151 protein-coding genes and 4 tRNA genes (1 of these 155 running past the window's edge) are annotated in these 174,926 nt (G+C 68.4%); 64 read left to right on the top strand and 91 right to left on the bottom strand.

Annotated features, from left to right (window positions below; all coding sequences use genetic code 11):
* Nucleotides 1–953 (bottom strand): ESPR domain-containing protein (locus tag IB278_RS13765; RefSeq protein ID WP_225612878.1); only part of this gene is annotated, 953 nt, incomplete at its 3' end.
* Nucleotides 954–1,207: 254 nt separating this feature from the next.
* Here IB278_RS13765 and IB278_RS13760 point away from each other — a divergent pair.
* Entirely contained in the window at nucleotides 1,208–1,555 is a 348-nt protein-coding gene (locus tag IB278_RS13760) for a hypothetical protein (RefSeq protein ID WP_145747528.1), read from the top strand.
* A gap of 17 nt (nucleotides 1,556–1,572) precedes the next feature.
* On the opposite strand, the gene IB278_RS13755 is transcribed toward IB278_RS13760, so the two are convergent.
* From IB278_RS13755 to IB278_RS13710, 10 genes are all read right to left on the bottom strand, one after another.
* The gene (locus IB278_RS13755) at nucleotides 1,573–2,034 is read right to left on the bottom strand and encodes a GNAT family N-acetyltransferase (RefSeq protein ID WP_370878887.1); all 462 of its coding nucleotides are present in this window, start codon (nucleotides 2,032–2,034) and stop codon (nucleotides 1,573–1,575) included.
* 52 nt (nucleotides 2,035–2,086) lie between these two features.
* Nucleotides 2,087–3,031 carry a CobW family GTP-binding protein gene (locus IB278_RS13750; protein ID WP_225612877.1) on the bottom strand — a complete coding sequence of 315 codons (945 nt, stop codon included), beginning with the start codon at nucleotides 3,029–3,031 and terminating at the stop codon, nucleotides 2,087–2,089.
* Between the two features lie 28 nt (nucleotides 3,032–3,059).
* Nucleotides 3,060–4,736 carry an amidohydrolase gene (locus tag IB278_RS13745; protein WP_192323670.1) on the bottom strand — a complete coding sequence of 559 codons (1,677 nt, stop codon included), beginning with the start codon at nucleotides 4,734–4,736 and terminating at the stop codon, nucleotides 3,060–3,062.
* Nucleotides 4,733–5,770 carry an ABC transporter ATP-binding protein gene (locus IB278_RS13740; RefSeq protein ID WP_192323669.1) on the bottom strand — a complete coding sequence of 346 codons (1,038 nt, stop codon included), beginning with the start codon at nucleotides 5,768–5,770 and terminating at the stop codon, nucleotides 4,733–4,735. The genes IB278_RS13745 and IB278_RS13740 overlap by 4 nt, the downstream gene beginning before the upstream one ends.
* The gene (locus IB278_RS13735) at nucleotides 5,767–6,816 is read right to left on the bottom strand and encodes an ABC transporter ATP-binding protein (protein WP_145747523.1); all 1,050 of its coding nucleotides are present in this window, start codon (nucleotides 6,814–6,816) and stop codon (nucleotides 5,767–5,769) included. Before IB278_RS13735 ends, IB278_RS13740 begins: the two co-directional genes overlap by 4 nt.
* Nucleotides 6,816–7,727, bottom strand: a complete 912-nt coding sequence (locus IB278_RS13730) for an ABC transporter permease (RefSeq protein ID WP_145747522.1) — start codon at nucleotides 7,725–7,727, stop codon at nucleotides 6,816–6,818. Before IB278_RS13730 ends, IB278_RS13735 begins: the two co-directional genes overlap by 1 nt.
* A complete protein-coding gene (locus IB278_RS13725) occupies nucleotides 7,724–8,698 on the bottom strand; it encodes an ABC transporter permease (protein ID WP_192323668.1) in 975 nt (324 codons plus the stop codon). Before IB278_RS13725 ends, IB278_RS13730 begins: the two co-directional genes overlap by 4 nt.
* Before the next feature lie 11 nt (nucleotides 8,699–8,709).
* A complete protein-coding gene (locus IB278_RS13720) occupies nucleotides 8,710–10,311 on the bottom strand; it encodes an ABC transporter substrate-binding protein (protein WP_192323667.1) in 1,602 nt (533 codons plus the stop codon).
* 194 nt (nucleotides 10,312–10,505) lie between these two features.
* A complete protein-coding gene (locus IB278_RS13715) occupies nucleotides 10,506–11,951 on the bottom strand; it encodes an NAD(P)/FAD-dependent oxidoreductase (RefSeq protein WP_192323666.1) in 1,446 nt (481 codons plus the stop codon).
* A 27-nt stretch (nucleotides 11,952–11,978) separates the two neighbouring features.
* Nucleotides 11,979–12,392 (bottom strand): nuclear transport factor 2 family protein, encoded by a 414-nt coding sequence (locus tag IB278_RS13710; protein ID WP_192323665.1) that lies wholly within the window; start codon nucleotides 12,390–12,392, stop codon nucleotides 11,979–11,981.
* Nucleotides 12,393–12,509: 117 nt separating this feature from the next.
* Between IB278_RS13710 and IB278_RS13705 the strand changes: the two genes are divergently transcribed.
* The 4 genes from IB278_RS13705 (at nucleotide 12,510) to IB278_RS13690 (ending at nucleotide 16,910) form a co-directional block, all read left to right on the top strand.
* A complete protein-coding gene (locus IB278_RS13705; RefSeq protein WP_192323664.1) occupies nucleotides 12,510–14,030 on the top strand; it encodes a PLP-dependent aminotransferase family protein in 1,521 nt (506 codons plus the stop codon).
* A gap of 192 nt (nucleotides 14,031–14,222) precedes the next feature.
* A complete protein-coding gene (tauA, locus tag IB278_RS13700) occupies nucleotides 14,223–15,242 on the top strand; it encodes a taurine ABC transporter substrate-binding protein (RefSeq protein ID WP_192323663.1) in 1,020 nt (339 codons plus the stop codon).
* 5 nt (nucleotides 15,243–15,247) lie between these two features.
* Nucleotides 15,248–16,036, top strand: coding sequence for a taurine ABC transporter ATP-binding protein (locus tag IB278_RS13695; protein ID WP_145747515.1), 789 nt, complete (start codon nucleotides 15,248–15,250; stop codon nucleotides 16,034–16,036).
* Nucleotides 16,029–16,910, top strand: coding sequence for an ABC transporter permease subunit (locus IB278_RS13690; RefSeq protein WP_145747514.1), 882 nt, complete (start codon nucleotides 16,029–16,031; stop codon nucleotides 16,908–16,910). The genes IB278_RS13695 and IB278_RS13690 overlap by 8 nt, the downstream gene beginning before the upstream one ends.
* Here IB278_RS13690 and IB278_RS13685 read toward each other — a convergent pair.
* From IB278_RS13685 to IB278_RS13665, 5 genes are all read right to left on the bottom strand, one after another.
* On the bottom strand, nucleotides 16,828–17,844 hold the full coding sequence (locus tag IB278_RS13685; protein WP_145747513.1) for a LysR family transcriptional regulator: 1,017 nt from the start codon (nucleotides 17,842–17,844) through the stop codon (nucleotides 16,828–16,830). The two genes, IB278_RS13690 and IB278_RS13685, sit on opposite strands and share 83 nt — an antisense overlap.
* 69 nt (nucleotides 17,845–17,913) lie before the next feature.
* On the bottom strand, nucleotides 17,914–19,218 hold the full coding sequence (locus IB278_RS13680; RefSeq protein ID WP_145747512.1) for a c-type cytochrome: 1,305 nt from the start codon (nucleotides 19,216–19,218) through the stop codon (nucleotides 17,914–17,916).
* Nucleotides 19,215–21,464 (bottom strand): xanthine dehydrogenase family protein molybdopterin-binding subunit, encoded by a 2,250-nt coding sequence (locus tag IB278_RS13675; protein ID WP_192323662.1) that lies wholly within the window; start codon nucleotides 21,462–21,464, stop codon nucleotides 19,215–19,217. The genes IB278_RS13680 and IB278_RS13675 overlap by 4 nt, the downstream gene beginning before the upstream one ends.
* Nucleotides 21,461–21,964: a (2Fe-2S)-binding protein gene (locus IB278_RS13670; RefSeq protein ID WP_145747510.1), complete on the bottom strand. Its 504-nt coding sequence runs from the start codon at nucleotides 21,962–21,964 to the stop codon at nucleotides 21,461–21,463. The genes IB278_RS13675 and IB278_RS13670 overlap by 4 nt, the downstream gene beginning before the upstream one ends.
* Before the next feature lie 185 nt (nucleotides 21,965–22,149).
* On the bottom strand, nucleotides 22,150–22,374 hold the full coding sequence (locus tag IB278_RS13665) for a DUF1059 domain-containing protein (protein ID WP_145747509.1): 225 nt from the start codon (nucleotides 22,372–22,374) through the stop codon (nucleotides 22,150–22,152).
* Nucleotides 22,375–22,627: 253 nt separating this feature from the next.
* On the opposite strand from IB278_RS13665, the gene IB278_RS34215 reads away from it, so the two are divergent.
* The gene (locus IB278_RS34215; protein ID WP_145747508.1) at nucleotides 22,628–23,098 is read left to right on the top strand and encodes a helix-turn-helix transcriptional regulator; all 471 of its coding nucleotides are present in this window, start codon (nucleotides 22,628–22,630) and stop codon (nucleotides 23,096–23,098) included.
* 15 nt (nucleotides 23,099–23,113) lie between these two features.
* Here IB278_RS34215 and IB278_RS13655 read toward each other — a convergent pair whose 3' ends face one another.
* Nucleotides 23,114–24,430, bottom strand: a complete 1,317-nt coding sequence (locus tag IB278_RS13655) for an MFS transporter (protein WP_145747507.1) — start codon at nucleotides 24,428–24,430, stop codon at nucleotides 23,114–23,116.
* Complete coding sequence (locus IB278_RS13650) at nucleotides 24,427–26,085, bottom strand: GMC family oxidoreductase (RefSeq protein WP_145747506.1); 1,659 nt, start codon at nucleotides 26,083–26,085, stop codon at nucleotides 24,427–24,429. The genes IB278_RS13655 and IB278_RS13650 overlap by 4 nt, the downstream gene beginning before the upstream one ends.
* Nucleotides 26,086–26,181: 96 nt before the next feature.
* Between IB278_RS13650 and IB278_RS13645 the strand changes: the two genes are divergently transcribed.
* The gene (locus IB278_RS13645; protein ID WP_145747505.1) at nucleotides 26,182–26,997 is read left to right on the top strand and encodes an IclR family transcriptional regulator; all 816 of its coding nucleotides are present in this window, start codon (nucleotides 26,182–26,184) and stop codon (nucleotides 26,995–26,997) included.
* A gap of 124 nt (nucleotides 26,998–27,121) precedes the next feature.
* On the opposite strand, the gene IB278_RS13640 is transcribed toward IB278_RS13645, so the two are convergent.
* The 8 genes from IB278_RS13640 to IB278_RS13605 all read right to left on the bottom strand — a co-directional run bounded on the left by IB278_RS13640 (nucleotide 27,122) and on the right by IB278_RS13605 (nucleotide 36,832).
* Nucleotides 27,122–27,922, bottom strand: a complete 801-nt coding sequence (locus IB278_RS13640; protein ID WP_145747504.1) for a sulfite exporter TauE/SafE family protein — start codon at nucleotides 27,920–27,922, stop codon at nucleotides 27,122–27,124.
* 61 nt (nucleotides 27,923–27,983) lie between these two features.
* Nucleotides 27,984–29,507, bottom strand: coding sequence for an AMP-binding protein (locus IB278_RS13635; RefSeq protein ID WP_192323661.1), 1,524 nt, complete (start codon nucleotides 29,505–29,507; stop codon nucleotides 27,984–27,986).
* Nucleotides 29,508–29,562: 55 nt separating this feature from the next.
* Nucleotides 29,563–31,002: an acylating sulfoacetaldehyde dehydrogenase gene (gene sauS, locus IB278_RS13630; protein WP_192323660.1), complete on the bottom strand. Its 1,440-nt coding sequence runs from the start codon at nucleotides 31,000–31,002 to the stop codon at nucleotides 29,563–29,565.
* Nucleotides 31,003–31,020: 18 nt separating this feature from the next.
* The gene (locus IB278_RS13625) at nucleotides 31,021–32,013 is read right to left on the bottom strand and encodes a tripartite tricarboxylate transporter substrate binding protein (protein WP_145747502.1); all 993 of its coding nucleotides are present in this window, start codon (nucleotides 32,011–32,013) and stop codon (nucleotides 31,021–31,023) included.
* Complete coding sequence (locus IB278_RS13620) at nucleotides 32,010–32,822, bottom strand: IclR family transcriptional regulator (RefSeq protein WP_145747501.1); 813 nt, start codon at nucleotides 32,820–32,822, stop codon at nucleotides 32,010–32,012. Before IB278_RS13620 ends, IB278_RS13625 begins: the two co-directional genes overlap by 4 nt.
* 414 nt (nucleotides 32,823–33,236) lie before the next feature.
* Complete coding sequence (locus IB278_RS13615) at nucleotides 33,237–34,988, bottom strand: cobaltochelatase CobT-related protein (protein ID WP_192323659.1); 1,752 nt, start codon at nucleotides 34,986–34,988, stop codon at nucleotides 33,237–33,239.
* Complete coding sequence (locus IB278_RS13610) at nucleotides 34,985–35,968, bottom strand: AAA family ATPase (RefSeq protein WP_145747499.1); 984 nt, start codon at nucleotides 35,966–35,968, stop codon at nucleotides 34,985–34,987. Before IB278_RS13610 ends, IB278_RS13615 begins: the two co-directional genes overlap by 4 nt.
* A 27-nt stretch (nucleotides 35,969–35,995) precedes the next feature.
* Entirely contained in the window at nucleotides 35,996–36,832 is an 837-nt protein-coding gene (locus IB278_RS13605) for an IclR family transcriptional regulator (RefSeq protein WP_145747498.1), read from the bottom strand.
* Between the two features lie 159 nt (nucleotides 36,833–36,991).
* Here IB278_RS13605 and xsc point away from each other — a divergent pair, with 159 nt between their 5' ends.
* Together xsc and IB278_RS13595 are read left to right on the top strand one after the other, a co-directional pair.
* Nucleotides 36,992–38,815 carry a sulfoacetaldehyde acetyltransferase gene (gene xsc / locus IB278_RS13600; protein ID WP_145747497.1) on the top strand — a complete coding sequence of 608 codons (1,824 nt, stop codon included), beginning with the start codon at nucleotides 36,992–36,994 and terminating at the stop codon, nucleotides 38,813–38,815.
* Complete coding sequence (locus IB278_RS13595; RefSeq protein WP_186454311.1) at nucleotides 38,812–40,017, top strand: acetate/propionate family kinase; 1,206 nt, start codon at nucleotides 38,812–38,814, stop codon at nucleotides 40,015–40,017. Before xsc ends, IB278_RS13595 begins: the two co-directional genes overlap by 4 nt.
* On the opposite strand, the gene IB278_RS13590 is transcribed toward IB278_RS13595, so the two are convergent.
* From IB278_RS13590 to IB278_RS13570, 5 genes are read right to left on the bottom strand one after another with little or no spacing between them, the layout of a single operon-like run.
* Entirely contained in the window at nucleotides 40,001–40,993 is a 993-nt protein-coding gene (locus IB278_RS13590; protein WP_145747496.1) for a Bug family tripartite tricarboxylate transporter substrate binding protein, read from the bottom strand. The genes IB278_RS13595 and IB278_RS13590 overlap by 17 nt on opposite strands.
* A gap of 46 nt (nucleotides 40,994–41,039) precedes the next feature.
* On the bottom strand, nucleotides 41,040–42,041 hold the full coding sequence (locus tag IB278_RS13585; RefSeq protein WP_192323658.1) for an Ldh family oxidoreductase: 1,002 nt from the start codon (nucleotides 42,039–42,041) through the stop codon (nucleotides 41,040–41,042).
* Nucleotides 42,038–42,967, bottom strand: a complete 930-nt coding sequence (locus IB278_RS13580; protein ID WP_145747494.1) for a hydroxyacid dehydrogenase — start codon at nucleotides 42,965–42,967, stop codon at nucleotides 42,038–42,040. The genes IB278_RS13585 and IB278_RS13580 overlap by 4 nt, the downstream gene beginning before the upstream one ends.
* 25 nt (nucleotides 42,968–42,992) lie before the next feature.
* Complete coding sequence (locus tag IB278_RS13575) at nucleotides 42,993–44,168, bottom strand: UxaA family hydrolase (RefSeq protein WP_145747493.1); 1,176 nt, start codon at nucleotides 44,166–44,168, stop codon at nucleotides 42,993–42,995.
* A gap of 53 nt (nucleotides 44,169–44,221) precedes the next feature.
* A complete protein-coding gene (locus IB278_RS13570; RefSeq protein ID WP_015866594.1) occupies nucleotides 44,222–44,503 on the bottom strand; it encodes a UxaA family hydrolase in 282 nt (93 codons plus the stop codon).
* A 125-nt stretch (nucleotides 44,504–44,628) separates the two neighbouring features.
* Between IB278_RS13570 and IB278_RS13565 the strand changes: the two genes are divergently transcribed.
* Nucleotides 44,629–45,399 (top strand): GntR family transcriptional regulator, encoded by a 771-nt coding sequence (locus tag IB278_RS13565; protein ID WP_145747492.1) that lies wholly within the window; start codon nucleotides 44,629–44,631, stop codon nucleotides 45,397–45,399.
* A 15-nt stretch (nucleotides 45,400–45,414) separates the two neighbouring features.
* Here IB278_RS13565 and IB278_RS13560 read toward each other — a convergent pair whose 3' ends face one another.
* A complete protein-coding gene (locus IB278_RS13560) occupies nucleotides 45,415–46,350 on the bottom strand; it encodes a LysR family transcriptional regulator (protein WP_145747491.1) in 936 nt (311 codons plus the stop codon).
* Nucleotides 46,351–46,432: 82 nt separating this feature from the next.
* Here IB278_RS13560 and IB278_RS13555 point away from each other — a divergent pair, with 82 nt between their 5' ends.
* The 3 genes from IB278_RS13555 to IB278_RS13545 are packed head-to-tail and all read left to right on the top strand — an operon-like array spanning nucleotide 46,433 to nucleotide 51,154.
* Nucleotides 46,433–49,378, top strand: a complete 2,946-nt coding sequence (locus IB278_RS13555) for a molybdopterin oxidoreductase family protein (RefSeq protein WP_145747490.1) — start codon at nucleotides 46,433–46,435, stop codon at nucleotides 49,376–49,378.
* Nucleotides 49,375–50,217, top strand: a complete 843-nt coding sequence (locus IB278_RS13550; protein WP_412556326.1) for a 4Fe-4S dicluster domain-containing protein — start codon at nucleotides 49,375–49,377, stop codon at nucleotides 50,215–50,217. Before IB278_RS13555 ends, IB278_RS13550 begins: the two co-directional genes overlap by 4 nt.
* Before the next feature lie 4 nt (nucleotides 50,218–50,221).
* Complete coding sequence (locus IB278_RS13545; RefSeq protein ID WP_145747489.1) at nucleotides 50,222–51,154, top strand: dimethyl sulfoxide reductase anchor subunit family protein; 933 nt, start codon at nucleotides 50,222–50,224, stop codon at nucleotides 51,152–51,154.
* A gap of 21 nt (nucleotides 51,155–51,175) precedes the next feature.
* Here IB278_RS13545 and IB278_RS13540 read toward each other — a convergent pair whose 3' ends face one another.
* The 5 genes from IB278_RS13540 to IB278_RS13520 form a co-directional block, all read right to left on the bottom strand.
* On the bottom strand, nucleotides 51,176–52,105 hold the full coding sequence (locus IB278_RS13540; protein WP_192323657.1) for an SMP-30/gluconolactonase/LRE family protein: 930 nt from the start codon (nucleotides 52,103–52,105) through the stop codon (nucleotides 51,176–51,178).
* Nucleotides 52,106–52,163: 58 nt separating this feature from the next.
* Entirely contained in the window at nucleotides 52,164–54,341 is a 2,178-nt protein-coding gene (locus IB278_RS13535; RefSeq protein WP_192323656.1) for a xanthine dehydrogenase family protein molybdopterin-binding subunit, read from the bottom strand.
* Nucleotides 54,338–55,330 (bottom strand): FAD binding domain-containing protein, encoded by a 993-nt coding sequence (locus IB278_RS13530; protein WP_145747486.1) that lies wholly within the window; start codon nucleotides 55,328–55,330, stop codon nucleotides 54,338–54,340. Before IB278_RS13530 ends, IB278_RS13535 begins: the two co-directional genes overlap by 4 nt.
* Nucleotides 55,327–56,091: a 2Fe-2S iron-sulfur cluster-binding protein gene (locus tag IB278_RS13525; RefSeq protein WP_145747485.1), complete on the bottom strand. Its 765-nt coding sequence runs from the start codon at nucleotides 56,089–56,091 to the stop codon at nucleotides 55,327–55,329. The genes IB278_RS13530 and IB278_RS13525 overlap by 4 nt, the downstream gene beginning before the upstream one ends.
* Nucleotides 56,092–56,234: 143 nt before the next feature.
* On the bottom strand, nucleotides 56,235–56,798 hold the full coding sequence (locus tag IB278_RS13520) for an HD domain-containing protein (RefSeq protein WP_145747484.1): 564 nt from the start codon (nucleotides 56,796–56,798) through the stop codon (nucleotides 56,235–56,237).
* A gap of 229 nt (nucleotides 56,799–57,027) precedes the next feature.
* Between IB278_RS13520 and IB278_RS13515 the strand changes: the two genes are divergently transcribed.
* Nucleotides 57,028–57,333 (top strand): hypothetical protein, encoded by a 306-nt coding sequence (locus tag IB278_RS13515; RefSeq protein ID WP_145747483.1) that lies wholly within the window; start codon nucleotides 57,028–57,030, stop codon nucleotides 57,331–57,333.
* Nucleotides 57,334–57,339: 6 nt separating this feature from the next.
* On the opposite strand, the gene IB278_RS13510 is transcribed toward IB278_RS13515, so the two are convergent.
* From IB278_RS13510 to IB278_RS13475, 8 genes are all read right to left on the bottom strand, one after another.
* On the bottom strand, nucleotides 57,340–60,345 hold the full coding sequence (locus IB278_RS13510; RefSeq protein WP_192323655.1) for a transglycosylase domain-containing protein: 3,006 nt from the start codon (nucleotides 60,343–60,345) through the stop codon (nucleotides 57,340–57,342).
* Between the two features lie 180 nt (nucleotides 60,346–60,525).
* Nucleotides 60,526–61,479, bottom strand: a complete 954-nt coding sequence (locus IB278_RS13505; RefSeq protein ID WP_192323654.1) for a bifunctional enoyl-CoA hydratase/phosphate acetyltransferase — start codon at nucleotides 61,477–61,479, stop codon at nucleotides 60,526–60,528.
* 342 nt (nucleotides 61,480–61,821) lie between these two features.
* Nucleotides 61,822–61,897: transfer RNA gene (locus IB278_RS13500), tRNA-Thr, on the bottom strand.
* Nucleotides 61,898–61,922: 25 nt separating this feature from the next.
* Nucleotides 61,923–62,936 carry a class 1 fructose-bisphosphatase gene (locus IB278_RS13495; RefSeq protein ID WP_145746023.1) on the bottom strand — a complete coding sequence of 338 codons (1,014 nt, stop codon included), beginning with the start codon at nucleotides 62,934–62,936 and terminating at the stop codon, nucleotides 61,923–61,925.
* A 131-nt stretch (nucleotides 62,937–63,067) separates the two neighbouring features.
* On the bottom strand, nucleotides 63,068–65,764 hold the full coding sequence (pepN, locus tag IB278_RS13490) for an aminopeptidase N (RefSeq protein WP_192323653.1): 2,697 nt from the start codon (nucleotides 65,762–65,764) through the stop codon (nucleotides 63,068–63,070).
* On the bottom strand, nucleotides 65,748–66,437 hold the full coding sequence (locus IB278_RS13485; protein ID WP_192323652.1) for an HAD family hydrolase: 690 nt from the start codon (nucleotides 66,435–66,437) through the stop codon (nucleotides 65,748–65,750). The genes pepN and IB278_RS13485 overlap by 17 nt, the downstream gene beginning before the upstream one ends.
* Before the next feature lie 3 nt (nucleotides 66,438–66,440).
* A protein-coding gene (gene prfB, locus IB278_RS13480) for a peptide chain release factor 2 (RefSeq protein ID WP_145746026.1) occupies nucleotides 66,441–67,545 on the bottom strand; the annotation gives its coding sequence in 2 pieces (ribosomal slippage) (nucleotides 66,441–67,463 and nucleotides 67,465–67,545; 1,104 coding nt in all).
* 192 nt (nucleotides 67,546–67,737) lie between these two features.
* A complete protein-coding gene (locus tag IB278_RS13475; RefSeq protein WP_192323651.1) occupies nucleotides 67,738–68,550 on the bottom strand; it encodes a MetQ/NlpA family ABC transporter substrate-binding protein in 813 nt (270 codons plus the stop codon).
* A 235-nt stretch (nucleotides 68,551–68,785) separates the two neighbouring features.
* On the opposite strand from IB278_RS13475, the gene IB278_RS13470 reads away from it, so the two are divergent.
* The 4 genes from IB278_RS13470 (at nucleotide 68,786) to IB278_RS13455 (ending at nucleotide 71,978) form a co-directional block, all read left to right on the top strand.
* Nucleotides 68,786–69,658 (top strand): methionine ABC transporter ATP-binding protein, encoded by an 873-nt coding sequence (locus IB278_RS13470; protein WP_145746028.1) that lies wholly within the window; start codon nucleotides 68,786–68,788, stop codon nucleotides 69,656–69,658.
* Nucleotides 69,651–70,313, top strand: coding sequence for a methionine ABC transporter permease (locus tag IB278_RS13465; RefSeq protein ID WP_055803217.1), 663 nt, complete (start codon nucleotides 69,651–69,653; stop codon nucleotides 70,311–70,313). The genes IB278_RS13470 and IB278_RS13465 overlap by 8 nt, the downstream gene beginning before the upstream one ends.
* Nucleotides 70,314–70,348: 35 nt before the next feature.
* Nucleotides 70,349–71,170, top strand: coding sequence for a MetQ/NlpA family ABC transporter substrate-binding protein (locus IB278_RS13460; protein ID WP_145746029.1), 822 nt, complete (start codon nucleotides 70,349–70,351; stop codon nucleotides 71,168–71,170).
* 115 nt (nucleotides 71,171–71,285) lie between these two features.
* Nucleotides 71,286–71,978, top strand: a complete 693-nt coding sequence (locus tag IB278_RS13455; protein WP_145746030.1) for an aspartate/glutamate racemase family protein — start codon at nucleotides 71,286–71,288, stop codon at nucleotides 71,976–71,978.
* Nucleotides 71,979–71,991: 13 nt separating this feature from the next.
* Here IB278_RS13455 and IB278_RS13450 read toward each other — a convergent pair whose 3' ends face one another.
* Nucleotides 71,992–72,921 carry an alpha/beta fold hydrolase gene (locus IB278_RS13450; RefSeq protein WP_192323650.1) on the bottom strand — a complete coding sequence of 310 codons (930 nt, stop codon included), beginning with the start codon at nucleotides 72,919–72,921 and terminating at the stop codon, nucleotides 71,992–71,994.
* 115 nt (nucleotides 72,922–73,036) lie between these two features.
* Here IB278_RS13450 and IB278_RS13445 point away from each other — a divergent pair, with 115 nt between their 5' ends.
* The 4 genes from IB278_RS13445 to IB278_RS13430 all read left to right on the top strand — a co-directional run bounded on the left by IB278_RS13445 (nucleotide 73,037) and on the right by IB278_RS13430 (nucleotide 75,815).
* Entirely contained in the window at nucleotides 73,037–74,098 is a 1,062-nt protein-coding gene (locus IB278_RS13445) for an aldo/keto reductase (RefSeq protein ID WP_192323649.1), read from the top strand.
* A gap of 153 nt (nucleotides 74,099–74,251) precedes the next feature.
* On the top strand, nucleotides 74,252–74,749 hold the full coding sequence (locus IB278_RS13440) for an aminoacyl-tRNA deacylase (RefSeq protein WP_192323648.1): 498 nt from the start codon (nucleotides 74,252–74,254) through the stop codon (nucleotides 74,747–74,749).
* A gap of 71 nt (nucleotides 74,750–74,820) precedes the next feature.
* On the top strand, nucleotides 74,821–75,456 hold the full coding sequence (plsY, locus tag IB278_RS13435) for a glycerol-3-phosphate 1-O-acyltransferase PlsY (protein ID WP_145746034.1): 636 nt from the start codon (nucleotides 74,821–74,823) through the stop codon (nucleotides 75,454–75,456).
* Nucleotides 75,457–75,461: 5 nt separating this feature from the next.
* Nucleotides 75,462–75,815 carry a RidA family protein gene (locus IB278_RS13430; RefSeq protein WP_145746035.1) on the top strand — a complete coding sequence of 118 codons (354 nt, stop codon included), beginning with the start codon at nucleotides 75,462–75,464 and terminating at the stop codon, nucleotides 75,813–75,815.
* Nucleotides 75,816–75,824: 9 nt separating this feature from the next.
* Here the strand turns inward: IB278_RS13430 and IB278_RS13425 are convergent, their stop codons facing one another.
* Together IB278_RS13425 and IB278_RS13420 are read right to left on the bottom strand one after the other, a co-directional pair.
* On the bottom strand, nucleotides 75,825–76,469 hold the full coding sequence (locus IB278_RS13425) for a TIGR02281 family clan AA aspartic protease (protein ID WP_145746036.1): 645 nt from the start codon (nucleotides 76,467–76,469) through the stop codon (nucleotides 75,825–75,827).
* 7 nt (nucleotides 76,470–76,476) lie between these two features.
* Nucleotides 76,477–76,962, bottom strand: coding sequence for a YajQ family cyclic di-GMP-binding protein (locus IB278_RS13420; RefSeq protein ID WP_015866547.1), 486 nt, complete (start codon nucleotides 76,960–76,962; stop codon nucleotides 76,477–76,479).
* A 43-nt stretch (nucleotides 76,963–77,005) separates the two neighbouring features.
* Here IB278_RS13420 and murB point away from each other — a divergent pair, with 43 nt between their 5' ends.
* Both murB and IB278_RS13410 read left to right on the top strand, forming a co-directional pair.
* Nucleotides 77,006–78,058, top strand: coding sequence for a UDP-N-acetylmuramate dehydrogenase (murB, locus tag IB278_RS13415; RefSeq protein WP_145746037.1), 1,053 nt, complete (start codon nucleotides 77,006–77,008; stop codon nucleotides 78,056–78,058).
* The gene (locus tag IB278_RS13410) at nucleotides 78,058–78,897 is read left to right on the top strand and encodes a glycine-rich domain-containing protein (RefSeq protein WP_186454234.1); all 840 of its coding nucleotides are present in this window, start codon (nucleotides 78,058–78,060) and stop codon (nucleotides 78,895–78,897) included. Before murB ends, IB278_RS13410 begins: the two co-directional genes overlap by 1 nt.
* 84 nt (nucleotides 78,898–78,981) lie before the next feature.
* On the opposite strand, the gene argG is transcribed toward IB278_RS13410, so the two are convergent.
* The 4 genes from argG to IB278_RS13390 form a co-directional block, all read right to left on the bottom strand.
* Nucleotides 78,982–80,322, bottom strand: coding sequence for an argininosuccinate synthase (gene argG, locus IB278_RS13405; protein ID WP_192323647.1), 1,341 nt, complete (start codon nucleotides 80,320–80,322; stop codon nucleotides 78,982–78,984).
* Between the two features lie 20 nt (nucleotides 80,323–80,342).
* A complete protein-coding gene (locus tag IB278_RS13400; protein WP_015866543.1) occupies nucleotides 80,343–80,669 on the bottom strand; it encodes a pyrimidine/purine nucleoside phosphorylase in 327 nt (108 codons plus the stop codon).
* 135 nt (nucleotides 80,670–80,804) lie between these two features.
* Nucleotides 80,805–81,395, bottom strand: a complete 591-nt coding sequence (locus tag IB278_RS13395) for a hypothetical protein (protein ID WP_192323646.1) — start codon at nucleotides 81,393–81,395, stop codon at nucleotides 80,805–80,807.
* A gap of 58 nt (nucleotides 81,396–81,453) precedes the next feature.
* The gene (locus IB278_RS13390) at nucleotides 81,454–81,810 is read right to left on the bottom strand and encodes an ArsC family reductase (RefSeq protein WP_145746040.1); all 357 of its coding nucleotides are present in this window, start codon (nucleotides 81,808–81,810) and stop codon (nucleotides 81,454–81,456) included.
* Nucleotides 81,811–81,867: 57 nt separating this feature from the next.
* Here IB278_RS13390 and folC point away from each other — a divergent pair, with 57 nt between their 5' ends.
* The 9 genes from folC (at nucleotide 81,868) to IB278_RS13345 (ending at nucleotide 89,182) form a co-directional block, all read left to right on the top strand.
* Complete coding sequence (gene folC / locus IB278_RS13385; protein WP_192323645.1) at nucleotides 81,868–83,175, top strand: bifunctional tetrahydrofolate synthase/dihydrofolate synthase; 1,308 nt, start codon at nucleotides 81,868–81,870, stop codon at nucleotides 83,173–83,175.
* 62 nt (nucleotides 83,176–83,237) lie between these two features.
* Nucleotides 83,238–84,110, top strand: a complete 873-nt coding sequence (locus IB278_RS13380) for an SPOR domain-containing protein (protein WP_192323644.1) — start codon at nucleotides 83,238–83,240, stop codon at nucleotides 84,108–84,110.
* 18 nt (nucleotides 84,111–84,128) lie between these two features.
* Nucleotides 84,129–84,614, top strand: a complete 486-nt coding sequence (locus IB278_RS13375; RefSeq protein WP_145746043.1) for a CvpA family protein — start codon at nucleotides 84,129–84,131, stop codon at nucleotides 84,612–84,614.
* 12 nt (nucleotides 84,615–84,626) lie between these two features.
* Entirely contained in the window at nucleotides 84,627–86,129 is a 1,503-nt protein-coding gene (gene purF / locus IB278_RS13370) for an amidophosphoribosyltransferase (protein WP_145746044.1), read from the top strand.
* A gap of 11 nt (nucleotides 86,130–86,140) precedes the next feature.
* Nucleotides 86,141–87,367, top strand: a complete 1,227-nt coding sequence (locus IB278_RS13365) for an O-succinylhomoserine sulfhydrylase (RefSeq protein WP_192323643.1) — start codon at nucleotides 86,141–86,143, stop codon at nucleotides 87,365–87,367.
* Nucleotides 87,368–87,371: 4 nt separating this feature from the next.
* Nucleotides 87,372–88,760 (top strand): glutamate--tRNA ligase, encoded by a 1,389-nt coding sequence (gltX, locus tag IB278_RS13360; protein ID WP_192323642.1) that lies wholly within the window; start codon nucleotides 87,372–87,374, stop codon nucleotides 88,758–88,760.
* 72 nt (nucleotides 88,761–88,832) lie between these two features.
* Nucleotides 88,833–88,908, top strand: a tRNA-Ala gene (locus IB278_RS13355).
* 52 nt (nucleotides 88,909–88,960) lie between these two features.
* Nucleotides 88,961–89,036, top strand: a tRNA-Glu gene (locus IB278_RS13350).
* Nucleotides 89,037–89,105: 69 nt separating this feature from the next.
* Nucleotides 89,106–89,182: transfer RNA gene (locus IB278_RS13345), tRNA-Asp, on the top strand.
* 59 nt (nucleotides 89,183–89,241) lie between these two features.
* Here IB278_RS13345 and IB278_RS13340 read toward each other — a convergent pair.
* Nucleotides 89,242–90,312 carry a phosphatase PAP2 family protein gene (locus IB278_RS13340; protein ID WP_318646682.1) on the bottom strand — a complete coding sequence of 357 codons (1,071 nt, stop codon included), beginning with the start codon at nucleotides 90,310–90,312 and terminating at the stop codon, nucleotides 89,242–89,244.
* Between the two features lie 273 nt (nucleotides 90,313–90,585).
* Nucleotides 90,586–91,962 (bottom strand): ArgE/DapE family deacylase, encoded by a 1,377-nt coding sequence (locus IB278_RS13335; protein ID WP_225612874.1) that lies wholly within the window; start codon nucleotides 91,960–91,962, stop codon nucleotides 90,586–90,588.
* 253 nt (nucleotides 91,963–92,215) lie between these two features.
* Between IB278_RS13335 and IB278_RS13330 the strand changes: the two genes are divergently transcribed.
* Complete coding sequence (locus tag IB278_RS13330) at nucleotides 92,216–92,800, top strand: YSC84-related protein (protein WP_192323640.1); 585 nt, start codon at nucleotides 92,216–92,218, stop codon at nucleotides 92,798–92,800.
* Here IB278_RS13330 and IB278_RS13325 read toward each other — a convergent pair.
* Complete coding sequence (locus tag IB278_RS13325; RefSeq protein ID WP_145746048.1) at nucleotides 92,781–93,635, bottom strand: plasmid replication/partition related protein; 855 nt, start codon at nucleotides 93,633–93,635, stop codon at nucleotides 92,781–92,783. The genes IB278_RS13330 and IB278_RS13325 overlap by 20 nt on opposite strands.
* 304 nt (nucleotides 93,636–93,939) lie before the next feature.
* Between IB278_RS13325 and IB278_RS13320 the strand changes: the two genes are divergently transcribed.
* The 11 genes from IB278_RS13320 (at nucleotide 93,940) to IB278_RS13270 (ending at nucleotide 122,723) form a co-directional block, all read left to right on the top strand.
* Nucleotides 93,940–94,485 (top strand): sigma-70 family RNA polymerase sigma factor, encoded by a 546-nt coding sequence (locus IB278_RS13320; protein WP_145746049.1) that lies wholly within the window; start codon nucleotides 93,940–93,942, stop codon nucleotides 94,483–94,485.
* A gap of 96 nt (nucleotides 94,486–94,581) precedes the next feature.
* Nucleotides 94,582–94,785, top strand: coding sequence for a DUF4880 domain-containing protein (locus IB278_RS13315; protein ID WP_145746050.1), 204 nt, complete (start codon nucleotides 94,582–94,584; stop codon nucleotides 94,783–94,785).
* 101 nt (nucleotides 94,786–94,886) lie between these two features.
* Entirely contained in the window at nucleotides 94,887–95,147 is a 261-nt protein-coding gene (locus tag IB278_RS13310) for an MbtH family protein (protein ID WP_145746051.1), read from the top strand.
* A 5-nt stretch (nucleotides 95,148–95,152) separates the two neighbouring features.
* Entirely contained in the window at nucleotides 95,153–95,890 is a 738-nt protein-coding gene (locus tag IB278_RS13305) for a thioesterase II family protein (protein WP_192323672.1), read from the top strand.
* Entirely contained in the window at nucleotides 95,868–96,557 is a 690-nt protein-coding gene (locus IB278_RS13300) for a 4'-phosphopantetheinyl transferase family protein (protein ID WP_145746053.1), read from the top strand. The genes IB278_RS13305 and IB278_RS13300 overlap by 23 nt, the downstream gene beginning before the upstream one ends.
* Nucleotides 96,554–97,546: a TauD/TfdA family dioxygenase gene (locus IB278_RS13295; RefSeq protein WP_192323639.1), complete on the top strand. Its 993-nt coding sequence runs from the start codon at nucleotides 96,554–96,556 to the stop codon at nucleotides 97,544–97,546. The genes IB278_RS13300 and IB278_RS13295 overlap by 4 nt, the downstream gene beginning before the upstream one ends.
* A gap of 20 nt (nucleotides 97,547–97,566) precedes the next feature.
* A complete protein-coding gene (locus tag IB278_RS13290; RefSeq protein ID WP_192323638.1) occupies nucleotides 97,567–102,882 on the top strand; it encodes a non-ribosomal peptide synthetase in 5,316 nt (1,771 codons plus the stop codon).
* Nucleotides 102,882–107,444, top strand: a complete 4,563-nt coding sequence (locus IB278_RS13285; protein WP_192323637.1) for a beta-ketoacyl synthase N-terminal-like domain-containing protein — start codon at nucleotides 102,882–102,884, stop codon at nucleotides 107,442–107,444. Before IB278_RS13290 ends, IB278_RS13285 begins: the two co-directional genes overlap by 1 nt.
* Nucleotides 107,441–110,782: a non-ribosomal peptide synthetase gene (locus IB278_RS13280; protein WP_192323636.1), complete on the top strand. Its 3,342-nt coding sequence runs from the start codon at nucleotides 107,441–107,443 to the stop codon at nucleotides 110,780–110,782. Before IB278_RS13285 ends, IB278_RS13280 begins: the two co-directional genes overlap by 4 nt.
* Nucleotides 110,782–118,653, top strand: a complete 7,872-nt coding sequence (locus IB278_RS13275) for a non-ribosomal peptide synthetase (protein WP_192323635.1) — start codon at nucleotides 110,782–110,784, stop codon at nucleotides 118,651–118,653. Before IB278_RS13280 ends, IB278_RS13275 begins: the two co-directional genes overlap by 1 nt.
* Nucleotides 118,650–122,723 (top strand): non-ribosomal peptide synthetase, encoded by a 4,074-nt coding sequence (locus IB278_RS13270; RefSeq protein ID WP_192323634.1) that lies wholly within the window; start codon nucleotides 118,650–118,652, stop codon nucleotides 122,721–122,723. The genes IB278_RS13275 and IB278_RS13270 overlap by 4 nt, the downstream gene beginning before the upstream one ends.
* Nucleotides 122,724–122,801: 78 nt before the next feature.
* Here IB278_RS13270 and IB278_RS13265 read toward each other — a convergent pair whose 3' ends face one another.
* From IB278_RS13265 to fhuF, 5 genes are all read right to left on the bottom strand, one after another.
* Nucleotides 122,802–124,970 carry a TonB-dependent siderophore receptor gene (locus IB278_RS13265; protein ID WP_192323633.1) on the bottom strand — a complete coding sequence of 723 codons (2,169 nt, stop codon included), beginning with the start codon at nucleotides 124,968–124,970 and terminating at the stop codon, nucleotides 122,802–122,804.
* Nucleotides 124,971–125,152: 182 nt separating this feature from the next.
* Nucleotides 125,153–126,484 carry a lysine N(6)-hydroxylase/L-ornithine N(5)-oxygenase family protein gene (locus IB278_RS13260; RefSeq protein ID WP_192323632.1) on the bottom strand — a complete coding sequence of 444 codons (1,332 nt, stop codon included), beginning with the start codon at nucleotides 126,482–126,484 and terminating at the stop codon, nucleotides 125,153–125,155.
* Nucleotides 126,485–126,520: 36 nt separating this feature from the next.
* Nucleotides 126,521–127,561, bottom strand: a complete 1,041-nt coding sequence (locus IB278_RS13255) for a GNAT family N-acetyltransferase (protein WP_145746062.1) — start codon at nucleotides 127,559–127,561, stop codon at nucleotides 126,521–126,523.
* Complete coding sequence (locus IB278_RS13250) at nucleotides 127,558–128,403, bottom strand: formyltransferase family protein (RefSeq protein WP_145746063.1); 846 nt, start codon at nucleotides 128,401–128,403, stop codon at nucleotides 127,558–127,560. The genes IB278_RS13255 and IB278_RS13250 overlap by 4 nt, the downstream gene beginning before the upstream one ends.
* A gap of 93 nt (nucleotides 128,404–128,496) precedes the next feature.
* Nucleotides 128,497–129,276: a siderophore-iron reductase FhuF gene (gene fhuF / locus IB278_RS13245; protein WP_307697625.1), complete on the bottom strand. Its 780-nt coding sequence runs from the start codon at nucleotides 129,274–129,276 to the stop codon at nucleotides 128,497–128,499.
* A gap of 199 nt (nucleotides 129,277–129,475) precedes the next feature.
* On the opposite strand from fhuF, the gene IB278_RS13240 reads away from it, so the two are divergent.
* Nucleotides 129,476–131,167: a cyclic peptide export ABC transporter gene (locus IB278_RS13240; protein ID WP_192323631.1), complete on the top strand. Its 1,692-nt coding sequence runs from the start codon at nucleotides 129,476–129,478 to the stop codon at nucleotides 131,165–131,167.
* Nucleotides 131,164–131,400 carry a hypothetical protein gene (locus tag IB278_RS13235; RefSeq protein WP_145746066.1) on the top strand — a complete coding sequence of 79 codons (237 nt, stop codon included), beginning with the start codon at nucleotides 131,164–131,166 and terminating at the stop codon, nucleotides 131,398–131,400. Before IB278_RS13240 ends, IB278_RS13235 begins: the two co-directional genes overlap by 4 nt.
* 17 nt (nucleotides 131,401–131,417) lie before the next feature.
* On the opposite strand, the gene IB278_RS13230 is transcribed toward IB278_RS13235, so the two are convergent.
* The 5 genes from IB278_RS13230 to IB278_RS13210 all read right to left on the bottom strand — a co-directional run bounded on the left by IB278_RS13230 (nucleotide 131,418) and on the right by IB278_RS13210 (nucleotide 135,083).
* A complete protein-coding gene (locus IB278_RS13230) occupies nucleotides 131,418–131,633 on the bottom strand; it encodes an iron dicitrate transport regulator FecR (RefSeq protein ID WP_145746067.1) in 216 nt (71 codons plus the stop codon).
* Between the two features lie 15 nt (nucleotides 131,634–131,648).
* Nucleotides 131,649–132,266 carry an RNA polymerase sigma factor gene (locus IB278_RS13225; RefSeq protein WP_145746068.1) on the bottom strand — a complete coding sequence of 206 codons (618 nt, stop codon included), beginning with the start codon at nucleotides 132,264–132,266 and terminating at the stop codon, nucleotides 131,649–131,651.
* A gap of 238 nt (nucleotides 132,267–132,504) precedes the next feature.
* Nucleotides 132,505–133,209: a glutathione S-transferase N-terminal domain-containing protein gene (locus tag IB278_RS13220; RefSeq protein ID WP_192323630.1), complete on the bottom strand. Its 705-nt coding sequence runs from the start codon at nucleotides 133,207–133,209 to the stop codon at nucleotides 132,505–132,507.
* 46 nt (nucleotides 133,210–133,255) lie between these two features.
* Nucleotides 133,256–134,146: a phosphate/phosphite/phosphonate ABC transporter substrate-binding protein gene (locus tag IB278_RS13215; protein WP_192323629.1), complete on the bottom strand. Its 891-nt coding sequence runs from the start codon at nucleotides 134,144–134,146 to the stop codon at nucleotides 133,256–133,258.
* Nucleotides 134,147–134,243: 97 nt separating this feature from the next.
* Complete coding sequence (locus IB278_RS13210; RefSeq protein ID WP_145746071.1) at nucleotides 134,244–135,083, bottom strand: hypothetical protein; 840 nt, start codon at nucleotides 135,081–135,083, stop codon at nucleotides 134,244–134,246.
* A 228-nt stretch (nucleotides 135,084–135,311) separates the two neighbouring features.
* On the opposite strand from IB278_RS13210, the gene IB278_RS13205 reads away from it, so the two are divergent.
* Nucleotides 135,312–135,965: a DUF1345 domain-containing protein gene (locus IB278_RS13205; RefSeq protein WP_145746072.1), complete on the top strand. Its 654-nt coding sequence runs from the start codon at nucleotides 135,312–135,314 to the stop codon at nucleotides 135,963–135,965.
* Here the strand turns inward: IB278_RS13205 and IB278_RS13200 are convergent.
* The 3 genes from IB278_RS13200 to IB278_RS13190 are packed head-to-tail and all read right to left on the bottom strand — an operon-like array spanning nucleotide 135,940 to nucleotide 139,029.
* Complete coding sequence (locus tag IB278_RS13200; RefSeq protein ID WP_192323628.1) at nucleotides 135,940–136,908, bottom strand: DMT family transporter; 969 nt, start codon at nucleotides 136,906–136,908, stop codon at nucleotides 135,940–135,942. The two genes, IB278_RS13205 and IB278_RS13200, sit on opposite strands and share 26 nt — an antisense overlap.
* Before the next feature lie 27 nt (nucleotides 136,909–136,935).
* Nucleotides 136,936–137,430, bottom strand: coding sequence for a methylated-DNA--[protein]-cysteine S-methyltransferase (locus IB278_RS13195; RefSeq protein ID WP_145746074.1), 495 nt, complete (start codon nucleotides 137,428–137,430; stop codon nucleotides 136,936–136,938).
* Between the two features lie 6 nt (nucleotides 137,431–137,436).
* Nucleotides 137,437–139,029 (bottom strand): DNA-3-methyladenine glycosylase 2 family protein, encoded by a 1,593-nt coding sequence (locus IB278_RS13190; RefSeq protein WP_145746075.1) that lies wholly within the window; start codon nucleotides 139,027–139,029, stop codon nucleotides 137,437–137,439.
* A 112-nt stretch (nucleotides 139,030–139,141) separates the two neighbouring features.
* Here IB278_RS13190 and IB278_RS13185 point away from each other — a divergent pair, with 112 nt between their 5' ends.
* Complete coding sequence (locus tag IB278_RS13185) at nucleotides 139,142–140,524, top strand: phosphomannomutase/phosphoglucomutase (protein ID WP_145746076.1); 1,383 nt, start codon at nucleotides 139,142–139,144, stop codon at nucleotides 140,522–140,524.
* 5 nt (nucleotides 140,525–140,529) lie between these two features.
* Nucleotides 140,530–141,912 carry a 3-deoxy-D-manno-octulosonic acid transferase gene (locus tag IB278_RS13180; RefSeq protein WP_145746077.1) on the top strand — a complete coding sequence of 461 codons (1,383 nt, stop codon included), beginning with the start codon at nucleotides 140,530–140,532 and terminating at the stop codon, nucleotides 141,910–141,912.
* A 31-nt stretch (nucleotides 141,913–141,943) separates the two neighbouring features.
* Here IB278_RS13180 and IB278_RS13175 read toward each other — a convergent pair whose 3' ends face one another.
* The 4 genes from IB278_RS13175 to IB278_RS13160 form a co-directional block, all read right to left on the bottom strand.
* Nucleotides 141,944–143,479, bottom strand: a complete 1,536-nt coding sequence (locus IB278_RS13175) for a TolC family outer membrane protein (RefSeq protein WP_192323627.1) — start codon at nucleotides 143,477–143,479, stop codon at nucleotides 141,944–141,946.
* A gap of 21 nt (nucleotides 143,480–143,500) precedes the next feature.
* Nucleotides 143,501–143,839, bottom strand: coding sequence for a rhodanese-like domain-containing protein (locus tag IB278_RS13170; RefSeq protein ID WP_145746079.1), 339 nt, complete (start codon nucleotides 143,837–143,839; stop codon nucleotides 143,501–143,503).
* A 14-nt stretch (nucleotides 143,840–143,853) separates the two neighbouring features.
* Nucleotides 143,854–144,531, bottom strand: a complete 678-nt coding sequence (locus tag IB278_RS13165; protein WP_192323626.1) for a protein-L-isoaspartate O-methyltransferase family protein — start codon at nucleotides 144,529–144,531, stop codon at nucleotides 143,854–143,856.
* Nucleotides 144,532–144,621: 90 nt separating this feature from the next.
* Nucleotides 144,622–145,299 carry a TetR/AcrR family transcriptional regulator gene (locus IB278_RS13160; RefSeq protein ID WP_145746081.1) on the bottom strand — a complete coding sequence of 226 codons (678 nt, stop codon included), beginning with the start codon at nucleotides 145,297–145,299 and terminating at the stop codon, nucleotides 144,622–144,624.
* Nucleotides 145,300–145,398: 99 nt separating this feature from the next.
* On the opposite strand from IB278_RS13160, the gene msrA reads away from it, so the two are divergent.
* From msrA to IB278_RS13140, 4 genes are all read left to right on the top strand, one after another.
* Nucleotides 145,399–145,950: a peptide-methionine (S)-S-oxide reductase MsrA gene (gene msrA, locus IB278_RS13155; RefSeq protein ID WP_192323625.1), complete on the top strand. Its 552-nt coding sequence runs from the start codon at nucleotides 145,399–145,401 to the stop codon at nucleotides 145,948–145,950.
* Between the two features lie 24 nt (nucleotides 145,951–145,974).
* Nucleotides 145,975–146,373, top strand: coding sequence for a hypothetical protein (locus IB278_RS13150; protein WP_145746083.1), 399 nt, complete (start codon nucleotides 145,975–145,977; stop codon nucleotides 146,371–146,373).
* A 78-nt stretch (nucleotides 146,374–146,451) separates the two neighbouring features.
* Nucleotides 146,452–148,560: a TonB-dependent receptor gene (locus IB278_RS13145; protein ID WP_192323624.1), complete on the top strand. Its 2,109-nt coding sequence runs from the start codon at nucleotides 146,452–146,454 to the stop codon at nucleotides 148,558–148,560.
* 46 nt (nucleotides 148,561–148,606) lie between these two features.
* Nucleotides 148,607–149,557 carry an AEC family transporter gene (locus IB278_RS13140; protein ID WP_192323623.1) on the top strand — a complete coding sequence of 317 codons (951 nt, stop codon included), beginning with the start codon at nucleotides 148,607–148,609 and terminating at the stop codon, nucleotides 149,555–149,557.
* A gap of 68 nt (nucleotides 149,558–149,625) precedes the next feature.
* Here IB278_RS13140 and IB278_RS13135 read toward each other — a convergent pair whose 3' ends face one another.
* Entirely contained in the window at nucleotides 149,626–150,009 is a 384-nt protein-coding gene (locus IB278_RS13135; RefSeq protein WP_192323622.1) for a hypothetical protein, read from the bottom strand.
* Between the two features lie 18 nt (nucleotides 150,010–150,027).
* Here IB278_RS13135 and IB278_RS13130 point away from each other — a divergent pair, with 18 nt between their 5' ends.
* Nucleotides 150,028–151,239 (top strand): OmpA family protein, encoded by a 1,212-nt coding sequence (locus IB278_RS13130; protein WP_145746087.1) that lies wholly within the window; start codon nucleotides 150,028–150,030, stop codon nucleotides 151,237–151,239.
* Between the two features lie 115 nt (nucleotides 151,240–151,354).
* Here the strand turns inward: IB278_RS13130 and pdxH are convergent, their stop codons facing one another.
* Entirely contained in the window at nucleotides 151,355–152,035 is a 681-nt protein-coding gene (pdxH, locus tag IB278_RS13125; RefSeq protein WP_145746088.1) for a pyridoxamine 5'-phosphate oxidase, read from the bottom strand.
* Between the two features lie 50 nt (nucleotides 152,036–152,085).
* On the opposite strand from pdxH, the gene IB278_RS13120 reads away from it, so the two are divergent.
* Nucleotides 152,086–152,658, top strand: a complete 573-nt coding sequence (locus tag IB278_RS13120; protein ID WP_145746089.1) for an NTP transferase domain-containing protein — start codon at nucleotides 152,086–152,088, stop codon at nucleotides 152,656–152,658.
* A 4-nt stretch (nucleotides 152,659–152,662) separates the two neighbouring features.
* On the opposite strand, the gene IB278_RS13115 is transcribed toward IB278_RS13120, so the two are convergent.
* Nucleotides 152,663–153,205: a superoxide dismutase family protein gene (locus IB278_RS13115; protein ID WP_145746090.1), complete on the bottom strand. Its 543-nt coding sequence runs from the start codon at nucleotides 153,203–153,205 to the stop codon at nucleotides 152,663–152,665.
* On the bottom strand, nucleotides 153,202–154,008 hold the full coding sequence (locus IB278_RS13110; RefSeq protein ID WP_307697629.1) for a gamma-glutamylcyclotransferase: 807 nt from the start codon (nucleotides 154,006–154,008) through the stop codon (nucleotides 153,202–153,204). The genes IB278_RS13115 and IB278_RS13110 overlap by 4 nt, the downstream gene beginning before the upstream one ends.
* A 48-nt stretch (nucleotides 154,009–154,056) precedes the next feature.
* Here IB278_RS13110 and IB278_RS13105 point away from each other — a divergent pair, with 48 nt between their 5' ends.
* From IB278_RS13105 to IB278_RS13090, 4 genes are all read left to right on the top strand, one after another.
* Entirely contained in the window at nucleotides 154,057–154,608 is a 552-nt protein-coding gene (locus IB278_RS13105; RefSeq protein WP_145746092.1) for an OmpA family protein, read from the top strand.
* Nucleotides 154,609–154,778: 170 nt separating this feature from the next.
* Nucleotides 154,779–156,605 carry a phosphogluconate dehydratase gene (edd, locus tag IB278_RS13100; RefSeq protein WP_192323621.1) on the top strand — a complete coding sequence of 609 codons (1,827 nt, stop codon included), beginning with the start codon at nucleotides 154,779–154,781 and terminating at the stop codon, nucleotides 156,603–156,605.
* Nucleotides 156,606–156,621: 16 nt separating this feature from the next.
* Nucleotides 156,622–157,257: a bifunctional 4-hydroxy-2-oxoglutarate aldolase/2-dehydro-3-deoxy-phosphogluconate aldolase gene (eda, locus tag IB278_RS13095; protein ID WP_145746094.1), complete on the top strand. Its 636-nt coding sequence runs from the start codon at nucleotides 156,622–156,624 to the stop codon at nucleotides 157,255–157,257.
* 7 nt (nucleotides 157,258–157,264) lie between these two features.
* Nucleotides 157,265–157,993, top strand: coding sequence for a haloacid dehalogenase type II (locus tag IB278_RS13090; protein WP_192323620.1), 729 nt, complete (start codon nucleotides 157,265–157,267; stop codon nucleotides 157,991–157,993).
* 28 nt (nucleotides 157,994–158,021) lie between these two features.
* On the opposite strand, the gene IB278_RS13085 is transcribed toward IB278_RS13090, so the two are convergent.
* From IB278_RS13085 to IB278_RS13055, 7 genes are all read right to left on the bottom strand, one after another.
* A complete protein-coding gene (locus IB278_RS13085; protein WP_145746096.1) occupies nucleotides 158,022–159,083 on the bottom strand; it encodes an acyltransferase family protein in 1,062 nt (353 codons plus the stop codon).
* A complete protein-coding gene (locus tag IB278_RS13080) occupies nucleotides 159,080–160,237 on the bottom strand; it encodes a hypothetical protein (RefSeq protein WP_145746097.1) in 1,158 nt (385 codons plus the stop codon). Before IB278_RS13080 ends, IB278_RS13085 begins: the two co-directional genes overlap by 4 nt.
* A gap of 279 nt (nucleotides 160,238–160,516) precedes the next feature.
* On the bottom strand, nucleotides 160,517–160,957 hold the full coding sequence (gene gloA / locus IB278_RS13075; RefSeq protein ID WP_145746098.1) for a lactoylglutathione lyase: 441 nt from the start codon (nucleotides 160,955–160,957) through the stop codon (nucleotides 160,517–160,519).
* Between the two features lie 315 nt (nucleotides 160,958–161,272).
* On the bottom strand, nucleotides 161,273–161,953 hold the full coding sequence (locus IB278_RS13070) for a glutathione S-transferase family protein (RefSeq protein WP_192323619.1): 681 nt from the start codon (nucleotides 161,951–161,953) through the stop codon (nucleotides 161,273–161,275).
* A gap of 103 nt (nucleotides 161,954–162,056) precedes the next feature.
* Nucleotides 162,057–162,740, bottom strand: coding sequence for an ABC transporter ATP-binding protein (locus IB278_RS13065; RefSeq protein ID WP_192323618.1), 684 nt, complete (start codon nucleotides 162,738–162,740; stop codon nucleotides 162,057–162,059).
* Complete coding sequence (locus IB278_RS13060; protein WP_192323617.1) at nucleotides 162,737–164,404, bottom strand: ABC transporter permease; 1,668 nt, start codon at nucleotides 164,402–164,404, stop codon at nucleotides 162,737–162,739. The genes IB278_RS13065 and IB278_RS13060 overlap by 4 nt, the downstream gene beginning before the upstream one ends.
* A 34-nt stretch (nucleotides 164,405–164,438) precedes the next feature.
* Nucleotides 164,439–165,500 carry a Fe(3+) ABC transporter substrate-binding protein gene (locus tag IB278_RS13055; protein ID WP_145746102.1) on the bottom strand — a complete coding sequence of 354 codons (1,062 nt, stop codon included), beginning with the start codon at nucleotides 165,498–165,500 and terminating at the stop codon, nucleotides 164,439–164,441.
* A gap of 315 nt (nucleotides 165,501–165,815) precedes the next feature.
* On the opposite strand from IB278_RS13055, the gene IB278_RS13050 reads away from it, so the two are divergent.
* Complete coding sequence (locus tag IB278_RS13050; RefSeq protein WP_145746103.1) at nucleotides 165,816–166,202, top strand: hypothetical protein; 387 nt, start codon at nucleotides 165,816–165,818, stop codon at nucleotides 166,200–166,202.
* Here IB278_RS13050 and IB278_RS13045 read toward each other — a convergent pair whose 3' ends face one another.
* Genes IB278_RS13045 through IB278_RS13035 form a run of 3 tightly spaced genes read right to left on the bottom strand, consistent with a single transcriptional unit; the run spans nucleotide 166,203 to nucleotide 168,073 of the window.
* Entirely contained in the window at nucleotides 166,203–166,772 is a 570-nt protein-coding gene (locus IB278_RS13045) for a hypothetical protein (protein WP_192323616.1), read from the bottom strand.
* Nucleotides 166,773–166,811: 39 nt separating this feature from the next.
* Complete coding sequence (locus IB278_RS13040; RefSeq protein WP_192323615.1) at nucleotides 166,812–167,507, bottom strand: nitroreductase; 696 nt, start codon at nucleotides 167,505–167,507, stop codon at nucleotides 166,812–166,814.
* Nucleotides 167,508–167,524: 17 nt separating this feature from the next.
* Entirely contained in the window at nucleotides 167,525–168,073 is a 549-nt protein-coding gene (locus IB278_RS13035) for a PaaI family thioesterase (protein ID WP_145746106.1), read from the bottom strand.
* A gap of 53 nt (nucleotides 168,074–168,126) precedes the next feature.
* Between IB278_RS13035 and IB278_RS13030 the strand changes: the two genes are divergently transcribed.
* From IB278_RS13030 to IB278_RS13020, 3 genes are read left to right on the top strand one after another with little or no spacing between them, the layout of a single operon-like run.
* Entirely contained in the window at nucleotides 168,127–168,624 is a 498-nt protein-coding gene (locus IB278_RS13030) for a MarR family winged helix-turn-helix transcriptional regulator (RefSeq protein ID WP_145746107.1), read from the top strand.
* On the top strand, nucleotides 168,617–169,852 hold the full coding sequence (locus IB278_RS13025; protein ID WP_145746108.1) for an MFS transporter: 1,236 nt from the start codon (nucleotides 168,617–168,619) through the stop codon (nucleotides 169,850–169,852). Before IB278_RS13030 ends, IB278_RS13025 begins: the two co-directional genes overlap by 8 nt.
* Nucleotides 169,849–171,255, top strand: coding sequence for an MATE family efflux transporter (locus IB278_RS13020; protein WP_145746109.1), 1,407 nt, complete (start codon nucleotides 169,849–169,851; stop codon nucleotides 171,253–171,255). Before IB278_RS13025 ends, IB278_RS13020 begins: the two co-directional genes overlap by 4 nt.
* A gap of 25 nt (nucleotides 171,256–171,280) precedes the next feature.
* Here IB278_RS13020 and IB278_RS13015 read toward each other — a convergent pair whose 3' ends face one another.
* The 5 genes from IB278_RS13015 to IB278_RS12995 all read right to left on the bottom strand — a co-directional run.
* Nucleotides 171,281–171,607 (bottom strand): hypothetical protein, encoded by a 327-nt coding sequence (locus IB278_RS13015; protein ID WP_145746110.1) that lies wholly within the window; start codon nucleotides 171,605–171,607, stop codon nucleotides 171,281–171,283.
* Nucleotides 171,608–171,765: 158 nt separating this feature from the next.
* Nucleotides 171,766–172,503 carry an aldolase gene (locus tag IB278_RS13010; RefSeq protein WP_145746111.1) on the bottom strand — a complete coding sequence of 246 codons (738 nt, stop codon included), beginning with the start codon at nucleotides 172,501–172,503 and terminating at the stop codon, nucleotides 171,766–171,768.
* Nucleotides 172,504–172,537: 34 nt separating this feature from the next.
* Entirely contained in the window at nucleotides 172,538–173,179 is a 642-nt protein-coding gene (locus IB278_RS13005) for a 2-dehydro-3-deoxy-6-phosphogalactonate aldolase (RefSeq protein ID WP_145746112.1), read from the bottom strand.
* Nucleotides 173,176–174,084 carry a 2-dehydro-3-deoxygalactonokinase gene (locus IB278_RS13000; RefSeq protein ID WP_192323614.1) on the bottom strand — a complete coding sequence of 303 codons (909 nt, stop codon included), beginning with the start codon at nucleotides 174,082–174,084 and terminating at the stop codon, nucleotides 173,176–173,178. The genes IB278_RS13005 and IB278_RS13000 overlap by 4 nt, the downstream gene beginning before the upstream one ends.
* 1 nt (nucleotide 174,085) lies before the next feature.
* Nucleotides 174,086–174,926: the 3' end of an IlvD/Edd family dehydratase gene (locus IB278_RS12995; protein WP_192323613.1), read on the bottom strand. It continues 896 nt past the right edge of the window; only the last 841 of its 1,737 coding nucleotides appear in the window; the start codon falls outside the window, past its right edge; its stop codon occupies nucleotides 174,086–174,088.

The following is a 174,926-nucleotide window of genomic DNA, read 5'->3' as shown; positions in this document are numbered from 1 at the left end:
CCACCACCCGCACCGCCAGCGCCCCCGGCGCCGCCGGTGATCTGGCCGGCGTTGGTCACGGCGAGGGTGCTGCCGGCCAGCGTGGCACCGGCGCCGCCCGCGCCGCCGCCGCCGCCCGCGGCATTGCTTCGGGCCGGCAGCAGTTCGGATCCGCCCGCGCCGCCGGCACCGCCTGCGAGCGTGCCGCTGTTGCCGAAGCCGAGCCCCGGCGTTGCCGCGCTGATGAAGAATCCGCCGCCGCCACTGCCGCCGCCGCCGCCCTGCGAATAGGCGTCGCCGCCCTTGCCGCCGGCGCCGCCGGTGGAAGTGCCGGCCGCATCGTAGTTGTTGACCAGGCCGATCAGCGTGGATCCATAGCCGCCGGCGCCGCCGCCGCCGGCGGCCCAATAGCCGTTGCCGCCCGCGCCTCCGCTGCCACCGGTGTAGCTGCCCCAGGACGCGATGGTGGTGGAGCCCATCAAAAAGCCGTGGTATCCGCCGCCGCCGCCGCCCCCGTATCCATTGCCGTTGCTGAAATCGCCGGTCTGCGATTCGCCCGCGCCGCCATCGGCCCCCTGCAGCACGCCGGGGGAGACGATGGTGCTGGAGCTGCCCGCCGCACCGCCCGCGCCCGCGGTGGCGCCGCCGAAACTTCCGACGTCGGCGGCGGACCCCGCCGTGACCGCGGCATCGGTCGACGACCCGCCGTCCCCGCCGTGCGCGTTCACGGAGCTGTCGTTGAATCCGCCCGCGCCGCCGCTGCCGTTGCTGCCGCCGGTACCCGCATGCAGCGTGCTGTCCACGGGCTGGCCGCCCGCGCCGCCCCCGGCCAGGGTCGAGCCGGCACTCAGGCACAGCACCGCCATGGCAACGGCATGCAGGCCGGTCGTGCGCACATGGCCGCGTGCGATTTCTGGCGCGGCCACCCATGCGCGGAGCGCCGGATTCCAGAGGGTTCGGAAGGTCTTGTTCATGGATTTACCTTTTTCACGGCTTGTTTCCCTAAGTGATCTGCCAACTGGCGACGTCTGCTGTCCATGGCGGACCCAGGCGTTTTCCCGTGAAATCACTGTAGGAATTGCGGCGCCTGCGCACATGAGCGGTGCGTCCCTTCTGCGGGGAGACAAGCGTCCCGCCCGTGCGCGCCGCAGCCATGACAAAGCGCCTGCCGGCCGGGCTGCCTCTTGTCCTACAGGAAAGGCGCGGCCCAGCCGCGAGGATCGAGGGCATGAGCAATTCGATCTTTGCGTGGGTAAGTGCGGCCGCGTGCTGCGCAGCCGCCACCGCCGCGATGGCGGAGCCGGTGAAAGTGCCCCTGGACAGCGACGACAAGGGCACCATCTACGTGGCGCCCAACGTCAATTCCACTGAAACCTCGGCCTACACCAAGGGCGCGACCGTCGGCGTGCAGCGGCCCGACGGCAGCGGCAGCTACATCGGCACCGACACCTCCACGCCGCGGCCCACCTATTCGCTGGGCGCAAGCACGGGCGGCAATGTGTCGCTCACGGGCGGCGTGCTGACGGATGGCAAGAGCAACAACGGCGTGAAGGCCGGTGTGACGATCAAGTACTGAGATTCCTCAGGCGAGGTTCAGACGAAGGTGCCGTACACGATGAACCCGTCGTGCGTGGCGACCTTGTCGTAGAGCGCGCGTCCGGCAAGGTTGGTCACCTGCGTCTGCCAGTAAACGCGGTGCGCACCCACGCGCTTCACGTGCGCATACACGCCTTCGATCAACTGCCGCCCCACGCCCCGGCCGCGCTCCGACGGCAGCGTGAACAGGTCCTGCAGGTAGCAGTTCGGCTCGATGCGCGTGGTGCTGCGGTGAAAGAGATAGTGAGTGAGGCCCACCAGCCGGCCGTCGCGTTCGGCCACCAGCGCGTGCACCGGCTCGTAGGCGTCGAAGAAGCGCTGCCAGGTGACGCGCGTGATCTCCTCGGGCAGGGCCGTGGGGCCCTCGCGCTGGTAGAAGGCGTTGTAGCCGTCCCACAGCGGCTTCCATGCGGCGTAGTCGTCGGGCGTCGGAGGGCGGATCAGGAGCGAAGAAGTCATCATGCGTCGGTGGCCTGCACGTTGAAAACATGCGATTGCAACACGGCCCGGCTCAACGCGCGAAGAAATGCTCCAGTGCCTGCGTGGGCAATCGATGCCGCAGGCCGATGGCGACCACGCCGGCGCGCGCGTCACGTGGCGGTCTGGCCTTGCGCAGCGAGCCATGGCGGCCGGCGAACTGGACCTCGGACCATTCGTCGCCGTCCGCGCCCTGGCCGGTGCGCAGCAGGCCCTTGAGCCGCAGCACGCCCGGCGGCACGTCGCGCAGCCATGCGCGCAGCAGCTCGGCAGGGATGGCGGCCGCGGGCTGCGCGCTCCAGGTCTGGAACGTCGCGCCGTGGTCGGGGGCGTGGTGGTGGCCGTGGTCGTGGTCGTGTTCGCATTCGCCCGCGCAGGGCCCGCGACCCGCGGCCGGCAGCGCCAGGCCCGAGAGCAGCGCGAGCGGCACCGCGGACCGGGTGGCTTCGATGCGCGGCGTGCCGGGCGCGGTGGCCTCGGCCCAGGCGTTCGCCTGCGCGAGCGTGGCGGCATCCGCGAGGTCGGCCTTGTTGAGCACCACGAGGTCGGCGGATCTCACTTGCCGCGCCAGCGTGTCCGCCAGCAGCACGTCGCGCGATTGCTGCGCTACCGCGGCCGCATCGACCAGCACGATCACGCCCTCCAGGCTCAGCTCGGGCGCGGCCATGCCGATCTGCGCAATGCGCCATGGATCGGAAACGCCGCTGGCCTCGATCACCACCGCATCGAAGGGCGTGGCCGACTCGATGACCTGCACCAGCGCGCGGCCCAGGTCGTCGCCGATCTGGCAGCACACGCAGCCGTTGGTCAGGGCCAGCGTTTCGCCGTGGGTGGCGGCGACCAGCTCGGCATCGATGTTGAGCGCGCCGAAGTCGTTCACCAGCGCCGCGATGCGCAGGCCCTGCGCCTCGCGCAGCCAGCGGTTGAGCAGCGTGGTCTTGCCCGCGCCCAGGAAGCCGCCGATGACGGTGAGCGGCAAGCGCCTGTTCCCTTGCGTCACGCGATGCTCAATTTCTTTGTGCTTCGAACACGCGGCCCGACAGTACCGTGCCCCACACGCGCGCATCCTTCAGCGCCATCGGGTCCATCTCAAGCGGATCGTCTTCCAGCACGCAGAAGTCGGCGCGCTTGCCGCATTCGATGCTGCCGATCTCGCCGTCGAGCTTCAGCGTCCAGGCCGCGCCGAGCGTGATCGCATGCAGCGCCTGCGGCACCGAGATGCGCTCCGATTCGCCGAGCAGCCGGCCCTTGGGCGTGATGCGGTTCACGGCGCACCACGCGGTGAACAGCGGCCCGAGCGGCGTGACCGGCGCATCGGAATGGATGGCCAGCGGCACGCCGGCCGCCAGCGCGCTGCCGCAGGCATCGAGCCGGTTCGCGCGGTCGGGGCCCATGGTCATTTCGTAGTGCTGGTCGCCCCAGTACCAGAGGTGGTTGGCGAACAGGTTCGCGCCGAGGCCGAGCGACGCCATGCGCCGGAACAGCGGCGCATCGATCATCTGCCCGTGCTGCAGCGTGTGGCGGTGGTCGGGGCGCGGCGCGCGCGCGAGCACGCGCTCGATGGCGTCGATGGCCACCTCGCTGGCCTCGTCGCCATTGGTATGCGTGTGGATGGTGAGCCCTGCGCGATGGTAGGTCTCGAAGTCGGCCTCGTACTGCGCGGGCGCCGTCACCCAGATGCCGTTGGGCGCGCCGTTGAAATGCCCCGGCCAGCGCAGCCGCGCCGAGAAGCCCTGGATCGAACCGTCGAGCATCATCTTCACGAGGCCATAGCGCAGCCGGTCGGTGCTGCGCGGCACCAGCGCCCTGACATGTTCGGCGCCCTGGGCCGCGCCGTGCGTGCCGTGGAAAGCCTGGAACGCCGGCAGGATGCGCACCCCGAAGCCCTCGTCGCGCGTCGCGTTCTCGAGCACGCCGCAGTCTTCGTCGGTGAGCTTGTTGACGAGGTCGGTCGCGGTCGTCACGCCCTGCATGCAGGCCAGGCGCGCGAAGGAGCGCACGCCGGCCTCGGTCATCGGCGCGAGCAGGCCGGCATTGCCGATCCTGCGCAGCACCAGGAACATCGCGGCCGGCTCCTGCAGCTCGCCGGTGGGCTCGCCCGCCATCTCGCCGGCCGCGAACTTGACCACGCCCTCCACCTCGTTGTCGCGCGTGATGCCGGCGATGCGCAGCATGGCGCTGTTGACGTTCATCAGGTGGCCGTTGGCATGGCCGATGACGACCGGCCGCGTGGCGCTGGCGCGGTCGACGTGCGCGACCGTCATGCGCTCGCCGCCGAAGTAGATGGGATCGAAGCCCCAGGCGATCAGCGGCTCGGTGTCGGGAATGCCGTCGGCCGCCATCTGCGCGGTCACTTCGCGAAGGCGCGCCACCACCTCTTCCATCGAGCGCAGGCCGCTCCACACCTTGCCCTGGGGGTCGCGCCGGTCGAACCAGCCGAGGTACGTCCAGTCCCACATGCTGCCTTCCTTGAGGTGGCAGTGGCCCTCGACCAGGCCCGGCATCAGCACCTTGGCGGCAAAGCGCTCGTCGAGCGTGAAGGCGCCCCAGGCCTGCATGTCCGCGAGGGTGCCCACGGCCAGCACGCGGCCGCTGCGCACCGCCACGTGCGTGGCATGCGGCTGCATCGGGTTCATGGTGATGATCCTGCGCGCGGGGTAGACGGTGGTGATGGGGGTGCTCATGGCAGTTCAGGCATCGAAAGAGGAGGAAGGGCCGTGCCGTCGACGATATCGACTCGCCTGCAGCGTACCCAATGGTCGGGCGCCACTTCGCGCAGCGGCGGCAGCTCGGCCGCGCAGGCCGGCTCGGCCACGGGACAGCGGCCGGCAAAGCGGCAGCCGGGCGGCGGATTGATCGGACTCGGCGGATCGCCCTGGAGCCTGATGCGGCTGGCCGCGCGGCGGCGCCCGCCGCCCACGGTCGGCACGGCCGACATCAGCGCCACGCTGTAGGGGTGCAGCGGCCGCGCGAAGAAGCTGCGCCGTGGCGCGCGCTCCACGATCTGGCCGAGGTACATCACGGCGATGTCGTCGCAGATGTGCTCCACCACCGCCATGTCGTGCGAAATGAAGAGGTAGGTCAGCCCCAGTTCGCGCTGCAGCCGCACCAGCAGGTTCAGTATCTGCGCCCGTATCGCGATGTCCAGCGCCGACACCGGCTCGTCGCACACCACCAGCTCCGGGTTGGTGGCCAGCGCGCGCGCAATGTTGATGCGCTGGCGCTGCCCGCCCGAGAACTGGTGCGGGAACAGGTGCTGCTGCTCAGGCCGCAGGCCCACGGCCTCGAAGAGTTCGGCCACGCGGCGCGTGCGCTCTTCGGGCGTGCCCACCTGCATCAGCTCGAGCGGGGCGCGCACCGTGGCACCGGCGCGCTCGCGCGGATTCAGCGAGGAGAACGGGTCCTGGAAGATGATCTGCATGCGCGTGCGCGCCCGGCGCAGCGCCTCGCCCTGCAGCGCGCCCAGGTCGGTGTCGCCCAGCCGCATGCGGCCCGAGGTGACGGGCGAGAGCCGCATCACCGCGAGCGCGGTCGTGGTCTTGCCCGAGCCCGATTCGCCCACCACCGCCAGCGTGGTGCCCCGCCGGATCTCGAACGAGACACCGTCCACCGCCTTCACCACTTCCGCGGGCTTGCCCCAGCCTGCCTTGCCGCGCGCGAAGTGCACCTTGAGTTCGTCGACCGAGAGCAGCGTGTCGGCCTTGCCGATGAATGTCATGCGGCCTCCTTCATGCGCGCCTGCGGCGCCTCGGCATGCAGCCAGCAGGCGGCACCGTGCGGTGCGCCCGCGCCTCCTGCGGGGCCTTCGAGTGCGAACATCGGCGGCACCTCTGCGGCGCAGCGCGCCATCGCATGCGGGCAGCGCTCGCGGAATGCGCAGCCCCGGCCCAGCTCCCAGATCGACGGCACCACGCCCGCGATCTCGGCGAGTTCCGGCCGCGCGCCGTCGCCGAAGGCCGCGCTGCTGCCGAGTTCGGGCAGGCAATCGATCAGGCCGCGCGTGTAGGGATGGCCCGGCTGCGAAAGCACCTGTTCGGTGCTGCCCTGTTCGATCACGCGGCCCGCATACATCACCATCACGCGGTCGGCCATCTCGGCGACCGCGCCCATGTCGTGCGTGATGAGCATGATGGCCGTACCCTTCTCGCGCTGCAGCTCGCGCAGCAGGTCGAAGATCTGGGCCTGCACCGTCACGTCGAGCGCGGTGGTGGGCTCGTCGGCAATCAGGATGTCGGGCCGGCAGGCCAGCGCCATGGCGATCATCACGCGCTGGCGCATGCCGCCCGAGAGCTGGTGCGGGTACTCGTCGACGCGCCGCCCGGGCGCCGGAATGCCCACCTGCCGCAGCATCTCGATGGCGCGCTCGCGGGCCGCCTGGGCATTCATGCCCGCATGCAGCCGCAGCGATTCGCCGATCTGGTCGCCCACGGTGAACACCGGATTCAGCGAGGTCATCGGCTCCTGGAAGATCATCGAGATGCGGTTGCCGCGCACCTCGCGCATGCGGGCATCGTTGGCCTGCACCAGGTCTTCGCCCTGGAACATCACGCGCCCGCCGCTGATGCGGCCCGGCGGCGAGGGAACGAGCCGCAGCAGCGCGAGCGCGGTCATGCTCTTGCCGCAGCCCGATTCGCCGACCACGCACAGCGTCTCGCCGCTGCGGATCTCGAAGTCGACGCCGTTGAGCACCAGCGCCTGGCCGCGGCGGGTCTTGAACTCGACGTGCAGGTCCTGCACACGCAGCAGTGCGTCGTCGCTTGCCATCAGCGTTCCCTCAGCTTGGGGTTGAGGGCATCGTTGAGCCCGTCGCCGATCAGGCTCACGGCCAGCACGGTGATGAAGATGGCCGCCCCCGGAAAGGCCACCGCCCACCAGCACGACAGCACGTACTGCCGGCTCGAGCCGATCATCAGCCCCCAGCTCATCTGGTTGGGGTCGCCCAGGCCGAGGAACGACAGCCCGGCTTCGAACAAGACCGCCGCGCCGATGGCCAGCGTGGCCGAGACCACCAGCGGCGGCAGCGCGTTGGGAAGGATCACCTTCCAGATGATGCGGGTGTCGCGCGCGCCGATGGCGCGCTCGGCGCGAACGAATTCCAGGCCGCGGTACTTCATGAACTCGGCGCGCGTGAGCCGCGCGGTGCCGGTCCAGCTCATGATGCCGATGGCCAGCGTGACCGTCACCAGCGTGGGCGAGAACAGCGTGACCACCACCATCGCGAACAGCAGCGCGGGCAGCACCTGGAAGAACTCGGTCAGCTTCATCAGCGCCGCATCGACCTTGCCGCCGTAGTAGCCCGCGAAGGCGCCCAGCGTGATGCCGATCAGCACCGAAAGCAGCGCGGCCACCGCGCCCACCAGCAGCGTGGCGCGCCCGCCGTAGATCAATGTCGTGAGCACGTCGCGGCCGAGGTAGTCGGTGCCGAGCCAGGCTTCCTCGCTGAAAGGCGGCGTGAGCGGCGCAGCCTTGATCTCGAAGGGATCGGCCGGGTGGAACCAGGGTCCGGCAATGGCCACCGCCAGCATGGCGAGCAGCATCGCCATGCCCGCAATGGCCGCCGGATTGCGCAGGAACATGCGCATCGCCTCCATGCCGGGGTGCTCGACGCGCAGGGCCGGCTTCGCGGGCGCATCAGGTGCGGCGGAAACGGAGGGCATCGTTGCAAGCTTGTTCATGAGGCCTTGATCCGCGGATCGATGAAGCGATAGCACAGGTCGGTGAGCTGGTTCATCACCACCACCACGATGGAAGAGAAGAGCAGCACGCCGAGGATGGTCGGGTAGTCGCGCCGCAGCACCGACTCGAAGGCCAGCCGGCCGAGGCCCGGCCAGTTGAACACCGTCTCCACCAGGATCGCGCCGGCCAGCACATTGCCGAACTGCAGGCCCAGCACCGTGACCACCGGCAGCAGCGCATTGCGCAGCGCGTGCTTGTAGAGCACGACGCGGTCGGCCAGGCCCTTGGCGCGTGCGGTGCGGATGAAGTCGGAGCCCAGCACGTCGAGCATCGAGGAGCGCGCGAGCCGGCTGTATTGCGCGAGGTACACCAGGCTCAGCGTGAGCGTGGGCAGCACCAGGTGGTGTGCCACGTCGAGCACGTCCTTGAGCCCGCCGCCGGCCGAGTCGATGGAGCGCATGCCCGCCACCGGAAGAATGGGGAACACCGAGGCCAGCAGGATCACCAGCATGATGCCGAGCCAGAACACCGGCGCCGCGAAGCCCACCAGCGACAGCACCGTGATGAACTGCGAGAGCCAGCCATTGGGCCTGCGCGACGACAGCACGCCCAGCGCGGTGCCGGCGAAGAAGGCCAGCAGCACCGAACTGAGCACCAGCAGCAGCGTGGCCGGCACGCGCTCGGCAATCATGCGCGTCACGGGCAGGTTGAAGAAGTACGAGTAGCCCAGGTCGCCCCGCGCCACCTTGCCCAGGTACACGCCCAGCTGCACCGGCAGCGGCTCGTCGAGCCCGTACTGCTTGCGCAGCTGCGCCATCAGCTCGGGCGACATGCCGCCGCTGGCGCCGGCAATGGTCTCCACCGGGTCGCCCGGCGCCGCGTGCACCAGCACGAAGTTCAGCACCACCACCGCAAGCACCAGGCCCAGGGCCTGGAGCAGTCGCGAGGCGGCATAGCGCAATGTGCCCATGTCGTGCCGCCTTACTTGAGGTAGACCTCGTCCAGTGGCGACAGCGGCCCCCAGATGGTGGCGGGCACGTTGCCCACCTTCTTGCTCGCGATGGTGTGGTAGGGCACCTGGTTGATGAACTCGATCGGCAGCTCGTCGGTCACGATCTTCTGGAAGGTGGCGTAGTAGGCCTTGCGCTGCGTCGGGTCGATCAGCCCGCCCGCGGTGTTGAGCAACTCGTCGACCTTCGGGTTGGCATACGACTGGGTGTTGGTCCAGACGATGGGCTTGATGTTGGTCGACAGGTAGGTGCGATGCACGCCGATGATCGGGTCGCCCCAGTTGAACACCAGGTCCATCGACAGGTCGAAGTCGTGGGAGGCCAGCCGCTTGGCCCAGGCCGGGAAGTCGGCCGAGGCGCGCACCTCCACCGCGATGCCCACCTTCTTGAGCTGGCCGCGGATGTATTCGGCCACGTTCTTCTGCTGGTCGTCGGCGCCCGGCAGGTAGTCGATGGTGAGCTTGAAGCGCTCGCCGCCGGCGCCGGCCTTGTAGCCCGCGGCGTCGAGCATCTCGGCGGCCTTCTTGAGGTCCAGCGGATAGCGCACCAGGTCAGGCACCGCGAAGGGGCTGCTCGCCACCAGCGGACCGTCGGACACCGTGGCAAAGCCGCCCATCAGCGCCTTGGCGATGAAGTTCTTGTCGATGGCCGTGGCAATGGCCTTGCGCACCTGCACGTCCGAGAGAGGCTTCTTCGCCGTGTTGAAGGCCAGCCAGTTGAGCGCGCCGATGCCGTCGTAGCCCTTGGACGTGAGCGACACCTTGGGGTCGCTCGCGAAGCGCTTGAGGTCGGTGGGCAGCGTGGCGAAGGGCAGCATCTGCACGTCGCCGCGTTCCAGCCCGAGCACCAGGCTGGCCATGTCGGGCGTGACGTTGACGATCACCTTGTCGAGGTACGGCTTGCCGGGCAGGAAGAAGCGGTCGTTGCGCTCCAGCACGATGCGCTGCGCCGGCTTGAACTCGGTCAGCCGGAACGGGCCCGAGCCGACCACGTCGGTGGTGTTGCGCGGATGGTTCTTCAGCTCCTGGCCGTCGCCGTAGATGTGCTTGGGAAGAATGGGGCACAGCGCGGGCGACATCGCGAGCACGATGGCCGGGTGCGGCACGCTCATGCGGATGACGGCGGTGTAGGGGTCGGGTGTCTCCACCTTCTCGACCGGGCCGAGCATGGTGGTGAACGGATGGTTGGCCTTGATGGCCATGATCGAGAAGGCCACGTCGGCCGAGGTGACCGGCTTGCCGTCATGGAATACCGCGTCCTTGCGCAGCTTGAGCGTGAGCGACTTGCCGTCCTCCGACAGCTTCCATGTTTCGGCAAGGTAGGGCTGCGGGTTCCACTTGTCGTCGAAGCGCAGCGGGCTCGCGAAGATCTGCGTGGAAGGCAGCGCGGTGGCAATGCCCGACTGCACCGCGCCGTTCAGGTGCCGTGGCGTCTGCGTGCTGCCGATCACCAGCGTGCCGCCGCGCCTGGGCTGCTCCTCGGCGGCGGAGGCGGGCAGCGGCAGCAGGCTGCTCGCGGTCATCAGCGCGGCCGAGAGCAGGGTGGCGCGGCGCGCAAGGCGGAGAAGGGGCATGGCGGGACCTCTGGAAGTTCGACACAAGTCGGGCGGACGGATTCGGCCCGTGGGCCTTGTGCTCGAAGATAGGCGCTTGCCCCGTGCACGCGAAGAGCCAGCCGTGCGCGACCTGCAGGGCCAGAAGCCGCGGGTTTGCCCCGTTGTGCAGCGTTGCGATGCGCCACTTCGGTGAATGCGCACCGGACGCGCCGCTACTTCTCGTCGCGCAGCCAATACCACTTGTAGAGCATGCGCTGGCCGATGCGCCGGAACGGCGCGAAGGCGGGCGATTCCACCAGCCCCAGCACATTGGGAAAGGGCAGCGCAGACTTGTAGATGGGAAGCTCGAACACGTCCTTGCCCATGTCCTTGCCGGCCACGCGCTCGGCCAGCCGCTTGCCGGCCCAGGTCGAGAAGGACACGCCGTTGCCGCCATAGCCCACGGCATACCAGATCTTCCTGTCCGCTTCGGGCTGCGTGATGCGCGGCATCATGTCGTGGCTCATGTCGACCCAGCCCCACCACGAGTAGTCGATGCGGATGCCCGCGAGCGGCGGGAACTTGCGCGCGATGGCATCGGTGAGCAGCTTCAGGTGCACCGGGTGCTCGGCGTCGGCGCCGCTCACCGAGCTGCGGCTGCCGATCTGCAGCCGGTTGCCCTTGAGCAGCCGGTAGTAGAAGCGCAGCGTGCGCGTGTCGGTCAGGAAGGTCAGCGACCTGAAGTTGGTGGCCTGCAGCTCGGCCTCGGTGAGCGGGCGCGTGACCACCGAGTTGGAGAGGATCGGCATGATGCGGTTCTTCAGCAGCGGGCTCAGCGCCTGCCCGGTGTAGCCGCCGGTGCACACGGCCACGCGGCGCGCGCGCACCACGCCGCCGGGCGTCTGAAGGTGGTGCACGCCGTCGATGGTCTGCCAGCCCTGCACGGGGCTCGAGGTGTGCACCTTCACGCCCAGCGCACGGGCCCGGCGCATCAGGCCGAAGGTGAACTTCAACGGATGGATACCCACGCCTTCGGGCTCGAACATGGCGCCGGCCGCCTCGCGTTCGTCGCAGTAGTCGCGCCGCACTTCCTCGGCCGTCAGCATGCGGGTGGCGTAGCCGAACTGTTCGCGCATCACGCGCGCCTCGGCGTCGAGCACCGCGAGCTTTTCGGGGCGGTGCGCAAGATAGAGATGGCCGCCGTCGAAGGCGTCGCAGTCGATCTGGGTGGTGAGCTGCCTGAAGTTCTCGAAGCCGCCGCGGATCTCGGCGTCGAGCCGCCTGGCGGTGTCGAGGCCCCAGCGCTGGATCCACTGCGAGCGCTTGAGCCGGCCGCTGGCGTTCTGCCCCTGGCCGCCGCTGCGGCTGGAGCAGCCCCACGACGCCTGGTTGGCCTCGAGCACCGTGGCCTGGATGCCATGCTCCTGTGCGAGGTAGAGCGCGGTCGACATGCCGGTGGCGCCCGAGCCGATGATGGCCACGTCGACATCGACGTCGCGCAGCAGCGGGCCGTCGTCCTCGGGCGGCGTGCCGGCGCTGGCCACCCACCAGGTGGGTGCGTAGGCGCGGCCGGCACCGGGATCGGGTGCGACCAGCGGGTCGTAGCGCGGGTCGTAGGGCCGGCTCGCGGGCTGCTGCGGTTGCGAGGCCGGGAAGGGGGCGGTGCCGGACAGGGTCATGATGTGAAGGCTCCCGGAACGGCTGGCCTACCGGGTCGCCGGCAGGTTGGGGCGGGCCTTGCGGAACACGTTCTTCAGGTGGATCTTTCCGCCCCTGAAGGTGAAGACGTCGATGCCGTCGGTCTCGATGCGGCTGCCGTCGGCCGCGGTGCCCGTGAAGGTCCATTGCGAGGTGCCGAAATCGCCGTGCACGAAATGCCGGCCATTGATCCACTGCGCATCGGGCACGGCCTGCCATGCCGCCGCGAAGGCCTTGCGCACCGCCTCGGTGCCCACGTGGCGGGTGCCGCAGGCGTCGGGGCCGGCGGCAGTCTGGAAGATGCAGTCCTCGGTCATGAAGCCCATCAGCGCGTCGATGTCGTGGCGGTTCCAGGCATCGCTGAACGCGGCCAGGGTGTCGGTGGTGACGGAAGAAGAAGAGGAAGAAGGCTGTGCGGTCACGCGGAGCTCCGGGATTGAATGCCGCAAGCGTAGGCAGCCGGCCGTCCGCGCGATAGGGCCAGATGCGGGAATTCGACCGAGCCAGAACGCCGTGCTTGCCCTAAACTGCGGCGCACCATGGCCAACCCCAGAGCCACTCAATGGGCGCAGCTCTTCGCGCTGCCCGACCAGCCCGCCCTGCCGCTGCAGGCCCGCCTGCGCGCCGCCGTGGTGCAGGCCATCCTCGAAGACCACCTGAGCGCCGGCGCCTCGATGCCCTCGTCGCGCGAGCTTGCGGCGCTGCTGGGGCTGAGCCGCAACACGGTGACTTCGGCTTATCTGCAATTGATCGACGAGGGCTTTCTGGAGGCGCGCCCGCGCAGCGGCGTGTTCGTGGCGCGCAACGCGCGGCCACTGTCCGCTGCGCTTGCCGAGCCGCTGGTGGGCCGCAGCGGCCAGGCCAGCCAGCCTCCCGACTGGTCGGGGCGCGTGCTGCGTTCGCTGGAGGGCAAGCCCACGCTGTCGAAGCCCGACCGCTGGCGCGACTATCCGTTCCCGTTCGTCTACGGCAACTACGACCCGCAGCTTTTTCCGACCGAGGATTTTCGCGAGTGCTGCGCGCGCAGCCTGGCGCGCTCGCAGCTGCCGCACTGGACACCCGACTTCGAGACCGACGACGTGCCCGACCTGATCGAGCAGATCCGCACCCGCCTGCTGCCCAAGCGCGGCGTGTTCGCGCTGAAGGAAGAGATCCTGGTGACGCTCGGCGCGCAGCATGCCTACTACCTGCTGGCCGATGCGCTGTTCGACAAGCGCACCCGCGTCGGCCTGGAAGAGCCCGGCCATCCGCATGCGCGCAACAGCTTCTCGATGCGCAACCCCAAGTGGGTCGAGGTGGCCGTGGACGAGGAGGGCCTGGTGGTCGATGCGCTGCCCGCGGCCGACTACCTCTTCGTGACCCCTTCGCACCAGAGCCCGACCACCGCCACGCTGAGCCTGGAGCGCAGGCAGTGGCTGCTGCGCAAGGCCGAGCTCCAGGACTTCGTGATCATCGAGGACGACTACGAGGCCGAGAACCTGTACGAAGGCACGCCGATGCCGGCGCTCAAGAGCCTGGACAAGACCGGGCGCGTGATCTACGTGGGCTCGGTGTCGAAGAGCCTGTCGCCCGCGCTGCGGCTGGGCTTCATCGTGGCGCCGCGCGCGCTGATCAGGGAGCTGCGCGGCATACGGCATGCGATGGTCCGGCATCCGAGCGCCTTCCTGCAGCATGCGTATGCGCTGTTCCTTTCGCTCGGGCACCACGAGTCGCATGCGCGGCGCGTGAACCATGCGATGCAGGAGCGGCTGGCGCTGGCGGCCCAGGCGCTGCGCGAGCATCTTCCCGAGTTCGAGTTCACGCTGCCGCAGGGCGGGGCTTCGATCTGGGTGCGGGCGCCGGCGTGGGTCGACGCGGGCGAGCTGTCGCTGATGGCGCGCAGCCATGGGGTGCTGATCGAAGCGGGGGATGTGTTCTTTGCGAAACCGCCCTATCCGTGTCCGTTCTTTCGGCTGAGGTTGTCGTCCATTGCGGCTTCGCAGATTCCTTTGGGGATTCAGGCTTTGGGGATGGCTGTTGGGGAGTTGGCGTTGGCTCGGGGGGAGGTGAGGGCGCATTGAGTTTTTTTGTGTTCCGGGGGCCGGGTCTCGCCCCCCAAAAAACGCACCGCCCTCGTGCACACCCAACAGGCATCGCACCAGAACAAGGGTATTCACCGACAAGCTGGCTCCATACCCCCCACAGCGCTGGTACTTTCTGCAAAGACCCAACAGGTGCAAAGTCCGCCCAGACTCACCACCAGGAGAAAACAGATGACCATGCCCCAACGTCTTTCCCTGAAACGCGCAGCGCTCGCCGCCGCCGCGATGCTGATGATGAGCAGCGGCGCCGCGCTCGCACAGCAAGCCAAGGAACTCACCTTCGCCCACCAGGACATGCTGGTCCCCCTGCGCCTCGTCATGGAATCCGGCGAGGTCGAAAAAGCCACGGGCTACAAGATCAACTGGCGCATGTTCTCCGGCGGCGGCGACGTGATCCGGGCCATGGCGTCGGGCGACGTGCAGATGGGCGAAACCGGGTCCAGCCCGCTCACGGCCGCGGCCAGCCAGGGGCAGGACATCAAGCTGTTCTGGATCTCGGCCGACATCGCCAACGCCGAGGCGCTGGTTGCGCGCAACGCGTCGGGCATCAACAGCATGAAGGACCTGGCCGGCAAGAAGGTGGCCACGCCCTTCGTCTCGACCGCGCACTACCAGCTCATGGCCGGCATGAAGATGGACGGCGTCGACCCCAGGAGCGTCAACGTGATGAACATGCGCCCGCCCGAGATCGCGGCGGCCTGGGAGCGCGGCGACATCGACGCCACCTTCATCTGGGACCCGGTGCTTTCCAGGATCAAGGGCACGGGCAAGACCATCGCCACCTCGGGCAGTATCGGCAAGCGGGGTGCGCCCACGTTCGAGGGCATCGTGGTCAATGCCAAGTGGGCCGCGGCCAACGAGCCGTTCATGATCGCTTTCGTGAAGGCGCTCAACCGCGCGAACGAGGAATACAAGGCCACCGGCAAGAGCTGGACGCCCGATTCGCCGCAGACCAAGGCCATGGCCAAGTGGACCAAGGCCGATCCGAAGGACGTGTCGGCCGCAATGGCGCTCTACACCTTTCCGACCATGGCCGAGCAGGTCTCGCCCACCTGGCTGGGCGGCGGCGCAGCCAAGGCGATGGCGGGCACGGCGGCGTTCCTGAAGGAGCAGGGCCGGGTGCAGGAGGTCAAGCCCGACTACAGCGCCTTCGTGACCACGGCCTATGTCGAGAAAGCCATGGGGAAGTAAGCCGCATGCCCACGCTCGACATCCGCGACCTCACGGTCAACTACGCCGTCAAGGGCGGCACGCTGCAGGCGCTGGCCCCGGTGAACCTCACGATGCGCGACGGCGACTTCGTGGTGGCGCTTGGCGCCTCGGGCTGCGGCAAGACCACGCTGCTCAACAGCATTGCCGGCTTCCTGCCGCCTTCCACCGGCGACATCCTGCTCGACGGCAAGCCCGTGGTCGGCCCCGGCGCCGACCGCGGCGTGGTGTTCCAGAAGCATGCGCTGATGCCCTGGCTCAACGTGCGCGACAACGTGGCGCTGGGCCTGCGCCTGGCCGGCACAGGCAAGGCCGAGCGCGACCGCATCGCGGAAGAGAAGCTTGGGCTCGTCGGCCTGCAGCAGTACGCGGACCGCGCGGTGTACGAACTCTCGGGCGGCATGCAGCAGCGCGTGGGCATTGCACGCGCGCTGGCCAGCGACCCGGCCGTGCTGCTCATGGACGAGCCCATGGGCGCGCTCGACGCGTTCACGCGCGAGCAGGTGCAGGAGATCCTGCTCAAGGCCTGGTCCAAGTCGAACAAGATGGTGTTCTTCATCACCCACTCGGTCGAGGAGGCACTGTTCCTGGCCACGCGGCTGATCGTGATGAGCCCGAGCCCGGGGCGCATTTCGCACGTGTACGACGAGGTTCCGTTCTCGCGCCAGTTCCTGTCGCATGGCGACTCGCGCAAGGTGAAGTCGGAACCCGAATTCATCCGCATGCGCGAAGAGGTTCTTTCGATCATCCATCATCGCGAGGCTGCCCATGCCTGAGGCCACCATTGCAACGCCTGTCGCCATGACACCTCCTTCCAAGCCCGCCGCGCCGCCGCCGGTGGCGGCCGGCGCCAAGCTCAAGACCAGCGCCTTCAAGGTGCCGGGCGAGGGCTCGAGCCTGACCATCAGCGTGGTCACGGTGGTGGCGCTGGTCGCGCTGTGGTTCCTCGTGACCAACATGGGCTGGGTCAAGCCGCTGTTCCTGCCGACGCCGCAGGCGGTGTTCCAGCAGTTCTACGAATACCTCACGGGCCAGGCCAACGATAAGCCGCTATGGCAGCACTTCCTCGCGAGCATGTTCCGGGTCTTCTCGGCCTTCCTGCTGGCCTGCATCACGGCCATTCCGGTGGGCATTGCGATGGGCATGAGCCGCTTCTGGCGCGGCATCTTCGATCCGCCGCTGGAGTTCTACCGGCCGCTGCCGCCGCTGGCCTACCTGCCGCTGATCATCATCTGGTTCGGCATCGACGAGCTGCCGAAGGTGCTGCTGATCTTCCTGAGCTGCTTCGCGCCGCTGGCGCTGGCCGCGCGCTCGGGCATGCGCAGCGCGTCGCAGGAGCAGATCAATGCCGCGTATTCGATGGGCGCGAGCTATATGCAGGTGATCCGGCACGTCATATTGCCCTCGGCCCTGCCCGACATTCTGGTGGGCATGCGCATCGCCATCGGCTTCGGCTGGACCACGCTGGTGGCGGCCGAGATGGTGGCGGCCAACATGGGCCTGGGCCAGATGGTGCTGAACGCGTCGAACTTCCTGCGCACCGACATCGTCATCATGGGCATCATCGTCATCGGGGTGGTGGCCTATCTGTTCGACCTGCTGATGCGGTGGCTCGAGCGGCGTCTTGTTCCCTGGAAAGGGCGAATGTAGGCGGCACCACGCGCGGCAGCGGCGGCATCGCCGGCATGACGGGCAGCTCGCCCGCGGCGCCCATCGACTGCTCCAGGAAGTCCAGCATCGCGCGCATTGCGGCGCTGTTGTGGCGGCGCTGCGAATATGCCGCGTACAGCCAGTGCTCGCGCGGCATGTGCTCGCGCAGCACCGGCACCAGCGCGCCGCGCTCCAGGTGCGACTGCGCCAGCGGCTCGGGCACGTAGGCCACGCCCACGCCGCGCAGCGCCAGCTCGATCAGGGCCACGGCGTCGTTGGCTTCCATGCGGCTGTGCACGGGCACGTCGTACGGCTTGCCGTCGGTCTCGAAGGGCAGGTGGGTGGTCGGCTTCGCCGAGTAGCTCAGCACATCGTGCCGGCCCAGCTCCTCGGGCGTCTGCGGCATGCCGCGCTGGGCCCAGTAGGCCGGCGTGGCGCAGACCACCATGTCGAACTGCACCAGCCGGCGCACGATCAGGTTCATGTCGTCGATGCGCCCGCCGGTCAGGTGGATGTCGATGCCTTCCTCGATCAGGTCAAGGTCGTCGTTGGTGAACACCAGGCTCACGTACACGTCCGGGTAGCGCTTGATGAAATCGGCGATCACGTCCGAGAGCCAGCCGCAGATCAGCCCGTGCGGTGCGCTCATGCGCAGCCGCCCCTGCGGGTGCGAGCCATGGGCCTGCAGGTCGTTCAGCGTGTTCTCGGCCATGGCCACCAGCTCGGTGCTGCGGTCGAGCAGCACCTGCCCGGCATCCGTCAGGCTCAGCGAACGCGTGGAGCGGTTCAGCAGGCGCACGCCGCTGCGGGTTTCGAGCTCCGCCACGTAACGGCTGACCGTGGCTTTCGACATGCCCAGCGAAATCGCCGCGCGGGAGAAGCTGCGCCGGAACGCGACTTCACGGAATGTTTTGATGAGATCGAGGCCGTCCATGGTGGACGCATTGTTCCAGCATCGGGGGAGGGGCCGCAGGCCGTAGGGGCATCCCCCCGTTTCGCCTCTTCAGCGTGCGCGCTGTTTCGCCACGAACTCCGGGGTCACCGTGCCCTGCTTGTTCCCGAACTGCGCAATGACGTAGTTGGCGAGCGCCGCGACCTCGGTGTCCGTGTAGGCCTTGCCGAACGCCGGCATGTAGACCTCGTCGCCGCGCACGCGCATCTTCACGCCCTGCAGGATCATCTGCGTGACGTTGGAGCCGTCCGGGTCGTTCACGCCGCGCGCCCCCAGCAGCGACGCGTTGGCGCTCTGCTGGCCTTGTCCGTTCCACTGGTGGCAGCTCGCGCACGCCGCCGCGAAGAGCCTGAGCCCCTGCTCGTGGCCTTCGGCCGTGTTGGCGGCGGGCGCTGCCGCGCTCGCGGCCAGGGCCCACGGCGCCTTCGCATCGACTTCGATCGGATTCTTTCCGGCCTTCGCGGGCACCGTGCGCAGATAGCTCACGAGCGCCGAGGCGTCTTCCGGCTTCAGGTACTGCAGGCTGTGCTCCACCGCCTCGCCCATCGGCCCCGAGGCCGAGCCGCGGCCCTCCGCGTGGCCGGTCGTCAGGTACGAGGCAATCTCGGCATCGCTCCAGGCGCCGATGCCGTGCTTCGCATCCGAGGTGATGTTGTAGGCGCGCCAGCCCTGGATCGATTCGCCCGCAAGGTTGTTGCCCGCATCCATCGCGAAGGCGAAGTTGCGCGGCGTATGGCATTCCGCGCAGTGGCCGAGCGCCGTGGCGAGGTACTTGCCCTGGTTCCACGCGGGCGGCTTCGACGCATCGGCCTCGAAGCGGCTGCTCTTGAAGAAGGCCGCGTTCCAGAAGCCCATCGCCCAGCGCTGGTTGAACGGGAAGCCCAGGTCGGCCTCCCGGTTCGGCTGGCTCACCTTGGGCAGGCTGAACAGGTAGGCCTTGATCGCGAGCACGTCATTGCGGCTCAGCGCGGTGTACGAGGTGTACGGGAACGCCGGGTACAGGCGCTTTCCGTCCGCGCGCACGCCGTCGTGCAGCGCGCGCACGAAGTCGTCGTCGCTCCATTTGCCGATGCCCGTTTCGGGGTCCGCGGTGATGTTCGACGAGTAGATCGTGCCGAAAGGCAGCACGAAGGGCAGGCCGCCGGCGAAGGGCTGTCCCTTGCCGGGCACCGTGTGGCACGCGACGCAGTCGGCCGCCTTGGTGAGGTATTCGCCGCGCACGAGCAGCGCCGCATTGCCGGGCGCACCGGCCAGCACCGGCGCTTCGCCTTCGGACTTGTCGGTGCGGTTCAGGAAGAAATACAGCGCCACGCCCACGACGAACACCGCCACCAGCACGTTGAGTAGCCGCTTCATGCTGCGCTCCTTGCGCCGGGCCCGGCGGGCTTGGCACCGGCAATTTTCTTCTTCAGCGCCTCCTTGTCCTGCGCCAGCAGTGCGCGGTTCACCGGCAGCGCGCGCAGTCGCACGCCCGTCGCCGCGAAGATCGCGTTGGCCAGCGCCGGCGCGGCGATGGCGGTGCCGACTTCGCCGATCCCGCCGGGCGCTTCGCCGCTCTTGACGGTGTGGACCTCGACCGGCGGCGCTTCGTTGATGCGCAGCATCCGGTAGTCGTGGAAGTTGCTCTGCTCGATGGCCCCCTCGCGCAGCGTGATCTCGCTGAAGAGCGCCGCGCTCAGCCCGAACAGCAGCCCGCCCTGGATCTGCGCCTCGATGGAACCCGCGTTCACGGCAATGCCGCAATCGACCGCGACCTCCGCACGCCGCATGCGAACCTCGCCCTGCGGCGTGACCTCGGCCTCGACAATCGCGCACACGCGGCTGCCGAAGGCATCGCCCACGGCCACCCCACGCCCGACGCGCGCCGGCAGCGTACCCGCCCCCCAGCCGATCTTGCTGGCTGCCAGGTCGAGCACCGCGAGCGTGCGCGGGTTCTTCTTCAGCATGGCGCGCCGGTAGGCCACGGGGTCCTTCTTCGCGCGTTGCGCCAGCTCGTCGATGAAGCTCTCCATCACGAAGAGGTTGTGCGTCGGACCCACGCCGCGCCACCAGCCGACGTTGAGTCCGGCCGGCATGTCGTGCCGCACCCACTCCACCTTGAGGTTCGGCAGGTCGTAGCAGGGTTCGGCGACGCATTCGATCAAATCGCTGTCCATGCCGTCCTTGCCCATGAAGGCGGGGGCCCAGCGGCCCAGCACCGTGCCGCCCGCGATGCGGTCGCCGAACCAGAGAATCTGGCCGTCGCCATCGACCACGGCCGAGATGTCGTCGTGGTACATCGGGCGCACGATGTCGTGGCGGATGTCTTCCTCGCGCGTCCACACCACCTTGAGCGGGTAGGGCACCTGTTTCGCGAAGGCCACGGCCTGCTCGACCGAATCGGTCTCGAGCCGGCGGCCGAAGCCGCCGCCCAGGTACTGGTTGTGCAGCACGACCTTGTCTTCGGCAATGCCGGCGATCTTGGCCGCGGCGCTCACGCAGCGCGTCGGCACCTGCGTGCCGACCCAGATCTCGCACTGGTCGGGCCGCACGTGCACCGTGGTGTTGAGCGGCTCCATGGTCGCGTGGGCCAGCATCGGCAGGTCGTAGGTGGCCTGCACCAGCGTGCCCTCGGGCCGCTTGCCGGTTTCCTTGCCGACGATGGCCTTGTCCTTCGCCAGCGCGTTGGCCAGCGCCGCGCGCAGCTGCTGCGTGGTGAGTGCGGCGTTCTGGCCTGGCGTCCACTGGATGTTCAATGCATCGAGGCCGCGCTTCGCGGCCCAGAAATGCTCGCCCACCACGGCCACCGCGTCCTTGATGCGCAGCACGTCGATCACGCCGGGAATCGCCCGCGCTGCCTTGTCGTCCACCGAGGCCAGCACGCCTCCGAGCGTGGGGCAGGCCCTGACCGTCGCCACCTTCATGCCCGGCAGGCGCACGTCGATGCCGAACTGCGTCGTGCCGTCGACCTTGCCGGCCGAATCGACCCGCCGCAGCGGCTGGCCGATCAGCTTGAAATCCTTCGGCTCCTTCAGCGTCACCTTCGCCGGCATCGGCAATTTGGCGGCGGCGCCGGCCAGCGCGCCGAAGCCGAGCTGCCGGTTGGATGCCGCATGGCTCACCACGCCGCGCGCGACCGTGCAGCTCGCAGGGTCGACCTTCCACTGCTCTGCAGCGGCGCTCACCAGCAGCGTGCGCGCCACGGCGCCCGCCTCGCGCAGCACGCCGTAGGTGCCGCGCGTGCTGGTCGAGCCGCCGGTGATCTGGCCGCCGAGCAGCGGCATGCCGTAGAGCGCCTCGTTCGGCGGCGAATGCTCCACGCGCACCTGGTCGAGCTCGACGCCGAGTTCCTCGGCCAGCAGCATCGCCGAGCCGGTGTAGATCGCCTGGCCCATCTCGGCCATCGGCATCACGAGGCGCACGCCGCCATCGGCATCGATGCGGATGAAGGCATTCGGCGCGAACGCGGGGTTGCCGTCCGCGAGCGCGGCGGCCGCATCGGCAGCTTGCTGCCGGGGGCTGATCGCCGCGAAGGCCTTGCTGCCGCCGACCCAGGTGAAGGCCAGCGCCAGGCCACCGGCCTGCAGGGCGCTGCGCCGGCTGATGCCTGCGGCGGGCTTCACGATGCGCTCCTTGCCGGCATCGCGACTACCGACTGCAGCACTTCGGCCTTGCCGGTGGCGGCCTGCTTGATGGCCGCGCGGATCCGCGAGTAGGTACAGCACCGGCAGACGTTGCCCGCCATGGCCAGGTCGATGTCGGCGTCGCTCGGGTGGGGCGTGCGCTGGATCAGCGCGGCCGCCGACATGATCTGTCCCGATTGGCAGTAGCCGCATTGCACGACATCGACGTCGAGCCAGGCCTTCTGGATGCTCTTGCCCGCGGGGGTCTGCGAGACGGCCTCGATGGTGGTGACGGCCTTCTTGCCGATCGAGCCGACCGGCAGCACGCATGAACGCACGGGCTGGCCGTCGAGGTGCACGGTGCAGGCGCCGCACTGCGCAATGCCGCAACCGAACTTGGTGCCGGTGAGGCCGACGATGTCGCGCAATGCCCAGAGCAGGGGCATGTCTTCCGGCGCGTCGAGGGCAACGGACTGGCCGTTGATGTTGAGATCGATCATGGGCCCCGCCTTTCTTCTGGTTCGCCGTGGGTGGCAGCGAACCATAGCGCGACTTCGGAAAGCGCGCTTGGCAGGCAGCGCAACGCTCGACCGGGTGGCCCGGACTTCATCGACGGGTGCTCATCGAAAGCACCCGAAGGTATTCATCGCCGCGCGGAAACGGCGGCCGAGACCCCGCAGGGGCGTCAGGCAGGCACCTTCTGCGCGGCCGGAGCTTCCAGCGGCGGCGTGCCGGTCTTGAACATGCCCGCCAGTTGCTTGCGAAACTCCGGCGTGTCGGTATGGCCGTGGACGGCCACGGCATGCTGGACGGCGGCTTCGAGCAGCTCGCCCTCGGTGTCGGCAGAGAGCGCGACACTGCAGTTCATCGTGCTTGGAAACTCGCGGCAGTCGATGTATTGGCGTGACATGGTGGCTCCTGGAATGTCCTTACGGACGTGTTTCGAAGACCGGGCCGGTGGAAGGGGGCTGGCTCGAGGCTACCCCTGGACGCGTCAGGGGGTGTTTCATCGATGGCCATGTGTATCCCCTTCGCCGGCAGGCGATCTGCGCGCCCTTGCGTGCCTATACTGGGTCGCGGCCAAGGGCCTGCAAGCATCCTGCGTCTCGATGCGTGCGGGCGCCATACGCAGCAATGCGTATGCACCGTGAAAGGGGCATGCCATGGCGTATCTGACACACAGCGACCGTGCAGGCGCGCTTCGCCTGCTGGAGCAATTGGAGTCCGGGTGCTCGCCCATGCGTTACCACGGCGCCGGCAGCCATGGCCCGCGCGCAACCCGCCGCATCGCAACGAAAGCGCCGGGCCGGCGCGAGCTCCGCCGCGCCGCGCTGCAGGCCGACTACTACCGGCGCATGGGGCTGGAGCATGCGGTGGCGGTGGCCTTCCTGTACCGGCTGGCCTGCGGCGCCGCGCCGCCGCTGCCCGAGCCGCCGCTGGCCGGCCTCACGCCCCGCGAGGGCGATGTCATGCACTGGCTCTCGCGCGGCAAGACCGACGCCGAGATCGCCGCCCTGCTGGAGATCAGCCCGCGCACCGTCCACAAGCACCTGGAGCATGTCTACGTGAAGCTGGGCGTCGAGACGCGCACCGCGGCCGTGGTGCGCGCGCTCGCCATGGGCAGAAGCTCCTGAGGAATCAAGACAAGCTCAGCGCGAGGCCACCGCCACCGGTGCATCGGCCGGCGACGCGGACCGCCCGATCATCCAGGCGCACGCGGCGGACACCACACCCGCGAACAGCACATACATGCAGATCTGCCACGGCTGGCCGCCGCCCGACTTGAGCAGCGCGGTCGCGATGATCGGCGTGATGCCCGAGGCGAAGATGCCCGAGAACTGGTAGACGAAGGAGATACCGGTGTAGCGCACCTTGGCGTCGAACAGGTCGCAGAAGAGCGCCGCCTCCGGCCCGTACACCGAGGCATACAGGATGCCGAACGGGATGATGATCGCGAGCCACACCAGCAGCACGCTGCCGCCGCTGTGCGTCATGAGCCAGAAGCCCGGGAACGCCGACACCGCGGTGATCAGCGAACCCCACATGTAGACCTTGCCGCGCCCCATCCGGTCGGACAGGCGGCCGAAGAAGGGAATGAAGAAGATCATCACCACGGCCGCGGCCATCACGCCCAGCAGCGCATCGGTGCGGCTGATCTTGAGGGTGCCGGTCAGGTAGTTGATGGAGAACACGCCGAAGATGTTGAAGAACACCCCGTCGATGTAGCGCGCGCCCATGCCCTTGAGCACGTTGCCGGGGTAGCGCCGCAGCATGTCCATGAACGGAATGCGCAGCTCGGCGTTGCGCGCCTTCACGGCCGCGAACTCCGGCGTTTCCTGCACGTGGAGCCGGATGTACATGCCCACGCCCACCATCACGCCGGAAATCAGGAATGCGATGCGCCAGCCCCAGGAGAGAAACTGCTCGTCGGTCAGCAGCCACGACAGGAGCGCCACCACGCCCGAGGCCATGCACAGGCCGATCGCCAGCCCGATCTGCGGCAGCGATGCATAGAAGCCGCGCTTGCCCTTCGGCGCGTATTCGTAGGCCATCAGCACCGCGCCGCCCCATTCGCCACCCAGGCCAATGCCCTGCGCCACGCGAAGCAGAAGCAGCAGCAAGGGCGCCGCGATGCCGATCTGCGCATAGGTGGGCACCAGGCCGATCAGGAAGGTGGCCACGCCCATGATCATCAGCGTGATGATCAGCATGCTCTTGCGGCCGATCTTGTCGCCGAAGTGGCCGAAGATCACGCCGCCCAGCGGCCGCGTGACAAAGCCCACCGCGAAGGTGGTGTAGGCCAGCAAGGTCGACACCACCGGGTCGCTGCCCGGGAAGTAGAGCTTGTTGAACACGATGCCGGCCACCACGCCGTACAGGAAGAAGTCGTACCACTCGATGGTGGCGCCCACCAGGGCCGAAGCCACCACCCTGCGAATCGCTTTCTCGTCGCTTGTGCTGCTCATGTCGTTGTCTCCGATGTGGTTGTCGCGGCGGCTGCCGCCCTCACGTCCTCCCTGATCATGTCGACGGCCTTCTCGGCCATCATCACGGCCGGTGCGTTGGTGTTGCCCGACACCAGCGTGGGCATGGCCGAGCAGTCGATCACGCGCAGCCCGGCCACGCCGTGCACGCGCAGGCGCGCATCGACCACCGCGAGCGGGTCGCTGCCCATGCGGCAGGTGCCCGTGGGGTGGAAGATGGTGGCGCCGTTGTTGCGGCAGAACTCCAGCAGGTCGGCGTCGCTCGCGGCCTCGGGGCCGGGCTTGACCTCGCGCTTCACATAGGGCCGCATCGCGGGCGCCTCGGCAATGGCGCGCGCCGCCTTCACGCCGGCCACGGTGGTGGCGCGGTCGAGCTCGGTGGCCAGGTAGTTGGGCTGCATCTCGGGCGGCTCGGCCGCGTCGAGCGAACGGATGCGCACATGTCCGCGCGACTCGGGCCGCAGCTGGCACACCGACATCGTGAAGCCCGAATACGGATGCACCTTGCCGCCCGCCATGTCGGCCGAGAGCGTGGCCACGTGGAACTGGATGTCGGGCGTGGCGGCCACCGGCCGGCCGCTGTCGTCCTTCAGCGCGCGCATGAAGCAGCCGCCCTGGTTGATGCCCACCGCGAGCGGGCCGGTGCGGCGCATCAGCCATTCCAGGCCCATGCTCGCCTGGCCGAACCAGGAGTTGAGCTGGTCGTTGGTGGTGATGGGCTTGCTGCACTCGTAGCCGAGCCGGATCTGCAGGTGGTCCTGCAGGTTCTCGCCCACGCCGGGCAGTTCGTGAACCGCCGGGATGCCCATGCGTTCGAGCAGCGCGCGCGGGCCGATGCCCGAGAGCTGCAGCAGCTGCGGCGACTGGATCGAGCCGGCCGAAAGCAGCACCTCGGCGCGGCAGCGCGCGGTCTTCATCTCGCCGCCCTGGCGGTAGCTCACGCCCACGGCGCGCCGGCCGTCGAACACCAGCCGACTGGCCAGCGCGTCCGTCTCGATGCGCAGGTTGGGTCGGTGGCGCGCCGGCACCAGGTAGGCCTTGGCCGTGCTGCAGCGCCAGCCCTTGTGCGTGGTGAGCTGGTAGTAGCCCGCGCCTTCCTGCGCGGCGCCATTGAAGTCGTCGGTGCGCGGCACGCCGATCTGCTGCGCGCCGTCGATGAAGGCCTCGATGAGTTCGTGCTTCGCCGCGATGTCCGACACCTTCAGCGGCCCGTTGCCGCCATGGAAGGCGTTCGCACCGCGCTGGTTGCCCTCGGAGCGGATGAAGTAGGGCAGCACCTCGTCGTAGCTCCAGCCCGCATTGCCGAGCGCGGCCCAGTGGTCGTAGTCCTCGCGCTGGCCGCGGATGTAGATCAGCCCGTTGATCGAGCTCGAGCCGCCCAGCGTCTTGCCCCGGGGCCAGTAGATGCGCCGGCCGTTCATGTTCGGGTCGGGGTCGGTCTCGAAGCGCCAGTTGTAGGTGGAGCTCCACATCGTCTTGCCGTAGCCGATGGGCAGGTGGATCCAGAGCGACCTGTCCACCGGCCCCGCCTCGAGCAGCAGCACGCGCGTGGCCGGGTCTTCGCTCAGCCGGCCGGCCAGCACGCAGCCGGCCGAACCGGCGCCGACGACGATGTAGTCGAACTCTTCATCACGCATGCATGGCACCCGGGGAGTGGAACAATCGCTTCGCTTGCTTGCATCCTAGGTCATTGATTTTCGGAACGCAATGTTCCATTTTTAAGGTTTACCCGCATGCCACGTCCCGCGCGCCCCGCAGCCGCCGTGTCTTCGCCCTCGCTTTCCGTGCCCGCCGCGGAGGAGTCCGCCTCCGGCTCGTCGGCCGAGCGCAGCCTTCGCCTGCTGGCCTTGCTGGCCAGCGAAGGCCGCGCGCTCACGCTGGCCGAGCTGGCCGCGCAGCTGGGGCTGCCCAAGGGCACGGCGCACCGCATCTGTACCCAGCTGCTGGCCACCGGCTTCCTGGCGCGCGACGTGGACGAGCGTTCGTTCAGCGTCGGCCCCGCGCTGCGCAAGCTGGCCTTCGACACCCTGAACCACGGCACGGTGCGTGGCCTGCGTCATGAGGTGCTGTCCGAACTCGTGCGGCAGGTCGGCGAGACCTGCAACCTCACCACGCTCGACGGCGCCCAGGTGCTGTACCTCGACCGCGTGGAGGCGCAGTGGCCGCTGCGGCTCACGCTCGACGTGGGCTCGCACGTGCCGCTGCACTGCACCGCGAGCGGCAAGCTGTTCCTGGCGCAGATGCCGAAGAAGGAGCGCGATGCGCTCATCGACCGGCTGCCGCTCGCGCGCATGACGGCCAACACGCTCGTCAAGGCCGATGCGCTGCGCGCCGAGTGCGATGCGATCGCCAGGCGCGGCTATTCGCGCGACTGCGAGGAATTCATCGCGGGGTTGGTGGCCGTGGCGGTGCCGGTGCGCGACGCGGCCGGGCAGGTGCGCGCGGCGCTCGCGGTGCATGCGCCGACGGCGCGCATGTCGATGGAAGAGGCGGTGAAGCGCATCGATGCGCTCAAGGCCGCCGCGCAGCGCATGGGCACGCTGCTCTGAGCCCGGGCCGTTGGCCGCCAGCGCGCCGCGTCAGCGCCACTGCAGCAGCGGCGGCCACGGCTGCCCGCGAAGAAGAAGTGGGCATGTCGCGCGCAGCATAGCCAGGGCGGGGCGCCCTTGCCGGTCAGGCCATTGCCAGCGAGACCACCGAGCGCGCCACGCTCACCGCCGCCAGTGCCACCAGCAGGTTCAGCACATGCCGGCGGAACTGCGCGGGCGACACGCCCTTGAACGAGCGCTGGCCCCACCAGATGCCGGCCAGCATCGCGGGCGCGAGCCACAGCGCCCACTTCAGCGTGCCGGCCCCGAGCAGATGGCCCGAGGCCTGCGCGGCCGCGGGCATGAGCGCGGCGCTGGCGAGCGACACCACGTCGCTGAAGAGCAGCAGCGCAATCATGGTCGCGCGCAGGGCGGCCGGCGCCATGGCGGTGGTGCTCAGCAGCACCGCAATGGCAATGCCGCCGATGGCCGCCACGCCGTTGATGAAGCCCGAGACCAGCCCGGCCGCGAAGCGCACCGCGCGCGTGGGCACGAGCGTGGCCCGCGTGCCCGCACGCAGCAGCAGCGCGGCGGCCATCAGCAGCGCGCCGATCAGCAGGCGCAGCGGCGTTTCGGGCAGCCAGGCCAGCAACGCGACGCCGAGCGGAATGAACAGCAGGTTGCCCAGCATCAGCCAGCCCAGCCAGGGCAGGTCGACGTCGCGCGCAATGCCGCGCAGCTGGCTCAGGCTTGCAAGGATCTCGAGCATGAAGATGGCCGGCACCACGAGCGCGGGCGACACCACCAGCGAGAGCCCCGCCACCGTGACAGCCGAGAAGCCGAAGCCCGCGAAGCCGCGCACCACACCGGCCGCGAACACCACGCACAGGCTGTAGGCGAGCAGCGCCGGCGCCAGCGGCGGCACCAGCAGTTCCGCCGGCGTCACCGAATGACCTCCGCGCTGCGCGCTGCGGTGCGAGCCGTCTTCGGAACGGCCGGGCGGCGGCTCATGCTTCGAACAGCGGCAGCAGCTTCAGGCGCTGCACCTTTCCGGAAGGCCCGCGCGGCAGGTCCGCCACGAAGCGGTAGTGGCCCGGCGCCTTGTAGCGGCCGAGCACCTCGGCGCAGAAGGCGCGCAGCTCGTCTTCGGTGCAGGCGCAGCCGTCGCGCAGCACGATGCACACGCCGATCTCCTGGCCGTAGTGGCGGTCGGGCACGCCCACCGCCGCGGCCTCGAGCACCGCGGGATGCCGCAGCAGCGCCTCGTCGATCTCGCGCGGCGCGATGTTCTCGCCGCCCTTGATGATCAGCTCCTTGATGCGGCCGGTCACGAAGAAGAAGCCGTCGACATCGCGGTGGCCGAGGTCGCCGGTGCGCAGCCAGCCGTCGGGCGTGAAGGCCGCGCGCGTGGCTTCCTCGTTCTTGTAGTAGCCGCGCATCACGTTGGGGCCGCGGATGGCCAACTCGCCGGTGCTGCCGTCGGGCACCTCGGCCAGCGCGGCATCGATGACGCGCGCCTCGCAGCCCGAGGCGCGGCCCACCGAGCCCAGCTTGCGCAGCGCGGGGTCGAGCGGGTTGGAAAAAGCGGGCGCCGCGGTCTCGGTGAGCCCCATGGTCTCGATGATGCCGATCCCGAACTTCTGTTCGAAGGCACGGTGGTGCTCCGGCGGCAGCGCGGCCGACGCCGAGCGGCAGAAGCGGATCGATGTCGTCTGCGCGCGCGGCGGCTCATCGCCTTCGAGCAGGTACGAGATCATGGTGGGCACCACGTTGATCCAGCTGCACCCCGTGCCCGAGGCCTGCGCCCAGAAGCGCCCGGCCGAGAACTTCGGCGGCATCGCGAGGCTGCCGCCATGGGCGAGCGGCGCGAGCATGGTCACGGCGAAGGCGTTGATGTGATAGAGCGGCAGCACGGCCAGCACGCGGTCGGTGGGCTGCAGCGCGTGCTCGGCGCTGATCGCATGCGCGTTGGCCGCGAGGTTGGCTTGCGTGAGCATCACGCCCTTGGGCATGCCGGTGGTACCGGAGGTGTACATCAGGAGGGCCACGTCGCCGGCGGCGGGGGGCGCAACCTCATGCAAGGGCGCCGCCTGCGCCTCGCCCGGCAGGGCATCGGCATCGGGGCCGGCCACCAGCACCTCGACCGGCCGGCCGATGCCTTCGAGCATCGCGCGCACGGGTGCTTCCCATTCGGGCGCGACGCACACCACGCGGCAATCCGAATGCGCGAGCACGTAGCGCATCTGCTCGGGCTGCGACAGCAGGTTGACCGGATTCACGCACAGGCCGCCGTGCATCGCGCCGAGCAGCACGCGCAGCGTCTGCAGCCCATTGGGCATGACCACCGACACCGTGTCGCCCGGCCGCGCGCCATGCGCGTGCAGCACCGCCGCCACCGTGCGGCAGCCGCGCGCGAGCTCGCCGAAGCCGATGCTGCACGCACCCTCGGTGGCAAGCGCATACACCGCCTGCGGCTGCGCCGCCGCCTGCAGCTCGATCAGCTCATGAACGGTGGAGGCTGTCACGGTCATAAGGCAACCTCCGTGCTACGCACTGCGGTATTCGCCTTGGGAGCGGCCCAGCGGCTCATGCCGCACCGTATTCGGCGAAGAACGCGCCGAAGATCTCGTCCTCGCTGGGCACCCGCTCCGGAATCGGCCGCGAAACGCGCGTGATGTTCAGGTAGTGCCGGTAATTCATGTTGTCCGAGAAGTTGTTCTTGCCCCAGGTGCCGCAGCCCATCGACAGCGAGAACGGCAGGCCGTTGTCGAAGCTGCCGCCGGTGGCGATGCAGTGCGCCTGGTCCACGATCACGCGCGACACCGGCAGCGTGAGGCCCAGCGTCAACGCGCGCTCGGGCACCGTGCTGTGCAGGCCGACCGAATGGCCCGCGCCCTCGTAGGCGTAGATGCGTGCGACCGTGGCGGCAGCTTCGTCGAAATCGCGCGCGGAATAGATCGCCAGCACCGGGCTCAGCTTCTCGCCCGAGAACGGATGCGCGTGGCCCACGCCGTCCTCGGCCACCATGAGGATGCGCGGGTCTCTTTCCGCAATGGCCAGCCAGCCTTCGCGGTTGGCGCCGTCGAGGGCGGCCGCGCGCTCGGCGATCACGCGCGCCGACTGGCCGATGACCGCGGGCGAGAGCTTGCCTTCGGGCCACATCAGCGCCTGCAGCGTGGCCTTCTGCGCGGCCGCGAGCATGAACGCGCCGCGGTCCTTCAGCGCCGAGAGCATCTGCGCGCGCACCGCGTCCACGATCACCAGACTGTTCTCAGACGAGCAGCTGGTCGCGTTGTCGAAGGTCTTGGAAAGCAGGATGCGATCGGCTGCCGCGTTCACGTCGGCCGTTTCGTCGACGATGCCCGCCACGTTGCCCGCGCCCACGCCGAAGGCCGGCGTGCCGCTGGCGTAGGCCGCACGCACGTTGGCCTGCGAGCCGGTGGCCACCACCAGGTCGCACAGGCGCATCAGCTCGGCGGTCGACTGCTTGTTGACCGGCGAGGGCAGCAGCTGCACCAGGTCGCGCGGCGCGCCGATGCGGTCGAACTGCGCATGGATGAACTCGATCAGCCGCGCCGCCGTCGACCAGCCCTTGGGCGATGGCGCGACGATCACCGCGTTGCGCCCCTTGAGCGCATTGATGATCTTGTTGGCCGGCGTTGCCCCGGGATTGGTGGACGGTGTGACCGCGCACACCACGCCCACGGGCCGCGCGATCTCGACGATGCCGCGCGCCGGATCTTCGGAGATCACGCCCACCGAGCGCGCGCCGCGCAGGTCGCGCAGCAGGCCGAAGGTCTTGCGGTGGTTCTTGCGCACCTTGTCCTCGACATTGCCCACGCCGGTATCGGCCACGGCCAGCTCGGCCAGCTCGCGGTTGCGCGCGGGCTCGATGATGGCCCAGCCCGCGGCCACCACCGCGGTGTCGACCTGTTCTTGCGACCAGGTTTCGTAGATGCGTTGCGCAGCGCGGGCGCGCGCCACGAGCTCGGCGATGGGGGAAGAGGGTGCGGATGAGTTTTCCATGGGTCTGCCTGTTGCGGGTCAATCCACCTTGATGCTGGCTTCCTTGGCGAGCTTCTGCCAGCGCACGAGCTCCGTCGCCACCACCTTGCCCAATTGCTCCGGCGTGCCGCCGACGCCTTCGCTGCCTTGCGCCAGCAGCTTGTCGCGGATCTCCGGTTCCTTGACCACCGTGTTGATGACGCGGTTGAGCTTGTCGATGGTGGGCTGCGGCGTCTTCGCAGGCACGAACACCGCGTACCAGGAATCGACGTCGAAATCGGCAATGCCCGCTTCCTGCATCGTGGGCACGTCGGGAAAGGCCGCGCTGCGCCTGGTGGTCGACACCGCCAGCGCCTTGAGCTTGCCGGCCTTCACGAACTGCGCGGCCGCGGGAATCGACACCCACAGCAGCGGCACCTGCCCGCCCATCACGTCGGTCACGGCCGGGCCGCCGCCGCGGTAGGGGATGTGCGTCATCTGGGTGCCGGTGCGCAGCTTCAGCAGCTCGCCCGCCAGGTGTCCGGGCGAGCCGTTGCCCACCGAGGCGAAGGACAGCGATCCCGGCTTGGCCTTGGCGAGCGCCACCAGTTCGGCCACCGTGTTGGGTGCGAACTGCGTGTTGGCCACCAGGATCTGCGGCAGCGAGGCGACCAGGCCCACGGGCGCGAAGTCTTTCGCGGTGTCGAACGAGAGCTTGGTGTAGATCGCCGGGTTGATGGTGTGCGAAGACAGCGTGAACAGCACCGTGTAGCCGTCGGGCGCGGCCTTGGCCACGATCTCGGTGCCGATGGAGCCGGCCGCGCCGCCGCGGTTGTCGATCAGCACCTGCTGGCCGAGCAGCGACGAGAAGCGCTCCTGCACGATGCGCGCGATCACGTCGGTGCCGCCGCCGGGCGGGTAGGGCACGACGAGCCGGATCGGCTTGTTCGGATAGTCGGTGCCGTTTTGCGCCTGCGCGGCAAAAGGCACAGCCAGCGTGGCGGCCGCCAGCAGCGCGGCGCGCAGCCAGGGGGCGGGGAACAACAGCTTCATTCGAGTCTCCTTCTCCTTGTGGTGGATGCCGGCAGCGGCGCCGAGGCCGGCACCGGGCTTGCCCGGTAGCCGAGCGTGACGCTCGCGTCGCGCGCGCAGGCCATGAGGCGGTCGGCCAGTCCGCGCGCCTGCGTCCGCGCGAAGCGGATCGAGGGCACGCTCATGCCGACGGCCGCGACCGCCTCGCCGCGCGCGTTGAACACCGGCACGCCGAGACCGCAGACGCCCAGGCGCCATTCCTCGCGGTTTTCCGCATAGCCGCGAACGCGCGTGCGTTCGAGTTCCGAAAGAAGTGCATCGAAGCTGGTGATGCTGTGCTTCGTGTGCGCCGCGAGCGTGCCGAGGCGCTCGTGCAGCGCGGAAAGGTCCGGCGCGGCCGCGGCAAGCAGGGCCTTGCCCGAGGCCACGCAATACGCCGCCGCCCGGCCGCCGATGCGCGAGTAGGCGGCCACGGGCAGGGGGCTGTCGAACTTGTCGAGGTAGACGATCTCGGCGCCGTCGAGCACTGCAAGGTGGATGGTCTCGCCGGTCTGCTGTGCCAGCGCCGCGAGGTGCGGCCGCAGCAGCGAACCCATGTCGGTGGCCTCGGACACCAGCGCGCCCAGCTCGAACAGGCGCAGGCTCGGGCGGTAGGCGCTGGTGCCCGGGTCCTGCACGGCCCAGCCGCAATCGACGAGCGTTTGCAGCGTGCGGTGCGCATTGCTGCGCGCCATGCCGAAGGCCTGGGCCAGGTCGGTGACGCGGCAGTCGCGCTGTTGCCGCGTCATCCATTCGATGGCGGCAAGGCCTTTGGCGAGGGTGGAATCCATGGGGCTCCGGATGTTCCAAATATTGGAACGTTGTTCCTGGATATGAGACGCAATGTTTGAACTGATCGTCCGCTTTGTCAATCGGGGACTTGGATGTAGTTCAAAACGTTTCAGGTTTTGCTTCTTTCAGGGCGCGTGCACAGGCCACCGGGTACTCCCCTCCGCGAATGTCCCCCGGCCTTCGGCCTCCTCCTTGATTTCGCTGCGGGGAGCACCCGATGTCCTGTGCACGGGGCACGCTGCTGGTGAACCGCTGATCAACGACCGCTGCGCATAACGCTCACGTCGATGGGGTGCCTTGCGCAGCGAAATAAAGGAGGAGCCCGAAGGGCGGTGGACATTCGCTTCGCCGTGTACCCCGTCGGCGGGGGCGCGCCCTGAACAGCAGCGCCCCCGATAGACCCCAGGCAGGCTTCAGCGCCGATACCGCCCCGCCATGAGACCGGTCACCTCGCGAAAGATCGTGTTGCCGGTAGACGTCGCAAGGTCGAGCACATGGCTGTGGCTGTAGTACGGGCTCAAGTCGAGCCCGACACCGATCCCCGCGATCTCGACGTCGCCGCGCTGTTCCTGCCGCGCCACCACGTCGCGCAGGTGGTGGTCGAGGTAGTGCGCGTCGTTGGCCAGGTGCGTGGCGCTGTCCATCGGCGAGCCGTCGGAAATCACCAGCAGCAGCTTGCGCGCCTCGGGTCGCTGGCGCAGGCGCGCGCAGCCCCAGTCGACCGCCTCGCCGTCGATGCCTTCGCGGAACAGGTCGGCCTTCAGCAGTGCGGCCATCGCGGGGCGCGCGCGGCGCCAGGGCGTGGCGGCCGCCTTGAAGACGATGTGGCAGCGCTCGTTGAGGCGGCCGGGGTGAGGCGGCCTGCCGGCGCGCACCCACTCGCGCTGCGCACGGCCGCCGTTCCAGGCGCCGGTGGTAAAGCCCAGCACCTCGCTGGCCGCGCCGGCCTGCTCGAGCGCGCGCGCGAACACGTCGACCATCATCGCGACCGATTCGGCATGCTCCTTCATCGAACCCGAGCAGTCGATCAAAAAGGTCACGATGCAGTCGGCGACCGGCTCCATGCGCTCGGTGCGGAACAGGCGGCGCTCGGTCGGCGAAGCGACCAGCTGCGCGAGCCGGCGGCCGTCGACCAGGCCTTCCTCCTGGCCGCCGTCCCAGCCGTCGCGTGTCGGGTCGGCCAGCAGCGCGCGCAGCTCGCGCGCAAGGCGGGCGATGTTCACGCCCTGCGCGGCGATCCGGCGGTCGAGCTTCTCGCGGTGGCCGGCGAGCACTTCCTTGCGCGCGAGCGCGGCGGCGTCGTGCTCGCGGTCGTAGGCGGCGGTGAAGACCCGGTAGGCGCCGCCCGCGTTGTCGAGTACCGCGCTGCGGCCCGATTCGGCGGTGGTGAAGCGCTCGATGATCTCGCGGTCCATGTCGGCGACGAGCATGAACACGCTGCGCTTGTCGTCCACATGCGGGTCGCGTGCGTCGCTGCTGTCCTCGCCGGCTTCGTGCAGCATCGCGGCGACGGTGCGCGCGATGGCGAGTGCGTGCACGGCATAGGCAGCCTGGTCGGCACGGTCGCGGCGCAAACCTGCCAGCTGGTGGCCGATCAGCGGCGCGAGCGCGAAGCGCGTGGCCTCGAGCATGTCCTCGGTTTCTTCCACCACCTGCTGGCCGCTCACGCGGGCGCGGCAGATCTGCGCCACGGCATAGAGCAGCAGGCCGCGCGCGGTGTCGGTCAGCCCCGAATGGTGGAAGGCCAGCGACCACTGTTCATGGCGGTGCCGCAGGTTGCGCCGCATGCCCGCCATGATCTCGGGCGCCATGGCCTCGGCGCGGAACTGCTCGAGCATCTCGAACAGCATGCGCTCGACCGGCTCTTCGGGCCGCAGGCTTTCGTGCAGCGCGGCATCGGACAGCGTGAGCCGCAGCGCCAATCCGTCGGCCACGCCGCGGAAGGAGGCGAAGTCGTCGGTCTCGGGCGAGGGATGCAGGTGCGGCGCGAACCACGGCAGCGCCACGCGGCCGCGATGCAGTCGCCGTCCGCGAAAGTGCAGCTCGCGCTCGCCGCTGAAGGCGCGCACCACGCCCGCGCAGAGTTCGGCGACCTGCTCCTCCTGCCGCACGCGGCGCTGCATGGCGCTGGCCGATGCGGTGGCGGGGGCAGGCGCCTCGGTCATTCGCGCGGTCCCGGCGACAGCTGGTGCGACTCCTCCAGCTCCTGGTCGAAGCAGCGCTGAAAATACTCGGCCACGAGCGGCCGCTCGGCGTCGTCGCATTTGTTGACGAAGGACAGGCGGAACGCGAGCGCCGGGTCCCTGAAGATCTCGACGTTCTCGGCCCAGGTGATCACGGTGCGCGGCGACATCAGCGTCGAGAGGTCGCCGGCCGCGAAGCCCTTGCGCGTGAGATCGGCCACGGCCACCATCGATGCGACCAGCGTGAGGCCCGCATCGCCCGCCAGCGACGGCACGCGCGCCTGCACGATCGCGATCTCTTCATCGGCCGGCAGGTAGTTGAGCGAGGCGACGATGTTCCAGCGGTCGATCTGCGCATGGTTGAGCCGCTGCGCGCCGTGGTACAGGCCGTTGAGGTTGCCCAGGCCCACCGTGTTGGCGGTGGCGAAGAGGCGAAAGAAGGGGTGCGGGCGCAGCACCTTGTTCTGGTCCATCAGCGTGAACTTGCCGTCGCGCTCCAGGATGCGCTGGATGACGAACATCACGTCGGGCCGGCCTGCGTCGTACTCGTCGAACACCAGCGCCACCGGCCGCTGCAGCGACCACGGCACGATGCCTTCCTGGAACTCGGTGACCTGTTTTCCTTCGCGCAGCACCACCGCGTCCTTGCCGACAAGGTCGAGCCGGCTGATGTGGCCGTCGAGGTTCAGGCGCACGCAGGGCCAGTTCAGCCGCGCCGCCACCTGCTCGATGTGGCTCGACTTGCCGGTGCCGTGCAGCCCCTGCACCATCACACGCCGGTCGCGCATGAAGCCCGCGAGGATGGCGAGCGTCACGTCGGGGTTGAAGCGGTAGACCGCATCCACCTCGGGCACGTGGTCGTCGCGCTCGCTGAAGGCGGGCACCTGCAGCTCGGTGTCGATGCCGAACACCTCGCGCACGCTCAGCATGCGGTCGGGCCGAAGGTCTGCGATGTCGGTCACGGTGGGCTTTCGAAGGAGATGGAGTGGTCAGGCCTGCGCGCGGCTGGTGGTGCCCGCGTCGGCATCGATGCGGCTCAGCGCCTGGGCGGCGCGCTGCAACGCCGGCAGCAGTGCCTTCGCCTTCGCGGCATCGAGCCGCATGACCGGCGCCTGCACCGCGATGCACAGGTTCGAGGGGCCGTCGTCGCCCGAAGGCACCAGCGCGGCAATGCACAGCAGGCCGGGCAGGAACTCCTCGTTGTCGATGGCAAAGCCGTCCTTGCGCACGCGCTGCACTTCCTTTTCGAGCGCGTCGGGGTTGGTCAGCGTGCGGGGCGTGTAGGGCTCCAGCGGCGCGTTGGAGAGCAGGCGGCGGCGCTGCGCCGCGCTCATCTGCGCGAGAAAGATCTTGCCGCTGGCCGAACAGTGCACCGGCACGCGCGAGCCCGAGTGCAGGTAGAAGCGCAGCGGCGCGGCGGTTTCCACGCGGTCGAGGTACACCACCTCGCTGCCCGAGAGCGCGGTGAGGTTGCAGCTCTCGCCGATTTCCTCCACCAGTTGACGCAGCACCGTATGGCGCGCACCGTGGAGGCTGTCGTTGAGCAGCAGGTTCTCGGCCAGCCGCCGCAGCCGCGTGCCGATGCCGTAGTGGCGGCCGTCGCCCTCGCGCTGCAGCAGGCCCGCGGCTTCGAGCTGCTGGAGCATGCGGTGCAGGGTGGGCTTGGGCATGCCGGTCTCTTCCACCAGGCCCTGCAGCGAGTAGCGCTGGTCCTTGGCGGCCATGACTTCGAGCAGCCCGAACAGGCGCATGGTGGGCGTGTCACCCGGCGCCGGCTCAGGGATTTCGGGCGCAAGCCCTTTGACGATCTTCATGGGCTGGATCATAGTCTTTTTACAAAAAACAAGACAAGACGTACCGATTTTTGTAAATTGTTTGACGCCAAGGCCTTGCCGACCTATATTCCGCCGGAAAGAAATTCGGAACAACCCGTTCCGGCTTTTGAAACCCGCAGACCGCCCCATCCCCTTCAGGAGACGCCTTCCATGAGCCAGAAGCAACCCGCCGCACCCACCCGCGAAGCCGTCGCCGGCGTGCAGAAGATGACGCCCTCCGAGGCCTTCGTCGAGACCATGGTCGCCAACGGCGTGACCGACATCTTCGGCATCATGGGCTCGGCCTTCATGGACGCGATGGACATCTTCGCGCCCGCCGGCATCCGCCTGGTCCCGGTGGTGCACGAGCAGGGCGGCGCCCACATGGCCGACGGCTATGCGCGCGTGTCGGGCCGCCACGGCGTGGTGATCGGCCAGAACGGCCCCGGCATCAGCAACTGCGTGACGGCCATCGCGGCCGCCTACTGGGCGCACAGCCCGGTGGTGATGATCACGCCCGAGACCGGCACCATGGGCATGGGCCTGGGCGGCTTCCAGGAAGCCAACCAGCTGCCGATGTTCCAGGAGTTCACCAGGTACCAGGGCCATGTGAACAACCCCAAGCGCATGGCCGAGTACACGGCGCGCTGCTTCGACCGCGCCATCTCCGAGATGGGCCCGACGCAGCTCAACATTCCGCGCGACTATTTCTATGGCGAGATCACCACCGAGATCCCGAAGCCCATGCGCGTGGAGCGCGGCGCAGGCGGCGAGATGAGCCTGAACGCGGCCGTCGAGCTGCTGGCCTCGGCCAAGTTTCCGGTCATTCTCTCGGGCGGCGGCGTGGTGATGGGCGATGCGGTCGAAGAGTGCAAGGCCCTGGCCGAGCGCCTGGGCGCACCCGTGGCCAACGGCTATCTGCGCAACGACTCGTTCCCCGCGAGCCATCCGCTGTGGGCCGGCCCGCTGGGCTACCAGGGGTCCAAGGCCGCGATGAAGCTGATCGCGCAGGCCGACGTGGTGCTTGCGCTCGGCTCGCGCATGGGCCCCTTCGGCACCTTGCCGCAGCACGGCATGGACTACTGGCCGAAGGACGCGAAGATCATCCAGGTGGAGGCCGACCACACCAACCTCGGCCTCGTGAAGAAGATCACCGTCGGCATTCACGGCGACGCCAAGGCCACGGCCAAGGAACTGCTCAGGCGCCTGCAGGACAAGACGCTCGCCTGCGATGCCACCAAGGCCCAGCGCGCTGAAAAGATCAAGGCCGAAAAGGCCGCGTGGGAAAAAGAGCTCGACGAGTGGACCCACGAGCGCGACCCCTTCAGCCTCGACGCCATCGAGGAAGCCAAGGGCGAGAAGACGCCCACCGGCGGCACTTACCTGCACCCGCGCCAGGTGCTGCGCGAACTCGAGAAGGCCATGCCGCCGCGCGTGATGGTCTCCACCGACATCGGCAACATCAACGCCATTGCCAACAGCTACCTGCGCTTCGAGGAGCCGAGGAGCTTCTTCGCGCCGATGAGCTTCGGCAACTGCGGCTACTCGCTGCCGACCATGATCGGCGCCAAGTGCGCGGCGCCCGACCGCCCGGCCGTGGCCTACGCCGGCGACGGCGCCTGGGGCATGAGCATGGTCGAGATCATGACCGCCGTGCGGCACGACATTCCGGTGACGGCCGTGGTCTTTCACAACCGCCAGTGGGGCGCCGAGAAGAAGAACCAGGTCGACTTCTACAACCGCCGCTTCGTCGCGGGCGAGCTCGAGAGCGAGAGCTTCGCGGGCATCGCCAAGGCCATGGGCGCCGAGGGCATTGTGGTCGACAGGCTCGAAGACGTGGGCCCGGCCCTCAAGAAGGCCATCGACATGCAGATGAACCAGGGCAAGACCTGCGTGATCGAGATCATGTGCACCCGCGAGCTCGGCGATCCGTTCCGCCGCGATGCGCTGTCCAAGCCGGTGCGCTTCCTCGACAAGTACAAGGACTACGTTTGAGCGAATCGCTGTTCACGCTGAACGCCGGGTCGTCGTCGATCAAGGTGGCGCTGTTCGAGGCGCCGGGCGAGGGCGGTGCGCTGCCGGCCGCCCGCTGGTCGGGCCAGGCAGACGGCCTGGGCGCGGGGCTGAAGGCTCGGCTGCGCGTGCGCGATGCAGAGGGCCGCACGCTGCACGATGCGGCGCTGGAAGGCGGCAGCCGCTCGCACCAGGGCGCCTTGGCCGCGCTGCTCGCATGGCATGCGCAGCAGGGCGAGGGCGGCCGCATCGCAGCGGTCGGCCATCGCATCGTGCATGGCGGCGCCAACTTCATAGAGCCGGTGCGCATCGACGAGGCGGTGCTTGCCGAACTGGCCGCACTCGAACCGCTCGCGCCGCTGCACCAGCCGCACAATCTTGCCGGCGTGCGTGCCGCCATGAAGGCTTTCGATGGCGTGCCGCAGGTGGCGTGCTTCGACACCGCCTTCCATGCGAACCAGCCCGATGTGAACCGCCGCTTCGCGCTGCCGCGCGCGCTGCACGAGGCGGGCGTGCGGCGCTACGGCTTCCACGGCCTGTCCTACGAGTCGATCGTGACGCAGTTCGCGCAGCTGGCGCCGCAGCTCGCACGCCAGCGCGTGATCGTCGCGCACCTGGGCAATGGCGCGTCGATGTGCGCCATGGCCGAGGGCCGGTCGGTGGCAACGACGATGAGCTTCTCGCCGCTCGACGGCCTCACCATGGGCACGCGCTGCGGGCACCTCGATGCGGCCGTGGTGCTGTACCTGATGCGCTCGCAGGGCATGTCGGCGGACGATGTCGAGAAGCTGCTGTTCCGCGAGTCGGGCCTGCTGGGGCTGTCGGGAATTTCCAGCGACATGCGCGAGCTGGAGGCTTCGGCCGCGCCCGCCGCGGCCGAAGCCATCGCGCATTTCACCGAGCAGGTGGTGCAGCACATGGGCAGCCTGGCCGCGGCGCTGCGCGGCGTGGACGCCATCGTGTTCACCGGCGGCATCGGCGAGAACGCCGCCGCGCTGCGCGAGCGCATCCTCGAGGAATGCGGCTGGCTCGGCCTGCGTGTCGACGCGGAGGCGAACCGCGCAGGGCATGCGCGGCTCACCACGCCCGAAAGCCCCGTCAGCGCCTGGGTGCTGCGCACCGACGAAGAGGCCGTGATCGCGCGCCACACGGCGCGGCTGCTGCAGCTCAGCCAGGCTGGATAGACGCCGCCTTGATGACGTGCGCCCAGCGCGCGATCTCGTCGGCCAGGAACGCAGCGAAGCGGTCCGGCCCGCGCGCATCGATCACGAAGCCCTGCTGGCGCATGCGCTCGTCGAGGCCGGGCTGCGCGAGGATCTTCACCACCTCCGCGCCCAGCTTCTGCACCGCGGCATCGGGCATGCCGGCCGGCACCATCATGCCGGTCCAGTTCTCGACCTGCAGCGCGGGCATGCCGGCTTCGGCGGTGGTCGGCACCTCGGGCAGCAGCGGATAGCGGGTCTTGCTCGCGATGGCGAGCGCGCGCAGCTTGCCGCCCTTCACGTGCGCGATCGACTCCGGGAGGTTCGAGAACACCACGTCGAGCTGGCTGCCGATGAGATCGGTGATGCAGGGCGCACCGCCCTTGTAGGGCACGTGCTGGATGCTCGACTTGTTGAGGTCGTTGAAGAGCGCGAGCGTCAGGTGGGGCGGCGTGCCGTTGCCGCTGGAGCCGGCGTTGAGCTTGCGCTCCTTCGCGGCCGCGACCAGGCCCTGCAGGTCCTGGATGGGGCTGGCCACGGGCACCACGACCAGCATCGGGCTGCCGGCCAGCAGCGCCACCGGCCGCAGGTCCTTCTGGAAGCTGAACGGCGACTTCGGGAACAGCGTGACGTTGGCCGCGTGCGTCAGCGTGACCGCGAGCAGCGTGTTGCCGTCGGGCGGCGCCTTGGCTACGAGGTCGGCGCCGATCTGACCGTTGCCGCCGGGCCGGTTGTCCACCAGCACGTTGACCTTCCAGCGCTCGCCCAGCTGCTGGCCGATCTGCCGCGCCATCACGTCCGTCAGGCCGCCCGGCGGAAAGGGCACCACGTAGCGCAGCGTGGCGTCCGGTCGGGGGTAGTCGCCGCCTTGCGCCCTGGCAAGCATCGGCATGAGCGAGCCCAGCGATCCCGTCGCCGCCAGGGCGGCGGTCCCCTGCATCCATTCGCGTCGTTTCATCGTGTTGTCTCCTGTTGTTGTGTGGGGTCTTGACGCTGGCCGGCGTCTACCTTCGCCACTGCGCGAGCAACGCCTCGGGTACCTCGATGCCCCCTGCCTCGGCGCGCAGCCGCAGTTCCTCGCGCCGCGCGCCGGGCAGGCGCACGCCGTCGTCGCGCAGCATCTCGGCCACCAGTACCTCGACGCGGTCGAGGTAGCCCGCAGAGCCCGCGAGCGCGCCGGGGTCGATGACGATGAAGGCCTGGCCGATGCGCGGACGGTTGCCGGCGTCCTCGAAGAAGCTCGATGCCTCGAAACCGAACTGCGCACCGATCAGCGCCGTGACGAGCAGCTCGACCACCAGCGTCAGCATCGCGCCCTTGGGGCTGGTGGCCGCACCGATGGGCAGCATCGAGCCTTCGAGCGCCGCCTGCGCGTCGGTGGTCGGCAGGCCGTTGCGGTCGACGGCCCAGCCGGCCGGTATGGCCTTGCCCTGCTTCGCGGCCACCATGACCTTGCCGCGCGCCGCTTCCGACAGGCTCAGGTCGATGGCGAGGGGGAGCGCACCGCGGCGCGGAAAGATCGCCGCCACCGGGTTGGTCCCGAAGATGGGATGGCGCCCGCCGGCCGCCGGCATCGCGGCCGGCGAGTTGGCAAAGCCGAGCCCGACCATGCCGGCCTCCGCCACCGGCCGCAGGTGGTCGACCACCACGCCGCAGTGGTGGCTGCCCGTGACGCCCGCAATGGCAATGCCGAAGTCGCGCGCACGACCGATGGCCTCGGCTACGGCCATCTCGCAGGCCGCGAAGGCCAGGCCCTCGTGCGCATCGATCAGCGCCGCCGCGCCTTTCTGGCGGCGCAGCGCCGGCACCGCGCTGCCATTCACCCGGCCGTTGCGCAGGTGCGTGGCGTACTGGGCCACGCGGGAGAGCCCGTGCGAGCCCAGGCCCTGCGCCTCGGCCAGCACCAGTGCACGCGCGGCGGCCGCCGCCATCGCCTCGTTCGCGCCGGCCGCGCGCAGTGCCGCGGCCACGGCGTCGCGCGCCTGCTGAAGACTCAGCATCGTCATGGTTCCAGTGCCTCCAGCACCTTCTGTGCAATCAGGCTGCTCACGCGCTCGTTCGACTCGGCGGTCACGCCCGCGATGTGCGGTGTCAGCAGCAGGTTGGGGCAGTCCTCGAAATGCGGGCTGGCCGCGAGCGGCTCGGCGTCGAACACATCGAGCGCCGCACCGCCGAGCCGGCCTTCGCGCAGCGCAAGCGCCACGGCGGCTTCGTCGACGATGCCGCCGCGCGAGGTGTTGACGAGCACCGCGCCGCCCTTCATGGCCGCGATGCGCGGCGCGTGGAAGAGGTTGCGCGTGCCGTCCACCAGTGGCAGGTGCAGGCTCACCACGTCGGCTTGCGCCACCAATGCGTCGAGGCCCAGCGGCTGCGTGCCCGTTGCGGCGAAGGCCGGGTGGCTGCCGTCCATCATGGCGTCGAAGGCCACCGTGCGCATGCCGAGCGCCCGCGCGAGCCGCGCCGTCAGCTGGCCGATGGCGCCGAAGCCGACCAGCCCGAGCGTCTTGCCCGCCAGCTCGCGCCCGTTCGACAGCGCGTTGCGTGGCCAGCGCCCCGCGGCCACCGCGGCGGTGGAGCCGTAGGCGCCGCGCAGCAGCATCATCGCGCTCGCAATCACATACTCGGCCACGCTCAGCGCGTTGGCGCCCGTGGCCGGAATCACCCGGATGCCGCGCGCTTCGCAGCCCGCCACGTCGATGTTGTCGAGGCCCACGCCCAGGCGGCCCACCACCGTGCACTGCGTGAGCGCATCCAGCAGTTCGCCGCGCACCTGCGTGCGGTTGCGCACGATGAGCGCATGGGCCCACTTCGCTTCCTGGTAGAGCCGGGCGCCGTCGTCCACCAGCGCCACGTCGTGGAGCACGTCGTGCCGCTCGCGCAGTTGCGCAACCGCGGCGGCGTCCATGAACTCCGCAATCACTATTCGCTTCATGATGCTTTCCGTTGCGCGGGCGCCGTCAGGCCGACTCGTACAGCCGCGTCAGCACGAACTCGCGGTGGCCCAGCGCTTCGGCCGCGGTGAGCCGGCCGTTGGCGGTGCGCAGCATGCATTCGAGCAGCTGGTCGCCGGCCTGGTCGAGCGTCATCTCGCGCTGTAGCAGGCCCGAGGTGTCGACGTCGACGTGTTCACTCATGAGCCGCACGGTGCGCGGATTGGCGCAGATCTTGATGACCGGCAGGATCGGGTTGCCGATCACGTTGCCCTGGCCCGTGGGGAAGAAGTGCACCGCGTAGCCCGAGGCGGCGCACAGCGTCACCATCTCGGCCGCCGCGCTGGACGAGTCCATGAACCACAGGCCCGGGCCGGTGGGCATCTCGGCCTTGTCGAGCACGCCGTCCACCATGCACTTCTTGCCGATCTTCTGGATGTTGCCGAGCGCTTTTTCCTCGATGGTCGTCAGGCCGCCCGCGATGTTGCCCTTGGTGGGCTGCGAGTCCGACAGGTCGCTGGTCTTGTGGCGGTTGATCATGTCCTGGTAGCGGTTGAACATGAACATGAAGCGCTCCTTCACGTCGGGCGTGCGGCAGCGCTCCGCGACGATGCGCTCGCCGCCGGTGATCTCGGAGGTTTCGCCGAACACCAGCGTGTTGCCGGTCTCGTAGAGCTTGTCGAAGGCGTTGCCCACGGTGGGGTTGGAGCCGCAGCCCGAGGTGGTGTCGCTCTCGCCGCACTTGGTCGAGACCCAGAGTTCGTGGATGCCGCAGGGCTCGCGCCGCTTCTCGCTCGCGTTCTGCACGAACTCGCGCGCCACCTTGCTCGCGCGCAGGATGGTGTCGTGGTCGCCATGGCCCTCGATGCCGAAGCCGGCCACCGGCTTGCCCGTGGCGGCGATGCCGTCGACCACCTTCTGCGTCCAGCTGTCCTCGATGCCGATGACGACGACCGCCGCCACGTTCGGGTTGCAGCCCGCGCCGATCAGCGTGCGGAAGTGCAGTTCCAGGTCGGCGCCGAACTGCAGGCGGCCGTAGGGATGCGGAATGGCGAGCGCGCCCTTGATGTTGTGGGCCACCGCTTCGGCGGCCGCGTTGGAGAGATCGTCCAGCGGCAGGATGATGACGTGGTTGCGCACGCCGACGCGGCCGTTTTCGCGGCGGTAGCCGAGGAAGGTGGTGTCTTTGGAAATGATGGACATGCTGTGCTTTCTGATTCGTGGGGAATGGAAGTGGGCGAAGCGGAGGCGATGTCTTACCAGCGCTTGGTCTTGATGTTCTGGACGTGCGCGTGCTCGCCGGCCTTGATCGGCGCCACCACCTTGCCCATGTCGATGCCGTACTTCCACACCGTGTCGCCGGGCGCCATGTCCTTGAGGGCGACCTTGTGGCCGATCGGGATGTCCTGGCGCGCATCGACGCTGGTCATGCGGTCCTCGTCCATGATCCAGCCGCTGAGCGACATGCCGGCCTTGACGCCTTCCACCACCACGACCGCGACCGTGTCCTTCGCGTCGTGCAGAACGAAATGAATCATCGTTGTCTCCTGTTTGACTCGCTGAGAATTTGCAGCCGGGCCAGTGTCCGAGTGCGCGTCTCCGCGTGTCAAACAGGTCATATGGATGACTTGGATGAATCGCGATGCGGCCGCCACAATGCGCCATGCCCCGCTCGACAGACATCTCCGCGTTCGAACCGATTTCCGCCGAGTCTGCGGGCGCGCCGCTCTACCGCCTCGTCAAGCGCTCGCTGCTGCGCGCCATCGAATCGGGACGCTGCGCGGCCGGCAGCGTGCTGCCGAGCGAGAGCGAGCTGGCTGCGGCGCTCGGCGTGTCGATCGGCACGCTGCGCCACGCAACAGACGACCTGGTGGCCGAGCACATCCTCGTGCGGCGGCAGGGGCGCGGCACCTTCGTTGCGGTGCACAACGACGATCGCTTCATGTTCCAGTTCTTCCATGTGGAGCGCAGCGACGGTCTCCGGCAGGCGCCGCAGGTGGAGTTCGTCGCCTTCGAGCGCGTGCGCATGGACGAGGAGCCCGCGCAGGCGCTGGGCCTGCGAACCGGCGAGCCCGCCATCCAGATCGACAACCGGCTGCTGCTGCAGGGCCGGGCGGTGATCCACGACCGGCTCACGCTGCCGGCGCTGCTGTTCAAGGGCCTGACCGAGAAGCGCTTTCGCGAACGGCCGAGCACCATCTACCACCTCTACCAGACCGAGTTCGGCATCACGGTGACGCTGGCGCGCGAGCGTGCACGCGCGATCGCGGCCGACCGCAGCGTGGTGCGCATCCTTGGCGTGGCGCCGGGCGCGCCGGTGATGGAGGTGCGGCGCACCGCGCTCAGCTTCGGCGACAAGCCGGTGGAGTACCGCGTCTCGACCATCAACACGGCGCAGTACGAGTACGTGCACCTGCTGTCGCGGCCGGCCTGAGCGGCGCTGCGCGGCTTAGCGCGCGGCCGGCATGCGCGGCACCGTCGCCCCGCAGTGCCGCAGGAAATCGGCGGTGGCGCGGCCGAGCAGCTTGTCGCGGTGCATCACCGTGGCCAGCCGCCGCATGCCCGCCGGCAGCCGCGTGCGCAGTTCGATCAGGTGGCCGTCTTCCAGTGCCTGCGCCACCGTGTAGCGCGAGAGGCAGGCCAGCCCGGTGCCCGAGGCCACCACGCGCTTGATGGCCTCGGTGCTGCCGAGCTCGAAGCCCACGCGCACCTGCTCCAGGTTCTGGATCAGCCACGCATCGGTGACCTGGCGCGTGCCCGAACCGTGTTCGCGCAGCACCCAGGTGGCCTGCGAGAGCTGGTAGTGCGTGGCGATGCGCCTGGCGAGCGGATGCCCCGGCGCGGCCACGATCACCAGCTCGTCCTCGCGCCATGCGCGCACCACCAGGTCGGGGTGGGTCTGCGGCCCCTCGATGAAGCCGACATCCACGTCGAAGCCCGCCACCGCCTCGATCACGTCGCGCGTGTTGGCAATGTGCAGGTGCACCTGGCTCTGGGGATGCAGCGCCGTCCATTGCGATACGCGCTCGGGCAGCAGGTATTCGCCGATGGTGAAGCTGGCTGCCACGCGCAGCGGCGCCGCATGCTCGCCGCTGAACAGCGCCTCCACTTCGCCGGCCTGGTCGAGCAGGGCCTGGGCCCTGGGCAGCAGCGCGCGGCCGTTCTCGTTGAGCACCAGGCGGCGGCCGAGCCGGTCGAACAGCAGGGCGCCGACGGAAGACTCCAGGTCGGCCAGTGCGCTGCTCGCGGCCGACTGCGAGCGCGCGACGCGGTCGGCCGCGGCGCGCGTGCTGCCGCCCCGGGCCGTGGCCACGAACACCTCGAGCTGGCGCAGGTTGAGGCGAAGCCGCTGGGCGGTGTGCTGCTGATCTGTTTTTCCGGTCATCGTGAGCGATATTCTCCGCTTTTTCGTTTGATCGAGGCTCTCTAACATCGGCGCAGCCCCGCAAAAAAATGAAGGACCGCCAGTGTTCAGCTTCCTGTCCCGAGAGCCCGTCCACGATCCGCTCGACGCCCCCACGCCCACGGCCCACACCCAGGTCAAGACCACCACCTGCTACATGTGCGCCTGCCGCTGCGGCATCCGCGTGCACCTGCGCGAAGGCGAGCACGGCCCTGAGGTGCGCTACATCGACGGCAACCCCGCGCATCCGCTGAACCAGGGCGTGATCTGCGCCAAGGGCTCGTCGGGCATCATGAAGCAGGTGTCGCCCGCGCGCCTCACGCAGCCGCTGCTGCGCAAGGCCGGCAGTGAGCGCGGGGCCGGGGAGTTCGAGCCCATCAGCTGGGAGCGCGCCTTCGACATGCTCACCGAGCGGCTCGGCAAGATCCGTGCGACCGACCCGAAGAAGTTCGCGCTCTTCACAGGCCGCGACCAGATGCAGGCGCTCACCGGCCTGTTCGCGCGCCAGTTCGGCACGCCCAACTATGCGGCGCACGGCGGCTTCTGCTCGGTCAACATGGCCGCGGGAATGATCTACACCGTCGGCGGCAGCTTCTGGGAATTCGGCGGGCCCGACCTCGACCGCGCCAGGCTGTTCGTGATGATCGGCACGGCCGAGGACCATCACAGCAACCCGATGAAGATTGCCATCAGCAAGTTCAAGCGCGCGGGCGGCCGCTTCATTTCGATCAACCCGGTGCGCACGGGCTACTCGGCCATTGCCGACGAATGGATTCCGATCAAGCCCGGCACCGACGGCGCCTTGTTCATGGCGCTGCTGCACGAGCTGATCGCGAGCGACCTGATCGACCACGCCTTTCTCAAGCGCTTCACCAATGCGCCGCAGCTCGTGGTGCTGGACGACTGCGAGCGCCAGGGCCTGTTCGCGTTCGACCCGGACCCGACGCGCGGGCCGCCCGGCGACGGCCGCCATCCGCACAACAAGCTGGTGTGGGACAAGAGCAGCGGCAGCGTGAAGAACGCCTACCCCGAAGGCATTGCCGACGGCTGCGACCCGGCACTCGAGGGTCACTACACGCTGGCCGACGGCACGCGCGTCGCACCCTCGTTCCAGCTGCTGCGCGATCGCGTGGCCAGCTGCACGCCCGAGTGGGCCGAGGCCATCACCGGCATCGATGCGCAGCGCATCCGCAAGCTCGCGCGCGAGATGGGCGAGACCGCGCTCAGGCAAGCCTTCGAACTGCCCATTGCATGGACCGATGCCTGGGGCAAGAAGCATGCGACCACACAGGCGCGGCCCGTGGCCTTCCACGCCATGCGCGGGCTCGCGGCGCATTCGAACGGCTTCCAGACGGTGCGCGCGCTGGCGGTGCTGATGAGCGTGCTCGGCACCATCGACGCGCCCGGCGGCTTCCGCCACAAGGCGCCGTACCCGCGCCACATCGTGCCCAACTACCGCGCCTTCAACGACCCCGGCATGATCCAGCCCAACACGCCGCTCAATGCCGCGCCGCTGGGCTTTCCGGCCAACCCGGAAGAGCTGGCCATCAACCCCGACGGCTCGCCGATCCGCATCGACCATGCGTTCTCGTGGGAGCATCCGCTGTCGGCCCATGGGCTCATGCACAACGTGATCACCAATGCGGTCAAGGGCGACCCCTACCGCATCGACACGCTGCTGATCTTCATGGCCAACATGGCCTGGAACTCCAGCATGAACACCATGGCCGTGCGCGAGATGCTCAACCGAAAGGACGAGAAGGGCGAGCACATGATTCCCTTCCTGGTGGTGTGCGACGCCTTCCAGAGCGAGACCGTGGCCTTTGCCGACCTGGTGCTGCCCGACACCACGTACCTCGAGCGGCACGACGTGATGAGCATGCTCGACCGGCCGATCTCGGAGTTCGACGGGCCGGTCGATTCGGTGCGCATTCCGGTGGTGCCGCCGACCGGCCAGTGCAAGCCTTTCCAGGAAGTGCTGATCGAGCTGGCCTCGCGCCTGAAGTTTCCGGCCTTCACCACGCCCGAAGGCGGGCGCAGGTTCGCGGGCTATCCGGACTTTGTCGTCAACTTCCAGCCGCAGCCGGGCATCGGCTTTCTGATGGGCTGGCGCGGCAAGGACGGCACCGAGCACCTGCGCGGCGAGCCCAACCCCAAGCAGTGGGAGGCCTATGCGCAGAACAACTGCGTGTTCCAGTACCACATGCCCGAGACCATGCACTACATGCGCAACTGGAACCGCGAGTACCTCGACTTCGCAAAGGACAAGGGCTGGCGCCAGCGCAACGACCCGGTGCAGCTGGCGCTGTATTCCGACACGCTGCAGAGCTTCCGCCTGGCCGCGCAGGGCAAGAGCGCGGGCCGGCAGCCGCCCGATGCGCTGCGGGGGCGCATCGACACCTACTTCGATCCGCTGCCTTTCTGGTACCCGCCGCTCGAGGAGGCCTCGACCGATCTCGATGCCTATCCGCTCAACGCCATCACCCAGCGGCCGATGGCGATGTACCACTCGTGGGATTCGCAGAACGCGTGGCTTCGGCAGATCCACAGCCACAACTATCTTCACGTGAACCCGCTCACCGCGCAGGCCGCGGGCATTGCCGACGGCGGCTGGTGCTGGGTCGAGAGCCAATGGGGCCAGGTGCGCTGCATGCTGCGCTACAGCGAGGCGGTGGAGCCCGGCACCGTGTGGACCTGGAACGCCATCGGCAAGGCCGATGGCGCCTGGCAGCTGGCGCCCGGCGCGGACGAGGCGCGCAAGGGCTTTCTGCTCAACCACCTGATCAGCGAGGAGCTGCCCTGCGCGGGCACCGCCAGTGGGCGCATCAGCAATTCGGATCCGGTCACGGGCCAGGCGGGCTGGTACGACGTGCGCGTGCGCATACGGCCCGCGGAACCGGGCGAGCCGGAAGAAAGCTTTCCGCAGATGGCGAGCATGCCGAGCGCACCCGGGGTGCTGGGGAAGGCGGCGAGCGTGTTGACGTACTTTGCGGGGAGGGGGAAGAAATGATGCAGTGGCTCAAGGATTTGATGGCCCCGGATCTGCTCCCTCCCCTTCCGGGGGAGGGCAGGGGTGGGGGCAGCGGCGCTGGAACTGGCAGCCATGCGGTGATGAAGGCCGCTGTGCCCCCACCCCAGCCCTCCCCCGGAAGGGGAGGGAGAAATGCCAGCGTACGCGCCGAACCGGGCGAAACTCTCGCCAAGCAACTCGCCCTCGTCATCGACCTCAACGTCTGCGTCGGCTGCCATGCCTGCGTCACGTCGTGCAAGCAGTGGAACACCTCCGGCAGCGCCGGCCCGCTGGCGGACGCGCAGCCCTATGGCGCCAACCCCACCGGCACCTTCTTCAACCGCGTGCAGACCTACGAGGCCGGCACCTTCCCGGCCACGCAGACGGTCCACTTCCCCAAGAGCTGCCTGCACTGCGAAGACCCGCCCTGCGTGCCCGTGTGCCCCACGGGTGCCAGCTACAAGCGCAAGGAAGACGGCATCGTGCTGGTCGACTACGACAAGTGCATCGGCTGCAAGTACTGCGCATGGGCCTGTCCCTACGGCGCGCGCGAGCTCGACGAGGAGCGCCAGGTCATGACCAAGTGCACGCTGTGCGTCGACCGCATCTACGACGAGCACCTGCCCAAGGAAGACCGCAAGCCCGCCTGCGTCAAGGCCTGCCCCACCGGCGCGCGCCTGTTCGGCGACGTGAAGGATCCGGACTCCGAAGTGTCCAGGGCCATCCGCGAACGCGGCGGCTACCAGCTGATGCCCGAGTGGGAAACCAGCCCGGCCAATCAGTACCTGCCGCGCCACGTCACGCAGCAGACCGCCCCCTCGATCGAAACGCAGGAGTAGCCCGATGCATCCCGCGTTCTCCATTCTTTTCTTCACCACGCTGGCCGGCGCCGCGCAGGGCCTGGTCGTCGCGCTTGCGCTCGCAGTGCTGTTCGGCCTGGGCCTCGCGCCCGGCTTTCTCACGCTGGCGCTCGGCGTGGCCGAAGTGCTGCTCGTGGCTGGCTTGGCCGCGTCATTCATGCACCTGGGCCGCAAGAGCCGCGCATGGCGCGCCGTGCTGATGTGGCGCACCTCGTGGATGTCGCGTGAAGTCATCGTGCTGCCGGCCTTCATCGCGCTGGTGGCGCTGTGGTGGCTGTCGCTGCGATTCGGCGCCGGCGCGCCATGGTCGTGGCTGCTGCCGGTGCTGGTGCTGTGTGGCGCGGCCGCGCTCTGGTACTGCACCGCCATGATCTACGCCTGCCTGCGCTTCATCGAGGAATGGGCGCATCCGCTCACCGTCGTCAACTTCACGCTCATCGGCCTGTCGTCGGGGCTGGTGCTGGCCTGTGCGATGGCTGCGCTGTCGGGTGAAACAGGTTTCGTGCAGCTGTTCGGCCCCTGGGCGCTCGCCGCCACGCTCGCGGCATGGGCCGCACGCGGCGGGGCGCTCAGGCGCAACGCGGCGATCCGCCACAAGTCGACGCTGCAATCGGCCACCGGCATCCGCGCCGAGAAGCTCGTGCAAAAGTCGATGGGCATGTCGGCCGGCTCGTTCAACACGCGCGAGTTCTTTCATGGCGCCACGCTGGCCGCGCTCAGGAACATGAAGCTCGGTTTCCTGCTGCTGGCCTTCGTGCTGCCTTCGCTGTTGCTGCTGTGGGGCGTTGCCAGCGCGGCCGTATGGCCGTGGCTGCTGGCGGTGCTGGTGCAGGCGCCAGGGCTGCTCGCGGAGCGCTGGTTCTTCTTCGCGCAGGCGAAGCACCCGCAGAACCTGTACTACCAGGTGGTGTCCTGAGGACCGGACCAAGGGCTTCGTTCAGACCTGGAAGTTCAGCTTCAGCCCCGGCGTCGGCCAGTCGTCGATGGCAATCAGCCGCCCGCTGCCCGACAGCGTGACGTAGGCCGTGCGCATGTCGCGTCCGCCGAAGCAGATGTTGGTGGTGTAGCGGTCGGGCAGCGGCATGTGTTCGCAGCTGCTGCCGTCCGGCGCGACGATGGTGATGCCGCCATGCAGCAGCGTGGCCACGCACAGGTTGCCCAGCGCATCGGCGGCCATCGAGTCGAACCGCTGGTAGTGCCCGCCCGGCGATGCGCACAGCATGCGCCCTCCGTGCGGCGACGGCCAGCCGTCCTTGCGCACACGCCCCGGCGCCGTGATGTCGAAGGCCCAGAGCCGCGCGCCTTCGGTTTCGGCGTAGTAGAGCGTGCGGCCGTCGGGCGACAGCGCGATGCCGTTGGGCGTCATCACCGGCCGCGCCACCGCATGCGCGCCGCTGCCGTCGCCTTGGCCGTAGAACAGGCCGCCGCGGTCCATGTCGCGTTCGCGCGTCTTGCCCAGGTCGGTGAAGTAGAAGCCGCCCTGCGCGTCGAACACGATGTCGTTCGGCCCGCAGAGCGCGCCGCCGTCGGCCGTGTCGTAGAGCCTCTCGGCGCGGCCTGTGGCCAGGTTCACGCGCTCGATGCGTCCGCCCAAATAGTCCTCGGCCTGGCCCACCGGGCGGTGGCAGCCGTCGGCCTCGGTGTGCCAGCGAAAGCCGCCGTTGTTGCACACGTATACCGCACCGTCCGGCCCCATGGCCGCGCCGTTCGGCCCGCCGCCAAGGTCGGCCACCACCTGCACCAGCCCGTCGTGCCGCACGCGCGTGAGCGTGCCGCGCGCAATTTCGACCAGCAGCACGGAGCCGTCGTCCATGGCAACAGGCCCTTCGGGAAACTGCAGGCCGGTGGCGAGTTCGCGGATGTGCATCGGGAGCCCCTTTTCTTCTTTGCAGGGGCTCCGAGTTTGCTTCTTCCTGGTTATTTCGTCATGCCTGGACCGGCATCAGCAGTTTGTCGGGCGTGATGGGCAGGTCGCGCACGCGCCGTCCGGTGGCGTTGTAGACCGCGTTGGCAATGGCGGCGGCCACGCTGGTGATGCCGATTTCGCCCACGCCCTTCACGCCCATGCGGTTGACGCGGGTGTCGGTTTCGGGCGCAAAAAGCACCTGCACGTCGCCGATGTCCGCATTCACGGGCACGTGGTAGTCGGCCAGCGTGCGCGTGACGAAGTGGCCGCTGCGCTCGTCGAGCACCGACTCTTCCATCAGCGCGTTGCCGATGCCCCAGACAATGCCGCCGATGATCTGTGATGCCGCGGTCTTGGGGTTGAGGATGCGCCCCGCCGCAATCACCGCCAGGTAGCGCGGCACGCGCACCAGCCCCAGGTCTTCGTCGACCCACACTTCGGCAAAGTTGGCACCGAAGGCGTAGTGCGACCAGGCGGCGATGTCCGCGCCCGGCGTGGCCGTGTTGCTGGCGCGCCATTCGTTCAGCTGGGCCGCCTGCAGCAGCTCCGCCACGCTGGGTTCGCGCACGAAGCGCAAGCTCACCTTCTCGCGCAGCTGCTGCTTGGCCGCTTCGCAGACCGCGAGCGCCGCGGTGCAGAAGGTGTTGGCGCCCCAGGAGCCGCCCGAACCGGGCGTGGGCGGAAGCGCCGAATCGCCGAGCCGCACCTCGACCTTGTCGAGCGGCAGGCCCAGCGTCTCGGCGGCGGTCTGCGCAATGACGGTGTAGCTGCCGGTGCCGAGATCGGTCGCGCACATCTCCACCACCGCGCGCACATCGCGGCCGCTGCGCGTGAGCACAAGGTTGGCCGAGGCGCCGCGATGCGGTGCGCCGCGCGATGCCGCGCTCATGCCGTAGCCCACCAGCCAGTGGCCCTGCCTGCGGCTGCGCGGCATGGCGCTGCGGTTGCTCCAGCCGAATTTCTCGGCGCCGATGCGCATGCATTCGATGAGCGATCGGCTGCCGAAGGGCTTGCCCGTGTCCAGGTCGGTCCTGGCGTCGTTTCTCACGCGCAGTTCCACCGGGTCGATCTTCAATTGCTCGGCCAGCTCGTCCATCGCCGATTCGAGCGCAAAGCTGCCGGGCGCCTCGCCCGGTGCGCGGGTCCACTTCGGCGTCTGCACGTTGAGCCTGAAGGCGCGGTGGGTGACCTGCGAGTTGGGCACCTCGTACATCATCCGCGAGATGACGCCGGTCTGCTCGACGAACTCCTCGTGCACCGAGGTGTGGGTGACGGTGTCGTGGCCCAGCCCCGTGAGCCGGCCGCTGGCGTCGGCGCCGAGCCGCATGTGCTGGCGGTTGTGCTGGCGCAGTCCGACCACCATGAACATCTGCTGCCGCGTGAGCACGTGCTTGACCGGCCGCTTCACGAGGCGCGCGGCCAGCACCGCCAGCATCGCGTTGTCGCGCGTGAGGATCTTGCTGCCGAAGCCGCCGCCCACGAACGGGCACACCACGCGCACGTTCTCGCGCGGAATGCCGAAGGTGGCGGCAATGGCGGGCGCGGCATCGCTCACCATCTGCAGCGAGTGATGCACCGTGACCTTGTCGTCGCCCTCCCAGGCGGCCACAGTGGCGTGCATCTCCATCGGGTGGTGGTGCTCGATGGGCGTGTTGTAGACCGCGTCGACGGTGCCTGCCGCGGTGCGCAGGCCCTGGTCGAGGTCGCCGCGCCGCGTGTCGGTCTTGTAGCCGGCGTTGATGGCGGCCGGCGCGTAGGCGTCCTTGACGTTGGCATCGAAGCCGATGCGCGGCTTTGCCGCGTCGTAGCTCACCTTCACCAGCGTGGCCGCATGGCGCGCCTGCTCGAGCGTCTCGGCCACCACGAAGCCGATGAGCTGCCCATGGTGGTGAATGGCCGTGTCCTGCAGCAGTGGCGTGGCGCGCGTGAAGCGGTTCTGCGGCGTCTCGGGCGCGGGTGGCGCCATCCTGGGCACGTTCTTGTGCGTGAGCACCAGCAGCACGCCGGGCGATTGCTCCGCCGCCGCGGTGTCGATGTCGCGCACGCGCCCGGCCGCCACGGTGCTGCCCAGCGCAACACCGTACACCAGCCCCGGGTAGGAAAACTCGGCCGCATAGCGTGCCTGGCCGGTCACCTTGAGGCGGCCGTCCACGCGGTCGACCGGCTGCCCGATGAGGGGAGAAGCTTGTCTGTTCATGCCGTGCTCCTGCTCGTGGTTTCCAGCGCGCGCACGATGCTCCGTTTGGCCAGTTCGATCTTGAAGCGGTTGTGCTCGAAGCCCGTGGCGCCGGCCAGCGCAGCATCCGCCGCCTGTCGGAACAGCGGCAGGCCGGGCTCGGCGCCCTGCAGCAGCGCCTCGGCCTCGCGCGCGCGCCAGGGCATGTGGGCCACGCCGCCCAGGCAGATGCGCGCCTGCCGGATGCGGCTGCCCTCCATGTCGAGTGCGGCCGCCACCGACACCAGCGCAAAGGCATAGCTGGCACGGTCGCGCACCTTCAGGTAGTGCGAGCGCTGCGCGAAGCGGGCGCTCTCGGCCGGCAGGTTGATGGCGGTGATCAGTTCGCCCGGCGCCAGGTTGGCATCGAGCTCGGGCGTCTCGCCCGGCAGGCGGTGGAACTGCGCGATCGGAATCGTCCTGCGGCCTGAGGGCCCCTGCAGCTGCACCACAGCATCGAGCGCGTGCAGCGCCTGCGCCATGTCGCCCGGGTAGCTCGCGATGCACTTCGCGCTGGTGCCCAGCACCGCGTGGTTGCGGTTGAAGCCCTGCAGCGCGCTGCAGCCCGTGCCCGGCGCGCGCTTGTTGCAGGGCTGGGTCACGTCGTAGAAGTAGGGGCAGCGCGTGCGCTGGCGCAAGTTGCCGCCGTTGGTGGCGGCGTTGCGCAACTGGCCCGAGGCGCCCGCAAGAATGGCCTGCGCCACCAGCGGGTAGCGCGTGCGCAGCATTGGGTGGTTGGCCGTGTCGCTGTTGCGCGCCAGCGCGCCCAGCCGAAGGCCGCCCGCGGGCTGCGCCTCGATGGCCGCCAGCGGCAGGCGGTTGATGTCCACCAGCCGGTCGGGCGCTTCCACGCCTTCCTTCATCAGGTCGACGATGTTGGTGCCGCCGGCCAGGAATCTTGCCCCCGGCTGCGTGGCTGCTTGAACGGCCGTGTCCGCGTCGGTGGCGCGGGTGAATGCGAAGGGCTTCATGCGCGGCTCCTTCGGCTGCTGGCCGCACGCGGCATCGCCAGGCTCACTTCGCGCACCGCGGCCACGATGCCGGGGTAGGCGCCGCAGCGGCAGATGTTGCCCGACATGCGCTCGCGGATCTCGGCGTCGCTCAGCTGCGCCACCGGCCCGGTGCGGCGCACATCGGCCGTGACATGGCTCGGCGCGCCTTGCTCGGCCTCGCGCAGCATGCCCACGGCCGAGCAGATCTGCCCAGAGGTGCAATAGCCGCACTGGAACCCGTCGTGCTTGATGAAGGCCGCCTGCATCGGATGCAGCTCGCTGCCGCGCGCCAGGCCTTCGATGGTGGTGATCTCCGCCCCGTCGTGCGAGAGCGCGAGTGCCAGGCACGAGTTGATGCGGCGGCCGTTGACGAGCACCGTGCACGCGCCGCATTGGCCGTGGTCGCAGCCTTTCTTCGTACCTGGCAGCGCCATCTGCTCGCGCAGCAGGTCGAGCAGCGTCGTGCGCGGATCGACCTGCAGCGCATGCGGCTTGCCGTTGACGCGCAGGGCAAGGGCCATGGAAGAAGAGGGTGGCGCTGCGTCGGCATTCGCCTGCGCGGCCGATGCCACCGACGCGGCCATTGGCGCGGACGCCAGGATGCCGGCGATGCCGGTCGTTCCGCTTTCCGCGAGGAAGGCGCGGCGGGTCAACTGGCCGGCGGGTGCAGGGAGAAGAGGGCTGTTGGCGTCGTCAGGCAAATCATCGGCCTGCCGTTCATCGGGAAGGAGGGATGTCATCGTGTGGCAACTGGGGATCGATCGATGAAGGGACCTCGTCGCGCGGGCAGTGGCCCTTGCGCTTTTTTTCGAGGCGTCGATTCCTCAGCTTAGCCATCGATAACTTGTTGCAGGCATCGGTTTTTTTTATACCTGCGGGGTGCTCAGGCCATCCTGCGCCGCGTGTCGTCGTCGACCAGTTCGCGCAACGCGCTGAACAGCGGCGTGGTGTCCGTGTGCTTCCTGCCGTAGCCGAGATTGAAGGCGTAGTCGAAGTCCGCGGGGTTCGCGCCCTGGTTGTGCTGCAGGATCGTCTCGAGCTTGTCGAGTGCCTTCACGGCTTTCGCCTCGGGGGAGGTAGCGTTTTCGTACTCGTCCCAGAGCGACAGCAGTTCGGTGCGCAGCTTGTCGTCGAGCGGCGCCATGAGCGTGAGCAGGTCGTTGCGTTCGCGCTCGCTCTTGTCCGGATGCACATGCTGGCTCACCGCCGGAATGTCGCCATGAATGGCCTCGCCCAGGTCGTGCACCACGCACAGCTTGAGCACCTTCGACAGGTCGAGCCCGGCCAGCTCTTCCTCGAACGCCATCGCCATCAGGCACAGCCGCCAGCTGTGCTCGGCCGTGCTCTCCGCGCGGCCGGAGGAGGTGTGGCCGCTGCGCAGCACGTCCTTGAGTTTTTCCGCTTCGCGCAGGAACGCGAGCTTGCCCTTGAGTCTCTCGATGTTCATGGCGAGGGATCGTAGTCAGGCCGCGGGCGGGTGTCTACGCATGAGATATGCGCGTGGGGTGCGGACGCCGGCGGATGCGGACACCCGCCGGCGCGAATCACTGTTGGACTCGGGCTCGGCCATGCGCCTCAATCGATATGATTCGGCGGAATCGCCTCATGGAAGGGCGAATTCAGGGGGGAGATGTGTCAATGAATTCAAGTGCCGCGTCCGCATGCGAAGCGATTCGATGAAGGCCGCCTTGCGCCTTGTGCTGAACGTGTTCGCTTGGTTCTTCGCCATGCCAGTGCTTTTCGTTTTTGCGGCGGCACTCGAGAGCCACAGGATTCTCTCTATCTCCGATCACATTGCTCCGATGACCGCAGTCGTGCTTTCACTGTGGGCCGGCGTGATCTATTGGCGCTGCATCCCGAGCACGCCAAGCATGTGGCGCAGAGTCGGCTACCTTGCTGCCTTCCTGGGCGTCATGTTCCTCCTGGGATGGGCCGCAATGTGGGCGACTTTCGTCGTCATGCTGGCAATCTACGGCGCGTGATGCCTTTCAATCCCCCCCGCACCCGCTGCGCTCCAGTACAGGCAGCAGCTGCGGCCCCAGCGACTTCAGCAACTGCGTCGGCAGCGCGCTCGTGAACCGATAACGCGCGGCGTACGGTTCGTTCGCATAGACCATGATGGTGCCGAAGTAGCGGTCGCCGATCGTGAACACGAAGGTGGCCGAGCGGCTGATCTTGCGCTCGGCGCCCGCCCGTCCGCCGCGGCCGTTGTGCCCGTAGCGATGGTCGCCGGTGCCGGTCTTGCCGCCGATCTCGATCACGCGGCCGTTCGCGTCCACGAGCGCATCCTTCAGGCGCCGCGCCGTGCCGTCCTGCACCACCTGGACCAGTGCGCGGCGCACCGTGGCGGCCACCTCGGGGGGCAGCACCTGTTCGGCGCCGGCGTCGCGCGGTTCGAGCCGCGTCTCGTAGGGCGTGTCGCGCGCGAAGTGCAGCGCGCCGACCCGTTGCACCGGCCGCCGCACGCCGTCGTTGGCGATGATGCCCATCAGTTCCGCCAGCGCGGCCGGCCGGTCGCCCGAGGCGCCGATCGCGCTCGCATAGGAGGGCGTGAGCGATTCGAACGGATAGCCCAGGCGCTGCCACGAGCGGTGAATCTGCGCGAAGGCATCGAGCTCGACCAGCTCGCGCAGGCGCTTGTCCTGCGCGCTCTTGTGGCGCGTCTTGAAAAGCCAGGCGTAGACCTCCTGGCGTTCGTTCGCGCTCGCCTCCAGCACCTCGGCCAGGGTTGCGCCAGGGTGGCGCCGCAGGAACCCCACCAGCCAGAGCTCCAGCGGATGCACCCGCGCGACATAGCCGCGATCGCCGAGCGACAGGCCGGCATAGGTGGTGCGCAGCGCCCGCAGTGCGCGCGGCGAGCCGGCGCCCTTGCCCAGCCGCTGGGCGAGCAGCTCGTCGAGCCGTGCGTCGCTGGCCTCGGGCTCGATCGTGAACAGCGCGCTCGCCAGCCGCGGCGCCGATGGCTTCAGGCTGCGCATCAGCAGCGCTTCGGCGCCCGCGGCCGACTGGTGCTGGTACTTGCGATAGAAGCGGATCAGGAAGGCCGAGCCCTCGCGGTCGGCAAAGCGCGCGAGCATCTCGCGCCGGCCCGGGTCGGCCGGGTCATTCAGCAGGCGCTCGGCGTCCGACGTGCCGCCGAACATGCGGTGGCGCACCACGTCGCGCATCAGGCGGATGAAGACCAGGTTGACCGAATGCTTGAAGCCTTCGCGCACCGTCATCGATTCGCTGTTGCGTGAGCGCTCGAAGTTTTCGAACTGGTGCAGGCCGCCGCCCGTGAAGAACGATTCGCCCGGGTTCGCCGAATACTTGCGCTCCATGGCCGCCTCGAGCATCGGCGTGAGGCGGCGGTCCTTGGCGCGCAGCAGGTACTGCCGCGCCCACGCGCCCAGCGGGTCGCGCGGGTTGTTCGGCAGCGCCGCCAGCTGGGCGGGGCCCAGCCCGGCCCAGCGGGCGTGCAGCTCGGCCACGAGCTCCAGGTAGCTCACCAGCGTGCGCAGCTTGGCGGTCGAGCCCAGGTCCAGCCGCGCGCCCTGGTTCACGTCGAAGGGCTGGTTGATGTTGTCGGCCTGCACGCGCAGCAGGTTGGCCTGCGCGCCGCGCTCGAACAGCGTGAAGCTGTAGATCAGCGGAGCCGGGTCCGCACCCGGGTCGAGCAGATGGGGCCCGAACAGGCCTGCGGCCTTGGCTGCAGCGGGGGTGCGCAGGCCGGCCAGCACCTGCGCCGCGAGCGCCTGCGCTTCGCCGTCCAGGCTGGTTTCAGCTTCGAGGTCGAGCCGCTCCAGGTCATAGGCGCGCGGCACGTCGAGCAGCGTGGAGATGTGGGTGCGCAGCGCGATGGTGGCCTTGCGCTGGACGAAGTCGGTCCGCGGCGCGGCCGGCAGTTCGGGCCGCAGGTGCAGCGGCAGCGGCAGTGCCGCATCGCGCAGCGAGGGCGCGATCAGGCCCGCCTCGGCCATCAGCCGCAGGTAGCTGTCGGTCAGCCGGGCCAGGCCCGCGCCGTCGCCGAGCAGGTGCTGCGACGGGCGGCGCTGCGCGATCATCAGCGACAGCGCCTGCTTGAAGGCCTCGGCCTGGCGCCGCAGCGCCTCGGGCGTGGGCGCCGCCGCCCCTTCCGCGTTGTCGGCGAGCAGGCGGTTGACCTCGCGGAAGTCGCGCCCGTACCAGGCCCACAGGCCATCGCCCAGGCCGTGCACCTCGCCCATGCCCGGGCGCGCGGCCAGGGGCACGGTGTCGAGATAGTCGACGACGATCTGGCGGCGCCGCGCCAGCGTGTCCTCGCCGTCCTGGTAGGCGCGCACGGAGGCGGACATCATCTGGCGCAGCTTTTCGCGCACCGACGCGGTGCGGCCCTGCGGCGAATGGCGGTACTTTTCGATCTGGGTGGCCAGCGTGCTGCCGCCCGTCGCCGTCCCCCCCGGGTTGAACACCCGCAGCCCCTGCTCGACCGCGGCCTTGGCAAAGCGCTCCGGATCGAGCGCGGGGTTGCGCTGCGCCGGCTCCGCGTCCAGCAGGTGGCGGTCCTCGACGAACAGCAGGGCGCTCACCAGCAGTGGTGGCACGTCCTCGAAGCGCTCGTACGCACGCTGGGGCACGCGCGTGTGCAGCAGCGCCGCATTGCGGCAGTCGCGCACGGTCAGGCCGGCCTGGTTCTTCTCGCGGTAGGGCGTGAAAAGCCCGTGCTCCTGCAGCTCGATCAGCCGTGGCGACATGCGGGCCTGGCGCGTAATGGCGTAGCCGTGGGGCTGCAGGCGCTCGATGAAACCGGGAAGATCGTGGTAGCCCAGCCGCTCGTCGTAGGGCCCCGTGTGGGGGAAGCGGATCGCGTCGCTGGCACCGGCGCCGACGCTGAAGCCGGCGCCGCCGACAAAGTCGCGCCAGAAGGCCGATTGCCATCGGGAAGTCTTCAGCTCGTCGACCACCGCGTAGGCGGCAAGCGCACCCAGCACGGCGAATCCGCCACCGATCCACAAGACCTTCTTGAACCTTGTCATGCTGCCTCGCACACAGTCTGAACCACGGGTTCGTGCATCGCGATGATGCGCTTTCCGCGGCCGCTTGGCGCATGTGCGCGGCGTTCTTCGGTGCCGGAGAACTACCTATGGCGAATCAGCGCTGCCTTGGCATACAAGGTGTAGTTGGATTGTTTTAACAGCAACAAGGCGTGGCCTTTCTCAGCCCACCGCCTTGATGAGCCGTTCGCGCCCCGCCTTGGCCAGCATGGACGCCACCGCGCACGAGGCCAGGCGGGCCGGCTCCGAGTCGGCCCGGCTCGTCAGGATCACCGGCACCTTGGTGCCCAGCACGATGCCCGCCGCATAGGCTCCGCCCAGGAAGCTGAGGCTCTTCGCCAGCATGTTCCCCGCGTCCAGGCTGGGCACGATCAGCACGTTGGCCCGGCCGGCCACCGGCGAGACGATGCCCTTGATGCGCGCCGCCTCGGCGTCGATGGCGTTGTCCATGGCCAGCGGCCCGTCGAGTTGCGCGCCGGTGATCTGGCCGCGGTCGGCCATCTTGCACAGCGCGGCGGCGTCCAGCGTGGAAGGCACCTTGGGGTTGACCGTTTCCGTGGCCGAGAGAATCGCCACCCGCACCGCCGGCATCTGCAGCGCATGCGCCAGGTCGATCGCGTTCTGCACGATGTCGACCTTCTCCTCGAGCGTGGGCGCGATGTTGATCGCGGCGTCCGAAATGATCAGCGGCTGCGCGTGGCCCGGAACGTCCATCACGAAGCAGTGACTGATGCGGCGCGACGTGCGCAGCCCGCCTTCGCGCCGCACCACCGCGGCCATCAGCTCGTCGGTGTGCAGGCTGCCCTTCATCAACGCATCGACTTCGCCGCGCAAGGCCATGGCGACGGCGGCGTCGGCTGCGGCGTGGCTGTGAGGGACGTCGACGATGGGGATGGCCGAGAGGTCTGCGTTGGCCTCGCGTGCCGCAGCTTCGATTTTTGCGCGCGGGCCGATCAGCACCGGCGCAATGAGGCCCAGCGCGGCTGAAGCCAAGGCGGCTTCGAGTGACACGGCGCTGGCCGGGTGGACGACCGCGACGCGGAGCGGTGGGAGGGCGCGGGCTGCGGCGATCAGGCGGTCGTAGTGGGGATGGGGCGCGGAGGAGGAGGGGGCCATGCGGGCTCCGGAGGGTTAGGTGGTTCGAGCAGTTTGCTGCAAGCAACTCATTGGAGGCTGTCCGCACACGTCAAGTCGGCAACACGTTTCGACCAGCTGCGCTGCCGTGCCGTCGGAGAGCGTGAACCACCGCGGGCTTTTTTTAGATGCTTGCGCTGAGATCTTCAGCCCGAGTCCGCAGCCAGTTCGCGAGTCACGACGTTTGATGGTTAGCCACCTAACACTTGGGTGAGCTCAAAGAGGCTCGGGTTTCCCCAGTCGAGATATTTCCCCTAGTGCCCGAAAACAACGCAAACGAAAAAGCCCCGTTGCTATCGGCTTGATAGCAACGGGGCTTTTAATTGGTGCCGGAGAGATGAATCGAACACCCGACCTTCTCATTACGAATGAGCTGCTCTACCGACTGAGCTACACCGGCGAAGCCTCGGATTATAGCAACACCGTCAGGCCTTTTCGGCGTGGTACTTGGTCAAACGCTCGACTTCGTTACGCGAACCCAACATCACGCTCACGCGCTCGTGCAGTTTGGTGGGCTTCAGGTCGAGGATGCGCTGCTTGCCGTTGGTGGCCGCGCCGCCGGCCTGCTCGACCAGCCAGCTCATCGGGTTGGCCTCGTACATCAGGCGCAGCTTGCCGGCCTTTTCGGGCTCGCGCTTGTCCCACGGGTACATGAACACGCCGCCGCGCATCAGGATGCGGTGCACGTCGGCCACCATGCTGGCAATCCAGCGCATGTTGAAGTCCTTGCCGCGCGGGCCTTCCTTGCCGGCCAGGCATTCGTCGATGTAGCGCTTCATGGGATCGTCCCAGTGGCGCATGTTGCTCATGTTGATCGCAAATTCCTTGGTGTCGGCCGGAATCTGGATGTCCTCCTGCGTGAGCACGAAGCTGCCTTGCTCGCGGTCGAGCGTGAACATGGCCACGCCGTTGCCCACGGTGAGCACCAGGGTGGTCTGTGGGCCGTAGATGCAGTAGCCGGCCGCCACCTGCTGGGTGCCGGGCTGCAGAAAGTCGGCTTCCTGCACGCCGGGGGTGTCGTCGGGCTTCTTCAGCACGCTGAAGATGGTGCCGATGCTCACGTTCACGTCGATGTTGCTGCTGCCGTCGAGCGGGTCGAACATCAGCAAATATTCGCCCTGCGGGTAGCGGTTGGGCACCACGTAGATGCTGTCCATTTCCTCGCTGGCCATGGCCGCGAGGTGGCCGCCCCATTCGTTGGCCTCGATCAGCACTTCGTTGGCGATGATGTCCAGCTTCTTCTGGATCTCGCCCTGCACGTTCTCGCTCTCGGCAGTGCCTAGCACTCCCCCCAGCGCGCCCTTGTTGACGGCCTGGCTGATGCTCTTGCAGGCGCGGGCCACCACTTCGAGCAAGAGGCGCAGCTGGCCGGGAATAAGGCCGTCGGCGCGCTGCTTTTCGACGAGGTAGCGGGTGAGGGAAATCTTCTGTTGTGCCATGGGATATGTCCTATGCAATGTGGGGGTCTGTTCGCGAAACACCGCGGAACCGGCTTTGCCGGGCCGCTGGTGTTGCCCCCGGCGAGGGGGTGGGCGAAGCGACACGAAGTGCGCGAAGCCTGGGGGTGAGCTTAATTCCCGGCCAGGGCGCGGGTCACCACTTCGTGGGTGTCTTTGCTGAGGTCGGGCTTGGCCGCCACGCGGGCGATGGCTTCACGCGCGGCGCTGCGGTAGGGTTCGGCCAGCTTGCTCCAGCGGTCGAGCGCGCGGGCGAGGCGGGCGGCCACCTGGGGGTTGATGGCGTCCAGCTCGATGACGCGCTCGCTCCAGTACACGTAGCCGGCGGCGTCGGGGCGGTGGAAGGCGCCGGGGTTGGCGCTGCAATAGCTGAAGATCACGCTGCGGGCGCGGTTGGGATTCTTGATGGAGAAGTCGGGGTGCTTCATCAGCTGCCTGACCAGCGGCAGGATGTCGCCGCCGCGGTCGGGCGCGCCGGCCTGCAGCGAGAACCACTTGTCGATGACCAGGGCCTCGTCCTTGAAGAGAGCGTGGAAGCGCGCCAGCGCCTGCGCGGCCAGGGTGTGGCCGGACGACACCAGCGCGTTGAGCGCGTTGAAGCGGTCGGTCATGTTGCCGGCGTCCTTGAAGCGCTGCAGCGTCTTGCCGGGCCACACGGTGTCGCCCGAGGAGCGCGCCGCCAGGCACAGGAAGTTGAGCGCCATGCCGGCCAGCGCGCGGCGGCCCGAAGAGGTCGGGTCGGGCGTGTAGGCGCCGGTGTCGTGGTTCTCTTCATACGCCCACTGCCAGTCGGCGAAGAGGGCGGTGGCCAGCTGGGCGCGCATGGCTTCGCGCACCAGGTGCACGCGCTGCGGATCGACCACGTCGAGCTGCTCGGCAATGTAGGTTTCCGACGGCAGCGTGAGCACCAGTTCCTTGAAGGCGGCGTCGAGCTGGGGGTTGCGCAGCACGCTGCGCATGGCGTCGATGTAGGCGTCGTTCAGCACCGGGGTGGTGTCGGTCGCCAGCGCCGCAATGCCCTGCAGCGCGGCGCGCAGGCCCAGGCGCTGGCCGGCTTCCCAGCGGTTGAACGGGTCGGGGTCGTTGGCCAGCAGGGTGAGCAGCTGGGCGTCGGTGTACTCGAAGTCCAGGATCACCGGCGCGCTGAAGCCGCGCAGGATGGAAGGCACGGGCTCGGCGTCGAGGCCCACGAAGGTGATCTGCTCGCCGGCGCGCGAGAGCACCAGCGTGCGGGTGCCGCGCGTGACTTCGTTTTCGCCCTGGAGCTGCAGCGGCAGTTCGCGGCCGCTCGCATCGAGCAGGCCGATGTTCACCGGAATGACGAAGGGTTCCTTGGTCGCCTGGCCCGGCGTGGGCGGGCAGCTTTGCACCACGCTCAGGGTGTAGCTGCGGTTCTGCGCGTCGTACACGCCGTGCGCGGCCAGGCGCGGCGTGCCGGCCTGGCTGTACCAGCGCTTGAACTGGGGCAGCAGGCGGGCGAGTTCCGAATCGGGGTTGGCGTCGGCAATGGCCTGGGCGAAGTCGTCGCAGGTCACGGCCTGGCCGTCGTGGCGTTCGAAGTAGAGCGTGATGCCGCGCTCGAAGCCCTTGCGGCCGACCAGCGTCTGCATCATGCGCACCACCTCGGCACCCTTTTCGTAGATGGTGACGGTGTAGAAGTTGCTGATCTCGATGTAGCTGTCGGGCCGCACCGGGTGGGCCATGGGGCCGGCGTCTTCGGGGAACTGGGCGGTGCGCAGCACGCGCACGTCCTCGATGCGCTTGACGGCGCGGGCCGAGGGGTCGGCGCACAGGTCCTGGCTGAACTCCTGGTCGCGGAAGACGGTGAGGCCTTCCTTCAGCGACAGCTGGAACCAGTCGCGGCAGGTGACGCGGTCGCCGCTCCAGTTGTGAAAGTACTCGTGGCCGACCACGCTTTCGATGTTGCTGTAGTCGGCGTCGGTGGCGGTGGCCTGGTTGGCCAGGACGTACTTCGTGTTGAAGATGTTCAGGCCCTTGTTTTCCATGGCGCCCATGTTGAAGTCGCTGGTGGCGACGATCATGAAGCGGTCCAGGTCCAGCGGCAGGCCGAAGCGGGCCTCGTCCCAGAGCACGGAGTTGACCAGCGAGTTCATCGCATGCTCGGTCTTGTCGAGGTCGCCGGCGCGCACGTACACCTGCAGCAAATGTTCCTTGCCGTTGCGCGCGGTGATGCGCTGCTCGCGCGCCACCAGCTTGCCGGCCACCAGCGCGAACAGGTAGCAGGGCTTCCTGAAGGGGTCGACCCACTTGGCGAAGTGGCGGCCTTCGGGCAGCTCGCCCTGCTCGACGAGGTTGCCGTTCGACAGCAGCACCGGGTAGGCGGCCTTGGCGGCGCGCAGCGTCACGGTGTACATCGCCATCACGTCCGGACGGTCGAGGAAGTAGGTGATGCGGCGGAAGCCTTCGGCCTCGCACTGCGTGAAGAAGGTGTCTTCGCTCACGAACAGGCCCATCAGCTTGGTGTTCTTGATGGGGCAGCAGGTGGTGAAGATCTCGAGCTCGAAAGCGTCGGGCAAACCGTCGATCACGAGCTGGTCGCCTTCCATGCGGAACGATGCGCCCTGGCCGTTGACCAGCACGCGCGCCAGGTTCAGCTCGTCGCCGTCCAGGCGCAGGGGCTGGGCCGGCGCGTCGGGGTTGCGGCGCAGCTGCATGCGGTTGAGCACGCGGGTCTTGGCGGGGTCGAGGTCGAAGGTGAGGTCGACGGTGTCGATCCAGAATGCCGGGGCGGCATAGTCTTCGCGGCGAATGGCAATCGGTTGCCCTTGGGCGTCACGCTGCAGCAGCATCGAGTGTCTCCAGAAAATTCGAATGGGCGAGTTCGTCGTAGTCGCGAACGGCGGCAATCACATGGGGGCCGGCAAGCTCGGCGGCGGTATGGGTGCTGCACACGGCCACGGCACGCATGCCGCCGCGGCGCGCGGCCTCGATGCCGAAGGGGGCGTCTTCAAAGACGATGCAGCGCTCGGGCGCCACGCCGATGCGGCGCGCGGCTTCCAGAAAGATCTCGGGCGTGGGCTTGCCGGCAAAGCCTTCGTCTCCGCCGACGATGGCCAGCGGCAGCGGGTCCATCTTCAGGCGCGACATCGCAAACTCGATGTTGTGCCGGTCGCCGGCCGTGCCCACCGCCACCTTCAGGCCGCGTGCGACGGCGGCCCTGGCAAAGGCCGTGAAGCCGGCCACCTCGGTGAAGTTGTCGTGGAAGAGGGCGCGGTAGATCTCTTCCTTCTCGTGCACCAGTGCCTGGCACTCGTCGTCGGCCAGCTCGCGCTCGAACAGCTCGCGCATGCACTCGGCGCCGGTGCGGCCCGTGGTGCGCGCAAGAATGTCGGTCACGTCGAGCTTCAGCCCGTGGCGTTCGACAAACTCCACCCACGAGCGCGCATGCCAGGGCATGGAGTCGATCATGGTGCCGTCCATGTCGAAGATGAAGGCTTCGACCTTCCCGTGCGTCAGGCTCATCGCTTACACGCCTTGCTTGAGCGAGGCTTCGATGAACACGTCGAGGTCGCCGTCGAGCACCTTCTGCGTGGCCGAGACTTCGACGTTGGTGCGCAGGTCCTTGATGCGGCTGTTGTCCAGCACGTAGCTGCGGATCTGGTGGCCCCAGCCCACGTCGGTCTTGCTGTCCTCGAGCTTTTGCTGCTCTTCCTGGCGCTTGCGCATCTCGTGGTCGTACAGGCGCGAGCGCAGGCGCTTCCACGCCACGTCGCGGTTGCTGTGCTGGCTGCGGCCGTCCTGGCACTGCACCACGATGCCGGTCGGGATGTGCGTGAGGCGCACGGCCGAGTCGGTCTTGTTGATGTGCTGGCCGCCCGCGCCGCTGGCGCGGAAGGTGTCGGTGCGAACGTCGGCCGGGTTGATCTCGATCTCGATGGAGTCGTCGATTTCCGGGTACACGAAGATGCTGGCAAAGCTGGTGTGGCGCCCGCCCGAGGAGTCGAACGGCGACTTGCGCACCAGGCGGTGCACACCGGTCTCGGTACGCAAGAGGCCGAAGGCGTAGTCGCCCTCGACCTTGATGGTCGCGCCCTTGATGCCGGCGGTGTCGCCCGGGGTTTCGTCCTCGATCTGCGTCTTGAAGCCCTTGCGTTCGGCGTACTTCAGGTACTGGCGCAGCAGCATGCTGGCCCAGTCGCAGGCCTCGGTGCCGCCGGCGCCGGCCTGGATGTCGACGAAGGCGTTGAGCGGGTCGGCCGGGTTGTTGAACATCCGGCGGAATTCGAGCTGCTTGATGTCGGCTTCGAGCGCGGCGGCGTCATCGGCGATGGACTGCAAGCCGTCCAGGTCGCCTTCTTCCTTCGACATCTCGTAGAGCTCGGTGTTGTCCGACAGGCCGCTGGTGAGGCGGTCGAGCGTGACGACCACGTCGTCGAGCGACTTCTTCTCGCGGCCCAGTTCCTGGGCCTTTTTGGGGTCGTTCCAGACGTTGGGATCTTCGAGCGATGCGTTGACTGTCCTCAGTCGTTCAGCTTTGGCATCGTAGTCAAAGATACCTCCGTAAATCCGCAGTCCGGGCGCTCAGGTCTGCAAGCGTTGCGCCGATCTGGTTGATTTGTTCTGCGTCCATGGGGTGTCCTGACTGTGTTCGGGGGAAACCGGGCATTTTCTCATGGACCGATAACCCACCCAGGAACGGCGCTGTATTGCTCCTTCCCTCTTTGGGGGAAGGCTGGGATGGGGGCGCGCAGGGCGCCCATTGCGAGTGCCGCTTGCCCCACCCCAACCCTCCCCCCGGGGGGGAGGGAGAAGAGAAAGAAAGTCAGAACGCCGGGACCAGCGAGCCCTTGAACTGCGTCTCGATGAAGCTCTTCACCTCCGGCGACTGGTAGGCCGCCACCAGCCGCCTGGCCCAGGGCTTGTCCTTGTCGGCGCGGCGCACGGCGATCAGGTTGGCATAGGGGCTCTTCGCGGCCTCCTTGATCACGGCGTCCTTGTTGAGCGACAGGCCCGCCTTCTCGGCATAGTCGTTGTTGATGGCGGCAATGGTCAGGTCGTCGAGCGAGCGCGGCAGCTGGGCGGCATCGAGCGGCACCAGCTTGAGCTTCTTGGGGTTCGAAACCACGTCCAGCGGCGTGGCCGTGTTGTTCTTCGCCGCCTCGGGTTTCAGCGTGATGAGGCCGGCCGACTGCAACAGCAACAGGGCGCGGTTGCCGTTCGACGGGTCGTTCTGGATGCCGACCGAGGCGCCCTCGGGCAACTGGTCGATCGTCTTGATCTTGCGCGAGTAGAAGCCCAGCGGCGCGGTGATGGTGAGGCCCACGGGCACGATGTCGAAGCCGCGTGCCTTGTTCTGGTTGTCCAGGAAGGGCTGGTGCTGGAAGGCATTGGCATCGAGGTCGCCCGAGGCCAGGGCCGCGTTGGGCAGCTGGTAGTCGTTGAACACCACGACCTGGATGTTCAGGCCGTCCTTGGCGGCGACCTTCCTGACCACTTCGAAGACCTGCTCGGCGCTGCCGACGGAAACGCCGACCTTGACGGTGTTCTTGTCTTGCGCAAGCGCGGCGTTGCCGACGAGAAGGGCGGCGGCCAGCGTGGCAAGGGCGAGGGTGCGGCGGCGGAAAGTGGTGTGCATGTTGTTGCGCGAAATCAAAAAAGGAGGGCGCGAATGTGGCATTGCCCGGCGCATTTGGGAACGAACCAATGGGCATATCGATATGGCGTCTGCGCCGGGCAATTCGGGCGTCTTATGCGTTTTCATGCATATGCATGAGACGATTTGTTCGTTCCCTTTTGGCGCCTTTGTTTTCATACTCGGCCCCTTTTCGCGAACCTTTGTGGCCGGCTCCGCGCCCGCCGCTGCCTTTTTCATGAGCAACCTTTCTTCCGATGCGGGCCGCGGCAACGCGCAGCCCGTGATCCGTCTTCAATCCGTGCAGAAGTCCTTCGCACTGCCCAGCGGCGAGGTGTTCGACGCCGTGCAGTCGCTCTCGCTCGACATCCACCCCGGCGACGTGTTCGGCCTGATCGGCAAGAGCGGCGCGGGCAAGTCGACCTTGCTGCGCCTCATCAACCTGCTGGAGCGGCCCGATGCGGGCCGGGTCTTCGTGGGTGGGCGCGACCTCACGACGCTCTCGCGCCGCGAGCTGCGCGACACGCGCCAGAACATCGGCATGATCTTCCAGCAGTTCAACCTGCTGCAGAACGCCACGGTGTTCGACAACGTGGCCTTCCCGCTGAAGATCCATGGCCGCCATTCCAGGGCCGAGATCGATGCGCGGGTCCGCGAATGCCTGGCCCTGGTGGGCCTGGCCGAGAAGATCGACACCTACCCGGCGCAGCTCTCGGGCGGGCAAAAGCAGCGCGTGGCCATTGCGCGTGCGCTGGCGCCGCGGCCGCAGGTGCTGCTGTGCGACGAGCCCACCTCGGCGCTGGACACCGAAACCACGCGCGCGCTGCTCGAAACGCTGCGCGACATCAACCAGAAGATCGGCGTGACCATCGTGATCGTCACGCACGAGCTCTCGGTGGTCGAGGTGCTGTGCCGCAATGTGGCCATTCTGGAGAAGGGCCGGCTGGTGGAGCAGTTCGCGGTGGTCGATGCGCCGAGCGAAGAGCGCAAGACGGCGCTGGGCCGCGAGATCGACGCGCTGGTGCGCCGCCGCGAACGCGAGGCGCGCGAACCCATCGAGCCTCACCCGCCGTCGCTGCAGCGCAGCCCGCAGGAGGTGGCCTATGTTTGAGAACATCGCGCCCATCCTCCCCGAGCTGTGGACCGCCACGGGCCAGACCTTCCTGATGCTGGCCATCGGCCTCTCGGCCGCGGTGCTCATCGGCGGGCCGCTGGGCATCCTGCTGTTCCTGCTGGGGCCGGGCCAGTCGCTCGAGAACAAGCCGGCGTTCCTGGTGCTCAACTGGATCGTGAACACCGTGCGCTCGTTTCCTTTCATCATCCTGCTGGTGGCGCTGGTGCCGTTCACGCGGGTGATCGCGGGCACGTCCATCGGCCCGCTGGCGGCCGCGGTGCCGCTGTCGTTCGCGGCCATTCCGTACTTTGCGCGGCTGGTCGACCAGTGCCTGCGCGAAGTGCCGCGCGGCGTGATCGAGGCGGCGCATGCCATGGGCGCCTCGGAGCTGCAGATCGTCTGGCGCGTGCTGGTGGTCGAGGCGCGCTCGGGCCTGGTGCTCGCGCTCACGGTGCTGGCGGTGAGCTTTCTCTCCTACTCGGCGATTGCCGGCGTGGTGGGCGGCGGCGGCATCGGCGACCTGGCGATCCGCTATGGCTACTACCGCTTCCAGACCGACGTGATGGTGCTCACCGTGGCGCTGCTCGTGGTGCTGGTGCAGATCCTGCAGTTCGTGGGCAACACCACGGCGCGCAGGCTGGACAAGCGTTGAATCTTTTTTCTCTCGTTCCTTCCTTTTTTGATTTCATGAAAACCGCTCTGCTACGCCGCTCCGTCCTTGCCCTGTCCCTGCTTGCCCTGTCGTTCGGCGGCCTTTCACCGGCGCAGGCCCAGGAAGCCAAGAAGAACCTCGTGATCGGCGGCACCGCCGGCTCCAACTACGACCAGCTCAAGTTCGGCATCGTGCCCATCCTCGAAAAGAAGGGCTACAAGGTGAAGCTGGTCGAGTTCAACGACTACGTGCAGCCCAACCTCGCGCTCGCGCAGGGTTCGCTCGATGCCAACTTCTTCCAGCACCAGGTCTATTTGAAGAAGTTCTCGGCCGACCAGAAGCTCGACCTTGCCGAACTGGTGCAGGGCCCGATCGCGCCGCTGGGCGTGTACTCCACCAAGCGCAAGACGCTGGCCGAGGTGAAGGAGGGCGACCGCTTCACGCTGCCCAATGACCCGAGCAACCTGGCCCGCGCATTGGTGCTGCTGGAGCAGAACAAGCTGATCACCATCAAGCCCGGCGTCGATCCGCTGCGCGCATCCGAGAAGGACGTAGCCGAGAACCCGAAGAAGCTCAAGTTCATTCCGCTCGAGGCCGCGCAGCTGCCGCGCTCGCTGGGCGATACCGAATACGCCATCGTCAACGGCAACTTCGCGATCTCGTCGGGCCTGAAGCTCAACGAAGCCGTGGTGCTCGAGAAGACGCCCGACTACTACCTGAACGTGGTGGCCGTGAAGAGCGCGGACAAGAACGCGCCCTGGGCCAGGGACATCGCCGAGGCCTACCGCTCGAAGGAATTCAAGGCCGTGGTCGACAGCAAGTTTCAGGGCTATGCCAAGCCCAGCTTCCTGCAGTAATTCTTCTTAGGCAATCGAGGGGGCCGATGCTCACGGGCAACGGCGCCGCCGAAGAAAACCGGGTTTTCCGGGCCGGCCCGGCGCGCTCCGGCCGTCGGGCTTGTAGCATGTGCGGATGACCCAGCACATCGGAATCGTCGGGTGTTCCGCCGAAGGCGCGGCGCTCTGCTACCAGACCATCTGCGTGGAGGGGGCCGAGCTGCTCGGCCCGCATGCGCATCCCGAAGTGGCCATGCACACGCCCTCGCTTTCCGACTACATGGCGCACATCTACCGCGGCGACTGGCATGGCGTGGGCGAGGTGATGCTTGCCTCGGCGAGCAAGCTGGCCAAGATCGGCGCTGACTTCCTGGTCTGCCCTGACAACACCATTCACCAGGCGCTGCCCTTCATCGAGGCGCGCTCGCCGCTGCCCTGGCTGCACATCGCCGAGTGCGTGGCCGACGAAGCGGTGCAGCGCGGTTTCCGGCGCCTCGCCATCACCGGCACGCGCTGGCTGGTGGACAGCGAGGTCTATCCCGAGAAGCTCTCGGCCAGGGGGCTCGAATACGTCCGGCCCACGGCCCTGGAGCGCGAGGAAATCAACCGCATCATCATGGACGAGCTGGTCCGCGGCGTCTTCACGCCCGACGCGGTCCTCGCGTTCCGGCGCGTGATCCAGCGCATGAAGGACGAAGACGGCTGCGATGCCGTGGTGCTCGGCTGCACCGAGATTCCACTCATCATGAACGACGTGAATTCGCCGCTGCCCACGCTCGACTCCACACGGCTGCTGGCGCGCGCGGCGCTGCGGCGCGCCACGGCCTGACGCGCCGGCCGGCTCAGCCGGCCAGGAACTGCTCGATCAATCCGGCCACGCGCTGCGGCTGGTCGTGGTGCAGCATGTGGCCCGCCTCGGCCACCTGCTCGATGCGCACCGAAGGCACGGACTTCAGCCGCTCGTGGAATTCTTCGAGCGTGTAGCGGTTCTTCCACCAGCCCTGCAGGCTGTCGTCGGCAGCCTCGACCATCAGCGTGGGGGCCGAGATCCGCGCATAGAGCGCCAGCGTTTCGTCGACCCTGAAGATGTTGGCATTGATGATCTTGTGCGCAGCGTCGCCGAGGATCTGCCAGCGCTCGCTGCCGTCGGCCTGCACCTGGAGCGCGGACCAATGGCTCGCGAGCCAGCCGGCCTTGTCGGGCGTGAGGCGCGGGTTGGTCTTCATGAGCCGCCGGGCCACGCCGTCCACGCCCGAGTAGCCCGCCAGCGCCATCTCGCCGCGGTGCAGGCGCTTGAGCTCGTCGATCCACTGGCCGTAGCGCGCGGGCGCTTCCTCGGGCTTGCGCGCCGGCATGCCGAAGCCTTCGAGGTTGACGAGGCGCCGGATGCGCCCGGGCCGGGTGCCCGCGTAGTGCATGGCGACGTTGCCTCCCATGCTGTGGCCGACCAGGTCGACCGGCCGCGCCGCGTCGCCTTCGCCCGCGTAGTGGTCGAGCAGCCATTCGAGATCGGCCAGGTAGTCGGGCAGCCAGTAGTTGTCGACGCCGCCGCCGTCGGTGAGGCCGAAGCCGCGCCAGTCGGGCGCGACGATGAAGCGCTCTTCGGCCAGTGCGTCGACCACGAACTGCCAGGAGGCCGCCACGTCCATCCAGCCATGCAGCAGCACCAGCGGCGGCCGTGCGGCCGAGGGCTCGCCCCAGAGGCGCACGTGGTAGCGGAGGTTGCGCACGGGCACGAATTCGCTGCGCGAGGGACGAAGGGCTTGGTACATGGGCGCCGATGATAAGGAGCCCGGCGATGGGGCGCAGTCCGGCACAGGACAGCGCCCGATCGGGTTTTAGGCCCGCGGCCAGCGCATCGGGGAGGAGGGCGGTAGCATCCCGCGCATGAAAAAAATCCAACTCGGCCAGAGCGACCTGCACGTCACCCCGATCTGCCTGGGCACCATGACCTTCGGCGAGCAGGTGGACGAGCCCACGTCCCACGCCATCCTGAGCCGCTCGCTCGAGCGCGGCGTCGATTTCATCGACACGGCCGAGATGTACTCGGTGCCCACGCGCCAGGAAACCTACAGCGTCACCGAAACCATCATCGGCAACTGGTTCGCGGCCAACCCCGGTGCGCGGCAGAAGATCACGCTCGCCACCAAGGTGGCCGGCCCGCTGCGCAACACGCCATGGGTGCGCGAAGGCGTGGGCATGACGGCGGCCGACATCGTGGCCTCGTGCAACGCGAGCCTGAAGCGGCTGAAGACCGACGTCATCGACCTGTACCAGATCCACTGGCCCGAGCGTCACGTGCCGGCCTTCGGCAACATCTACTACGACCCGGCCAAGGAGGTCTCGCAGACGCCGATCCGCGAACAGCTCGAAGCCCTCGGCGGGCTGGTGAAGGCCGGCAAGGTGCGCGCAATCGGCCTGTCGAACGAGACGCCGTACGGCGTGCACGAGTTCGTGCGGCTGGCCGAACAGCACGGGCTGCCGCGCGTGGCCACGGTGCAGAACGTCTACAACCTGGCGAGCCGCGGCGTGGAGAACGGCCTGGACGAGACGATGCACCGGCTGGGCGTGTCGCTGCTGGCGTATTCGCCGCTGGCCTACGGCTTGCTCACCGGCAAGTACGACCGGAGCGGCATCACCGGGCCCGATGCGCCCGAGGCCGCGCGCATCACGCGCTACGAGTCGGTGCGCAAGCTGCGCTGGGGCCGCCCCGATGCGCTGAAGGCCGCGCGCCTGTACAACCAGCTCGCGCGAGACAACGGCCTCACGCCGGTGCAGCTTGCGCTGGGGTTCTGCTACACCAAGTGGCAGGTGGCGAGCACCATCATCGGCGTGACGACGCTGGCGCAGCTCGACGAAGACATCGATGCCTACGGCACCACGCTCTCGCCCGAGGTGCTGGCCGAGATCGACAGGATCCGGTGGGAGATCCGGGATCCGGCGGCGTGATGGATTGGCTCTCCCCCAGGCTTTGCGCACTTCGTGTCGCTTCGCCCACCCCCTCGCCGGGGGCGACGCCAGTGGCCCGGCAGAGCCGGTTCCACGGCATCCCGCGAAGGGGAGGGAGAGATCGCCGGGTCGGCTGTTTCCGGGACGCGTGAGATGGCAAAGAAGAGCGCAGTTCACGTGAGCGAAACCCCCGCGACGCAGCTGCTGCGCGCGAACAAGGTCGCCTTCACCGAGCATCCGTACGAGTACCTGGAGCACGGCGGCGCGCAGCACAGCGCTGCCGTGCTGGGCTTCGATCCCTTCACGGTGGTGAAGACGCTCGTGATGCAGGACCAGGACGCCAAACCGCTGATCGTGCTGATGCACGGCAACCGCACCGTGTCGACCAAGAACCTCGCGCGGCAGATCGGCGCCAAGTCGGTCGAGCCCTGCAAGCCCGAGGTCGCGCAGCGCCACAGCGGCTACATGGTGGGCGGCACCTCGCCCTTCGGCACGCGGCGCCGGATGCCGGTCTACATCGAGTCGACCATCCTCGAACTGCCGAGGATCGCGATCAACGGCGGGCGGCGCGGCTACCTGGTGGGCATCGACCCGCAGGTGTGCATCGCCTTGCTGGGCGCCACGCCGGTGCAGTGCGCGCTGGCAGAATAGCCGGCGCGGCGCAGCCCGGCCCGGGCCGGCGCCGCTGAACAAGAACAACCATTCCCCCGCGGAGCGCCGCCTTGAGCTTTCACCTGCCGTCCCTCATCGCCATCGTGGCCTCGTACCTGATCGGCTCGCTGTCCTTTGCGGTCATCGTGAGCAGGGCGCTCGGCATGGCCGATCCGCGCAGCTACGGCAGCGGGAACCCCGGTGCCACCAACGTGCTGCGCTCGGGGAACAAGGGCGCGGCGCTGGCCACGCTGCTGCTCGATGCGCTCAAGGGCTGGCTGCCGGTGTTCCTGATCCGGCATTTCGGCGCGCAGTGGGGCCTGGGCGAGGGCGTGGCCGCGCTGGCGGGCCTGGCGGCCTTCCTGGGCCACCTCTATCCCGTGTTCTTCGGCTTCCAGGGAGGCAAGGGCGTGGCCACCGCGGCGGGCGTGCTGGTGGGCATCGCACCCTGGCTGGGGCTGGCCACTGGCGCCACCTGGCTGATCATTGCGGTGTTCTTCCGCTATTCGTCGCTGTCGTCGCTGGTGGCGGCCTTCTTTGCACCGGCCTATTACCTTTTGGGCGGAAACATTGCGTGGCCGCTCGACCGCACGGTGCTGATTGCGATCATCATCATGAGTCTGCTGCTGATCTGGCGGCACCGCGAAAACATCCGCCGGCTCGCGGCCGGCACGGAGTCGAAACTCGGCTCGAAGAAAAAGGCTTGAACATCATGGCATCCATCACCCGCTTCCACGTCGGCCCGCGCCTGTCCGAGACGGCTGTGCACAACGGCACCATCTACCTTGCGGGCCAGGTGCCCGACGACACCACGCAGGACATCCGCGGCCAGACCTCCCAGGTGCTGGCGATGGTCGACCGCCTGCTGGCCGAGGCCGGCAGCGACAAGTCGCGCATCCTCATGACGCAGATCTTCCTGGCCGACATCAGCGACATCACGGCCATGAACGAGGTGTGGGACGCTTGGATTCCCGCCGGCAACACCCCGCCGCGCGCAACGGTGCAGGCCAAGATGGCCAATGCGGCCTACAAGATCGAGATCGTCGTCACGGCCGCCCAGGCCTGACGCGGACGGTCAATAGCGTTTTTCCAGGACCATCTGGTCCGCGTCGCGGCGCATCGAGAAGCGGTTGATGAAGCTGTTGCCCAGCAGCACGAAGGGCATGGGCTGCGGCGAGACGATGGCGTCGATGTCGTACACCTCGACATCGCCCACGCGCACCGATTGCAGGCGCAGCCGATAGCCCGCCGCCTGCCCATTGGCGGTGTTCATCACGACGCGCTGGCCCTTGCTGTAGTCCAGGCCGATGCGCTGGGCGTCGTCGGCCGACAGGGCGATCGACGTGGCACCCGTGTCGAGCATGAAGGTGACGGGGCGGCCGTTGATGGCGCCCTGCGTCATGAAATGGCCGCGGCTGTCGGCCGGCAGCACGATGCGGCTGCCCCCGCCGCCCGAACCGCCCCCGCCGCCGATGCTGACCGGCGTGTCCATGCGCAGGTTGACGCGCTTGCCCTCGAGCTCGACCACCGCCTGCTCGGCCTGCAGCGACACCAGCTTCACGCCCTGGAAGGTCTCGCCGACCGCCACGGTCTTGGGAGGTGCGCCGTTCACGATCAGGATTGCGCGGCTGCCGATGGTGCCGGTCAGCATCACGGAGCCGGCCGCATGCGCCCCGGCAGCGGCAGCCAGGAGCTGCGCTGCGACGACGAGGGCTTTCATCCGCGGCTCAGTCGCGGAAGTTGTTGAAAGACAGCGGCATGTCGGGCACGTCCTTCTTGATGAGTGCCATGGCAGCCTGCAGGTCGTCGCGCTTGGCGCCGGTGATGCGCACCGCGTCGCCCTGGATCGCGGCCTGCACCTTGAGCTTGCTGTCCTTGATGATGCGGGTGATCTTCTTGGCCTGCTCGGACTCGATGCCGCTCTTGACCTTGATGACCTGCTTGACCTTGTCGCCGCCGATCTTCTGCACGTCGCCCTTGTCGAGGAAGCGCACGTCGACGCTGCGCTTGGTGAGCTTGGCGCGCAGGATGTCCTCGACCTGCACGAGCTGGAACTCGGCGTCGCCGATCATGGTGATTTCCTTGTCCTTGAGCTCGACGGCGGCGGCCGTGCCCTTGAAATCGAAGCGCGTTGCGATTTCCTTGGCGGTGTTTTCGACCGCATTCTTCACTTCGGGCAGATTCGGTTCGCAGACGGTATCGAACGACGGCATGGGCTCTCCTGAATTCACGGGTGCTGGATGCGACAATTCTCCCATGATCGTGGAGAACAACGTCCCGCTGCAGCCGTACAACAGCTTCGGCATCGTCGCGCGCGCGCAGAACCTGGCGCGCATCGCCAGCGAGGCGGACGTGGCCGAGCTGCGGGCCGACCCCCGCTGGCGCGACGCGCCCCGCTTCGTGCTGGGCGGCGGCAGCAACATCGTGCTCACCGGCGACGTCAAGCCGCTGGTGCTGAAGGTCGAGATCAAGGGGCTGCGGCTGGTCGAAGAGACCCCGCGCGCCTGGATCGTGGAGGCCGGCGCGGGCGAAATCTGGCACGACGCGGTGCAATGGATGCTCGAGCATGGCTATCCGGGGCTCGAGAACCTGGCGCTCATTCCAGGCACGGTGGGCGGCGCGCCGGTGCAGAACATCGGCGCCTACGGCGTCGAACTGCAGGACCGCTTCGATTCGCTCGATGCCATCGACCTGGACACCGGGCGCAGTTTCACGCTCGATGCCGCCCAGTGTGCCTTCGGCTACCGCGACTCGGTGTTCAAGCACGTGCGCAGCGGCCCCAACGACTTCGGCCTGTCGGGCCGGGCGCTCATCACCCGCGTGCGCTTTCGCCTGCCCAAGCCCTGGAAAGCCGTGGTGGGCTACCTCGACCTCGAGCGCAAGATGGCCGAAACCGGCAACTTCACGCCCAGCGCCACCGACGTGTTCGACTGGGTCTGCGCCATCCGCCGCGCCAAGCTGCCCGACTGGCGCGTGCTCGGCAATGCCGGCAGCTTCTTCAAGAACCCCACGGTCACGCCCGAGCAGTGCGCCGACATCATCGCGCGCGATCCCAAGATCGTGCACTACCCGATGGACGACGGCAGCATCAAGCTCGCGGCCGGCTGGCTCATCGACGCCTGCGGCTGGAAGGGCAAGTCGGTCGGCAATGCCGGCGTCTACGAGAAGCAGGCGCTGGTGCTGGTGAACCGCGGCGGCCTCGAGAACCCGGTCACGGGCGGCGAGGTCATGACCCTGGCCAAGGCCATCCAGACCAGCGTGTACGAGCGCTTCGGCATCCGGCTGGAACCGGAGCCGGTGGTCGTCTGATGGACCTCGACTTCCTGCACCTGAACTACCGGCGGCGCATTGCCGCTTTGATCTGGACCCGGCGGGCCGTGGTGGTGGGAGCCTTCGTTTCGGTGTTCTTCGCCTTGCGCCACGGCCGGCTGGCGCTGGTGCCGTTGATCCTGGCCGCCTGGGCGCTGGCAGCCGCGCTCGGTTTCATGGAAACCAGCCTGCGCCGCCAGTTCATCCGCGAGGCCCGGCTGCCGCCCTTCCTGGCCCGCAAGCTGCGCGCGGCCCACCCCGGGCTCAGCCAGCGCGACGCCGAACTGGTGCTGCGCGGGCTGCGCCAGTTCTTCATGGCGCATCTGCGCAGCGGCCGCAAGTTCGTCGCCATGCCGTCCAAGGTGGTCGACACGGCCTGGCACGAATTCATCCTGCACACGCAGGGCTACCAGAACTGGTGCAAGGCGGCCTTCGGCGGCATGCTGCACCACAGCCCGGCCGAGGTGCTGGGCAAGGACCCGAAGCGCAACGACGGCCTGCGCCGCAGCTGGTACTGGGCCTGCAAGGAGGAAAGCATCGATCCGCGCACGCCGGCGCGCCTGCCGCTCTTGTTTGCACTCGACGTGAAGTTCGGCATTCCGGGCGGCTTCGACTACGTGCCCGACTGCAAGGCCGTCGACCGGCATGCCGGCTCGGATGCCCACTGCGGCAGCAGCTTCGGCGAGTCGTCGTCGGATGGCGGCAGTTCGGGCGATGCCGGCGGCTTCGGCGGCAGCGAATCGAGCAGCGGCAGCGGCGATGGCGGCGGGGGAGGGGATTCGTCCGGCGGCGACGGCGGCGGTTGTGGCGGCGGCTGCGGAGGCGGCGGCGGCGATTGACCGGCGGGCGCGCACCCCAGCGCACCAATGCAAACGGGCCCGCGAGGGCCCGTTCGTCATTGGAAGAGAAAAAAGCGCGTTGGCTTACTTGGTCTCGTCGTCGTTCGAAAGCCGCGGCACGGCGGTGCCCTGGCCCGGCGACAGCAGCCCGGTACGGGTGTAGATGGCCAGCTTCTCGCGCGTGTCGACGATGTCAAGATTGCGCATCGTGAGCTGGCCGATGCGGTCCAGCGGCGTGAACGCGCCCTCGACCTTTTCCATGCTCAGGCGCTCGGGCTTGTAGGTGAGGTTGGGCGAGACGGTGTTGAGAATCGAGTAGTCGTTGCCGCGGCGCAGCTCGATCGTCACTTCGCCGGTGATGGCGCGCGCCACCCAGCGCTGTGCGGTCTCGCGCAGCATGATGGCCTGCGGGTCGAACCAGCGGCCCTGGTAGAGCAGGCGGCCGAGCTTGCGGCCGTGGTCGCGGTACTGCTCGATCGTGTCTTCGTTGTGGATGCCGGTGACCAGGCGCTCGTAGGCGATGAACAGCAGCGCGAGGCCGGGCGCCTCGTAGATGCCGCGGCTCTTGGCTTCGATGATGCGGTTCTCGATCTGGTCGCTCATGCCCAGGCCGTGGCGGCCGCCGATGCGGTTGGCTTCCAGGATCAGGTCGACGAGGTTCGCGTGCTCGACGCCGTTCAGGGCGACCGGGCGGCCTTCCTCGAAGCGCACGCTGACGGTTTCGCGCTTGACCTCGACTTCGTCCTTCCAGAACGCCACGCCCATGATCGGCTGCACGATCTGGATGCCGCTGTCGAGGTTCTCCAGGTCCTTGGCCTCGTGCGTGGCGCCGAGCATGTTGGAGTCGGTGCTGTAGGCCTTCTCGGCCGACATCTTGTAGCCGAAGCCGGCCTTCGTCATGAAGGCCGACATCTCGGCGCGGCCGCCGAGCTCGTCGATGAACAGCTGGTCGAGCCAGGGCTTGTAGATCTTGAGGTTCGGGTTGGTGAGCAGGCCGTAGCGGTAGAAGCGCTCGATGTCGTTGCCCTTGTAGGTGCTGCCGTCGCCCCAGATGTGGACGTCGTCTTCCTTCATGGCCGACACCAGCATGGTGCCGGTCACTGCGCGGCCGAGCGGCGTGGTGTTGAAGTAGGTGACGCCGGCGGTGGTGACGTGGAAGGCACCGGCCTGCAGCGCGGCGATGCCTTCGTTGGCGAGCTGCGCGCGGCAGTCGATCAGGCGCGCGTTCTCGGCGCCATAGAGCATCGCCTTGCGCGGGATCTCGTCGTAGTCGGGCTCGTCGGGCTGGCCGAGGTTGGCGGTGTAGGCGTAGGGGATCGCGCCCTTCAGCTTCATCCAGTGCAGTGCCGCGCTGGTGTCCAGGCCGCCCGAAAAGGCAATGCCGACCTTCTGGCCGGCGGGAACGTTTTGGAGAATGGTCGACATGTGGGTGTCCGGTTCGCGGTTCAGCCGAAGTGGCAGATGTAGCTGTAGGGCTCGCCAGTGACCCGGATCTGGAAGCTCGAATTGCCCGGCACGCTGAACTTCTGTCCGGCGCCCGAGGCGATCCATTCGGTGGTTCCCGCCAACTGGTATTCGCAGCTGCCGGCGGTGCCTTCCATGATTTCGGGCGCGCCGGTGTTGAAGGTCAGGGTGGACGGAAGGATCACGCCGACCGATTTCCTGGTGCCGTCGGCCAGCGTGAGACTGTGGCTCACGCACTTGCCGTCGAAATACACATTGGCCTTGGTCGCCACTGCGGCGCTGTTGAGAGTGTCGGTAGTCGTCGTCATTGGAGGGCGCCGGCGCATGCGCGGTCGGCTGGTCGAGGACGCGCCACCACGGCGGCGCACCCCTTGGGGGTTGGAAAAGTCCTCGATTTTAGGGCTTGGCCGGCACGGCCGGCCGGCCGTACCGCTGCGGGCGGCTCAGCGCCAGTGGCGGTAGCCGTATCCGCGATAGCCGCCCCAGCCCCGCGAGTAGCCGAGATTCAGCGAAATGCCGACCGGCGGGTATGCGTAGGGATAGGCATAGGGATAGGTGTAGGCAGGCTGCACGTAGACCGGCGGCGCGTAGACCGGGGCCGGCTGTACATAGACCGGCGCCGGTGCATTGGAGACCACCACGCCAGGTTCGGGCACGACGTTGTCCCAGGCCGAGCCGCCTGGTTGCGCGTATTGCGGCTGCTGCTGGTACTGCTGCTGGCCGCCGTTGTAGGCCTCGACCGGGTAGGGCTGCAACTGCGGCTGCGGCGCGACCGGCGAGGTCGTCACGCCATAGGCGCTGACCTCGACCGGGATGGTCGCGCCCGGCCGGCTGTTGGTGCGGGTGGTGTACTGGCGGCCGTTGTATTCGTAGGTGACGTTGTAGCTGACGTCGCTGCCGGTCGTTTCGCGGACCGGGGTCGCGGAAATCACCCGGGCCTGGACCACCTGCTGGGCCTGCGCGACACCGGCGCCCGTCGCCAGCAGGCCGGCCACGGAAAGACCCGCGAGGGTGCGAAAAACGTGCTTGTTCATGGTGTGCTCTCCTGCAGATCGGGGTTGGAGGCCGGCCGGCGAGGCGGGGTTCCGGCGTTTACACGGCGTTCACGGTGGCCCAGGTTTCGGCATCGAACCCTGCCGTAACGCCGGTTTTCGGCCCCCAGTTGACCACCGGCCGCTTGATCAGGCTGGGGTTGGCCAGCAGCACGGCCCGCGCCGAAGCGGCGTCGACCACCGCGTTGCGGGTGGCTTCGTCGAGCTGGCGCCAGGTGGTGCCGCGGCGGTTCACCAGCGCCTCCCAGCCGGGCTTCCTGAGCCACTGGTCGAGCTCGGCCTCGGGCACGCCCTGTTTCTTGAAATCATGGAAGGTGTAGGCGACGCCGTGGTCGTCGAGCCAGGCGCGGGCGCGCTTGACGGTGTCGCAATTCGGAATGCCGTAGAGGGTTGTCATGGATGCCAATGATGCCGATAAAACGTGGGGCGCCGGGCGCTTTCCGGGTCGGCGACAATGCCGGGCTCCATGGAAACCCTTAACGACTGGCTCGCGCGCGCCGAGCAACTCCATCCCAAGAACATCGAGCTCGGCCTCGACCGCGCCAAGGAGATGGCCGCCCGCATGGGCCTGCGCTTCGACTGCCCGGTGATCACCGTGGCCGGCACCAACGGCAAGGGTTCGACCTGCGCCATGCTCGAATCGATCCTCACGCATGCCGGCTATCGCACGGCGGTTTTCACGTCGCCGCACCTGGTGCGCTTCGAGGAGCGGCTGCGGCTGGCGGGCGAGGCGGTCGATGCTTCCAAACTGATAGCAAGCTTCGAGGCGGTGGAAGTGGCCCGGGGCGACATGCCCCTGACGTACTTCGAGTTCACCACCCTGGGCATCCTGCGCTGCATGATCGAAGAGAAGCCCGACGTGGCCATTCTCGAGGTCGGGCTCGGCGGCCGGCTCGACGCGGTCAACATCATCGACACCGACTGCGCGGTCATCACCAGCATCGACCTCGACCACATGGACTATCTCGGCCCCGACCGCGAAAGCATCGGCTTCGAGAAGGCCGGCATCATGCGCCCGGGCAAGCCCGCCATCGTGAGCGACCCGATGCCGCCGCAAAGCGTGGTCGACCATGCGGCGGCCATCGGCGCCGACCTCTGGCGCTTCGGGCACGATTTCAATCTGTCGGGCGACAAGCAGCAGTGGGGCTGGTCGGGCCGCGGCCGGCGCTACAGCGGGCTGGCCTATCCGGCGCTGCGCGGCGCCAACCAGCTGCTCAATGCCGCGGGCGTGCTTGCGGCGCTCGAAGCACTGCGGCCCCGGCTGCCGATCACCGCGCAGGCGGTGCGCACGGGGCTCGCGATGGTCGAGCTGCCCGGCCGCTTCCAGATCGTTCCGGGCGAGCCCGCGCTGGTGCTCGACGTGGCGCACAACGCCCATGCGGTGGCGGCGCTGGCCGAGAACCTCGACGCGATGGGTTTCTACCCCACCACGCACGGCGTGTTCGGCGTCATGGCCGACAAGGACCTGGCCCCGATCCTCGCGCGCATCGGGCCGATGATCGACCGCTGGTACTTCACCGACCTGCCGACGCCGCGCGCCGCCAAGGCGAGCGATCTGCTCGCGCGCTGGCAGGCGCAGAACGCCCGCACCGACGTCTCCGGCAGCGTGCATGCGAGCCCGATGGAAGCGCTGCGCGCAGCCATCGAGCACGCGGACCCCGCTGATAGAATCGTGGTCTTCGGATCGTTCTTCACCGTGGGTGGCGTGCTGGAGCATGGCACTCCGCGGCTGCAAGCCAAACACCTGCTGCCCGGCGGCTGATCGCCGGCCCGTCCGCACCATCTGGCACACACCTCGCTGCACTCCTTCAGGGATCGAACTTCATGGCGTTTTTCAAGTTCCGCACGCGCGGCCCGCAAGGCAACGAAGGACGCAGCGCACCGGCCGCCGTCCCCGCGGAAAGTGTCGAAACCATGCGTCGCCGTGCGCGCCACCGGCTGGTGGGCGCGGCGGTCCTGGTGCTGCTTGGCGTGATCGGATTTCCGCTGCTGTTCGACACCCAGCCGCGCCCCATTGCGGTCGACATTCCGATCGAGATTCCCGATCGCAACAAGGTCAAGCCATTGCCGGTGCCCGCCACGCCTGCGCCCGCCGCACCGGCGACCGGCGCGGCCGACCCCGGCACCCGCGTGGCCACGGCACCGTCCGGGAGCGGCGGCATGATCACCGAGCGTGCCGACGGCACCGAAATCACCGACTCCGGCAAGCCGGCGGCCAGCACGCCTGCGGCCGAGACGCGGCCCGCGGCCGAAGCCAAGCCGGAGCGCAAGCCCGAGCCAAAACCCGAGCCGAAGCCGGAACCCAAACCCGAGCCGAAGCCCAAGCCGGAAGCCAAACCCGAACCCAAGCCCGAACCCAAGCCCGCAGCCCCCAAGCCGGCCTCGGCCGACGACGGCAACCGCGCGCGCGCCCTGCTCGAAGGCAAGCCGTCCAACACCAGCACCAAGCCCGCCGCGTCCGAAGACGGCGGCCGCTTCGTGGTGCAGGTCGGCGCCTTTGCCGATGCCGACAAGGCCCGCGAAGTGCGGCAGAAACTCGAGAAGGCCGGTCTCAAGACCTATGTGCACGTGGCCAAGACGGCCGATGGCGAGCGCACGCGTGTGCGTGTCGGCCCGTTCGGCTCGCGTGCCGAGGCGGACAAGGCCGCTGAGAAGGTCAAGGGCTTGTCTTTGTCGGCCGCGATCCTCACGTTGTAGTAGCCATCGCCCGCCGCCGTGGCCCTGCTCGACTGGATTGCTGTCACGCTCGTTCTCGTGTCGATGCTGTTCGGCCTGGTGCGGGGCCTGGTGTTCGAGGTGATTTCGCTGGCGGGCTGGGTGGCTGCATTCATTGCCGCCCAGTGGCTGGCGTCGGATGTGGCGGCCTGGCTGCCCTTCGGCGACCCGCAGGCCACCTGGCGCTATCCGCTGGCCTTTGTGCTGGTGTTTGTTGGCGTGGTATTCGGCGTGGGCCTGGTGGCGGCGCTGACGCGCAAGCTGATTGCGGCTGTCGGCCTCAGGCCGGTGGACCGGATATTGGGTGGGGCCTTCGGAGCGGCGCGGGGTGTGGTTGCCCTGCTCGTGCTGGCGGTCATTGTTCATTTGCTGGCGTTGAGCGACAGTGCCTGGTGGCACGAATCGCACAGCGCCAATGTTCTCGATGCGGCATTGCAGGGCCTGAAACCCGCGCTGCCTGAAAAGTTGGCAAGCTACCTGCCCTGAGAGGAATCGTTCATGTGTGGAATCGTCGGCGTTGTCAGCAACGCACCCGTCAATCAGCTGCTCTATGACGCCTTGCTGCTGCTGCAGCACCGCGGCCAGGATGCGGCCGGCATCGTCACCCTGCTGGAGCGCAAGTTCTTCATGCACAAGGCCAAGGGCATGGTGCGCGACGTGTTCCGCACGCGCAACATGCGCGCGCTGCCGGGCAGCGTGGGCCTGGGCCAGGTGCGCTACCCGACCGCGGGCAACGCCTACAGCGAGGAAGAGGCACAGCCCTTCTACGTGAACGCGCCCTTCGGCATCGTGCTGGTGCACAACGGCAACCTGACCAACGCGCATGCGTTGCGCTCGGAGCTGTTCTCCACCGACCACCGCCACACCAATACCGAGAGCGATTCGGAAGTGCTGCTCAACGTGCTCGCGCACGAGCTCGAGCGCGCGTCGCGCGGCGTGCCGCTGAATCCGGCCGAGGTGTTTGCCGCGGTCAAGAACATGCACAAGCGCCTGCGCGGCTCCTATGCCGTGGTCTCGCTGATCGCCGGCCACGGGCTGCTGGCCTTCCGCGACCCGTACGGCATTCGTCCGCTCTGCATGGGCCGCAGTGCCGACGGCACCGTGATGGTGGCCAGCGAATCGGTGGCGCTCGAGGGTTCGGGCCACGTGTTCGAGCGCAACATCGCGCCGGGCGAAGCCGTGTTCATCGACCTGCAGGGCAACGTGCATTCGATGCAGTGCGCCGAGGCGCCCACGCTCAACCCCTGCATCTTCGAGTTCGTCTACCTGGCAAGGCCCGACTCGGTGCTCGACGGCATCTCGGTGTACCAGGCGCGGCTCAACCTGGGCGAAACGCTGGCCAAGCGCGTGGTGTCCACCGTGCCGCCGAACCAGATCGACGTGATCATTCCCATCCCTGAATCGAGCCGCCCGAGCGCCACGCAGCTCGCGCACCTGCTGGGCATTCCGTACCGCGAAGGCTTCGTGAAGAACCGCTATGTCGGCCGCACTTTCATCATGCCGGGGCAGGGCGTGCGCAAGAAGTCGGTGCGCCAGAAGCTCAACGTGATCGCCAGCGAGTTCAAGGGCCGCAATGTGCTGCTGGTCGACGACTCCATCGTTCGCGGCACCACCAGCCGCGAGATCGTGCAGATGGCGCGCGACGCCGGTGCGCGCAAGGTCTACCTGGCCAGCGCGGCACCGCCCGTGCGCTACCCCAACGTCTACGGCATCGACATGCCCACCAAGGACGAACTGGTGGCGCATGACCGCACGGTCGAGCAGATCCGCGAACTGATCGGCTGCGACGCGCTGATCTACCAGGACGTCGACGCCATGAAGCGTGCCATCGGCTCGCTCAACCCCAAGCTCGACGGCTTCGATGCCTCCTGCTTCGACGGCGTGTACGTGACCGGCGACATCGACACCGAAGCCATCTCGCGCATGAACGGCAACCGTCCGCGCGTCGAAGAGACCGAAGAGGATTCTTCGCGCCTGGCGCTTCCCAACCACAGCGAGTGAGAGCAGACGAAGTGACCGACGAAGAACGAACACTGCCGCCCGGGTTGCATCCGGAGACGCTCGCGCTGCGCACCGGGCTCGCGCCGAGCCAGTACGGCGAGCATTCTGACGCGCTTTTCCTGACCAGCGGCTTCGTGCAGCCCGACGCCGAAACCTCGATGCGCCGTTTCGCTGGCACAGAGCCGGGCTTCACCTACTCGCGCACCTCGAATCCGACCGTGACCAGTTTCGAGCAGCGTATCGCGGCGCTCGAAGGTACGGAAGCGGCGATCGGCGCCTCCACCGGCATGGGCGCGATCCTCATGATGTGCATGGGCCTGCTCAAGGCCGGCGACCACGTGGTCTGCTCGCGCTCGGTGTTCGGCTCCACGCTGAACCTGTTCGGCAAGGAGTTCGCCAAGTTCGGCGTCGAGACCACCTTCGTGTCGCAGACCGACGTGGCCGAATGGCGCGCAGCCGTGAAGCCCAATACCAAGCTGCTGTTTGCCGAGACGCCGACCAACCCGCTGACCGAGGTCTGCGACATCCGCGCGCTGGCCGATGTGGCGCATGCGGCGGGCGCGCTGCTGGCGGTCGACAACTGCTTCTGCACGCCGATCCTGCAGCGTCCGGCGGCGCTGGGCGCCGACCTCGTCATCCACTCGGGCACCAAGCACCTCGACGGCCAGGGCCGCGTGATGGCGGGCGCGATCTGCGGTCCCTCGAAGCTCATCGTCGACGTGTTCGGGCCCATCGTGCGCACCGCCGGCATGGCGCTGGCACCGTTCAATGCGTGGGTCGTGCTCAAGGGCATCGAGACGCTCGGCATCCGCATGAGGGCGCATTGCGCGAACGCGATGGACATTGCTCAATGGCTCGAGAAGCAGCCGGGCATCGCACGCGTCTACTACCCCGGGCTCGCCTCGCATGCGCAGCACGAACTGGCGATGCAGCAGCAGTCGGGGCAGGGCGGCGCGGTGGTGTCGTTCGACGTGGTCGGCGACTCGCCAGAGACGGCGCGCGCCAATGCCTTCCATGTCATGAACAGCACGCGCGTGGTGAGCCTTGCCACCAACCTCGGCGACGTGAAGACCATCATCACGCACCCGGGCACCACCTCGCATGGCCGTCTCACCGAGGCGCAGCGCCAGGCGGCTGGCATAGGCCAGGGGCTGATCCGCCTTGCGGTCGGCCTCGAGCACGCCGACGACATCAAGGCCGACATTGCGCGCGGTCTGAGCACCCTGAATCCACGATAACGAAATGACCGGCAAAGTTCGCACCCGCATCGCTCCGTCTCCCACCGGCTTCCTCCACCTGGGCACGGCGCGCACCGCGCTCTACTCATGGGCCTATGCGCGCCACCATGGCGGCGAGTTCGTGCTGCGCATCGAGGACACCGACGTGGCCCGCTCCACGCAGGACTCGACCGACCAGATCCTCGCCTCGATGCACTGGCTCGGCCTGGATTACGACGAAGGCCCGATCTACCAGATGCAGCGCCTCGAGCGCTACCGCGAAGTCATCGCGCAGATGCTCGCGGCCGGCACGGCCTACCACTGCTACTGCACGCCGGCCGAGCTCGACGAGATGCGCGAGGCGCAGCGCGCGCGCGGCGAGAAGACGCTGTACGACCGCCGCTGGCGCCCCGAGCCCGGCAAGGTGCTGCCGCCCGTGCCAGAAGGCGTGCCGCCCGTGGTGCGCTTTTGTAACCCGCCCGAAGGCGACGTGAGCTGGAACGACCTCGTCAAGGGCGAGATCACCATCAACAACCGCGAGATCGACGACCTCATCATCCTGCGGCCCGACGGTGTGCCCACCTACAACTTCGCGGTGGTGGTCGACGACTGGGACATGGCCATCACGCATGTGTTCCGCGGCGACGAGCACATCAACAACACGCCGTGGCAGATCAACATCTTCCGCGCGCTTGGTGCACCGCTGCCTGCGTTCGGCCACGTGCCGGTCATCCTGGGCGACGATGGGCAGAAGCTCTCCAAGCGCCGCGGCGCGGTGAGCGTCACCGCCTATGAAGAGAACGGCTACCTGCCTGAAGCCATGCTCAACTACCTTGCGCGCCTGGGCTGGAGCCACGGCGACGACGAGCTCTTCACGCGCGAGCAGATGGTGAGCTGGTTCGACGGCTCGCACCTTTCGAAGAGCCCCGCGCAATGGGACGCCGCGAAGCTCGCATGGGTCAACGCGCAGTACATCAAGGCCAAGGCCGACGCGGAGCTCGCGCCGCTGGTGGCCGCGCAGCTGAAAAAGCGCGGCATCGAGGCCGACGATCGCCTGCCCGCCATCTGCGCGCTCTTCAAGGACCGCTGCGAAACCACGGTCGCGCTGGCCGAGTGGGCCGCCGCGTTCTACGCGGACGTGACGCCGGGCGAAGCCGACCTCGCGCAGCACGTGACCGATGCGGTGAAGCCCGTCATCGCCGCGCTCGCCGAGAAGCTCGCGAGCGTGACGTGGGAAAAAGCTTCGATCGCCGCGGCCATCAAGGAAGTTTTGGCCGCGCATTCGGTGAAAATGCCCGTGTTGGCCATGCCGGTTCGCGTCCTCGTGATGGGAACACCGCAGACGCCATCCCTCGATTCGGTGCTCGCAATCTTTTCTCGTGAAAAAGTTGTCGAGCGTTTGAAAAGGGCCTGATTTTTCGGTCTATAATTTGAGGCTCGACACCGACGCAGGGTGATTCTGAAAAGAAGAGCCTGAAAGTCAAATGGGGGTATAGCTCAGCTGGGAGAGCGCTTGCATGGCATGCAAGAGGTCATCGGTTCGATCCCGTTTACCTCCACCATCAAAAGTGTCGAGAAGATAAGTGCTGATCGCAGCACGGTTCCTAAGGTTTTGACCCTATCGTCTAGAGGCCTAGGACACCACCCTTTCACGGTGGCTACCGGGGTTCGAATCCCCGTAGGGTCGCCAGTTTCGCGCAAGTGAAGCAGGCACAAGTCGTCAGCACTTGGCTCCGCAAGGAGTGAACGTTGTCTACCAGGAGTGGTAGTTCAGTTGGTTAGAATACCGGCCTGTCACGCCGGGGGTCGCGGGTTCGAGTCCCGTCCACTCCGCCAGTCAAAGAGCGGGTTGCATCAGAAATGGTGCAACCCGTTTTTCTTTGGGCTTCTTCGCGCTATGCGTACGAGCGCTTGATGCCGCCGGGAGCCGAATCCCGGCTCCCACCCAGTCTCGCCTGCAGGAGGGCCAGGAGCGCGAGCACCGGCAGGGCCAGTTCCAGGATTTCCTCGAAGCTGAGCATCAGGTAGCCGCGAAAGGCCGTAGCAGAGCCTGCGTCGACCAAGCCCGGCTGCTCCGCAAAGGAAAAGGGTGCCTGATCGAGGATGATCGCAGCCCCGATGACCGCGACGAAGGTCAGCGAGGTCGTGGCTTCGGGCCGCCATTGCCGCCAGGCGCGCATCGCACGGCTTGCGGACCAGGCGCGTCCGGCCAGCCACCCGGCTGCAATGGCGACGGGCGCGAGGGCGGCCATTGCCGCAAGAACGTGCGAGCGCGGTGCTTCCAGCAAGCTGGTGCCCCAATGCGCCAGATGCCAATCCGCCTCCCGGGCAGCGAACGCAAGAAGCAGGACGCAGATGGCCACGCGGTCCGGCCGCGAGAGAAACGCCACGCGAACCATCAAGACGCACAGCACCGCGGCCAGGTACAGGAGAACCGTGCTTTTCTCGACGGGCCCGTTTTCCTCCAGCACCGCCGGTCCGATCGCCTGCGGCGTGTTCAGGCCGACCCAGGCAGCGGCGAAGACGAACACCAGCACCAGGCATGGCCCGGCCCTGCCGTCGGCCAGGACGCGCAACGGCCGCGCCAGGGTTGCTGCAACGTGGGGAGCGAGCTTGGGCGCAATCGCCTGCATCGCAAACAGCGCCGCGGCAATGGCCGCACCCAGCAGCGCACCTGCCGCGACATCGAACGGAAAATGAATGCCGACATGGATGCGAGCCCAGCCCGTGGCCACGGCCGCGCCAAGAGTGACGAGCCCGACGTCGCGCGTCGAGCGCTGCCGCAGCAGCATGAAGGCCATGGTGAACATCACCGAGGCATGCGTGCTGGGCAGCCCCGCGCGCAGGCCGTGGGGAACGTGCGCAGGGCTCAGCCCCATCATGAAGGGACGGGGCATGCCCACGGAGGCAGCGATCTCCTGCGAGATCAGTGAAGCCGCACCGCCGGCGGCCAGCACCGCCAGCACGCAAGGCCGCTGCGCGACCCGCCGCCACGCGACCCAGGCAAGAACCACTGCACACGCCCACGACGAACCCAGCGCGATGGCCGACGCCAGCTGAAGCATTGCGGGCGAGGGAGCGAAGCCCGCCGCAAGTGCATCGAAGAGGGCGAGATTCAGCGGATGCATCCTTTTTGATTCACTTTCCTTGCGGGTTCGGGTCGTCCACGCGAACGACGTGGCTGCATCGTAAAACGAGCTTCGCCACGCGGCTATGACACAACACTTCTTCGGTCTCGATCAATCGATGCGGTCGACGCCGCACCAGCGCGCCATGAACACCGCCAGCACGGCGCTCACCTGCACCAGGCTGTCGATGGAAACCCACTCGTCGATGCCGTGGATGCTGGAGCCCGTGGGGCCATAGCAGACCGCGGGCGTCTGCCCATAGATGTTGAAGAACTTCGCGTCCGTCGTGCCCGTGAAGGCCGTGGGTTCGAGTGCCTGCCCGACGATGTCCTGGTGGCACTTCGAGAGCTCGGTGACGATCGGCGAATCCAGGTCGAGGTCGAAGCCGTCGGCCTGGAAGCCTTCGTAGATCAGCCGGTAGCGCAGGCTCTCGCGAGCCGGATGCGCGGCGTAGGCGGCAGCCAGCACGGCCTCGACTTCGGCCTTGGCGCGGGCCACGTTCATGTCGGGATAAAAGCCGATGCGGATGTCGCTGCGGCATGCCGAGGGCACCGACGAAGCCCATTCGCCGCCCTGGATCTTCCCGAGGTTGAAGTTGATCGGATGCGCGTGATGCGCGTAGCTGCGATAGCGATTGGCAGGCTCGTTCCAGCGCTGCTCGAGCTTCTTGAGTTCCGAGAAAAGGTACAGCGAGAAGTCGATTGCGCCGACACCGGTCTGGGCCACCGAGGCGTGCACCGGCTTGCCCAGCACCTCGAGCGCGAACCACAGCACGCCCATCTGGCAGGTCATCACGCCGCCGAGCGGCTCGGGGATGATGGCCGCGTCGGCACGGTAGCCCTCGACCAGACAGGCCAGCGCGCCGTTGCCCGTGCACTCCTCTTCCACCACCGACTGAAAGTACACCGGCGATGCCGGTTCGAGCCCGAGCGATTGCAGCGCCGCATACGCCATCGTGTAGGCCGCAATGCCGGCCTTCATGTCGGCTGCGCCGCGGCCGTAGAGCCGGTCGCCCTCGATCACGGGTTGGAAAGGCGGGTGCTTCCAGAGCAGCTCGGCGCCGGTCGGTACCACGTCGATGTGGCCGTTGAAGATCAGCGAGCGGCCCTTCTGCGGCCCGCGGGGCTGATGAATGCCCACCACGTTGGTGCGCCCTTCGTACGAGGCGATGGAGGGCGAGTAGCCCGGATGCCGGCGGATCTTTTGCTCGTCGATCTCGAACTGGTGGACGCGCAGGCCCAGCTTCGCGAAGGACTGGGCCATGAAGGCCTGTGCATCTTGCTCGTGCCCCAGCAGCGAAGGATGCGCAACGAGCTGCTCGAGCATTCGAACGGCCGGCGCGCGCAGCGCGTGGGCGGCCTCCACGATGGCGGCTTCGCTGATCCGGTCTTCGGCGGGCTGGGGCATGGCGTCGGGGCCGCCTGCGTTGGCGGCGCTGGAAGAAGGAGCTTCATTCTTCCACGCCGCGCAGGCGCGTGACGGAACCATGTTGGCTGCGCCCTGGTAATTCTCGCGCGCATGGCCAGGCGGCGCCCAAGGGCTCCAGCCGCCAATCGGCCCAGTCATGGGGCGGCCGATCGGGCCCATCGTTCCTGGATGGCTCGACTTCGCGTAGGCCGTTTTCCCAAGTCGGCTTCAGCGGTATTTTGCGGTCTTAGCATGAGTGTTCGAACAGGCTGCCGAGGCCGCGAAAGAAAGCGCCTCGGCCTTTCCATCGTTCCAGCCAGCAAAGGAGAGCGTCATGCGATCCATCCAGTTCCGAAGCCTTGCGCTTGCGTGTGCCGTTGCAGTGGGCGGTGCCGCGGTGGTGGGCTGCACCACCACGCGGCCCCAGGACCAGGCCAGCAGCGCTTCCACGCGTGCATCGATCGATGCCCAGGTCGACGCCGCATTGTCCAAGTTGTACGGCACGGTCAAGGGCTCGCGCGAGGTTGTTTCCTCATCCAGCGGCGTGCTGGTGTTTCCCGCCGTGGTCGGCGCCAGCATGGGCATCGGCGCCGAATACGGCCGGGGCGCGCTGCGCGTGAACGGCCGCACGCAGGCCTACTACAGCACCACCGCCGGCTCGATCGGCTTCCAGGCCGGCGCCCAGTCGAAGGCCGTGATCTACGTGTTCACCACGCAGGCCGCGCTCGACAAGTTCCGCAACAGCAAGGGATGGACGGCCGGGGCCGATGCCACCGTGGCCGCCGCAACCATGGGCGCGAACGGCAGCATCGACACCAACACGCTGCGCCAGCCGGTGGTCGGCTTCGTCTTGACCAATGTGGGGCTGGAAGCGGGCGTTTCGCTGTCGGGCGCGAAGATCACCGAGATCCGGCTGTAGCCAGCTGCGCCTGCAGTTCGGCGACTTGCTGGCGCAGGCCCTCGTTCTCGGCCGTGAGTTCGGCCACGCGCTGTTCCAGCAGCTGAACAGTGTCGGGCTGCCTGGCGGATGGATCGGCCGGATCCGATTCGGCCGACTCCTCGCGCGGCTTGCGCTTGGCCTCGCGAACCCGCTTGGCGGCCTGCCTGAGTTCGTCCTTGCCCGCATTCGCCGCCGACACCTGCTCTTCGGCAGGCAGGCTCGCCACGGCCGCCGCCGTGTTGATGGAGATCACGCCCGACTTCACGGCCGCCACCAGTTCAGGCGCGGCCTGCTTCTGGATCTTCTCGATCATCACGACCTGGTTGCTGCTCAGCCGCGCGGCCCTCGCGATGGCCTCGCGGCTGCTCAAGGGGGCAGGCGGGGGCAGGACCGCGGCGCTGCCGGCAGACGCCTCGGCAGCGGGCGCATCGGCATCGAAGGGCGCGCCGTCGCCGTCCGACGGCGCCGTCTCGGCCAAGGCGCGCGCACGGCGCTCGTCGACGATGTCTTTCTTCCTGAGTGCCAGCACGCCGCGCAGGAAGTCCGAGATGCTGCGCCGCCCGAGGTGCTGGTCGATCATCCACAGGTGCACGTCCTCGATGGTCTTGAAGCGCGTGTTCTGCACCGTCTGGAACGGCAGCCCGTGCTTCTGGCAGATGCCATAGCGGTTGTGGCCGTCCACCAGCACGTCGCCCCACAGCACCAGTGCGTCGCGGCAGCCTTCGGTGAGGATGCTGCGTTCCAGCGCCTCGTGCTCCTCCGGAGTCAATGGATCGATATAGGCTTTGAGTTCTTCGTTGACGACGATGTTCATGGGGCAGGGATCGGGGAAAGGGGCGGAATTCTAGTTGCGCGGTGGACCCGATCATCCTGCCGTCATGCAGGCGCTCCACCATCGATGAGCGGACCGGCCGATTTCCGGCGCTCGCCTGTCTCGCTTTTGCGTGCTCAAACGTCTAACGGATATGGGACACGAAGAGGGCGGGATATCGGGTTTTTTTGTACCCACAAGTAGTAATAGTTCTCATTTGCATTGAATACTTCAGGAGTAGCGCCTTCATGTTCACCTGTCTGCATCCTCGCCGACGTTCTCTTGGGCGATCCGTGCCCCGCCTCGCATGATGCGAGAGCCGATCGACAGCGCGCTGCACCTTTCGGAGCCCACGCTCGCGGAGGTCTTCATCGCGAATCGTGCTCAGCTCCTGCGCGTGGCGCGAAGAATCGTTCGCACCGCGGAGCTGGCCGACGATGTCGTGCAGGACGCCTACCTCAAGATCACCGACGGCCCTTGCGTACGCAAGGCCGATCGGCCGATCGGCTATTGCTGCCAGGTCGTGCGCAATGTCGCGCTCGACTGCTGCCGGCGCCACACCGTCGAGGCCACCTACCGCACCTTCGATGTCGATGTCGAAGTGCTCGATGTCGCCGGCGCGCCCACCCCCGATCGCCTGATGCGCGAACGCCAGGCGATCCAGGCCATCGACAAGGTGCTCGCCGGGCTCCCAGCGCGCACGCGCCTGGTGTTCGAGCTCTACCGGCTCGAAGGGCTCACCCAGCGCGACATCGCGCAGCGCCTGGGATGCGCGCTTGGACTGGTGAACGGCCTGATTGCCGAGGCGGCGCAGGCGATCAGGGAATGCGGCCGCCTGCTCGAGGACGACTGAGCCTTTGCACGCCCGTGGGCTTGGTGTAGGGTAAAAGCCTTAACCCCCGCGCGACGTGCCGATGTACTGTCGCGTGATGCCTCACACCCTTCACGCATGACACAAGAACAGGACGACCCCATCTGGAGCACCGCTTGGCAGTGGGTGCAGCGCGAGTACGACCACGAGAGCTTCGATGCCCGCGCGCGGGCCGAGATGACGGCCTGGCTTCTTGCCGATCCCCTGCACCGCAAGGCCTACGACAGAGCCGCCCGGCTGTGGCTGCTGGCCGGACTGGTGCCGCCGGCCGCTGCGGAGTGAACAGATCGTGTCCTGAAACGTCTTGTTGATCAGGAGCGACGAGATGGCCAGCCGGCCGTCGACTCGCCTTTCATCCTGTTCAACCGCATAAGGACGCACCCATGTCGACGAGTTGCTTCGATCGCGAAGACGAGACCTTCATCGTTCTGGTCAACCACGAAGACCAGTATTCCATCTGGCCCCACTGGAAGGCCGTGCCGAAGGGCTGGACGGCGGTAGAAGGCGTCAAGGGCGACAAGAAGACCGTGCTTGCCCACGTCGAGCAGAACTGGACCGACATGCGTCCGCGTTCGCTGCGCGAGTGGATGGCGCAGCAGAACCCGGCGACTGGAGGAATCGCAGCCCAAGCCGCGGCGGGTTGACGCGCGTGGACGCGAGCGTCTCGCTGCTGTGCCTGCCTTGTGCGGGCGCCAGCGCAACGATGTACCTGCGCTGGCGGCGGCTGCTGCCGCGCTGGCTCCGCATCGTGCCTGTGGAGTTGCCCGGCCGCGGGGGCCGGCTGTCCGAGCGCCTGGTCCGGAACTTCGATGAGCTCGTTGCGCAGGTCTGCGTGGAGCAGGCCGAGGCGCTGCGCGGCGAGTTCGCGATCTTCGGCCACAGCATGGGATCGTTGCTGGCCTACGGCATCACCCGCCGGCTGCAATCGTTGGGGCGCCCATTGCCGCTTGCGCTGCTGGCTTCCGGCAGCTGTGCGCCTTCGCGGCGCGATCCTGCGCGCTTCGCAGGCAAGACCGACGACGCATCGCTCACGGCTGAGTTGCGCAGGCAGGGCGGAACGCCCGAGGAAGTGTTCGCGAGCGCGGAGCTCATGCGCATCACGCTCGACATGCTCGGCGCCGACTACCGCGTGTGCGAGAGCTTCCGGTACCGCGAAGATGCGCCGCTGCCCATGCCCGTGCATGTCTTTGCCGGGCGCGAGGACGACATCGACGCGGCTTCCGTCCATGCATGGTCGGCCGAGGCGGGGGGTGTCTTCACGCTCGATTGGTTCGACGGCGGCCACTTCTTCATCCGGCAGCGCGAAACAGCATTCCTGGCCGCGCTCACAGAGCGACTCGGCCAGGCCGTTGCAGGAGAGCACCATGCGTCCCGTGTCCTGGCCTGACCCGCGTCCCGCAGGCATCGAGGTCTACCGCCTCGACTTCGACCTGGACGCCGATGTCTCGGCCGAGCGCCAACTGCTGGCATTCGCCGAGCGCGCGCAGGCCGACAGATATGCGCGCACCGCCGACCGCGTGCGCTTCACGGCCACGCGCGCGGCCCTTCGCGGCCTGCTTGCGCGGCGCGTGGGCTGCCAGCCGGCCGACGTACGGTTCGCGGCGGGCCTGTACCGCAAGCCCTTCCTCGACGTGGCCGGTGGCGATGCGACGCTCTTCAACGTCTCGCACTCGGGCGCTCATGCACTCATCGCGCTCGCCGATCCCCGCGTGGTCAGCGCGGTGGGCATCGACATCGAGGCCTGCAGGAGCGACGTCGACGCCGAGGCCGTCGCTTCGCTCGCCTTCACCGGCAGCGAACGCCGCGCGCTGCAGGAAGCCGGCGATCCGCTGCAGGCCCTCTACAGCCGCTGGGTGGGCAAGGAGGCGGTGCTGAAGGCCGTCGGCGTCGGCGTGGCCGAGCACCTTCAATCCATCGGCATCCACTCCGGTGCGAACGGGCGATACGTCCTCGAATGCGCCGTTGCCGAATGGTCCGGTCTTCAAGCCGTGGCGCTCGATGCGCCCACGGGCTATGCCGCCGCGCTCGCGTGGCGTGCCAAGGAATCGACATGAATGAAACGCTCACACGGTTCGTGCGCAGCAAGGCGCCCGCCGGCTCCGACCTCCCGGTCCTCATGACACCCGCGCATGCCGGCGAAAACCTGCTCTCGGCGGTGCAACGCCTGCGTCCGCAGATCGAGGAGTCGCTCCTTGTCGCCGGCGGCGTGCTGCTGCGCGGCTTCTCGGTGCCGGCGGTGGAAACTTTCCAGCAGTTCGCCTCGTCGTTCGGCCATCCGCTGCTGAAGTACGAGTTCGCCTCCACGCCGCGCTCCGCGGTGTCGGCCTCCACCGGCGCAGGTGTCTACACCTCGACCGAATACCCGGCGCACCAGAGCATCCCGCTGCACAACGAGCAGGCCTACACGCGCGAGTGGCCGATGAAGATCTGGTTCCACTGCGTGACCGCCTCGCCCGAGGGCGGCGAGACACCCATTGCCGACAGCCGCGCCGTCTATCGCCGCATGCCCGGGCACATCCGCAAGCGCTTCGAGCCCGGCATCCTGTACGTGCGCAACTTCGGCGAGATGGACGTGCCATGGCAGAAAGTGTTCAACACCGAAAGCCGCGTCGAAGTCCAGGCCTTCTGCGAGCGCTCGGGCATCTCGTGGGAATGGAAGGACGACGGCGGCCTGCGCACCCGGCAGCTTTGCCAGGCCGTGGAGACGCATCCCGTGACCGGCGAGCAGGTGTGGTTCAACCAGGCCCACCTGTTCCACATCTCTGCGCGCGAGGCCGAGGAGCGCGAAGTGCTCGAAGAAATCTACGGCATCGAGAACGTGCCGCGGAACACCTTCTTTGCCGACGGCTCGACCATCAGCGATGAGATCTTCGCAGAGGTGCGCGCCGTGCTCGATGCGGAGACGGTGGCCTTCCCGTGGGAGGAGGGCGACGTGCTGATGCTCGACAACATGCTGGTGGCGCATGCGCGCTCGCCGTTCAAGGGGCCGCGCAAGGTGATCGTGGCCATGGCCGAGCCGCACGGCAATCTGGGCCGCTTCTAGAAAAGCAGGGAGTCCGCAGGATGGAAAAGAAAACGCAGGCGCTGCAGGCGCCGATCTCGCCGCGCCCGAAGAACTTCGTGGCGCACCTCCACACACTGGCCGACACGCGGCACGACGACGTCTGGCTCACCGTTGTGAGCGCGGCGGATGGCGAGGACCACGCGGAGCCGATCAGCTACGGCGCCTTCGAGCGCCGCGTGCGCGCACTCGCGGCCCGGCTGCAGCAGCAGTTCGCCAGGGGCGAGCGCGCCCTGGTCATGCTGGACAACGGCGACCACTACGCGGTGAGCATGCTGGCCTGCTTCTACGCGGGCGTGATCGCGGTGCCGGTGTTCCCGCCGGAATCGGCGCGCCCGCAGCACCTCGCACGGCTGAGCGGCATCGCCGCCGATTCGCAGGCGCGCTGCGTGCTGACCTCCGACGCCATGGCACGCGCGATGAATGCAACGAGCGCGGGCTCGCGCCAGTTCGGCGATGCGGACATCGTCGCCGTCGACACCGTGGACATCGCGCTGGCCGACGGATGGGCCCCCTTCGAGCCGGCCGGCGGCGACATCGCCTTCCTGCAATACACCTCGGGCTCCACCTCGGCGCCCAAGGGCGTGATCGTGACGCACGGCAACCTGATGGCCAATGAGGAGGCGATCCAGCGCAGCATGGGTGTCGGGCCGGGCGACAGCTTCGTCTCCTGGGCGCCTCTCTATCACGACATGGGTCTGATCGGCGGACTGTTGCAGCCGCTCTACAGCGGCATTCCGCTGGTGCTCAGCTCTCCAGGTTATTTCCTGGAGCGCCCGGTGCGCTGGCTCGAACTGATCTCGCGCCATCGCGCGACGCTCAGCGGCGGCCCCGACTTTGCCTACCGCCTGTGCCTGGAGCGCGTGAAGGACGCGCAACTGGCCCGGCTGGACCTGTCGAGCTGGCGCGTGGCCTACACCGGCGCCGAACCCGTGCGCGCCGATACCGAAATCGAGTTCATCTCGCGCTTCGCACCCGCGGGTTTCGACCCGGCGGCCGTCTATCCCTGCTACGGCCTCGCCGAAGCGACGCTCTTCGTCACCGGCGGCCGCCGGGGCGGCGGACTGGTTGCGCCCACGTTTTCCGCCGCCGGCCTCGCCAGCGGCGCAGGAACACCGGCGGACGATGGCACGACGCTGGTCGGCTGCGGCGATGTTGCGCCCGGCCATCGCCTCGAGATCGTCGATACCGAATCGCTCTCGGCCGCGGCCCCCGGAAAGATCGGCGAGATCTGGACCTGCGGCCCGAGCATCGGCCACGGCTACTGGGGCAAGGAGCGCGAGACGCGCGAGACCTTCGTCGAGCGGGACGGCCAGCGCTGGCTGCGCACTGGCGACCTCGGCTTCATGCACGAGGGCCAGCTCTACGTCACCGGCCGCATCAAGGACCTGATCATCGTCCGCGGCCACAACATCTACCCGCAGGACATCGAGCGGCTCATCGAGGCCGAGGTCGATGCCGTGCGCAAGGGCCGCGTCGCGGTCTTCGCCACGCAGGGGCCGGGAGGCGAGGGCATCGGCGTGGCCGCCGAAGTGTCGCGCAGCATGCAGAAGCTGGTGCCGGCCGCGGCGCTGGTCGATGCGCTGAGTGCCACCGTGGGCGAAGTGCTCGGCGAGACGCTGTCGGCCGTGCTGTTGCTCAATCCGGGGGGCATGCCCAAGACCACCAGCGGCAAGCTGCAGCGCAGTGCCTGCCGTGCGGGCTGGCTCGACGGCAGTGCCGACGCGTATGCCGTCTACCAGCACGGCGCCTTTGTGCGCGGAGGCCCGGTCGAGGCCGTTGCCGAGGCGCCGCTCGACGAAGTCGAGCAGGCCGTCGCCGCCATCTGGCGCGAGGTCTGCAGGTATGGCGACGACCGTGCGCTCGGCCGCGATGCCCACTTCTTCAACTGCGGCGGTAGTTCCCTCACCGCCACGCAGGCGGCTGCGCGCATCGGCGCGCGCTGGCAGATCGGCTTTCCCGCGCGCAGGCTCTTCGAGCAGCCGCGCCTTCGCGATTGCGCGGCGGCCATCCGCGAACTGCAGCTGCAGGGCGTGCACCCGCAGCCCGCGCCGATCGCCGTTCTCTCCGCGGAGCGGCGGCTGTTGCCGCTGCCGCTCTCGCACGCGCAGGAGCGCCAGTGGTTCCTCTGGCAGATCGATCCCTCGAGTGCGGCCTACCACGTGAGCGGCGCGCTGCGCCTCACTGGCGCCTTGCGGGTCGATGCGCTGCAGTCGGCCTTTGATGATCTCGTGGCGCGACATGAATCGCTGCGCACGGTGTTCAACGCCGGCGTCGATGGCAGCGTGGAGCAATGGATCAAGCCGGCCGGCTCGGTGCCGCTGTCGCTGGTCGACCTGCGCGGCCCCGAGGCCGAAGCCGATGCGCAACTGGAAGAAGCCATGCGGCGCCTCAAGGCCCAGCCCTTCGACCTCACGCAAGGCCCGCTGCTGCGCGCCGCGTTGATCCGCATCGCCGATGAGGTGCATGTGCTCGCCGTGGTGATGCATCACATCGTGTCCGACGGCGCCTCGATGCAGTTGCTGATCGACGAACTGGCCGCAGGCTACGCCGCGCACCTGAAGGGCAATGCCGTGCGCGTGCCCGCGCCGCGAATCCAGTACGCCGACTACGCGCTCTGGCAGCGCGAGTGGCTGGCGGCAGGCGAGGGCGAGCGGCAGCTGGCCTGGTGGCGCGCGCAACTCGGCGACACGCACGCCGTGCTCGACCTGCGCACCGACCACCCGCGCAAGCCGCAGGCCGGCTACAGCGCCGCGCGCCATGCCTTCGAACTCCCGGCGAGCCTGCTCGCGCAGTTGCGCAAGACCGCGGATGGCGGCAACGCCACGCTCTTCATGGTGCTGCTGGCGGGCTTCCAGGCGCTGCTGCACCGCTACACGGGGCAGGAAGAAATCCGCATCGGCGCACCGATTGCCAACCGCAACCGCGTGGAATCCGAAGGCGTGGTCGGCCTGTTCGTCAACACGCTGGTGCTGCGCAATCCGATCCATGGCCGCCTCGGCGCATCGCGCGTGCTCGCGCAGGCACGCGATGCAGTGCTGGGCGCACAGGCGCACCAGGATCTGCCCTTCGAGCAGCTCGTGCAGATGCTGCAGCCCGAGCGCAGCCTGAGCCGCACGCCGCTGTTCCAGGTGATGTTCAACCACCTGTTCGAGGACTACCGCGCGCTCGGCCAGTTGCCCGGCATCGCCGCGCAAGACCATGCGCTGCCCGATCTCGCGGCCCAATTCGAGCTCACGCTCGAGGCGCGCGAGCGGCCCAGCGGCCAGCTCTCGCTCGCCGTGATCTACGCGGCCGAGCTGTTCGAGCCCGACACCATTGCGCGCATGGCCGGCCACTACGTCGCGGCCCTGCAGGCGCTGGCCGATCGTCCTGATCAACCCGTCGGCGACATCGAGTTGCTCGGCGCGCCGGAGCAGGCACGGCTCGCGCAGTGGGGCGTGAATGAGCATCGCGAGCCGCAGCCCGAGCCCGTGCACCGCATGATCGAGCGGCAGGCCCGTACGCAACCTGATGCCACCGCGCTGCTCTACGCCGACGAGTCGCTCGGCTTCGCGGAACTGAACCGCCGCGCCAACCGGCTGGCGCATCGGCTGATCGCGCTGGGCGTGAAGCCCGAGGTGCTCGTGGGCATCGCGATGGAGCGCTCAATCGAAATGGTCGTCGCCATCCTGGGCGTGCTGAAGGCGGGCGGCGCCTATGTGCCGCTGGACCCCGAATACCCCGCAGAGCGCCTGGCCTACATGGTGCAGGACAGCGGCATCGGCCTGCTGCTCACGCAGAGCAGCCTCGCCGATTGCGTGCCCGACCGTCGTGGACTCACGGTGCTGGAGGTGGACGCCGCCGATTTCAGCGCCGAGCCCGAGAGCGATCCGCAGGTCGGCCTGCACATCGAGAACCTCGCCTACGTGATCTACACCTCCGGCTCCACCGGCAAGCCCAAGGGCGCGGCCATCCGCCACAGCGCGCTGCACAGCTGCATGGCGTGGATGCAGGGCATCTACAAGCTCACGCGCGCCGACACCGTGCTGCACAAGGCGCCGTTCGGTTTCGACGTGTCCGTGTGGGAGCTGTTCTGGCCGATGACCGCGGGCGCAAGGCTGGTGGTGGCCAACCCCGGCGATCACCGCGACCCTGCGCGCCTGGTCGAACTGATCCAGCGCCACCAGGTCACCACGCTCAACTTCGTGCCCTCGATGCTGCAGGCCTTTCTTGCGCACGAGGGCATCGAGACCAGCACACGCCTGCGCCACATCATCTGCGGCGGGGAAGCGATGCCGGCCGAGACGCAGAAGGAAACGCTCGAGCGCCTGCACGGCGCGGGCCTGCAGAACCTCTACGGCCCCACCGAGACCACGATCCACGTGACGCACTGGGCCTGCCGCAACGACGGCCGGAGCCAGGTGCCCATCGGCAAGCCGATCAGCCACACCAGCACCCACGTGCTGGATGCCGATCTCAATCTGGTGCCGCAAGGCGTGGCGGGCGAGCTGTACCTGGGCGGCGTCAGCCTCGCGCGCGGCTACCTGAAGCGGGCCGGCCTGAGCGCCGAGCGCTTCGTGGCCGATCCGTTCGACGGCGCCGGCGGCGGGCGGCTCTACCGCACCGGCGACCTCGTGCGCTGGAACGGCGAAGGGCAGCTGGAGTATCTGGGCCGCATCGACCACCAGGTGAAGATCCGGGGCTTTCGCATCGAGCTCGGCGAGATCGAGGCGCAGCTGCTTGCACAGCCCGCCGTGCGCGAAGCCGTTGTAATCGCCAAGGAAGGCCCCGCCGGTGCGCGGCTGGTTGCCTACCTCGCGCCGCATGCGGGCGAGGCCATCGACACCGCGGTGCTGAAAGACCGGCTTGCGCAGGCGCTGCCCGACTACATGGTCCCGCGCGCCTTCGCGGTGCTCGATGCATTGCCGCTGAACGCCAACGGCAAGGTGGACCGCAAGGCACTGCCCGAGCCGGCTATTGCCGGCGGCCAGGCCTACGAGGCGCCGCAAGGCCATGTTGCGCAGACGGTGGCCGCGGTGTGGTCCGAGGTGCTGCAGGTCGCGCAGGTCGGCTTGCACGACAACTTCTTCGACCTGGGCGGCCACTCGCTGCTGCTGATCCGCGCGCACCGGCTGCTGGAAGACCGGCTGCACACCGCCATCCCCGTGGTCAATCTCTTCAAGTACCCCACCGTCCAATCCTTGGTCCAGTGGCTGGAGCAGGCCCCCGCGCGCGCCGCCGCATCGGCCACCGCGGCCGCGGCCGGCGACGACCGGGCCCTGCGCCAGCGCGCCGCCATGCTTCAACGCCGCAAAGCGGCAGAGAGAGTCAACTGATGTCCCAACCCTTCGAACCCTCCGAGCCGAGCGGCATCGAGATCGCCATCGTCGGCATGGCCGGGCGCTTTCCCGGCGCCGACGACGTGGACGCCTTCTGGCGCAACATCCGGGACGGCGTGGCCTCGGTCTCCCGTTTCACCGACGAGCAGCTGCGCGCGCAAGGCGTGCCACAGTCGCTGCTGGACGATCCCGACTACGTGAAGGCCGGCGTGATGTTCGAGGGCTTCGACAAGTTCGATGCCGGCTTCTTCGGCTACTCGCCGCGCGAGGCCGAAACCCTCGATCCGCAGCAGCGCATCTTCCTGGAGTGCGCCTGGGCCTCGCTGGAGCACGCGGGCTGCGATGCCGCCCGCTGGCCGGGCAAGGTCGGCGTGTATGCGGGCGAGGGCGCCAACGTGTACCTCATCCGCAACCTGCTGCCGTCGTTCGGCCTCGGGGCGGCAAGCGGCATCGCCGATCTGCTGGGCCTCATGAGCGGCAACTCGGGCGGCTCGCTGTGCACCCGCGTGTCGTACAAACTCGACCTGCGCGGCCCCGCGGTCACGGTGCAGACCGCCTGCTCCACATCGCTCGTCGCGGTTCACACGGCCTGCCAGGCGCTGTTGAGCCACGACTGCGACATGGCCCTGGCCGGCGGCGTGTGGCTCAACCTGCTGCAGGAAGGTGGCTACCGCTACCAGGCTGGCGCCATCCTTTCGCCCGACGGCCACTGCCGCGCCTTCGACGCCAAGGCGGCCGGCACCGTCATCGGCAGCGGCGCGGGCATCGTGGTGCTCAAGCGGCTGGACGACGCGCTGCGCGACGGCGACACCATCCATGCGGTCATCAAGGGCACCGCAGCCAACAACGACGGCTCCGCCAAGGTCGGCTTCACCGCGCCCAGCGTGGACGGTCAGGCCGAGGTGATCCGCGCGGCACAGCTCATCGCGGGCGTGCCTGCCGACACCATCGGCTACATCGAGGCGCATGGCACCGCGACCACGCTCGGCGACCCCATCGAGTTCGCCGCGCTCACGCAGGCATTCCGCGCCGAGACCGCGCGCCGCGGCTTCTGCGCCGTGGGTTCGGTGAAGACCAACATCGGCCATCTGGACGCCGCAGCCGGCGTGGCCGGGCTCATCAAGACGGTGATGGCGCTCAAGCACCGCATGCTGCCGCCCAGCCTGCACTACGAAAACCCCAATCCGCAGATCGATTTCGCCTCCAGCCCGTTCTACCTCAATGCGCAGCTGCGCCCGTGGCCCGAGGGCGAGGCACCGCGCCGTGCGGGCGTGAGCTCGTTCGGCATCGGCGGCACCAACGTGCACGTGGTGCTCGAAGAGGCGCCGGCAGTTCCCGCGGCACGGACCGCTTCCGGCTGGCAGGTGCTGCCCGTGTCGGCAAAGGACGAAGCAGCGCTGGTACAGGGCCGATCGCAACTCGCGGCGCATCTGCAAGCCCATCCGGAACTGGCGCTGGGCGATGTGGCCCAAACGCTGCAGAGCGGACGCCGCCCCTTCGCGTGGCGCAGTGCCGTGGTGGCCAGCCAGCCGGCGACGGCCTCGGAGATGCTGGCTTCGCCCATGACCCCCTCGTCGCGCGTGCCCGCCGCCGCGCCCGAGGTGGTGTTTCTGTTTCCGGGCGGCGGTACGCAGCATGCACGCATGGGCGAGGCGCTCTATCGGGACAGCGCCGTGTTCCGCGAAGAGTTCGACCGCTGCGCGGCGTTGCTGAAGGCCGGCACCGGCATCGACCTGCTCGCGCTGGTGTTCCCGGCCGACGGCGACGAAGCCGCAGCGAACGAGCGGCTGTTCCGCATCGAATACGCGCAGCCCGCGCTGTTCGCCGTCGAGTACGCGATGGCGCGCTGGTGGATGAGCTGCGGCGTACAGCCCGCGCTGATGCTTGGACACAGCCTTGGCGAATACGTGGCGGCCTGCCTGTCGGGCGTGTTCTCGCTCGAAGACGCGCTGCGCATCGTCGCCGCGCGCGGCCGCCTGATGCAGACGCTCGCAGCGGGTGCGATGACGGCGGTGTCGCTGCCCGAATCGGCGCTGGCCGAATTCCTTCGCGACGGCTGCGACCTGGCGGCGGTGAACGGCGAGCAGCTCTGCGTGCTGGCCGGCGCGGTGGACGCCATCGAGCGCGCGGAGGAGGCCTTGCGCGCGCGCCAGCAACTGCCGCGCCGCCTGCATGTGGCCATCGCCTCGCATTCGAGCCTGGTCGATCCCATCGTGGCCGAGCTGGAGCAGCTGATCGCTTCGCTGCCGCGCCATGCGCCGCGCATTCCCTTCCTGTCGAACGCGACCGGCCAGCCGATCACCGAAGCAGAGGCAACCAGCCCGGCGTATTGGGGCCGCCATCTGCGCGGAACCGTGCGCTTCGCGGACGGCCTGCGCGAGATCTTCGCCGCGCCCGGCCGCGTGGTGCTCGAGGTGGGCCCCGGCGAGACGCTTGCGGGCCTCGCGCGCCAGCATCCGCAAAGCCGCGAGGCCGCGGGCATCTGGGCGAGCCAGGCCCACCCGCAGCAAACGGCGCGCAACGCCCAGCAACTGGCCATTGCCGTGGCCGGGCTTTGGACCGCGGGCGTCGACATCGACTGGGCGGCATGCCGCGCGGAGGGCGCAAGCCGTCGCCGCGTGCCGTTGCCCACCTATGCCTTCCAGCGCAAGCGCTTCTGGATCGAGGCGGGCGAGGCCGCGCAGCCTGCGAAGAGCACCTCGCCGAGCCTCTTCTACACGCCCCGCTGGGAGCGCAGCGCACCGCTTGTACCCGCAGAAAAGCAGGGCGCGCGCGCAGGTTGCACGCTGGTGCTGGGCGATGCAAACAGCTTCACCGACCGGCTCTCGCGCACCCTGCGCGAGCGCGGTGAAAAAGTGGTGCTGGCCTTGCGCGGGCCGCGCTTTGCCCGCACCGCGCCGGGCCAGTACGCCCTGCGCGCAGCCGAGCGCTCCGACCACGAAGCACTGCTGCGCGAGGTCGAAGCCGAAGCCGGGCCGGTGCTGCGCCTGCATCACCTGTGGAGCCTGGACGGCGACCGGCCCGCGGCATCGCACGCGCAAGTCTTCGAGGCCGGCTACTTCAGCCTGCTCGCACTCGCGCACGGGCTCGATGCGGTAGGCGCAGCGGGCCGCGAAACCATTGCGCTCAATGTGGTGACCGACCGGGTCGAAGACGTTGCCGGCACCGAGCCGCTCGCACCCGAGAAGGCCACGCTGCTCGGCCTCGCGAAGATCCTGGGCCAGGAGTACCCGTCGATTGCCTGCCGCGTCGTGGACGTGGTGCTGCCCGCAGCCGAGAGTGCAGCCGAGGCCGAGCTCGCGCGCCGCGTGGCCGACGAGGCATGGGCGGCGCCCGACGAATTCCTGGTGGCCTACCGCGGCCCGCATCGCTGGCTCAAGCGCTATTTGCCGCTGTCCGATGTGCCCGCGCCCGCCGCAAGGCAGCGCCTGCGCGAAGGCGGCGTCTATCTCATCACCGGCGGCATGGGCGGTGTCGGCCTTGCGATGGCACGCTACCTGAGCCGCACCTGGAAAGCGAAGCTCGTGCTGCTCGGCCGCACGCCCCTGCCCGGGCGCGGCGATTGGGAGCGCCTCGTCGCGGATGCTGCCCAGCCCGTGGTGCTGCGGCGCAAGCTGCAGCAGCTGATCGATCTCGAAGCGGACGGCGCCGAGGTGCTGCCGCTCGCGGCCGACGTGAACGATGCCGCGCAGCTGCGCACCGCGCTCGCGGCCGTGCACGCACGCTTTGGCGCAGTCCACGGCGTGGTGCATGCCGTCGTGCACCCCGACCGCGGCATGATCGCCCAGCGCACGCCGGCACTGGTCGAAGCGGCCTTCGCGCCCAAGATCGCGGGCACGCTCGCGCTGCTCGATGCGCTGCGCGCCGAGCCGCTGGACTTCGTGCTGTTCTGCTCGTCGATCTCGGTGCTCATCGGCGGCCTCGGCCGCAGCGACTACGCCGCTGCCAATGCCTACCTGGACGCACTTGCCACGGCAAGCCGCCGCAGTTCGCCGCTGCCGCTCTTCTCGGTCAACTGGGACGCGTGGCGCGACGTTGGCGTGGCCGTGGACATGGACCTGCCCGAGGGCGTGGGCCTGGACGAACGCACCGGCGTGCTCGCTTTCGAGCGCATCGCCAACGGCCCCGACCTGCCGCAGACCATCGTGTCCGCCTCGCCGCTGGCACAGCGGCTCAGGCCGCTGGACGACCTGTTCGATTCCCTCGACGACGCGCCCGCAGCCGAGCTGCGCACCGGCCATTCGCGCCCCGTGCTGCAGACGCCGTATGCCGCCCCTGAAGGCGAGCTGGAAGGCGTGCTTGCCGGCTTCTGGAGCGATGCGCTGGGCATCGTGCCCGTGGGCGTGCACGACAACCTGTTCGAGCTGGGTGGCGATTCGCTGCTCGCCATTCGCCTGCTGGCCCGCGTACGCAAGGCCTACGGCGTGGAGCTGCATCCCGCCGCGTTCTTCAAGGCGCCGACCATCGCCGAGCTGGCGACCCTGGTCGAGCTGCGCCTGATCGAGGACATCGAACGCGAAGCTGAAACCGCAGAAACCACCGAAGACAGCGCACCATGAGCGAGACCCAGAACCTTTCCGAACGACGCGCCCGGCTCACGCCGGCGCAACTGAGCCTGCTGCAGCAGCGCCTGAAGCGCGATGCGGCCCCGGCGCCTGCGCGCGCGGCAATCGTGCGCGGCCAGGACGATGGCGCCGGGGCCGCCGCGGCCGTGTCCTTCGCGCAGCAAGGGCAGTGGTTCCTGTGGCAGTTGAACCCGGGCAACACCGCCTATCACGTCGGCGGCGGGCTTGGCTTCTCGGGGCCGCTCGACATCGCTGCCTTGCGCGATGCCATGCAGGCGCTCGCGGCGCGGCACGAGGCGCTGCGCACCGTCTTCCGGTCGGGGGCGGGGGGACTGCCCGAGCAATGCATCCAGGCGGCGGCCGGGATCGCAATTCCCTTCATCGACCTGGCCGCACTCGACGCAGCGGCGCGCGAATCGCGCTACGCCGAAGTGGTGGCGGACGTCTGCCGCACACCTTTCGACCTGAGGGCCGGCCCCTTGCTGCGCGGCACGCTGCTGAAGATGGCGGAGGGCGAACACCAGTTGCTATTGATGATGCATCACATCATTTCCGATGCCTGGTCGGTCGAACTGATGCTCGACGAGCTGGCCCAGCTCTATGCGATGCGCGTTCAGGGCCTGCCGGCATCGCTGCCGCAACCGGAAATCCGCTACGTCGATTTCGCCCGCTGGCAGCGCAAGTGGCTGGACGACGGCGAGGGCGAGCGCCAGCTCGCCTACTGGCGCGGCCGGCTCGGAGAGAGCCACCCGGTGCTCGCGCTCGCCACCGACCGGCCGCGCGCCGCGGACGTGGACTACAGCGCGGCGCAGCACACGCTGGACGTACCCGCCCAGCTCGTGGAGGCGCTGAAGCGCCAGTCCCGCGAGCAGGGCGGCACGCTGTTCATGGCCTTGCTCACCGCGTTCCATGCCTTGCTGTTTCGCCACACCGGGCAGCCGGAGATCCGCGTCGGCGTGCCCGTGGCGGGGCGCGGCCGGCCGGAGACCTCGGGCGTCATCGGCGCCTTCATCAACACCGTGGTGCTCGATGCGCGCATGCACGGACAGCTGCGCCTGGCCGACCTGTTGCAGCAGGTGCAAGGCGTGTCGCTCGAAGCGCAGGCGCACCAGGACCTGCCGTTCGAGCGGCTGGTGCAGGCCCTGCGGCCCGAGCGGGGGCATGCGGGCTCGCCGCTGTTCCAGGTGATGTTCAACCACCTGGGCCAGGGCGATCGGCCGTTGCAAGGCTGGCCCGCACTGCGCGTGCGCCGGATCGATCTCGCCCAGCGTGCCGCGCCGTTCGAGCTCACGCTGGAAACCATCGAGCGCGCAGATGGTGGCATCCAGGCCAGCTTCCGCTATGCGGCGGAGCTTTTCGAGCCGCAGACCATGGAGCGGCTTGCAGGCCACTATTGCCGCGTGCTCGAAGCCTTGGCCACGCGCCCCGCATCGACGCTGAACGAGCTCGATCTGCTGGGCGATGCGGAAAAAGTGCAGCTTGGCCGGTGGAGCGTCAACACGCACAGCCACGGCGAGGCCGTGCCGGTGCACCGCCTCATCGAACGGCAGGCGGCCCGGCGTCCGGATGCGGTCGCGGTGCTGTTCGGCGACGTGTCGCTCAGCTACGGCGAACTCAACCGCCGCGCCAACCAGCTCGCGCACCGGCTGATCGAAGAGGGCGTGGGCCCCGAGGTCAAGGTGGGCATTGCGCTGGAGCGCAGCCTGGAGCTGGTGGCAGGCCTGCTCGCGGTCCTGAAGGCCGGTGGCGCCTACGTGCCGCTGGACCCCGAGTACCCGGCGGAGCGCATCGCCTACATGGTCGAAGACAGCAAGCTCGGCCTCGTGCTCGCGCACAGCAGCCTGGCCGATCGCCTTGCGCTGCCGGCCGGCGTCCCGGCGCTCGCGCTCGACAAGCTGGACCTCGGGAGCATGGCGCAGACCGACCCCGTGGTCGCGCTCAACGGCGAAAACCTCGCCTACGTGATCTATACCTCGGGCTCCACCGGCCGTCCCAAGGGTGCGGCCAACCGGCACGCCGCATTGCACAACCGGCTGGCATGGATGCAGGCGGCCTATCCCATCGACGGCGCGGACACCGTGCTGCAGAAAACACCGTTCAGCTTCGACGTGTCGGTGTGGGAGTTCTTCTGGCCGCTCATGGCCGGCGCGCGGCTGGCCGTGGCGGCGCCCGGCGATCATCGCGAACCCGCACGCCTTGCACATCTGATTCAGCGCCACAGCGTGAGCACGCTGCACTTTGTGCCCTCGATGCTGCAGGCCTTCCTGGCGCACGACGGCATCGAGGCCTGCACGAGTCTGCGGCAGATCGTCTGCAGCGGCGAGGCATTACCTGTCGAGGCGCAACTGGGCGTCTTCAAGCGGTTGCCGCAAGCAGCGCTGCACAACCTCTACGGTCCTACCGAGGCGGCCATCGACGTCACGCACTGGACCTGCCGCAGCGACGGCCGCAGCCAGGTGCCGATCGGCCGGCCCATTGCCGGCACGCAGGCCTTCGTTCTCGATGCCGACCTCAACCTTGCAGCGCCGGGTGTGGCGGGCGAGCTCTATCTGGGCGGCATCGGGCTTGCACGCGGCTATGTGGAACGCGCGGGGCTCACGTCCGAGCGCTTCGTGGCCGACCCTTTCGGCACGGCCGAGGGCGCCCGCCTGTACCGCACGGGCGATCTCGTGCGATGGAACAGCGAAGGGCAGCTCGACTACCTCGGCCGCATCGACCACCAGGTGAAGATCCGCGGCTTTCGCATCGAGCTCGGCGAGATCGAGGCCCAGCTGCTCGCGCAGCCCGAAGTGCGCGAGGCTGTCGTCGTTGCCAGCCAGGGTTCGGCTGGCGCGCGGCTCGTGGCGCATGTCTCGGCGCAGGCTGGCCAGGCCGTCGACGCCGCGCAGCTGCGCGAACGCCTCGGCCGCGTGCTGCCGGACTACATGGTGCCGGCCCTCGTCGTCGTGCTGGACAGCCTGCCGCTCAACCCGAACGGCAAGGTGGACCGCAAGGCGCTGCCGCAGCCCGAGCTGGCGAGCGCGCGCGCCTACGAAGCGCCGCAGGGCGAGGTGGAAGAAGCGCTGGCCGCCATCTGGGCCGAAGTGCTCGGCGTGGCGCGCATCGGCCGCCACGACAACTTCTTCGAGCTCGGCGGCCATTCGCTGATGTCGGTGCAGCTGGTGGCCCGCGTACAGCGCGCAATGCATGCGGAGCTCTGCGTGAAAGACGTCTTCCAGCATCCGGTGCTCGCCGCCATGGCGGGGCTCGTTGCTGCAGCGGCGGCCAGAAAGCCCGTCGCCCAATCCCTTTCGGACATTGATTCCTTCATCGACAGTTTGGAGATCGCTTGATGGAAATCACGGCAACCCACCTTCACATCGGCAAACGCTTCTCGGGCCTCGCCCCCGCGCAGCGCCGCGCGGTCTACCAGAAGATCCGCGCGGAGGGCCTGGCCATCGGGCAGTTTCCGATTCTTGCGCGCGATGCGGCTGCGCAGGCGCAGTGCCCCGCCTCGTATGCGCAACTGCGCCAATGGTTCCTGTGGCAGCTGGAGCCCGGCAGTTCGGCCTATCACATCTCGGGCGGTCTCAAGCTCAAGGGCCGGCTCGACCGGCAGGCGCTGCAGGCCAGCTTCGACGCCTTGCTCGAACGCCATGAGTCGCTGCGCACGGTGTTCCAGGCGGATGCCGGCGGCCATGTCGAACAGCGGATACGGGAGGGCGTGACGCTGGAGATTCCGCTGACCGATCTTTCGGGCCCGGAGGCTGAGGCTCGCGACGCCCGCGCGCGGGAAGAGGCCGTGCGCCTGGCCGAAACGCCCTTCGATCTCACGGCCGGGCCGCTGCTGCGCGTCGCACTCATCCGCCTGGCCGCCGACGAGCACCTGCTGGTCGTCGTCATGCATCACATCGTGTCGGACGGCTGGTCGATGCAGATCCTGGTCGACGAATTCGTCACGCAATACCGTGCGCGCGCGGCTGGGCAGGCACCGCGGCTCGCCCCCCTGCCGATCCAGTACGCCGACTACGCGCTGTGGCAGCGCCACTGGCTCGAAGCCGGCGAGAAGGATCGCCAGCTCGGCTACTGGAAGGCGCAGCTGGGCGCGGCGCATCCGGTGCTGCAGTTGCCCACGGACCACGCGCGGCGCAGCGACGGCAAGTACAGCGTTGCACGCCATGAGTTGGCGCTGCCGCAGCCCCTGGCCGATGCGCTGCACCGGCGCGCGCAGGCCGAGGGCAGCACGCTCTTCATGGTGCTGCTCACTGCGCTGCAGGTGCTGCTGCACCGCTACACCGCGCAGCAGGACATCCGCGTCGGCGTGCCCGTGGCCAACCGGCACCGGGTGGAGTCGGAGCGCGTCATCGGCTTCTTCGTCAACACGCAGGTGCTGCGCAATGTGCTCGACAGCCGCACCAGCCTGCGGCAGGCACTGCAGCAAACCCGCGAGGCGGCACTCGGCGCACAGGCCCATCAGGACCTGCCGTTCGAGCAGCTGGTCGAAGCCCTGCAGCCCGAACGCAGCCTGGGCACGGCACCGCTGTTCCAGGTGATGTTCAACCACCAGCGCCGCGACAACGCGGCGCTTGCCACGCTGCCTGGCCTCACGCTGGAAGACTATGAGATCGGCACGCAGGTGGCCCAGTTCGAGCTGACCCTGAGCACCGTCGAAGATGCGCAGGGCCACCTGCAGGCGAGCTTTCATGTGGCGCAGGAGCTGTTCGACCCCGAGACCGTCGCCCGCACGGCCGCGCATTACCTGGGCGTGCTGCGCGCGCTTGCCGAACGGCCCGAGCAAGCGGTGGGAGACATCGACCTGCTCACCGCGGGTGAAAAGGAGCGGCTCTCGAACTGGGGCGTGAACGGTTCCGGTGATCGCAGCACCGAGCCTGTGCACCATCTGATGGCCTGGCACGCGAAGACCAACCCGGATGCGCCCGCGCTGCTCTTCGGCGACGAGGTGCTGAGCTACGGCGAACTCGACCGCCGCGCCAACCGCCTGGCGCACCGGCTGATCGCGATGGGCGTGAAGCCCGAGACGCGCGTCGGCATCGCGGTGGAGCGTTCGCCCGATATCGTGGTCGGCCTGCTCGGCATCCTGAAGGCCGGCGGCGCCTATGTGCCGCTCGATCCGGAGTATCCCGCCGACCGCCTGGCCTACATGGTGGAGGACAGCGGTATTGCGCTGCTCGTCACGCAAAGCCATGTGATGGCGGGCCTGCCGCTGCGGGACGGCCTTCGCGTGCTGCAGCTGGACACCGCCGACCTGGCCGGCGAGCCCGACAACGCACCCCATGTGCCCGTGCATGCGGGCAACCTCGCCTACATCATCTACACCTCGGGTTCGACCGGCATGCCCAAGGGCGTGATGGTGTCGCACGGCCCGTTCGCCGCGCACTGCGTGGAAACCGCGGTGCTCTATGAAATGGGCCGGCAGTCGCGCGAGCTGCACTTCCTGTCGTTCTCGTTCGACGGGGCGCACGAGCGGCTTTTTACGGCGCTGTGCTGCGGCGCATCGCTGCTCCTGCGCGATGCCTCGCTCTGGAGCGCCGAGCAGACGCTCGACGCCATGCAGCGCCACGGCGTGACCAATGCCGGCTTCCCGCCGGCCTACCTGCGGCAACTGGCCAACTGGGCGCGCGACACCGGCCGCTGCCCACCGGTGCACCTGTACTCCTTCGGCGGCGAGGCAATGTCGCGCGAAGGTTTCGACGCCGTGTGCCGGCACCTGAAGCCCGCGCTGCTGATCAACGGCTACGGCCCGACCGAGGCGGTCGTCACGCCGATGCTGTGGAAGGTCGCAGGCACCGCGACTTTCTCCGAGGGCTATGCGCCCATCGGCCGGCCCGTGGGCAACCGCAGCGCCTACGTGCTCGACGCGGACCTGAACCTGGTGCCGCGCAACGTGGCTGGCGAGCTGTACCTCGGCGGGGAGGGGCTGGCGCGCGGCTACCTGCACCGCGCGCCGCTCACGGCCGAACGCTTCGTGGCGAATCCCTTCGATGCGCAAGGCGGGCGCCTCTACCGCACCGGCGACTGGGTGCGATGGCGCGACGACGGGCAGCTCGAATACCTGGGGCGCATCGACCATCAAGTGAAGATCCGGGGCTTTCGCATCGAGCTCGGCGAGATCGAGGCGCAACTGCTGGCCCAGCCCGAAGTGCGCGAAGCGGTGGTGGTCGCAAGGCCCGGGCCGAGCGGTGCGCGGCTGGTGGCTTATGTGTCGCCGCGGGACGGCCGGCTCGCCGACGCGGCCGTGCTGAAGGAGCGGCTTGCCCGCGCGCTGCCCGACTACATGGTGCCGGGCACGCTGGTGGTGGTCGATGCGCTGCCGCTCGCCCCGAGCGGCAAGGTCGACCGCAAGGCGCTGCCGGAGCCGACCGCCGAACACGGCAAGGCTTTCGAGCCGCCGCAGGGCGCAGCCGAAGAGGCCATTGCGGCGGTTTGGACCGATGTGCTGGGTCTCTCGCGCGTGGGCCGCGACGACAACTTCTTCGAGCTCGGCGGCGATTCGATCCTGAGCCTGCAGATCGTGGCGCGCCTGCGGCTGGCGGGCTGGAAGGTCGCGCCCAGGCAGATCTTCGAGCGGCAGACGGTGGCGCAGCTCGCGGCTGTCATGGCACCGGCCGAGGCGTTGCTTGCCCCGGTGGGTGATGTGCAGGGTGAAGCCCCGCTGCTGCCGTTCCAGCATGAGTTCTTCGGGATGGATATGCCGGTGCGAGCGCATTGGAACCAGGCAGTGCTGCTGAAGAACCGCGAGCCGCTGCAATTGCCGGCCTTCAGGCAGGCGCTGCGCGCGGTGGTGCAGCAACACGACAGCTTGCGCCTGCGCTACCGGCAGGACGCCGGCGGGCTGTGGCACCAAAGCTATGAGACCGTGCCCGAAGACCAGTTCGCGGAGCTGGTGTGGGTGCGGCGCGCGGCGGATGCCGCGCAGGTGGCGCCGCTGTGCGAAGAGGCGCAGCGCAGCCTGGACCTGGCGCATGGCCCGCTGGTCCGTGCGCTCGCCGTCGAGCTGCCGGATGGCGACTCGCGGCTGTTGCTGGTCGTTCACCATCTGGTGGTCGATGGCGTGTCGTGGCGCATCCTGCTCGAAGACCTGCAGGCCGCGTACCGGCAGAGCCTTGCGGGCCGGGCCATCGCGCTGCCCGCTGCGGGCAGCAGCTGCAAGGACTGGGCCGTCGCATTGCAGGGTTATGCAAAGGCCCATGGCGGCGAGCTCGCCCACTGGCAGGCGCTGGCCGACGTGCCGGCCGCGCTGCCATGCATGCGTCCGCATGGATCGAACACCGCGGCCGACCAGGAGAGCGTCGAGTGGCGGCTCGACAAGGCCACCACGGAGGCGTTCCTGAAGGATGCACCCGCGGCCTACCGCACGCAGGCCAACGACCTCCTGCTGACGGCACTGGGCCGCGCGCTGTGCGCGTGGAGCGGGCACGACAGGCTGCTGGTCGACCTGGAAGGCCACGGCCGTGAAGACCTGTTCGCGCACATCGACCTGTCGCGCACGGTCGGCTGGTTCACCGCGCTGTTCCCTGTGGCGCTCGATCCGCTCGGCGCAGAAGGCGAGGCGCTCAAGCGCGTGAAAGAAAACCTGCGCCGCGTTCCGTGCAAGGGCGTGGGGCATGGTGTCTTCAAGCACCTCGGCGATGCCGCGCAGCGCGAGGCGGTGCGCGCGCTGCCCAAGGCGCAGGTGGTCTTCAACTATCTGGGCCAGTTCGACAACAGCGGTGCCGATGCGCAGGCGCAATGGAGCCTCGCGCAGGAGCCCAGCGGCGCGCCGGTGGATGGCGGCGCGCCGCTCACGCACGAGTTCTCGATCAACGGCCAGGTCTACGGCGGCGAGCTCTCGCTGCGCGCGAGCTACAGCCGCGCACGCCACGACCGCGACGCGGTCGTGGGCTGGATGCAGCGCTTCCGAGAGGAACTCGAAGCGCTGGTGCGGCATTGCACAAGTGGTGCCGAAGGGGTGACGCCGGCGGATTTTCCGCTGGCCGCCATCGACCAGCCGCAGCTCGACGCGCTGGCGCTGCCGGTGGCAAACCTTGCGGACCTGTACCCGCTCTCGCCGATGCAGGCCGGCATGCTGTTCCACAGCCTGTTCGCGCCCGGCGGCAGCGCTTACCTGAACCAATTGCGCGTGGACATCGACGGGCTCGATGCCGAGCGCTTCAAGGCGGCTTGGCGCGCAGTGCTCGAGCGGCACGAGGTGCTGCGCACCGGATTCGTCCAGGGCGAAGCTGGGTGGCAATGGGTGGCAAGGCAGGTCGAGGTGCCGCTGGCCGAACACGACTGGCGGGGGCGCGTCGATGCGCCCAGGGCCCTGGACGCGCTGGCCAACGAGCAGCTTGCGCAGGGTTTCGACCTCGCGCGGCCGCCGCTGATGCGGCTCGTGCTGGTGCGCGTTCGCGATGACCGGCACCACTTCGTCTGGACCATGCACCACCTGCTGCTCGACGGCTGGAGCACGTCGCAGCTCATGGGCGAGGTGCTGCGGCACTACGCGGGCGAAGCACCCGCGGCCCCCGGCGGGCGCTATGCCGACTACATCGCGTGGCTGCAAGGGCGCGACGGCGCTGCCGACGAGCACCACTGGCGCCAGGAACTCGCCTGCCTCGAAGGTCCCACCTGGTTGGCCAACACCTTGCCCAAGCCAGTGGTCGAACAGGGCGGGCACGGCATGCACCGCCACGAGATCGACGCGCCGCGCACGCGCACGCTGCTCGAAGCGGCCCGGCGCGAACGCGTGACCCTCAACACGCTGGTGCAGGCCGCGTGGGCGCTTCTGCTGGCGCGCCATACGGGACAGCGCAGCGTGAGCTTCGGTGCCACCGTGGCGGGCCGGCCGGTGGATCTTCCCGGCGCGCAGCAGATGCTGGGCCTGTTCATCAACACGCTGCCGGTGATCGCCACGTTGCAGCCGGACCAGCGCGTGGGCGATTGGCTGCGGGCGCTGCAGGCGCGCAACCTCGTGGCGCAGGACCACGAGCACACGCCGCTCTACGAAGTGCAGCGCTGGGCGGGGCAGGGCGGACAGGACCTGTTCGACAGCCTGGTGGTGTTCGAGAACTATCCGCTCGACCAGGCGCTGAAGCAGCAGGCGCCCGGCGGCCTGCGCTTCGGCGAGGTGCGCAACCGCGAGGAAACGAACTATCCGCTGACCCTTTCCGTGCACCAGGGCGACACGCTGGTGCTGAGCTACAGCCACGCGCGCAGCCAGTTCGACGAGGCAGCGGTGGGCGTGCTGGCCGCGCACATGGACAGGCTGCTCGGGCTGCTGGCCCACGCGCCGGACGCGCGGCTGGGGGACATGGGGCTTGCGGACACGCTGCCGCCGCCGGGTGAGGCGATGCGCAATACAAGGGGCGATGTCGAACCCGTGCACCGCTGGATCGAGCGCCAGGCCAAGGCGAATCCGCAGGCCATCGCGCTCGTGCTCGGCGATGAGACGCTCGGCTACGGCGAGCTCGACGCCCGTGCCAACCGGCTGGCGCACCGGCTGGTCGCGCTCGGCGTGAAGCCCGAGGTGAAAGTCGGCATCGCGGTCGAGCGCTCCATCGAGATGGTGGTGGGCCTGCTCGCGATCCTGAAGGCCGGCGGCGCCTATGTGCCGCTGGACCCCGAGTACCCGGCCGACCGGCTGGCCTACATGATCGAGGACAGCGCGATCCGCCTGCTGCTCACGCAAAGCCATGTGAAGGCGAAGCTCCCGGCGGGCGATGCCCTGCAGGTGCTGGAGCTCGACACGCTCGACCTGCGCGCCGAACCGGCGCACGCACCCGAAGTGGCGGTGCACGCCGACCACCTCGCCTACGTGATCTACACCTCGGGATCGACCGGCCGCCCCAAGGGCGCGCAGCTCACGCACCGCAACGTGGCGCGACTGCTGGGCGCCACCGACGGCTGGTTCCGCTTCGGCGCACAGGACGTGTGGACGAATTTCCATTCCTACGCGTTCGACTTCTCGGTGTGGGAAATCTTCGGTGCGCTGTGCACTGGCGGCAAGCTGGTGATCGTGCCGTACTGGGTGAGCCGCTCGCCCGACGACTTCGTGGCCTTGCTGCGCGCACAGCGCGTGACCGTGCTGAACCAGACGCCATCGGCCTTCCGCCAGCTGACCCACAGCCCGGCGCTGGAGGATGGCGAACGCCTTTCGCTGCGTTGTGTGATCTTTGGCGGCGAGGCGCTGGAGCCGGAGAGCCTGCGGCCCTGGATCGATCGCTTCGGCGATGCGCAGCCGCAGCTGGTCAACATGTACGGCATCACCGAGACGACGGTGCACGTGACCTACCGGCCCATCGTGCGGTCCGATCTCGACCAGAAGCGCAGTCCCGTGGGCGTGTGCATCCCGGACCTCGGGCTGTGGGTGCTGGACAGCGACCTCAACCCGCTGCCCGTGGGCGTGCCGGGCGAGTTGCACGTGTCCGGCGCAGGCCTGGCGCGGGGCTATCTCAACCGCGCCGGCCTCAGTTCGGAGCGCTTCATCGCCGCACCCTTCGGTGAGCCGGGCAGCCGGCTGTACCGCACCGGCGACCTGGTGCGCTGGCGTGCAGACGGCCAGCTCGACTACCTCGGGCGCATCGACCACCAGGTGAAGATCCGGGGCTTTCGCATCGAACTCGGCGAGATCGAGGCGCAGCTGCAGGCCCAGCCCGAGGTGCGCGAAGCGGTGGTCCTGGCCAAGGACGGCCCGGCGGGGGCGCGGCTCGTCGCGTATGTGTCGCCGCGGGCCGGCCGGGAGGTGGATGTCGCGGTGCTGCGCGAGCGGCTCTTGCAGCACCTGCCCGACTACATGGTGCCCTCGGCCATCGTGCGGCTCGACGCGGTGCCGCTCAACGCGAACGGCAAGGCCGACCGCAAGGCGCTGCCCGATCCGGAACTCGCGAGCGACACGGCCTATGCCGAGCCGCAGGGCGAGGCCGAGACCGCGCTCGCGGCGATCTGGTCCGAGGTGCTGGGCGTGGAGCGCGTCGGGCGCCACGACAACTTCTTCGAGCTCGGCGGCCATTCGCTGCTGGCGGTGCAACTGGTATCGGGCGCCAAGCGGCGCTTCGGCATCGAGCTGCCGCTGCGCACGGTGTTCGAGCAACCCTCGCTGATGGCATTCGCCGCCGCCGTGGCCGCGGTGGCCACTGAACCGCCAGCCGGCGCCACGGTCTCCCAGGACCGCGGCGTCGAGCGCATCGATGCCCTCCTGGGCGAACTGGAGATGGAAGACCTATGAGTCTGGAAATGACCGCGCTCTCGCGCCGCTTCGCTGCCTTGCCTGCGGCCAGGCAGCGCGTGTTTCTCGAGAAGCTGCGCGCGAGCGGCGTGGGTTTCGACGCGCTGCCCATCGTGCCGCGCGATCCCGCGGCGCCGGTGCCGGTGGCCTATGCGCAGCGCGCCCTGTGGCTGGTGTGGCAGCGCGCGCCGCAGTCGCCCGCGTACAACCTGTCGGGGCGGCTGGCGCTGCCCCTGTCGTGCACGCCGCAGCAGGTGCAAGCCTGCCTCGCCCAACTGGTGGCGCGGCACGAGGTGCTCTGCACCACCTACCCGGCCGGCGCCGAAGGGCAGCCGCTGCAGCACATCGACCCCGGGCATCGCTTCGGCTGGGCGGTGCGCGAATGGACTGGCTCGCGCGCGGACAGCGAGCGCGAGCTTGCGGCTGCCGCCACCGAGTTCGGCGCGCGGCCGTTCGATCTGGAGCATGGCCCCGTGTTCCGCGGCCAGCTGAATGTCTTTGCCGACGGCGCGCCCGAACTCTTTCTCGCGGTGCATCACATCGCGGCCGACGGCCAATCGGTGGCGCTGCTCGTCGCCGAGCTGCAGGCGCTGCTCGCCGCGCCCGCGGGGAGTGCACAGCCTGCGGCGCCGGCCCTGCAGTACGCCGACTACGCCGTGTGGCAACGCCAGTGGCTCGAAGCCGGCGAACTCGAAAGACAAACCGCGTACTGGCGCGAACAACTGCGGGGTGCGCCGCAAAGCACGCCGCTGCCGCTGGACCGTCCGCGCCAAAGGGCGCGCGATGCGCGCGGCGGGCAGATCAGCTTCGCGCTGCCGCCGGATGTGTCGCAGCGCCTGAAGGAGCTGGCGCGCAAGCAGGCCGCATCGCCGTACATGGTGGCGATCGCGCTGCTCGGCCTCCTGGTCTACCGCTACAGCGGCGAGCGTGACGTGTGCATCGGCTCGCCGTCGACCACGCGCGACCGCCCCGAGCTGGCTGCCCTGGTGGGCCACTTCACCAACGTGCTGGTGCTGCGCATGAAGGTGGACCCCGCGGCCGGCTTCGTCGCGCTGCTGTCGCAGGTGCGCGAGCGCGTGCTCGAAGCCAAGAGCCACCAGGACCTGCCGTTGGACATGCTCGTCGAGGCGTTGGCGCTGGAGCGTACGCCGGGGTTGCATCCGCTGTTCCAGATCAAGTCGACGCAGCAGGCGGCGGGGGCTGTGCCCGCCGATCCGGCGGCTGCCGCGCACGGCATCGGCGTGGACGAAGTGCACTTCGACCTGAGCTTCGACCTGGTCGACGCCGGTGGTGCACTGTCCTTCGTCCTGGCGTATGCCGTGGACATCTTCGACCATGCGACCATCGAGCGGCTGGCCGATGCGCTGCGCAGCCTGGCGGCGCAGGTTGCGGCCGATCCGGCGCGCGCGTTGAGCGGCATGCAATTGGCCGGCGATTCGAGCCTGCGCGGGGAACGCGCCTGCTGGCCCGCCGACAACGTGCTGGCCCTGTTCGACCAGGCGGCCGCAAGGCGCCGCGGCGCGACGGCGCTCACCTTCGGCGACCGCGCGCACAGCTTCGATGAACTGGCGCGCGCTGCCGGCCACTGGGCCGCCGAGCTCGAAAGCCGCGGCATCGGTACCGAGCAGCGCGTGGCCGTCTGCATCGAGCGCACGCCCGAATTCGTGCTGGCGGCGCTGTCGGTGCTGAAGGCCGGGGGCGTCTACGTGCCCATCGACCCGGCGCTGCCACAGCAGCGCATCGACGAGCTGCTGGCCGATTGCGGCGCTGTGCTGGTGCTGGTGTCCGGCGGCAAGCCGCGGCAGGCCGCGCTGCCGTGCCTGCAGGTGGGCTTCGACGTGCCGGGCGGCTTCGTGCCGCACCGTGCACGTGCGGTGCATCCTGCGCAGGCCGCCTACCTGATCTACACCTCGGGATCGACCGGCCGGCCCAAGGGCGTGGTCGTTCACCACGGCGCGCTGGCCAACTACGTGCAGGGCGTGCTCGAGCGGCTGGCGCTGCCCGAGGACGAGAGCTTCGCGATGGTGTCCACCGTCGCGGCGGACCTGGGCCACACCTCGCTGTTCGGTGCGCTGTGCTCGGGCGGTGCGCTGCACCTCGTCTCGAGCGACGCGGCCTTCGATCCCGATGCATTTGCGGACGGCATGGCGAAGACGCGCGCCGGCGTGCTGAAGATCGTGCCCAGCCATCTGAAGGGCCTGCTGAACGCGCAGCGCGCGGCCGCGGTGCTGCCGTCGCATACGCTCGTGCTGGGCGGCGAGGCGACGGACGCCGCGACGCTGCAGGCCATTCGGGCGCTGCGGCCGGACCTGCGCATCTTCAACCACTACGGGCCGACCGAGACCTCGGTCGGCATGCTGACGCATGCGGCGCCGGCGCAGGCCGACGGAGCCGGCAGCCTGCCGCTGGGCAAACCCATTGCGAACATGGACGCCTGGGTGCTCGACGACGCATTGCAGCCCGTGCAGCCCGGCATGGCGGGCGAGCTCTACATCGGCGGTGCCGGCGTGGCGCGCGGCTATCTTTCACGCGCCGGTCTTTGCGCCGACCGCTTCGTTGCTTCCCCCTTCGGCGACGGCCAACGCCTGTATCGTGCGGGGGACCGCGTGCGCCAGCGCAGCGACGGCACGCTGGAGTTTCTGGGCCGCAGCGACGACCAGGTGAAGATTCGCGGCTACCGCGTCGAGCCGGGCGAAGTGGCGGGCCGCATCCGCGAACTCGATGGCGTGGCCGATGCAGTGGTCGTTGCAGAGCAGGGCGCGCAGGAGAGCACAGTGCTGCGCGCCTACGTGGTTGCCGGACCGGGCGGTTCGCCCGACGTGGAACAGCTGAGGCACGCGCTGGCGGACAGCCTGCCGGCGTGGATGGTGCCCGAGCGCATCGTGCTGCTCGACGCGCTGCCGCTCACGGCCAACGGCAAGATCGATCGCAAGGCGCTGCCGCGCCCGGCGCAGCCCGAGCCCGCGCGGCTTTTCGACGCCCCGCGGGGCGCGACCGAAGAGGCGCTGGCCCGCATCTGGAGCCAGGTGCTCGGCGTGGACCGCATTGCACGCGGCGACAACTTCTTTGCGCTGGGCGGCGACTCCATCCTGAGCTTGAAGCTGGTGGCGCGCATCCGCAAGCAGCTGCCCGGCGGCGGCCAGCTGAGCCTGCCGGATGTGATGCAGGCCAGCAGCCTCGGCAGCCTCGCCGAGCGGCTGCGGCAGAAGTTCGAGGGTTCGCATGATGCCGTCTGCCTGAGCGCGAGCGGCACCGGCGTGCCGCTGTTCTGCCTGCCGGGACTCATCGTGAATACGCGCGAGTTCCTGCCGCTCGCGCAGGCGCTGCAGGGCGAGCGCGTGGTGTACGGCTTCGTGAGCCACGTCTACACGCGCAAGCGCTGGCGCGGTTTCGATCTGCAGGCGCTGGCCGCCGAGTACGCGAGTTTCATCCTCGCCACGGCCACCGAGGGGCGCTGCGCGCTGCTGGGCTGGTCGTCGGGTGGCGACCTGGCCTTCGAGCTCGCGCGGCAACTGCAGGGACGCATCGAGATCGTGTTCACCGGCATGCTGGACGTGTTCGAGACCGCGCCGCTGCGCGCCTCGACGCCGCTCGATGCTGCCCGGCGCGCCCAGGCCGACGAGGTGCTCTCGGAGTGGCTGGGCCGCTCGGAAATGGCCGGGCACTGGAAGGCGCTCTTCGCCCGCATGGACGACGAGGAACTTGCCTGGGTGGCCGAGCAGGTGCTGGATCCGGCGCAGCCGCTGCCGCTCGACGGCACCGGCGACGAGGCGGCCGAGTACCTGTTGTGGACGACGCTCGACAAGCGCGTGCAGGCCGCGCGCTACACCTATGCGCGCTCACCGCTGCCGCTGCACGTGTTCCTCGCGGACAGCTCGCTGCGCCGCGAGGAGACGCTGCGCAACTGGGCCGACCACGCGCCGGTGGTCTCGGCCGAAGTGCTGCCGCAGGCCGATCACCTGGACATCGTTCGCCATCCCGCGCTGTGCGCTGCGCTGAAGGGGCTGCTGCGCGAGGCCGATGCGGCGCATGGCGCCGTGCAGGCAGGCCTGGCCGCGCAATCGGCCTGAGCCGGAAGGAACCACGCAAAAAAGGGGGCGCAGCGCCAGCTGCGTCCCCTTTTTTGCGTTTGGAGGCCGCTGCGCGGCTTACCAGCGGTAGGTGGCCGTGGCCGTGACCTTGCGCTGGTCGCCGTAATAGCAATTGCCGTACTGGTCGCAGTTCGCGAAGTAGGTCTTGTCGGTCAGGTTGCGCACGTTCAGCGCAAGGCTCCAGCGGTCGATGTCGTAGCCGATCATCGCGTCGAACAAGGTGTACGAAGGCACCTGGATCGGCGCCTTGTTCAGGTCGCCGCGGTTCGAGCCGTTGAAGCGCGCGCCCAGCCCGACCTTGATGCCGTTGTCGAAGCGGTAGTCTGCCCAGAGCGCGGCGCGGTGCCTGGACACCGCGAGCAGCGGCGTGCCGATCTCGCTCGGCGTGCTGCTGGCCGTGATCTCCACCTTGGGCGTGTAGGCGTAGGACACCGTCACGTTCATGCGCTTGACGGGCTGGAAGGCCGCTTCGAGCTCCAGGCCGCGTACCAGCACCTCGCCGGTCTGGCGCGGGCGGAAGTTGGCATCGGCGGTGATGTAGTTCTGGCGGCGCAGGTCGAAGATGGCGGCGCTGTAGCTGTCGGTGGTGCCCACGGGCTGGTAGCGCACGCCGGCTTCGTACTGGCGGCCGGTCTCGGGCTTGAACGGGCTCTTGGTGTCCGGGTTCAGGCGCGCCGAGGGCGAGAACGATTCGGAGTAGCTCAGGTAGGGCGCCCAGCCGCTCGGGAAGGTGTAGACCAGGCCGCCGCGCTTGGTGAACTTGTGCTCGGGGATGTCGCTGCGCGTGCCGTCCAGGTTGCTGTGGATGATCGTGGAGGCGCGGTCGTAGCGGCCGCCGAGCGTGAGGCTCCAGCGCTCGCCCCACTTGATCTGGTCCTGGATGTACAGGCCGGTCTGCGTCAGGCGGGTGTTGGCGTCCACATAGGGCGCGGGCACGAAGAACGGACCGCCGTACACGGGCGCGTAGATGTTGATGCTCGGTGCGCTGCCGCCGCTGTAGCTGGCCTGCTCGATGCCGGTGCGCTGGTGGTCCAGGCCGATCAGCACCTTGTGCTTCCAGTCGCCCGAGACGAAGTTGGCTTCGAGCTGGTTGTCCAGCGTGAAGGTCGAGACGCTCTCGCGGCTGCCCGAGATGCTCCGGCGCAGCATCTGGTAGTTGCGCGGATCGGAGACATTGCTGTTGAGCGGCACGATCGCGCGGCCCTGCACGGCGCCGTAGTCGACGTCGAGCCGGCCGTAGCGCAGGTTCTGGCGCGCGGTGAACGTGTCGTTGAAGCGGTGCTCGAACTCGTAGCCGACCATCCACTGGTCCACGTCGAAGTGGTTGAAGTTGGGGTCGCCCACGAAGAGCGAGTCGGGAATGTAGTTGCCGAAACGCGTGGGAATCAGCGAGCCGACCGTCGGGCGCCCGCGCGTGTACACGCCGCCACGCACGCGGTTGAAGTGCGACAGCAGCGTGAGCGTGGTGTCCGCGGAGGGGCGCCAGGTGAGCGAGGGCGCGATGTAGAAGCGGTCGTCGTCCATGCTGGCGGCCGGCAGCTTGCTGTCGCGGCCGACGGCCGTGAGGCGGTAGCTGAGCTTGCCTTCGGCATCGATGGGGCCGGAGAAGTCGGCGGCGATCTGGGTGCGGTGGTTGCTGCCCAGTTGCAGCTGCACTTCGCGCAGCGGCTCGGTGGTGGGGCGCTTGCTCACCACGTTGACCACGCCGCCGGGGCTGGCCTGGCCGTAGAGCACCGAGGCCGGTCCGCGCAGCACTTCGATGCGCTCCATGCCGTAGGGCTCGATCTGCCAGACGCCCCAGTTGCCGTTGTTGCGCAGGGGCATGCCGTCCAGGTAGAAGCCCGGCGCGTAGCCGTCGAAGCCGCGGATCGAGATCCAGTCGTAGCGCGAGTCGGCGCCGAAGACGGTGGTGCTCACGCCGGGGGTGTAGCCCAGCGCGTCCTTCACGGTGGTGGCGCCGATGGCGGCCGCGCGGTCGGCCGTGACCACCGAGATCGACTGGGGGGTTTCCAGGATCGGGGTGTCGGTCTTGGTGCCGGTGGCGCTGCGCTTGGCCACGTAGCCGTTCACATGGCCCTTGGCCGACGCTTCCGTATCGGCCGTGACGGTCACCGCCGGCAGGTTGCTGTCCTGCGAGAAGGCGGGGGCCGCCCAGAGGGTGCAGGCGGTTCCGAAGGCCGAGGCAAGCGCGGCGCTCAGCAGGCGGGGTCGGGGCAGGGGACGCATAGGTTGAGGTACTCCAGGGGCAGTGAAAAAACGACGTGTTCGGGTTTCAGCGCAAGGCCTGCCGTATCCCGCAGTTCTGGCGCTTCCGTACATGAGACGTTTGAACTACAAAAAGAGAGACACCCTGTACCAAATGCTTCAGCACGTACCCGCCACGCGCGCCGCCGCGCCTCGGCGGCGGCCTAGATGCGGACGGCCTGGCGCTCGCTCCGGCCGGCGTTGGCGGCGCTGGCCGCGCCCGCCGTGCCCGGCATCGCCGGAATGGCCTTCAGCAGCGCGCTGCCGATCTCCCCCGTGCGCACCGAGGTCACCGACAGCAGCGTGTCGCTCAGGCCGTGCGAGGACTCGCAGGCGCCCTGCAGGAAGATGGCGGGGCGGAAGTCCCCGGTGCTGCGCACGCGGTAGTGGCGGTCCACCGAGAAACCATCCAGGTACGGCGCGAGGGGGGTCAGCAGTTCCTTGTGCTGCTCGCGTGCGTAGCCGGTGGCGAGCACCACGGCGTCGTAGCGCGAGGTGCTTTCGCGGCCGGTGTTCCGGTCGCACATGGTCAGGTGGATGCCCTCGGCCGTGGCGTGGGCGGCGTGGATGTCGTGCCGGCGCAGGAAGCGCATGCGGTTTTCGCCGCGCACCTTCTGCTGGTAGAACATCTTGAAGATCTGCTGGATCAGTTCCAGGTCGGCCACTGCGTAGTTGGTGTGGCCGAATTCCTCGAGCAGGGCGGCGCGCTCGTCGTCGGGCCGGCTGTACATGTAGTCGGTGAACTCGGCGTTGAACACCTCGTTCACGAAGGGGCTGTCGTCCGAGGGGCGGATGGAGCGGGCCCGCATGACGAGGTCGACCTGCAGCGCATGGGGGCGGCCCTGCAGGTCCATGAAGATCTCCGCGGCGCTCTGGCCGGCGCCGACGATGGCGATTCTTTGCGCGCCGTCCTGCGCGGCGATGCCCTGCAGGTAGCTGCTCGAATGGAACACGCGCGGGTCGCTGCGCAGCGCTCGGAAGCAGTCCGGAATGTTGGGCATGCCGCCGATGCTGACCACGAGGTTGCGCGCGAGGCGCTCGCTCACGTGTCCCGTGCGGTCGTGCGAGCGCACGCGCAGCAGCGTCACGTCGCCGCCGTGGGCCTCGCGCTCGGGCAGCACCTCGAACACTTCCTCGCCGTAGACGCAGGCATCCTCGAACTGCGCGGCGGCCCAGGCCAGGTAGTCGTTGAACTCGTGGCGGCTCGGGAAGAAGGTCTTCAGGTTGATGAAGTCCTGCAGGCGCCTTTTCTCGTGCAGGTAGTTGATGAAGGTGAAGCGGCTGGTCGGGTTGCGCAGCGTGGCCAGGTCCTTCAGGAAGGAGATCTGCATGTGGGCATGCTCCAGCATCATGTCCTTGTGCCAGGCGAAGGTGGGCTGCTTCTCGATGAACATTGCGTCGAGCCGGCGCCCCTCGCGCCGCTTCTCGTCGAGCGCGATCGCCAGCGCGATGTTCGAGGGGCCGAAGCCGATGCCGATGACGTCGTGAATGACCATGGCGGATTCCTTTTTGCTGCGAAGCGGTTGAGCGGGTTAAACGGGCGTGGCGGACGCGGCTGCTGCCGCCGGCGCGTCGCTGCGCGGCAGCCAGAGGCTGTCGATGAAGTAGCGTTCGCGCAGCATCATCACGAGCTGTGCGCGCTTGTGCGGCAGGTCGAACTCCTTCACCTTGGCGTAGCCCGACTTGTCGAGGTTGCGGATCTGCTGCACGTGGTCGATGCGCGGCTCGCCCACGGCGCGCTGGGTGCGCGGGTCGCACAGGAAGATGTAGTGCGAGATGGAGGTGAGCCACGCGGTGGCACAGGCCTTACCGCGGAACGACGGCTCGCCGACCAGCACGTGCCAGCCGCGGTCGTAGTCCTGCACGTCGTAGAAGGGCGCGATGCGGCTTTCCTTGGCCCAGTACATCTCGAAGTAGGCAAAGGGCTCGCCGTCGAAGCTCGCGATCATCGAGTACATGTGCGGGTCGCGGTCGATGCCCGAGAGGTAGGCGCGGTGCTTGTCCAGGTCGCCTTCCTCGTCCCAGATCTCGGCCACGTCGGGGTCGTTCATCCAGCGGTTGAAGATGCCCAGGTCGCGCTCGAGGTCGATGCTGCGAAACGAGAAGGTCTTGCCGAGCCACGGAATGAAGCGCTGGTAGAGCACGCCGCGCGGCTTGGGCGTGCGCAGCGGATGCACCTTGCCGTTGGTGAGCGCATAGCGCTGCGCCATCGGGGCATGCACGGTGGGAAGCCACAGGCGCGGCTGCTGCCAGAGCATGTCGCGAAAGGCGCGCACGCCGCCGTCCGGCGACGCCAGCAGGACGCCGGTGTGGGTCAGCTCCTCGGCCGGCGCGGGCACCGCCACCGCGAGGCTCTTGTGCGCGGGGCGGTACTCGAAGGCGGCTTCCAGCGCCGCGAGCAGGTGAGGGGTGGAGGCCGCACTGCCGTCGACCCATTGGAGCGCGGCATCGGCCCCGCCGGCTGCGAGCTTCCAGAGCGAGCGGCTGCCGCCCTGGCGGCTGCGCACGGCGAGCATCTCGCCGTCCAGGGTGATGTCGTGCGGCGTGCCGTCGGCGTAGGAGGTGAGGGTCATGGGGTTCCTTCGGTGGACCGGTGGCTCGCGAGCAGGGCCAGGCCCTGGTGGAGTGCCGGAAAGAGGCTGTGGTTGAAGTTGTTCCAGCGCAGCTCGAGGATCGAGTCCGCGGGGTCGATGTGCGTGCCGAGCACGTCGTGGATGACCTCGCCGGAGTCGATGCCGTTGTCCACGTAGTGCAGCGAGGCGCCGGTCTTCAGGAGCAGCGGCGCGGGGACGCTTTCCATCGTCTGCCAGTTCACGACCTTGCGGCCCTTGGCGCCGTGCAGCGCATCGAGCGTGGCGCAGGCGCCGCGGCGCTCGTAAGGCGACTCGATGCGCGTGATGCCGGGGTGGATGTTGACGATCCTGCGGTGAAAGGGCGCACCCGGGCGCACGAGTTCGTCCAGGATGACCAGGAGCCCGTCGAGCACGACGATGTCGGCCTGCAGCGTGAGCAGCTTGTCCAGCAGGCGGCGCTCGAAGGCGCTCTTGGCGGCGGGTCGCTCTTTCGCGTCGAGCGGAAGCCGCCGGTACTCGGACGGCACCGCGTGGAGCATGCCGTTGAGCAGCTTGCCCTGCGCCTTCAGGTCGCCTGGAAAGATCCACTGGCGGCCGGGCTGGCAGGAGAAGCCGTAGTCCTGCAGCGCCGCGCGGTCCCGCGGCGAGCCTTCGTCGTCGTCGTAGACGATGCCTTCGAGCGAATAGGCCTCTCCCAGCGAGCTTTCGTCCAGTGCCTTGGCCAGGTATTCGAGCGGGGACGCCATGTAGCGCTGCGTGCCCTTGAAGTCGATGTACTGGCCGGCCTTGTCGGCGGCCGCGTTTCTCAAGGACAGGATGTAGACGAGCTTTGCCTGGGACATGGGTTGGCGTGAAGGATGGATCGGCGTTGGAGTTGGCTTGGGAACAAGCGGGCGTGGGGCCTTCAGGAGAAGACGTGGCAGCGCGCCATCTGTTCACGGCTGCAGGATTTCGCCGGCGCTCTTGCGGTGCTGCGGCGCGAGCGGGCAGGCGCCGCAGTAGTCCTCGCACGGAAGCAGGTAGTAGAGGCAGCACTGGCGGTGCAGCTTGACCGGCCGGCCCTGGCCGGCGTCGACCGGCCGTACCTCGCGGCAGCGGGCGTGCAGCGGGTTGACCGGCCGGGCCTCGTCCGGCCAGGCGGGGTGGTGCAGGAGGCGGTCGCGGTCGTGCGCGATGTGGGCTGCACCGCCGGTCGCGGCCAGCGCCATGTCGAAGATCGGTTCGAGGTGGCGCGCGGTGTTGCCCCACAGAATCTTGGGCGCAAGCCGCGTGAGGCTGCACAAGGCGAAAAAAAGCGGTTGCAGGTGCTGCCACAGCAGCGGCGCATAGCGCTGCGCGGTGTCCGCGCCGCGCAGCGCATCGCCCGGATGCAGCACATGAAAGCTCGAGGGTGCGCCCTTGTCGTCGAGCCGCACCCAGATGTGCTCCGCCGAAACCGGAAACACATGCTGCAGCACGCTGGCGGCCGCCACCACGGGCGGCAGCAGCGCGGAAAGGTAGTCCAGGCTCCACGCCGAGGCGACCGGCCGCAGGTCGCGCGCGCCGGCCGCGCCACGTGCGCGGGCGTGAAGGCGCAGCACGTCGGCCAGGAGCGAAGGCGAATGCGCCAGGTCGGCCACGCGCAGCGCGCCGGCCGGTACCGCGTCCGCGCACTGCAGCCGTTCGGCATGCACGGCGAGTGCGCCCGGGAACAGGGGTTCCAGCAGCGCGATCACGAGGCGGCCTGCAAGAGGTGCGGGGAATGCATCCCTTGAAGACGGTTTGGCGGCGGTGGTGTTCATCCGTCACATCGCATGAACATTGCCGGGACCCAGCCGTCTATGCAGTAAGCGGCGTGCAGCCGCCCGGGCGATGTCGACAGGGCATGGCCGTTTTCAAGCCGTTTTGCCCCGGGTGGGCGGAAAGAGCCTTTGCATGACACCGACCACCACGGCCCCCCGTGGCCACACCTCCGAGCTCAGGCGCCTGCTCAAGCCGTTTTTTCCATGGATTGTCCTGTCCGCGGTCACCGGCATCAGCGCGGGTGCGGCCACCGTCGCGCTGCTGGGCACCATCAACCAGGTGCTCAACCGCGAGGGCGGCATGGCGGGCGGGCTGCTGCTGACCTTCGTCGGGCTGTGCGCGGTGGCGCTGCTGGGGCGCATGGCCTCGGACGTGTCGACCAACTTCGTCGGCCAGCGGCTGGTGGCACAGGTGCGCAAGAGCCTCGCGCAGAAGATTCTCTCGGCGCCCATCGATGCGCTGGAGCGCTACCGCACGCATCGGCTGATGCCGGTGCTGTCGCAGGACGTGGACATGATCAGCGACGTGGCCTTCGTGCTGTCGTCCACGCTCATCGCGTTCGCGATTGCGCTGGGCTGCCTGGCGTACCTCGCGTACCTGTCGCTGCCGCTGTTCTGCCTGCTGGCGGTGGCGCTCGCGATCGGCGCGACCATCCAGACGCGCGCGCAGGTGCGCGCCGAAGCGGGTTTCTGGAAGGCGCGCGAATACGAGGAGCAGCTGCACAAGACCTACCGCGCGATCAGCGAAGGCGCGAAGGAATTCCGCATGCACCGCGCGCGCCGCACGCGGATGTTCGGCGGGCAGATCGAGCGCATCGTGGACAACATCCGCACCGTGAACGGACGCGCCATCAACACCTACGTGATGGCGACGGCCTTCGGCTCGGCGCTGTTCTTCCTGCTGATCGCGCTGATCCTGGGCTGGGCCGCGTTCCGGCCGACCGAGCCCGCGGTGCTGAGCGGCTTCGTGCTGGTGATGCTGTTCCTGAAGGGACCGGTGGACCAGATCGCGGGCGCGCTGCCGGGCGTGGGCCGGGCCAAGATCGCGTTCCGGCGCATCGCCGACCTGTCGGCGCGCTTTGCAACGCCGGAGCCGCACCTGCACCTGGAGCGCGCCTCCAACGGCGTGATGCTGAACCGCGAGATCGCCATGCGCGGCGTGCGCTACGGCTTCGATGCGCCCGAGGGCGGCGAGGCTTTCACGCTCGGGCCGATCGACCTGTCGCTGCGGCCCGGCGAGATGGTGTTCATCGTGGGCGACAACGGCTCCGGCAAGACGACGCTGATCAAGCTGCTGCTCGGCCTCTATGCACCGCACGGCGGCGAAGTGCTGCTCGACGGCGGCGTGGTGACGCCGGAAGGGCGCGACGACTACAGGCAGCTGTTCACGACGGTGTTCTCGGACTTCTACCTGTTCGAGGATCTGGCGGCCGGCGAAGAGGGCGCGGGCACGGCCACGCTGCCGCAGACGGCGCTGCCCTACCTGGAACGCCTGGAAATCGCGCACAAGGTGAGCGTGAAGGACGGCGCCTTCACCACCACCGATCTTTCGACCGGGCAGCGCAAGCGGCTGGCGCTGGTGCATGCGTACCTGGAAGGCCGCCCGGTGCTGGTGTTCGACGAATGGGCCGCCGACCAGGATCCGGCCTTCCGGCATCTGTTCTACACGGAGCTCTTGCCCGAACTGCGCGCCAAGGGGCATCTGCTGGTGGTGATCTCGCACGACGACAGGTACTTCCACCTGGCCGACCGCGTGGTCACGATGCGCGCCGGAAAGATCGAGGAGGACAAGGCGTACGTCCCGCTGGAAAGCCTGGCTGCATGATGCGTGACCGTGTGCCCGACGATCCCGCTTTCGACGCCGCGTGGACGCTCTTTTGCACGCTGCACGATGCGCCCTCGCCGGAGCGCGCCGAAGAGCTCATCCGCTGGCTCGGCGTGGACCCCGGGAACATCTGCGCGCTGAACGACGTGCTCACCCTCTGGGCACTGACCGGGGCCGCGCTGATCAAGCCTGTGCTGGAACAGGCGTGCCACGAAGAGGGGCGCTTGCAGTGAGGGCAAGGGCGCCCACGCTACTTCCGCAGCCCGCGCAACTGCGCAGCCATGCCGCCGAGGGCATCCCAGCGGCGGCGCGCTTCCTGGGCCGCGGCCGCATGCTCCGCCGACCGGCTGCGCCACCGCGCAAGCGCCAAGCGGGCCGCCATGGCGGCGTCGTGCGCAGCGATCTCGCTCTCCACGATCAGCGCGAGGGCACGCTCGATGAGTTTCTCGTTCGGGACGCTTGCCACGATGCGGCCGGCCCGTCAGGCGAAGTCTTCGGCGAAGCTTGCGTCGAAGCCCGGGCGCGTCGAGATGACCGGCTGCTCGATCAGCTCCGAACGCAGTCGGGCGAAGACGCGCGAGCAGTCGATGGCAGCGCGCAGCAGGTGCTTGGCGACCGCCATTTCGGTGATCTTCAGCTGCTGGGCGATTTCGGCGCGCGTGTGTCCGTAGGCCCGGAACAGCAGGAACACTTCGCGCCGCCGGGGCGGCAGCTTTTCAAGCGTCTCGACCACGCGCGCCAGCACCTGCTGCTGCGCGGCGATGTATTCGCAGGACGGCACCACCTGGCGCGAGCCCGAGTTGAAATGCGTGCTGACCCAGTCCTGTGCCACCTTGCGGCGGCGCGCATCGTCCACGCACAGGTTGCGCGCCACGCGAAAGAGCAAGGCGCGTGGCGATTCGATGCCGGAGCCCTGGGTGCTTTCAGGGGCCGCGTCGATGCGGATGTCGCCGCCCTTCATCTTGAGCGCGTGCGCATACACGCGCTCGAAGCTGGATTGCGCGATGTCCGCCGCATAGTGCGGGTCGCGCAGGTCGCGCGTCAGTTGCCGGCGCAAGTCCGCATAGTGAGCTACCAGTTCCTGGACGAGGTCGCGCATCCGATCGCCTTCTCGCAAGCATCAACGTGTTGGTTTCCCTGGGCCGGCCACCGGCGCGTGGTGCGGGTGGTTCGGATGATTGAATAAGAATTATTCTTATTGAAGTGTAACCTCAACCGCTTCTGGGCGAAGCTGGAAAAGGCGAGGGAACCCCGTGCGCGTGCCTGAAAAAGACACTCGAGTCGGAAAGTGAGTAGCTTTGTTTTCGTTCGGGGCGCGCTGCGCCCCGAAGGCCCGGTCAACCGCGTTTGGGAATGCCCAGACCCTTCGCGACGGCCGGCCGCGCGACGAAGGTTTCGAGCACCCGCGCCACGTTCTTGAACTCGCTGAAGCCCACCAGCTCGCCCGCTTCGTAGAAGCCGATCAGGTTGCGGATCCACGGGAACGAGGCGATGTCGGCGATGGTGTAGTCGTCGCCCATGATCCATGCGCGATTGGCCAGGCGCTTGTCGAGCACGCCGAGCAGCCGCTTCGATTCGGCCACATAGCGGTCGCGCGGGCGCTTGTCCTCGTAGTCCTTGCCGGCAAACTTGTTGAAGAAACCGAGCTGGCCAAACATCGGACCGATACCGCCCATCTGGAACATCAGCCACTGGATGGTTTCGTAGCGGCCGGCGGCATCCTGGGGAATCAACTTGCCGGTCTTGTCGGCCAGGTACAGAAGAATGGCGCCCGACTCGAACAGCGCGAGCGGCTTGCCGCCGGGCCCGTCGGGGTCGAGGATCGCGGGAATCTTGTTGTTCGGATTGAGCGAGAGGAATTCCGGCGACATCTGGTCGTGGCTCTCGAAGCTCACCAGGTGCGGCTCGTAGGCGAGGCCGGTCTCCTCCAGCATGATCGAGACCTTCACGCCGTTGGGCGTGGGCAGCGAATACAGCTGCAGCCGGTCAGGGTGAAGCGCGGGCCATTTTTGGGTGATGGGAAAGCGGGACAGGTCGGTCATGGGTGGTTCATGAAAAGCGGAGTTGGAACGCCGCGCCCGCAGGGGGTCAGATGCCCAGCCAGGTCATCAGGGCCGTTTCGACCTCGGCCGAGGGTGCGACAAAGCCAGTGTAGGTCGATGTGGCGAGCGCGCGCTTGCCGGCATCGCTTTGCGCAAGGCCCAGCAGGGCGTCGCGCGCCGCGCTGGCCGTGGCGGCATCGAGCTTGCGCGACACCAGCCATTGCTTGATGGGCACCGCGCGCGATTCCGCGCAGACGTTGCCGCCGCCGTCCTTCCAGGTCTTGACCACGCCCGATGCCGCCGTGGCGCCATAGGCGGCGAAACCGTTCTGCACGTAGAACGGCACCGCGTCCTGGTAGCGCGTGTTGGTGAGCTTGAGCGCGGCGGGCTGCAGGCCCTGCTCGCGCAGCATCGCGCGCGTGATCACCGAGGTGATCGAATCCGCGTCGGGCATCACCAGCCCCTTGCCGGCGATGCTCTTCCAGTTGGAGATGGGCTGCGGCTCCTTGCACAGCAGCGACACCTTGTAGGCCGTGAAGCCGCTGGTCCAGGCCAGCGCCTGGTAGCGGCCGCTCTTGACGGCCTCGAGCGCCACGTGGGCCGGGTGGATGAAGGCCAGGTCGACCTGCTGCTCCTTCAAGGCCTCGCGCGCGCTGGCGTAGGAGATCAGCACCTTGATGGTCACGGGCTGCTTCAGTGCCTTGCTCAGCACTTCGGCAATGGGCTCGAAGCGCGGTGCGATCTGGCTTTCGGCGGCCTGGTAGCTCACGCCTTCGGTCACGCCGATGACCAGCGCGTGCGCCGGTACGCCCGCTGTCAGCAGCAGCGCTGCCGCCGCCGGGACGGCAAGGCGAAGCGAGCGTGGTTTGCGGATGCCGCGCGTACTGGCGGCGCAACCGCCGGGTTTGTTGGAGCGGATGGGGGCTGGGATGTACATCAAAAGATCATAGGGGCCCGCGCGCGGCCCCCGATGATCGCAAGCACCTATGCGCGCAGCCGCCCGCCCATGGCATGGCGCCGCGCCGCCGCGGGCCTCAGAACCGCGCCTTGAGGAAGGCCGAAGGGCCGTGCAGCTTGACCTTGACGCGGGTCTCCGCCGTGCTGCTGTCGCGCGCCATGTCGATGTTGGTGGCGCCATAGGCCAGCACCACGCCGACGTTCTTCACGGGAAACCACTCCACGCCCGCCGTGGCGTTGTAGATGCTGCCGTGAAAGCGGCCGCCGCCCTTGCGCACGCCGGAGAGGTCGGCAAACAGGCGCAGGTCGGGAGTGATGGCATGCCGCACGCCGACCTCGAGCAGCGGCGCGATCGCGTCATCGCTCGAGTCTTCGTTCAAGGTGCGGACCCGTCCGTTCACCACGATGTTGGCGTTGGTGCCGACGCCGATGCGGTAGTAGGCCGCGCCGGCGCCGAGTCCGAACACCGTGTTGCCCGAGCCGAGCCACCATTTGTACGAGAGCTTGGCGAAGTCGAGCTTCACGTTGAGGTTGGCATTGCCCACCGCGGTCACGCTGCCGAAGCCGCCGAAGGAATCGCTGCCCGAGGCCTGGCCGAAGTAGTCGCGCTTGTAGCGGTAGTAGTCGAAGGAGATGCCATGGCTGTCGCCGATCAGCAGGTCGGCCGTGATGCGCGGCATGGTCACGCGGCCGGGCTCGAGGTCGCGCGTGCGCAGCGCGCCGTACGGCGAACTGACCGATGCGTTGAATTTCGGATCGGCGCTGAAGGCCCCCACCGAGAAACTGAAACGGTCCAGCGCGGGCGACGGATCGGCCCAGGCCAGTGCGGGCGCAAAGAGAAATCCAACGCTAGCCAGTGCGCCCAGCTTCGTCAGCCTTGCGGGGCTGGCAGGCGGGCAGGTGCGGAACAACAGCATGGAGAGGTCCTTAGGAGAGGAGAAGAAAGAAGGCAAAAAAATACGCCTCGGGCTCGACACGCAATTTGTGTGCGCGCCGGGCATCCGGGCGGTTGCTCCCTGTTGTTGACCGCCAAGTTAATAGCGCCTTCGCGCAACGCCCATGCGCCGATTGCCGTTGTGCGTGTAGGACGGCGTTGATGCCGATGCGGGGCATGTCCCAGAAAGTACTAGAGGTAAGCTTTGAACATGCACAAGCACCTTTCCGCGACGACCGGCCCGCAGCGGCTTTTCTATGGCGGCGTGGCCGGGATCGCGGTCGCCGCCGTCTCCTGGCCGCTCGACGCGATGGCGCGCGGGCTTGCGGGCTGGTGTGCCGCTGTCGCGGTCTACCAGGTGCTCACGTGGTGGCTGGCCGATACCTTCGATGCGCGGCGCACCCGCGAGCGCGCCCAGTCGCTGGACCAGCCCAACGTGCTGATCCTGGTGTCGATGCTGGTGCTGATCGGCGCGAGCGTGGTGGCCATCGCAATGCTGCTGCAGCAGGTCAAGCTGATGAGCGGGCCGGTGCGGGCGGGGCACATCGCGCTCGGGCTGGTGGCGCTGGTGGGCTCGTGGCTCATGATGCACACGATCTACGCCTTCCACTATGCGCATCGCTACTACATCGACCGGCGCGACGGCTCGCCGGACGGCGGGCTGGACTTCCCGGGCAAGGATGAGCCCGACTATTTCGATTTCCTGTACTACGCCTATGTGGTCGGCATGACCACGCAGGTGTCCGACGTGCAGGCCACCTCGCGCGAGATGCGGCGCCTCACGCTGGTGCACAGCGTGCTCGCCTTCGCCTTCAACATGCTGGTGCTCGCGCTGTCGGTCAACGTGGTCGCGGGGGCGATGTAGCGGCCGAGCCGCCCGCGCGCGGCCACAGCTTCACGAGGCCGGTGGACAGCGCCACGCCGCAGACGATCACGCCCGCGCAGATCAGCATCCATTGCGTGATGTTTTCGCCCAGGAACACGGCGCCGTAGAACACCGCGAACACCGGCACCAGGAAGGTCACCGTCAACGCGCGCGCCGGTCCCGCGTTGGCGATGAGCCGGAAGAACAGGATGTACGCGAGGCCGGTGCATGCGATGCCCAGGGCCAGCAACGCCAGCCAGGCGCGCAGGCTCGGCATCTGCGCGGGCCAGAACCAGAGCGCCGGAAGCGCGAGGAACAGCGTGGCGCCGATCTGGCTGCCGGTGGCGGTGGCCAGTGCGGGTACGCCGCCCAGGTAGCGCCGCGTGGCGCTGGCCGCCACGCCGTAGCTGGCGCAGGCGCCCAGGCAGGCCAGCACGGCCCACAGAGCGGCGTTGCCGTTGGCGTCGGCGTGCAGGCCCGCGCTGCGGCTCGCCAGCATGGCGACGCCCGCGAAGCCGATGACCAGGCCGACGATGCGCGAGCCGTCGGGCCGGTCGCGAAACCAGGCCCACGCCACCAGCGCGCCGAACATCGGCACCGTGGCATTGATCACCGCCGCCAGGCCGCTGTTGATGGTCAGCAGCGCAAAGCAGAACAGCGCGAACGGAATGCCCGAATTCAGCACGCCGATGGCCATCGAGGCCTTCCAGTGCTGTGCCAGCGCCGCGCCGTGGCCGCGCATGAACAAGAGCGGCAGCAGGAACAGCGTGGCCACCGCCACGCGCACCGCAGCCGCAGGCAAGGCGCCGAACTCGGCCGCGCCGATGCGCATGAAAAGAAAGGACGCTCCCCAGAGCGCGCCGAGCAGCACGAGGTCGATGAGCCAGGCCTTGGGCTTCGGCGACGGATGGGCGGTGGTGTTGTCGTTCGTTGTCGTGCTCATAAGGTCTTCGCAGCCCTGCGGCGGGCCCTATTTCGATTCGAGTTCCAGCAGCGCAGTCTTGCGGTGGAGCCCGCCAGCGTAACCGGTCAGCGAGCCGTCGGCGCCCAGCACGCGGTGGCAGGGCACGATCACGCTGATCGGGTTGCGCCCGACGGCCGCGCCCACCGCGCGCACCGCGGCCGGGTTGCCCACGTTCACGCTCAGCGCGCCGTAGGTCATGGTCTTGCCCGCCGGAATGGCGAGCAGCGCCTGCCACACGCTTTGCTGGAACGCGGTGCCGTGCGAGAGGTCGAGCTTCACGTCGAAGGTGTCGCGCCTGCCCGCGAAGTAGTCGCGCAGCTGGGCGCCGGCCTCGACCAGCGCGGGATGATCGTCCTGGGTCTGCCAGCCCGTGGTGTCGGGCCAGTGGCGCTGCTGGTCGAACCAGACGCCCGCCAGGCCTTCGTCGGTGGCCGCCATCGTGATGCCGCCGAGCGGCGTGTCGATGTGCGAGGTGTAGATGACTTTGCTCTTGAACTTCATGACATTTCAGGCGGAGGCGCCTGCCGTTGTGAGGTTGTTGAAAGAAGGGGCCGCCGCAGGCGGAGCCGCAGCCGTGGCCGGCGTCGGCGCATGCCAGGCGCGCAGCACCGCATAGCTGCGCCAGGGCCGCCAGGCCTGCGACGCCTGGCTGGCCGCGCGTTCGGTGCTCACGCCCAGCGCCTTCTGCAGCGCCACGTCGCCCGCGGGAAAGGCGTCGGGCCAGCGCAGCGCGCGCATCGCGATGTACTGCGCGGTCCAGGCGCCGATGCCGGGCAGCTCCTGCAGCGCGGCAATGGTCGAGGGCACGTCGGCGCCCGCATGTAGCGCCAGCCTGCCGCCGGCGACCTCGCGCGCGATGGCCTGCAGCGCGGCCTGGCGCTGCCGCACGATTCCGAGCTTGCCGAGTGCGTCGCCGCTCGCGCCCGCCAGTGCCGCGGGCGTGGGAAACAGGCGGTCGAGGCCTTCGATGGGCGTGGCGATGGGTTCGCCGAAAGCCTCCACCAGCCGCGAGCCCAGCGTGCGTGCCGCGGCCACGGTGACCTGCTGGCCCAGCACCGCGCGCACCGCCAGTTCAAAGCCGTCGACCGTGCCCGGCACGCGCAAGCCGTCGCCGTGCGGAAAGGCCTCGTGCAGCGCCGCGTTGATGGCCATCGGCTCGGCATCGAGGTCGAGCATGGCGCGCGCGCGGCTGATCACGATCGGCAGCACCGCGGCGAGCGAGTCGCTGACCGACAGCAGCATCTGCTCGCGCGCCATGTCGAAGCGCAGCTGCAGCCAGCCGGCGTGCGCCTGTCCGCCCTGTTGCACGCTCAGCGTCCGGGCCAGGTGAACGAAAGCCGGGGTGCTGCCCTTGGCGGGCTCCTTGCCATCGGCCGTGGTGGCCAGCTCGACGCCACGCAGCGCGCGCCGCGCAAAGAAGCCGAGCATCGCGTTCACGTCGTAAGGTGGCCGAAAGCCCAGCCGCACCTCGATGGCCTTCCCCTGGCCCCCCTCGGCGCCGCCGGCACGCCGCAGCGCGCTCGGGTTGAGGCCATAGTGCTCCAGGAACGCAGCGTTGAAGCGGCGCACGCTCGCAAAGCCGCTGGCCAGCGCCACCTGCGTCATCGGCAGGCGCGTGTCGGCGATCAATTGCTTGGCGGCCAGCAGGCGGCGCGTCTGCAGGTATTGCAAGGGCGAGACGCCGAACTGCGCCTCGAAGATGCGCCGCAGGTGGCGGTCGCTCACGCCGAGCCGTGCGGCGATCTGCGCTGCGCCCGGCCCATCCTCGGACCAGGCATCGGGCTCGTCGATGAGCCGGGCGGCCTGCAGCGCGAGGATGCGCGAGGCATCCTCGGTGGACCAGCTCGCCGCCCGCGGCGCGAGTTCGGGCCGGCAGCGCAGGCAGGGGCGGAAGCCCTCGGCCTCGGCCTGCGCCGCGTGGCGGAAGAACCGGCAGTTCTCGCGCCGCGGCAGCTTCACGCGGCAGACCGGCCGGCAGTAGATGCCGGTGGAGGTCACCGCGGTGAAGAACGAGCCGTCGAAGCGCGCATCGTGCGTCTTCATCGCCAGGTAGCAGGCGTCGCTCTCGAGTGCTTCGGTGGATGCGTGAGGAGTAGGCATGGGCAAATGATACGGTTTCGACTCGTTTCAACTGGCCGTTTTCGGACATGTGGGCACCGGAGCGCTTGCCTACAATGGCCCGTTCTCAAGAACCTACAGGGAATGCTTCTTCATGCAACTCAGTGCGTCGATTTTCAAGGCCTATGACATCCGAGGCGTGGTGCCCGTCACGCTCGATGCCGAGGTCGCGGAAGCGCTCGGCCGGGCTTTCGGCAGCGCCGCCCGCGCCGCCGGTGAAAAGACCGTGGCCGTGGGCCGCGATGGCCGGCTCTCGGGACCCGCGCTCGTCGAAGCATTGATCAACGGCCTGGTGGCCACCGGCGTCGAGGTGATCGACGTGGGCGCGGTGACCACGCCCATGCTCTACTTTGCGGCCCACACGCTGTGCACGAGCGGCATCCAGGTCACGGGCAGCCACAATCCCAAGGACTACAACGGCTTCAAGATGGTGCTGGCCGGGCGCGCCATCTACGGCGACGAGATCCAGGGCCTGCGCAAGGTCATGGAAGACGGCACCGCCAGGCTCGCCCCCGGCGGCAGCGTGCGCAAGGTCGACGTGACCGAGGCCTACACCCAGCGCATCGTCGGCGACATCAAGCTGGCCCGTCCGCTGAAGATCGTGGTCGATTCTGGCAACGGCATTGCGGGCGCCTCGGCGCCGGCCATCTTCCGCGCCATAGGCTGCGAAGTGACCGAACTGTTCAGCGAGGTCGACGGCAACTTTCCCAACCACCACCCCGATCCGAGCAAGCCCGAGAACCTCAAGGACCTGATGGCCGCACTGGCCGAAGGCGACGCCGAACTGGGCCTGGCCTTCGACGGCGATGGCGACCGCCTGGGCATCGTCACGAAAGACGGCCAGAACATCTTCCCCGACCGCCAGATGCAGCTCTTTGCGCAGGACGTGCTCTCGCGCGTGCCGGGCGGCACCATCGTGTACGACGTGAAGTGCTCGCAGCGCCTGGCGCCGGCCATCGAGGCCGCTGGCGGCAAGCCGATGATCTTCAAGACCGGCCATTCGCTGATCAAGGCCAAGATGAAGGAAATCGATTCGCCGCTCGGCGGCGAGATGAGCGGCCACATCTTCTTCAAGGAGCGCTGGTTCGGCTTCGACGACGGTACCTATGCGGGCTGCCGCCTGCTCGAGATCCTGAGCAAGACGCCCAATGCGAGCGACACGCTCAACGCCTTGCCCACGAGCTTTTCGACGCCCGAACTCAACGTGAAATGCGCCGAAGGCGAGCCGCATGCAGTGGTCGAAAAACTCGTCGCAGGCGCGAGCTTCGCGGCACCCGCGGTGGTCTCGACCATCGACGGCCTGCGCGTCGACTGGCCCGATGGCTTCGGGCTCATTCGCGCTTCCAACACCACGCCGGTGCTGGTGCTGCGCTTCGAGGGCCAGACCGATGCGGCCCTCAAGCGCATCGAAGCCGAGATGCTCGCGCTCCTCAAGACCGTCAAGGCCGACGCGACGCTGGCCGAAGCGTCGCACTGAGCACCGTGCGTTCGCTGCTGCTGCGTCTCTACGGCGCCTTCACCACCGCCGTGCAACCGCTGGTTCGCCGCAAGCTGCGGCGCCGGGCGGTGGCCGAGCCCGGCTACGGCGTGGCCGTCGAGGAGCGCTTCGGCTATTACGACGATGCCACCACCGGCGAGGGCCAGTGCTGGGTGCATGCGGTCTCGCTCGGCGAAACGCGCGCGGCCGCCATCCTGATCGCGGAACTGCGCAGGCAGTACCCAGGCATACCGATCCTGCTCACGCACGGCACGGCCACGGGCCGCGAAGAAGGCGCCAAGCTGCTCGAACCCGGCGACACGCAGGTCTGGCAGCCCTGGGACATGCCCGGCGCGGTGAAGCGTTTTCTCGACCGTTTCCAGCCGCGCATCGGCGTGCTGATGGAAACCGAGGTCTGGCCCGAGATGGCCGCCGCCTGTGCCGAGCGCCGCATCCCGCTGGTGCTGGCCAATGCGCGGCTCAACGAGAAATCGCTGGCCGCGGCCGAACGTCTCGGCTGGCTCGCGCGGCCCGCGTACTCGGCGCTGGCTGCCGTGTGGGCGCAGACCGAGGCCGACGCGCACCGGCTGGTGTCGCTGGGCGCCAAGGTGGCCGGCATCTACGGCAACCTGAAGTTCGACGCCTCGCCCGATGCGCGCCAGCTGGCCGCGGCCGCGACGCTGCGCGAGCGGCTGCCCAAGCCGATGGTGGTGCTCGCGAGTTCGCGCGACGGCGAGGAGCGCATGCTGCTCGACGTGCTCAGGCGCTTCGGCGCCACCGCGCCCGTGCCGCCCGAGCAGGGCGCCATCCGTTCGATTGCCAAGCGCGTGCACGACGTGCAGTGGATGATCGTGCCGCGCCACCCGCAGCGCTTCGACGAAGTGGCCGCGCTGATCGAAGCCGAGGGCTTTGCGGTGGCGCGCCGCAGCGCCGCGGGCGAGCCGTCGGACGCCGAGATCTGGCTGGGCGATTCGCTCGGCGAAATGGCGCTGTACTACGGCCTGGCCGACGTTGCGCTGCTCGGCGGCAGCTTCGAACCGCTGGGCGGGCAGAACCTGATCGAGCCGGCCGCCTGCGGCTGTCCGGTGGTCATGGGCCCCTCCACCTTCAACTTTGCCGAAGCGGCGCAGCTTTCGCTGGCGGCCGGGGCCTCGCTGCGCGTCGAGAACATGGAGCAGGCGGTCACCGCGGCGCTCAAGCTGGTCGAGAACCCCGAACGCCGCGCCGCCATGGCCGAGGCTGCGCTGTCATTCTCGTCGTCGAACCGCGGCGCCGCCGAACGCACCGCAGCCGCGGTGCTGGCGATCGCGCAGGCGGCGGATCCCGTGGCGTCGGAACACGCGCCGCTCGAAAGCGAAGCGCCGCGCGCCGAACCCACACTCGACTGAGTGTGCATGGCTCCTGGGAGGGAGAAAATCCTCAGCGTACTGGGGGATTGAGGATGACCGGCGGCGGCGGTGCCGAAGGCATCGTGGGTGCCGGCGGATTGAACGGCTGCACCGGCACCGGCGGCACCACGGGAATGGGTGGCGGCGTCACGGGCACCGAAGGCGCGGCCTGCGGCCTTTCGCCGGGCGCTGGCGGCACCGTGCTGCCATTCTTCGCCAGCGTCGCGTTGATCGCGTTCATGTCGTCGACCGTCAGCGTGCCGTTGGCCTGGCGCAGCTTCAGATTGCCCAGCAGCACGTTGTAGCGCGCCTGCGCGAGATCGCGCTTGGTCTGGTAGAGCTGGCTCTGCGAATTGAGCACATCGATGTTGATGCGCACGCCCACCTGGTAGCCGAGCCGGTTGGCATCGAGCGCGCTCTGGCTCGAGGCCTCGGCCGCTTCGAGCGCCTTGACCTGGCCCGCGCCCGACACCAGCCCGAGGTAGGCCGCGCGCGTGGCCTGTGCGACGCTGCGGCGGGTGCCTTCGAGCACGCTGCGCGACTGGTCCTCGAGCGCGAGCGTTTCCTTGATGCGGTTCTCGGTGGCAAAGCCGGCGAAAAGCGGCAGGTTGAACACCACGCCGACCGACGCTGCATCGATGCGCGTGCCCACGGTGCTGGTGCTGGTGCCGTGCGGATTGCGCGTGATGTTGTAGCCCAGGTTGGCGTCGAGCGTGGGCTTGTGGCCGGCTTCGGCCTTGCGGATTTCGAGCCCGGCCACGTCGAGCCCGAGCTGTGCCTGGCGGATGGCCGGGTGGGCTTCCTCGGCCTGCGCGACCCAGGCTTCGATGTTGGCCGGCGTGGCGGTCGGCAGCACCACCGGCTGCGCCAGCGGCACCGGCACGCTGCCCGGGCGGCCGACCAGCTGGTCGAGCACCACCTTCTTCACCTGCAGGTCGTTCTCGGCGGCGATCTCCTGCGCAATGACGAGGTCGTAGCGGGCCTGGGCCTCGCGCGTGTCGGTGATGGTGGAGGTGCCGACCTCGAAGTTGCGCTTGGCCGACGCGAGCTGCTCGGCCACTGCCACCTTCTGCGCGCGCACCAGCGTCAGGCTGTCCTGGCTCGCGAGCACGTCGAAGTAGGCCTGGCTCACGCGCACGATCAGGTCCTGCTCGGCAAGGGTGAGCACCGCCTGCGCGATCTCGGCCTGACGCTTGCCCTGCTCGTAGGTGGCCCAGTTGGCGGGCCGGTACAGCGGCTGCGTGGCGTTGATGCCGATGTTCTGCGTGGTGAAGTCGCGCGGCGTGGTCGTTCCGCGGCCGGCGCCGGTGAGCGTGTCGATGTCGAGGTTGTTGCGCGTGGCGCCGGCCGTGAGCCCCACGGCCGGAAGGATGCCGGCCTTGGCCTGCGCGGCGCGTGCCACGCTCGCGTCGTACTGGGCCCGCGCGCCCTGGTAGGTGGCGTCGAAGCCGCGCGCGGATTCGTAGAGTTCGTTCAGTGTCTGGCCTTGGGCCGGCAGCGCGAGCAGGGTGGCAAAGAGACTTGCAAGCGCTGCGGAAAGAGGCAAAAGCCTGGGCCTGAAAGGCATTGAACGTCCTTGAAGAAAGAATCAGTAGCGCGGCACGGAGGGATCGTGCTGTGCCGACCAGGCGTCGATGCCGCCGGCCACGTTGGCCAGCTCGGCAAAGCCGTTCTGGCTCAGGAACGCCGCCACGCGCTGGCTGCGCGCACCGTGGTGGCAGAGGCAGGCGATGCGCTGGCCCTCGTCGAGTTCGGCAAGCCGTGCCGGAATCTCGTTCATCGGGATGGCCACGAGCGTGAAGCCCTGCGGCGCAACGCTGGCCGTCTGCAGCTCCCAGGGCTCGCGCACGTCGAGCAGCACGGGCGGCGCCTCGGGATGCTCCGCAAACCAGGCGGCAAGATCGGCGGGGCGGACTTGGTCGATCATTCGGTGGCGCCCGTTCAGAACGAAAAGCGCGAGGGCTCGGGGAAGTTGAGCAGCCGCGGCGCCACGGTGTCCCAGGGCTGGATGGTGTCCCACTTGCTTTCGCTGCTGCGGGTGACGATGTGGGCGCGCATCATCGGCTCCTCGCCCACGATGGCGGCGAGGCGGCCGCCCACCTTGAGCGAGCCGAGCAGGTTCTGCGGAATGCGCGCCACCGAGCCGCTGAGCACGATCACGTCGAAGCTCGGACCGCTTGGCAGCGGCACGGCGCCGTCGGCGTTGCGCACCTCGACATTGGCCACGCCGTTCTGGCGCAGCGTCTCGGCGGCGCGGGCGGCCAGCGCGGGGTCGATCTCGAGCGACAGTACCTGGGCCGCGCGGTGGGCGAGCAGGGCGGCCATGAAGCCCGATCCGGTGCCGATCTCGAGCACCGACTCGTGCTTTTGCACGTGCAGGTCCTGCAGCATGCGCGCCTCGACCTTGGGCGAGAGCATGACCTGGCCGGGAACGGAGCCGTCGCCGAGCGGAATCTCCATGTCGAAGAAGGCCAGCGCGCGGTGCTCGGGCGGCACGTAGTCTTCGCGCCGGATCGCAGCCAGCAGGTCGAGGATTTCCAGATCGAGCACATCCCAGGGCCGGATCTGCTGTTCGATCATGTTGAAGCGCAGGCGCTCGAGGGAGGGGGTGGGGTTCATGGGAGGCTTTTCCTTGTGGGGCTCAGGACAAACCTTCAATTTTAGGTTGCGCGGCGCAGGCCCGCGGCTGGCCGGCGATGCATTTGCGCGTCATGCGGCGGCTCCGGGCTGCCGGGTGAGGCCGTAGAGCACGGTCTCGGCCTGCGTGGCGAGGTATTTTTCGGGGTCGAGCGAGGTTTCCGCGTCGACGCAGACCATGGCCGAGTGCTTCCACAGCATCAGGAAGACCATCGGTGCCACCACCGCGTAAATGGCGTGGTCGACGTCGACCGGCGCGAATTCGCCGCGGTCGATGCCGCGCTGCAGGATGCGCCGCAGCAGCGAATGGCCCGGCCGCACCACCTCCTTGCGGTAGAACTCGGCCAGTTCGGGAAAATTGGTGCCTTCGCTCATCATGAGCTTGGTCAGGCCCGAGGCCTTGGTCATGCCCACGCGCTCCCACCAGACGCGCATGCAGTAGCGCAGCATGTCGGCCGTCGTGCCCTCGAAGGCCTCGAACTCGTCGTTCCACTCGGCAAACCGGCCCCCGAGGTTCTCGATCACCACGGCCTTGAAGAGCTCTTCCTTGCTCGGAAAGTAAAGAAAGAGGGTGCCCTTGGAGACGCCCGCGCGCGCCGCCACTTCCTCGGCGCGGGTGGCGGCAAAGCCTTTTTCGACGAACAGGTCGAGCGCCGCTGCCAGCAGTTCGCCCGGACGCGCCTCCTTGCGGCGCTCGCGCTTGGCGCGCACCGGGCAGATCTTGTCGGCAAAGAATCGGGGGGTGGGCATGATTTAATGACTCGCGGGTTAGTAATGTAGTGACCAGCATCCAGCCCGTCAAGCCGCGACAATATCGGGTTCGCTTTTTCCCCACCTGCCGGAGCAGCCATGTCCTCTTCATCGTCGCCCACTGAAACCATCGTGCTCGGCGGAGGCTGCTTCTGGTGCACCGAGGCCGTGTTCGACCGGGTGCAGGGCGTGGTGGACGTCGAATCGGGCTACTGCAACGGCCAGACGGTCAACCCGAGCTACGAGCAGGTCTGCACCGGCCGCACGGGGCATGCGGAGGTGGTGAAGGTGGAATTCGACCCCGCGGCCATCAGCCTGCGCGAGATTCTCGAGATCTTCTTCGTGGTGCACGACCCCACGACCCTGAACCGCCAGGGCAACGACGTGGGCACGCAGTACCGCAGCGGCATCTACTTCACGGGCGACGCGCAAAAGCAGGTGGCCGAGGAGGTCATCCGCGAGATCGAGGCAAGCAAGACCTACAGCACGCCCATCGTGACCGAGGTGGCGCCGCTCGCCAACTACTCGGCGGCCGAGGCCTATCACCAGGACTACTTCCTCAACAACCCGAACCAGGGCTACTGCGCCTTCGTGGTCGGCCCCAAGGTCGAGAAGTTCCAGAAGACCTTCGCATCGCGCGTCAAGGCCTGAGCTTCCTTTTCAGCCCTGCTTCCCGTGCACGTCGCCAGCCCCATCCCGACCCGGACGATCGCGTCGACCCGCGCGATCGCCATCGCGCTGATGGTTGCGCTGTGGTTCGCGGGCACGCTGGGGCTGATCCACCGGACGCTGCACGTGCCCGGCCTGGCGCAGGCCCACGCGGCGGCATTGGCGGCGCACCCGGCGGTTGCGCACGAGCATGCGGCCCATGGCATCGGCGACCTGTTCGGCCATCACTCCGATGCCGAGTGCCGGCTCTACGACCAGCTGTCGCATGGCTCGGGCGCGCCTGGCGTGCCGATGGTGATGCTGCCGGTGCTGCTGCCGTCGGCCACCTTTGCCTATCTGCAGGGCGAGGCCATCGCCCGCTGGGTTGCGCTGTTCGACGCGCGCGGCCCGCCTTCCACTCGCTGAATCCCGCTGTGTTCCGGTTGCTGCCCCGCGTTTGATGCGGATGGCGGCGGCCGCCCCTTGGTTCAACGAGTGTTCATCATGATTCCCAAATTCCGTCGCAACGCCATCGGCGCTGCCATTCTTTCGCTGGCTTCCTTCGCGGCCATGGCCCAGGTCCAGCCCCAACCGGTACCCCAGGCGCAGCCCGCCGAAGCGGCCGCGCCGGTCCTGCCGGAGATCGCCGTCACCGGCAATCCGTTGGGCGCGAGCGAACTGATCGCACCCACCACCACGCTCTCGGGCGACAGGCTCCTGATGCGCTCCGAATCGACGCTCGGCCAAACGCTCGACAACCTGCCCGGCGTGAGCAGCAGCTACTTCGGGCCCAATGCGAGCCGGCCGATCATCCGCGGCCTCGACGGCGACCGCATCCGCATCCTGCAGAACGGTGGCGGCGCGCCCGACGCCTCGTCGCTGAGCTACGACCATGCGGTGCCGATGGACGCGCTGGTCACCGAGCGCGTCGAGGTGCTGCGCGGCCCATCGGCGCTGCAGTACGGCGGCAGCGCGGTGGGCGGCGTGGTCAACGTGATCGACAACCGCATTCCGAGCGAGCCGATCAACGGCTTCGGCGGCCGTGCCGACCTGGGCTTTTCCACCGGCAACAAGGAGAAGAACGGCGGCGTGGTGCTCGAAGGCGGCAACGACCGCTTCGCGCTGCACGTCGATGCGTTCAACCGCGACTCCAAGGATGTCTCCGTGCCCATCGACCTCGAATGCAGCAAGCCCGGGCGTCCCTGGCTCGCGCGCAAGATCTGCAATTCGGCCAACGAGGCGCACGGCGGCGCGGTGGGCGGCACGCTGTTCTTCGACCAGGGCTGGATCGGCGCCTCGGCCAGCACCTACCGCAGCACCTACGGCACCGTGGCCGAGGACGAGGTGACCATCGGCATGAAGTCCGACCGCCAGGCGATCGAGGGCGAGTGGCGCCCGGGCGGCTTCATCAGCAGCATCCACGCCAAGGCCAGCCACACCAACTACCGCCACACCGAGTACGAAGGCCGCGAGGCCGGCACCACCTTCTCGAACCTGAGCAACGACCTGCGCATCGAGGCGCGCCACCAGAAGATCGGCAACTTCGAGGGCCTGGTCGGCTTCGCGAGCGAGAGCAACCGTTTTGCCGCGGACGGCGCGGAAGCCTTTGCGCCGCACAGCCGCACGCGCTCCAACGCGCTGTTCCTGTACGAGGAACTCGGCACCTCCTGGGGCCGGCTGAGCTTTGGCGCGCGCACCGAGAAGGTTCGCGTCACCTCGCTCGGCTATCCGGACGACCCGACCGTGACGCGCTTTGCCATCGGCGAGCGCACCTTCAATCCGCACAGCGCGGCCGTGGGCGCGCTCGTCAATCTCACGCCGCAGTGGCAGCTCACCTCGAACCTGGCCTACACCGAGCGGGCACCGAAGGACTACGAGCTGCTCGCCAACGGCCCGCACGTGGCAACGGCGGCCTGGGAGGTCGGCAATCCGAACCTCGACAAGGAAAAGTCGGTCGGCTTCGACGTCGGCGCGCAATGGAAGTCGGGCGCCAACACGGCCCGCGTCAACGCCTACGTCACGCGCTTTCGCAACTACATCGGCCTGACGGCATCGGGCCGCACGCTCGACGAAGAAGGCCAGGTGGTGACCGACCCCGAAGCCACCGACACGCTGGCCGAGTACCTCTACAGCGGCGTGCGCGCGCGCTTCACCGGCATCGAGGCGAGCGGCAACCTGCGCCTCCTGGGCACCGATGGCTTCGCGCGGCTGGCCGACGCCGCAACGCTCGACCTGGAATGGCGCGGCGACGTGGTGCGTGCCAAGAACCTCGACACCGGCGAGCCGCTGCCGCGCATTGCGCCCTTCCGCACGGGCGCGACGCTGGCCTACGGCAACGGCCCCTGGAGCGCGCGCTTCGGTTTCGACTACAACGCGGCGCAGCGCCACGTGCCCAGCGTCGGCGCGCGCGAGACCGACGCCTACACGCTGTGGAATGCCTCGATCGCCTACCGCATGAAGGTGCAGCGCGCCAACCTCACCTGGTATGCGCGCATCGACAACATCACCAACAAGCTGGCCTACAGCCCGACGTCGATCCTGACGACGACGGTGTACCCGAACGCGCCGCTGCCGGGGCGTTCGCTGAAGGTCGGGCTGCGCGTGACCTTCTGAACGAACCCGCCGGCGCTGCCTGCCGGCATGAGGCTATCCTCGGCGGGTGAATTCGTTCGTCATCTCTTCGCTGCTGCCGGTCGTCGTCCTGATCGCGGCAGGCTACCTGGCCGGCCGGCGCCGCTGGATCGGCGGCAACGCCGTCAAGGACCTTTCCAACCTGATCTTCCTGCTGCTTGCGCCCGCGCTGCTTTTCCGCGCGATGAGCACGGTGCACGTGCAGGAGCTGAGCCTGAAGCCCGTGGCGGCGTATTTCATCGCCTCGGGCCTGCTGTTTGCGGGCACGCTGGCGCTGCGCGGCTTCAACCGCACGGCGGCCGTCATTGCGCTGGCCAACACCTACAGCAACACGGTGATGATCGGCATCGTGCTGGTCGGCCTGGCCTATGGCGAGCAGGGCATGGTGGTGCTGCTCACGCTGATCTCGCTGCATTCGCTGGTGCTGTTGACCAGCGCCACCGTGGTGCTCGAGCTGGCCGTGGCGCGCGAGCATGCGCAGCGGGAAGGCCACGAGCAGCGCCCCATGGCGCGCACGGTGTTGCGCGCACTGCGCAACGCCATCATCCACCCGGTGCCGATGCCGATCATCGCGGGACTGCTGTTTGCGCAGACCGGGCTCGCGATGCCCGAATTCCTCGACAAGCCGATCCTGCTGCTCGGCCAGGCTTTCGGTCCGGTGGCGCTGGTGATGGTGGGCATCACGCTCGCGCTGACGCCCGTCGGGCGGCACTGGCGCGAAGCGACGGTGCAGGCGCTGGTGAAGAACCTGCTGCATCCGCTGCTGGTGGCCGGCATCGGCTGGCTGCTGGGCGTGCGCGGCATACCGCTCACGGTGATGGTGGTCGCGGCGGCGCTGCCGATCGGCGCCAACGTCTTTCTCTTTTCGCAGCGCTACCGCACCTCGGAAGACCTGGTCACGGCCAGCGTCGCGGTGTCGACGGTGCTCGCGCTGGCGACGCTGACGCTGGTCATGACCCTGGTGCAGTGGCTGCCTTGAGGCTTTTCCCAGCCTAGGCCATTCGGCAGGGTGGCCATTTGGCGAGATGGCGGGCGGCGCCTCTCGCTCTACATTTGCCCGCTGATGAAATACCCGCCGCGGTCTTCGCCGTTTTCCGCCATGGCGCCGATTGCGATGGTGATCGCGCTGTGCGCCATGCCGGCGGCCGCCGATACGAAGCCGTGCCGGACGCCCTGCCTTTCAGCCGCCGTGCCGCGCGAACCGGCGCCGGCCGGGCCGCCCGTGGCCAGCCCGGTGGAGCCCAAGCCGGCGCCCGCGCCGGCTTCGAAGCCGGGCGCCAGGCCCAAGCCGCAGGCGGTGGCCGTGGTCGCGCCGCCGCCGACAGCGGAGGTGGAGAAAGCCCCGGCCCCGAAGAGGCCGCCGCCCTCCAGGCGCTGCAGCGAAATCAACATGCGCGCAGCGGTGGGGGAGCCGCTGTCGGACGAGGACATGAAGATCTTGAGGAGCCAATGCTGATGACGAAGACCATCCACCCGATCCGCACGGCGCTGCGCGCGCTCGCGCTGTCGTGCGCCGCGCTGCTTTGCGCTGCCTGCGCGCACCGGCCGGCGCCGGGCAATGCCATGCCTTTCGATCAGGCCGTCAACCAGGCCGTGGACGACCTGATCGTGCAGACGCAGAAGCTGCCGGCCTTCCTGGCCAAGGTGGAGTCGTCGATCAAGCAGAGCCGCATCGTGATCGATCCGCTGCTCGAAGGCGCGAGCGGCCAGCAGACCGAGGTCACGCGCGTGGCGGAGCAGCGCATCGTGCAGCGCATGCAGTCGCAGTTCAAGCAGTTCACCGTCACGCCCTTCAACAACACCGAGATCGAGCGCGCGCAGTACGTGCTCAACGGCACGCTGGTGCGCGACAAGGATTCATCCGACGGACGCTACCGCTTGAACCTGGCGTTGACCGAGATCAAGAGCGGCGTGGTCATCGCGCAATCGGTGGCGCGCATCAGCGATGCAACGCTCGACACGCGGCCCACGGCCTTCTTCCGCGACAGCCCGGTGAACGGCAAGGACCGCGGCGTGGAAGGCTACATCCGCACTGCCGAAACGCAGCCGGGACAAGCCGCCGATGCGCTCTACCTGGAGCGCCTTCCCACGTCGACCGTGCTGCAGGAAGCCACCGCCGCCTACGAGGCCGGCCGCATGAGCGAGGCGCTCAGCCGCTACGAGGCCGCTTCGCGCCGGCCCGACGGCCAGCAGCTGCGCATCTACAGCGGCCTGTATCTCACGCAGGCCCAGCTCGGCCGGACGGCCGACGCGGAGAAGACCTTCGGCACCCTGGCGCGGCTCGGGTTGGAAACCAACAACCTGAGCGTGAAGTTCCTGTTCAAGCCCGGTTCGACCGATTTCCTGGCCGACCCGAAGATCAGCGCCGCCTATCCGATGTGGCTGCGGCAGATCGCGCGCCAGGCGGCGCAGATCGACGCCTGCGTGGTGGTCACCGGCCACACGAGCCGCACTGGTTCGGAGTCGGTCAACGAGCGCCTGTCGCTGCAGCGCGCGCTCAGCGTGAAGACCCGGCTGGTGGGCGAGGCGCCGCCGCTGTCGAAGAAGCTGCGCGAGTCCGGCATGGGATTCCGCGAGAACATCGTGGGCACCGGCGCCGACGATGCGAGCGATGCGCTCGACCGCCGCGTCGAGTTCAAGGTCGCGCCCTGCGAGGCTTGACCCACCCCCGTAGCTGCTCACTTCGTGTAGCCGCCCCCCCATCAAGGGAGCAACACCAACGGCCCGGCAAAGCCGGTTCAGCGGTGTTCCGCGAAAAAGACGGAGAAGCTCAGGCTCAGGGGGCCAGGCGTTCGCGCACCCAGTTGCTGCCTTCGAGCCGGTAGCGCAGCCGGTCGTGCAGGCGGCTCTTGCGGCCCTGCCAGAATTCCCAGCGGTCCGGCACGAGCCGGTAGCCGCCCCAGTGCGGCGGGCGCGGCGGCGAGAGCAGGTGCTTGGCGGCGGCCACGGCCGCGTTCTTGACCAGTACGTCGCGGCCGCTGATCACTTCGCTCTGCGGGCTGGCCCAGGCGCCGATGCGCGAATCGAGCGGGCGGCTCGCAAAGTAGGCGTCGCTTTCCTCCGCGCTCGCCTTTTCCACGCGGCCCTCGATGCGCACCACGCGTTCGAGCTCGACCCAGTGGAACTGCAAGGCTGCGTACGGATTGCCCGAGAGTTCGCGGCCCTTGCGGCTTTCGTAGTTGGTGTACCAGACGATGCCGCGCGCGTCATAGCCCTTGATGAGCACGATGCGGCTCGAAGGCCGCAGGTCGCCGCCCACGGTGCACAGCGTCATCGCGTTGGGCTCGGGCACCTGCGCATCGATGGCTTCGCCGAGCCAGCGCTCGAACTGCCTGAGTGGATCGTCGGCGCTGTGCGTCTCGCCGAGCTCGGCGCGCTCGTAGCTCTTGCGCAGTGCGGCCAGCGCTTCGCTGGTGGGAGGGGAAGAGGAAGAACTCATGTCGGCATTGTTGCGCATGCGCCGCCGCCGAAAGGCACCCCGGGGCATTCCGCGCACATACTCGGCGCATGGCGACAAAGGCGAATTCTCCGTGCGTGATCGTGCTGGCCTCGGGCCGCGGCGAGCGCTTCATCGCGGCCGGCGGCACGGGCCCCAAGCTGCAGGCGCCGCTGGCGGGCAAGCCGCTGCTCGAGCGCACGCTGGATGCGGTGCGCGCGAGCGGCCTGCCATGGCGGCTCGAAGACGCCGGCCATCCGGGCATGGGCGACTCGATTGCCGCCGCGGTGCGCGCCACGCCGGACGCCGCCGGCTGGCTCATTCTCCCGGGCGACCTGCCGCTGGTGCGCCCCGAGACGCTGCGGGCCGTGGCCGGCGCGCTGGCCGGCCGGGTGCGCGCTGTGCAGCCGCAATACAGGGGCGAGCGCGGCCATCCGGTGGGCTTTTCGGCCGGCTGCGGCGCGCAGCTCGCGGCGCTGAAGGGGCCGCTGGGCGCAGCCTCCATCCTGAAGGCGATGCGTGCCATCGATGCGGTGGCCGACCTCGCGGTGGACGACGTCGGCATCGTGACCGACATCGATACGCCCGAGGCCCTGGCCGCTGCCGAGGCGCTCTGGCTGGCGCGCTTCCCGGGCCAGCCCTAGCCGCTCAGCGCCGCGCGATCACTGCGCAGGCGGTGCGCGGGCCGGAGTTGCCGGCCGGCTGGGTGGTGAAATCGTCGCGGTCGCGGTGCACCACGAGCGCGCGGCCCACCACGTTGTTGGCGGCGCCTTCGGTCAGCGAGATCGTGTGAACGTCGACGCTGAAGCGCGCCACGCCGCTGCCGTCGGCCACCAGGCTCGGCAGTTCGCCGGCATGGCTGCCCGGCGCGCTGAACTTGCCGTGTGTGCCGCCCGTGGGATTGAAGTGGCCGCCCGAGGCGTTGCCGTTGTCGCCGCAGTCGCCCTTTTCGTGGATGTGGAAACCGTGCTCGCTGCCCGGCGCCAGGCCGCGCACCTCGCCGGCCACGCGCACGCCATGGTCCAGCGCGGTGAAGATCACCGTGCCCCGCGTGGGGTTGGGCGAGATCGCGGCCGTGGGCATCAGTTCGGCGGCCGCGCTCGGCTTGCCGCCCATCATGCTGCCGCAGGCCGAAAGCAGGGCGCTGGCGAGAAGGGCGGTGCCGGTGGCGACGAAAAGACGATGGTTCATGGTTTTTCCTTGGACGGTCCGGAGGATTGTTGGGGAAGGGGGGAAGAAGAAGATTTGTCCGGAGACCCTGGAACATATACCGGAGGCTGCGGCATCCCGCAATCGGTCGCCGCCCCGGCCTGCGCCTGCCGCTCCTGTTCCTCCTGCCGCTCCTGCGCGAGCGCGACCAGCCGCGCCAGCGCCGCATCGTGGATCGAGTGGCGGCGCAGCTCCAGCAAGGTCTGGCGCGCATAGTCGAGCGAGCTGCCGTAGCGGCCGACGGCATGCGTGAAGATGTGGCGGTAGCGCTCGTCGCTGAGCTCGCCGGTGAAGTTGGGGCTGCGCCTGGACAGCGTGAAGGCCAGGGCGCGCACCGGGCCTTCGGGCGTGTTGCACTTGAGCCACCGGGGGTCGTACACGCCGGTGGGCATTTCGCGCAGCCAGAGCCTGCGCAGCGTGTCGAGCCCGTGGGCCGACGGCACGCGGAACACCATGCCGCGGCAGCTGCCGCCCGACAGCAGGCCGAAGACGAGGCCGGGCGTCTGGACGCTGCCGCGGTTGATGCGGCTCCACATCTTGAGCGCGCGATGCCAGCCGTGCACCCAGGCCGGCCGGCGCTCCACGAAATCGAAGTCGGGCCGCCAGATCAGCGACCCATAGCCGAAGAGCCACAGGTCGTCGCGCCCGCCCCAGTCGGCAATGGCCTGTTCGAGCATCGGCTGCGGGTCGCGCAGCGGCCTGGGCATGGGGTCCAGGCCCGGCGGTCCGGGATCGGGTGCGGGGCCCGAGGGGCCGCCGCCTACAATTTCGCGATCATGGTTCACCGCACCATTATTTACCGGCCCCTTTCTTCTTACGGAGTACGACCCCTCATGAGCGACGACGACAGCCAGCAAAACTTCATCCTCGGATTTCTCCTGGCATTGATTGCGCTGGTGATTTTCTTCGTGCTGGGCATCGTGCTCTGGCACAAGAGCCACGGGCCGGCAACGGGCGGCATGCCCGCCGTCGCGGTGGCCGCGGTGTCTGCAGGGCCGGCGACCACCACCACGGTGGCCGAAGTGACCGAGACGGTGACAGTCGTCATTCCCGACGGAGCCAGCATCCGCGTGGCCGATGGCGTGGTGAACTTCTACTTCGCCAGCGGCAGCGCCGACCTGGCGCCCGGCGCGGCCGAGGCGCTGGCCGCCGTCATCAAGGGCGTGGAAGGCGGGCGCAAGGCCGTGGTCTCGGGCTTCCATGACACCACGGGCGACGCGGCCATCAACGAGCAGCTCGCGAAGAAACGCGCCGAAACAGTCCGTGACGTGCTGGTGGGCCTGGGGGTGCCGGCCGACAAGGTCGATCTGCAGCGGCCTGCCATCACCGCCGGCTCGGGCAACGACGCCCAGGCGCGGCGCGTGGAAGTCAAGCTGGTCGACTGAGCCAGCAGCGGGGGCGGCGGGAAAGGGCCGTGGGGGCCCGCCAATCCGTATTGCCGGAGTGCGGATTTCCATCGGCCTCGGTCGCAGGGTCTTGGTACCATTGACTTCCACGTCGAAGGTCGCAAAAGCGACAGTGGCCAGATGCTGGCAGCACGACCGAAACCATCCCCATGAGCACACATCCCACCGTCCTTGACGTCACCGATCGCATTCGCGAGCGCAGCCAGGGGCCGCGCAGCGCTTACCTCCAGCGGCTCTCGGAAATCCGCAACCGCGACAGGGGCTCCGACCGCATGGGCTGCGCCAACGTCGCGCACGCCGTGGCCGGCATTCCGGCCAACGACAAGTTCAAGGTGGTGACGGAGCGGGCGCCCAACATCGGCATCGTCACTGCCTACAACGACATGCTCTCGGCCCATGCGCCGTACCAGGGCTACCCCGACATCATCAAGCAGGAGGCGCGCAGCCTCGGCGCCACCGCGCAGGTGGCCGGCGGCGTGCCCGCCATGTGCGACGGCGTGACCCAGGGCACACCCGGCATGGAGCTGAGCCTGTTCAGCCGCGACGTGATCGCCATGGGCACCGCGATCGCGCTCACGCACGACATGTTCGACGGCGCGCTGCTGCTGGGCGTGTGCGACAAGATCGTGCCGGGCCTTTTGATCGGCGCGCTGCATTTCGGGCACCTGCCCACCGTGTTCGTGCCCGCCGGCCCCATGCCCTCGGGCCTGTCGAACGGCGAGAAGTCGAAGGTGCGCGAGCAGGCGGCGCAGGGCCTGGTCGGCCGGCAGGGCCTGCTCGACGCAGAGATGGCGGCCTACCACACCATGGGCACCTGCACCTTCTACGGCACGGCCAACAGCAACCAGATGCTGCTCGAGGCCATGGGCCTGCACGTGCCGGGCACCGCCTTCATCCAGCCCGGCGACGCCATGCGCGAGACGCTCACGCGCGAGGCCGTCCGCACGGTGCTCGGCCGCGCGGGCGAGGCGAAATTCAGTTGCCCTCCGATCGGCGAAATGGTCGACGAGCGCTGCATCGTCAACGCCATGGTGGCGCTGCTGGCCACCGGCGGCTCCACCAACCACCTGATCCACTGGGTGGCCGTGGCGCGCTCGGCCGGCATCGTGATCGACTGGGACGACTTTTCGCGGCTGTCCGACGTGGTTCCGCTGCTGACGCGCGTCTATCCCAACGGCAGCGCCGACGTGAACGCCTTCCAGGCCGCAGGCGGCCCGGGCTTCGTGATCGGCGAGCTGCTCGATGCCGGCCTGATGCACGCCGACGTGCTCACGGTGCGCGCCGGCGGCATCCGCGAGTTCGCGAACATCCCGTCCCTGTCGGACGACAAGCGCCTGGCCTGGACCTCTGCCGCGCCTTCCAGGGATGAAGCCGTCGCGCGGCCCGTGGAGAATCCCTTCAGCGCCACCGGCGGGCTGAAGCTGCTCAACGGTAACCTGGGGCGCAGCGTGATCAAGGTGTCTTCGGTGCCCGACGACCGCCACGTGATCGAGGCGCCGGCGCGCGTCTTCGATTCGCAGGCCGCGCTGCACCAGGCCTTCACCGCCGGCGAGCTCGAGCGCGACGTGGTCTGCGTGGTGCGCTGGCAGGGGCCGCAGGCAAACGGCATGCCCGAGCTGCACAAGCTCACGCCGCCGCTGTCGGTGCTGCAGGGCAAGGGCTTTCGCGTGGCGCTGGTCACCGACGGCCGCATGAGCGGCGCCTCGGGCAAGGTTCCGGCGGCCATCCATGTTTCTCCGGAAGCCGCCGCGGGCGGCCCGCTCGCCAAGGTGCGCGACGGCGACGTCGTGCGCCTGGATGCCGTGGCGGGCACACTGGCGGTGCTGGTGCCCGACGACGAATGGGCCGAACGCGAGATCGCCAAGCTGCCCGAGGCCAAGCGCATCGCCGACGGCCATGGCCTGGGCCGCGAGCTGTTCGCGGGCATGCGCCGCAATGCGCTGACGGCGGAAGAGGGCGCATGCTCGTGGCTGTGAACATTGGAGCAATGAAATGACAGACAAACTCACCGCACTCGAGGTCATGCGCGATGCACCGGTCATTCCGGTGATCGTGCTGCACGACGTGAAACATGCCATTCCGCTGGCGCGCGCGCTGGTGGCCGGCGGCATCCGCATGCTCGAGGTCACCTTGCGCACGCCGCAGGCGCTCGAATGCATCGAGGCCATCGCCAGGGACGTGCCCGAGGCCGTGGCCGGCGCGGGCACCATCCGCAGCGCGGCCGATGCGCAGGCCTCGGCGCTGGCCGGCGCGAAGTTCGGCGTGAGCCCGGGCTATACGCGCGCGGTCGGCAAGGCCTGCCACGACCTCGGCCTGCCGCTTTTGCCCGGCGTGGCCACCGGCAGCGAGATCATGACGGCGCAGGAAGACGGCTACACCGAACTCAAGTTCTTTCCCGCGCTGCAGGCGGGCGGCATTCCCATGCTGAAGGCGTGGCAGGGCCCGTTCGGCGACGTGACCTTCTGCCCGACCGGCGGCATCCATGCGGACAACGCGGCCGAGTTCCTGGCGCTTTCGAACGTGGCCTGCGTGGGCGGCTCGTGGATCGTGCCTGCCGATGCCATCCGCAGCGGCGACTGGGCGCGCATCGAACAGCTCGCACGCGCGGCGAGCCAACTCGCACGCTGATCCGGCCATGCGTGCGGATTTCGACGCCAGTGACCTGAAGGTCATTGCCTTCGACGTTTTCGGCACCGTGGTCGATTGGCACAGCGGCATCGCCGCCGAGGCCGAGCGCGCATTGCCGGGCGTCGATGGCGCTGCCTTTGCGCTCGCCTGGCGTGCGGGCTACCAGCCCGCCATGAGATCCGTGATGGAGCGCATCGCGGCGGGTGAGGGCGGCTTCACGCTGCTCGACGAGCTGCACCTGAGCATGCTCGAACAGGTGCTGCACGACTTCAGCCTGGCCGACCGGCTCGATACCGCCGCCAAGCGCGACCTGAGCCGCGCCTGGCACCGCCTGCCTGCGTGGCCCGATGCGGTGGAGGGGCTCACGCGCCTCAAGAAGAAATTCACCATCTGCACGCTCTCCAACGGCAACATCGGCCTGCTGACCGAAATGGCCAAGCGCGCAGGCCTGCCCTGGGACTGCGTGCTGTCGGCCGAAGTGTTCAAGGCCTACAAGCCCGACCCGCGCACCTACCTTGGCGTGGCGGGCGTGTTCGACGCGACGCCGGGGCAGGTCATGCTCGCGGCGGCGCACCACGACGACCTGGCGGCAGCGCGCACCTGCGGCCTCAAGACCGCCTACATCGAGCGGCCCCATGAATTCGGCCGCGCCCAGCCGAAGGACGTTTCGCCGAACCCGGACAACAACCTGCACGCGCGCGACATCAGGCAGCTGGCCTACCTGCTGGGCTGCTGAACCATCGGCATCTGCGCCGGCGGCGCCGTCACCTGGCCCTGGCTGCGCTGAAGGATTTCGCGGACTTGATCATTCCCCGCATCATCTGCGTGAGGGGGAATTCCACGAACCTGTAGACCATGTGCGAAGCCCAGATCGACGCGATACAGACCGCAACGGAAATGGCAAGGATCTGAGGCACCGAGGTGAAGCCGAGCAGTTTGACCGCGAGGGGGATGGCCACCAGGATGAACGGGTGAAACAGGTACAGCGAGTAGGAGCTGTCCCCGATGGCCAGGATCACGCGCAGCCTGGCCCAGAACGATCCGAGCGATATCAACCCGAAGAAAATCATTGCAGAGGGAATTGCCAGCGCAAATCCCCGGAGTTCGCTGCTGCCAAGGCCTTCCGAAATTGCCAGATGCGCAAGAAATGCTCCGGCGGCCATCAAGACGATCGACACCGGCATGCTCTGCCGGATCAGCCCCTTCTTGAACGCCACGCCAATGGCCACGCCGAAGGCGAACTCCAGGAACAATGAAAAATTCATGATCTTGTAGTCGAGGCCGGAAAGCAATCCAATGAACGACGCAGCGGCCAATACCAGGCACGCGAGATAGGCGTTCTTCGGCCTTGCGGTCGGCAGCGCGACCAGCGCCCACAGGCCGTAGAAAATGATTTCATAGGTGAGCGTCCATCCGTTATTGACCAGGTACGGGGCGGACGTGGGCCACAGGAAGAACGACGCGGCAATGTCGGTGGGCTCCTGGGCATTGCTGTTGATCAGCTTCGGCGCAAGGATGAAGACCAGCAGGGCCAGCAAGGACAGCCCCCAATAAAGGGGAAACACCCGGATGATCCGTTTCTCCATGAACTCCACGTGGGTCATGGTCTTGTTGGCCGTGACAAAGTAGATGATGAAGCCGCTGATCATGAAGAAGATATCGACTCCGATGATTCCGAAATCGAACAGCGGAATGGCTCCGCCGGAAAGTGCATGTGCTTTCTGCGCCGCGTGATGGACCACGACCAGCAGCGCCGCAATGCCTCTGCCTGCCTGAATGGATTCGACGTACTGTGGCTGGTCCACCGCAATGGATTGGGATTTCACGAAATTCGATCCTGACGGGTGGGGCGGACAAAGAGCGGGTTGTTCGAAATGGCGGCGGCCTGCCTGCGCCGCAGGAGCCTCTTCTCGGCCAGCTCGGTTTTCTGCGCCAGCGCCATGGCGGAAAAGACGAGCGGGCTCACGATCGCGAAGTGGCGCGCAAACGAGCCGAAGTCGGGCTCGAACACCCCTTCGATGATGAGGAAGGACAAAGGCGCAAGGGCCACCTTGCCGGCCTGGACCAGGTTCCTGTTGCCCGACTTCGCGCCCTCGACGACAACCTTCACCATCCATATGAACGTGAAAGGCATGATCGAGATGAACGCCAATTGGCTGACCGAGCCGAAGCGTAGAAGTTCGAGCGGAAATGCCAGCCGGAAGAAGGTGATCGTGGCATTGAGCGCCTGCAGCAGGGCGTTGTCGGAGGCGATGACTGCCTCGATGACCGTTCGCGATCCTTCGGCGCCCACTTCCCGGTTCTCATTGACCGTTGCGCGGGCAAAGTCGAGCGTGGCGCCAAGTGCGATCTGGAAGGTCAGCGCGAGCGCGATATAGACGACGACGATGATGACCAGGAGCCTGAATACGGTGAGCTGCTTTCTGATCAACCGCAGCCCGAGCCACACGGCGCTGACCAGGAGCCAGTACTTTCTGACCACCCAGCCGTAGATCGTCGACGACAGGAACCACGTCAGCCCGAACCCGCTGTGCTGCGCCGCCATGACCGAGAGCAGAACCACGCAGGCCGACAGCATGTCCTTCGAAAGCACCGAAAGAAAAATGGCCCTGATGAATCCCCATCCGAGCGAGACAAAAAATACGCCAAGGGGAATTCGGCTGAATTGGAGTATCGGTATGACAGTCAGCGTGACGCTCAGAAAAGCGCCGGCAATGGGCGCCGTCTTGGCGCTGAGCCCGGCCGATTCCAGCAGGAATGCGCTGCAGGCGTAGGAGTTTCTTTCCTCGATCGTGGTGGAAGTGAGCTGGCACAAATCGGCGCCGAAGAAACTCAATAGCGTTTCTTCATCCGGAAAATTCTGGGCCGCCGTATCGTGGTAGAGAAATGGAATGACACCGACGATCAGGGCGGAAAAGAAAAAGATGATCAGCGATATGGCCGGATCAATTGGCTTGCCGCGTATGCTCAGAATCGTCAATTTTCATTCCGCTTGGAAGGAAGCGCTCATGTAGAAGATAGTTCAAGGAGTAAGGAGCATTCGGCGTCGCGTCCGAATGGACGATCTTGCTGAACTGTGAAGCTCTTTGATCGCGATTCCGGGTATCAGAATGTGATGCGTCCTGCATCAGCACTACCCCTTGAAAATACCAGCAAAGAATATGCCGATCGCCTTTAAAAGGTGATCATTTGTATCCTTAATTCAGCGGCCGCGAAGCGCTGATGGCGGCGCCGGAGCGCGGGCGCCGCTGTGGCCCGGCTAGGACGCGCGCAGGGCGTCCGAGCCGCCGGGGCCGCCGTCGCCGGAAGCCTTCGCCTTGTCTTGTATGAGCTCGATCTTGTAGCCGTCAGGATCGGTCACGAAGGCGATCACCGTGGTGCCGCCCTTCACGGGGCCGGCTTCGCGCGTGACGTTGCCGCCGGCGGCCTTGATCTTTTCGCAGGCCGCGTAGGCGTCGGGCACGCCCAGCGCGATGTGGCCGTAGGCGGTGCCGAGTTCGTAGCTTTCGGTGCCCCAGTTGTAGGTGAGCTCGATCTCGGCCTGCCCGGGGTTGCCGCCGCCGTAGCCCACGAAGGCGAGGCTGTATTTGTACTCGGGGTTCTCCGAAGTGCGCAGCAGGCTCATGCCAAGCACCTGGGTGTAGAAGTCGATCGAGCGCTGGAGGTTGCCGACGCGCAGCATGGTGTGAAGGAGTCGCATCTCGTGGGATCTCTGTTGTTGCGGGGGAAGAATTCCATTGTCGGGGCTAGGGCCTGTTAACGCTATTTCTGGGGATCGCGTTGCCCGGCCAAGGGGCTGGCTGCAAGGCGCCCGTGCGCCGCAAGGCGTGTGCCTTGCAAGCGCGGGCAACGCCGCAGACGGCCCCTTGGCCGGGCAACCCGCAGGGAAGGCCAGCCGCAGCGGGGCCACTCGGCGTTGCGCTCCTTGCGTGTGCCCATGCACACGCGGCGTCGCGCGCCTTGATTGGCCCGCTGCGGCTGGCCTTCGCGACCCCAGAAATAGCACTAACAGGCCCTAGGCGAGCGCGAGCAAGTGCGCCTCGTGCTTGCGCAGGAATTCACGCAGGTGCTGTGGATACTCCGGCACCACCGCGTTGCGCACGCTCGGCCGCGCCGCCAGCGCCTTGCGCCAGGCATTCACCTTGGGCAAGGCATCGAAGATGTGCGAATTGCTGATTTCCTCGAAGACCTCGAAGTAGCGAAAGATCGGCGCGAACACCGCATCGACCAGGCTGAAGTTTCCGCCTGCAAAGTAGGGGCCGGCACCCAGCGCAGCCTCGACGCGCTCGAACTTGGCGGCCAGGGCCAGGCGCTTCTGCTCGAACACTTCGGCGTCGCGCGTGGTTTCGTAGCCCCACAGGTCGCCCAGGATGGCCGAGCCGAACTCCATCCACGCGCGATGCTCGGCGCGGGTGAGCGGATCTTCGGGATGCAGGCGCGGGCCGGGCTGGGTCTCTTCGAGGTACTCGCAGATCACGTTGCTCTCGAACAGCACCGCCTCGCTGCCGTCAGGGCGCTGAAGCCGCAGCAGCGGCACCTTGCCCAGCGGCGAGATGGCAACGAACCAGTCCGGCTTGTTCGCCAGGTCGATCACCACGCGCTCGAAGGGCACGTCCTTTTCGGCCAGTGCGATGGCGGCGCGCTGCACATAGGGGCACAGCAGGTGGCTGACGAGCGTGAGGGGCTTGCTGGACATGACGTTGGGCTCTCCGGGAAAGTTGAAAGTGGGACCGCGGCAATTCTTGCGGCCCCGAACAACCTTTTCCCGAAAAGCCCATTCGCTGAACGGGCGCCTTGTGCTATTTGAGGGTGTCCAGCCAATGCGTGATGCGGCCGCCGTGCATCACGCCGATCCGGTCGGCCATGGCATGGGCCTCGGCTTCGTTGTGGGTGACCAGGATCGCGGTCTGCCCGGCGCGCTGGAGAATGCCGCGCACCTCGGCCGTGAGGCGCTCGCGCGTGCCGCCGTCGAGGTTCGAAAACGGCTCGTCGAGCAGCAGCAGCGCGGGCGAGGGCGCCAGTGCGCGGGCGAGCGCAATGCGCTGCTGCTGGCCGCCCGAGAGCTCATGCGGAAAGCGCTCGCCGGCATCGGCCAGGCCCACCAGCGCCAGCATCTCGGCCACGCGTGCCCGTTGCTGCGCACGGCTCGAGCGGCGCAGGCCGAAGGCCACGTTCCGGCCTGCCGACAGATGGGGAAAGAGCGCGTATTCCTGGAACATCATGCCCACGCGCCGCTGTTCGGGTGGCAGGTGCACCTGGGTGGAGGAGAGCAGCACGTCGCCGAGCCGGATGGTGCCGGCACGCAGCGGCTCGAAGCCCGCGATCGCCCGCAGCACCGTGGTCTTGCCGCAGCCCGAGGGGCCGAACAGGCAGGCGATCTCGCCGGCGCGCAGCGAAAGCGAGAAGTCGTTGACCACGGCATGCAGGCCGCGCGGCGTTTCGTAGGCGAGCTGGATCGATTCGATGGAAAGAGGGGAACTCATTGTGTCTCTGCGGCCGGCGTGCCCAGTTGGTTGCGCGCCAGCAGCACCACCGGCAGCAGGCCGGCCGCCACGATGGCGAGCGCGGCGATCGCGCCTTCTTCGTAGGTGCCGCGGGCGGCCTCGGCATAGAGCCAGGTGGCCAGTGTGTCGAAATTGGCCGGACGCAGCAGCAGCGTGGCCGGCAGTTCCTTCATCGCATCGACGAAGACCAGCAGCGCGCCCGTGGCAATGGCGGGCTGCAGCAGCGGCAGGTGCACGCGCCTGAGGGTGCCGCCGCTGGTTTCGCCCAGCAGCCGCGAAGCCTGCTCGATGGCGGGCGGAATGCGGGCGAGACCGGCCTCGATGCCGCCGACCGGCATGGCGAGGAAGCGGATCGCGCAAGCCGCCACCAGCACGATGCCCGCGCCCATGAGCGGCAGGCCCTGCAGGCCGAGCACGCTGGCCAGCGCGGCGTCGAACGCAAGCGCGGGCGTGAGCAGGCCGATGGCGAGCACCGTGCCGGGCAATGCGTAGCCGAGCGTGGCTGCGCGCGCCTGCCAGCGTGCGCGGTTCGGGCGCGATCCCTGGCTGCGCGTGGCCCACGCCACCACCAGTCCCGCGGCCACGGCCGCCACGGTGACGCCGGCGGCCAGCGTGATCGTGTTGCCCAGGCTTGCCAGCAGGCCTTGCGACACGCCGCCGCCCTGGCGCAGCCGCTTGGCGCTTTCCCAGACCAGGTAGAGCGCGGGCGCCACGAAGCCGACCAGCACCGGCAATGACGCGGTGGCGGTGGCGAGCCAGGCGGTGCCGCCGTGCAGGCGCCGCGGCTGCATGGCGCGCATGCGCTGCGCCGAGCCGAAGCGCTGGTGCCGGCGCCCGTTGCGTTCGAGCCAGACCAGCGCGACCACCACGAACAGCATGGCGCAGGCGATCTGCGCCGCACCGGCCAGGTCGGAGCGCGTGATCCAGGTGGTGTAGACCGCCACCGTGAGCGTGTTCACGCCAAGGAATTCGGAAGCGCCGATGTCGTTGAGCGTTTCGAGCAGCGCCAGGCTCAGCCCCACTGCGAGCGCCGGCCGCGCCAGCGGCAGCGCCACGCGAAAGAAGGCGCCGCGCCGGCTTTCGCCCAGCGTGCGCGCCGCTTCCATCAGGTGCGCGGGCTGCGTCATGAACATGGCGCGCGCGGTCATGTAGACGTAGGGATAGAGCACGAAGCCGAGCACGAAGATCGCGCCCGGCATCGAGCGCAGGTCAGGCAGGCGGAACTGGCGCGGGCTGTCGAAGCCCAGGGCCCAGCGGATCGCACCCTGCACCGGGCCGATCGGATGCAGCAGGTCCAGGTAGGCAAAGGCAACGATGTAGGTCGGCATTGCGAGCGGCAGCAGCAGCGCCCAGTTCAGCACGCGGCGTCCCGGAAAGTCGCAGGCCGTCACGAGCCATGCGCAGCCAGTGCCGATCAGCAGCACCAGTGCACCCACGCCCATGAGCAGCAGGGCCGTGTTGAGCGCGGCCTGCGGCAGCACGTGCGCGAACAGCGGCCCCCAGTGGGCGACGCCCGAGCCGAAGGCGAGCCATGCGAGCATGAGCACCGGCGCGAGCACGCCGAGCGCGATGGCCATCGAGGCGAAGCGCCAGAACGGGCCCGCCGCTTGCAGGACTGGCGGCTGGCGCCTCGCGATCAACATCCGGCCACCGGCAAGGCGTGCCCTGCCAGTTTCATCACTGATCGAAACCGACCTTGTCGACCAGCGCACTGGCCTGCTTGCGGTACTTGGCAATCTCGGCCACCGGCAGCGGGTCGGCCTTCAGTTCGCCGATGGTCTCTCCGATGATCGGATCGAGCGCCACGCCCTTGCGCACCGGGTATTCGTAGTTGGTCTGCGCGTAGAGCGCCTGTGCCGGCTCCGATACCAGGAACTCGAGCAGCTTGACCGCGTTGGCGCGCTGCGGGGCATTCTTGGCCACGGCCGCGCCGCTGATGTTGACGTGCGTGCCGCCGCCCTTGGCGCCGGCAAAGGTCGGGCGGACCACCTTGATGGCGTCGCCCCACTTGCGCGCGTCGCTGCCTTCCTTGGCGCTCTTCATCTGGCCGACGTAGTAGGAGTTGGCCAGGCCGATGTCGCAGATGCCGCCCAGGATGTCGCGCGCCACGTCGCGGTCGCCGCCCGTGGCCTTGCGGGCCAGGTTGGCCTTGACGCCGCGCAGCCATTGCTCGGTCTTGGCCTCGCCGTCGTGCGCGATCATTGCTGCGATCAGCGCCGTGTTGTAGGGGTGCTGGCCCGCGCGGATGCAGACCTTGCCCTTCCACTTCGGGTTGGCCAGGTCTTCATAGCGGAAGCTGGTGATCGGCTGGTTCCTGTCGGCGTAGAGCACGCGCGCGCGCAGCGAGAGCGCGAACCACTGGCCGTCGGCGCCGCGCAGGTTGGCGGGCACGGCCGATTCGAGCGCGGCCGATTTCACCGGCTGCGTCACGCCGCCGTCGACCAGGTCCATCAGGTTGCCGATGTCCACCGTCATCAGCACGTCGGCCGGCGAGCGCGCGCCTTCGGCCTTGACCCGTTCGAGCAGGCCGTCCTTCACGAACACCGTGTTCACCTTGATCTTGCTCTGCGCGCTGAAGGCCGAGATCAGGGGCTGGATCAGCGCGGCTTCGCGCGTGGTGTAGAGCGTGAGTTCGTCGTTGGCGGCGTGCGCGGGCAGGGCGGCGGCAGCCAGCCAGGCGGCGGCGGTGCCGATCAGTGCGCGGGCGGCGCGGCCTTGGACGCCGGGGCGGTCGGTCATGAAGGATCCTCCAGGTGCAGAGACGTGTTTTGGGGCATCGCCACCGTCAAGGTGACGATGCGAATCATTATCACTGCGTTTGAAGCTGCTTTTTACGTCCTTGCACTTACATGCAGGAAAGAAGCGCGCCGCGGCACGGGGGACCGGAGGATGACTTGCACAACTTTTTCATCGACATCGACCGCGTCGAGAATCTGGCCGTTATCGCTTTGTCCGCAGTCCTGATGATTGGCTGCAGCATCCACCAGCAGTTCGAAACCTGCTGCTGACCGGCCGTCTTACACACAACCCAAACCAATTCGTTAGGTACTCGCAATGAACTGCGTGACAGTCGAAGAACTGGAGTTGTTGAGCTTCTTCGGAGTCGAGCCCGCTCGGGTCGATCAAGACATACCTTGGCCATACAACGACTTCTCCTACCTGCTCGAGGTGGGCGGATACACCGTCTCTTTCCGCATTGCCCCGGCCTACAAGGATCTATCCCTGTCGGTTGCCCACAACGGCTCCGAGCTATATAGCGTCAGAAGCGTTTCGATAAAAGACGTCCGATATCACAGGGATGCTGATCGAGAGACATTGGAGATTGCCGTCTCTGACCGAGACACGATCTGGTTCCGGCTTCGCCCAAGCCTGCTCATCACGCAGGAAGCGGGCGAGTGCAGCATTCCATCGATGGCATCTTCCCTGACAAGCATTCCTTGATCAGCGCTGCACGCTCTCGACATAAACGACGTGCGGAGAATAACGGCCAGCAACGCGCACTTGCTCGGATGGACGCAATGAGGACCAAAGCTCCTTGGATATGCAAAGGCCCAAGCGTCCGGTTTCAGGAAAGTCGCGGAGCTGAACCCGGTAGGTGCAGAAACATTTGCCTTTGCATTCGCTGAGGTCTGCCACCTCATAGGTTCGAACCTGATGCCCGCCTCGGCCGGCAATGGAAACAAGGGCAAACACGACCAGGCTCCAGCTATAGAGCGCCAGCAAACTGCTGATCCAGACAGCAAAGTATTTGCTCATCGGCATCGACGAGCCGCGGCGAAAGTGAGGATGTATGCCAAGCGCGATGAGTCGCCGAGATCGATAGGCCATGAAGGTCGTAAATGGCAGGCTGGCGACAAATGCGCTTGCAAGGCACCACAGCTTGGCTCCGGAGGAGAAAAACACGCCGGGCAAATACACAACCAGCAAGCCCATCGGCAGCAGAAAAAACAGCACGACGGCCCACGAAGAATTCTTCAGTTCTTTGGCGCTGGCAGGAAGCAACAGTCCCATGATGGCTGGATATTAGAGGCGGTTGCATTCTCCCGAGTACTAATCCACCCAGCGGCAAACCTGTGCCAGCGGCGCGCGCGACGTGCGGAACCGGTTGGCCGGGTGCGATGGATCCTCGTAGCCGAAGGCAATGCCGCAGACCACCTGGCGATCGTCCGGGATGTCGAACCAGCGATGCAGGAACTTCGAACGCGAGGCCACGGCCGCCTGGGCGATGCTGGCCACGCCCAGGCTGCGTGCCGCCAGCATGAAGTTGTTGACATAGGCGCCGCAGTCGAGCGCTCCATAGGTGCCGAGCAGTGTCTCGGTGGTGACGAGGGCCACGTGCGGTGCGCCGAAGAACCTGAAGTTCTCCTGCGCCTGTCGCTGCGAGGCCTCGCGGTCGCCGCGGGCCACGCCCACACTTTCATACAGCTGGAAGCCGCATTCGCGGCGGCGCTCGCGGTACACGCCGCGGTATTCCGCCGGCGGTGCAATGTCGAATGCGGCAGCGGCCGCGGCTTCGTCCGAATCGAAGGCCCGGCGCAGCCGTTCGGTGGCCGCGGCACTGGCCACGATCACCTGCCAGGGCTGCGAGTTGCACCATGAAGCGGTGCGCTGTGCCAACTGAAGGATCGCATCGATCGTCTCGCGCGCGACGGGTTCGGCAAGGTAGCCGCGGCAGCTGTAGCGCTCGGTGAGGAGGGTCTCGAAGGCTGGCGCGGGCGAGGGGTCGCGAGGGATGGAGGAGGGCATGGACTGCGGCCGATCGATCAGCGTGGCGAGGGGGTCTCGAACACCAGGCAGGTGGTGGTGGCGTGCGCATACAGCGTGCCGTCGGGCCCCACGAGCCGCGCTTCGGCGGTGGCGAGCTGCCGGCCGCAATGGATCACCTTGCCCTCGGCGCGCACCCGCTGCACCTTGGGCGTGAGGCCCTTCACATAGTTCACGCTCAATTCGGCGGTGGTGTAGGCGCGCCCCGCCGGCATCATGGTGTGGACCGAGCAGCCCAGCGCCGAGTCGAGCAAGGTCGCAATCCAGCCGCCATGGATGGTGCCGAGCGGATTCAGGTGTTGCGCAAGCGGCGTGCCCTGGAACACGGCCCGGCCCGGGCTGACTTCCAGCAGGGCGAAGTCGAGGGTCTTGGCGATGGCGGCGTAGGGGATTTCGGCGCGCAGCATCGCTTCCATCATTTCGAGCCCGGTCTTGCCGGCGACCTGCTCCGGGCGTGCCAGGCCAGGTCCCGGCCCCGCTTCCAGGCGCTGGACGATCTCAGCCTCCTGGGCGATCCAGGCGTTGAGGGTGGCGTGCGGCTCGGCCATGAGAAAACTCCTTGATAGTTGCATATACAATTATTGTAGCTACAATGAACGGCATGAACGCTGCTCTGAAGCCTCCTCAGCTGAGGCCCCAAGGATGTACCAATTTCCGCCTGCGCCGGCTCTCCAGGCTGGCCTCGCGCCTCTACGACACGCATGTCGCGCCGAGCGGGCTCAAGACCACGCAGTATTCGCTGCTCTCGCACGTGCTGCATCTCGGGCCGCTGCGGCCGGTCGACCTGGCGCGCGAGATGAACGTCGACGCCTCCACGCTCACGCGCAATCTCAAGCCGCTGCTGGCGGCGGGCTTCCTGGTGCAGACGGAGGGGCCCGATGCCCGCAGCCGCATGCTGGCGATCACCGACGCAGGCCGCGACAAGCGAGCCGAGGCACAGCGCCTGTGGCACGGCGCGCAACTGGCGCTCAACGACATCCTCGGCACCGAGCGCGTGCTGGCGCTGCATGCGCTGCTCGACGAGAGCCTGGAGCTGCTGCAGCGCGCCGGGCTGGGCGATGGACAACCGGAAGACGCAACGGGAGCTGGCGATGAATGAAACCCCTCTGCGGCGCCATGCGCTCTGGCTCGTGCTGCTGGCGGCCGCGGGCGCCTTCGCACTCACGATGGGGGTGCGCCAGACGATGGGCCTGTTCCTCTCGGCGCTCAACACCTCGACCGCGCTCGGCATCGGCAGCATCAGCCTGGCGTTCGCATTCGGGCAGCTCTGGTGGGGCCTCACGCAGCCGTTCGCGGGCGCCGTGGCCGACCGCATCGGCACCGGGCGCGTGGTGTTCCTCGGTGTGCTGCTGGTCGCCATCGGCACGCTGATCACGCCGCTGATGACGAGCACCGCCGGCCTGATCTTCGCGATCGGCGTGCTGGCCGCCGGCGGCGCCGGCATGGCCGGCCCTTCGGTGCTGATGGCCGCGACCACGCGCCTGGTGCCGGCCGAGAAACGCGGCCTGGCCACCGGCTTGGTCAACGCCGGCGGCTCCTTCGGACAGTTCGCGATGGCGCCGATCGCCGTCGGCCTGACGGCCGCCGTGGGCTGGGCCGGTGCCATGCAGTGGCTCGGCGTGCTGGTGCTGCTGGCGCTGCCGGCGGCATGGGTGCTCAAGGGCAACTCGAACGCAATGGCCGCGGCCTCGGCGGCCGCATCGGGCACGAAGCCGCTGAGTGCGCGCCAGGCCATCGGCCAGGCGCTCGCGACGCCCAGCTACCGCTACCTGAGCCTGGGCTTCCTGGTCTGCGGCTTCCACGTCGCCTTCCTCGCCACGCACCTGCCCGGCGTCGTCGCGGCCTGCGGGCTGCCGGCCGAGGTCGGCGGCTGGGCGCTCGCGATGATCGGACTCTTCAACATCGTCGGCAGCCTGGCCATGGGCTGGGCCGTGGGGCGCTGGCGCATGAAGTCGCTGCTGTCGCTGGTCTATGCCACGCGCGGCATCGCCGTGCTGGTGTTCCTGCTGGCGCCGAAGACGACCGTGGTGATGCTGGTGTTCGCCGCCGTGATGGGCGTGACCTTCCTGTCGACCGTGCCGCCGACCGCCGGCCTGGTCGCCAAGATGTTCGGCCCGGCCAACATGGCGATGCTGTTCGGCATCGTGATGCTGGCGCACCAGGTCGGCGGCTTCCTGGGCGCGTACCTGGGCGGCTACGTCTTCCAGGCCACGGGCAACTACGACATCGTCTGGTACATCGACATCGCGTTCGCCGCGGGCGCGGCGCTGCTGCACCTGCCGATCCGCGAAGCGCGGCTGGCGCGTGCGAAGCTGGTGGCGGCATGAGCGGAGGACTCGATCCGCGCACGCGCATGCTGCTCGAGGCGCCGATCGTGCCGACCCTGCTGCGCCTGGCTGCGCCCAACGTGCTCGTGATGGTGGCGCAGGCATCCGTCGGGCTCATCGAAACCTACTTCGTCGGCAAGCTGGGCACCGATGCGCTGGCCGGCATGGCGCTGGTGTTCCCCATCGTCATGCTGATGCAGATGACCTCGGCCGGCGCCATGGGCGGCGGCATTGCCTCGTCGATCGCCCGTGCGCTGGGCGCGCGCCGCCGCGGCGACGCCGATGCGCTGGTGTGGCATGCGGCGGTCATCGCGATCGGCTTCGGCCTGTGCTTTTCGCTTGCGCTGCTGGCCGGCGGGCGATGGCTCTACGCCATCATGGGCGGCACCGGCGCAGCGCTCGACGCGGCCCTGACGTACTCGAACTGGGTGTTCGCAGGTGCGGTGCTGGTGTGGCTCTTCAATTCGCTCTCGGCCATCATCCGCGGCACCGGCAACATGGCGGTGCCGGCGAACGTGACGGTGGCGGGCGTGGTGTTCCTTATTCCGGCGTCGCCGCTCCTGATCTTCGGCTGGGGACCGCTGCCGGGCATGGGCATCGCGGGCGGCGCGATGGCGTTGCTGCTGTACTACCTGCTGGGTTCCATCGCGCTCATCGTCTACCTGCGCTCGCCGCGCAGCCTGCTGCGCCCCACGCTCTCCGCACTGAAGCTGCGCTGGCCCCTGTTCCGCGACATCCTGCGCATCGGGCTGGTGGGTGCGGTGTCGACGGTGGCGACCAACCTCTCGATCGGCATTGCCACGGCCTTGACGGGGCACTTCGGTTCGGGCGCGCTGGCAGGCTACGGCACCGCCTCGCGGCTCGAGTACCTGCTGGTGCCGCTGGTGTTCGGCCTTGGCGCGCCGCTGGTCGCGATGGTGGGCACCTGCATGGGCGCGGGGCAGCGGGAACGCGCGCTTCGCGCCACCTGGGCCGGCGCGGCGCTGGCCTTTGCGCTCACCGAAACCATCGGCCTCGCCGCGGCGCTGTTCCCGCGCCCCTGGCTGCTGCTGTTCGGCAGTGACCCCGCCATGCTCGAAACCGGCGCGCACTACCTGCGCGTGGTGGGACCGTTCTATGGTTTCTTCGGCGTCGGACTGGTGCTGTACTTCGCCTCGCAGGGGGCAGGGCGCCTGCTGTGGCCGGTGCTCGGCAACATCGCGCGGCTCGCGGTGGCCGGCGCGGGCGGCTGGCTGGCCCTGCGCTGGGGAGGCGGACTGGCCGGCGTGTTTGCGGCGCAGGGCGCGGCGCTGGTGGTGTACGGCATCGTCATTGCCTCGGCGATTGCCGGCGGTGCCTGGTTCGGCCGCGTGGGCAGGCCGCGCACGACCCGCGGCCTGCTGCGGCGCGTGGCGCAGGCGTGAACCGCTTCAGGCCGGCACCGTCGGATCAGTAGCGGTAGGGATTCTCGGGCCGGCGGTCGTAGCGGTTCGGCACGCCGTCGCCGTCGTAGTCCCTGCGGCCGTAGCGGCGCTCTTCCCAGTGGCGATGCCGATGTTCGTAGCGGTCGCGTCCGTGGTAGTAGCCGGGGCCGTAGTAGTGATGCCGCGGGGGCGGCGGCGCGTAGTAGTGGTGGCGCGGCGGAGGCGGTGGTGCGGGCACCACATACACCTGGGCCTGGATGAAGCGGCCGCCGGTCTGTGCCTGTGCCGGGGCGGTGAGTGCAGCCAGCGACAGCAGGGCCGCGGCGCCAATGGCGAAAGTGAGCTTTTTCATGGCAACTCCAGTGGAGTGGTTGGAAGCCCTATCGTCGTGGCCCCGTGTGAACGCTTTGTAAGGCTGGAGCGAAATCGGATGAAGAGCTGTAAGCCGCTGCGCGGCCATTGCGCGATTCTGCGCGGCTCTTTCGCGGTCCGGAATCGGCCGAACGGACGTCAGCCGCGTGGCGGAGGCAGCAGCCGCCGCAGCGCCTCGAAGAACAGGTCCGACTGCTCGCGTTCGCCCTGGATCTGCGCCGCCACATGCGCGGCCAGCCGGGCATCGACGGGAACCAGCGGGCGCCCGGTCGATTGCGCAATCACCTGGTGCAGGCTCGCGCGTTCGAGGTAGTAGAGATCGTCGTAGGCATGCGCAATGCAGGCGCCCGCCACGATCACGCCATGGTTCGCGAGAAAGGCAATGTCCTTGCCCGCCATGGCGCGCGCGATGCGCTCGCCCTCGGCATCGTCGAGCGCGAGGCCGTTGTAGACCGCATCGACGGCGATGCGGTTCATGTAGCGCATGGCGTTCTGGCTCAGCGTGGGATCGAGCGCGCGCTCGGCCGTGAGCGTGAGCGCCGTGGCGTAGGGCATGTGGCAGTGCAGCACGACCGCATGGCCCGTGAGGCGGTGCACTGCGCCATGGATGAAGAGCGCGGTCGGCTCCACCCGGTGGCGCCCCGCGAGCACTTCGCCGTGCACGTCGATCAGCACGATGTCGTCGGCGCCGATCTCGCTCCAGTGCAGGCCGCGCGGATTGATCAGGTAGCGGTCCTGCGCGCCCGGCAGCAGCACGCTGAAATGGTTGCAGACCCCTTCGGACAATCCGTGGTGGGCGGCCGCGCGCAGCGCGAGCGCAAGGTCTTCGCGCAGCTTGCGCACGGCGGGGCTGGCGTAATCTGAATCGGCGGACATCGACGCTCCCTCGTGGACGTTGGAAAGAAGACTTTCAGATGGCGGCCGCGCCCGTGAAGGCCGCGACGAACCGCTGCGCATCGGCGCGCACGGCCGAGGCCTGCTTGCCCGGCTTGTAGAGCGCGGAGCCGATGCCGAAGCCGGCCGCGCCGGCCGTACGCCATTCGGCCATGTTGGTGGGCGTGATACCGCCCACGGGCATCACTGGCGTGCCTTGGGGCAGCACCGCGAGCAGGGCTTTCACCACCGCGGGCGATGCGAGTTCGGCCGGGAACAGCTTGAGTCCGGTCGCGCCCGCGGCCAGCGCGCCGAAGGCTTCGGTCGGCGTCATCACGCCGGGCAGGCAGACCATGCCGAGCCGCACGGCTTCGGCGATCACCTCCGCATTGCAGTTGGGCGAAACGACCAGCTCGCCGCCGGCCGCATGCACATAGCGCACCTGCTGCACATCGAGCACCGTGCCGGCGCCCACCAGGGCCTGCGGAAAGCGCGTGCGCATCAGCGTGATGCTGGCGTAGGGCTTGGGCGAATTGAGCGGCACCTCGAGCAGCCGGAAGCCCGATTCGACGATGGCATCGCCCACGTCGCCGGCCTCGGCAGGTGTAAGCCCGCGCAGGATGGCAACCAGCGGCAGCGCGCGCATCGCGGCTTCGAATTTTTGTTGCGGTGTGGTCATGGCGGATTTCTGTCTGCGTCGAGAAAGCCGGACAGCGCATGCAGCCCGGCCCAGGTGGCTTCGGCGCCGAGCCTGCGGGTGGCGATGCCGGTGGCGCTCAGCGCGAGCGTGTAGCGCTGCGTCAGTGCGGGGGAACCGATCAGCACAACCTCGCCGAAGGCATGCAGCGACTGCGTGCGCAGTTCTTCGCCAATCAGGAGGCCCGAGAGGTAGCTGGCGAGTTCCTGCGTGGGCATGCGCTCGAACAGCGCCAGTGTGCGCGCGCCGAATGCGTTGTGCAGCAGGCCCTGGCCGTTGTCGGCACGTGCGACGCCCTGCACGAAAGCGGCTTCGTCGAGCGGCGCATCGGCATCGAGCGTGCGCGCAAGAATCGAATGTTGGCTCAGCAGCGCGTAGAACTCGCCGGTCATGAAGGTGCGAAAGCCCGTGACGCGGCCCTTCTTGACCGTAGCCCACTTGTTGTGCGTGCCCGGCAGAACGAAGACGCCCTCGTCGACGTCCATCAACGCCATGGCGCCGAAGATCTGCACTTCCTCGCCGCGCATGACATCGGGAACGCCGTCATGCTCGTCGTTGAGGCCCGGCACGATGGAGATGCGCGAGCCCGGCCGCACGTCGATGTCGATGATGCTGCGGCCCACCTCGACACGGCCCGCGGGGCAGGCGCAATACGGTGTCTCGACCCAGCCCTGCTTGCTGCCGGCCATGCCGGAGATCAGGCAGCGCGCGCCTTCGAGGCGCATCCAGTCGCCAAACAGCGCTTCGAAAACCGCGGGGAACCCGCCTTCCGGCACCTTGAGGATGCCGCGCGCATCGCTGCGCTCTTCGAGCACCTTGCCGCCGGCATCGAGCAGCGCGCCGCGCAGTGAGCTCGTGCCCCAGTCGATGGCGACCAGTCTTGTCATGTCAGTGATTGTCGCGCGGCACGAAGGCCCCGCGGCGACCGCGCAGGAAGGCCAGGTCGGCCCCCTGGTCGGCCTGCAGCACCGTGTCGACGTACAGCTTCCAGTAGCCCGAGTCGAGCGGCGCCTTGGGCGCGACCCACTTCTCGAGCCGCCTTGCGAGCTCTTCGTCGCTCACATGCAGATGCAGCTTGCGGTTGGGCACGTCGAGCTCGACGATGTCGCCGTCCTGCACCAGCGCGAGCGGCCCGCCCGCGGCCGCCTCGGGGGCGGTGTGCAGCACCACGGTGCCGTAGGCGGTGCCGCTCATGCGCGCGTCGCTGATGCGGACCATGTCGGTGATGCCCTTGCGCAGCACCTTCGGCGGCAGCGGCATGTTGCCCGACTCGGCCATGCCCGGGTAGCCGCGCGGGCCGCAGTTCTTCAGCACCATGACGCAGTGCTCGTCGATGTCGAGGTTCTCGTCGTCGATGCGCTTGTGCAGGTCGTCCGCGTTTTCGAACACCACCGCGCGGCCCTTGTGCACCAGCAGCTCGGGCGTGGCGGCACTGGGCTTGATGATGGCGCCGTTGGGGGCGAGGTTGCCGCGCAGCACGCAGATGCCGGCCTTGTCCTTGAAGGGTTCGGCCAGCGGGCGGATCACCTGCGGGTTGTAGTTCTCGGCGTCCTTCACGTTGTCCCACAGCGTCTGGCCGTTGGCCGTGATGGCGTCCTTGTGCAGGTACTGCGCGATCTCCTTCATCACGACGGGCAGGCCGCCCGCGTAGCAGAAGTCTTCCATCAGGAAGCGGCCCGAAGGCTGCAGGTCGACCAGGCAGGGCAGGTCGGAAGCCAGCCGGTCGAAG

The organism is Variovorax sp. VRV01 (assembly GCF_014852545.1).
GTDB lineage: Bacteria > Pseudomonadota > Gammaproteobacteria > Burkholderiales > Burkholderiaceae_C > Variovorax > Variovorax beijingensis_A.
Note: the sequence above shows the minus strand (reverse complement) of the source record. Positions and strands in the feature narration are given on the sequence as shown.

Bases quoted from the DNA above. Each gene is read 5' to 3' on its own strand.
- IB278_RS34215 (WP_145747508.1), top strand. From the start codon at position 22,628: ATGGCGTATCTGACACACAGCGACCGTGCAGGCGCGCTTCGCCTGCTG.
- IB278_RS13265 (WP_192323633.1), bottom strand. From the start codon at position 124,970: ATGCGTCCCCTGCCCCGACCCCGCCTGCTGAGCGCCGCGCTTGCCTCG.
- IB278_RS13210 (WP_145746071.1), bottom strand. From the start codon at position 135,083: ATGCTGTTGTTCCGCACCTGCCCGCCTGCCAGCCCCGCAAGGCTGACG.
- IB278_RS13145 (WP_192323624.1), top strand. From the start codon at position 146,452: ATGATTCCCAAATTCCGTCGCAACGCCATCGGCGCTGCCATTCTTTCG.
- IB278_RS13020 (WP_145746109.1), top strand. From the start codon at position 169,849: ATGAGCGGAGGACTCGATCCGCGCACGCGCATGCTGCTCGAGGCGCCG.
- IB278_RS13320 (WP_145746049.1), top strand. From the start codon at position 93,940: ATGATGCGAGAGCCGATCGACAGCGCGCTGCACCTTTCGGAGCCCACG.
- IB278_RS13565 (WP_145747492.1), top strand. From the start codon at position 44,629: ATGCCCCGCTCGACAGACATCTCCGCGTTCGAACCGATTTCCGCCGAG.
- IB278_RS13195 (WP_145746074.1), bottom strand. From the start codon at position 137,430: ATGAAGTTCAAGAGCAAAGTCATCTACACCTCGCACATCGACACGCCG.
- IB278_RS13620 (WP_145747501.1), bottom strand. From the start codon at position 32,822: ATGGATTCCACCCTCGCCAAAGGCCTTGCCGCCATCGAATGGATGACG.
- IB278_RS13335 (WP_225612874.1), bottom strand. From the start codon at position 91,962: ATGGTTCCGTCACGCGCCTGCGCGGCGTGGAAGAATGAAGCTCCTTCT.
- IB278_RS13295 (WP_192323639.1), top strand. From the start codon at position 96,554: ATGAATGAAACGCTCACACGGTTCGTGCGCAGCAAGGCGCCCGCCGGC.
- IB278_RS13200 (WP_192323628.1), bottom strand. From the start codon at position 136,908: ATGAGCACGACAACGAACGACAACACCACCGCCCATCCGTCGCCGAAG.
- IB278_RS13045 (WP_192323616.1), bottom strand. From the start codon at position 166,772: ATGGGACTGTTGCTTCCTGCCAGCGCCAAAGAACTGAAGAATTCTTCG.
- IB278_RS13540 (WP_192323657.1), bottom strand. From the start codon at position 52,105: ATGCACATCCGCGAACTCGCCACCGGCCTGCAGTTTCCCGAAGGGCCT.
- edd (WP_192323621.1), top strand. From the start codon at position 154,779: ATGAGCACACATCCCACCGTCCTTGACGTCACCGATCGCATTCGCGAG.
- eda (WP_145746094.1), top strand. From the start codon at position 156,622: ATGACAGACAAACTCACCGCACTCGAGGTCATGCGCGATGCACCGGTC.
- IB278_RS13260 (WP_192323632.1), bottom strand. From the start codon at position 126,484: ATGGTCATTCACGACGTCATCGGCATCGGCTTCGGCCCCTCGAACATC.
- IB278_RS13470 (WP_145746028.1), top strand. From the start codon at position 68,786: ATGAGCAACCTTTCTTCCGATGCGGGCCGCGGCAACGCGCAGCCCGTG.
- IB278_RS13520 (WP_145747484.1), bottom strand. From the start codon at position 56,798: ATGAACATCGAGAGACTCAAGGGCAAGCTCGCGTTCCTGCGCGAAGCG.
- IB278_RS13235 (WP_145746066.1), top strand. From the start codon at position 131,164: ATGATGCGTGACCGTGTGCCCGACGATCCCGCTTTCGACGCCGCGTGG.
- IB278_RS13255 (WP_145746062.1), bottom strand. From the start codon at position 127,561: ATGACCCTCACCTCCTACGCCGACGGCACGCCGCACGACATCACCCTG.
- IB278_RS13175 (WP_192323627.1), bottom strand. From the start codon at position 143,479: ATGCCTTTCAGGCCCAGGCTTTTGCCTCTTTCCGCAGCGCTTGCAAGT.
- IB278_RS13395 (WP_192323646.1), bottom strand. From the start codon at position 81,395: ATGAACAAGCACGTTTTTCGCACCCTCGCGGGTCTTTCCGTGGCCGGC.
- IB278_RS13495 (WP_145746023.1), bottom strand. From the start codon at position 62,936: ATGGCACAACAGAAGATTTCCCTCACCCGCTACCTCGTCGAAAAGCAG.
- IB278_RS13135 (WP_192323622.1), bottom strand. From the start codon at position 150,009: ATGTCCTCGTCCGACAGCGGCTCCCCCACCGCTGCGCGCATGTTGATT.
- IB278_RS13275 (WP_192323635.1), top strand. From the start codon at position 110,782: ATGGAAATCACGGCAACCCACCTTCACATCGGCAAACGCTTCTCGGGC.
- IB278_RS13185 (WP_145746076.1), top strand. From the start codon at position 139,142: ATGCAACTCAGTGCGTCGATTTTCAAGGCCTATGACATCCGAGGCGTG.
- IB278_RS13055 (WP_145746102.1), bottom strand. From the start codon at position 165,500: ATGACCGACCGCCCCGGCGTCCAAGGCCGCGCCGCCCGCGCACTGATC.
- IB278_RS13460 (WP_145746029.1), top strand. From the start codon at position 70,349: ATGAAAACCGCTCTGCTACGCCGCTCCGTCCTTGCCCTGTCCCTGCTT.
- IB278_RS13730 (WP_145747522.1), bottom strand. From the start codon at position 7,727: ATGAACAAGCTTGCAACGATGCCCTCCGTTTCCGCCGCACCTGATGCG.
- IB278_RS13725 (WP_192323668.1), bottom strand. From the start codon at position 8,698: ATGGGCACATTGCGCTATGCCGCCTCGCGACTGCTCCAGGCCCTGGGC.
- IB278_RS13420 (WP_015866547.1), bottom strand. From the start codon at position 76,962: ATGCCGTCGTTCGATACCGTCTGCGAACCGAATCTGCCCGAAGTGAAG.
- IB278_RS13005 (WP_145746112.1), bottom strand. From the start codon at position 173,179: ATGACCACACCGCAACAAAAATTCGAAGCCGCGATGCGCGCGCTGCCG.
- IB278_RS13090 (WP_192323620.1), top strand. From the start codon at position 157,265: ATGCGTGCGGATTTCGACGCCAGTGACCTGAAGGTCATTGCCTTCGAC.
- IB278_RS13625 (WP_145747502.1), bottom strand. From the start codon at position 32,013: ATGAAGCTGTTGTTCCCCGCCCCCTGGCTGCGCGCCGCGCTGCTGGCG.
- IB278_RS13170 (WP_145746079.1), bottom strand. From the start codon at position 143,839: ATGATCGACCAAGTCCGCCCCGCCGATCTTGCCGCCTGGTTTGCGGAG.
- murB (WP_145746037.1), top strand. From the start codon at position 77,006: ATGATCGTGGAGAACAACGTCCCGCTGCAGCCGTACAACAGCTTCGGC.
- IB278_RS13550 (WP_412556326.1), top strand. From the start codon at position 49,375: ATGATGCAGTGGCTCAAGGATTTGATGGCCCCGGATCTGCTCCCTCCC.
- IB278_RS13650 (WP_145747506.1), bottom strand. From the start codon at position 26,085: ATGCGTGATGAAGAGTTCGACTACATCGTCGTCGGCGCCGGTTCGGCC.
- sauS (WP_192323660.1), bottom strand. From the start codon at position 31,002: ATGGAAAACTCATCCGCACCCTCTTCCCCCATCGCCGAGCTCGTGGCG.
- IB278_RS13120 (WP_145746089.1), top strand. From the start codon at position 152,086: ATGGCGACAAAGGCGAATTCTCCGTGCGTGATCGTGCTGGCCTCGGGC.
- IB278_RS13390 (WP_145746040.1), bottom strand. From the start codon at position 81,810: ATGACAACCCTCTACGGCATTCCGAATTGCGACACCGTCAAGCGCGCC.
- IB278_RS13310 (WP_145746051.1), top strand. From the start codon at position 94,887: ATGTCGACGAGTTGCTTCGATCGCGAAGACGAGACCTTCATCGTTCTG.
- IB278_RS13670 (WP_145747510.1), bottom strand. From the start codon at position 21,964: ATGATCGATCTCAACATCAACGGCCAGTCCGTTGCCCTCGACGCGCCG.
- IB278_RS13505 (WP_192323654.1), bottom strand. From the start codon at position 61,479: ATGGCCCCCTCCTCCTCCGCGCCCCATCCCCACTACGACCGCCTGATC.
- IB278_RS13250 (WP_145746063.1), bottom strand. From the start codon at position 128,403: ATGTCCCAGGCAAAGCTCGTCTACATCCTGTCCTTGAGAAACGCGGCC.
- IB278_RS13575 (WP_145747493.1), bottom strand. From the start codon at position 44,168: ATGTCCATCATTTCCAAAGACACCACCTTCCTCGGCTACCGCCGCGAA.
- IB278_RS13190 (WP_145746075.1), bottom strand. From the start codon at position 139,029: ATGCCTACTCCTCACGCATCCACCGAAGCACTCGAGAGCGACGCCTGC.
- IB278_RS13000 (WP_192323614.1), bottom strand. From the start codon at position 174,084: ATGACAAGACTGGTCGCCATCGACTGGGGCACGAGCTCACTGCGCGGC.
- pepN (WP_192323653.1), bottom strand. From the start codon at position 65,764: ATGCTGCTGCAGCGTGACGCCCAAGGGCAACCGATTGCCATTCGCCGC.
- gltX (WP_192323642.1), top strand. From the start codon at position 87,372: ATGACCGGCAAAGTTCGCACCCGCATCGCTCCGTCTCCCACCGGCTTC.
- IB278_RS13285 (WP_192323637.1), top strand. From the start codon at position 102,882: ATGTCCCAACCCTTCGAACCCTCCGAGCCGAGCGGCATCGAGATCGCC.
- IB278_RS13410 (WP_186454234.1), top strand. From the start codon at position 78,058: ATGGACCTCGACTTCCTGCACCTGAACTACCGGCGGCGCATTGCCGCT.
- IB278_RS13655 (WP_145747507.1), bottom strand. From the start codon at position 24,430: ATGAGCAGCACAAGCGACGAGAAAGCGATTCGCAGGGTGGTGGCTTCG.
- IB278_RS13665 (WP_145747509.1), bottom strand. From the start codon at position 22,374: ATGTCACGCCAATACATCGACTGCCGCGAGTTTCCAAGCACGATGAAC.
- IB278_RS13015 (WP_145746110.1), bottom strand. From the start codon at position 171,607: ATGAAAAAGCTCACTTTCGCCATTGGCGCCGCGGCCCTGCTGTCGCTG.
- IB278_RS13585 (WP_192323658.1), bottom strand. From the start codon at position 42,041: ATGACGATGCTGAGTCTTCAGCAGGCGCGCGACGCCGTGGCCGCGGCA.
- IB278_RS13270 (WP_192323634.1), top strand. From the start codon at position 118,650: ATGAGTCTGGAAATGACCGCGCTCTCGCGCCGCTTCGCTGCCTTGCCT.
- IB278_RS13105 (WP_145746092.1), top strand. From the start codon at position 154,057: ATGAGCGACGACGACAGCCAGCAAAACTTCATCCTCGGATTTCTCCTG.
- IB278_RS13025 (WP_145746108.1), top strand. From the start codon at position 168,617: ATGAATGAAACCCCTCTGCGGCGCCATGCGCTCTGGCTCGTGCTGCTG.
- IB278_RS13040 (WP_192323615.1), bottom strand. From the start codon at position 167,507: ATGCCCTCCTCCATCCCTCGCGACCCCTCGCCCGCGCCAGCCTTCGAG.
- IB278_RS13065 (WP_192323618.1), bottom strand. From the start codon at position 162,740: ATGAGTTCCCCTCTTTCCATCGAATCGATCCAGCTCGCCTACGAAACG.
- IB278_RS13330 (WP_192323640.1), top strand. From the start codon at position 92,216: ATGCGATCCATCCAGTTCCGAAGCCTTGCGCTTGCGTGTGCCGTTGCA.
- IB278_RS13400 (WP_015866543.1), bottom strand. From the start codon at position 80,669: ATGACGACGACTACCGACACTCTCAACAGCGCCGCAGTGGCGACCAAG.
- IB278_RS13010 (WP_145746111.1), bottom strand. From the start codon at position 172,503: ATGTCCGCCGATTCAGATTACGCCAGCCCCGCCGTGCGCAAGCTGCGC.
- IB278_RS13545 (WP_145747489.1), top strand. From the start codon at position 50,222: ATGCATCCCGCGTTCTCCATTCTTTTCTTCACCACGCTGGCCGGCGCC.
- IB278_RS13605 (WP_145747498.1), bottom strand. From the start codon at position 36,832: ATGATCCAGCCCATGAAGATCGTCAAAGGGCTTGCGCCCGAAATCCCT.
- IB278_RS13525 (WP_145747485.1), bottom strand. From the start codon at position 56,091: ATGACATCCCTCCTTCCCGATGAACGGCAGGCCGATGATTTGCCTGAC.
- IB278_RS13590 (WP_145747496.1), bottom strand. From the start codon at position 40,993: ATGAAACGACGCGAATGGATGCAGGGGACCGCCGCCCTGGCGGCGACG.
- IB278_RS13160 (WP_145746081.1), bottom strand. From the start codon at position 145,299: ATGCCCACCCCCCGATTCTTTGCCGACAAGATCTGCCCGGTGCGCGCC.
- gloA (WP_145746098.1), bottom strand. From the start codon at position 160,957: ATGCGACTCCTTCACACCATGCTGCGCGTCGGCAACCTCCAGCGCTCG.
- IB278_RS13570 (WP_015866594.1), bottom strand. From the start codon at position 44,503: ATGATTCATTTCGTTCTGCACGACGCGAAGGACACGGTCGCGGTCGTG.
- IB278_RS13515 (WP_145747483.1), top strand. From the start codon at position 57,028: ATGAAGGCCGCCTTGCGCCTTGTGCTGAACGTGTTCGCTTGGTTCTTC.
- IB278_RS13745 (WP_192323670.1), bottom strand. From the start codon at position 4,736: ATGAGCACCCCCATCACCACCGTCTACCCCGCGCGCAGGATCATCACC.
- tauA (WP_192323663.1), top strand. From the start codon at position 14,223: ATGACCATGCCCCAACGTCTTTCCCTGAAACGCGCAGCGCTCGCCGCC.
- IB278_RS13530 (WP_145747486.1), bottom strand. From the start codon at position 55,330: ATGAAGCCCTTCGCATTCACCCGCGCCACCGACGCGGACACGGCCGTT.
- IB278_RS13315 (WP_145746050.1), top strand. From the start codon at position 94,582: ATGACACAAGAACAGGACGACCCCATCTGGAGCACCGCTTGGCAGTGG.
- IB278_RS13635 (WP_192323661.1), bottom strand. From the start codon at position 29,507: ATGACCGTGACAGCCTCCACCGTTCATGAGCTGATCGAGCTGCAGGCG.
- IB278_RS13300 (WP_145746053.1), top strand. From the start codon at position 95,868: ATGCGTCCCGTGTCCTGGCCTGACCCGCGTCCCGCAGGCATCGAGGTC.
- IB278_RS13645 (WP_145747505.1), top strand. From the start codon at position 26,182: ATGCCACGTCCCGCGCGCCCCGCAGCCGCCGTGTCTTCGCCCTCGCTT.
- IB278_RS13695 (WP_145747515.1), top strand. From the start codon at position 15,248: ATGCCCACGCTCGACATCCGCGACCTCACGGTCAACTACGCCGTCAAG.
- IB278_RS13715 (WP_192323666.1), bottom strand. From the start codon at position 11,951: ATGACCCTGTCCGGCACCGCCCCCTTCCCGGCCTCGCAACCGCAGCAG.
- pdxH (WP_145746088.1), bottom strand. From the start codon at position 152,035: ATGCGCAACAATGCCGACATGAGTTCTTCCTCTTCCCCTCCCACCAGC.
- IB278_RS13430 (WP_145746035.1), top strand. From the start codon at position 75,462: ATGGCATCCATCACCCGCTTCCACGTCGGCCCGCGCCTGTCCGAGACG.
- IB278_RS13690 (WP_145747514.1), top strand. From the start codon at position 16,029: ATGCCTGAGGCCACCATTGCAACGCCTGTCGCCATGACACCTCCTTCC.
- IB278_RS13440 (WP_192323648.1), top strand. From the start codon at position 74,252: ATGGCAAAGAAGAGCGCAGTTCACGTGAGCGAAACCCCCGCGACGCAG.
- IB278_RS13035 (WP_145746106.1), bottom strand. From the start codon at position 168,073: ATGGCCGAGCCGCACGCCACCCTCAACGCCTGGATCGCCCAGGAGGCT.
- folC (WP_192323645.1), top strand. From the start codon at position 81,868: ATGCCGGGCTCCATGGAAACCCTTAACGACTGGCTCGCGCGCGCCGAG.
- IB278_RS13115 (WP_145746090.1), bottom strand. From the start codon at position 153,205: ATGAACCATCGTCTTTTCGTCGCCACCGGCACCGCCCTTCTCGCCAGC.
- IB278_RS13510 (WP_192323655.1), bottom strand. From the start codon at position 60,345: ATGACAAGGTTCAAGAAGGTCTTGTGGATCGGTGGCGGATTCGCCGTG.
- IB278_RS13680 (WP_145747512.1), bottom strand. From the start codon at position 19,218: ATGAAGCGGCTACTCAACGTGCTGGTGGCGGTGTTCGTCGTGGGCGTG.
- IB278_RS13475 (WP_192323651.1), bottom strand. From the start codon at position 68,550: ATGCACACCACTTTCCGCCGCCGCACCCTCGCCCTTGCCACGCTGGCC.
- IB278_RS13290 (WP_192323638.1), top strand. From the start codon at position 97,567: ATGGAAAAGAAAACGCAGGCGCTGCAGGCGCCGATCTCGCCGCGCCCG.
- xsc (WP_145747497.1), top strand. From the start codon at position 36,992: ATGAGCCAGAAGCAACCCGCCGCACCCACCCGCGAAGCCGTCGCCGGC.
- IB278_RS13465 (WP_055803217.1), top strand. From the start codon at position 69,651: ATGTTTGAGAACATCGCGCCCATCCTCCCCGAGCTGTGGACCGCCACG.
- IB278_RS13580 (WP_145747494.1), bottom strand. From the start codon at position 42,967: ATGAAGCGAATAGTGATTGCGGAGTTCATGGACGCCGCCGCGGTTGCG.
- IB278_RS13450 (WP_192323650.1), bottom strand. From the start codon at position 72,921: ATGTACCAAGCCCTTCGTCCCTCGCGCAGCGAATTCGTGCCCGTGCGC.
- msrA (WP_192323625.1), top strand. From the start codon at position 145,399: ATGTCCTCTTCATCGTCGCCCACTGAAACCATCGTGCTCGGCGGAGGC.
- IB278_RS13215 (WP_192323629.1), bottom strand. From the start codon at position 134,146: ATGTACATCCCAGCCCCCATCCGCTCCAACAAACCCGGCGGTTGCGCC.
- IB278_RS13130 (WP_145746087.1), top strand. From the start codon at position 150,028: ATGCTGATGACGAAGACCATCCACCCGATCCGCACGGCGCTGCGCGCG.
- IB278_RS13165 (WP_192323626.1), bottom strand. From the start codon at position 144,531: ATGAACCCCACCCCCTCCCTCGAGCGCCTGCGCTTCAACATGATCGAA.
- IB278_RS13685 (WP_145747513.1), bottom strand. From the start codon at position 17,844: ATGGACGGCCTCGATCTCATCAAAACATTCCGTGAAGTCGCGTTCCGG.
- IB278_RS13425 (WP_145746036.1), bottom strand. From the start codon at position 76,469: ATGAAAGCCCTCGTCGTCGCAGCGCAGCTCCTGGCTGCCGCTGCCGGG.
- IB278_RS13240 (WP_192323631.1), top strand. From the start codon at position 129,476: ATGACACCGACCACCACGGCCCCCCGTGGCCACACCTCCGAGCTCAGG.
- IB278_RS13560 (WP_145747491.1), bottom strand. From the start codon at position 46,350: ATGACCGGAAAAACAGATCAGCAGCACACCGCCCAGCGGCTTCGCCTC.
- IB278_RS13205 (WP_145746072.1), top strand. From the start codon at position 135,312: ATGCACAAGCACCTTTCCGCGACGACCGGCCCGCAGCGGCTTTTCTAT.
- IB278_RS13060 (WP_192323617.1), bottom strand. From the start codon at position 164,404: ATGTTGATCGCGAGGCGCCAGCCGCCAGTCCTGCAAGCGGCGGGCCCG.
- IB278_RS13535 (WP_192323656.1), bottom strand. From the start codon at position 54,341: ATGAACAGACAAGCTTCTCCCCTCATCGGGCAGCCGGTCGACCGCGTG.
- argG (WP_192323647.1), bottom strand. From the start codon at position 80,322: ATGTCGACCATTCTCCAAAACGTTCCCGCCGGCCAGAAGGTCGGCATT.
- IB278_RS13050 (WP_145746103.1), top strand. From the start codon at position 165,816: ATGAACTGCGTGACAGTCGAAGAACTGGAGTTGTTGAGCTTCTTCGGA.
- IB278_RS13030 (WP_145746107.1), top strand. From the start codon at position 168,127: ATGAACGCTGCTCTGAAGCCTCCTCAGCTGAGGCCCCAAGGATGTACC.
- IB278_RS13720 (WP_192323667.1), bottom strand. From the start codon at position 10,311: ATGCCCCTTCTCCGCCTTGCGCGCCGCGCCACCCTGCTCTCGGCCGCG.
- IB278_RS13485 (WP_192323652.1), bottom strand. From the start codon at position 66,437: ATGAGCCTGACGCACGGGAAGGTCGAAGCCTTCATCTTCGACATGGAC.
- IB278_RS13755 (WP_370878887.1), bottom strand. From the start codon at position 2,034: ATGACTTCTTCGCTCCTGATCCGCCCTCCGACGCCCGACGACTACGCC.
- purF (WP_145746044.1), top strand. From the start codon at position 84,627: ATGTGTGGAATCGTCGGCGTTGTCAGCAACGCACCCGTCAATCAGCTG.
- IB278_RS13225 (WP_145746068.1), bottom strand. From the start codon at position 132,266: ATGCGCGACCTCGTCCAGGAACTGGTAGCTCACTATGCGGACTTGCGC.
- IB278_RS13220 (WP_192323630.1), bottom strand. From the start codon at position 133,209: ATGACCGACCTGTCCCGCTTTCCCATCACCCAAAAATGGCCCGCGCTT.
- IB278_RS13280 (WP_192323636.1), top strand. From the start codon at position 107,441: ATGAGCGAGACCCAGAACCTTTCCGAACGACGCGCCCGGCTCACGCCG.
- IB278_RS13760 (WP_145747528.1), top strand. From the start codon at position 1,208: ATGAGCAATTCGATCTTTGCGTGGGTAAGTGCGGCCGCGTGCTGCGCA.
- IB278_RS13615 (WP_192323659.1), bottom strand. From the start codon at position 34,988: ATGACCGAGGCGCCTGCCCCCGCCACCGCATCGGCCAGCGCCATGCAG.
- IB278_RS13735 (WP_145747523.1), bottom strand. From the start codon at position 6,816: ATGGCAAGCGACGACGCACTGCTGCGTGTGCAGGACCTGCACGTCGAG.
- IB278_RS13705 (WP_192323664.1), top strand. From the start codon at position 12,510: ATGGCCAACCCCAGAGCCACTCAATGGGCGCAGCTCTTCGCGCTGCCC.
- IB278_RS13740 (WP_192323669.1), bottom strand. From the start codon at position 5,770: ATGACATTCATCGGCAAGGCCGACACGCTGCTCTCGGTCGACGAACTC.
- IB278_RS13070 (WP_192323619.1), bottom strand. From the start codon at position 161,953: ATGTCCAGCAAGCCCCTCACGCTCGTCAGCCACCTGCTGTGCCCCTAT.
- IB278_RS13445 (WP_192323649.1), top strand. From the start codon at position 73,037: ATGAAAAAAATCCAACTCGGCCAGAGCGACCTGCACGTCACCCCGATC.
- IB278_RS13380 (WP_192323644.1), top strand. From the start codon at position 83,238: ATGGCGTTTTTCAAGTTCCGCACGCGCGGCCCGCAAGGCAACGAAGGA.
- IB278_RS13455 (WP_145746030.1), top strand. From the start codon at position 71,286: ATGACCCAGCACATCGGAATCGTCGGGTGTTCCGCCGAAGGCGCGGCG.
- IB278_RS13325 (WP_145746048.1), bottom strand. From the start codon at position 93,635: ATGAACATCGTCGTCAACGAAGAACTCAAAGCCTATATCGATCCATTG.